The organism is Tatumella sp. UCD-D_suzukii, assembly GCF_000611875.2.
Lineage (GTDB): Bacteria > Pseudomonadota > Gammaproteobacteria > Enterobacterales > Enterobacteriaceae > Tatumella > Tatumella ptyseos.
In genome coordinates, this window is sequence record NZ_JFJX01000001.1 from 230,687 (window position 1) to 441,247 (window position 210,561).

177 protein-coding genes, 3 tRNA genes, 1 rRNA gene, 1 pseudogene, 1 riboswitch and 1 other annotated feature (1 of these 184 running past the window's edge) are annotated in these 210,561 nt (G+C 52.1%); of the genes and pseudogenes, 108 read left to right on the top strand and 74 right to left on the bottom strand.

All coding sequences use genetic code 11. The features are described 5' to 3' along the window. On the top strand, positions 1 to 313 hold the 3' end of the coding sequence (locus CG67_RS01110; RefSeq protein ID WP_025901140.1) for an aldehyde dehydrogenase family protein. Its footprint begins 1,064 nt before the window's first position; the window shows 313 of its 1,377 coding nt (coding positions 1,065-1,377); its start codon lies off the left edge, out of view; the stop codon is at positions 311 to 313. A gap of 38 nt (positions 314 to 351) precedes the next feature. Here the strand turns inward: CG67_RS01110 and CG67_RS01115 are convergent, their stop codons facing one another. Then, positions 352 to 1,866: a PLP-dependent aminotransferase family protein gene (locus tag CG67_RS01115; protein WP_025901141.1), complete on the bottom strand. Its 1,515-nt coding sequence runs from the start codon at positions 1,864 to 1,866 to the stop codon at positions 352 to 354. A gap of 114 nt (positions 1,867 to 1,980) precedes the next feature. Here CG67_RS01115 and gabT point away from each other — a divergent pair, with 114 nt between their 5' ends. The 3 genes from gabT to CG67_RS01135 all read left to right on the top strand — a co-directional run bounded on the left by gabT (position 1,981) and on the right by CG67_RS01135 (position 5,696). Beyond that, the gene (gene gabT, locus CG67_RS01120; RefSeq protein ID WP_025901142.1) at positions 1,981 to 3,237 is read left to right on the top strand and encodes a 4-aminobutyrate--2-oxoglutarate transaminase; all 1,257 of its coding nucleotides are present in this window, start codon (positions 1,981 to 1,983) and stop codon (positions 3,235 to 3,237) included. 131 nt (positions 3,238 to 3,368) lie between these two features. Continuing rightward, positions 3,369 to 4,772, top strand: a complete 1,404-nt coding sequence (gene gabP / locus CG67_RS01125; RefSeq protein ID WP_025901143.1) for a GABA permease — start codon at positions 3,369 to 3,371, stop codon at positions 4,770 to 4,772. A gap of 162 nt (positions 4,773 to 4,934) precedes the next feature. Then, positions 4,935 to 5,696, top strand: a complete 762-nt coding sequence (locus CG67_RS01135; RefSeq protein WP_025901145.1) for a dimethylarginine dimethylaminohydrolase family protein — start codon at positions 4,935 to 4,937, stop codon at positions 5,694 to 5,696. A 64-nt stretch (positions 5,697 to 5,760) separates the two neighbouring features. On the opposite strand, the gene CG67_RS01140 is transcribed toward CG67_RS01135, so the two are convergent. Together CG67_RS01140 and CG67_RS01145 are read right to left on the bottom strand one after the other, a co-directional pair. Then, a complete protein-coding gene (locus CG67_RS01140) occupies positions 5,761 to 6,927 on the bottom strand; it encodes an amidohydrolase (protein ID WP_025901146.1) in 1,167 nt (388 codons plus the stop codon). Next, a complete protein-coding gene (locus CG67_RS01145) occupies positions 6,924 to 7,487 on the bottom strand; it encodes a GNAT family N-acetyltransferase (protein WP_025901147.1) in 564 nt (187 codons plus the stop codon). The genes CG67_RS01140 and CG67_RS01145 overlap by 4 nt, the downstream gene beginning before the upstream one ends. A gap of 659 nt (positions 7,488 to 8,146) precedes the next feature. Between CG67_RS01145 and CG67_RS01150 the strand changes: the two genes are divergently transcribed. Both CG67_RS01150 and CG67_RS18700 read left to right on the top strand, forming a co-directional pair. Continuing rightward, positions 8,147 to 9,448: an LLM class flavin-dependent oxidoreductase gene (locus CG67_RS01150; RefSeq protein WP_025901148.1), complete on the top strand. Its 1,302-nt coding sequence runs from the start codon at positions 8,147 to 8,149 to the stop codon at positions 9,446 to 9,448. Between the two features lie 398 nt (positions 9,449 to 9,846). Continuing rightward, the gene (locus tag CG67_RS18700; protein ID WP_371190655.1) at positions 9,847 to 10,230 is read left to right on the top strand and encodes an RcnB family protein; all 384 of its coding nucleotides are present in this window, start codon (positions 9,847 to 9,849) and stop codon (positions 10,228 to 10,230) included. 59 nt (positions 10,231 to 10,289) lie between these two features. On the opposite strand, the gene opgB is transcribed toward CG67_RS18700, so the two are convergent. Continuing rightward, positions 10,290 to 12,593 carry a phosphatidylglycerol--membrane-oligosaccharide glycerophosphotransferase gene (gene opgB, locus CG67_RS01160; RefSeq protein ID WP_038024508.1) on the bottom strand — a complete coding sequence of 768 codons (2,304 nt, stop codon included), beginning with the start codon at positions 12,591 to 12,593 and terminating at the stop codon, positions 10,290 to 10,292. A 639-nt stretch (positions 12,594 to 13,232) separates the two neighbouring features. On the opposite strand from opgB, the gene CG67_RS01165 reads away from it, so the two are divergent. The 3 genes from CG67_RS01165 to CG67_RS01175 are packed head-to-tail and all read left to right on the top strand — an operon-like array spanning position 13,233 to position 16,700. Further along, positions 13,233 to 14,603, top strand: coding sequence for an MFS transporter (locus CG67_RS01165; protein ID WP_025901151.1), 1,371 nt, complete (start codon positions 13,233 to 13,235; stop codon positions 14,601 to 14,603). Positions 14,604 to 14,650: 47 nt separating this feature from the next. Further along, positions 14,651 to 15,715, top strand: a complete 1,065-nt coding sequence (locus CG67_RS01170) for a LacI family DNA-binding transcriptional regulator (protein ID WP_025901152.1) — start codon at positions 14,651 to 14,653, stop codon at positions 15,713 to 15,715. Then, positions 15,696 to 16,700 carry a nucleoside hydrolase gene (locus CG67_RS01175; RefSeq protein ID WP_025901153.1) on the top strand — a complete coding sequence of 335 codons (1,005 nt, stop codon included), beginning with the start codon at positions 15,696 to 15,698 and terminating at the stop codon, positions 16,698 to 16,700. Before CG67_RS01170 ends, CG67_RS01175 begins: the two co-directional genes overlap by 20 nt. A gap of 45 nt (positions 16,701 to 16,745) precedes the next feature. Here CG67_RS01175 and CG67_RS01180 read toward each other — a convergent pair whose 3' ends face one another. After that, entirely contained in the window at positions 16,746 to 17,204 is a 459-nt protein-coding gene (locus CG67_RS01180) for a YbaK/EbsC family protein (protein WP_025901154.1), read from the bottom strand. Between the two features lie 187 nt (positions 17,205 to 17,391). On the opposite strand from CG67_RS01180, the gene CG67_RS01185 reads away from it, so the two are divergent. Then, positions 17,392 to 17,670, top strand: coding sequence for a DUF1435 domain-containing protein (locus CG67_RS01185; protein WP_025901155.1), 279 nt, complete (start codon positions 17,392 to 17,394; stop codon positions 17,668 to 17,670). A gap of 116 nt (positions 17,671 to 17,786) precedes the next feature. Here the strand turns inward: CG67_RS01185 and CG67_RS01190 are convergent. From CG67_RS01190 to rsmC, 4 genes are all read right to left on the bottom strand, one after another. Then, positions 17,787 to 17,873, bottom strand: a tRNA-Leu gene (locus tag CG67_RS01190). Positions 17,874 to 17,900: 27 nt separating this feature from the next. After that, positions 17,901 to 17,987 (bottom strand) — tRNA-Leu (locus CG67_RS01195). Positions 17,988 to 18,020: 33 nt separating this feature from the next. Next, positions 18,021 to 18,107: transfer RNA gene (locus CG67_RS01200), tRNA-Leu, on the bottom strand. Positions 18,108 to 18,261: 154 nt separating this feature from the next. Next, entirely contained in the window at positions 18,262 to 19,293 is a 1,032-nt protein-coding gene (gene rsmC / locus CG67_RS01205; protein ID WP_025901156.1) for a 16S rRNA (guanine(1207)-N(2))-methyltransferase RsmC, read from the bottom strand. Between the two features lie 104 nt (positions 19,294 to 19,397). On the opposite strand from rsmC, the gene CG67_RS01210 reads away from it, so the two are divergent. Genes CG67_RS01210 through yjjG form a run of 3 tightly spaced genes read left to right on the top strand, consistent with a single transcriptional unit; the run spans position 19,398 to position 20,933 of the window. Beyond that, a complete protein-coding gene (locus CG67_RS01210) occupies positions 19,398 to 19,808 on the top strand; it encodes a DNA polymerase III subunit psi (protein ID WP_025901157.1) in 411 nt (136 codons plus the stop codon). Continuing rightward, a complete protein-coding gene (rimI, locus tag CG67_RS01215; RefSeq protein WP_025901158.1) occupies positions 19,780 to 20,220 on the top strand; it encodes a ribosomal protein S18-alanine N-acetyltransferase in 441 nt (146 codons plus the stop codon). The genes CG67_RS01210 and rimI overlap by 29 nt, the downstream gene beginning before the upstream one ends. 26 nt (positions 20,221 to 20,246) lie before the next feature. Continuing rightward, positions 20,247 to 20,933: a pyrimidine 5'-nucleotidase gene (gene yjjG, locus CG67_RS01220; RefSeq protein WP_025901159.1), complete on the top strand. Its 687-nt coding sequence runs from the start codon at positions 20,247 to 20,249 to the stop codon at positions 20,931 to 20,933. Between the two features lie 17 nt (positions 20,934 to 20,950). Here yjjG and CG67_RS01225 read toward each other — a convergent pair whose 3' ends face one another. From CG67_RS01225 to CG67_RS01245, 5 genes are all read right to left on the bottom strand, one after another. Beyond that, entirely contained in the window at positions 20,951 to 21,826 is an 876-nt protein-coding gene (locus CG67_RS01225) for a LysR family transcriptional regulator (protein WP_025901160.1), read from the bottom strand. A 25-nt stretch (positions 21,827 to 21,851) separates the two neighbouring features. Next, positions 21,852 to 22,745: an AEC family transporter gene (locus CG67_RS01230; RefSeq protein ID WP_025901161.1), complete on the bottom strand. Its 894-nt coding sequence runs from the start codon at positions 22,743 to 22,745 to the stop codon at positions 21,852 to 21,854. Positions 22,746 to 22,818: 73 nt separating this feature from the next. Beyond that, positions 22,819 to 24,282, bottom strand: a complete 1,464-nt coding sequence (locus CG67_RS01235; RefSeq protein ID WP_025901162.1) for an aldehyde dehydrogenase family protein — start codon at positions 24,280 to 24,282, stop codon at positions 22,819 to 22,821. Between the two features lie 40 nt (positions 24,283 to 24,322). After that, a complete protein-coding gene (gene gloA / locus CG67_RS01240) occupies positions 24,323 to 24,850 on the bottom strand; it encodes a lactoylglutathione lyase (RefSeq protein WP_025901163.1) in 528 nt (175 codons plus the stop codon). Between the two features lie 482 nt (positions 24,851 to 25,332). Next, complete coding sequence (locus CG67_RS01245; RefSeq protein ID WP_025901164.1) at positions 25,333 to 26,031, bottom strand: YtjB family periplasmic protein; 699 nt, start codon at positions 26,029 to 26,031, stop codon at positions 25,333 to 25,335. Between the two features lie 119 nt (positions 26,032 to 26,150). Here CG67_RS01245 and serB point away from each other — a divergent pair, with 119 nt between their 5' ends. The 3 genes from serB (at position 26,151) to nadR (ending at position 29,914) form a co-directional block, all read left to right on the top strand. Next, positions 26,151 to 27,128, top strand: coding sequence for a phosphoserine phosphatase (gene serB / locus CG67_RS01250; RefSeq protein ID WP_025901165.1), 978 nt, complete (start codon positions 26,151 to 26,153; stop codon positions 27,126 to 27,128). 14 nt (positions 27,129 to 27,142) lie between these two features. After that, positions 27,143 to 28,528, top strand: a complete 1,386-nt coding sequence (gene radA / locus CG67_RS01255; RefSeq protein WP_025901166.1) for a DNA repair protein RadA — start codon at positions 27,143 to 27,145, stop codon at positions 28,526 to 28,528. A gap of 126 nt (positions 28,529 to 28,654) precedes the next feature. After that, positions 28,655 to 29,914, top strand: coding sequence for a multifunctional transcriptional regulator/nicotinamide-nucleotide adenylyltransferase/ribosylnicotinamide kinase NadR (nadR, locus tag CG67_RS01260; RefSeq protein ID WP_025901167.1), 1,260 nt, complete (start codon positions 28,655 to 28,657; stop codon positions 29,912 to 29,914). A 67-nt stretch (positions 29,915 to 29,981) separates the two neighbouring features. On the opposite strand, the gene ettA is transcribed toward nadR, so the two are convergent. The 3 genes from ettA to CG67_RS01275 form a co-directional block, all read right to left on the bottom strand. Then, complete coding sequence (gene ettA / locus CG67_RS01265) at positions 29,982 to 31,649, bottom strand: energy-dependent translational throttle protein EttA (protein WP_025901168.1); 1,668 nt, start codon at positions 31,647 to 31,649, stop codon at positions 29,982 to 29,984. 172 nt (positions 31,650 to 31,821) lie between these two features. Continuing rightward, entirely contained in the window at positions 31,822 to 32,763 is a 942-nt protein-coding gene (locus CG67_RS01270) for a DMT family transporter (RefSeq protein ID WP_025901169.1), read from the bottom strand. Continuing rightward, on the bottom strand, positions 32,760 to 33,344 hold the full coding sequence (locus tag CG67_RS01275) for a TetR/AcrR family transcriptional regulator (RefSeq protein ID WP_025901170.1): 585 nt from the start codon (positions 33,342 to 33,344) through the stop codon (positions 32,760 to 32,762). The genes CG67_RS01270 and CG67_RS01275 overlap by 4 nt, the downstream gene beginning before the upstream one ends. A gap of 406 nt (positions 33,345 to 33,750) precedes the next feature. Here CG67_RS01275 and sltY point away from each other — a divergent pair, with 406 nt between their 5' ends. Both sltY and trpR read left to right on the top strand, forming a co-directional pair. Further along, positions 33,751 to 35,670 carry a murein transglycosylase gene (gene sltY / locus CG67_RS01280; RefSeq protein ID WP_025901171.1) on the top strand — a complete coding sequence of 640 codons (1,920 nt, stop codon included), beginning with the start codon at positions 33,751 to 33,753 and terminating at the stop codon, positions 35,668 to 35,670. A gap of 44 nt (positions 35,671 to 35,714) precedes the next feature. Then, positions 35,715 to 36,026 (top strand): trp operon repressor, encoded by a 312-nt coding sequence (gene trpR / locus CG67_RS01285; protein WP_025901172.1) that lies wholly within the window; start codon positions 35,715 to 35,717, stop codon positions 36,024 to 36,026. Positions 36,027 to 36,029: 3 nt separating this feature from the next. Here the strand turns inward: trpR and yjjX are convergent, their stop codons facing one another. After that, positions 36,030 to 36,560: an inosine/xanthosine triphosphatase gene (gene yjjX, locus CG67_RS01290; RefSeq protein ID WP_025901173.1), complete on the bottom strand. Its 531-nt coding sequence runs from the start codon at positions 36,558 to 36,560 to the stop codon at positions 36,030 to 36,032. A 58-nt stretch (positions 36,561 to 36,618) separates the two neighbouring features. Here yjjX and gpmB point away from each other — a divergent pair, with 58 nt between their 5' ends. Then, entirely contained in the window at positions 36,619 to 37,263 is a 645-nt protein-coding gene (gpmB, locus tag CG67_RS01295) for a 2,3-diphosphoglycerate-dependent phosphoglycerate mutase GpmB (protein WP_025901174.1), read from the top strand. A gap of 62 nt (positions 37,264 to 37,325) precedes the next feature. Here the strand turns inward: gpmB and robA are convergent, their stop codons facing one another. Continuing rightward, on the bottom strand, positions 37,326 to 38,213 hold the full coding sequence (gene robA / locus CG67_RS01300; protein WP_025901175.1) for an MDR efflux pump AcrAB transcriptional activator RobA: 888 nt from the start codon (positions 38,211 to 38,213) through the stop codon (positions 37,326 to 37,328). A 206-nt stretch (positions 38,214 to 38,419) separates the two neighbouring features. On the opposite strand from robA, the gene creA reads away from it, so the two are divergent. Then, positions 38,420 to 38,908: a protein CreA gene (creA, locus tag CG67_RS01305; protein WP_025901176.1), complete on the top strand. Its 489-nt coding sequence runs from the start codon at positions 38,420 to 38,422 to the stop codon at positions 38,906 to 38,908. Between the two features lie 80 nt (positions 38,909 to 38,988). On the opposite strand, the gene arcA is transcribed toward creA, so the two are convergent. Next, a complete protein-coding gene (arcA, locus tag CG67_RS01310; RefSeq protein ID WP_025901177.1) occupies positions 38,989 to 39,708 on the bottom strand; it encodes a two-component system response regulator ArcA in 720 nt (239 codons plus the stop codon). A 558-nt stretch (positions 39,709 to 40,266) separates the two neighbouring features. On the opposite strand from arcA, the gene CG67_RS01320 reads away from it, so the two are divergent. The 5 genes from CG67_RS01320 to thrC all read left to right on the top strand — a co-directional run bounded on the left by CG67_RS01320 (position 40,267) and on the right by thrC (position 45,996). Continuing rightward, positions 40,267 to 40,953 (top strand): tRNA/rRNA methyltransferase, encoded by a 687-nt coding sequence (locus tag CG67_RS01320; RefSeq protein ID WP_025901179.1) that lies wholly within the window; start codon positions 40,267 to 40,269, stop codon positions 40,951 to 40,953. Positions 40,954 to 41,154: 201 nt separating this feature from the next. Then, positions 41,155 to 41,223, top strand: a complete 69-nt coding sequence (thrL, locus tag CG67_RS18705) for a thr operon leader peptide (RefSeq protein WP_371190656.1) — start codon at positions 41,155 to 41,157, stop codon at positions 41,221 to 41,223. Next, positions 41,162 to 41,280: a sequence feature (Thr leader region), on the top strand. (Overlaps the previous gene by 62 nt.) Positions 41,281 to 41,305: 25 nt before the next feature. Next, complete coding sequence (gene thrA, locus CG67_RS01325; RefSeq protein ID WP_025901180.1) at positions 41,306 to 43,768, top strand: bifunctional aspartate kinase/homoserine dehydrogenase I; 2,463 nt, start codon at positions 41,306 to 41,308, stop codon at positions 43,766 to 43,768. Between the two features lie 2 nt (positions 43,769 to 43,770). Next, positions 43,771 to 44,700 (top strand): homoserine kinase, encoded by a 930-nt coding sequence (gene thrB, locus CG67_RS01330; RefSeq protein ID WP_025901181.1) that lies wholly within the window; start codon positions 43,771 to 43,773, stop codon positions 44,698 to 44,700. 3 nt (positions 44,701 to 44,703) lie between these two features. Then, positions 44,704 to 45,996, top strand: a complete 1,293-nt coding sequence (gene thrC / locus CG67_RS01335) for a threonine synthase (RefSeq protein ID WP_025901182.1) — start codon at positions 44,704 to 44,706, stop codon at positions 45,994 to 45,996. Between the two features lie 72 nt (positions 45,997 to 46,068). On the opposite strand, the gene yaaA is transcribed toward thrC, so the two are convergent. After that, entirely contained in the window at positions 46,069 to 46,842 is a 774-nt protein-coding gene (gene yaaA / locus CG67_RS01340) for a peroxide stress protein YaaA (protein ID WP_025901183.1), read from the bottom strand. Positions 46,843 to 47,103: 261 nt separating this feature from the next. On the opposite strand from yaaA, the gene tal reads away from it, so the two are divergent. The 6 genes from tal (at position 47,104) to nhaA (ending at position 54,849) form a co-directional block, all read left to right on the top strand. Further along, the gene (tal, locus tag CG67_RS01345; protein WP_025901184.1) at positions 47,104 to 48,057 is read left to right on the top strand and encodes a transaldolase; all 954 of its coding nucleotides are present in this window, start codon (positions 47,104 to 47,106) and stop codon (positions 48,055 to 48,057) included. A 98-nt stretch (positions 48,058 to 48,155) separates the two neighbouring features. Continuing rightward, positions 48,156 to 48,743 (top strand): molybdopterin adenylyltransferase, encoded by a 588-nt coding sequence (mog, locus tag CG67_RS01350; RefSeq protein ID WP_025901185.1) that lies wholly within the window; start codon positions 48,156 to 48,158, stop codon positions 48,741 to 48,743. Between the two features lie 116 nt (positions 48,744 to 48,859). Continuing rightward, a complete protein-coding gene (locus CG67_RS01355) occupies positions 48,860 to 50,155 on the top strand; it encodes an MFS transporter (RefSeq protein ID WP_025901186.1) in 1,296 nt (431 codons plus the stop codon). 220 nt (positions 50,156 to 50,375) lie between these two features. Next, positions 50,376 to 52,283: a molecular chaperone DnaK gene (gene dnaK, locus CG67_RS01360; protein ID WP_025901187.1), complete on the top strand. Its 1,908-nt coding sequence runs from the start codon at positions 50,376 to 50,378 to the stop codon at positions 52,281 to 52,283. A 103-nt stretch (positions 52,284 to 52,386) separates the two neighbouring features. Then, positions 52,387 to 53,529, top strand: a complete 1,143-nt coding sequence (gene dnaJ / locus CG67_RS01365; RefSeq protein WP_025901188.1) for a molecular chaperone DnaJ — start codon at positions 52,387 to 52,389, stop codon at positions 53,527 to 53,529. 159 nt (positions 53,530 to 53,688) lie between these two features. Next, positions 53,689 to 54,849, top strand: a complete 1,161-nt coding sequence (nhaA, locus tag CG67_RS01370; RefSeq protein ID WP_025901189.1) for a Na+/H+ antiporter NhaA — start codon at positions 53,689 to 53,691, stop codon at positions 54,847 to 54,849. 314 nt (positions 54,850 to 55,163) lie between these two features. On the opposite strand, the gene rpsT is transcribed toward nhaA, so the two are convergent. Beyond that, positions 55,164 to 55,427 (bottom strand): 30S ribosomal protein S20, encoded by a 264-nt coding sequence (gene rpsT, locus CG67_RS01375; RefSeq protein ID WP_025901190.1) that lies wholly within the window; start codon positions 55,425 to 55,427, stop codon positions 55,164 to 55,166. Between the two features lie 318 nt (positions 55,428 to 55,745). On the opposite strand from rpsT, the gene ribF reads away from it, so the two are divergent. The 11 genes and pseudogenes from ribF (at position 55,746) to ascB (ending at position 71,946) form a co-directional block, all read left to right on the top strand. Then, on the top strand, positions 55,746 to 56,684 hold the full coding sequence (gene ribF / locus CG67_RS01380) for a bifunctional riboflavin kinase/FAD synthetase (protein WP_025901191.1): 939 nt from the start codon (positions 55,746 to 55,748) through the stop codon (positions 56,682 to 56,684). A gap of 27 nt (positions 56,685 to 56,711) precedes the next feature. Then, on the top strand, positions 56,712 to 59,528 hold the full coding sequence (gene ileS, locus CG67_RS01385; protein ID WP_025901192.1) for an isoleucine--tRNA ligase: 2,817 nt from the start codon (positions 56,712 to 56,714) through the stop codon (positions 59,526 to 59,528). Then, positions 59,528 to 60,028: a signal peptidase II gene (gene lspA / locus CG67_RS01390; protein WP_025901193.1), complete on the top strand. Its 501-nt coding sequence runs from the start codon at positions 59,528 to 59,530 to the stop codon at positions 60,026 to 60,028. Before ileS ends, lspA begins: the two co-directional genes overlap by 1 nt. Positions 60,029 to 60,031: 3 nt before the next feature. Next, on the top strand, positions 60,032 to 60,502 hold the full coding sequence (gene fkpB / locus CG67_RS01395; RefSeq protein WP_025901194.1) for an FKBP-type peptidyl-prolyl cis-trans isomerase: 471 nt from the start codon (positions 60,032 to 60,034) through the stop codon (positions 60,500 to 60,502). Continuing rightward, complete coding sequence (gene ispH, locus CG67_RS01400; protein ID WP_025901195.1) at positions 60,483 to 61,436, top strand: 4-hydroxy-3-methylbut-2-enyl diphosphate reductase; 954 nt, start codon at positions 60,483 to 60,485, stop codon at positions 61,434 to 61,436. The genes fkpB and ispH overlap by 20 nt, the downstream gene beginning before the upstream one ends. Before the next feature lie 223 nt (positions 61,437 to 61,659). Beyond that, positions 61,660 to 62,475: a 4-hydroxy-tetrahydrodipicolinate reductase gene (dapB, locus tag CG67_RS01405; RefSeq protein WP_025901196.1), complete on the top strand. Its 816-nt coding sequence runs from the start codon at positions 61,660 to 61,662 to the stop codon at positions 62,473 to 62,475. A 444-nt stretch (positions 62,476 to 62,919) separates the two neighbouring features. Further along, positions 62,920 to 64,068, top strand: a complete 1,149-nt coding sequence (carA, locus tag CG67_RS01410) for a glutamine-hydrolyzing carbamoyl-phosphate synthase small subunit (RefSeq protein ID WP_025901197.1) — start codon at positions 62,920 to 62,922, stop codon at positions 64,066 to 64,068. Positions 64,069 to 64,082: 14 nt separating this feature from the next. Further along, the gene (gene carB, locus CG67_RS01415; RefSeq protein WP_025901198.1) at positions 64,083 to 67,307 is read left to right on the top strand and encodes a carbamoyl-phosphate synthase large subunit; all 3,225 of its coding nucleotides are present in this window, start codon (positions 64,083 to 64,085) and stop codon (positions 67,305 to 67,307) included. Between the two features lie 699 nt (positions 67,308 to 68,006). After that, a complete protein-coding gene (folA, locus tag CG67_RS01425; protein WP_025901200.1) occupies positions 68,007 to 68,489 on the top strand; it encodes a type 3 dihydrofolate reductase in 483 nt (160 codons plus the stop codon). Positions 68,490 to 69,078: 589 nt separating this feature from the next. Further along, positions 69,079 to 70,446: pseudogene (locus tag CG67_RS01430) on the top strand (PTS transporter subunit EIIC); the annotation flags it as partial. Between the two features lie 108 nt (positions 70,447 to 70,554). Further along, on the top strand, positions 70,555 to 71,946 hold the full coding sequence (ascB, locus tag CG67_RS01435) for a 6-phospho-beta-glucosidase (RefSeq protein WP_025901202.1): 1,392 nt from the start codon (positions 70,555 to 70,557) through the stop codon (positions 71,944 to 71,946). A gap of 42 nt (positions 71,947 to 71,988) precedes the next feature. On the opposite strand, the gene apaH is transcribed toward ascB, so the two are convergent. Genes apaH through lptD form a run of 6 tightly spaced genes read right to left on the bottom strand, consistent with a single transcriptional unit; the run spans position 71,989 to position 78,769 of the window. After that, a complete protein-coding gene (gene apaH / locus CG67_RS01440) occupies positions 71,989 to 72,813 on the bottom strand; it encodes a bis(5'-nucleosyl)-tetraphosphatase (symmetrical) ApaH (RefSeq protein WP_025901203.1) in 825 nt (274 codons plus the stop codon). A gap of 53 nt (positions 72,814 to 72,866) precedes the next feature. Further along, entirely contained in the window at positions 72,867 to 73,244 is a 378-nt protein-coding gene (gene apaG, locus CG67_RS01445; RefSeq protein ID WP_025901204.1) for a Co2+/Mg2+ efflux protein ApaG, read from the bottom strand. Positions 73,245 to 73,246: 2 nt separating this feature from the next. After that, positions 73,247 to 74,071, bottom strand: a complete 825-nt coding sequence (gene rsmA / locus CG67_RS01450; protein ID WP_025901205.1) for a 16S rRNA (adenine(1518)-N(6)/adenine(1519)-N(6))-dimethyltransferase RsmA — start codon at positions 74,069 to 74,071, stop codon at positions 73,247 to 73,249. Continuing rightward, the gene (gene pdxA / locus CG67_RS01455) at positions 74,064 to 75,056 is read right to left on the bottom strand and encodes a 4-hydroxythreonine-4-phosphate dehydrogenase PdxA (RefSeq protein ID WP_029990248.1); all 993 of its coding nucleotides are present in this window, start codon (positions 75,054 to 75,056) and stop codon (positions 74,064 to 74,066) included. The genes rsmA and pdxA overlap by 8 nt, the downstream gene beginning before the upstream one ends. After that, positions 75,049 to 76,341 carry a peptidylprolyl isomerase SurA gene (surA, locus tag CG67_RS01460; protein ID WP_025901207.1) on the bottom strand — a complete coding sequence of 431 codons (1,293 nt, stop codon included), beginning with the start codon at positions 76,339 to 76,341 and terminating at the stop codon, positions 75,049 to 75,051. The genes pdxA and surA overlap by 8 nt, the downstream gene beginning before the upstream one ends. 55 nt (positions 76,342 to 76,396) lie before the next feature. Then, on the bottom strand, positions 76,397 to 78,769 hold the full coding sequence (lptD, locus tag CG67_RS01465; protein ID WP_038024459.1) for an LPS assembly protein LptD: 2,373 nt from the start codon (positions 78,767 to 78,769) through the stop codon (positions 76,397 to 76,399). A 179-nt stretch (positions 78,770 to 78,948) separates the two neighbouring features. On the opposite strand from lptD, the gene djlA reads away from it, so the two are divergent. After that, positions 78,949 to 79,761, top strand: coding sequence for a co-chaperone DjlA (djlA, locus tag CG67_RS01470; protein WP_025901209.1), 813 nt, complete (start codon positions 78,949 to 78,951; stop codon positions 79,759 to 79,761). A 55-nt stretch (positions 79,762 to 79,816) separates the two neighbouring features. On the opposite strand, the gene rluA is transcribed toward djlA, so the two are convergent. The 3 genes from rluA to CG67_RS01485 all read right to left on the bottom strand — a co-directional run bounded on the left by rluA (position 79,817) and on the right by CG67_RS01485 (position 85,930). Next, the gene (gene rluA / locus CG67_RS01475; RefSeq protein WP_025901210.1) at positions 79,817 to 80,470 is read right to left on the bottom strand and encodes a bifunctional tRNA pseudouridine(32) synthase/23S rRNA pseudouridine(746) synthase RluA; all 654 of its coding nucleotides are present in this window, start codon (positions 80,468 to 80,470) and stop codon (positions 79,817 to 79,819) included. A 37-nt stretch (positions 80,471 to 80,507) separates the two neighbouring features. Next, complete coding sequence (gene rapA / locus CG67_RS01480) at positions 80,508 to 83,414, bottom strand: RNA polymerase-associated protein RapA (RefSeq protein ID WP_025901211.1); 2,907 nt, start codon at positions 83,412 to 83,414, stop codon at positions 80,508 to 80,510. Between the two features lie 155 nt (positions 83,415 to 83,569). Continuing rightward, a complete protein-coding gene (locus CG67_RS01485) occupies positions 83,570 to 85,930 on the bottom strand; it encodes a DNA polymerase II (RefSeq protein ID WP_025901212.1) in 2,361 nt (786 codons plus the stop codon). A 168-nt stretch (positions 85,931 to 86,098) separates the two neighbouring features. On the opposite strand from CG67_RS01485, the gene CG67_RS01490 reads away from it, so the two are divergent. Further along, entirely contained in the window at positions 86,099 to 86,863 is a 765-nt protein-coding gene (locus tag CG67_RS01490; protein ID WP_025901213.1) for a DedA family protein, read from the top strand. On the opposite strand, the gene thiQ is transcribed toward CG67_RS01490, so the two are convergent. Genes thiQ through thiB form a run of 3 tightly spaced genes read right to left on the bottom strand, consistent with a single transcriptional unit; the run spans position 86,840 to position 90,100 of the window. After that, the gene (gene thiQ / locus CG67_RS01495; RefSeq protein WP_025901214.1) at positions 86,840 to 87,544 is read right to left on the bottom strand and encodes a thiamine ABC transporter ATP-binding protein ThiQ; all 705 of its coding nucleotides are present in this window, start codon (positions 87,542 to 87,544) and stop codon (positions 86,840 to 86,842) included. The genes CG67_RS01490 and thiQ overlap by 24 nt on opposite strands. Then, positions 87,528 to 89,138: a thiamine/thiamine pyrophosphate ABC transporter permease ThiP gene (gene thiP, locus CG67_RS01500; RefSeq protein WP_025901215.1), complete on the bottom strand. Its 1,611-nt coding sequence runs from the start codon at positions 89,136 to 89,138 to the stop codon at positions 87,528 to 87,530. Before thiP ends, thiQ begins: the two co-directional genes overlap by 17 nt. After that, a complete protein-coding gene (thiB, locus tag CG67_RS01505; protein ID WP_025901216.1) occupies positions 89,114 to 90,100 on the bottom strand; it encodes a thiamine ABC transporter substrate binding subunit in 987 nt (328 codons plus the stop codon). Before thiB ends, thiP begins: the two co-directional genes overlap by 25 nt. 44 nt (positions 90,101 to 90,144) lie before the next feature. After that, positions 90,145 to 90,236: riboswitch (TPP riboswitch) on the bottom strand. Positions 90,237 to 90,506: 270 nt separating this feature from the next. On the opposite strand from thiB, the gene CG67_RS01510 reads away from it, so the two are divergent. Next, complete coding sequence (locus CG67_RS01510) at positions 90,507 to 91,694, top strand: MFS transporter (RefSeq protein ID WP_025901217.1); 1,188 nt, start codon at positions 90,507 to 90,509, stop codon at positions 91,692 to 91,694. Between the two features lie 53 nt (positions 91,695 to 91,747). On the opposite strand, the gene leuD is transcribed toward CG67_RS01510, so the two are convergent. The 4 genes from leuD to leuA are packed head-to-tail and all read right to left on the bottom strand — an operon-like array spanning position 91,748 to position 96,426. Continuing rightward, complete coding sequence (gene leuD / locus CG67_RS01515) at positions 91,748 to 92,353, bottom strand: 3-isopropylmalate dehydratase small subunit (protein WP_025901218.1); 606 nt, start codon at positions 92,351 to 92,353, stop codon at positions 91,748 to 91,750. A 10-nt stretch (positions 92,354 to 92,363) separates the two neighbouring features. Beyond that, positions 92,364 to 93,764 (bottom strand): 3-isopropylmalate dehydratase large subunit, encoded by a 1,401-nt coding sequence (leuC, locus tag CG67_RS01520; protein WP_025901219.1) that lies wholly within the window; start codon positions 93,762 to 93,764, stop codon positions 92,364 to 92,366. Between the two features lie 2 nt (positions 93,765 to 93,766). Further along, entirely contained in the window at positions 93,767 to 94,858 is a 1,092-nt protein-coding gene (gene leuB / locus CG67_RS01525) for a 3-isopropylmalate dehydrogenase (RefSeq protein WP_029990242.1), read from the bottom strand. 2 nt (positions 94,859 to 94,860) lie between these two features. Beyond that, complete coding sequence (gene leuA, locus CG67_RS01530) at positions 94,861 to 96,426, bottom strand: 2-isopropylmalate synthase (RefSeq protein WP_025901221.1); 1,566 nt, start codon at positions 96,424 to 96,426, stop codon at positions 94,861 to 94,863. A gap of 888 nt (positions 96,427 to 97,314) precedes the next feature. Between leuA and ilvI the strand changes: the two genes are divergently transcribed. The 22 genes from ilvI to mutT all read left to right on the top strand — a co-directional run bounded on the left by ilvI (position 97,315) and on the right by mutT (position 122,605). Beyond that, positions 97,315 to 99,036, top strand: a complete 1,722-nt coding sequence (ilvI, locus tag CG67_RS01535; RefSeq protein ID WP_029990241.1) for an acetolactate synthase 3 large subunit — start codon at positions 97,315 to 97,317, stop codon at positions 99,034 to 99,036. Further along, complete coding sequence (gene ilvN / locus CG67_RS01540; RefSeq protein WP_025901223.1) at positions 99,036 to 99,527, top strand: acetolactate synthase small subunit; 492 nt, start codon at positions 99,036 to 99,038, stop codon at positions 99,525 to 99,527. The genes ilvI and ilvN overlap by 1 nt, the downstream gene beginning before the upstream one ends. Positions 99,528 to 99,709: 182 nt before the next feature. Beyond that, positions 99,710 to 100,720: a catabolite repressor/activator gene (gene cra, locus CG67_RS01545; protein WP_025901224.1), complete on the top strand. Its 1,011-nt coding sequence runs from the start codon at positions 99,710 to 99,712 to the stop codon at positions 100,718 to 100,720. 400 nt (positions 100,721 to 101,120) lie between these two features. Further along, the gene (gene mraZ, locus CG67_RS01550) at positions 101,121 to 101,576 is read left to right on the top strand and encodes a division/cell wall cluster transcriptional repressor MraZ (RefSeq protein ID WP_025901225.1); all 456 of its coding nucleotides are present in this window, start codon (positions 101,121 to 101,123) and stop codon (positions 101,574 to 101,576) included. A 3-nt stretch (positions 101,577 to 101,579) separates the two neighbouring features. Beyond that, a complete protein-coding gene (gene rsmH / locus CG67_RS01555) occupies positions 101,580 to 102,521 on the top strand; it encodes a 16S rRNA (cytosine(1402)-N(4))-methyltransferase RsmH (protein ID WP_025901226.1) in 942 nt (313 codons plus the stop codon). Continuing rightward, positions 102,518 to 102,838: a cell division protein FtsL gene (gene ftsL / locus CG67_RS01560; protein WP_025901227.1), complete on the top strand. Its 321-nt coding sequence runs from the start codon at positions 102,518 to 102,520 to the stop codon at positions 102,836 to 102,838. The genes rsmH and ftsL overlap by 4 nt, the downstream gene beginning before the upstream one ends. 15 nt (positions 102,839 to 102,853) lie before the next feature. Beyond that, positions 102,854 to 104,620, top strand: coding sequence for a peptidoglycan glycosyltransferase FtsI (locus tag CG67_RS01565; protein ID WP_025901228.1), 1,767 nt, complete (start codon positions 102,854 to 102,856; stop codon positions 104,618 to 104,620). After that, on the top strand, positions 104,607 to 106,094 hold the full coding sequence (gene murE, locus CG67_RS01570) for a UDP-N-acetylmuramoyl-L-alanyl-D-glutamate--2,6-diaminopimelate ligase (RefSeq protein ID WP_025901229.1): 1,488 nt from the start codon (positions 104,607 to 104,609) through the stop codon (positions 106,092 to 106,094). Before CG67_RS01565 ends, murE begins: the two co-directional genes overlap by 14 nt. Beyond that, positions 106,091 to 107,455 carry a UDP-N-acetylmuramoyl-tripeptide--D-alanyl-D-alanine ligase gene (gene murF / locus CG67_RS01575; RefSeq protein ID WP_025901230.1) on the top strand — a complete coding sequence of 455 codons (1,365 nt, stop codon included), beginning with the start codon at positions 106,091 to 106,093 and terminating at the stop codon, positions 107,453 to 107,455. Before murE ends, murF begins: the two co-directional genes overlap by 4 nt. After that, positions 107,449 to 108,531, top strand: coding sequence for a phospho-N-acetylmuramoyl-pentapeptide-transferase (mraY, locus tag CG67_RS01580; protein ID WP_025901231.1), 1,083 nt, complete (start codon positions 107,449 to 107,451; stop codon positions 108,529 to 108,531). Before murF ends, mraY begins: the two co-directional genes overlap by 7 nt. Before the next feature lie 2 nt (positions 108,532 to 108,533). Next, positions 108,534 to 109,850, top strand: a complete 1,317-nt coding sequence (gene murD / locus CG67_RS01585; RefSeq protein WP_025901232.1) for a UDP-N-acetylmuramoyl-L-alanine--D-glutamate ligase — start codon at positions 108,534 to 108,536, stop codon at positions 109,848 to 109,850. Then, the gene (gene ftsW, locus CG67_RS01590; protein ID WP_025901233.1) at positions 109,850 to 111,076 is read left to right on the top strand and encodes a cell division protein FtsW; all 1,227 of its coding nucleotides are present in this window, start codon (positions 109,850 to 109,852) and stop codon (positions 111,074 to 111,076) included. Before murD ends, ftsW begins: the two co-directional genes overlap by 1 nt. Next, complete coding sequence (gene murG, locus CG67_RS01595) at positions 111,073 to 112,131, top strand: undecaprenyldiphospho-muramoylpentapeptide beta-N-acetylglucosaminyltransferase (protein ID WP_025901234.1); 1,059 nt, start codon at positions 111,073 to 111,075, stop codon at positions 112,129 to 112,131. The genes ftsW and murG overlap by 4 nt, the downstream gene beginning before the upstream one ends. 72 nt (positions 112,132 to 112,203) lie before the next feature. Continuing rightward, a complete protein-coding gene (gene murC / locus CG67_RS01600; protein WP_025901235.1) occupies positions 112,204 to 113,679 on the top strand; it encodes a UDP-N-acetylmuramate--L-alanine ligase in 1,476 nt (491 codons plus the stop codon). A gap of 73 nt (positions 113,680 to 113,752) precedes the next feature. Further along, positions 113,753 to 113,974 (top strand): hypothetical protein, encoded by a 222-nt coding sequence (locus CG67_RS01605; RefSeq protein WP_025901236.1) that lies wholly within the window; start codon positions 113,753 to 113,755, stop codon positions 113,972 to 113,974. A 216-nt stretch (positions 113,975 to 114,190) separates the two neighbouring features. Beyond that, positions 114,191 to 115,039 (top strand): cell division protein FtsQ, encoded by an 849-nt coding sequence (ftsQ, locus tag CG67_RS01615; protein WP_025901237.1) that lies wholly within the window; start codon positions 114,191 to 114,193, stop codon positions 115,037 to 115,039. Continuing rightward, positions 115,036 to 116,292 (top strand): cell division protein FtsA, encoded by a 1,257-nt coding sequence (gene ftsA / locus CG67_RS01620; protein WP_025901238.1) that lies wholly within the window; start codon positions 115,036 to 115,038, stop codon positions 116,290 to 116,292. Before ftsQ ends, ftsA begins: the two co-directional genes overlap by 4 nt. 73 nt (positions 116,293 to 116,365) lie before the next feature. Further along, positions 116,366 to 117,520, top strand: a complete 1,155-nt coding sequence (gene ftsZ / locus CG67_RS01625; RefSeq protein ID WP_025901239.1) for a cell division protein FtsZ — start codon at positions 116,366 to 116,368, stop codon at positions 117,518 to 117,520. 101 nt (positions 117,521 to 117,621) lie between these two features. Beyond that, a complete protein-coding gene (lpxC, locus tag CG67_RS01630) occupies positions 117,622 to 118,539 on the top strand; it encodes a UDP-3-O-acyl-N-acetylglucosamine deacetylase (protein ID WP_025901240.1) in 918 nt (305 codons plus the stop codon). 253 nt (positions 118,540 to 118,792) lie between these two features. Beyond that, positions 118,793 to 119,305: a secA translation cis-regulator SecM gene (gene secM, locus CG67_RS01635; RefSeq protein ID WP_025901241.1), complete on the top strand. Its 513-nt coding sequence runs from the start codon at positions 118,793 to 118,795 to the stop codon at positions 119,303 to 119,305. Between the two features lie 65 nt (positions 119,306 to 119,370). After that, the gene (gene secA, locus CG67_RS01640) at positions 119,371 to 122,076 is read left to right on the top strand and encodes a preprotein translocase subunit SecA (protein ID WP_025901242.1); all 2,706 of its coding nucleotides are present in this window, start codon (positions 119,371 to 119,373) and stop codon (positions 122,074 to 122,076) included. A gap of 133 nt (positions 122,077 to 122,209) precedes the next feature. Further along, entirely contained in the window at positions 122,210 to 122,605 is a 396-nt protein-coding gene (mutT, locus tag CG67_RS01645) for an 8-oxo-dGTP diphosphatase MutT (RefSeq protein ID WP_025901243.1), read from the top strand. A 53-nt stretch (positions 122,606 to 122,658) separates the two neighbouring features. Here the strand turns inward: mutT and yacG are convergent, their stop codons facing one another. The 7 genes from yacG to CG67_RS01680 all read right to left on the bottom strand — a co-directional run bounded on the left by yacG (position 122,659) and on the right by CG67_RS01680 (position 128,964). Beyond that, on the bottom strand, positions 122,659 to 122,850 hold the full coding sequence (gene yacG / locus CG67_RS01650) for a DNA gyrase inhibitor YacG (protein ID WP_025901244.1): 192 nt from the start codon (positions 122,848 to 122,850) through the stop codon (positions 122,659 to 122,661). Positions 122,851 to 122,859: 9 nt separating this feature from the next. Further along, positions 122,860 to 123,603, bottom strand: coding sequence for a cell division protein ZapD (gene zapD, locus CG67_RS01655; RefSeq protein ID WP_025901245.1), 744 nt, complete (start codon positions 123,601 to 123,603; stop codon positions 122,860 to 122,862). Further along, positions 123,600 to 124,217 carry a dephospho-CoA kinase gene (gene coaE / locus CG67_RS01660; RefSeq protein WP_025901246.1) on the bottom strand — a complete coding sequence of 206 codons (618 nt, stop codon included), beginning with the start codon at positions 124,215 to 124,217 and terminating at the stop codon, positions 123,600 to 123,602. The genes zapD and coaE overlap by 4 nt, the downstream gene beginning before the upstream one ends. 645 nt (positions 124,218 to 124,862) lie before the next feature. Next, positions 124,863 to 126,059 carry a protein transport protein HofC gene (gene hofC / locus CG67_RS01665; protein WP_025901247.1) on the bottom strand — a complete coding sequence of 399 codons (1,197 nt, stop codon included), beginning with the start codon at positions 126,057 to 126,059 and terminating at the stop codon, positions 124,863 to 124,865. Further along, positions 126,052 to 127,440 (bottom strand): type II secretion system protein GspE, encoded by a 1,389-nt coding sequence (gene gspE, locus CG67_RS01670; RefSeq protein WP_025901248.1) that lies wholly within the window; start codon positions 127,438 to 127,440, stop codon positions 126,052 to 126,054. Before gspE ends, hofC begins: the two co-directional genes overlap by 8 nt. Beyond that, complete coding sequence (ppdD, locus tag CG67_RS01675) at positions 127,437 to 127,883, bottom strand: prepilin peptidase-dependent pilin (protein WP_025901249.1); 447 nt, start codon at positions 127,881 to 127,883, stop codon at positions 127,437 to 127,439. Before ppdD ends, gspE begins: the two co-directional genes overlap by 4 nt. A gap of 169 nt (positions 127,884 to 128,052) precedes the next feature. Beyond that, positions 128,053 to 128,964, bottom strand: coding sequence for a nicotinate-nucleotide diphosphorylase (locus tag CG67_RS01680; RefSeq protein WP_025901250.1), 912 nt, complete (start codon positions 128,962 to 128,964; stop codon positions 128,053 to 128,055). 203 nt (positions 128,965 to 129,167) lie between these two features. Here CG67_RS01680 and ampD point away from each other — a divergent pair, with 203 nt between their 5' ends. Both ampD and ampE read left to right on the top strand, forming a co-directional pair. Beyond that, positions 129,168 to 129,737, top strand: coding sequence for a 1,6-anhydro-N-acetylmuramyl-L-alanine amidase AmpD (gene ampD / locus CG67_RS01685; RefSeq protein ID WP_025901251.1), 570 nt, complete (start codon positions 129,168 to 129,170; stop codon positions 129,735 to 129,737). Positions 129,738 to 129,754: 17 nt separating this feature from the next. Beyond that, positions 129,755 to 130,609 carry a beta-lactamase regulator AmpE gene (ampE, locus tag CG67_RS01690; protein WP_025901252.1) on the top strand — a complete coding sequence of 285 codons (855 nt, stop codon included), beginning with the start codon at positions 129,755 to 129,757 and terminating at the stop codon, positions 130,607 to 130,609. Between the two features lie 78 nt (positions 130,610 to 130,687). Here ampE and aroP read toward each other — a convergent pair whose 3' ends face one another. Together aroP and CG67_RS18215 are read right to left on the bottom strand one after the other, a co-directional pair. After that, positions 130,688 to 132,043 (bottom strand): aromatic amino acid transporter AroP, encoded by a 1,356-nt coding sequence (aroP, locus tag CG67_RS01695; protein ID WP_025901253.1) that lies wholly within the window; start codon positions 132,041 to 132,043, stop codon positions 130,688 to 130,690. Between the two features lie 174 nt (positions 132,044 to 132,217). Continuing rightward, the gene (locus CG67_RS18215; RefSeq protein ID WP_160318951.1) at positions 132,218 to 132,394 is read right to left on the bottom strand and encodes a hypothetical protein; all 177 of its coding nucleotides are present in this window, start codon (positions 132,392 to 132,394) and stop codon (positions 132,218 to 132,220) included. 116 nt (positions 132,395 to 132,510) lie between these two features. Here CG67_RS18215 and pdhR point away from each other — a divergent pair, with 116 nt between their 5' ends. The 4 genes from pdhR (at position 132,511) to lpdA (ending at position 139,631) form a co-directional block, all read left to right on the top strand. Next, a complete protein-coding gene (pdhR, locus tag CG67_RS01700; RefSeq protein ID WP_025901254.1) occupies positions 132,511 to 133,275 on the top strand; it encodes a pyruvate dehydrogenase complex transcriptional repressor PdhR in 765 nt (254 codons plus the stop codon). A 113-nt stretch (positions 133,276 to 133,388) separates the two neighbouring features. Continuing rightward, positions 133,389 to 136,052 carry a pyruvate dehydrogenase (acetyl-transferring), homodimeric type gene (gene aceE, locus CG67_RS01705; protein WP_025901255.1) on the top strand — a complete coding sequence of 888 codons (2,664 nt, stop codon included), beginning with the start codon at positions 133,389 to 133,391 and terminating at the stop codon, positions 136,050 to 136,052. 13 nt (positions 136,053 to 136,065) lie between these two features. Then, positions 136,066 to 137,943 (top strand): pyruvate dehydrogenase complex dihydrolipoyllysine-residue acetyltransferase, encoded by a 1,878-nt coding sequence (gene aceF, locus CG67_RS01710; RefSeq protein ID WP_025901256.1) that lies wholly within the window; start codon positions 136,066 to 136,068, stop codon positions 137,941 to 137,943. A gap of 263 nt (positions 137,944 to 138,206) precedes the next feature. Then, positions 138,207 to 139,631 (top strand): dihydrolipoyl dehydrogenase, encoded by a 1,425-nt coding sequence (gene lpdA / locus CG67_RS01715; RefSeq protein WP_025901257.1) that lies wholly within the window; start codon positions 138,207 to 138,209, stop codon positions 139,629 to 139,631. 67 nt (positions 139,632 to 139,698) lie between these two features. Here the strand turns inward: lpdA and mgtA are convergent, their stop codons facing one another. Further along, positions 139,699 to 142,395 (bottom strand): magnesium-translocating P-type ATPase, encoded by a 2,697-nt coding sequence (mgtA, locus tag CG67_RS01720; protein WP_025901258.1) that lies wholly within the window; start codon positions 142,393 to 142,395, stop codon positions 139,699 to 139,701. 767 nt (positions 142,396 to 143,162) lie between these two features. Here mgtA and acnB point away from each other — a divergent pair. Next, positions 143,163 to 145,760 (top strand): bifunctional aconitate hydratase 2/2-methylisocitrate dehydratase, encoded by a 2,598-nt coding sequence (gene acnB, locus CG67_RS01725; protein ID WP_152975020.1) that lies wholly within the window; start codon positions 143,163 to 143,165, stop codon positions 145,758 to 145,760. 182 nt (positions 145,761 to 145,942) lie between these two features. After that, the gene (locus CG67_RS01730; protein WP_025901260.1) at positions 145,943 to 146,305 is read left to right on the top strand and encodes a YacL family protein; all 363 of its coding nucleotides are present in this window, start codon (positions 145,943 to 145,945) and stop codon (positions 146,303 to 146,305) included. A gap of 46 nt (positions 146,306 to 146,351) precedes the next feature. On the opposite strand, the gene speD is transcribed toward CG67_RS01730, so the two are convergent. Genes speD through CG67_RS01745 form a run of 3 tightly spaced genes read right to left on the bottom strand, consistent with a single transcriptional unit; the run spans position 146,352 to position 148,489 of the window. Next, positions 146,352 to 147,155, bottom strand: a complete 804-nt coding sequence (gene speD, locus CG67_RS01735; RefSeq protein ID WP_025901261.1) for an adenosylmethionine decarboxylase — start codon at positions 147,153 to 147,155, stop codon at positions 146,352 to 146,354. Between the two features lie 32 nt (positions 147,156 to 147,187). Beyond that, positions 147,188 to 148,126, bottom strand: coding sequence for a polyamine aminopropyltransferase (gene speE, locus CG67_RS01740; RefSeq protein ID WP_371190654.1), 939 nt, complete (start codon positions 148,124 to 148,126; stop codon positions 147,188 to 147,190). A gap of 12 nt (positions 148,127 to 148,138) precedes the next feature. Further along, positions 148,139 to 148,489, bottom strand: coding sequence for a YacC family pilotin-like protein (locus CG67_RS01745; protein WP_025901263.1), 351 nt, complete (start codon positions 148,487 to 148,489; stop codon positions 148,139 to 148,141). A 157-nt stretch (positions 148,490 to 148,646) separates the two neighbouring features. Here CG67_RS01745 and cueO point away from each other — a divergent pair, with 157 nt between their 5' ends. The 4 genes from cueO (at position 148,647) to CG67_RS01765 (ending at position 153,046) form a co-directional block, all read left to right on the top strand. After that, positions 148,647 to 150,302, top strand: coding sequence for a multicopper oxidase CueO (gene cueO, locus CG67_RS01750; RefSeq protein ID WP_025901264.1), 1,656 nt, complete (start codon positions 148,647 to 148,649; stop codon positions 150,300 to 150,302). Between the two features lie 207 nt (positions 150,303 to 150,509). Beyond that, positions 150,510 to 151,046, top strand: a complete 537-nt coding sequence (gene hpt / locus CG67_RS01755; RefSeq protein ID WP_029990224.1) for a hypoxanthine phosphoribosyltransferase — start codon at positions 150,510 to 150,512, stop codon at positions 151,044 to 151,046. A gap of 306 nt (positions 151,047 to 151,352) precedes the next feature. Next, entirely contained in the window at positions 151,353 to 152,279 is a 927-nt protein-coding gene (locus tag CG67_RS01760; RefSeq protein WP_025901266.1) for an ABC transporter ATP-binding protein, read from the top strand. Further along, the gene (locus CG67_RS01765) at positions 152,276 to 153,046 is read left to right on the top strand and encodes an ABC transporter permease (protein ID WP_025901267.1); all 771 of its coding nucleotides are present in this window, start codon (positions 152,276 to 152,278) and stop codon (positions 153,044 to 153,046) included. The genes CG67_RS01760 and CG67_RS01765 overlap by 4 nt, the downstream gene beginning before the upstream one ends. Positions 153,047 to 153,123: 77 nt before the next feature. On the opposite strand, the gene panC is transcribed toward CG67_RS01765, so the two are convergent. The 8 genes from panC to thpR all read right to left on the bottom strand — a co-directional run bounded on the left by panC (position 153,124) and on the right by thpR (position 159,705). After that, on the bottom strand, positions 153,124 to 153,972 hold the full coding sequence (gene panC / locus CG67_RS01770; protein ID WP_025901268.1) for a pantoate--beta-alanine ligase: 849 nt from the start codon (positions 153,970 to 153,972) through the stop codon (positions 153,124 to 153,126). A 26-nt stretch (positions 153,973 to 153,998) separates the two neighbouring features. After that, a complete protein-coding gene (gene panB / locus CG67_RS01775) occupies positions 153,999 to 154,793 on the bottom strand; it encodes a 3-methyl-2-oxobutanoate hydroxymethyltransferase (protein WP_025901269.1) in 795 nt (264 codons plus the stop codon). A gap of 83 nt (positions 154,794 to 154,876) precedes the next feature. After that, positions 154,877 to 155,356, bottom strand: coding sequence for a 2-amino-4-hydroxy-6-hydroxymethyldihydropteridine diphosphokinase (gene folK / locus CG67_RS01780; protein WP_025901270.1), 480 nt, complete (start codon positions 155,354 to 155,356; stop codon positions 154,877 to 154,879). Between the two features lie 3 nt (positions 155,357 to 155,359). After that, entirely contained in the window at positions 155,360 to 156,769 is a 1,410-nt protein-coding gene (pcnB, locus tag CG67_RS01785; protein ID WP_206749751.1) for a polynucleotide adenylyltransferase PcnB, read from the bottom strand. An 89-nt stretch (positions 156,770 to 156,858) separates the two neighbouring features. Continuing rightward, complete coding sequence (gluQRS, locus tag CG67_RS01790; protein ID WP_029990223.1) at positions 156,859 to 157,740, bottom strand: tRNA glutamyl-Q(34) synthetase GluQRS; 882 nt, start codon at positions 157,738 to 157,740, stop codon at positions 156,859 to 156,861. A 72-nt stretch (positions 157,741 to 157,812) separates the two neighbouring features. Continuing rightward, complete coding sequence (gene dksA, locus CG67_RS01795) at positions 157,813 to 158,268, bottom strand: RNA polymerase-binding protein DksA (RefSeq protein WP_025901272.1); 456 nt, start codon at positions 158,266 to 158,268, stop codon at positions 157,813 to 157,815. Positions 158,269 to 158,447: 179 nt separating this feature from the next. Beyond that, on the bottom strand, positions 158,448 to 159,152 hold the full coding sequence (gene sfsA / locus CG67_RS01800; RefSeq protein ID WP_025901273.1) for a DNA/RNA nuclease SfsA: 705 nt from the start codon (positions 159,150 to 159,152) through the stop codon (positions 158,448 to 158,450). Between the two features lie 13 nt (positions 159,153 to 159,165). After that, positions 159,166 to 159,705 (bottom strand): RNA 2',3'-cyclic phosphodiesterase, encoded by a 540-nt coding sequence (gene thpR, locus CG67_RS01805; protein WP_025901274.1) that lies wholly within the window; start codon positions 159,703 to 159,705, stop codon positions 159,166 to 159,168. Between the two features lie 139 nt (positions 159,706 to 159,844). Here thpR and hrpB point away from each other — a divergent pair, with 139 nt between their 5' ends. Together hrpB and mrcB are read left to right on the top strand one after the other, a co-directional pair. After that, positions 159,845 to 162,292: an ATP-dependent helicase HrpB gene (hrpB, locus tag CG67_RS01810; RefSeq protein ID WP_152975022.1), complete on the top strand. Its 2,448-nt coding sequence runs from the start codon at positions 159,845 to 159,847 to the stop codon at positions 162,290 to 162,292. A 95-nt stretch (positions 162,293 to 162,387) separates the two neighbouring features. Continuing rightward, complete coding sequence (gene mrcB, locus CG67_RS01815) at positions 162,388 to 164,886, top strand: bifunctional glycosyl transferase/transpeptidase (RefSeq protein ID WP_025901276.1); 2,499 nt, start codon at positions 162,388 to 162,390, stop codon at positions 164,884 to 164,886. A gap of 197 nt (positions 164,887 to 165,083) precedes the next feature. Here the strand turns inward: mrcB and hemL are convergent, their stop codons facing one another. Next, complete coding sequence (gene hemL / locus CG67_RS01820) at positions 165,084 to 166,364, bottom strand: glutamate-1-semialdehyde 2,1-aminomutase (RefSeq protein WP_025901277.1); 1,281 nt, start codon at positions 166,362 to 166,364, stop codon at positions 165,084 to 165,086. Between the two features lie 158 nt (positions 166,365 to 166,522). Here hemL and clcA point away from each other — a divergent pair, with 158 nt between their 5' ends. Both clcA and erpA read left to right on the top strand, forming a co-directional pair. Then, on the top strand, positions 166,523 to 167,935 hold the full coding sequence (gene clcA, locus CG67_RS01825; RefSeq protein ID WP_025901278.1) for a H(+)/Cl(-) exchange transporter ClcA: 1,413 nt from the start codon (positions 166,523 to 166,525) through the stop codon (positions 167,933 to 167,935). A 72-nt stretch (positions 167,936 to 168,007) separates the two neighbouring features. Beyond that, entirely contained in the window at positions 168,008 to 168,355 is a 348-nt protein-coding gene (gene erpA, locus CG67_RS01830; protein WP_025901279.1) for an iron-sulfur cluster insertion protein ErpA, read from the top strand. Between the two features lie 376 nt (positions 168,356 to 168,731). Here the strand turns inward: erpA and mtnN are convergent, their stop codons facing one another. Then, a complete protein-coding gene (mtnN, locus tag CG67_RS01835; protein WP_025901280.1) occupies positions 168,732 to 169,433 on the bottom strand; it encodes a 5'-methylthioadenosine/S-adenosylhomocysteine nucleosidase in 702 nt (233 codons plus the stop codon). 96 nt (positions 169,434 to 169,529) lie between these two features. Here mtnN and dgt point away from each other — a divergent pair, with 96 nt between their 5' ends. Together dgt and degP are read left to right on the top strand one after the other, a co-directional pair. Further along, entirely contained in the window at positions 169,530 to 171,017 is a 1,488-nt protein-coding gene (gene dgt / locus CG67_RS01840) for a dGTPase (protein WP_025901281.1), read from the top strand. Positions 171,018 to 171,147: 130 nt separating this feature from the next. After that, positions 171,148 to 172,575: a serine endoprotease DegP gene (gene degP, locus CG67_RS01845; RefSeq protein ID WP_025901282.1), complete on the top strand. Its 1,428-nt coding sequence runs from the start codon at positions 171,148 to 171,150 to the stop codon at positions 172,573 to 172,575. A gap of 71 nt (positions 172,576 to 172,646) precedes the next feature. On the opposite strand, the gene CG67_RS01850 is transcribed toward degP, so the two are convergent. From CG67_RS01850 to map, 4 genes are all read right to left on the bottom strand, one after another. After that, on the bottom strand, positions 172,647 to 173,033 hold the full coding sequence (locus CG67_RS01850) for a DUF3461 family protein (RefSeq protein WP_025901283.1): 387 nt from the start codon (positions 173,031 to 173,033) through the stop codon (positions 172,647 to 172,649). 202 nt (positions 173,034 to 173,235) lie between these two features. Next, entirely contained in the window at positions 173,236 to 174,060 is an 825-nt protein-coding gene (dapD, locus tag CG67_RS01855; protein WP_025901284.1) for a 2,3,4,5-tetrahydropyridine-2,6-dicarboxylate N-succinyltransferase, read from the bottom strand. A gap of 129 nt (positions 174,061 to 174,189) precedes the next feature. Beyond that, the gene (gene glnD / locus CG67_RS01860; protein ID WP_025901285.1) at positions 174,190 to 176,844 is read right to left on the bottom strand and encodes a bifunctional uridylyltransferase/uridylyl-removing protein GlnD; all 2,655 of its coding nucleotides are present in this window, start codon (positions 176,842 to 176,844) and stop codon (positions 174,190 to 174,192) included. Positions 176,845 to 176,907: 63 nt separating this feature from the next. Continuing rightward, positions 176,908 to 177,702 (bottom strand): type I methionyl aminopeptidase, encoded by a 795-nt coding sequence (gene map, locus CG67_RS01865; protein WP_025901286.1) that lies wholly within the window; start codon positions 177,700 to 177,702, stop codon positions 176,908 to 176,910. 395 nt (positions 177,703 to 178,097) lie between these two features. Here map and rpsB point away from each other — a divergent pair, with 395 nt between their 5' ends. The 19 genes from rpsB (at position 178,098) to tilS (ending at position 199,790) form a co-directional block, all read left to right on the top strand. Beyond that, entirely contained in the window at positions 178,098 to 178,823 is a 726-nt protein-coding gene (rpsB, locus tag CG67_RS01870) for a 30S ribosomal protein S2 (protein ID WP_029990214.1), read from the top strand. Positions 178,824 to 179,020: 197 nt separating this feature from the next. Next, complete coding sequence (gene tsf, locus CG67_RS01875; protein ID WP_025901288.1) at positions 179,021 to 179,872, top strand: translation elongation factor Ts; 852 nt, start codon at positions 179,021 to 179,023, stop codon at positions 179,870 to 179,872. A 163-nt stretch (positions 179,873 to 180,035) separates the two neighbouring features. Continuing rightward, positions 180,036 to 180,761, top strand: a complete 726-nt coding sequence (pyrH, locus tag CG67_RS01880; RefSeq protein ID WP_025901289.1) for a UMP kinase — start codon at positions 180,036 to 180,038, stop codon at positions 180,759 to 180,761. A gap of 144 nt (positions 180,762 to 180,905) precedes the next feature. Then, a complete protein-coding gene (frr, locus tag CG67_RS01885) occupies positions 180,906 to 181,463 on the top strand; it encodes a ribosome recycling factor (protein ID WP_025901290.1) in 558 nt (185 codons plus the stop codon). A 132-nt stretch (positions 181,464 to 181,595) separates the two neighbouring features. Further along, positions 181,596 to 182,789 (top strand): 1-deoxy-D-xylulose-5-phosphate reductoisomerase, encoded by a 1,194-nt coding sequence (gene ispC, locus CG67_RS01890; RefSeq protein ID WP_025901291.1) that lies wholly within the window; start codon positions 181,596 to 181,598, stop codon positions 182,787 to 182,789. 170 nt (positions 182,790 to 182,959) lie between these two features. Next, positions 182,960 to 183,712 (top strand): (2E,6E)-farnesyl-diphosphate-specific ditrans,polycis-undecaprenyl-diphosphate synthase, encoded by a 753-nt coding sequence (gene ispU / locus CG67_RS01895; RefSeq protein WP_038024464.1) that lies wholly within the window; start codon positions 182,960 to 182,962, stop codon positions 183,710 to 183,712. An 18-nt stretch (positions 183,713 to 183,730) separates the two neighbouring features. Beyond that, on the top strand, positions 183,731 to 184,588 hold the full coding sequence (cdsA, locus tag CG67_RS01900; protein ID WP_025901293.1) for a phosphatidate cytidylyltransferase: 858 nt from the start codon (positions 183,731 to 183,733) through the stop codon (positions 184,586 to 184,588). Positions 184,589 to 184,600: 12 nt separating this feature from the next. Next, a complete protein-coding gene (rseP, locus tag CG67_RS01905; protein WP_025901294.1) occupies positions 184,601 to 185,953 on the top strand; it encodes a sigma E protease regulator RseP in 1,353 nt (450 codons plus the stop codon). A gap of 49 nt (positions 185,954 to 186,002) precedes the next feature. Continuing rightward, complete coding sequence (gene bamA, locus CG67_RS01910) at positions 186,003 to 188,417, top strand: outer membrane protein assembly factor BamA (RefSeq protein WP_025901295.1); 2,415 nt, start codon at positions 186,003 to 186,005, stop codon at positions 188,415 to 188,417. A 110-nt stretch (positions 188,418 to 188,527) separates the two neighbouring features. Next, on the top strand, positions 188,528 to 189,028 hold the full coding sequence (gene skp / locus CG67_RS01915; RefSeq protein WP_025901296.1) for a molecular chaperone Skp: 501 nt from the start codon (positions 188,528 to 188,530) through the stop codon (positions 189,026 to 189,028). Between the two features lie 3 nt (positions 189,029 to 189,031). Further along, positions 189,032 to 190,057: a UDP-3-O-(3-hydroxymyristoyl)glucosamine N-acyltransferase gene (gene lpxD / locus CG67_RS01920; RefSeq protein ID WP_025901297.1), complete on the top strand. Its 1,026-nt coding sequence runs from the start codon at positions 189,032 to 189,034 to the stop codon at positions 190,055 to 190,057. Positions 190,058 to 190,223: 166 nt separating this feature from the next. After that, positions 190,224 to 190,679 carry a 3-hydroxyacyl-ACP dehydratase FabZ gene (fabZ, locus tag CG67_RS01925; protein WP_025901298.1) on the top strand — a complete coding sequence of 152 codons (456 nt, stop codon included), beginning with the start codon at positions 190,224 to 190,226 and terminating at the stop codon, positions 190,677 to 190,679. 1 nt (position 190,680) lies between these two features. Then, positions 190,681 to 191,469 (top strand): acyl-ACP--UDP-N-acetylglucosamine O-acyltransferase, encoded by a 789-nt coding sequence (gene lpxA / locus CG67_RS01930; RefSeq protein ID WP_025901299.1) that lies wholly within the window; start codon positions 190,681 to 190,683, stop codon positions 191,467 to 191,469. 3 nt (positions 191,470 to 191,472) lie between these two features. Next, positions 191,473 to 192,618, top strand: a complete 1,146-nt coding sequence (gene lpxB, locus CG67_RS01935) for a lipid-A-disaccharide synthase (RefSeq protein WP_025901300.1) — start codon at positions 191,473 to 191,475, stop codon at positions 192,616 to 192,618. Continuing rightward, positions 192,615 to 193,223, top strand: a complete 609-nt coding sequence (gene rnhB / locus CG67_RS01940; RefSeq protein ID WP_025901301.1) for a ribonuclease HII — start codon at positions 192,615 to 192,617, stop codon at positions 193,221 to 193,223. The genes lpxB and rnhB overlap by 4 nt, the downstream gene beginning before the upstream one ends. Positions 193,224 to 193,259: 36 nt before the next feature. Next, on the top strand, positions 193,260 to 196,742 hold the full coding sequence (dnaE, locus tag CG67_RS01945; RefSeq protein ID WP_025901302.1) for a DNA polymerase III subunit alpha: 3,483 nt from the start codon (positions 193,260 to 193,262) through the stop codon (positions 196,740 to 196,742). A 12-nt stretch (positions 196,743 to 196,754) separates the two neighbouring features. After that, a complete protein-coding gene (accA, locus tag CG67_RS01950; protein ID WP_025901303.1) occupies positions 196,755 to 197,714 on the top strand; it encodes an acetyl-CoA carboxylase carboxyl transferase subunit alpha in 960 nt (319 codons plus the stop codon). A gap of 132 nt (positions 197,715 to 197,846) precedes the next feature. Further along, a complete protein-coding gene (locus tag CG67_RS01955; protein WP_038011057.1) occupies positions 197,847 to 198,239 on the top strand; it encodes a VOC family protein in 393 nt (130 codons plus the stop codon). A 234-nt stretch (positions 198,240 to 198,473) separates the two neighbouring features. Continuing rightward, positions 198,474 to 199,790, top strand: coding sequence for a tRNA lysidine(34) synthetase TilS (tilS, locus tag CG67_RS01960; RefSeq protein WP_025901305.1), 1,317 nt, complete (start codon positions 198,474 to 198,476; stop codon positions 199,788 to 199,790). Positions 199,791 to 199,843: 53 nt separating this feature from the next. On the opposite strand, the gene rof is transcribed toward tilS, so the two are convergent. Further along, positions 199,844 to 200,104, bottom strand: a complete 261-nt coding sequence (gene rof / locus CG67_RS01965) for a Rho-binding antiterminator (protein ID WP_025901306.1) — start codon at positions 200,102 to 200,104, stop codon at positions 199,844 to 199,846. A 346-nt stretch (positions 200,105 to 200,450) separates the two neighbouring features. On the opposite strand from rof, the gene CG67_RS01970 reads away from it, so the two are divergent. Next, positions 200,451 to 200,996 (top strand): YaeQ family protein, encoded by a 546-nt coding sequence (locus CG67_RS01970; protein ID WP_025901307.1) that lies wholly within the window; start codon positions 200,451 to 200,453, stop codon positions 200,994 to 200,996. Further along, a complete protein-coding gene (arfB, locus tag CG67_RS01975; protein WP_025901308.1) occupies positions 200,993 to 201,412 on the top strand; it encodes an alternative ribosome rescue aminoacyl-tRNA hydrolase ArfB in 420 nt (139 codons plus the stop codon). The genes CG67_RS01970 and arfB overlap by 4 nt, the downstream gene beginning before the upstream one ends. A 25-nt stretch (positions 201,413 to 201,437) precedes the next feature. Here arfB and CG67_RS01980 read toward each other — a convergent pair whose 3' ends face one another. From CG67_RS01980 to CG67_RS02015, 8 genes are all read right to left on the bottom strand, one after another. Then, the gene (locus tag CG67_RS01980; protein ID WP_025901309.1) at positions 201,438 to 201,950 is read right to left on the bottom strand and encodes a GNAT family N-acetyltransferase; all 513 of its coding nucleotides are present in this window, start codon (positions 201,948 to 201,950) and stop codon (positions 201,438 to 201,440) included. Between the two features lie 143 nt (positions 201,951 to 202,093). After that, entirely contained in the window at positions 202,094 to 203,812 is a 1,719-nt protein-coding gene (proS, locus tag CG67_RS01985; RefSeq protein WP_025901310.1) for a proline--tRNA ligase, read from the bottom strand. A 93-nt stretch (positions 203,813 to 203,905) separates the two neighbouring features. Beyond that, complete coding sequence (gene tsaA, locus CG67_RS01990; RefSeq protein ID WP_025901311.1) at positions 203,906 to 204,613, bottom strand: tRNA (N6-threonylcarbamoyladenosine(37)-N6)-methyltransferase TrmO; 708 nt, start codon at positions 204,611 to 204,613, stop codon at positions 203,906 to 203,908. After that, complete coding sequence (gene rcsF / locus CG67_RS01995; protein WP_025901312.1) at positions 204,610 to 205,011, bottom strand: Rcs stress response system protein RcsF; 402 nt, start codon at positions 205,009 to 205,011, stop codon at positions 204,610 to 204,612. Before rcsF ends, tsaA begins: the two co-directional genes overlap by 4 nt. A gap of 124 nt (positions 205,012 to 205,135) precedes the next feature. Next, positions 205,136 to 205,954, bottom strand: a complete 819-nt coding sequence (locus CG67_RS02000) for a MetQ/NlpA family lipoprotein (RefSeq protein WP_025901313.1) — start codon at positions 205,952 to 205,954, stop codon at positions 205,136 to 205,138. A gap of 32 nt (positions 205,955 to 205,986) precedes the next feature. Continuing rightward, on the bottom strand, positions 205,987 to 206,640 hold the full coding sequence (locus tag CG67_RS02005; RefSeq protein WP_025901314.1) for a methionine ABC transporter permease MetI: 654 nt from the start codon (positions 206,638 to 206,640) through the stop codon (positions 205,987 to 205,989). Further along, complete coding sequence (metN, locus tag CG67_RS02010) at positions 206,633 to 207,664, bottom strand: methionine ABC transporter ATP-binding protein MetN (RefSeq protein ID WP_025901315.1); 1,032 nt, start codon at positions 207,662 to 207,664, stop codon at positions 206,633 to 206,635. Before metN ends, CG67_RS02005 begins: the two co-directional genes overlap by 8 nt. Positions 207,665 to 207,910: 246 nt before the next feature. Continuing rightward, positions 207,911 to 208,333 (bottom strand): hypothetical protein, encoded by a 423-nt coding sequence (locus CG67_RS02015; protein ID WP_025901316.1) that lies wholly within the window; start codon positions 208,331 to 208,333, stop codon positions 207,911 to 207,913. Positions 208,334 to 209,144: 811 nt separating this feature from the next. Between CG67_RS02015 and gmhB the strand changes: the two genes are divergently transcribed. Then, positions 209,145 to 209,711: a D-glycero-beta-D-manno-heptose 1,7-bisphosphate 7-phosphatase gene (gene gmhB, locus CG67_RS02020; RefSeq protein ID WP_025901317.1), complete on the top strand. Its 567-nt coding sequence runs from the start codon at positions 209,145 to 209,147 to the stop codon at positions 209,709 to 209,711. 415 nt (positions 209,712 to 210,126) lie between these two features. After that, a 16S ribosomal RNA gene (locus CG67_RS02025) occupies positions 210,127 to 210,561 on the top strand; the annotation flags it as partial.

The following is a 210,561-nucleotide window of genomic DNA, read 5'->3' on the forward strand; positions in this document are numbered from 1 at the left end:
GACGGCGTTCCGCCAGGAAATCTTTGGTCCTGTGGCGGCGCTGATCACTGCAAAAGATGCCGATCATGCACTGGAACTGGCTAACAACAGTGAATTTGGTCTGAGTGCGACGGTATGGACGGCGGATGAAACCGTGGCGGATCATTTCGCGCTCACTCTGGAAACCGGTGCAGTCTTTATTAACGGTTACGGTGCTTCAGATCCACGGGTGACTATCGGTGGAGTGAAGAAAAGTGGTTATGGCCGTGAGTTAAACCATTTCGGACTGCACGAGTTCTGTAATATTCAGACCGTATGGCGTAACCGCCGTTAATCTGAACAATACCCTGTCTTTTCAGACAGGGTATTTTTTTAGCTATCGCTCTGTGACGCAGGGCGCACACGACAAAGTCCGGCATTGATCAGACATTGTCTCAGCAGATTAAAAGCCGTGAAGATCTGCTGCTCGTTAACACAGGCATATCCCAGTAATAACCCGCGTTTTTTCTGACGTTGCATATAATATTGCGACAATGGCCGCACGCTGACACCTTTACGCAGCGCTTCGCGGGCAATGGCAACATCATCACTTTTATCCGGTAACCTCAGTACCAGATGCAACCCTGCATCATGGTTATAGGGGGGCATAAAGGCTTCGCCAAGATACCGCTGGATAAGCCCCAGCAGAAACCGCCGCCGCTGACTGTAGAGCAGACGCATACGGCGGATATGTGCTGCATAATGGCCCTGGCTGATAAATTCCGATACTGCCCGCTGGATAATTAAATGGCCACCGCGATATAACTCTGCTGCTGCCGTGCGCAGGGGCTGTTGCAGACTTTTTGGGACCACCAGATAACCGATACGCAGTGCAGGATAGAGCGTTTTGCTGAAGGTTCCCATATAAAGTACCGGAGCATCGTCTTCCAGGCCTTGCAGCGAAGGGTACGGGCTTCCCGAAAAACGGAATTCACTGTCGTAATCGTCTTCGATTATCCAGAAATGATGGCGGCGTGCCATTGCCAGCAGGTGTTTCCGGCGACTCAGGCTCAGGTGAACCCCCAGAGGGTACTGGTGGGAAGGGGTCACAAACACCATTTTCGGGGCCGGATGGCGGGCGGTGATCTCGGGGATCATCCCTTCTTCATCGACCGGAACCGGATGCACATCCAGTCCGTTGATCCGCAACAGGTTACGGGTTCCCCAGTAACCCGGTTCCTCTATCCAGACCGGATCATTCTGATCACTCAGTACCCTCGATACCAGATCAACGGCCTGATGGATCCCTTCTGTAATGATTATCTGATCGGCATCGGCACGAATGGAACGGACAACCCGCAGATAATCCGCCAGCGCCTGCCGCAGGTGCGGGCATCCGCCGCCGTTACTGTAGATAAGCTGATCGATTTCCGGCTGCTGATGCAGTTTCGCCTGAATTTTACTCAGTATTTTATGGGGGAATGCCGTCACATCCGGAGCCCCGGGCACAAAAGCACCCCACTGAAACGGGGAGGCGGTGGCATAGCCGAGCAGTGCGGCACCGCGTGACGAAAGGCTGGGGGGCAATGTCTGCGCGGAGTGGGGGAGCTCTGCGGATTTTTCACTGTTCAGGCAGAATTCCGGCAGGGTGGCGGCCACCCGTGTCCCGCTTCCTGTGCGTGAGGTGACATAACCTTCCGCCAGCAAGCTGTCATAGGCAGTCATCACGGTATTACGTGAAACACCCAGTTGTTTTGCTAAATCCCGGGTGGAAGGCAAACGTGTTTCCGGCGGAAAGACACCCTCGATGATGGCCTGCTGTAGGACCCGTAAGACACGCTGATGCAGTCTGCCGTGCTGCTCAAACTGTAAACGTTCCAAAAGGTGGTCGGTGTAGAGTGTCCGCAATTGGCTCCCTCATTTTGATGATGAATGGCTCTGGAAACTACCTCAAATGGCAGGATAAATAAACGGAGTTTATTAATAAAAGTCCATCAGCCAGATTAACGAGGCAGAAACACCATGAGCGATTCTAAAAATACATTAAATCAACGCAAACAAAATGCGCTGCCACGTGGCAATGCTGTCATGTGTGACTGGTATGCCAGCAAAGCCGAAAATGCCACACTCTGGGATACCGAGGGACGTGAAGTTATTGATTTTGCTGGCGGTATCGCTGTACTGAATACCGGGCATCGCCATCCGAAAGTCGTGGCGGCGGTAAAAGAACAGCTCGATAAATTCACGCACACGGCTTTCCAAATTGTGCCTTACGAAAGTTATATCTCTCTGGCTGAACGTATTAACCAGCGTGTTCCGGTGGAAGGCCCGGCAAAAACGGCATTCTTCTCTACCGGTGCAGAAGCGGTAGAAAACGCAGTGAAGATTGCCCGCAGCTATACCGGCCGTCATGGCGTTATCACCTTCGGCGGCGCGTTCCATGGTCGTACCATGATGACAATGGCGATGACCGGAAAAGTGGCACCTTACAAACAGGATTTCGGTCCGATGGTTCCTTCCGTGTTCCACGGGCGTTTCCCGGATGAGAAAGAGATCACTGTTGAGCAGGCCCTGAACAGTCTGGACGATATCTTCCATTATGATATTGCGCCTCATAACGTGGCGGCTATCGTACTGGAGCCGGTACAGGGGGAGGGCGGCTTCCGTGTGGCGCCGAACGCCTTTATGACCGCGCTACGCGAACTGGCAGATAAACATGGCATCCTGCTGATTGCCGATGAAGTACAAACCGGGTTTGCCCGTACCGGTACGCTGTTTGCGATGGAAAACTTCGATGTTAAACCTGACATTATCACGATGGCGAAAAGCCTGGCCGGTGGCTTCCCGCTGTCAGCCGTTGCGGGCCGTGCAGAAGTCATGGATGCCCCGAACCCGGGCGGACTGGGCGGTACCTATGCCGGTAACCCGCTGTCGATTGCAGCAGCACATGCGGTGCTGGATGCCATTGATGAAGAACAACTGTGTCAGCGTTCACAACAACTGGGCGGTGAACTGGTCAGTTGCCTGCAGGAGCTGCAGGCGCGTTGTCCGGCAATCAATGAAGTTCGTGGTCTGGGCTCGATGGTCGCCGTTGAATTCCATCAGGCAGAGGTTGCACGTAAGGTGCAGGCGGCCGCCATGGAAGCCGGTTTACTTCTGCTGACCTGCGGACAAAAAGGTAATGTCATCCGCTTCCTGTACCCTCTGACCATCCCGACCGACCAGTTCCGTCAGGGACTGGCCATTCTGACTCAGGCATTGCAGGAAAACGCGGCCTGATCACGAGAATTTCTCATGGGCTGTCCCGGAGACCGTTCCTCTCCGGGCAGTCTGGTAAAACACTTCCCGATCAACCGCAGGTGACTGGTCCGCCAGGCACTTAGCAAAAAAAATTATACTGAGGGAAAGCTATGAGCGTCACTTCTTCTGCTTCTGATTCATTATCTCCGGGTCTGAAATCCCGTCACATCCGAATGCTCTCGATTGCCGGTGTTATCGGCGCGGGATTATTCGTCGGTTCCGGCCATGCGATTGCTGAAGCCGGGCCTGCTGTGCTGATCGCCTATATCATCGCCGGCGGGCTGGTGGTACTGATTATGCGTATGCTGGCGGAAATGGCCGTCAGCACCCCCGATTCCGGTTCGTTCTCCACTTATGCACAAAAAGCCCTGGGCCGCTGGGCCGGGTTTACTATTGGCTGGTTATACTGGTGGTTCTGGGTGCTGGTGATCCCGCTGGAAGCCAATGCGGCGGCTACCATACTGAATTCGTGGTTCCCGCAGGTCGCTATCTGGCAGTTTACTCTGGTGATCACATTGTTACTGACGGCAAGTAACCTGTTCAGTGTTAAACATTACGGTGAATTTGAATTCTGGCTGGCACTGGTCAAAGTTGTCGCCATTGTGGCTTTCCTGGTACTGGGATGTGTGGCTATTTTTGGTCTGATGCCGGGCAGCCAGGTCAGCGGTATGTCGCACTTATACGATACCGACGGTTTTATGCCTCACGGTTTTGGCGCGGTTCTGGCTGCTATCCTGACCACCATGTTCTCATTTATGGGTACTGAGATTGTCACGATTGCTGCGGCAGAGTCTAAAAACCCGGGCCGTGAAATTTCACGTGCGACTAACTCCGTTATCTGGCGTATCTCGCTGTTCTACCTGTTATCGATTCTGTTTATTGTCTCTCTGGTGCCGTGGAATACCCCGGCGCTGGCCAAAAACGGGTCTTATCAGACGGTGCTGGAACTGATGAATATTCCGCATGCCCGGCTGATTGTCGATATCGTGGTTCTGACCGCGGTGTGTAGCTGCCTGAACTCGGCCCTTTATACCTCGTCACGTATGCTCTATTCACTGGCAACCCGTAAAGATGCTCCTGCGGCGGCAGCTAAAACCAACAAAGGCGGAACCCCGTGGGTGGCTGTATTGTCTTCCACCGCGGCAGCGTTCCTGGCGGTGTTTGCTAACTACTTTGCGCCGGCAGAAGTCTTTGACTTCCTGCTGGCCAGCTCAGGCGCGATTGCCTTGCTGGTGTACCTGGTCATTTCCTGTTCGCATCTGGTCATGCGTAAACGTATGGAAGCACGCGGGGAAGCACTGGATTACAGAATGTGGCTGTTCCCTGGCCTGACCTACGCGGTGATTGTAGTGATCGTGGGTATCCTCTGCTCCATGCTGTTTATGCCTGCCCACCGTAGCGAGATTATTGCGACCGGTATTCTGGCATTATTAGTGGTACTGGCAGGACTGGTTATTCACCGCCGTCAGCGCAATAACCGCAGTCATTCATCGTTACAGGAAAACGGTATCTGATAGCCTTTGCCTGATATGAAGAGCTGATAATAATAAAACCGCAGACAGAGTGACTGCGGTTTTTTTTGAGCTGTACCGGGCTGGCCGACCGCGAATCTGTCCTTTGCGCAGTAACCGTGTTCCGGGGAAATATTTATTCTGAGGTTATCGTAAGAGGTGGTCATGAAATTTACACAGGTCATCACCCGGTTACCTGCACTGAATTGTGCAGAAGGGCAAACAACGGCGAATAGCGGCCGGCCGGATAGCGGGAAAACCCGCCAGCAATTTTTTCGGTATATCGAAATTATGCTGGAACTGGGGATCCGGGTCACTATTTTGCCGGCTGAGTCTGATTTTCCGGATGCACATTTTGTGGAAGACCCGGCGGTTATTCTCCCGGAGCTGGCCATTATCACGCATTCCGGCGTACTTAGCCGTCAGGGCGAAGGCGCATTACTGGCCTCTGAACTGGAGAAGTATCGCTCGCTGTATGTGATGAGTGATAAAGGGCAGCTTGATGGCGGAGATGTATTACTGGCAGATCGACACTTTTTTATCGGGCTGACCCGACGCACCAATAGGGCCGGAATTGATGAGTTTACCTCGGTGGTGACGCCATTAGGCTATCGGGTGACACCGGTTCCGGTGGACTCCGGGCTGCATCTGAAAAGTGTAGTGAATTACATTGGTCAGAATACGTTGCTGATGACGTCTGCTTATGAAGCCCTGCCCGTGTTTGCCGGGTTCCGCAGGCTGGTGATCCCTGATGATGAAGCCTATGCCGGGAATACCTTACTGATTAACGGAACACTATTGATGCCAGCGGGATATCCGGTCACGCAGGAAATCCTTCGTCAGACCGGTATGCCCGTGGTGACCATCGACACCAGTGAATTTAAACGGATGGATGGCAGCTTATCCTGTCTTTCGTTACGTTTCTGAACCCCGTAGGGTATCCCGTTTTTATGCTGCCGGGCGGCTTTCAGGAAGAGAGCTGACCAGTGACTCAGTGATGTCCATCTGGCGGTCTCTGTTCTGACTGCAACGCATTTTCTGCCAGCCGGGCCAGATAGCGGGAGACCGGTAACAGGACATCATCATTGATGCGGAAAGCCGGATGGTGCAAGGCATATGGCTGGCCTGTTCCCACCATCACAAAGGCGCCGGGAAGTTGCTGCTGGTAAAATGCAAAATCTTCACCGATAGGGCTGGCTTCAACGACTCTGGCGTCAAACCCGCTGTCGGTCGCCTGCTGAAGTGCAAAGCGGGCCCAGTCAGCATCATTGATGACCGGTGGCGGACCCGGCTGCCAGTCCAGACTGATTTTTGCTTCAAACCCTGTGGCTATACCGTTCAGCAGGTGCCGTAAGCGGGTCTCAATCAACTGACGTGTTGCGGGCGAAAAAGTCCGAACCGTACCTTCCAGCCAGGCACTGTCCGGGATCACATTCCAGGTGGTACCGCTGTGTATCTGTGTCACAGAGACCACGGCATTATCGGCGGAAGGTGCATTCCGGCTGATCAGCGTCTGCAATGCGGTGATCAGCTGACCGGCGATCACGATGGGATCATTACCTTCATGGGGACGGGCTGCATGACTGCCGGTACCGGTGACAGTGATCCTGAACTTATCTACCGCTGCTGTCAGTGCTCCCGCTTTCGTACCAATGACACCGGCTGGCAGGGTCGGGTCATTATGTAACCCGAAGATCGCAAATGCTTTTTTTAACGCACCGGTATTAATGATCTCCGGTGCGCCCTGACCGGTTTCTTCTGCCGCCTGAAAAAGGATCCTGACCCGGCCCGGTAGTGTGCTTTCCTGTTTTTTCAGCAGAATGGCTGCACCCAGCGCCGCGGTGCAATGGAAGTCATGCCCGCAGGCATGCATGACACCCGGATTTTGTGAACGATATTCGACGCCGGACTGCTCTTCGATGGGCAGCGCATCAATATCCGAACGTAGTACCACCAGTGGCCCCTGCGGATCTCCGATTTCGGCGACCAGCCCTGTCTTCAATGGCAGATCTAAAATCCTGATCTGGTGAGATCCCAGCCGGGCACGAAGCCGGGCTGTTGTTTCGAATTCCTGATTCGATAATTCAGGAAACCGGTGCAGTTCATGGCGAAAGGCGATCAGGCTTTCAGCAAAGCGGCTTTCATTGAATTCAGTCATTGTGTTTCTTTTATCCTGTCATCGGTGACGGGTGGAATAGCGTGTTGTGCCAACCAGTATTTGTGCGCGGACTCATCAAGGATTTTTTTCATATACAGGGTGATATGGCCTTTTCCCAAATCGGCGGTATGCATAGGGATAAACCCGCGTTTCTGATACATATTTTTCAGCCAGGGATGGCTGACTGCTGTACCCAGTGAAACGGCCGGAGCCCGTAATTGCCCGGTCAGTATTTCCTGTTCTACCCGTTCCATGACCTGACGGCCGTAATGCCTGCCCGGATAATCGGGGTGTGCAGCAAACCAGCCAAGGTGTGGCAGGCCGAACGGGCCAGGCTGAGGACCCCAGGGATAGCGAAGAGTGACCGATGAAACCAGTGTCGCTCCGTCGTAAAGGGCGTATACCCCGTGATGTTGTATGTGCCGCCGGGTTTTTTCCCTGGTGGTACTGGCGGCATCAAAATAAATACCCGGCACTTTCGTCGCAGCATAAGCCGACAGGATCAGCGCCTGATAATCCTCCGTTTCATCTTCCCTGACCTGACGAAAATCAAGAGACATAAAATTTTCCTTACCGGTAAACGATTAAAAAAAGAATAACGTCAGTTGCCAGTGTGGGATAACTTATCAGTAAATGAATACAGAGAGATAGTTAATGTCTGTATAAGCTAATGCGTAGTTGATATTTACTCTTTGTGTTTTTTATTGCGAATATAAGCCTCCATCGTAATATGGCGGTTGTTATTTCCGGCTCTGTATTTAACAGAAAAGATAGGATGTATTGAGCAGCTATAATTTCTTTTTTCGGATAAATGGCGCTTCGCCATGATTATTGTGGGCAGCGGCCCCTCTGACGCCTGAGAGGACGAAGGAAGCAGGAAATACCTGCACCGGGACACTCCGGCAGGTTATTTTTTTCCGGACGGAGAGATACGCGGAACAGACTCAGGGGGAAGCCTTACGGATACGTCCGCGATGATATCTCCTCCGGGAATATATCAGGGACACCTTTCACCGAACCGCACTTAAATTACGAACAGAGGTCAGTCAGGGCATATATTCCCTGAAAACTTTCACCCATGACACGATTAAAGCGACCAGTGAAAAAGTAAATTTATATCTGGTTTTTATCTTTTATGGGGAGTAAATCGGCGGGCAGAGACTCTCAACCGGAAAAAAGACCGTGATTATTTCAGCAACAGAATATTCAGGAAGATTCTATGGAAAATTCAGAGACTCAGCGCCGCCTTCGTTTGGGCCTTTTTGTACAGCCTCTCGGACATCATGTCAGTGGCTGGCGTTTAACCGATAATGCAGGGGCACCTACCGACATCGACTGGCTGATCACCCTGGCAAAAAAAGCTGAAGCCGGAACTTTTGATTTGTTTTTTGTGGGTGATGCACTGGCGACCAGCATGTACCGCTTACCTTCAACAATGGCGCGGCTGGAGCCACTGACACTGTTATCGGCTCTGGCAGTACAGACCCGAAGTATTGGTCTGGCTGCCACGGCATCCACCACATTCAGTGATCCTTTTACTCTGGCCCGCAGTTTATCCTCACTTGACCATATCAGCCGCGGCCGGGCAGCCTGGAATGTCGTCACGTCATTTTCAAATGATGTGGCACGTAATTTCAGCCGTGAAGATATGCCGGACCATGCCCAACGTTATGGGCGGGCCCGCGAGTTCCTGGATGTCGCCAGTAAATTATGGAATGGCTGGGAGGAAGGGGCAGTTCAGCCAGACGCAGAGACTGGCCGCTATTTTGTCGATGAAAAAATAAAAGCTGTGAATCATCGCGGTGAGCATTTTCAGGTTCAGGGCCCGCTGAATATCACCCGTTCCCCTCAGGGACGTCCGGTGATCATCACGGCAGGCTCCTCTGTGGATGGCCAGAAACTGGCTGCCGAAACAGCAGAAGTTATTTTTACGGCATCGGCCACGCTGGAAGAAGGACAGGCATTTTACCGTGTTCAGAAACAGCAAATCAGGGAAGCAGGGCGTGACCCCTCCCATGTGGTGATTATGCCGGGAGTGATGCCTGTTGTCGGACGTACACGTGAGGAAGCCCATGCACTATGGAAACAACTGAATACCCTGGTTGACCTTGAGAACGGGATCAGTCAGTTATCGCTGCGGTTCGGGGTCGATTTATCAGGTTACCCGCTGGATGGGCCGGTGCCCGACGTTCCGTTAGGAGAGGGGAACCAGAGCCGTGTCAGGCTGATGCTGGATATGGCGAAGCGGGATAACCTGACCCTGGGCGAGTTGGCAGCGATTGCTGCCGGATCGCGCGGGCATCGGGTGATCATCGGTACAGCAGAAGATATCGCCGATGATTTTGAATTATGGCTGAACCAGGGGGGTGCGGATGGCTTCAACATCATGCCTGCGATTATGCCGGAACAGTTGGATCTGTTTATCGAACGAGTGATCCCGGAGCTGCGTCGTCGTGGCTTGTTCCGTCAGGATTATGCCCACAGTACATTACGTGAAAATCTGGGGCTCCCGGCCGTGTAACCTGCTATCTAAACCAGAAACCGATAGCGTGCGTGTGAGGCTGATCGTGTTATTATCCGGTAATATGCACCCTTAGTGCCTGCCGGTCAGGCGGTATCCTTACGGAAACCACAGGGAGCGTTAGCAGAATGATCCTGACGCGGTGACTGGCCGGCGTCACCGGCAGGGGGAAGTCTTCAGCAAATTTTTACTGATGTTCTGCAAAACCTTGTCACAGATGAGTACAGGAAAAAGCGCCGTAATGCTGTTCTACTTAGCGCCGGATAAGCTATAAACCATAGTGATAACCTGTAGCCTTTATTACTGCCCGTCGTGGGAAAGTTTGTTAGGGAGTTTTTATGCGTAAGCCGTTTGTTTTAGCCTCATCTGTCATGCTGATGTCAGTGAGTTTACTGGGTGTGAGTCAGGTCAACGCGGAAGATGCCCCTGTAACACCGGTCACTTCTGCGCCTGCGGCTACGGCCACTCAGGCACCGGCAGCCTCTCAGTCACCGGCAGAAGCGCCTGCAGCATCTGCTCCCGCGACTGCGCCTTCAGATACGTCAAAAGATCCGCTGGATCGTGACACTGTTTTTGGTGATTTCCATCACTATGCTATCGGCGATGTTGTTCCGCCGTTGTATCGTTCTGCGACTTACAATATTGCCAAATGGCAGTTGAGAAAATTACCGGCACCGGTCGCCGGAAGTCACTGGACTTACATGGGCGGTGATTACGTCCTGATCACGGATGCGGAAGGGAAAATATTGCGTATTATTTCCGGCGATATTATCTACCGTTAATCTGCCATGTTACGGAGGGGGCGCAATGCCCCCTCGCTTTTACTGAACGCTCCTGCCTGTCAGGGCTGGCTGTCATCAGTGACTATCTGTAATGACTGCAAGCCTATCCCCAGCTTACGCGGATCCTGCCCGATAATATTATCCAGCATACTTTCAACGGGTTCCGGCGGAGTCAGGGTAATCACACGGCTCCCGGCCGGGGGGGTGAAGTGCAGTTGATACCCGGTTAATTCTGCTGTCGGGATAAAGGTCTGTTGCTGACCACCGACCGTCACCCGCACAGGCTTGCCGATATTCGGGCCAAAACCTTTGGCAGTGATCCGCAGCGTGAAGGCCGCCGGCAGAGGCGCTTTATAGGTCAGCGTTACGGCTGGTGCAAGATTCGCATTGGACCAGCGGCCCCAGCCCTCATTGCGGGACAGACCGCTAAAGGATTCGACCGATTCCGGCGCACCGGGCAGGTTGAACAGATAGACTGCCGAAGGGTACCGGATAGTGTTGTCCGGCATTTTCAGCAGGGATAGGGCTTGCTGATAGTGGTCTGCCGAAGAAAGGGTGGGCGGGAAGATGACTTTGCCCTGGTAGAGACCGGCCCCGAGTTCGGTGACTTCCGGCGTGCCCCCTAACTGACCGTGGGTATAACAAAGCGCATCAGTCAATGCCAGCGACGGCGCCCACAGACGGCCGGCTTTATAACATTTATCGACCCAGACGAATTTATCCCCGGCGGCAAACCGGCTGAGCCGCGCAGAAAGAGTTTCGGCATAGACGCCTTCAGGAATAGGTTCGACTTTATCAGCATCGACTTTAATCAGCACCGGCAACCGGAAGGTGGAGCCGGAAAAACTCAGGGTATTTTTCTGCGGATCGACAGTGAAGTGATCTATTTTTCGGGGAAAGTTCCAGAGCTGAATAATGTCCGGTTTCCACTGCAGAACTTTCTGCGACAGGTTATCAAACACCTGTGACAGAGAGGTACCGGAAAGGGTACTGCGTCCCAGACCAATAAAATTATCGCCGCCAAGGATATCCAGGACGGTTGCACCGTTATCCATGGTGTTACGTTTGCTGTTCAGGGTAACGGTTTCGGGCTTATCCCCGCGAATAATAAAAAAGGTATCGTGGCGCGGATAGCGGGTCAGATAACGGTATGCCGTATTGTTCATCGCCAGATGATCTGAGCCGACAACAATTACCGTATTTTTAAAGCCAGGTGACTGCTTTATCCGCTCAATCAGTCGCGCGATATGTTCCTGAGAACAGGCCACGGCACTGAAAGAAAGATTATTTTTTCCCTCGTACGGATAGCTTTTTCGCTGGCAAGAGGCAGAGATAAAGCCATCCGGGTGATGGGTGTCTACGGTCAGCGCAAACAGAGCGAAGCGTTGGTTTTGTGCCGACAGTTGCTGGTACTTATCGAAAACTTTATCCAGAACTGTATCGTCATAAAATCCCCAGTTATTCCTGTACCCGGGGTTTGCTACCTGGGTTTTCAGTTCTTCTGACCCTTCCATATGTTGCGGCTCAAACCCGTGGGAACGCAGGAAGATATCTTTTCCTCCAAAGCGTAAATCGGCCCCCTGAATAAACCAGTTCTGGTATCCGGAGTTTTTCAGAATATCGCCAAGGCAGATATTTTGCGGATAAAAACTGGAAAGAGAAGACGAAGCATTCCCCTCAAACGGAGCAAACAGGGGGATCCCGCATTGCGAAGCCACCATACCGGCGATGGTATAGTCGGTACCGGGTAATTGTTCAGTCGACGTAAAATCGATACCTGACTGCATCTGCTGCATCAGTTCCGGAGCGAGGTTCGGGAAGGCTTGCTGATTAAAGTAGGTTCTTTCCAGGCTTTCCGCATAAATATAAACCAGATTCAGGTGAGGTTTTTTAATCTTGCTATCGGGGACTTTATAATAGTCATCAAAATCAGACCCTTCCTGAAATGAATGCGAGGCGACGAGCGATTTTATTTGCTGGTAAGCCGGGCTGGTATTAATAGAAAGACCGGCCAGCAGACAGGCAAAAATACTCCAGCCAGCATGGTGCTTATTTTTATTCCGCAGAATACGGGTCAGTACCAGAAAGAGGAGTGCTGTCACGAGGATTAATGCGGATGCCGGTAATAGATAGCGGGCGGTACCGGCCCCGGTCAGGTTATTTGTGACGGTATAAAGAACGGCTTCGGTAATTCCGTTACCGGTAAAGTAATTACTGGCAAATAACGTCGCATTCAGTAGAAGAAAGCTCATTAACAACAGAGTAATAATAACAAACCAGAGCCGGTGACGACCGGCTTTACGGGCATAGATCACGACCGAGGCCGCAAAGAATCCTGTTGAAATAAGCTCTGATACCAAAATGCTCTCCTGCAAAGAGTAGGTTACCGCCCTGACCTGAAGACCGGACACCGGCGTATACCGGACGGATGTTGCAGATTTTTATGCCTGGCAATGTGCTGTTTCGCCGGGGATAAGAACCCTGTTTTTTGTTTATTCGAAAATTTTTTGAACCAGATCGCGAAGTTGAGATAAAAATATCTTTTTCGTTCGGTACTATCGCGGAAGGGTGTCATATTACTGACACATCTTTACGCTAATTTTCTCTGCCGTGCAGGGAAGCTATTGCATTCATTGCACACTAAAAATGTGATTTTAATCTCAATAACTGAACGATTAATTCATTTAAACAGCAAGACTTCTGTTGATTATAAAACACAATGGATTTTCTGTGCGTTTTTTCTTGATTTATCTACGCGCGTAGATAAAATCCTTGCCGAAAAACGCCCACAAAAAAATCGCTGTAATCCGGCCATTCAGTTGCTCTTGTAACATTTAAATGATTAGTCATCTAAGACTGGCAAAAATGACAAGCGAATATTCCGACACCAGGGAATTTCTTCTGATCTCCGTATGCCGGAGAAATATTGCTAACTGTGGGCGTTTTTCACTCAGTGCCACAGTAAGTCCCTTTCTGACCCAAACGACAGGGAGTACTCCGTGATGGCACATCCCCCCGGACATCCAACCTCTCATCCTTCGCTGACCCTGACAGAAGAGAGTGAAGCACGCCGTGATTTCAGGCGGGCGACGTTTTCCTGTTGGCTTGGCACCGCGATGGAATATGCTGACTTCGCACTCTACGGTTTAGCCGCCGGAATTATCTTCGGCGATGTTTTTTTCCCCGAAGTCACACCCGCCATGGCGTTACTGTCCAGTTTCGCGACCTGGTCGGTGGGCTTTATTGCCAGGCCCATCGGGGCACTTTTCTTCGGCTGGCTGGGGGATCGTCACGGACGTAAGTCAGTGATGGTGATCACCATCCTGCTGATGGGATTGTCCACCATGCTGATAGGTCTTATCCCGGATTACCGGACTATCGGCCTCTGGGCCCCGGCCTGCCTGGTGGTATTGCGTTTCACTCAGGGGTTCGGTGCCGGGGCTGAGTTATCCGGCGGGACGGTGATGCTGGGAGAATATGCCCCGCCTGCGCGGCGTGGACTGGTCGCATCCGTCATCGCCCTGGGTTCCAACAGCGGTACCCTGATAGCTTCTGTCGTCTGGTTGCTGGTGGTTCAGTTGGATCATCAAAGTCTGATCAGTTGGGGGTGGCGGATCCCGTTTCTGTGCAGTTTTCTGATTGCACTCGGGGCTCTGAGGATGCGCCGTTCGGTACGTGAAACCCCGGTCTTTGAGCAACGTAAAAAAAAGCTGATGGCAGAGCGTCAGCAAACCCTGCAAACGGCATCACTGAGCAGGAAGAAACCCTGTGGCCCCGGTAAAGCTTTCTGGGTCATGATCGGGCTGAGAATTGGCGAAAATGGCCCTTCTTATCTGGCTCAGGGGTTTATGGTCGGTTATGTCGCCAAAGTATTAATGATGGATAAATCAGTACCGACCACCGCTGTTTTCATCGCCTCTGTGCTGGGCTTTTTAGTGATCCCGCTGGCAGGCTGGCTTTCCGACCGTTATGGCCGCCGGAAACTCTATCGTATTTTTTGCCTGCTATTAATGATTTATGCCTGGCCAGCCTTCATGTTACTGGACAGTCATCAGCCGTGGATTGTCATTTCAACGATTGTTGTCGGGATGGCACTGGCTTCTCTGGGGATTTTCGGGGTACAGGCGGCATGGGGCGTAGAGTTGTTTGGTGTCACCCACCGGTACAGCAAAATGGCCGTCGCCAAAGAACTGGGATCGATTGTTTCCGGCGGCACAGCGCCGCTGGTGGCTGCGGCACTGCTGTCATACTTCGGGCACTGGTGGGCCATTGCCGTCTATTTTACGCTGATGGCAGGTATCGGTTTTGTGACGACGTTTATTGCACCTGAAACCCGGGGCCGGGACCTGAATTTGCCGGATGACGCGATTTAGGGGACTCACCCGGGACGTGTCTCCGGCCGGAGAAAACAGGAGAGTATGTGGTTAAACGGTTAACTCAGCGAAGAGTGACACGGGAAGACGTTGCCAGTCTGGCCGGTACGTCGGTTGCCGTGGTCAGTTATGTGATTAATAACGGGCCACGTCCGGTGGCAGAAGCGACCCGGGAGCGGGTACTGCAAGCCATTCGGCAGACAGGTTATCAACCGAATAGCATTGCCCGTGCTCTGGCTTCCGGAACCAGTCGCACGTTCGGGGTAGTGGTACCGGACATTTCTAATTCGTTTATTGCTTCTCTGGCCCATGAACTTTTACAGGAGTCGATGCGTTATGGTCATGTCATGCTACTGGGGGATTCCGGAGATGATTGTCAGCGGGAACGGGAGATCATTCAGGGATTACTGAACCGCCAGGTGGACGGGCTCATCTATATCAGTGCCGACCGCCACCCGCATACTGATATGATACGACGTAATGGTACACCGGTGGTGATGCTTGACGGTGTGGAGCCGGAACCCGGGGTTTCAGTTTTACGCATGAATGAACGGCAGGCCGCCAGAGAGGCGACGGCACATTTGTTGAGTCATGGTTATCGTGAGGTCGGGATCATCACCGGGCCTGCCCGGATGCTGAATAGCCGCGACCGCTTACAGGGCTGGATTGATGCCATGGGTAATGCCGGATTAGCCATCAATCCGCAATGGGTGGTGCCTGCCGATTATACGCGCCACGGGGGATATCAGGCCGCCTTGCAGCTGCTGGCCGGCCCGGGATACCCGCGGGCGCTGTTTATCTGTAATGAACAAATGGCCACAGGTAGCCTGAGGGCCTTTCACCAGCAAGGGATACGGGTACCGGACGACCTGGCGATAGTGGGTTTTAACGGGACAGATCAGGGCGCTTATCTCCTGCCTTCACTGACCTCAGTTCGTCAGCCCATTGCTGACATTGCGGCGACGGCTATCCGACTGCTCCATACGTGGCAGGCAGATGCCGGATTGCATGAAATCCGGCATTATCTTGACGTCGGTGAGTCCTGCGGGTGCCCCGCCGGTTCCCCTTTAACTGAGTCAGGCCGGGGGAAATATGAAACGGATAATTATTGATTGTGACCCCGGAAACGGGATTGCCGGGGCGAACACCGATGACGGTTTAGCTCTCGCGCTGGCGCTGGCATCAGCGGATCTGACGGTGGAAATGGTCACCACCGTCAGCGGAAATACCCCGGCAATGACCGGAGCCCGGGTGGTGACGGATTTGGTCCGGCGTTGCGGCTTAACAGTACCTGTCTATTGTGGTGCTGAGCGGGCGCTCTGCGAGCCGGAAGAAGAGTGGCGTCGCCAACTGGATACCCGGGTCGATGCACTTTCTCTCGGGTATTTGTGGGATTCTGTCCGCCAGCCGGCTCTGTTTTCAGACTATCCACGTCATGCTGCAGAGCGGATGGCCGAATGTATCTGTGCCTCACCGGGAGAGGTGACCCTGCTGGCGCTGGGTCCGCTGACCAATATTGCCCATGCGTTGCAACGTTTTCCGCAGATGGCGGAAGCCGTCGCAGAAATTATTATCATGGGCGGTGTCTTTCACCTGGATGATTATATTAAAGATACTAATTTTGGACTGGACCCGGAAGCCGCGTCTCTGGTACTGAATAGCGGGGCAAAAATTACGCTGGTGCCGATGGATGTGACAGTTAATACGTTGCTGACGCAGGAAGATTTACTGCGGATCACTGCCGGTCATTCCCCGCTGGCCCGGTTTGTTCGTGACACCCTGACACCCTGGATAACCTATTCAATGCTTACCCGGCATCTGAAAGGGAGCTGGATCCATGATGTGCTGGTGGTGGTCTGGCTGCTGGACCCGCAGGTGGCAACTGCAGAGAATTTTCGTGCCGGTATTGAGATACGCCCCGGCCTGACGCGCGGAAAAAGCTGGCGTTACCGGCAGCCATTGCGGGTAGGGGTAGGCATTGATCCTGATGAGGGGGCCGACGTCCGTATTCTGACGTCGGTCAATAACGCATTATTACTCAGCCTGCTGGAGCGAGTGCTCAGTCCTCCAGCGGTGGCAGAAGGGCCATCCGGATGACTGGTGCCGGGAACCGATAGCAGCGGCCATCGGATCGTCCGGGCGTTACTGGCTGACATCCACCCAGCGGGCTTCCGTCAGTTCTGCCATACGCTGTGGCGTGATACGCACGCAGCTATGGGTGCTGCCGGCGGCAGGAAGCACTTCGCTGAACGCCTGTAGCGAAACATCACAATAGACCGTTAACGGATTCTCCAGCCCGAAAGGGCAGACGCCGCCGACCGGATGCCCGGTCGCATTGATAACTTCATCCACACTGAGCATCCTGGCTTTGGCTCCCAGGGTGGTTCTCAGCTTTTTGTTATCCAGCCGTGCATTTCCGCTCATCACCACCAGAATAATCTCCTGCTTCACTTTCAGTGACAGGGTTTTGGCAATTTGTCCCGGTTCGACCTGATGGACCCGGGCTGCCATATCGACAGTCGCGGTACTTTCTGCGGCTTCTATGACTTCAATATCCGGGGCATGCTCAGCAAAGAACTGCTGTACCGACTGCAGACTCATTTTATTCTCCAGGAATTTTTCAGATTTAAAAATTGCCATAAGCGGAGGAGGCTGTAAACGCTTCAGCGGGAAATTACACCGACTTCAGTGAAAAAACTTTTTTGTGCTGCGGAAGCATAAAAGAAGTTGAAAATGATAACTCCTATCATATGATAGTGAAAATCATTCTCGTTAAGAGGGTTCATTGATGGAAATGGCGATGGTAGCTTCAGGATCCTTGTGGATATTCAGTTGGATAATGGGCAAAAAGATAGACAGTGGCTGGGGCGTTTTGCTGCCTTGTGCGGCAATGCCGGTCTTTGCACTTTGGCATCCGGGATTTGAGCAGTGGCGGATCATTATGCTGATGGCACTGATACTGACGCTGGTCATGCTATTGCATCCCCGTTTACGTCATTACCTGTTACTTCCTTCCTGCCTGGTCGTTTCAGGCGGTGTGGCAGCGATGGTGGTGAATTTCTCTTAACGCGTATCAGATACGCAATACGGATAACCCCGGAATAACGGGAACAGCTGGCAGGTAACACAAAGAAAATAAAACAGAAAGGGGGATAACAGAAAAACTCAGAAGTGAAGACAACGTGGTGCGAAGAGAGGGACTTGAACCCTCACGTCCGTTAAGACACTAACACCTGAAGCTAGCGCGTCTACCAATTCCGCCACCTTCGCATCGTGTTGTCTGTTCATCTATTGTCCTGGTGCGAAGAGAGGGACTTGAACCCTCACGTCCGTTAAGACACTAACACCTGAAGCTAGCGCGTCTACCAATTCCGCCACCTTCGCAGTATTCAGGATAATGATGAAACTTGTGGTTTTTGGTGCGAAGAGAGGGACTTGAACCCTCACGTCCGTTAAGACACTAACACCTGAAGCTAGCGCGTCTACCAATTCCGCCACCTTCGCATACCATCAATACAAAAAGATTGTATTGTTACCACGGAGGCGCATTGTAGAGATTTTACACCCCGCGTCAACTGATATTTCGCTGACGGGGGTGTGATCGCTGTAAAAAACAGCAGCCTGCCATAAGCACTACCGGCGTCAGGGACGTCCGGTATTATTTTGCCCGGCTGCCTCTGCCGTACACACTGCGGTAGACACGGAATTTACCGGTCTGTGCCAGGATCTCGTGGTTACCGAAAGTTTCTTCCAGGATTTGCGGATAAGGGAGGAAGGCATTCGCCACAATTCGCAGTTCGCCACCGGTATTCAGGTGTTTTGCCGCGCCGCGGATCAATGACGAGGCCGCGTCCAGGCTGGTCTGTAATCCGTCATGGAACGGCGGGTTAGAGATAATCATATCAAAACGGCCGCTGACGTCTGAAAACACGTTGCTGGCAAAGACTTCACCTTCCACACCGTTTGACGCTAACGTTGCTTCACTGGCGGCCAAAGCGGCGGCATTCACATCGGTCAGCCACAGGCGAACTTTCGGTGAATGTTTTGCCAGCGCCACGGAAAGCACACCCGCACCACACCCCATATCCAGCACTTTGCCTTTGGTATGTGGTGTCAGAGTGGAAAGCAGCAGCGCACTGCCGTTATCCAGGCCATCGCGGCTGAAGACGCCCGGTAAAGTATCAATGGTCAGGGTATCTGTCTGATACTGTTCTCTGAATTCAGCGATATCGAATGCCGGCTGAGTCTCCAGCTGGCCGTGATACAGACCACAGCGACGGGCACTGTCGATTTTCTCTAAGCGGGCCCACGGGGCCAGCAGATTTTCTGCGCTGCGTACGCCACTGCGGTTTTCGCCGATGACGAAGATATCGCAACCGGCGGGCAGCAGTGACAGCAGGTTCTGTAACTGAAAACGAGCTTCCGGCTTATTTTTCGGCCAGTAATACACCAGAGTATCGCAGCCACTGACCATGGCGGCATCGGCCACCAGGCTGAAGCTGGCATCTTCACCCATCAGCTGGCTCAGTTTTTGCCAGTGGTGATATTGCTGGGTATGAACTTTGCGGGAAGCCGTCACCAGATGTGCGGGCAGGTCATCCTGCAGGTCCCCGGCAAATAAAACATGACGGGTTTCGAATTCTTCACTGTGGCGCAGTATGACTTCACTGGCCGGTGTATATACGGACATGTTGGCTCCTTATGCTTTAGCCCGATGATTATAGTGGTTTGTTGGCGCATGTACGATGGGTTTGCTAGCATAGACACGCAATCTTCTTCAGGACGGATAAATGCATGGCAGGCAGGCGCGACTGGTTATTACAGCAGATGGGTATTACGCAATATCGTTTACATCGCCCACGGGTGCTCCGGGGGGAGGTGGCTGTTCGTCTGCGACCGGAAACCCGGCTGGTGATTGTCACGTCAGAGACACTCTCTCTGACACCTGCATTTATGCAGGACGTGTTGCGTACTCTGGCCCTTAATGAGCATCAGTTATTAATACTGACAGAGCGGCAACTTTCTATGCTGCCGGCTCCGGTCCCCTGTGCTGTATGGCTTTTGGGGGTTCCGGCCGAAAAACAGTATGCGGGGGTACAACTGACCACTCCGCCACTGGCAGAACTTATTGATAACAGCGAAGCGAAACGTAACCTGTGGCAACAAATAACAACTTATGACAGTCATTTCTCTTCTCGCGCCTGAAGATCAGGCGCTGGCGCTGGCGATAGAGCAGCGCAGCCACGCCTTTCCCTGGTCGGCTGACACCTTTGCCGGTAATCACGGCGAGCGTTACCTCAACCTGCGGCTGGATGCTGACGGAAAAATGGCAGGGTTTGCCATTACTCAGATAGTCCTCGATGAAGCCTCGTTATTCAATATTGCGGTCGACCCGGATTTCCAGCGTCGTGGCTTCGGAAGGCAGTTACTCGAACATCTGGTGACTCTGCTGACAGAGCGTGGTGTCCTTACCTTGTGGCTGGAAGTTCGTGAGTCCAATGCTGCCGCGATAGCGCTCTATGAGCAGATGGGGTTTAACCAGGTTTCCCGCAGAGCACGTTACTATCCGACCGCAACCGGCCGTGAAGACGCACTTATCATGGCGCTGGTACTGTAATCAGCCCCCAATTTCGCGGAGATTTCATGCTTAATACTCTGGATTGCATCATTTTTGATGCTGATGAAACCCTGTTTGCTTTTGATGCCTTTCGCGGGTTACAGAAGATGTTTCAGGCTTATGATGTCGCTTTTTCCGCAGATGACTATCAGGCCTATCAGGCGGTCAATAAACCTCTCTGGGTCGATTATCAGGACGGGAAAATTACAGCGGCACAGTTGCAGACCCGACGTTTTATCCCCTGGGCCACCCGTCTGAATGTGTCACCGGAAACCCTGAATAACCAATTTCTGTTGGCGATGGCGGATATCTGTCAGCCCCTGGACGGTGCGGCAGCCTTACTCGACAGTTTAAAAGGCAAAGTCAGACTGGCTATCATCACTAACGGGTTCACGGCCTTACAGCAGGCCCGCCTGCAACGTACCGGATTTGGGGATTACTTTGATGCCCTGGTTATTTCGGAGCAGGTCGGCGTGGCGAAACCGGACCGTATGATTTTCGAACATACATTGCAACTGCTGGGCAACCCGGCACCGGAACGGGTACTGATGGTCGGCGATACCCCGGAGTCTGATATTCTGGGGGGGATCAATGCCGGAATGAAAACCTGCTGGCTGGATCATGGCGTCCGGACTCTGCCGGACACTCTCCACCCGACCTGGCAGGTACCGAACCTGGCCGGATTACAGCAGTTATTAACCGGCCGCGAATAAGAGCCGATGCCAGGCTGTTACGATGTGCTGGCGGCAGCCTCTGAAAGCAGATGGCGATAAAACGTCTGCGCCAGCGCTGACTGTTCGGCGGCCGGGGCTGCCAGATAGATGTCACAGGGCGGCAGGTTATCCAGCGGAAAGTGATAAAGCCCGTCCAGCGCGGGGTTACCGGCAATAAATGTCTGCGGCATGACGGTAAACCCCAGTCCCTGGCGCACGGCATTCAGTATCAGGTCATAGGACTCAATATCCGCCTGCCGTGAATAGCTCAGAGCCTGCTGACTGAGCCACTGGCGGGCCTGCAGATAGTAGAAACAGCTTTCACCAAAACTGAACAAGGTCAGCCCCGCGGCCCGGGCCTTAAACTGCTGCTGATCCGGAAGATGGGTGACCAGCGACAGGCTTTCCGGCGCGAAAAAGCGGGTTTTCAGTGCCGGATGCTGAACCGGACCATCGACCAGAATCATATCCAGCTCCCCGCGAAGTAATCTCTCCATCAGCGGTAACGACGAATCACAGCAAATATTAATCTGTACCTGAGGGTTCTGTTGCATAAAGCTGATGACCGGTGCCTGTAACCGGCCTTTCAGAGCCACGTCCAGGACTCCCATCCGGAGTGTACCCTGCAACAAGGCATGCTGGAAAAAGGTCCGGCATTGCCGGCTCTGCTCCAGTAACTGCTGTGCTTTCGGATAAAAAGCACGACCTTCCGGCGTCAGTGTCAGACGCTGTTTATCACGGTTAACCAATGGTACTTCCAGGCTGGCTTCCAGTTCTTTAATACGGGTACTGACATTGGACGGAACACAGCACATCCGATCTGCGGCTGCTGCGATACTGCCTTCTTCCACCAGTGCGCAGAAAAAACTTAACTGATGCAGTTTTAATAGCATGCTGACTCCGTCATACACATAATCGCTATAAGATGCTGTGCCAGGCGGCCAGCGTGATGAATGAAAACAGGATACCGTAACTCTGTAGGGCATTGGCCAGTTCCGGTCTGAGCCCTGCCCGTTGTGCCATCATGGCGGCTGCAATCATCGGTGCCATGCCGGCCTGTAGTAGTGAAACACTGACGACCTCATGGCTGAGTGACGAAAAACCGGCGGACAACCACCAGACCACGGCGGGGGCGGCAATCAGCTTCCAGCAGGTGCCGGTGATCAGTGGGCCGAGTAACAGACGTGGTGGCCGAAGCCGGATTTGTAAACCGGTGCTGAACAGAGCCAGCGGCGTCATGGTGGCACCAATGGTGGTCAGAGGGGTCTGAAGTATTTCCGGCAATCCGCCAAAAGGTTTGAGTGCGAGGCTTACGATAAGAGCGATAAACGGCGGAAAGGTCGCAATCCGTGTGGCTACACTGCGCAGGCTGATCCCGCTTCCCGAGCAGAGCGCCATCGTCACCACACCTGCTGTGGACAGGATAATAAAACTGCCTAACTGATCGGCGATAACCGCTATCTTCAGCCCGTCCGCTCCGTAGTAGCCGGAGATCACCGGAAACCCCATAAAAGAGGTGTTACCGATACCGGCCACTAAGACCAGTACGCCACACACTTCCCGTGACCAGCCAGCGAAACGCCATGCCAGCAGGGCAATGACCAGAGCGCCCAGAAAGACCACCCACATACTCAGTACCGGAAACAGCCCGGTGCTGTCAAAGTGGGTATGGGGGATTAATGTCAGGATAACGCAGGGCAGGGCAATGGTGATAAGCCACCAGTTTACTGAAGGCACCAGTTGCTGAGGATAGCGGCCCGTACAACGGACACCTGCGCCAATCAGCAGACAGAGGACCAGTAACATATTCATGGGCGTTCCTGTCATGATATTGCACGGTCCCCGGCGTTGCCGCCAGGCGGGGAGAGGCTCTCCCCGCGTGCGATTAGTGATAATCGATATAGACGGTTTTACGTTTTACGTATAACTGATAGCCATGTTCGCCATCGTCGCCTCCCAGACCGGAGAGTTTCCATCCCGCATGGAACCCGTTGATCTCCTCAGGTCCGTGACGGTTGATATAGACTTCACCGTATTCCAGGGCATCAGACAGTGTCAGTGCAACTGACAGGTCCCGGGTGTAAAGATAGGAGCTGAGCCCGTATTCGGAGTCATTGGCCTTCTCAATCACTTCCTCAGGCGTATCAAAGACGACCACCGGTAATATCGGACCAAACACTTCTTCCCGCAGGATGCGCGCATTTTCCGGCAGATCGGTGACGATGGCGGGTGCAACCCAGTTTCCTCCCTGCAGTTCAGGATCGCGGGGTAATTCCGCCTGCCATATCACTTTGCCGCCTTCCTGCAGCGTTTCCTGCATCAGTTGTTCCACATGTTCTTTTTCCGGTACAGAGACTTTAGGGCCGACGGTCGTCGTTTCTGCCATCGGATCACCTACCACCACGCCGGCCGCCGCTTTCTGCAGCGCCTGAATAAAGGCGTCATAAACCCCGCGCTGGACATAGGTTCTTTCATTACAGATACAGACCTGACCGCAGTTTGACATCCGCGCATTCAGGGCATCGGTAGCTGCCCGCTCAATATCTGCATCGTCCATCACGATGAAGGGCGCTTTGCCGCCCAGTTCCAGTGACACCGGGATCACTTTCTCTGCGGCATTTTTCATTATCTGTTTACCGGCACCGGTAGAACCGGTCATGGTAATCAGTGCGGTGTCAGGATGTTTTACCAGCGCATCGCCAACGACGCGTCCGGTGCCGCAGACCACATTGATTACGCCCGCCGGGATGCCCGCCTTCTGGCTGAGCGTGGCCAGAGCGAGTGCACTGAGAGGCGTGACCTCACTGGGTTTGACCACAATGGTGTTTCCGGCCACGATGGCAGGGGCGGTTTTACGGATGAACAGGGCGAGCGGAAAATTCCAGGGCGTAATGGCTCCGACCACACCCAGAGGGACTTCCCGGGTTACGGAGTGCTGTCCCGGGGCGCTGGCTGCCAGGACTTCACCCTGATTTCTCCAGGCAAAGCTTGCCGAGTAACGCAACATGGTCAGCGCCATATCGACTTCGCCGCGGGCTTCACTTAAAGGTTTACCTTGTTCTGTCACCAGCAAATGAGCCAGTGCCTCAGCATGTTCTTTAACCTGTTCAATCCAGGCCTCAAGGAAGGCCGCGCGCTCCGGCTGAGGCTTTTTAGCCCAGCATTGTTGGGCTATAGCGGCCTGTCTGACGGCCTGGTCGATGGTTGTTTTATCCCCGGTAGCGACCCGCGTAATCACTTTACCGGTCGACGGGTTAAGAACCTCATCGCTTTCAGACGCGGAAACCCACTGACCATCGATAAAATGCGACGGTTGTTCAGGGAGCAGATGCTTAAACAGGTGAGTCATAGACACTCCTTAGCTTAGGGATAGAAATGAAAATAAGGCGTTAGTCCGCGAGCGGGGTGGGTTGCAGGATCTCAATCCAGTAGCCGTCAGGATCTTTGATAAACGCGACGTATTTCATCCGGCCTTCAGATAATTTTTTGCGGAAAGGCACGGATAGCTGCTCAAAGCGTTCACAGGCTTTGCGTACATCCGGTACGGTGACGCAGATATGGCCAAACCCCTGCGGGTCACTGTTACCATCGTGATAGCTGAATCCGGCTTCTTTTTCTGTACCGTGGTTCCAGGTCAGCTCAAGCACACCAGGCTGACTTAATACCCATTCTTTGAGTACCTCGTCATCCTGCGGAATTTCCGCAATCGGTCGGCGGACCAGGTAAACAATGGTAAACGCCGCCTCCTCAAAGCGTTCCTCATACACAGGAATAAACCCGAGAACACGACTATAAAAATCAATAGCGACCGGGAGGTCTTTCACGCGGATCATCGTGTGATTGAAAACATAACCGGCGGCCAGCAGGTTATCGCCCGCATTGATCCGGTATTTATCAATTAAGTCAGATAATGGCATGGTCAAATCCCTCATCGTTGATGAATAACCGGGTGATTATCATTACCGGCGGAGGGGCATTCAGGGCTCCGCGATCATCCCGGCGGGGGTGGAAGGCACTGCGTGCAACGGTGTGACGATCCCCCGCAAAACCTGGTGCTTCCTTCCCCGTGACTGATGGAATAAGCCTGGCAGATAAGCGGAGTGCACGGTATTAACTTTTTTAGTAAAAAGTAATTCACTTTTAGTGAAGCGACGCGAAATACGCAGTGTGCAGGGGCAGTCAGGGCCATTAAAGCGGGTAGCAACAGCCGGGAGATGACACCGCAGAGCTGAGCTTCGGCAGTGGAGACCAGTAAGTGAGCTGAGTCGGTTCAGGGCAGCCAGCGAATATCAGGAGGAAGGCAGGGCTGGGTCATCCGGCCGGGTAAGCCCGGGCAGCGGAGACCAGTAAACTCAGGCCGCCGGAGCGGTCCGGCGGCTATGCGTTTTTTCCGGAGGCGCTATCGTTCAGGTGCGCCCGGTTTTTTTGCGGCAGTATGCGGAGGTGCAGCGGGTTCCCCGGTGCTGTCTGCCGGGTCCTCCGGCGGGACGGGCTGGCTGGCAGTCAGTAAAAAAGGCGATTGCTGCCAGTGGGTCCGTCGGTTCCTGAGTAATGTCTGGCTCAGGACCAGGCCGATCGCGAATGCCAGCAACAGCATCAGTCGCAGGATGTTGGTGGTGTTATCTACCTGCCGGGATTCAGTCGCCAGCACATGTGTGTCCAGAGTAATACGCAGAAAACCCAGCGGACCATTTTTCCCGACGATAGGCTCTACCAGCTGGTGGTTGAAATAGCTGCCGGCTCGCTGACCATCCAGAGCCAGCCTGTCACGCACTGTAATATTCTCACCGCTTTGTGTGATGATGGTGCCGGTAGTATCATAGACAGAAGCATCAAGGATACGACTATCGGTCGTCAGCTGCTTTAAAATGGCATTGATACGCACCAGGTGTTCGTTGCTGTCATCCATAAGTGGTTCGAGACTAAAAGTGACCTGCCGGGAGAGCGTCTGAGCCAGTTCCTCTACCTGCGTTGACTGAACTTTCTGATGATTCTGACTAAACCAGGAAACACCCTGCATCAGTAATACCAGTAATGCCAGACAGACCAGCGTGGTCACTGTCCGGTGCAGATTGATCTTCATTTTTTGCTGTGCCATGGGCGGCGGGTCTCATTCCTGACGTGAATATTCGCGATGACTTATGGTTTATGTTGCCAGAATAGCAGCAGTCAGGGTAGCCTCTTGCGTGGTTTTGTTGTCCCCCTACAGGAGTTCTGATGCCTAACCGTCTTACCTGGTGCGATCTGCCTGCGAATGTTGCGCAATGGCCGGGTCTGCCTTTATCTCTGAGTGGTGATGAAGTGATGCCACTGGATTATCGTGCCGGGAGTACCGGCTGGTTACTTTACGGACAGGGGCTGGATAAACAGCGTCTGACCGATTATCAGCACCGTTTAGGGGCTGCGATGGTGATCGTCAGTGGCTGGTCTGTTGATGATGTTCAGGTAATCCGGCTGGCCGGTTCGCTGACACCAAGAGCCAGTAAACTGGCCCATGACAGCGGGCTGGATGTCGTCCCGTTAGGGGATCTTCCGCATCTGAAAACCCCCGGGTTACTGGTGATGGATATGGATTCCACGGCGATAGAGATTGAATGTATCGATGAAATCGCCAGACTGGCAGGGTGTGGCGAACAGGTCGCGGAAGTCACAGAACGCGCCATGCGCGGAGAACTGGACTTTGAAGACAGTTTGCGTCAGCGGGTGGCCGCCCTGAAGGGTGCCGATGCCGGCATACTCAAACAGGTGCGTGATGAACTGCCGTTGATGCCGGGCTTGCGTTATCTGGTTAGCGAACTGCAGAAGTATGACTGGAAGGTCGCTATAGCGTCCGGGGGTTTTACCTTCTTTGCCGATTACCTGCGTGACGAACTCGATCTGGTCGCCGTGGCCGCGAATGAGCTGGAGATCTTTGATGGCCGTCTTACCGGTAATGTCATTGGTCAGGTCGTGGATGCAAAATATAAAGCCGTGACGTTGGAAAAACTGGCTGCACGCTTTGAGATCCCGCCACAGCAGACAGTCGCGATTGGCGATGGTGCGAACGATCTGGTGATGATGAAAGCCGCCGGTCTGGGCATTGCATATCATGCCAAGCCTAAGGTGAATGAAAAAGCCCGGGTCACCATCCGTCATGCATCCCTGCTCGGGGTACTGTGTATTCTGAGCGGTGGTTTGATTCACGAACAACGATAAGCTGAGGAGTAGTTTTGGCCAAAGCGGCAAAACGTGCCTATGTCTGTAATGAGTGCGGCGCTGATTATCCCCGCTGGCAGGGGCAGTGCAGTGCTTGTCAGGCATGGAACAGTATCACTGAGGTGCGTATCGCCTCTACACCTGCAGCGGCCCGCAGTGAGCGGTTATCCGGATATGCAGGGAGTGCCGGTGTTTCTAAGGTACAGAAACTCTCGGAAATCAGCCTTGAAGCCTTGCCCCGCTTTTCCACCGGGTTTATAGAATTCGACCGGGTGCTGGGCGGTGGCGTGGTCCCGGGCAGTGCAATCCTGATTGGCGGTAGCCCGGGAGCCGGGAAATCCACGTTATTGTTACAGACACTTTGTAAGTTGTCAGAGCAAATGAAAACGCTGTATGTGACCGGAGAAGAGTCATTACAGCAGGTAGCTATGCGTGCTCATCGTCTGGGGCTACCGACTGAAAACCTGAATATGCTGTCAGAAACCAGCATTGAGCAAATCTGTCAGGTGGCCGGCGAAGAAAAACCGGGCCTGATGGTGATCGACTCTATCCAGGTGATGCATATGGCGGATGTTCAGTCATCCCCTGGCAGTGTTGCCCAGGTGAGGGAAACGGCCGCTTATCTGACCCGTTTTGCGAAACTGCAGGGCGTCGCCATCATTATGGTCGGACATGTGACAAAAGATGGTTCACTGGCCGGCCCGAAAGTGCTTGAGCACTGCATTGACTGCTCGGTGTTACTCGACGGTGATGCGGATTCACGTTTCCGGACGTTGCGCAGCCATAAAAACCGTTTCGGTGCGGTGAATGAGCTGGGCGTGTTCGCGATGACCGGGCAGGGGATGCGCGAGGTGAGTAACCCTTCCGCTATCTTCCTGTCCCGCGGTGAGGAAGTTACCTCCGGCAGTGCTATCGTGGTGGTCCGCGAAGGAACGCGTCCTTTGCTGGTCGAAATTCAGGCGTTGGTTGACCATTCGATGATGGGGAATCCGCGTCGTGTGGCGGTGGGCCTGGAACAGAACCGGCTGGCCATTTTACTGGCGGTACTTCACCGGCATGGCGGCCTGCAAATGGCTGACCAGGACGTGTTTGTCAATGTGGTCGGTGGGGTGAAAGTGACAGAAACCAGTGCTGACCTTGCGCTGTTACTGGCATTGGTCTCCAGCCTGCGGGATCGTCCATTGCCTCAGGATCTGGTTATCTTTGGTGAAGTCGGGCTGGCGGGCGAGATCCGTCCTGTCCCGGGTGGACAGGAAAGGATCAGTGAAGCCGCCAAGCATGGCTTCCGGCGTGCGATCGTTCCGGCGGCCAATGTCCCGAAAAAAGCCCCGGAAGGAATGAAAGTCTATAGTGTGAAAAAACTGGCTGATGCGCTGGATATCTTCGACGAACTGGCCTGATACCGGGCAGACAGAGGCTTTTCCCGGCTTAACGGCAGTATTCAGTGCTGCAGTTAAGCCTGCAGCGTCAGTCCCCGGAGCAGAGTGACAGACACGCTCTGCCTGCGAATCATTAAGAGGCACTGAATGTCGACTTACGATTATTTAAAAACGGCAATCCGCCAGCAGGGGCATACACTGCAACAAGTGGCAGATGCCTGTGATATGACTAAGGGTTACCTGAGCCAGTTGATTAATGCAAAAATTAACAGCCCGAGTGCCCGTAAGCTGGAAGCCTTACATCGTTTCCTCGGTCTGGAGTTCCCGCGCAGGGAGAAGACCGTCGGGGTGGTTTTCGGTAAGTTCTATCCGTTACACACCGGACATATCTATCTTATCCAGCGAGCCTGCAGTCAGGTGGATGAGCTGCATATCATCATGGGACACGATGACCCGCGGGATCGTCTGCTGTTTGAAAACAGCGCCATGTCAGAACAGCCGACCACCAGTGATCGCCTGCGCTGGTTACTCCAGACGTTTAAGTATCAGAAAAACATCCGTATTCATTCTTTTAACGAAGAAGGGATGGAGCCGTATCCTCATGGCTGGGATGTCTGGAGCCGCGGGATGACCAACTTTATGTCGGAGCATGGTATTACGCCTGACAGGGTATATACCAGCGAAGCCGCTGATGCGCCGATGTTTGAAAAGTTCCTGTCGATACAATCCGTACTGGTTGACCCGGATCGTTCTTTTATGAATATCAGTGGTAAACAAATCCGTCAGGATCCTTTCCGTTACTGGGAATACATTCCTACCGAAGTGAAGCCTTTCTTTGTGCGTAAGGTGGCGTTACTGGGGGGAGAGTCCAGTGGTAAGTCGACGCTGGTGAATAAACTGGCGAATATTTTCAATACCACCAGTGCCTGGGAATACGGGCGGGATTATGTCTTCTCCCATCTGGGGGGCGATGAGATCGCACTGCAATATTCAGATTACGATAAGATTGCCCTCGGTCAGGCACAGTATATTGATTTTGCAGTAAAATATGCGAACAAAGTCGCTTTTATTGATACGGATTTTGTGACCACTCAGGCGTTCTGTCTTAAATATGAAGGGCGGCGACATCCCTTTGTTCAGGCGATGATCGATGAATACCGTTTTGATTTGGTGATCGTGCTCGAAAATAATGTGCCCTGGGTCGCTGATGGTTTACGTAGCCTGGGGAGTTCGGTGGATCGCCGGGAATTTCAGGGTTTGTTACTGGATATGCTGGCCGAGAATAATATCGATTATGTCCGGGTCGAGGAAGATGACTATGACTCACGTTTTCTTCGTTGTATTGAACTGGTGAAGCATATGCTGGAACATCCGGCAGAGCAGCCCCCGGTTATCCGTAAACAGTAAAGGGCAGGATGCCCATAAAAAAAGCCACCGGTATTCCCCGGTGGCTTTTTTACAGGAAAACCTGTAATTACTTGGTCATACGCTTGTACTTGATACGCTTAGGTTCCAGCGCATCGGCACCCAGGGTGCGCTTTTTGTACTCTTCATACTCGGTGAAGTTACCTTCGAAGAAGGCAACATTCCCTTCATCCTGATAATCCAGAATATGAGTCGCAATACGGTCAAGGAACCAGCGGTCATGGGAAATAACCATCGCGCAGCCCGGGAATTCCAGCAACGCATTTTCCAGCGCACGCAGGGTTTCCACGTCCAGGTCGTTGGTCGGTTCATCCAGCAGTAACAGGTTACCGCCAACCTGCAGCAGTTTTGCCAGGTGCAGACGACCACGTTCACCGCCGGACAGCTCGCCTACGCGTTTGCCCTGATCGGTGCCTTTGAAGTTAAAGCGGCCAACGTAGGCACGGCTTGGCATTTCAAAGTTGCCGATTTTCATGATGTCCTGACCCCCGGAAACTTCTTCCCAGACGGTCTTACTGTTATCCATGGCATCACGGAACTGATCCACCGAGGCAAGTTTTACCGTCTCGCCCAGAGTCACCGAGCCGGAATCCGGCTGCTCCTGACCTGAAAGCATACGGAACAGCGTGGATTTACCGGCACCGTTAGGACCGATGATCCCGACAATGGCCCCTTTCGGTACAGAGAAAGAGAGGTCATCGATTAATACGCGGTCGCCGTAGCTTTTCGTCAGGTGTTCAACTTCGATCACCTTATCGCCCAGGCGAGCTCCTGGCGGGATAAACAGTTCGCTGGTTTCGTTACGTTTCTGGTATTCAACGCTGTTCAGCTCATCGAAACGGGCCAGACGCGCTTTGCCTTTAGACTGACGGCCCTTCGCTCCCTGGCGCACCCACTCCAGCTCTTTCTCAATCGACTTACGGCGGGCGGCTTCAGAAGAGGCCTCCTGTGCCAGACGCTGATCTTTCTGCTCAAGCCAGGAAGAGTAGTTACCTTCCCACGGGATCCCTTCACCGCGGTCCAGTTCGAGGATCCAGCCCGCAACATTGTCCAGGAAGTAACGGTCATGGGTAATCGCAACGACGGTCCCTTCAAAGTCGTGCAGGAAGCGTTCCAGCCAGGCGACAGACTCTGCATCCAGGTGGTTCGTCGGTTCATCCAGCAGCAGCATATCCGGCTTTTCTAACAGCAGGCGACACAGTGCAACACGACGACGTTCCCCCCCGGAGAGGTTCGCAATTTTTGCATCCCAGTCCGGCAGGCGCAGTGCATCCGCCGCACGTTCAAACTGGGTATTGATATTGTGGCCATCGTGGGCCTGGATGATCTCTTCCAGACGTCCCTGCTCGGCGGCCAGTTTATCAAAGTCGGCCTCCGGCTCGGCATAGAGCGCATAGACTTCGTCCAGGCGTTTCAGGGCACCGACAACTTCAGCCATCGCTTCTTCTACGGACTCGCGTACCGTATGTTCAGGGTTCAGTTGAGGTTCCTGTGGCAGATAGCCGATTTTCAGGCCAGGCTGCGGACGGGCTTCACCTTCAATATCGGTATCAATCCCGGCCATGATACGTAACAGCGTTGATTTACCTGCACCGTTAAGACCGAGGACCCCGATTTTTGCGCCGGGGAAAAAACTCAGAGAGATATTTTTCAGTATGTGACGCTTCGGCGGGACAACTTTGCCCACGCGATGCATGCTGTAAACGAATTGAGCCACGGAAATGAGCCTCTTTTAATACATAGTGTTCATAGGAATTCAGGCGGCAAGTGTAGCCTTTTTCCTGACATATTCACACCCACTGTCGCTGAATGTCCCCCTCTTATCGGCGGGTGCTCCGGAGCAAAGAAGAGCGAGCCTGAATGCCCCACCCGGCGGCATGCCGCAGTTATCACGGGTCCATGCGGGATTTTACCCGTTGCCGGAAAAAAACGAGGTGCTGTACCGGTAACGAGATAATGATCAGACACAGCAGGATCAGCCCGATCCCGACCCAGCCACTTAAAGGCAGTCGCTCACCGACCAGAGTCACCGCGAGCAGGGCTGCTACGACCGGTTCCGTCAGGGTCAGAGTCGTGGCTGTGCTGGCCCGGATACGGGCCAGACCATAGCCGTAGCAAAGATAGCCAATAAACATGGGCACCAGCGCCATATAGATACCCACAGCAGTGTTCACCCGACTGTCGAGCAGAGGCGCCCCGGTGACCAACAGTACCGGCAGCAACAGCAGGGCACCCGCACCAAAGGTGGACCCCATGGCTGCGCTGGCACTCACTCCGTATTGCATCATCTTTCTGGCTGACCAGGAGTAGAGGGCATAAGTAAACCCGGCGACCAGCCCGGTAATGATCCCGGTCGCGATTTGCAGGATGTTACCTGCGGAAGTCGCGTGGCTTTCCGCCAGACACAATAGAGTCATCCCGGAGACGCCGGTCAGTGCACCAAGGGACCATTGACGGTTCAGCGGATGCTTATCACACACATATTCAATCAGTGAGGAGAGCAGCGGGGCTGAGCCAATAGAGACAACGGTACCGACAGCCACACCGGCGTTGTGCATGGACGTATAAAAGGCCAGCGGATAGATGCCGACAGCAATGGCTCCGATCAGCAAATAGCGGAAGTTCCCGGCAATTCGGCGGCGCTGACGCAGTACCGGACGTAATGCGATCAGGGCCTGCAGCAACCCCCCGGTTCCCATGGCGATGGAACCAATAGCCAGCGGACTAACGCCGGTGGCGAAAGTGGCCGCGGTGCCGGTGGTTCCCCATAATACTGCAGCCAGCAGGACCGCAAATATCCCCGGTAAATTACGGGCGTCAGCCTGACTCATAGGGCCTCCACTAAGGCTTTCGCCATCGTTCCCGCCTGCAGAACACAGGCACTGTTACCTTCGAGTCCGGCGCGGGAAGCACTGCCTTCCAGCAGAAAAGCCAAATGACGGGCCAGCAGATGACAGCGTTGTGGATCCGGGACAAGCTGGCAAAGGTGGCTTTTCAGTATCGCTTCAATCTCTTCTTTGTGTTGCCGGATAGCCTGCCTGCCGGGCGCACCGGCGGGCAGTTCAGCCGCAGCATTCAGCAGGCCACAGCCGCGGAACCCTGCCTCATAGGCAACCCCTGCATGATCCGCATAAGCATCAAACACGGCCATCACCCCTTCCCGGGGGTTTTTGATTAGCGCAGCCCTTTTCTGATAGAGATCCAGCCATTCCTGGTGACGCACGGCCAGGTAGGCGGCAATCAGTTCGTCCTTTGAGCTGAAGTTGTTGTACAGACTTTTTTTCGCCACTCCGGCACGTTTCACAATGGCATCAATTCCGGTCGCGGTGATCCCGTAGTTATAAAACAGTACACGGGCCGCATTGATCAGTTTGTCATGGGCGGAAATTTTGTCGCGCTGTATCGCAGTCATGGCAATGCCCTCTGGTAAAGTAGGTAGACCAGTATACTTACTTTATGTCAGAGATCGAGACGGATCATAAGGAAAACGTCGACAGAACCCCGTCGCCATGCTCAGAGAGTTCCGGAAATGGCGATGCTGGTGGCCCCGGGCCACTGCAGGACAAGGTTTTCGGGACGGTTCCCCGCAATAGTGTTTGCATCACGTGCTATAACTAAAGATAACCTGGTCGGTCCGGCGATATATCCCCCCGGAATTCCGCAGATTTGTTCAGTATGATTGCCCTCAGTGGAGAATTATTCTGTCAGTCAGTGCGGGTAAATTTTCAGCCAGCCATAGCAAGTCAGGGGGCAACCCGTTAGCATGGAAGACTGCCAGTGATACGGTATTCAACGCCAGGCGATAAGAGGAGAGAAGTGTGATTAAGTGGAAGAACTGGGTATTGGGCATCTGTCTGACAGGAATTGCGGGGATGAGTCAGGCCGATTCCTTAGATCAGCAGCGTCTGCGTTATCAGCAAATCAAACAAGCCTGGGATAATAATCAGATGGACACGGTAGAACAGATGCTACCGTCACTGAAGGATTATCCGCTTTATCCTTACCTTGAATACCGCCTGATCTCACAGGATCTTGATCAGGAAACCCCGCTGGCGGTGACCAATTTTATTAACCAGTACCCGACCCTGCCTTCTTCTTATACCCTGAAGGGCCGCTTTATCAATGAGCTTGCCCGCCGTCAGGACTGGCAGGGGATCATCAGTTTCAGTCCGAATCCGCCAGGCCCGGTCCAGGCGCGGTGTAACTGGTATTACGCCAACTGGGCGACCGGTAAACAAGCCGTCGCCTGGGAAGGTGCAAAGAAACTGTGGATGACTGGCGCGGATCTGCCGTCGAGTTGTGATGCCTTGTTCACGGCATGGCAGTCCTCGACGACCTTCTCCCCGCAGTCTGTGCTGTTACGGATAGAGTTAGCCTTTAACGATGGCAATGATGCATTGGTAAGAAAGTTAATTGCCATGCTGCCCGCCGACTACGGTACGCTGGCCGGTGCGCTCAGTGCGCTGCAAAAGGATCCTCAGGGACTGAGTCTGTTTGCCGGTTCAGTGTCGCCTACCGATTTCAGTCGCGAAATTACCCGTATCGCTTTTGCCAGGCTGGCCCGACAGGATGCGGATAATGCGAGAGCGATGATCCCTGTCCTTGCTTCTGAACAGAAAATGAGTGATGCGGAAGTCCAGCATCTGAAGGAAGATGTCGCCTGGCAATATATGGGGACCGATATCACCTCAGATCAGCTGCGCTGGCGTGACAATGTGGTGATGGACAGTGATTCGACCGCACTGATTGAGCGCCGCGTCAGACAGGCAATTTCGGATGATGACCATCGTGGACTGAATACCTGGATAGCCCGTTTGCCGGTGGAAGCGAAACAGAAAGATGAATGGCAGTACTGGCAGGCGGAATTACTGCTGGAGCAAGGGCATAAGCCGGAAGCGCAGCAGATTTTACGTGATTTGATGCAGAAGCGCGGTTTTTATCCGATGGTTGCCGCTCAGAAGCTGGGCGTACCTTACCACTTAACCATAGATCCGGCCCCGGCACCGACGGCAGCCATCACCCAGGGGGATGAAATTGCCCGGGTCAGAGAACTGATGTACTGGGGAATGGATAACCTGGCTCGCAGTGAATGGGCTAATCTTATCCGCAGCAAATCCCGTACAGAGCAACAGATGCTGGCACGCTATGCAGACGAACAGGACTGGTGGGATCTGAGTGTTCAGGCGACCATTACTGCGAAAATGTGGGACAGTCTGAAAGAGCGCTTCCCGCTCGCCTGGCAGCAATACTACCAGCAGTACGCCGCGGGCAAAGCGATCCCTGTGAGTTATGCCATGGCTATCTCTCGTCAGGAAAGTGCCTGGAACCCGAAAATCCGCTCTCCTGTCGGTGCGAGTGGTTTAATGCAGGTGATGCCGGGAACGGCTGCACATACCGTGAAAATGTTCCCGGGCAGCAATTACGTTAACAGCAGCCAGTTGCTTGACCCGCAGATGAATATTCAGATTGGTATGCAGTATCTGGATTACGTTTATCGTCAGTTCGACCAGAACCGTATCTTTGCCTCGGCAGCTTACAATGCGGGACCAGGACGGGTCCGTAAATGGCTGACAGTCAGTGGCGGTAAGCTGGATGCGGTAGGCTTCATTGAAACGATCCCGTTTGCCGAAACACGCAACTATGTGAAAAACGTGCTGGCTTATGATGCTTATTACCGTTATTTCCTGGGCCAGCCTGATCAGATAATCCAGGACGCGGAGTGGAATCGCCGCTACTGAGTATGCTATGCTTCCGTACTCATTAACGAGTACGGAAGTCTCCTATGCTGCCTGATGCACCTGCAGACGAAAATTTTGAATTTAACTGGTCACGTTTTGTGATGCTGCTGCAACAGGCAGTGCATGATAAGCAAGCAGAAACCCTGCTCCGGTTAATGATGACTCCGGATGAACGTGAGGCATTAGCCACACGTTTACGGATAATTGAAGAGCTGATGCGGGGGGAACTGAGCCAGCGACAGCTAAAAGATCAACTGGGGGTGGGGATTGCGACCATTACCCGTGGCTCAAACAGTCTGAAAGAGTCGCCGGCAGAACTGCGTCAGTGGCTGGAAACACTGCTGCCGAAGCTCTGAGTGTTATCGCAGCGTCGCCTGCTGATAAAGCGGATGCCTCATCGAACATAAGGCCAGTAACAGCGCCTGATGATACACCGAAGTCCGTGTCAGCAGGCCTTCAGTAATAACACTGATGGCGCCGCCTTTTTGCTTGATATTCTCAATACCGGTCAGTCCGGCCATCACATGCCCCAGTTCCTGCCCCTGGCGGAGCGCATCCATAATCGTTGAAGGCAGGGGTAAACTGGCCGAGCGGGATTCTGCCCGGGTGGCAGTGTTTTCTATAACAATCCAGCCAAACGTCTGATTTTCATCAATACCGGCTTCGATGGCGACCCAAAAATCAGCTTCCGGATGTTGCTGCCGTGCATTGGATACCCGCTGACGCGCACCGGTCAGGGTTTCCTGACTACTCATTGGCTGATCTGCAACACCACTCTCAGTTTCTGCGGCAGAAATATGGCACTGATCAGGTCCGAAAACGTCCGTAAAGGCTCTGGTAATAGCACTGATTTTTGCCGGGTTGCGGGTAGCGGCGACAACATGGTACATAATGGTTAACTCACTTCGGGCAGTGGCTGGATCTGCCTCAGTATAATGGATAGGTAACATGCTACAAGTCTTTCTGGTTCGTCATGGTGAAACACAATGGAATGCCGAACGCCGTCTGCAGGGACAGAGTGATAGCCCTTTAACCGCACAGGGAGAGCTGCAGGCAAAGCAGGTCGGAGAACGTCTGAAATCTTACGGCATCACCCATATTATCAGTAGTGATCTGGGACGTACGCAGCAAACCGCAGCTATCATCGCGGAGTGTATCGGGTGTTCAGTACAAACAGATCCCCGCCTCAGGGAATTAAATATGGGGGTGCTTGAAACCCGTATTCTGAGCGAACTGACCGCAGAGGAAGAAGGCTGGCGTCAGTCGCTGGTGGACGGAACCTGTGAGGGGCGTATCCCGCAAGGGGAGAGTATGTCTGAAGTCGCCAGCAGAATGCGTCAGGCACTGGATGCCTGCAAAGCGTTACCTGCCGGGAGCCGGCCTTTGCTGGTCAGCCACGGTATGGCTCTCGGCACGTTGCTTAATACGTTACTGGGGTTACCCGCCTGGGCTGAAAGACGTCTCAGACTCAGAAACTGCTCATTGTCACGGGTGGATTTTCAGCACAGCCCCTGGCTTGCCGATGGCTGGATCGTGGAAACGGCAGGGGATGTGGCACATCTTGGGGTTGTGACTGAGAGCGCCAGTCAGTAAACGTCGGGATTTCATGACAATCAGACAGCTCTTTTTGCCGGATTGCAGGAAATCCCGGAAGTTTAACCGGTGTGTTGCCCTTCATTGCGAATGGGGATGAGATATTCGCAATGGACTTCCACGTTGACTTCACGGCTCAGTTTACCGCCGCGCGTAAAGAAGCGTTCGATATCCTGGCCGGCACGACGGGTCAGACCGAGGGTCGGCATACAGGTACTGTAAAGCACCAGAATGAAATCCTGCAGTTTTTCCTTTGGCCCCTTGTAGGTAAACTGCACATAATCGCCGCCCTCAAGCGTGATTTTTTGTGCCGTTTGCAAATTACGGGTCGTATCGTCATCCGGGACTGCCGTGGTATACAGGATTTCCTGTTCGTCTTCTTTATCGATGCTCGAACGGACCTGATGCAAGCCATAAAGAATACGCGGAGCGGATTCGGTATCATGAAGAAACTGACGCCAGAAGTGACTGCGCATTTCAGCCCTGTAGACAGAGATTTGCTCCAGAGTACAGTTATAGCTTTGTGTCTGGCCCAGCAGGGAGGTTTCCGGCAGAGTCACAAATGTCGCCTGCGGCATAGAGAACTCACCCATACGAATAGGCGGACGCAGACCATAAGAGTTCCAGTCAGATGCCCGACGATATCCGGCCGGCGTCTGATTAAACTGTTTTTTGAACGCCCGGGTGAATGTCTGCTGAGAATCAAACCGGTATTGCAAAGCAATGTCCAGAATCGGACGACTGGTTAGCCTGAGTGCGACTGCCGCTTTAGATAAACGCCTTGCCCGGATATAGGCGCCGATTGCATGACCCGTTACATTTTTAAACATCCGCTGTAAATGCCACTTTGAATACCCGGCCTTGAACGCAACATTATCCAGAGATAAAGGTTGGTCCAGGTGGCTCTCCAGCCAGACAAGCAAATCGCGAATGATACCAGCTTGGTCCATATTACATCCTCATCGTCCTGGTTGGCACAAAAAGTCAGCAACCTACGTCAAACTAAGAATAGCATTAAATGCAAAAAAAAAGGGGCCGGCACACTTGTACCGTTTCCTGTTGTTACAATAAGTCAGTGCTGCAAAAGGAACACTTGAAGATATCAATAGTAACCTTATATTGATTATTCAGTAATCACCTAATAACGAGTAATTTAATGAAAATCAAAAAAATTCAGTATTTTGTCAACAAACTCCTCGCAGCTGGCTGCATTTTCTGTGCTGTTCAGGGAGTGGTGCATGCGGAGGAAATTGGTTCTGTTGATACAGCGTTCAAACTGTTAGGCCCTGATCATAAGATTGTAATCGAAGCCTTTGATGATCCAGATGTTAAAAATGTTACATGTTATATCAGCAGGGCGAAAACCGGCGGTATAAAAGGTGGACTGGGATTGGCAGAAGATACCTCCGATGCGGCTATCTCCTGTCAGCAGGTAGGGCCGGTTGAGTTATCCGATACTATTCAGCCCGGAAAGTCAGAAGTGGTCTTTAAGAAACGCACCTCACTGATTTTCAAAAGCCTGCAGGTTGTTCGTTTTTACGACAAGAAGAGAAACACACTGGTTTACATGAGCTATTCGGATAAGCTGGTTAACGGCTCGCCGAAAAATGCGATCAGCGCGGTGCCGATTATGCCCTGGCATTAAGCATTAAGACGGGTGCGGGTTATAAAAAAGGGCCTGGCAGAATAACTGTCAGGCCCTCAGAAAGCAGTGGCTTCAGCAGATTAGTGCTCTTCTAACTCACCACAAAAACGATAGCCTTCACCATGAATGGTGGCGATGATTTCCGGGGTATCCGCATTCGACTCAAAGTGTTTACGGATACGGCGGATAGTCACGTCGACAGTCCGGTCATGAGGTTTCAGATCACGGCCCGTCATTTTTTTCAGTAAGTCGGCGCGGGTCTGAATTTTGCCCGGGTTCTCACAGAAATGCAGCATCGCGCGGAATTCGCTACGCGGCAGTTTGTACTGATCACCCTGAGGACTAATCAGTGAACGGCTATTGATATCCAGCGTCCAGCCATTGAACTGATAGTTCTCAACATGCTTACGCTCTTCTGTGCTCACGGCCAGGTTCATGGTACGTGACAGGAGGTTACGGGCACGGATCGTCAGCTCACGCGGGTTAAACGGTTTAGTGATATAATCATCCGCACCGATTTCCAGACCCAGAATTTTGTCGACTTCATTGTCACGTCCGGTCAGGAACATCAGCGCAACACTGGCTTGCTCACGTAATTCACGCGCCAGCAGCAGTCCGTTTTTACCTGGCAGGTTGATATCCATAATCACCAGGTTGACATCGTTGTCAGTCAAAAGCTGGTGCATTTCGGCACCATCAGTCGCCTCGAATACAACGTATCCTTCAGCTTCAAAAATACTTTTCAGGGTATTTCGGGTTACGAGCTCGTCTTCGACGATAAGAATTTGCGGGGTCTGCATGTTTTGCTACCTAAAATTTGCCATCAAAATTGATACAAGGCATACAGTGCTGATGTCTGAAGATATCGGTTAACGTATTATGAGTCTGCATTGCCAATTTACGACGTTTTGTTCTTGATGCAGTACAGAATAACGCTAACGGCGGATTCAGCTTAAACACAATCTGTCTGTATGCGCCGAAACGGGTCTTTATCTGTTTCATCCTAACCGCTTTAACAGCCAGCTAACAGCACCAACAACATTCAGGAAGCAAATAAAAACGCTTCGTTGACTTATATCAAAACTGAGTGTAGCACGTTAACACTTGTGTGAAAAATATCTCTTTTTTATCTTACATGCGATAAATCGCAAAATAATTCACATCCCGGCGGGGGCTGGCGGATATTGCGGGAATTTTCACATATAACCTGTTGTATTTAAATAGTTAAATGGAATTTAACATCGATTATTATCCGTTACACATGAATTTTGCGTCGTCAGCCGGTTAAAATAGCCCGGAATCTGGCGGAGTAAAGTCTTCAGGCTTATCCCGTTTATACGCATAGATAAGGTTATGAAATGTCCTTTCCTGTTATTTTAGTCTCACCGGCCAGGCCAGAAAATGTGGGTGCCGCTGCCCGGGCAATGAAAACCATGGGATTTAGCGAATTACGCATTGTTAACAGCAGTGTCTGGCAGGATCCTGCGGCCTATCGGGTAGCACATGGTGCGACGGAGATCCTCGATAATGTTCGCTCGTTTCCTGATTTGGCCTCTGCTCTGGCTGACGTGGACTTTTCCGTTGCAACTACCGCCCGCAGCCGGGCGAAATTTCGTTATTACGCCACGCCGCAGCAGGCAGAGGGATTGCTGAAAGAAAAACAGCAATGGGCAGGGCGTCTGGCATTAATTTTCGGTTGTGAAGAGAGCGGTCTGACCAATGAAGAGCTGGCGCTGGCCGATCTTCTGACCGGTATTCCCATGGCTGTGGAATATCCGTCTCTTAATCTCGGGCAGGCAGTGATGGTACTCTGTTATCAGTTCTCTTCCCTGATGCAGGTTTCTACGCCCCGTCAGGAAACGGCGGACCCTCAGCAGTTACAGGCCTTGCGTGTGCGTTTACATCAATTGCTGGAACGTCTGGACGTCAGTGATGATATAAAAATGACAGACTGGGTGGATCAACGGCTGGGGTTACTGGAACAAAGAGACAGTGCAATGTTACACCGATTACTTCATGACATCGAAAAAAAACTCGCAGAGTAAATCTCTGCAGATGTTCCTGTTTATAGTGCCTGCTGTGGCATTAACGGTTCAGAATTTAGGGATCGTAAGGCTTTTTGCTGAAAGTGCCGAGTATTAAAGTGCCGGAGAAAAGCGGTGAATATGATAAATTTATTGACTTGGCGGGCACTTTGTTTTACTTCTGAAAGCAGACAGATTAAAAGCAAAGCAGACAGAGAATACATGCGTAACTACAGCCTGAACATTACTATTATTACCACCACCATTACCACAGGTAACGGTGCGGGCTGACGCATAACAGGAAAAAACGAAAAAGCCCGCACCCTATCAGGTGCGGGCTTTTTTTTGGCGTAAATTCAGGAGTTAGTGAATCATGCGAGTGTTGAAATTTGGCGGAACCTCCGTTGCCAATGCCGAAAGGTTTATGCGCGTTGTCGACATACTGGAAAATAATGCAAAGCAGGAGCAGGTTGCGACAGTTCTCTCTGCACCGGCCAGAATTACTAACCATTTAGTCGCGTTAATAGAGAAGACGATTTCCGGGCAGGATGCGTCCGCCAATCTGAATGAAGCCCGACAAATTTTTGAAACTCTGCTGCAAGAGTTATCGGCCGCACAGCCGGGGTTAGATGTTGCGGCACTCACACACTTCCTTGAGACTGAATTTACCCGCCTGCAGCACGTTATCCACGGTATCACCTTACTGGGGCAATGCCCTGACAGCGTCAATGCTGCAGTCATCTGTACCGGTGAAAAACTTTCGATTGCTATCATGCAGGCATTATTACAGGCCCGCGGCCACCGTGTGACGGTGATCGATCCGGTTGAGAAATTACTGGCCATTGGCGGTTATCTTGAGTCCACGGTGGATATTACCGAATCAACCCGTCGGATTGCTGCCAGCCAAATCCCTGCGGATCACTTTATTCTGATGGCAGGGTTCACTGCCGGTAATGAGCAGGGTGAACTGGTCGTGTTGGGACGTAATGGTTCTGACTATTCTGCAGCGGTCCTGGCCGCCTGTTTACGGGCGGATTGTTGTGAAATCTGGACAGATGTTGACGGAGTCTATACCTGTGATCCGCGTCAGGTACCCGATGCCAGATTACTGACCTCAATGTCGTACCAGGAAGCGATGGAGCTTTCTTACTTCGGTGCCAAGGTGCTTCACCCCCGTACCATTACGCCAATTGCTCGTTTCCAGATCCCCTGCATCATTAAAAATACCGCCAACCCTGCCGCTCCCGGCACCCTGATTTCGGGAAATGCCGGTGATGACAACACGCCGGTCAAAGGGATCACCAACCTGAATAATATGGCGATGTTTAATGTTTCCGGTCCCGGAATGAAAGGGATGGTTGGCATGGCGGCCCGGGTATTTGCGGTGATGTCACGCAAAGGGATCTCGGTCGTTTTAATTACCCAATCCTCCTCCGAATACAGCATCAGTTTCTGTGTTCCGCAAAATGAGATGCTGGCGGCCCGTCGGGCGCTGGAAGATGAGTTTTATCTGGAACTGAAAGACGGGCTGTTAGAGCCGCTGGACGTGATAGAAAAACTGGCTGTCATCTCGGTCGTCGGCGATGGTATGCGTACACTGCGTGGGATCTCCGCCAAGTTCTTTGCCGCACTGGCGCGGGCTAACATTAATATTGTTGCGATTGCTCAGGGGTCATCAGAACGCTCTATTTCGGCGGTGGTCAGCAATGAAGATGCAACGACCGGCGTCAGAGTCGTCCATCAGATGTTATTTGCGACCGATCAGGTCATTGAAGTGTTTGTCGTCGGTACCGGGGGCGTAGGCAGTGCCTTGCTGGAGCAGTTACATCGTCAGCAGAAATGGCTGAAAAATAAACATATTGACCTGCGTGTCTGTGGTATCGCTAATTCACGGGCCATGCTGACCAATGTTCACGGCATTCCGCTGGACAATTGGCAGGAACAATTATCAGGGGCAAAAGAGGTCTTCTCTCTTGAGCGTCTGACACGACTGGCTAAAGAGTATCACCTGCTGAACCCGGTCATTGTGGACTGTACCTCCAGCCAGTCAATGGCTGATCAGTATGCGGATTTCCTCAGTGAAGGCTTCCATGTGGTCACGCCGAATAAGAAAGCGAATACCTCTTCCCGGGAGTACTATCAGGAAATCCGTACTGCGGCTGAAAAGTCACGCCGTAAGTTCCTGTACGATACCAATGTCGGTGCCGGGTTGCCGGTCATCGAAAACCTGCAGAACCTGCTGAATGCGGGAGATGAGCTGATTAAATTCGACGGGGTTCTGTCCGGCTCGCTTTCCTATATTTTCGGTATGCTCGACGACGGTGTCACGCTTTCAGAAGCCACCCGTCAGGCCTGTGAGCTCGGGTTTACTGAGCCGGACCCGCGTGATGACCTTTCCGGTATGGATGTCGCTCGTAAGTTATTGATCCTGGCCCGTGAAGCCGGAATGTCACTGGAGCTGAGCGATATTGCTATCGAAGCCGTACTGCCGCAGGCATTGACTGACCTGGCAGATACGGAAGAGTTTATGCGTCGTCTGCCGGAACTGGACGCTGCGTTTGCCGCCCGCGTCAGTGAGGCGCGCGAAGAAGGCAAGGTATTACGTTTTGTCGGTGCGATTGACGAGCAGGGGCAATGCAGCGTGAAAATTGCTGCTGTCGATAATAATGACCCGCTCTATAAAGTGAAGAATGGTGAAAATGCGCTGGCTTTCTACAGCCGTTATTATCAACCGATCCCGCTGGTCCTGCGTGGATACGGTGCAGGAAATGATGTGACTGCAGCCGGCGTATTTGCAGATTTATTGAGAACTCTGTCGTGGAAGCTGGGAGTCTGATCATGGTAAAAGTTTACGCACCGGCCTCTATCGGCAATGTCAGTGTCGGCTTCGATGTTCTGGGAGCCGCGGTCTCCCCGGTGGATGGTACCTTACTGGGGGATTGCGTCACCGTTGAAACGGCTGATGTCTTCAGCCTTGAAAACCGGGGGCAGTTTGTGACAAAGCTTCCGGCTGACCCGAAAGAAAATATTGTTTACCAATGCTGGCAACGTTTTTGCCAGGAAATCGGCCGCGAAGTTCCGGTAAAAATGGTACTGGAAAAAAATATGCCTATCGGCTCCGGTCTCGGTTCCAGTGCCTGTTCGGTCGTTGCCGGACTGATGGCAATGAATGAATTTTGCGGAAAGCCTCTGGATGATAACCGCCTGCTGGCGCTGATGGGGGAGCTGGAAGGCCGCGTTTCCGGTAGCGTCCATTTTGACAATGTGGCTCCCTGTTTCCTCGGCGGTTTACAGTTGATGCTGGAGTCTGCAGGGATCACCTGTCAGCCGGTCCCTTGCTTTGAAGAGTGGTACTGGGTCATGGCCTATCCGGGAATTAAGGTCTCGACAGCCGAAGCCCGCGCGATTTTACCGGCGACTTACAGTAAAGCCGACTGTATTACTCATGGCCGTCTGCTGTCCGGGTTCATCCATGCTTGTCATACCCGTCAGCCACAACTGGCAGCGAGCCTGATGAAAGATGTGATGGCTGAACCCTATCGTGCCGGACTGCTGCCCGGGTTTGCAAAAGCACGCCAGGCCGTCACCGGGTTAGGCGCACTGGCCTGTGGTATTTCCGGGTCGGGTCCGACATTGTTCGCCGTCTGTGACACGCAGGAAGTCGCTGAGCAAGCCCGTCAATGGTTACAGCAGAACTACCTGCAGAACGATGAAGGCTTTGTACATATTTGCCGTCTTGATACGACCGGCGCACGTAAACTGGGATAAGCAATGAAATTATATAATCTGAAAGATCACAATGAGCAGGTCAGCTTTACTCAGGCCGTAAAACAGGGTCTTGGCTCACAACAGGGGCTGTTCTTTCCTAACGAACTTCCTGAATTTGAACTGACAGAGATAGACCAGCTGCTGGAGATGGATTTTGTGAGCCGCAGCAGCAAAATCCTGTCAGCGTTTATCGGTGATGAAATCCCTGAACAGGAACTGGCTTCCCGTATCAAAGCGGCCTTTACTTTTCCGGCCCCGGTACAAACGGTTTCTGACGATGTGGCATGCCTGGAACTGTTCCATGGCCCGACGCTGGCGTTTAAAGACTTCGGCGGCCGTTTTATGGCGCAGATGCTGGCGTTAAGCAAAAGCAGTGATGAAAAAATCACGATTCTGACCGCTACCTCCGGGGATACCGGTGCGGCAGTGGCCCATGCGTTTTATGGCATGGAAAATATTAATGTGGTGATCCTCTATCCGCAGGGAAAAATCAGCCCGCTGCAGGAGAAGTTATTCTGTACGCTGGGGGGAAATATCCGGACTATCGCCATTGAAGGTGATTTTGATGACTGTCAGGCACTGGTAAAACAGGCATTTGATGATCAGGAACTGAAACAGGCTATCGGTCTGAACTCCGCAAACTCAATTAATATCAGCCGGTTACTGGCACAGATATGCTACTACTTTGAAGCCGTCGCGCAGTTGCCACAGGAAAAACGTAATCAGCTGGTGATCTCTGTCCCCAGCGGTAACTTCGGGGATCTGACGGCGGGCTTACTGGCGAAGAGTCTGGGGCTGCCGGTGAAGCGTTTTATCGCGGCCACCAATGCCAATGATACGGTTCCGCGTTTTCTGAGCAGTGGCGACTGGACTCCGCACAAAACGGTAGCCACCTTATCGAATGCGATGGATGTCAGCCAGCCGAACAACTGGCCACGCGTTGAAGAGTTGTTCCGCCGTAAATCCTGGCAGCTGAACGCGCTGGGATACGGTGCGCTCAGTGATGAGCAAACCCGTGCGGCGGTACGTGAGCTGGCTGCAGAAGGCTATATTTCTGAACCCCATGCGGCCATCGCCTGGCGGGTTCTGCGTGATCAGTTACAGGACGGTGAGTATGGTCTGTTCCTGGGAACGGCCCATCCGGCGAAATTTAAGGAAAGCGTGGAAGATATCCTGCAACAGACACTGCCACTGCCGGCAGAGCTGGCAGAACGTGCTGACCTGCCGCTGTTATCAGACACTCTGCCTGCTGAGTTTGCAGCGCTGAGAACTTACCTGACCGGCAAAGCCTCTTAATGGGGTGATGCACACTGCGGGTCGCCAGACCCGCGGTGTGCAGCGACAGAAGGGCAGGTCTCGCAGGCTGAATTACTGTTCGTGACGTTTGAAGACCAGTTCATCTGCACTGCTGGCGGCTTCATCATAGAAATACCCGTCAGTATCGAAGGCCTTAAGCTGTTCAACAGAGGTCAGGCGATGGCGGATAATGTAGCGGGTCATCAGTCCGCGGGCCTTTTTAGCGTAGAAGCTGATCACTTTAAACTTGCCATTCTTTTCATCCAGGAAGACCGGCTTCACTATGCGTCCTTTCAGGACCCCGGGCTTCACTGCTTTGAAATATTCATCGGAGGCCAGGTTGACCAGCACGTCGTCACCCTGATCGTCCAGCGCGTCGTTCAGCACTTTTGTCAGACGCTCTCCCCAGAAACTGTACAGGTCCTTGCCATGCGGATTTGAAAGTTTAATTCCCATTTCCAGACGGTAAGGCTGCATCAGGTCGAGCGGTCGTAACACGCCGTATAACCCGGAGAGCATCCGCAGGTGTTGCTGTGCAAATGTGAAATCGTCTTCTTCCAGCGTCCCGGCATCCAGCCCGGTATACACATCGCCTTTGAAGGCCAGAATTGCCTGGCGGGCATTGTCGGGGGTGAAATCTGCCTGCCAGTCATTAAAACGTTCGGCATTCAGGTGAGCCAGTTTATCGCTGATACTCATCAGGGAGGCTATTTGTGCCGGGCTTAGCTGGCGGGCGATATCAATCAGTTGCTGCGATGCGGCGAGCAGTTCAGGCTGTGTATATTTTTCAGTGGCCAACGGGCTTTCATAATCCAGCGTTTTCGCCGGGGATATCACCATTAACATTTACCATTCCTCTTGATTTAAGGCCCGCAGGCGATAACTTACTGCCTGAGTTTAACAAAAAAGTTGCACGGATTGATCAATCGTTACTATTCCTCCGGGCTATGGTTAACAGGCCTGCCGGAATTTCAGCAGACCTGACATGCTACCCGCAGGGCATTATTTCACGGCTGTTTATCCGGGCTGGCCTTGCGCCTCAGCAAGTGCGTGATATTATCCGGAGAGGCTTTTTACACTGACAGTACAACAGAAGAGAAGCAAAACATGACGGACAAACTCTCATCACTGCGCAAGATCACTACCGTTGTAGCCGATACCGGTGATATCGAAGCAATGAAACTCTACCAGCCACAGGATGCAACCACTAACCCTTCACTGATCCTGAATGCGGCACAGATCCCTGAATACCGTAAACTGATCGATGAAGCTATCGACTGGGCGCGTAAACAAAGCAATGATAAAGAGCAGCAGATTGCTTTTGCTTCCGACAAACTGGCGGTAAATATCGGTCTGGAAATTCTGAAATTAATCCCCGGCCGTATTTCAACAGAAGTGGATGCTCGTCTTTCTTATGATACCGAAGCGAGTATTGCTAAGGCCCATAGCCTGATCAAGCTGTACAATGATGCGGGTATCAGCAATGACCGTATCCTTATCAAGCTGGCATCGACCTGGCAGGGCATCCGTGCTGCAGAGCAGCTGGAAAAAGAAGGGATCAACTGTAACCTGACGCTGTTGTTCTCTTTTGCTCAGGCCCGTGCCTGTGCAGAAGCCGGCGTATTCCTGATTTCTCCGTTTGTTGGCCGTATTCTGGACTGGTACAAAGCGAACACCGATAAGAAAGAGTATGCGCCTCAGGAAGATCCGGGTGTTGTTTCTGTGACTGAAATTTATGACTACTACAAGCAGCACGGTTATGAAACTGTGGTCATGGGCGCAAGCTTCCGTAACACCGGTGAGATTATTGAACTGGCCGGGTGCGATCGCCTGACAATTTCTCCGGCACTGCTGAAAGAACTGTCTGAAACTCAGGGTGAAGTTGAGCGTAAACTGAGCTATAGCGGTGAAGTTTCAGCTCGTCCTGAAAAAATGACCGAAGCTGAATTCCTGTGGGAACACAACCAGGATCCGATGGCCATCGACAAACTGGCACAGGGTATCCGCAACTTCGCTCTCGACCAGGGCAAACTGGAAAAAATGATTGCAGACCTGCTGTAATCTTTTCCTCTCTCCCGCAACATGCTGAGTGTTGCGGGTTATTAATGTTCTCCTGCCGCTTTTACTGTTTCGCTACCCTCAATACAAAGTGAATTATCATGAATACTCTACGAATCGGACTGGTTTCGGTCTCTGATCGTGCCTCGCAAGGCCTGTATCAGGATCAGGGCATTCCTGCATTGTCTGACTGGCTCAGCCAGGCGATGGCCACGCCTTTTGAACTGGAAAGCAGGGTTATCCCTGATGAGCAGTCACTGATTGAACAGACCTTGTGTGGACTGGTCGATGAATACCATTGTCATCTGGTATTGACGACCGGCGGGACCGGGCCCGCACTGCGTGATGTCACCCCGGAGGCGACTGTGGCGGTGGGTGATCGTGTGATGCCGGGCTTTGGTGAACAGATGCGCCAGATAAGCCTGAATTTTGTCCCGACCGCTATTTTGTCCCGACAGACGGCCGTCATCCGTAAACAGTCACTGATCCTGAATTTGCCGGGGCAGCCAAAATCGATAAAAGAAACCCTGGAAGGGCTGAAGGATGAATCCGGGCATGTCCGTGTTCCGGGTATTTTTGCAAGTGTACCGTATTGTTTACAGTTACTGGAGGGGCCTTACGTCGAAACACACCCCGCAGTCGTAGCATCTTTCCGCCCTAAAAGTGCAAAACGTGAGATAAACAACTGAGTGTCGTGTTTTTTTGGTATAAAATTCAGGGGTGCTGGTGTATAAAAATATTGACGATATAGTAATGAAAGATTTACGACTATATCGTCACCGGACCCCTGAAAAGATGACTTAACATGGAAAAACACGCTGCAAGACCCCTGAATGCACAGGATTATAAGACCTTGCTGCTGGCCGCCCTGGGCGGAGCGCTGGAGTTTTACGACTTTATTATTTTCGTTTTTTTTGCTGCCGTCATTGGCGAACTCTTCTTCCCCGCCGATATTCCTGAATGGCTGCGGCAGGTACAGACCTTCGGGATCTTTGCCGCCGGTTATCTTGCCAGGCCGTTGGGCGGCATCATCATGGCCCATTTCGGCGATATTCTGGGCCGGAAAAAAATGTTCAGCCTGAGTATTCTGCTGATGGCTCTGCCGACACTGGCGATGGGCCTGTTACCGTCCTACCAGGTGATTGGCCTGGCCGCTCCGTTGTTACTGTTATTGATGCGTCTCCTGCAGGGGGCTGCTATCGGCGGTGAAGTTCCCGGTGCCTGGGTCTTTGTTGCGGAGCATGTTCCGGAAAAACGCACGGGGATTGCCTGCGGAACACTGACAGCCGGCCTCACCGTCGGGATTTTACTGGGGTCACTGGTGGCGGGTGAAATTAACCGGCATATGACTCCTCAGCAGGTGGCCTCCGTCGGGTGGCGTCTGGCATTTCTGCTCGGCGGCGTGTTCGGGTTCGTAGCGCTTTTCCTGCGGCGCTGGCTGCAGGAAACTCCGGTGTTTAAGCAGATGCAACAGCAAAAAGCGCTGGCTGAGTCGCTGCCTTTGCAGACGGTTGTCCGTCATCACCGTAAGAGTCTGGTGATCTCGGTATTACTGACCTGGTTATTGTCGGGCGCGTTGGTGGTATTGATCCTGATGGCTCCGGCGTTGATCCAGAAAATGTACCATATCCCGGCGGTGGTCAGCCTGCAGGCGAACAGTATTGCGACCCTGATGCTTCTCATCGGCTGCCTGCTGGCCGGTCTGCTGGTGGATCGTTATGGGGCAGGGCCTTGCCTGATCGCGGGGTGTGCGTTGCTGGCAGTGACGACCTGGGTGTTTTTCACAGTGACTGCGACGTACCCACAGTATCTGATGCCCGCCTATGGCTTACTGGGGCTGAGTGTCGGAACGGTGGGGATTGTCCCGTTTGTGATGGTGAGGGCATTTCCGCCTGCTGTACGTTTCAGCGGGATTTCACTGGCCTATAACCTTTCCTATGCCGTTTTCGGCGGCCTGACGCCGGTAATTGTGACGATGGCTTTACGTCTGACGCCGATGGCGCCCTGCGGATATATGGTCAGCCTGTGTGTGATGGGGGCAGTGATCGGGGGTTATCTTTGCCGGCGCAGCCTCTGCCGGACGGTACCGCAAACGGTGTAATTCCCTAAAGGCAGGAAAAAAGCAGCGCCCGGCGCTGCTTTTTTTTGATTTTTTTTTAGGGTAACCACTTGATGCGCGATAAAGCAGCCCCATTTACTTTGTCATACCGGAGAATGAACCTGAAAAAAAAGTTTTTTCTGCCGCTTGAAAATAGTTTCGGCGACCACATTTATGGTTCATATCCGAACAAAAACAGAATTTACGTGGGAGATGTGTAGAGATGGGTAAAATTATAGGTATTGACCTGGGTACAACCAATTCATGTGTTGCAATTATGGATGGTGGCAAAGCGCGCGTACTGGAAAATGCTGAGGGTGATCGTACCACACCTTCAATCATCGCCTACACTCAGGATGGCGAGACTCTGGTAGGTCAGCCTGCTAAACGTCAGGCCGTGACCAACCCGCAAAACACCCTGTTCGCTATTAAGCGTCTGATCGGTCGTCGTTTCCAGGACGAAGAAGTCCAGCGTGACCTGAAAATCATGCCTTATAAAATCGTCGGTTCAGACAATGGCGATGCCTGGCTGGAAGTGAAAGGCCAGAAAATGGCACCTCCGCAGATTTCTGCTGAAGTGCTGAAGAAAATGAAAAAAACCGCAGAAGATTACCTGGGTGAGCCGGTTACCGAAGCTGTTATCACCGTACCGGCTTACTTCAACGATGCTCAGCGTCAGGCAACTAAAGATGCCGGTCGTATCGCTGGTCTGGAAGTTAAGCGTATCATCAACGAACCTACCGCAGCGGCATTAGCGTACGGTATGGATAAAGCACAGGGTAACCGTACTATTGCGGTATACGACCTGGGTGGTGGTACTTTCGATATCTCTATTATCGAAATTGATGAAGTTGATGGCGAAAAAACCTTCGAAGTTCTGGCAACCAACGGTGATACCCACCTGGGTGGTGAAGACTTCGATAGCCGTCTGATTAACTATCTGGTTGACGAATTCAAGAAAGAGCAGGGTATTGACCTGCGTAACGACCCGCTGGCAATGCAGCGTCTGAAAGAAGCGGCAGAGAAAGCGAAGATTGAACTGTCTTCTGCACAGCAGACCGACGTTAACCTGCCGTATGTCACCGCAGATGCGACCGGTCCTAAGCACCTGAACATCAAAGTGACGCGTTCAAAACTGGAATCACTGGTTGAAGATCTGGTTACCCGTTCTATCGAGCCACTGAAAGTTGCTCTGAATGATGCCGGTCTGTCAGTGTCTGAAATCCATGACGTTATTCTGGTCGGTGGTCAGACCCGTATGCCTATGGTTCAGACCAAGGTTAAAGAATTCTTCGGTAAAGAGCCGCGTAAAGACGTTAACCCTGATGAAGCTGTTGCTATCGGTGCTGCAGTACAGGGTGGTGTTCTGGCCGGTGATGTGAAAGACGTTCTGCTGCTGGACGTTACCCCGCTGTCCCTGGGTATCGAAACCATGGGTGGTGTCATGACCAGCCTGATCAGCAAGAACACCACTATCCCGACCAAACACAGTCAGGTGTTCTCAACGGCAGAAGACAACCAGTCTGCGGTAACTATCCATGTGCTGCAGGGTGAGCGTAAACGTTCTTCTGACAACAAGTCACTGGGTCAGTTTAACCTGGACGGCATTCAGGCAGCACCACGCGGTATGCCGCAGATCGAAGTGACTTTTGATATCGATGCCGATGGTATCCTGCACGTTTCTGCTAAAGACAAAAACAGCGGTAAAGAGCAGAAAATCACCATCAAGGCCTCTTCCGGTCTGAACGATGATGAAATCGAAAAAATGGTTCGTGATGCAGAACTGAATGCAGAATCTGACCGTAAGTTCGAAGAACTGGTTCAGGCTCGTAACCAGGGTGATCAGGTTGTTCACAGCACCCGTAAGCAGTTAGAAGAAGCCGGTGACAAACTGTCTGCTGATGATAAAGCACCGATTGAAGCTGCACTGGTAGAGCTGGAAACCGCACTGAAAGGCGAAGATAAAGCCGCTATCGATGCGAAAATTCAGGCACTGGCTGAAGTTTCCGGCAAACTGATGGAAATGGCTCAGCAGTCCGCCCAGGCGAATGGCGCGGGTGCAGACGCTTCAGCTCAGAAAGATGACGATGTTGTCGATGCTGAATTTGAAGAAGTTAAAGATAAAAAATAATTGCCCATGAAGGGCCGGGCGATGGGGTAATCCATCGCCTTCAACCAGCACGGGCGTAGGATAATATCCACGCCCGTGCGATCATGTTAAGGGCAATGAAAAAATGGCGAAGAGTGATTACTACGAGGTTTTAGGCGTATCCAAAACAGCGGATGAGCGTGAAATCAAAAAAGCCTATAAACGGCTGGCAATGAAATATCACCCTGACCGCAATCCGGATGATGCAGAGGCGCTTGAAAAATTTAAAGAAGTTAAAGAAGCCTATGAGATCCTGACGGATGAGCAGAAACGCGCAGCTTATGACCAGTATGGTCATGCAGCCTTTGAACAAGGTGGCATGGGCGGCGGCGGATTCGGGGGTGGCTTCGGCGGCGGCGGTGCTGACTTTGGCGATATTTTTGGTGACGTATTTGGCGATATCTTCGGCGGTGGCCGTCGGCAGCGCTCTGCGCGGGGTTCTGACTTACGTTACAATATGGAACTTACGCTGGAAGAAGCCGTACGGGGTGTCAGCAAAGAGATCCGTATCCCGACGTTGCAGGAATGCGATACCTGTGATGGCAGTGGTGCAAAAGCAGGTTCAAAACCTCAGACCTGTTCCACCTGTCAGGGTGCCGGTCAGGTACAGATGCGTCAGGGCTTCTTTGCTGTTCAGCAACCCTGCCCGACCTGCCAGGGGCGCGGGACGATTATCAAAGATCCTTGTAACTCCTGCCACGGTCATGGCCGTGTAGAAACCACCAAAACACTGTCAGTAAAAATTCCTGCCGGTGTGGATACCGGTGACCGTATTCGTCTGTCAGGCGAAGGTGAAGCCGGTGAGCAGGGTGCGCCTGCCGGTGATTTATATGTTCAGGTGTCGGTGAAAAAACACCCGATTTTTGAACGTGAAGATAATAATCTTTATTGCGAAGTGCCTATCAACTTTGCAATGGCTGCACTGGGGGGAGAAATTGAAGTTCCAACCCTGGATGGCCGGGTCAAACTGAAAATTCCTGCCGGTACACAAACGGATAAATTATTCCGTATGCGTGGCAAAGGCGTTAAGTCGGTACGTGGTGGTGCTATCGGTGATCTGCTGTGCCGGGTCGTGGTCGAAACGCCGGTTAACCTGAGTGAGAAGCAGAAAGAACTGCTCAGCGAACTGGGTGAAACCCTCGGCGGGCCTTCAGGTGATCACAATAGCCCGCGTTCAAAAAGCTTTTTTGACGGCGTGAAAAAATTTTTTGATGATCTGACGCGCTAACCGGTCTGTTCCGGTGAACACGGAAGCCAGTACCCGCGGGGTGCTGGCTTTTTTTTGGCTGGAGGAAAGTGCCGGCGGGTAAACGTAATGCGATGTTAAACGCTGTGCTGCTATGTGAAAATAAGCAGACAGAAAGTTCACGACGAGGATAATATCGGGATGTCAGCACTGCAAAAATGGGTAAAAAGTGAAGCCGCCGGGGGCGTGATACTGATTATCGCCGCGGCACTGGCACTGATACTGGCCAATGCCGGCTGGAGCGCTAAAGGTTATCAGCAGTTCCTGCATTTTACGCCGACAGGTGGAAACCGTGGTGAGCATCCGCACGATATTCTTTTCTGGATCAACGATGCCCTGATGGCCTTGTTTTTCCTGCTGGTCGGATTAGAGGTTAAGCGGGAACTGGTGGCCGGAGCGCTGGCCAGTAAACAACAGGCTTTTTTTCCGTTTATTGCCGCCCTTGGGGGGATGATTGCTCCCGCTCTGATTTTCCTGTCCTTTAACGCCTCCCACCCCGGTATCCGCAATGGATGGGCTATCCCGACGGCGACGGATATTGCTTTTGCATTAGGGATCCTTGCCTTACTGGGAAGCCGGGTTCCGCCGGTATTAAAAGTGTTTCTGATGGCGCTGGCGGTGATTGATGACCTGGGTGCGATAGTGATTATTGCATTATTCTATAGCAGCCATATCGCCTGGGGCGCGATGGCGCTGGTTGTGGCGGCGGTAGCCGTGTTAGCACTGATGAACAGAGCGAAGGTTTCCTCGCCGGTACCTTACCTGCTGGTCGGGGCCGTGTTATGGGTCGCGGTGTTGTTGTCCGGTATTCATGCCACGATTGCCGGGGTGATCCTTGGTCTGATGATGCCTGTAAAGGGGGTACCGGATACCGCGGCTGCACCGCGCTTAACGCATACCCTGGAACCCTGGATCCGCTGGCTGGTATTGCCGTTATTTGCATTCGCCAATGCCGGGGTGGTTGTTGGTGATATTTCGCTTTCTCAGGCCTTTTCTTCACTGCCGTCAGGGATTATTGCCGGTTTGCTGGTGGGTAAGCCATTGGGTATCACGGTGGCGTGCTGGCTGAGTCTCCGGCTCGGCCTGACCCGCTTGCCGGAAAATACCGGTATCAGGGATATTGCTGCGATAGGCGTGCTTTGCGGGATAGGCTTCACGATGTCTATCTTTATCGCTTCTCTGGCCTACGGTCAGGAAGCGGCTTCACTGGTCAATGAAGCAAAACTGGGCATTCTGGGAGGGTCAGTGCTCTCTGCGGTTTCCGGTTATCTGCTACTGCGCCGTCGGTATGCCTTGCCGTAAACGCAGAGGCACTCCCGGTGGAACTGCCGGTTGTTGCTGGCGGAGTGTAAAACGGTCTGCGTTCCGGAGTGAAGATGCAGGTGAGCGGTTCTCTGTCGTTCCCTGCCGTGTTCACGGTGATGTCCCGGGGTAAGTGACTCCTGAATGCAGCGCGCCGTTCAGCAGCGATTTATGCAAGCTTAAAGGCCGGTGTGGCAGGTTATGCGGATGGTGACAGGAAGCAGAGGCAGAAAGAACAGGCAGGGGGAAGGGATAGCGGACATAAAAAAACCGGCCTGAGGCCGGTTCTTTTCAAAGCAACAACAAATCAGCGATTAAGCCAGTTTGTTGATTTGTGCAGTCAGGTTTGCTTTATGACGTGCAGCTTTGTTTTTGTGGATCAGACCTTTAGCAGCCTGACGGTCCACGATTGGTTGCATTTCGTTAAATGCGTTCTGCGCAGCAGCTTTATCGCCAGTAGCGATTGCAGCGTATACTTTTTTGATGAAAGTACGCAGCATTGAGCGACGGCTTGCATTGTGCTTGCGACGTTTCTCAGATGTTACAGCGCGTTTCTTAGCTGATTTGATATTAGCCAAGGTCCAACTCCCAAATATGTTCTATATGGACAAATCAAAGGCCGAGGACTATGCCTTTTGCGCCTTCTCTTGTCAATGGATTTGTGCAAATAAGCGTCGTTTAAAAAACAACACCCGGTTACGTAATTGATGGCGCAAGATTCTACCAGCTTCCTTGTGTTGAATACAGCTTTTCGCAACAAAATTGTCGGGATTTTGCCCGGCAGGGAAGAAACATGAGGAAAAGCAGCAAAGAAGCGACGAAAGGCTTCGCTAACGGGTTAATTTTGTACGCTGTAAAGGGTATAATCCGGCGATTTCCAGCGATTTGAGTCGGCCATGAAGTTTATCCGCGGTTTACATAATCTCACTAAGCAGCATCGTGGCTGCGTTTTGACTATTGGTAATTTTGACGGTGTGCATCGCGGGCATCAGGCGTTGCTGAAACAACTTTGTGATGAAGGCAAAGAGCGACAATTGCCGGTGGTGGTGATGTTATTTGAACCACAACCTCGCGAGTTTTTTACCGGCGGAGAAGTGCCACCCCGCCTGACCCGTCTGCGGGAAAAAGTGAAATATCTGACAGAGGCCGGGGTAGATACCGTTCTCTGCGTGCGCTTCGATAGGGACTTCGCCGCACTGAATGCCAGCAGTTTTATCCATGATGTTCTGGTGGATAAGCTGGATGTCCGTTTTCTGGCGGTCGGTGATGACTTCCGGTTCGGTGCTGGCCGTGAAGGGGATTTCCTGTTATTACAGAATGCCGGTCGTCAGTATCACTTCGATGTGGTGAATACCCGGACCTTCTGTGAGCAGGGGACCCGAATCAGTAGTACCCGGGTCCGCCAGGCGCTGGCAGACGATGACCTCACCGGGGCAGAACGGTTGCTGGGACGGCCTTATGCCATCAGCGGGCGGGTGGTTCATGGTGATGCGTTAGGCAGAACGCTGGGATTCCCGACGGCCAATATTCCCCTGCGACGAGCGGTTTCACCGGTGACCGGTGTTTATGCCGTCGAGGTTCTGGGGATTGCAGAAAAACCGTACTTCGGTGTGGCTAATATCGGCACACGACCAACGGTGAAAGGCATACGACAGCAGCTTGAAGTCAACCTGCTGGACGTCAGTATTAATTTATATGGCCGCCATATCTCTGTGGTATTGCGGCATAAAATACGCAATGAGCAACGATTTGCCTCTCTTGATGAATTAAAAGCGCAAATTGCCAAAGATGTGGTGACGGCCCGCGAATTTTTTGGGCTTAAAGCAACGGTGTAATAACCGAAATATGGAACCGAGAATCTGATGAGTGACTATAAATCTACCCTGAACTTGCCGGAAACAGGCTTCCCGATGCGTGGCGATTTAGCCAAACGGGAACCTGCGATGTTGCAGCGCTGGACTACCGATAACCTGTACGGTGCGATCCGCGCGGCTAAAAAAGGCAAAAAAACATTTATCCTGCATGATGGCCCTCCGTACGCCAACGGCAACATTCATATCGGTCACTCAGTTAACAAGATTCTGAAAGATATTATTGTTAAATCTAAAGGACTGTCCGGATTTGACGCGCCTTATATCCCCGGCTGGGACTGCCACGGATTACCGATTGAGCATAAAGTCGAACAAATGATCGGTAAGCCTGGTGAAAAAGTGTCGGCTGCTGAGTTCCGTGCTGCCTGCCGTCAGTATGCTGCGGAGCAGGTGGAAGGGCAGAAAAAAGACTTTATTCGCCTGGGGGTACTGGGTGACTGGGATCGCCCGTATCTGACGATGGACTTCAGGACCGAGGCGAACATTATCCGTGCCTTAGGTCGCATCATCGGCAATGGTCATTTGCATAAAGGGGCCAAGCCTGTTCACTGGTGTCTGGATTGTCGTTCTGCACTGGCGGAAGCCGAAGTGGAATATTATGACAAGACATCACTGTCTATCGATGTCATGTTCAACGCCACGCAGCCGGAAACTGTCGCTGCCGCGTTCTCTGCAGCAACGCCGGCAACGCCGGTCTCGCTGGTGATCTGGACGACTACCCCCTGGACGATGCCATCAAACCGGGCCATCTCGGTCAACCCGGAGTTTGATTATCAGCTCATCCAGACGGAAGAGAGAGCACTGATCCTGGCGAAAGATCTGGTCGACAGTGTGATGAAGCGTGCCGGTATTACCGAATGGCAGGTACTGGGTGAATGCAAAGGCAGCGCGCTTGAAATGTTACGTTTCGCGCATCCGTTCCTGGCCTTTGATGTGCCTGTTTTACTGGGCGACCATGTCACCCTGGATGCCGGTACCGGTGCCGTGCATACCGCCCCTGGCCACGGTCCGGATGACTATGTCATCGGGCAGAAATATGGCATTGAAGCGGCAAACCCTGTCGGCCCGGATGGATGCTATTTACCGGGCACTTACCCGGGGCTGGACGGCGTGAATGTCTTTAAAGCTAACGAAATGATCGCCGATCTGCTGCGTGAAAAAGGCGCATTACTGCACCTGGAAAAACTGCACCACAGTTATCCGCACTGCTGGCGCCATAAAACGCCTATCATTTTCCGTGCGACTCCGCAGTGGTTTATCAGCATGGATCAGAAAGGACTGCGTGCGCAGTCGCTGAAAGAAATTAAAGGCGTACAGTGGATCCCGGACTGGGGCCAGGCACGTATTGAATCGATGGTAGCTAATCGTCCGGACTGGTGTATCTCGCGTCAGCGTACCTGGGGCGTACCGATGGCACTGTTCGTTCATAATCAGACCGAAGAGCTGCATCCGGATACGCTTAACCTGATGGAGCAGGTTGCTCTGCGGGTTGAGCAGGACGGTATTCAGGCCTGGTGGGATCTGGACGCGAAAGAACTGCTGGGTGCAGATGCGGACAACTACACCAAGGTACCGGACACGCTGGATGTCTGGTTTGACTCCGGGTCAACCAGCAGTTCGGTTGTCGATGTACGTCCTGAATTTAACGGACATAGCGCAGATATCTATCTGGAAGGCTCCGATCAGCACCGTGGCTGGTTTATGTCATCACTGATGATTTCGACGGCGATTAAAAACAAAGCCCCTTACCGTCAGGTACTGACCCACGGATTTACCGTCGATGGTCAGGGCCGTAAGATGTCGAAGTCTATCGGTAATACCGTCAGTCCTCAGGACGTGATGAACAAACTGGGCGCCGACATTTTACGTCTGTGGGTGGCTTCAACCGACTATTCCGGGGAAATGGCGGTCTCTGATGAGATCCTGAAACGTTCGGCGGATGCCTATCGTCGTATCCGTAATACTGCCCGTTTCCTGCTGGCTAACCTGAATGGCTTTAATCCGGAAACGGATCAGGTGGCCCCGGAAGAGATGGTCGTGGTTGACCGCTGGGCGGTGGGCCGTGCGCTGGCTGCACAGCAGGATATTGTGGCCTCTTACGAAAATTATGACTTCCATGAAGTGGTTCAGCGTCTGATGCAGTTCTGCTCTGTGGAAATGGGGTCGTTCTACCTGGATGTCATTAAAGATCGTCAGTACACCGCGAAAGCTGACAGTGTGGCTCGTCGCAGTTGTCAGACCGCGCTCTGGCATATTGCTGAGGCTCTGGTTCGCTGGATGGCACCGATTATGTCGTTCACTGCCGATGAAATCTGGGGTCATTTATCAGGGCAACGTGATCAGTACGTGTTCACCGGTGAATGGTATCAGGGGCTGTTTGGCCTGCCTGAGAACGAAGCACTGAATGATTCGTACTGGGAACAACTGCTTAAAGTTCGTGGTGAAGTTAACAAGGTCATTGAGCAGGCGCGTTCCGATAAGCGTGTCGGTGGGGCGCTGGAAGCCTCCGTCACTCTGTATGCTGATGCGGCACTGTCAGAAAAACTGACAGCGTTAGGTGATGAACTGCGTTTCGTGTTACTGACCTCGGCCGTTAAGGTTGCACCGCTGGATACCGCACCGACAGATGCGGTACAGAGCGAGCACCTGAAAGGTCTGAAAATTACTCTGGCTAAAGCCGATGGTGAGAAATGTCCGCGTTGCTGGCATTACACTACGGATGTGGGTCAGAACCCTGAACATGCTGAAATCTGTGGACGCTGCTACACCAACGTCTCCGGTGAAGGTGAAGAGCGTAAGTTTGCCTGATGAGTAAATCGTTATGTTCAACCGGCCTGCGCTGGTTGTGGGTTATGGTGCTGGTGATAGTCGCAGACTTCGCCAGTAAACAGTGGATTATGGCCCACATGCAATTGCATGAAACCCGGGCCCTGTTCCCCTCTCTTAATCTTTTTTATGCCCATAATTATGGGGCGGCCTTCAGTTTTCTGGCCGACAAGGGCGGATGGCAGCGCTGGTTCTTTGCCGGTATCGCCATAGCCATAGCCATCGCGCTGGTTGTGATGATGTACCGTAATCGCGCCAGTCAGCGCCTGACGAATATCGCCTATGCGCTGATCATCGGTGGTGCGCTGGGTAATTTGCTGGATCGCTTCTGGCATGGCTTTGTGGTCGATTTTATCGACTTCTATGTCGGTAACTGGCATTTCGCGACCTTTAATATTGCCGATTGCGGTATCTGTATCGGGGCCGCGCTGGTGATCCTGGAAGGATTTATCACGTCCTCCCGCAAAACGGACAAAGGGTAAGCCATGAGTCATCAGGTACAGCACGACAGCTCATTGTTAGTGCATTTTACCCTTACTCTGGAAGATGGCTCGGTAGCAGAGTCCACCCGGGCTAATGGCAAACCTGCCTTGTTTCGCTTAGGCGATGGCAGTTTGTCTCCGGCTTTCGGTCAGGCTCTTTTCGGTATGGCTGCCGGGGAAACCCGGCAGTTTACGCTGACGCCGGAGGATGCTTTTGGCACGGCCAGCCCTGACCTGATCCAGTACTTCTCGCGCCGGGATTTCGCCGGTGCGGCTGAACCGGAGGCGGGAACCATTATGTTGTTCACCGCCATTGATGGCAGTGAAATGCCTGGTATTATCCGTGACGTTTCCGGTGATTCGGTGACGGTAGATTTTAATCATCCGCTGGCAGGGCAGACGGTGACGTTTGCTGTGGAAGTGCTGGAGGTTGATCCGGTCCTGGAGAATGAAAATGCAGATTCTGCTCGCTAACCCCCGAGGTTTTTGTGCCGGTGTAGACCGCGCTATCAGTATAGTGGAGCGGGCGCTGGAAATGTACGGCGCACCTATCTATGTCCGCCATGAGGTCGTGCATAACCGTTACGTGGTCGATAGTTTACGTAACCGTGGCGCTATTTTTATTGAAGAAATCAGTGAAGTCCCTGACGGGGCTATTCTGATCTTTTCAGCGCATGGGGTTTCACAGGCGGTCAGGGCTGAAGCCCGTGCCCGCTCACTGACCATGCTTTTCGATGCTACCTGTCCACTGGTCACCAAGGTGCATATGGAAGTGGCCCGGGCCAGCCGTAAGGGCGTGGAAGCGATCCTTATCGGTCACGCCGGCCACCCGGAAGTGGAAGGCACCATGGGGCAGTATAACAATCCTGAGGGTGGCATGTATCTGGTGGAATGTCCGGAAGATGTGTTCAGACTGAAGATTAAAGATGAGTCCAATCTGAGCTTTATGACTCAGACCACGCTGTCGGTGGATGACACTTCTGAGATCATCGATGCACTGCGTCAGCGTTTTCCGGCGATTATCGGCCCCCGTAAAGATGATATCTGCTATGCGACCACCAATCGTCAGGAAGCGGTTCGTACGCTGTCTGAACAGGCGGATGTCATTCTGGTTGTTGGTTCCCGGAACTCTTCAAACTCGAATCGTCTGGCTGAACTTGCCCGCCGGGCCGGTAAGCAGGCGTGGCTGATTGACTCTGCGGAAGATATCAGTGAGAGCTGGCTGAAGGGGGCCGCCTGTATCGGTGTGACCGCAGGGGCATCGGCACCGGATATTCTGGTACAGCAAGTGATTGCCCGCCTGCGTGAGCTGGGCGGTGAGGCCGCTATCGAATTGATCGGCCGTGAAGAAAATATCGTTTTCGAGGTTCCTAAAGAGCTTCGTGTGGAAGTAAAAGAAGTCGAGTGATCTGCTTTATCCCGTAGCGGCCTCCTGCGGCCGGCTACGGGACCCTCGTTCCTGCTCCGTTTTTTACCGGTATTCTGCCGGGCTACACTATTCACGTCCTATTGATTTTACTGATAAGATTATCGGTGAAGCCTGAAATTCTAATGATATTTTTTTTTGCTGGTACTGGCTCTGGTGGCTGGTTACCCTGACTCCGCATGCATATGTACAGGAATGAATAGTTATGAGTAATATCCGAATAGGTGTTGTCGGAGCTTCCGGAAGAATGGGTCGTCAATTAATTGAAGCGACGATGCTGGCTGAAGGGGCTACCCTGGGTGCCGCAGTCGTGCGTCAGGGATCATCTCTGGTGGGCTGTGATGCCGGTGAATTAGCCGGAGGTGCCAAAACCGGTGTGCTGATCAGTGACAGCCTGGAAGCGGTGAAAGATGACTTCGATGTGCTGATCGATTTTACACGTCCTGAAGCGACTTCTGACTACCTGAAGTTCTGTCAGGCGCATCATAAAGCTATCGTGATAGGCACGACCGGATTTGATGAGGCCGGTAAACAGGCTATCCGGGCTACCGCAGAGTCTGTCCCGGTCGTTTTTGCTGCAAATTTCAGTGTCGGTGTAAACCTGGTTCTGAAACTGCTGGAGAAAGCGGCTAAAGTTATGGGCGAGTACAGCGATATTGAAATTACTGAGGCCCACCATCGTCATAAAGTCGATGCTCCGTCAGGTACAGCTTTGGCGATGGGGGAATCCATTGCTGATGCCATGAACTGGACACTCTCTGAACATGCTGTTTATAGTCGTGAAGGGCATACCGGTGAGCGTAAACCGCAGACTATCGGTTTTGCGACAGTCCGTGCCGGCGATATTGTCGGAGAACATACTGCAATGTTTGCCGATATCGGAGAGCGGGTAGAGATTACCCATAAGGCCTCCAGTCGTATGACTTTTGCAAATGGCGCAGTAAAGGCTGCTTTATGGCTAAGTCATCATAAAAATGGCTTTTATGATATGCGGGATGTGCTTTCATTGAACGATATCTGATTTTCCAGGTTAGTGTCTTTGTTGTAATGCCTTAATTTTAAAGGGGGATTCTATATCTCTCTTTTATTTTGAGGTCTTGGGTGTGTTTTTTAATTTAGCCCGGTGTTATCCTTTCTTATCGCTCTTTTCTTCTTCTTATTCTCCCTGTTAAAAGTGTTTATGCTCATATATTGCACAGCAATCTCCGTCGGAGGACACATTTCTTCAGGCAATCGTTTTATTCACCCTCCATATATGCCTTTTTATGGCTATTTTATGGTTTTTACTCCCAGTGGCGTAAAAAAAACAACTTTATCCGCTTTCAGACTGGACATCAGTTACGCTGCTCATTAGAATGCGCCCAATTTGCCGAAAATCGAGTATTCAGCGTTTTTTGGATTGATTCAGGCGATGCTTATGAATTAATATGCAGGTATAGTGACTATTTATTCCCCGGAGGAAGTTTTGATTAAGTCAGCAATCCTGGTTCTGGAAGACGGAACCGAGTTCCATGGCCGGTCCATAGGCGCAAGCGGGTCGGCAGTCGGAGAAGTCGTTTTCAACACATCAATGACCGGCTATCAAGAAATTCTTACTGATCCTTCCTATTCCCGCCAGATTGTCACTCTTACTTATCCCCATATTGGTAATGTTGGTACTAACCCGGCTGACGAAGAGTCATCCCATGTTCATGCTCAGGGCCTCGTTATCCGCGATCTGCCACTGATCACCAGCAATTACCGTAGTAAAGAAGACCTTTCTGCTTATCTTTCCCGTCACAACATCGTCGCTATCGCCGATATTGATACCCGTAAACTGACCCGCCTGCTGCGCGAAAAAGGGGCTCAGAACGGCTGTATCATTGCAGGTGATGCACCGGATGTGGCTGCGGCCTTAGCCCGGGCGAAAGCCTTCCCGGGACTGAAAGGGATGGACTTAGCGAAAGAAGTGACCACGCAGAAAAGCTATTCCTGGACACAGGGGAGCTGGACGCTGAGTGATGAACTGCCTGCGCCGAAAGACGAAAGTGAACTGCCGTATCACGTGGTGGCTTATGATTTCGGTGCGAAGAGCAACATCCTGCGTATGCTGACCGACCGTGGATGCCGCCTGACCGTGGTTCCGGCACAGACTTCTGCTGAAGAAGTCCTGAAAATGGCACCGGACGGGATTTTCCTGTCTAACGGACCGGGGGACCCGGAGCCTTGTGATTATGCCATCAGCGCGATTAAAGAATTCCTGACCACAGAAATTCCGGTGTTTGGTATCTGTCTCGGTCACCAGTTGCTCGCTCTGGCGAGCGGTGCGTCAACCGTAAAAATGAAACTGGGACACCACGGCGGAAACCATCCGGTCAAAGATCTGGACCGTAATGTCGTGATGATCACTGCGCAGAACCATGGCTTCGCCGTCGATAAAGAAGACCTGCCGGAGTGCTTACGCGTCACTCATACGTCACTGTTTGACCATACCGTGCAAGGGATCCATCGTACGGATAAGCCTGCATTCAGCTTCCAGGGACACCCGGAAGCGAGCCCGGGGCCGCATGATGCCGCGCCATTGTTCGACCATTTTATCGAGTTAATCAATACCTACCGTTCAGCAACCCGGTAATCAGGAGCTAATCAATGCCAAAACGTACAGACATAAAATCCATCCTGATCCTGGGTGCCGGTCCGATTGTTATTGGTCAGGCTTGTGAATTTGACTATTCCGGTGCACAGGCGTGTAAAGCCCTGCGTGAAGAGGGTTACCGCGTTATTCTGGTGAACTCAAACCCGGCAACCATCATGACCGACCCGGAAATGGCCGATGCGACCTACATTGAGCCGATTAACTGGGAAGTTGTGCGCAAAATCATCGAAAAAGAGCGTCCGGATGCTGTCCTGCCGACCATGGGTGGGCAGACGGCACTGAACTGCGCCCTGGAACTGGAAAGACAAGGCGTACTGGAAGAGTTCGGTGTCACTATGATTGGTGCAACTGCTGATGCGATTGATAAAGCAGAAGATCGCCGTCGTTTTGATAAAGCGATGAAAAGCATTGGCCTGGACACTGCGCGTTCAGGTATCGCACATACGATGGAAGAAGCATTTCAGGTAGCTGATGATGTTGGCTTCCCTTGTATCATCCGCCCATCCTTTACTATGGGTGGCACCGGGGGCGGAATTGCTTATAACCGCGAAGAATTTGAAGAAATTTGTACCCGCGGGCTGGATCTTTCCCCGACCAATGAGCTGCTGATTGATGAATCACTGATTGGCTGGAAAGAGTATGAAATGGAAGTGGTCCGTGACAAAAATGATAACTGTATCATTGTTTGTTCCATCGAGAACTTCGATGCCATGGGGATCCATACCGGTGACTCCATCACGGTTGCGCCAGCGCAGACGCTGACCGACAAAGAATACCAGATCATGCGTAATGCCTCGATGGCAGTATTACGTGAAATCGGTGTGGAAACCGGCGGCTCTAACGTTCAGTTCTCCGTGAATCCGGAAAACGGTCGTCTGATTGTTATCGAAATGAACCCAAGGGTATCTCGTTCGTCAGCCCTGGCCTCTAAAGCAACGGGCTTCCCGATTGCGAAAATCGCCGCAAAACTGGCCGTAGGTTATACGCTGGATGAGCTGATGAATGATATTACCGGTGGACTGACACCGGCCTCATTCGAACCCTCCATCGATTACGTTGTGACCAAAATCCCGCGTTTTAACTTCGAAAAATTCGCCGGCAGTAACGATCGCCTGACCACCCAGATGAAATCTGTGGGTGAGGTTATGGCTATCGGACGTACGTTCCAGGAATCGGTACAGAAAGCACTGCGTGGCCTGGAAGTGGGTGCCAGCGGATTTGACCCGAAAGTTGAGGCTGAAGATCCGGAAGCGCTGACCCGCATCCGCCGCGAACTGAAAGATGCCGGCAGCGACCGTATCTGGTATATCGCTGATGCTTTCCGTCTGGGAATGTCAGTGGATGGCGTTTTCAACCTGACCAATATTGACCGTTGGTTCCTGGTGCAGATTGAAGAGCTGGTCCGTCTGGAAGAGCAGGTTGCCCGCCAGGGAGTTAATGGCCTGAGCCACGATTTCCTGCGTCAACTGAAGCGTAAAGGCTTCTCTGACCTGCGTCTGGCTAAACTGGCCGGCGTTGCAGAAAACGAAATCCGTAAACTGCGTCAGCAATACAACCTGAACCCGGTATATAAGCGTGTGGATACCTGTGCGGCGGAATTTGCGACCGATACCGCGTATATGTATTCAACCTATGAAGAAGAGTGTGAAGCTAACCCATCCACCGATCGCGCCAAAATCATGATCCTGGGTGGCGGTCCTAACCGCATCGGACAGGGAATTGAGTTTGACTACTGCTGTGTTCATGCGGCACTGGCCTTACGTGAAGACGGTTATGAAACCATTATGGTTAACTGTAACCCGGAAACCGTATCCACCGATTATGATACCTCTGACCGTCTCTACTTCGAGCCGGTGACGCTGGAAGATGTGCTGGAAATTGTCCGCATCGAAAAGCCTGAAGGGGTGATTGTACAGTACGGCGGTCAGACGCCACTGAAACTGGCCCGTGAGCTGGAAGCTGCCGGTGTCCCGGTGATCGGTACCAGCCCGGATGCCATTGACCGCGCAGAAGACCGTGAACGTTTCCAGCAGGCAGTTGATCGTCTGGCACTGAAGCAACCGGCGAATGCCACTGTGACCGCGCTGGAACAGGCTGTCGAAAAAGCAGCGACCATTGGCTATCCATTAGTGGTACGTCCTTCCTATGTACTGGGCGGCCGGGCGATGGAAATCGTCTATGATGAACAGGATTTGAAACGTTACTTTATGACGGCGGTATCGGTCTCGAATGATGCGCCGGTTCTGCTGGACCGTTTCCTGGATGATGCGGTCGAGGTGGATGTTGATGCCATTTGTGACGGTGAACGGGTACTGATTGGCGGGATCATGGAGCATATCGAACAGGCCGGTGTTCACTCCGGTGACTCGGCATGTTCTTTACCGGCTTACACGCTGAACCAGGAAATTCAGGATGTCATGCGCGATCAGGTCACTAAACTGGCCTTTGAGCTGAATGTTCGTGGTCTGATGAACGTACAGTTTGCGGTTAAAGATAACGAAGTGTATCTGATTGAAGTGAACCCGCGCGCTGCCCGTACGGTACCTTTTGTGTCGAAAGCGACCGGTGTACCTCTGGCGAAAGTCGCTGCCCGTGTGATGGCAGGTAAAACGCTGGCGGCTCAGGGGGTCACTGAGGAAGTCATTCCGCCTTACTATTCAGTGAAAGAAGTGGTGCTGCCGTTTAACAAGTTCCAGGGGGTTGACCCGATCCTTGGCCCGGAAATGCGGTCCACCGGTGAGGTCATGGGCGTAGGCCGGACTTTTGCCGAAGCCTTCTCCAAAGCGATGCTGGGCGCGCAGGCGACGATGAAAAAATCAGGCCGTGCGTTATTATCGGTCCGTGAAGGCGATAAGAAACGTGTGGTTGACCTGGCCGCTAAATTGCTGAAATTTGGTTACGAGCTGGATGCAACACACGGTACTGCGGTTGTTCTGGGTGAAGCCGGGATTAATCCACGTCTGGTGAATAAAGTTCATGAAGGTCGTCCGCATATTCAGGACCGTCTGAAAAATGGTGAATACAGCTATATCGTAAACACTACCGCCGGACGCCAGGCTATTGAAGATTCACGCCTGATCAGACGCAGCGCACTGCATTATAAGGTGCACTACGACACCACGCTGAACGGTGGTTTTGCGACCGCGATGGCACTGAATGCTGACCCTACCGATCGTGTGATTTCGGTCCAGGAAATGCATGCTGAAATAAAAGGCTAAGGCCTTATCCGAATAAGCAACCCTGTTTCAGGGTTGCTTATCTCTTTCCGTCACGACCTCCTTATACCTCACTGTTGTTCCTTTATCTCTGCTGACTCCGAACTTCGGGTTTAAAAATGAGTTTCGTCCTGTTCTTTTTTTTTCCGGAAAAAGACCTGCTCCCTGATGCTATGTTCATGACGGATATCCGGCCCTGACATATTTTGGTGACCAGGCTGTCTGCACCCTCGGCAGATATTTATCTACCGGGATGTCTGTCATAGAACAGAAACAGCCATGACTTTCTGCTTATTTTAATTAACTTCGTCAGTTCGTTTGCTCGCGGATAGGCTAAAAATATTTTCATTTTTGAAATGATTATAAAAACCCGATGTGAGTCACATGTCTGATTAATGAATAAGAAGAAATATAAACATTTTTATATTTATCAGGGGTGTTTATCTTCCCTGCGGATGTCCAGGGATCAAATTTGTGCCACTGCTCAACGCGTTTATGTCCATCATAACGTCGCCAGGGGGCGGAGATCATTTCATCCTGACGGTGCACATCCGGAGCCCCGGAGGTCGGCACATACCGGGACCGCTTGTCATGGCGTGACTATGTGCGGGGACAGGGTTTAGTGAAATAATGAACAATCCCTATCGACGAAGTCGATCCCTTTCCGTATGATGGCGCCAATTTTTCCAGCGGGTTAATGTAATGATTAGTTTGATTGCTGCAATGGCGGCAGATCGGGTGATTGGTATGGATAATGCGATGCCATGGAGTTTGCCAGCCGATCTGGCCTGGTTTAAAAAACAGACCCTGAATAAACCCGTGATCATGGGGCGGCGAACGTTTGAGTCCATCGGCCGACCCTTACCGGGACGACTGAATATCGTGATCAGCCGTACCGCAGGCACCTCTGAAGGTGTTAGCTGGGTAACGTCACCCGACGAGGCGCTGGCATTGGCCGGTGATGTGCCGGAAATTATGGTGATCGGTGGCGGGAAAATCTATGCTCAGATGCTGGAAAAAGCTGACCGGCTCTATCTGACACATATCGATGCAGAAGTCGAAGGAGATACACTGTTCCCGGATTATGATCCCGATCAGTGGCAGTCAGTATTCAGTGAGTTTCATGATGCTGACAGTAATAACACGCACAGTTTTTGCTTTGAGATCCTGGAGCGCCGGGTCTGAAGTAGCTGACTCAGGGTATTGAGCGGCGGTACATGATAATACCCTCCCACAGGGGCGTCGGCACGTGTGGGAGGTTGCCATTATAAAATATCCAGCGTGATTAATACGTTAAATACGTTCTTTTATTCTAAAATAGACCTTCCTCACAGTTTTACTTACCCATTAAAATTAATCTGTATTCCGTTGTCGATGGAATAACACTCCCGGCTGGTTATATCAAATCTTTTAATAAAGGTTTATTAATATATGCTGGTTGGCGCGGGTATATTCCTTCCGGGCGTAAGAACACCCTGTAAGTTATGCTTTATATGAAAATTAATATCTATTCTTTGGTTCGGGAATAAGTATTCATCCGAAGGGGTAAGATTTTTACCCGCTGAAAAAAGGCTGAAGGTTTTTTACGGGGAATGGGTAGGTTTTCATTTTTCTTTAAACTTCATCAGTTATGACGAACATCATGTATCCCGTATATCGGGAGTTAATACTCTGTTGTTAAGAAAAGTGCTCAATAAGGATCCTCCGGGCACAATAAACTGCGGAAGAATAATCATCCGGTAAAGGAATGGCGCTGTAAATTAAGGAGATTAGGATGACCCGATATTTGCAATTAGCTGAACAGATTATCGAGGGCGTCGGGGGAAAGAAAAATATCCGGACACTTGTCCACTGTGCAACCCGACTACGTTTTAAACTACAGCATACGCCGACAGGGGCCGCGGATCAGATAAAATCCCTTGACGGGGTTATGACGGTCGTCGAAAGCGGGGGACAGTTTCAGGTAGTTATCGGCAACCATGTGAGTGAAGTGTTTCGTGCCATTGAAAGCTCCCTGGCCGGAACGGCTGCTGTTTCTGATGAATCCGGCCCCGGGGCTGAAAGCGGGGACGAAACTTCCTCCTCAGCTTCTCTGCTGGCACGCTTTATCGATCTGGTCTCCGGAATTTTTACTCCGGTATTGAGTGTGATGGCCGCTTCGGGGATCCTGAAAGGTTTTCTTGCCTTATTTGTCGCGCTCAATCTGCTTGATCCGCAAAGTTCCACGTATCAGGTCTGGTTTGCCGCCAGTGATGCGTTGTTCTATTTCTTCCCGATGGTGCTCGGTTATACCGCCGGTAAGAAGTTCGGCGGATCACCTTTCCTGACGATGGCCATCGGTGGTGCACTGGTACATCCGACGATATTATCGCTGTCGGAACCGGCGACATTCTTTGGTATTCCGCTGACCCTGATCAATTACAGCTCGTCGGTGATCCCGATTATTTTCTCCGCATGGCTGAGCTGCTGGCTGGAGAAAAAACTTTATCCGCGCTTACCTGAATCGGTACGAAATTTTACCGCCCCACTGATTTGCCTGATTATTATTGTCCCGCTGACTTTCCTGGTGATCGGGCCTCTCTTTACGTTCCTCAGTCATTTACTGGCCAGTGGTTATCAATGGATTTATGACATCGCCCCCTGGCTTGCCGGGATTTTCCTCGGTGCCGTCTGGCAGGTCTGTGTCATTTTCGGCCTGCATTGGGGGCTGGTACCTATCGCAATTAACAATCTCAGTGTGCTGGGGTACGACACCATCATACCGTTGCTGCTTCCTGCAGTGATGGGGCAGGCCGGCGCAGCGTTAGGGGTCTTTCTGGCAACCCGTGACGCCAGACTGAAAATGCTGGCCGGCACATCAGTGACGGCAGGTATCTTCGGCATTACAGAACCCGCTATCTATGGCGTGACATTACCGCTGAAGCGACCTTTCCTGTTCGGATGCATTGCCGGGGGATTGGGGGGAGGCATTGTGGGGCTTTTCCAGGTGAAAGTCTGGTCTTTCGGCCTGGTGAGTATTTTTTCTGTGACACAAATCATCCCGCCGGGCGGGATAGACTTTACCGTCTGGGCCGCAATCTGCGGGACAATACTGGCACTGGTCTTGTCCTGTCTGCTGACGTTTCTGTTTGGGGTACCCCGTAACGGACAGACGCAGGAAACAGTGAAAAACGGATAACGTGAACCGCCTGTATCTGCTTTTACAGGCGGTGAACGGTATGTTTAAGTCATCATCATCAGGGAGAGAGTCATGAAATTATTTCCGGAAAGTTTTCTGTGGGGCGGGGCGATTGCAGCCAATCAGGTAGAAGGCGCATGGCGTGAAGGGGGGAAAGGATTATCGACATCTGATGTGTTACCTGAAGGTATTTTTGGCGGCCTTGATGAGCGCGGGTCTGAGAAAGAATATCTGAAGGATGTGGCTATCGATTTTTATCATCGTTATCCGCAAGATATCGCTTTATTTGCTGAAATGGGCTTTACCTGCCTGCGACTATCGATCGCCTGGAGCCGCATTTTTCCCCGCGGGGATGAAGAAACCCCGAATGAAGCCGGGCTTGCATATTATGATGCGATTTTTGCTGAACTGGAAAAACACAATATTCAGCCAGTGGTGACACTTTCTCATTACGAGATGCCCTGGGCATTAGTGAAAGAGTATGGCGGCTGGGGGGATCGTCAGGTCATCACTTTCTTCCTGCGCTACGCCAGAACGGTGTTTCAGCGTTACCGGCACCAGGTACGTTTATGGCTGACCTTCAATGAAATTAATATGTCTCTGCACGCGCCGCTGACAGGTGTGGGTATTCCGATGGAAAGTTCGCTGGGTGAAATTTACCAGGCCATCCATCATCAACTGGTTGCCAGTAGCCTGACGGTCAAAACCTGCCACGAAATGATCCCGGGGGCGAAAATAGGGAATATGCTGTTAGGCGGGTTACAGTATCCGTTAAGCAGTAAACCGGCCGATGTGATGGCGGCTATGCAGGGAAACCGGCATTGGTTATTTTTCGGGGATGTCCAGGTGAGGGGAGAGTACCCTGGCTATATGCAACGCTATTTCCGTGATAATAATATTGAACTGCACATTACGGATGAAGACCGGGAAGCTCTCAGACACGGGGTGGATTTTGTCTCGTTCAGTTATTACATGTCCGGGTGTGCCAGTGCCGAGCCGGAAAAATATCTGCAGGAGCGCGGAAATATCCTGAACATGATCCCAAACCCTCACCTGAGTGCATCGGAATGGGGCTGGCAAATCGATCCGCAGGGGTTACGGGTACTGCTGAATCTGCTATGGGATCGTTATCAAAAACCGCTGTTTATTGTTGAAAATGGTCTGGGAGCGCGGGATCAGCTCACTGCGGATGGCCAGGTGAACGATGATTATCGTATCAGCTATCTGAATGATCATCTGCAGCAAGTCCGGGAAGCTCTGGAAGATGGCGTGGATATTATGGGGTATACCAGCTGGGGGCCTATCGATTTAGTCAGTGCTTCTAAAGGTGAACTTTCCAAACGCTATGGCTTTATTTACGTCGATCGTCATGACGATGGTACCGGGACGCTACAGCGTTACCGTAAGAAAAGTTTCGGCTGGTATCAGTCAGTGATTGCCAGCCGGGGAGCCGTACTGAAATAAAGTTTATTCCGGGGCGGGCCACTGACGGACGGCCCCGGAAGGTTAACTCTTTTTCTTTTGCAGGGAAGGCTGGTGGAAATATTGCTGGTCTTCCCAGCGCAGTAAGGTAAGGGTTCCGCCCCAGCAGCATCCGGTGTCCAGTCCCAGTATACCTTCCGGAGTACCTTTACCCTCCAGCGATGCCCAGTGTCCGAATGCAATGGTATAGCCTTCACGTACCGGGCCTTCCAGCATAAACCAGGGTTTCAGCGGCGGAGTGGCTTTTTCCGGAACATCTTTACATATCATGTCCAGTTGTCCGTTCGGAAAGCAATAGCGCATCCGCGTCAGTGCATTAGCGCTGAAACGCAGCCTGGCCAGTCCGCTGAGTTCAGGTGTCCAGTTGTTAGGCATATCGCCGTACATGGCATCCAGGAAGAGTGGATAGCTGTCACTGGAAAGTATGACTTCCAGTTCTCTGGCACAGGCTTTAGCCGTGTCGATATCCCATTGCGGGGTGATCCCGGCATGGGCCATGACCAGCTTTTTCTCTTCATCGACCTGTAATAAGGGTTGGCGACGTAGCCAGTTGATCAGCTCATCACAGTCCCCGGCAGCCAGCAGTGCCGCCAGGTTATCTTTAGGTTTGTTGCGACTGATCCCGGCATAGACAGCCAGAATATGGAGATCATGGTTCCCCAGCACCAGTCGGACAGAGTCACCCAGTGACTTCACCTTTCTTAATACCGCAAGGGAGTCCGGGCCACGAGCGACTAAATCACCGGTCAGCCAGAGTTCATCCCGGGTCGGGTCAAAACTGACCTGATCCAGTAATGCACAAAATTCTGTATAACAACCGTGAATATCGCCTATCAGATAAGTACTCATGTAAATCCTGTCAGCATAAACATCAGGCCTGCAGACACAGGCCGGAGGGGGGCTTAATGAAGCTGAGTAGAGACTGCAAGGCGAAACACCGGGATCGGTGTCGTAAAGCGCTCACCATTTTCATCTTCCATGACATAGTGTCCCTGCATGGTTCCGATCGGCGTTTCGAGGACGGCACCACTGGTGTACTGGTATTCGTCCCCGGGCTTTATTCGCGGTTGTTCACCGACGACGCCTTCACCCTGAACCTCAGTCTCTTTCCCGTTACCATTCGTGATTAACCAGTAGCGTTCACGTAATTGCACTTCAGAGTGCCCTAAATTACGGATGGTGATTGTATAGGCAAAAACATAACGTTCTTCCTCAGGCAGCGATTGCGAGGCGACATAAAATGTTTGTACATGTACGTAAACGCGTCTGGATCCACTCATGATTAACTCTCCCGGGGTTGTTCCGGATGCTCTGTCAGCCAGTGTGCCAGCTGGCAGTATTGGGCAATCGAAATGTTCTCGGCTCGCAGGGTATCATCAATACCCAGATCAGAAAGCACCTGTGCGGAGAACAGATGGCCGAGGCTGTTGCGTAGTGTCTTACGACGTTTACCAAAGGCCTCTGTCGTGATCCTGCTGAGGACTTTGACATCCACTGCAGGGTACGGAGAACAGGTATGTGGCACCAGGCGCACGACGGCAGAATCTACTTTCGGTGGCGGAGTAAAGGAGTGCGGCGGAACTTCCAGTACCGGAATGACCTGACAGTAGTACTGAGCCATGACCGTCAGGCGGCCATAAGCTTTACTGCCGGGGCCTGCCACCAGGCGATTGACGACCTCTTTTTGCAGCATAAAGTGCATATCTTTAATCGCACCCGGATAGCTGAACAGATGGAACATCAATGGCGTTGAGATATTGTAAGGCAGGTTACCGAAAACACGTAACGGCTGCCCGCGCTCAGCGGCCAGTTCAGCAAAATTGAATGTCATCGCATCCTGCTGAAAAATAGTCAGTTTCGGGCCCAGGAACGGGTGAGTCTGCAGGCGGGCAGCCAGATCTCTGTCGAGTTCGACCACTGTCAGCGCATCGACTTTTTCACCGACCGGTTCGGTCAGCGCTCCGAGGCCGGGACCAATTTCAACCAAAGCATCACTCTTAAGCGGATGGATGGCTGAGACAATGCTATCAATAATATATTGATCGTTCAGGAAGTTCTGCCCGAAACGTTTACGGGCATAGTGCCCCTGATGGACGCGATTATTCATTACTGCTCTTAATCATATTGATGGCGAGTTTAATCGCCGTAATAAAGCTGCCCGGATCGGCCTGCCCACGACCTGCCAGTTCAAGTGCAGTTCCATGGTCGACTGAAGTCCGGATAAATGGGAGGCCCAGGGTAATATTTACCGCCCGGCCAAATCCCTGATATTTTAATACCGGCAATCCCTGGTCATGATACATCGCCAGTACGGCATCGGCATGTTCAAGATACTTTGGCTGAAACAGGGTATCGGCAGGCAGCGGCCCGATGAGCGAAATGCCCTGCTGGCGTAACTCTTCCAGTGCCGGTTCGATAATATCAATTTCTTCTCGTCCCATATGCCCGCTTTCGCCGGCATGAGGATTTAATCCGCAAACCAGAATTTTCGGTTCAGGAAGATGAAATTTCTGCTGTAAATCCCGATGAAGAATAGTGATCACTTCGTGCAGGTTTTCCCGCGTGATCGCGGCAGAGACATCTTTCAGTGGAAGATGTGTGGTCGCCAGAGCCACCCGCAGTTCGGTGGTTGCCAGCATCATCACGACTTTATGACAGCCGGCACGATCTGCAAAAAACTCGGTATGCCCGGTAAAAGGAATACCGGCTTCATTAATCACGCCCTTATGAACCGGGCCTGTGACCAGTGCTGAAAATTCTCCGGAAAGACAGCCATCACAGGCGGTCCTGAGAGATTCGACAACATATTCACTGTGACTGACGGATAACTGACCTGCTGTCACGGGGGCATTCAGTGCCACCGGCAGCAAGGTCAGAGTTCCTGCTTGCTGGGCAGTGGCAGGGAGATCCGGCTGATAATCGGTCAGCGTGACGGAAACCCCCAGCGCTGCGGCTCTGTCCAGTAACAGTTGTCTGTCGGCACAGACCACTAACTGAACTGGCCAGTCAACACTGGCCAGTTGCAACGTCAGGTCCGGACCAATCCCGGCGGGTTCGCCGGGAGTGATGACTATACGGGGTATATCAGTCATTATTATCCAGAATCTTCACATAAGCAGATGCGCGTTCTTCCTGCATCCAGGTCTGAGCTTCTTCCGCAAATTTACGATTGAACAGGATATTATAGGCACGATCTTTCGCGACTTCATCTGTTCTGTCTACCTGACGGGTATCCAGCAACTGGATCAGGTGCCATCCGAAGGAAGAGCGAACTGGCTGACTGAGCTGACCTTTTTTCAGTTGCATCACTGCATCGCGGAACGCCGGGTCATAAATGTTCGGAGAGGCCCAGCCTAAATCGCCCCCCAGGTTGGCAGAACCCGGATCATCAGAATATTTATTAGCGGCATCAGCAAAGGTAATTTTTCCCGCGCGGATCTCGGCCGCGATCTGCTCAATTTTGGCGTGAGCCTGCTGATCACTCATTATAGGGGTAATTTTGATCAGAATATGGCGTGCATGAACTTCCGTTACCGAAACGTTCTGAGATTCACCGCGCATATCATTCACTTTCAGAATATGGAAACCCACACCTGAACGGATAGGCCCGACAATATCGCCTTTATGGGCAGCGCTTAAGGCCTGGCTGAACAGACCTGGCAGCTCTTCAATTTTGCCCCAGCCCATATTACCGCCTTTCAGCGCCTGTGGGTCGGCGGAATAGGTGACGGCCATTTTTCCGAAGTCGGCACCGTTTTTCAGCTCACCCACCAGTTTTTTCGCCAGGGCCTCTTCTTCATCAACCTGTTGCTGTGTCGGGTTTTCCGGCAACGGCAGCAGGATCATGCTGAGGTTAACTTCTGTGCCCGGCACGTTCTGGGATGAAATCTGTTTAGCCAGGTTATTCACCTCTTCAGGGAGGATAGTAATACGGCTTCTGACTTCATTATTGCGAACCTCAGCAATCAGCATCTCTTTGCGGATCTGGTTACGGTAATCGTTGTAATTCACCCCGTCGTACGTCAGACGGCTACGTAACTGATCCATGCTCAGGTGGTTCTGAGCCGCGATGTTCTGAATCGCCTGATCCAGCTGCTGGTCACTGATCTGCAGGCCGGCACGCTGGCCCATCTGTGTGATGATACTATCCATAATTTCGCGTTCGAGGATCTGATGACGTAAAGTCTGATCATCGGGCAATTGCTGGCCGGCCTCCTTTGCCTGAGTTTTAACCGTGCTCATCAGGTTATCAACATCGCTTTCGAGAACGACACCGTTGTTGACTATCGCTGCGACTTTATCAATCATCTGTGGCGCAGCCAGAGCAGTCGTTGCTTTAAGCGCGACACACAGAATCAGCATTCTCCAGTTCTTCATACTATTTCCATCGTTGTTACCGCTATGCGGAATTTACCGGCCATACATTACAACATCAAAATGCGGACTGATAAGGGATGATCCCCTGGCTCAGCATTTGACGGGTTCCCAGGCCATAGTCAGAACTCAGGCCCCGGAACTCAATGTTGAATGAAATCTGGTTGTCATAATTACTTGTATCGTTTTCCCAGCCATTGATCTTACGCTCATAGCCTAAACGGATGGCATAACAGCAAGAACTGTATTGGACACCTAACAATTGCTCAGCAGGTTTACGGTTACGGGTATCGTAATAGTAAGCTCCGACCACTGACCATGCATCTGCAATCGGCCAGCTGGCGGTGGCACCTGCCTGTGATATTCCGTTTTTGTAAATCGGGCTGCTCAGCAAGGATTCATCGTTCAGTGCCGCAGCAACATACTGAGGACTGCTATAACGATAGCTCAACTGCACTAAGCGGTCAGCATCACGACGATATTCCAGGACAGCATTCCCCTGAGAGACATTGTCCAGTTTGGTGTCATATTGCAGACCGCCACGAACCCCCCAGCGATCACTGATCTTCCAGTAAGTATCTCCGGCCCAGGTCAGGCTCCCTGTACTGTCTTGATCGTCAATTGACGAAATTCCGGTACGTGCAGGGGTAAACGAATATATCTGACCCACAGAAATGTTAAATCGTTCAACCAGATTGCTATCATAAATGCGGGAAGTGACCCCGGTGGCCACCTGATCCGCAGAAGCGATACGATCCAGGCCACTGTAGCTACGGTCACGGAACAGTCCGGTATAGTCCGTTTGCAGTAACGTTGAATCGTAAGGGTAGATATTGCTCTGATTACGATAAGGGACATACAGATACTGAACCCGGGGTTCCAGAGTCTGAGTGTAGCCCGGAGACCAGGTCATATCCCGGTCAAAGACCATACGGCCATCGACTTTGAATTGCGGCATCGTCCGGTTGACGGAATTTGCCAGATTATAGCGTGAACCGCTTTCTGTCAGCGCACCACTGTTGTAATCATCCAGATTATCCTGCTGATAATGTGTCGCCAGCAGTTTGGCTTCGGTATTCAGACTTGCCCAGCCGTTGGATAACGGTAAGTCCAGGGTCGGCTCGATATGTAAACGGGTCGCCTGCGGATAACGCGGGTTGGTGTTGGTAAAACGCGCTATCTGACCAAAGACATGGCCATCAAACGGTCCGATATCATTCTGATACAGGTTAACATCCAGCTGCGGCAGGGTGCGGTAAATATTACTGTTGGTGCGTGAGAACGTCTGGAAATCACGTGTCGATAAGGTGGCATCCCAGTGCGTATCGGCATAGCCAATGCTGAATTTCTGCGATGCATAACCATCTGTCGAGCTGTAGTATTTGGAATCCAGATCGTTAAAGTAGTAAGTATCACTGACCTTGGTGTAGTCAGCATTGATACGCCAATGCTGATCATAAACACCGGAATGACGCCAGTAAAATAACCAGCGGTCAGAGCTGGCGCTGTCTGCGATCCCCCTGGCGGATTTTTCATTGTTATATTGCTGATCCGAAGGCAGGTAATCCAGCTCCATGAGTCCGCCACCTAACCCTGAAAGATAGCGGAATTCGTTCTGCAGCTGCATACCCCGCTTACTCATATAATGAGGCGTGATGGTGGCATCCATCTGCGGCGAAATATTCCAGTAATAAGGCAACAAAAATTCGAAGCCATTATTATTACCGTATCTTGCATTCGGGATCAGGAAGCCTGAACGGCGGCGATCGCCGATCGGCAGTTGCAGATAAGGGCTGTAAAAAACAGGTACCGAGCCGATTTTGAAGCGGGCATTCCAGATTTCTGCCACTTCTTCCTGCCGGTCCTGAATAATTTCAGAACCCACAACACTCCAGCTGTTACTGCCTGGCAGACAGGACGTAAAACTGCCGTTTTCCAGGATAGTGTATCGGTTATTATCGCGCAGTTTCATCTCGGTCGCAGTGCCACGGCCCTGACGTCCGACCATCTGATAATCGCCATTCCAGACGTTGGTATTTTTATTATTCAGATTGCTCCAGGCTTTTGAGCCCTTCAGAATAACCTGATTATCGTCATAATGAACGTTGCCCAGTGCATCGACAGTCCGGGTGGGTGTACTCTGCCCGGGTTGCTCATTCTGATGAAGTTGTATTTCATCGGCCTGAAGCTGACCATTTCCCTGATTGACACTGACTTTACCGGAAAAAACGGAATTATTCGGATACGTCCCTTTTGCCGAGTCAGAATTTATGGTTACGGGCTGCTCATTAGGCGTTCCGCTGGTCAGCGGGCGATTATATGAGGGAACGCCCAGCATACATTGCGACATCAGGTCATCGGCAAGGGTGTGCTGACTGTAGAGCGCTGCACCAATCATCGTGGCAAGCAGGGTAGGTATACGTTTATTCATACGCAGTATCTGGGATTCCGTTAAAACTGGCATCATGCCGACAATTGGGCGAAGACTAACTTACCGCATTATGAAGCTGGTGTTAATCCTGATCTATCCGGTTTGCCGATAGGCGGTTGAGCAAATGACGGGTATGATAATGCAAATTTCGACCTGAAGCATGGCGAATTGAGGAGTTTATGCGCTATTGGGGTAAAGTAATTGGATTTATGGCAGGTCTTCTCTCCGGCGCCGGTTTTTGGGGCGTGGTTCTGGGGATGATGATTGGCCATGCTATCGATAAAGTGATGAGCAGTAAGGGGCAGGGATATTTTTCTGACAACCAGTCACGTCAGAACCTGTTTTTTCGCACGACCTTCCAGGTGATGGGACATCTGACCAAATCGAAAGGACGGGTCACCGAAGCTGATATTCAGATGGCCACAGCGTTTATGGATCGTTTGCAATTGCATGGCGAGTCCCGTCGCTCAGCTCAACAGGCCTTTCGCGAAGGTAAGGACAGTCAGTACCCGTTACGCGAGAAGTTGCGTGAATTTCGCAGCGCCTGTTTCGGTCGTTTTGACCTGATTCGGATGTTTCTGGAAATTCAGGTTCAGGCGGCTTTTGCCGACGGCATTCTGCATCCCAGTGAACGACAGGTCTTATATGTCATTGCCGAAGAACTGGGCATTTCCCGCGGACAGTTTGATCAGTTTCTGCGGATGATGGCGGGAGGTGAGCAGTTCACCGGGGGGAGTTATTCCCGGCAGGAACAGTATCAGCAAGCGCAACGCGGACCGACACTGGAAGATGCCTGCAGTGTGCTGGGCGTCAAGCCGGGCGATGAGCCGACAACCATTAAGCGGGCTTACCGGAAACTGATGAGTGAGCACCATCCGGATAAACTGGTGGCGAAAGGGTTACCGCCGGAAATGATGGAAATGGCGAAACAGAAGACACAAAAAATCCAGTCTGCTTATGACCTGATCCGTAAAGAGAAAGGTTTTAAGTAGTCAGACGGAAGGGCCATTACCCGCGAGGGAAGTGGCCCTTTTTCATGATAGCCGTTCAGAAGCCGGCAGGCTGGCGAAATGTCATCGGCGTACCGTACGCCGGATGCGTGATGGTCAGTGATTCTGCATGCAGTAACAAACGATCTGCCATCGCTAAGGCCTCAGGATGTGCATAGAACCGGTCTCCCAGAATGGGATGGCCCAGCGCCAGCATATGCACCCTGAGCTGATGTGAACGCCCGGTGATGGGTTTTAGTTCGACCCGGCAACTGGCTTCATCACAATAGTCCGTCACCCGCCATTCGGTCTGCGCCGCTTTTCCTGTCTCGAAGCACACTTTCTGCATCGGACGGTTTGGCCAGTCACAGATTAACGGCAGGTCGACCATTCCCTTTTCTGCCTCCGGATGGCCCCAGATGCGGGCAACATAGGTCTTCTGAGGTTCGCGCTCACGGAACTGACGCTTCAGTTCACGTTCAGCCGCTTTGGTCAGGGCGACCACAATTACACCGCTGGTGGCCATATCCAGACGGTGAACCGACTGTGCCGTCGGATAATCACGCTGGACCCTGAGCATGATACTGTCATGGTGTTCCGGCAAACGTCCCGGAACGGACAGCAGCCCGCTCGGTTTATTCACCACCATGATATGGCTATCCTGATAAAGGATATGCAGCCAGGGTTCGCTGGGAGGATTATAGGGTTCCATTCACGTTTCCATCGGGGACCGAAGCCCCCGTAACCGGTTACTGGTGAGTGACAACGATCAGCCGTAAAGCATCCAGTCGCCAGTTTGCCTGAGCCAGACTTTCCATCACTTCCTGACGGTTGGTTTCCAGTGCTTCGACTTCATCGTCACGGATATTCGGGTTAACTGCCTGCAGGGCACGTAACCTGTCCAGCTCAGCCGTCAGCGTTTCGTCCGCCTGACGGCGGGCTTCTTCAATGACGGCCTGAGCATCGGTTACCACGAGTTCTTCACCCCGGGTCAGGATTTGATAAACATCCTGCTGAACCGCATTCACCAGTTTACTACCGGTATGGCGATTAACGGCACTCAGCTGACGGTTAAAGCTTTCAAACTCGACTTTCGCCGCCAGGTTATTACCGGCTTTATCCAGCATCAGACGCAATGGCGTCGGTGGCAGGAATCGGGTCAGTTGCAGGTGCTTAGGTGCCTGAGCTTCAACCACATAGACCAGTTCAACCAGCAAGGTGCCGACCGGCAGTGCTTTATTTTTCAGTAAAGAAATGGCGCTGCTGCCGGTATCACCGGACAGGATCAGGTCCAGACCATTACGGATCAGCGGGTGTTCCCAGGTAATAAATTGGGTATCTTCCCGGGAGAGTGCCTGATCACGGTCAAAGGTGATGGTACAGCCTTCTTCCGGGAGCCCCGGAAAGTCCGGCACCAGCATGTGGTCAGACGGCGTCAGCACAATCAGGTTATCACTGCGGTCATCCTGATTAATACCGACAATATCGAACAGGTTCAGTGCAAAGTTAACCAGTTCGGTATCGTTATCCTGCGCGGCGATAGCTTCAGCTAAACCGACGGCGGCCTCACCGCCGTTAGAGTTCAGCTCCAGCAGACGGTCACGGCCCTGTTCCAGCTGTGATTTCAGAGCATCGTGTTGCTGACGGCAGTCGGCAATAAACTCATCCAGCCCTTCGGTTTTTTCCGGGGCCGCCAGGTATGACAGTAACTGCGGATGCACCTTGTCATAAACTGTTCGTCCGGTCGGGCAGGTATGCTCAAAGGCATCCAGCCCTTCGTGGAACCAGCGCAGTAATACGGCCTGAGCAGTATTCTCCAGCCAGGGAACCAGGATCTGAATATCGTTCTGTTGTCCGATACGATCCAGACGCCCGATACGCTGTTCCAGCAGATCCGGGTTGAAAGGCAGATCAAACATGACCAGACGGCTGGCGAACTGGAAGTTACGTCCTTCTGAACCGATTTCGGAACACAGCAGGACCTGTGCGCCTTCTTCCTGTGAAGCAAAGAACGCCGAAGCCCTGTCACGTTCAATAATAGACAACCCTTCGTGGAAAACGGCGGCACGGATACCTTCCCGCTCACGCAGGTATTGTTCCAGTTGCAGTGCCGTGGCTGCCTTGGCACAAATCACCAGCACTTTCTCTTTACGGTTTTCCAGCAAATAGTCGGTCAGCCATTCGACACGCGGGTCAAAGGCCCACCAGGTACCGGAGTCGCCTTCAAACTCCTGGTAAATCTGCTCAGGGTAGAGCATATCGCGGGCGCGCTCTTCGGCACTTTTACGGCTCCCCATAATTCCGGAGACCTTGATGGCCGTCTGGTATTGCGAGGGCAGCGGCAGACGAAATTGCTGCAGTTGACGTGAAGGAAAGCCTTTCACACCCTGACGGGTATTACGGAACAGAACGCGGCTGGTACCGTGGCGATCCATCAGCAGAGAAACCAGTTTTTTACGGGCTTCGAGGCGTAGTTCATCGCCGCTGTTTGCCCGTGCGATCAGATCTGAAATGTCCTGGTCACTGATCAGGTCATTGATCATCGCTTCTTCACTGGTCGCGATCGGGGTATCCGCCAGCAGGGAAGTCACGGCATCCGCGACCGGCTGGTATTGCTCCTGCTCTTCAACAAATAACTGATAATCGTGGAAACGGTCCGGATCCAGCAGGCGCAGACGGGCGAAATGGCTTTCCATACCCAGCTGCTCCGGGGTGGCGGTCAGCAGTAACACACCGGGAATATTTTCAGCCAGCTTCTCGACGACCAGGTATTCACGCCCTGGTTTTCCTTCAGACCATGACAGGTGGTGGGCTTCATCGACCACCAGCAGATCCCATTCAGCCTCAGACATCGCTTCCAGGCGCTGCCGGTTCTTACAGGCAAAATCAAGCGAGCAGATGACCAGTTGTTCGGTAAAGAACGGGTTACTGGTATCAAACTGCGCTTCGTTGTAACGGTCATCATCAAACAGCGCAAAGCGCAGATTGAAACGACGCAGCATTTCAACCAGCCACTGATGTTGTAATGTTTCAGGGACTACGATCAGCACACGCTCAGCACGGCCCGCCAGTAGCTGTTGCTGAATGATCATCCCGGCTTCAATGGTTTTTCCGAGGCCCACTTCATCGGCCAGTAACACGCGGGGTGCATGGCGACGACCCACATCGTGGGCGATATGCAGCTGGTGCGGGATCAGGTTAGTCCGCATGCCACGCATACCACTGACGGGCAGGCGATATTGTGCACTCTGATATTTACGGGCGCGGAAACGCAAGGCAAAACGATCCATCCGATCGAGCTGGCCGGCAAATAACCGATCCTGAGGCTTGCTGAATACCAGTTTACTGTCGAGCATGACTTCACGCAGGCTGACATCACTTTCCTGAGTATCCGTACGTGTGCCGGTGTAGGTCATGACGCCGTCATTATCCCGGACACTTTCTACGGTTAACTGCCAGCCTTCATGGCTGGTGATGGTATCGCCCGGGTTAAAAATGACCCGGGTAATAGGAGAATCATTACGGGCATACAGTCTGTTTTCGCCAGTAGCCGGAAAAAGTAAAGTGACCATACGTGCATCGATAGCGACGACCGTCCCCAGTCCAAGTTCACTTTCTGTATCACTAATCCAGCGCTGACCAAGTGTAAAAGGCATAAATAATTAGCTCGATTCTCTTAACGTGTAAAAAGATATTCATGCGCTGCAGGCAATAGCATGGCGACCAGACAAAAGGTCTGGTAAATAAAATGCAGAGCAATGAGATTCAGGGAGGCCGCTATGGTACTGGAAGGCGAGCCATTCGTCACCTATCAAAACAGTCCCAGCTGCCCGGTAATTAGTGTGGTGAAGTCACCGCCGACAAACCCGAGTATTCCGTCCGCCACCGGTTCAAGCTGACGTGTCAGATAATGATCGTAATCCAGCGGGGCGCTCCGTGCATTCAGGGGTTCCGGCCCGCGGGTGGTCATCACATAACGTATTGTCCCGCCTTTCTGATACCGTAAAGGATGTCCGGCCTTACGGGCATAGTCATCTGACAGCCTGGCGGCCCGCGCATGGGGCGGGACATTTCTCTGGTATTCTTCCAGCGGACGTCGTAACCGCTTGCTGTAAATTAATTTATCATCCAGTTCACCCGCCATCAGTTTAGCCACCGTGTCCCGGACGTATTGCTGCCAGGACTGACGGCGGAAAATCAGAGAATAGAGTGTTTGCTGAAACTCTTTGGCCAGCGGGGTCCAGTCAGTTCGGACGGTTTCCAGTCCTTTAAAAATAATCTGGTCCCGGCCATGATGATTCACCCAGCCGGCGTAACGTTTTTTACTGCCCTGTTCGGCCCCCCGGATGGTGGGCATCAGAAAACGGCAATAGTGGGTTTCATATTCGAGCTCAAGGGCGCTGTCCAGCTGAAACTGTTGTGCGAGCTGCTGCTTCCACCAGTCATTAACGCTGGCTGCCAGCTGACGACCAATCTCCTCCGCCCGGGCTTCGCTGTGGGCGGTTTTCAGCCAGACGAAGGTCGAGTCGGTGTCCCCGTAAATCACGCGATACCCCTGTTGTTCAATAAAATCACGGGTCTTCTGCATAATTTCGTGACCGCGCAGGGTAATGGACGAGGCCAGCCGGGGGTCAAAAAACCGGCAGGATGGGGTCCCCAGTACGCCGTAAAACGCGTTCATAATGATTTTCAGCGCCTGCGACAGTGGCTGATTATTCTGCTGTTTTGCCTGCTCACGGTTTTGCCAGATTTGCCCGACAATCTCCGGCAGGCAGAATGTCTGCCGGGAAAAGCGGGCATCCAGAAAGCCGGTGACGGAAGTTTCATCCTCCGGGTGCGCCATCCCTTCCACCAGACCGACCGGGTCGATCAGAAAGGTTTTGATGATGGAGGGGTACAGACTTTTATAATCCAGCACCAGCACGGAGTCATATAATCCGGGACTGGAGTCCATCACATATCCCCCGGGGCTGGCGACCGGGGCCACTTCACCGGTATTCGGTGCCACATAACCCGCCCGATGCATCCGCGGAATATAAAGGTGGCTGAAAGAGGCAACGGAGCCGCCGTGACGATCGGCCTGCAGTCCGTTCACACTGCTGCGCTCCAGCAGGAAGGGCATCAGGCGGGTATGGCGGAAGATCCGCGTCACCAGCTCGCAGTCCCGCAGGTTATAACGTGCCAGGGCGGGTTTGTCTGTCGCAAAGCGTTGATTGATCTCCGCCATCCGGTTGCCCGGCTCATCGATAAACTTCCCTTCGCCGAACAGTGCTTGTGAGACATTTTCCAGACTGAAGGAATCAAAATTCATAAAGGCCGATTTAAGTGCTTCAATACCGTCAATGATCAGCCTGCCTGCCGCCTGAGCCATATAGGTCCCGGGCTTGAAGCCATGTTCCCGCCACTCGAGGGGAACACCGCCGCGTCCTGCCAGCAGAGGTATCTGATACCGGTCTGCCTGTTTTTGTAAAACGCGTAAATCGAACTGGATCACATTCCAGCCGATAATGACATCAGGATCGTGTTCGGTGAACCACTGGTTCAGCATTTCCAGCAGTTCCCTGCGGGTACGGGCATACTCCAGGGTGAAATCCACCGCCTTTCCGCCGGGCGTCGGTGGTCCGAGCATCATTACCCGCCGCTCACCGCAGCCCTCAATACCAATGCAGTACAGTTCGCCATGCTCATTTGTTTCAATATCGAGTGACATCCACGTCAGGGACGGACGATAGTCCGGGTGAGGCTTGAGCCGTGCTTCGTCGATCATACCGTCACGGGCCACGCCGCTGAACCAGACCGGCGCCGTGATAAAGCGTTCCATCAGGTAGCGGTCCGGTGGGCGGATATCGGCTTCGGCTACCGGAATGGCATTTTCCCGTAACAATTTCTCAAGCCGTTGCAGTTGACGATATTGCGGACAATACAGGCCGGCCTGGGGCTGCCGATGAAAATCCAGCAATTGCAGCGGACTCAGCCGGACCTCTTTTTCCCGTGACAGTAACGCCCGGGCTTTTTCGGTGTCGGACTGCGGGATAAAAGCCACCGCCTGCTGCGCGGGCACGCGCACTTTCACCGGCCCGGAATCTGTGGCCAGCCAGAAAGAAAGTTCGATTCCCCGGGGGGTATCCCGCCAGTGACGGGTTAATAAAAAGCCAGCTTGAGGGTTGTTCACAAAGACTCCGGAGCCGCAGAGTCATCAGTATAGCACAGGGGGCAGAGAGCCCGGTGAGGGGAGAGGTGCCGGGATGTTTTGTATCTGTTTGTATTTAACCGAACACTTAGCTTGACGTTCCGGGGCTTGCTCAGGACAATCCAGGCTCAGTTTATTCGAGGAATCTTTATGGAAGTCTGGATCCAACATCTGCTTACCCAATCGCTGGAGTGGGCTCTGTTTGCGGTCGCGGTGGTGACATTTTTTGAGTCACTCGCCCTGGTCGGGTTAGTTCTGCCCGGCACCGTAATGATGGCGAGCCTGGGAGCGTTGATCGGCAGTGGTAAGATCGGGCTGTATCCTGCCTGGGGAGCCGGATTTATCGGGTGCCTGCTGGGAGACTGGATTTCTTTTTATATCGGCTGGCGTTTTAAAGGTCCGCTGCATCGCTGGAAGTATCTGCAAAAGTATCGGAAACTGCTGGATAAAACCGAGCATGCCCTCAACGAACACAGTATTGCGACCATTCTGATCGGCCGTTTTGTCGGCCCGACCCGCCCGCTGATCCCGATGCTGGCGGGAATGCTGGAACTGCCGGTGAAGAAGTTCCTGCCACCGAATATTGCCGGCTGCCTGTTATGGCCTCCGGTGTACCTGTTACCGGGGATACTGGCCGGCGTCGCGATTGATGCACCGCATACCGCTCAGAGCAGCGATTTTAAATGGCTGTTGCTGGCGGAAGCCGTGGTGATTTGGCTGGCGGCATGGACGGGCTGGCGATGGGGCCGCGCTATCAAAAGTAAAAAACCGGCGACCGGATTTTTATCTACGGAACGTTTGCGCTGGCTGGCCCCGTTACTGATTATTCTGGCGATTGGCGGATTTGTCGCACTTCAGTTCCATCCGATGATGCCGGGCTTCCGTCATCTGTTATGGCGGGTCTTCATTGCCTGATCCCGGGACAGTAAAGCCCGGGATCTCTGCGTCGCCAGGGGCATTGACCTCCCGGACGACATGTCCGTCACGGATAACAATGGCCCGGTCCGCGATCCGGCGGATGTCCTCCTGATGGTGGGAGACCATTAACAGGGTGATGTGATGCTCACGGCAGAGCTGATCCGTCAGGGTGATCATTTCCTCTCGCAGGTGCGGGTCTAAGGCCGAAAAGGGTTCGTCCAGCAGCAATAGGGGGCGCTGGCGTAACAAACAACGGGCCAGAGCTACCCGCTGACGCTGTCCGCCGGATAACTGTCCGGGTAAGCGGTCAGCTAAGCCTTCCAGTCCCGTTTGCCGGAGAATATCACTGACCTGTTGTTTCTGACGTGAATTCAGCCGCAGACCCGGGTGCAGACCTAACCCCAGGTTCTGCTGCACGTTCAGATGCGCGAACAGATTATTTTCCTGAAAAAGCATCGAGACCGGACGTTCTGCCGGCGGCAGGCCGGTGCAGTCTTTCCCGTCAATCCATAACTCTCCCCCGGTGACCGGCAAAAAACCCGCGATCAGGCTGAGCAGCGTACTTTTACCGGCGCCGCTTGGGCCGAGGATGGCAAGCCGTTCCCCTTTCGCGGCCTGCAAAGTAAAGCTTAGTGTCCGGGACTGATAACGGTAGCTCAGGTCATTCAGTGTCAGCATGGGTTCCTGCTATTTTTTCGATCAGTGTGAAAAGGATAAAACAGACCAGTAACAGTAAAAAGGCGGTGATGGCACCCTGCTGCTGCCGGTAGGCGCCGATCTGCTGATACAGATAAAACGGCAGGGTCCGGAAATCATCATTGCCGAACAGAGAAATAACGCCGAAATCACCCACCGACAGGACACTGGCAAAGGCCAGTGCCTGGGCCAGGGGACGTTTTAACGCCGGATACTCGATTAACCGCAGTCGCCGCCAGCCGGTAACATCCAGAGACAGGCATAACCGGCTATAGTCGCGGGCGATATCCCGCATCGGGTTATCCAGGATCTTCATAGCGTAAGGCATCGCCATCAGGGCATTGGTGACAATAATGATCAGTGCGGGCGAGTCAGGGATCCCTGTCGTGGCATTAAAAAACATAAAGAAGCCGCTGGCCAGCACAATGCCGGGCATGGCCAGGATCAGCATACCACTGGTTTCCAGCACTCTGGCGGGAAACAGGTGTTCGCGTAAACGCAGCTCACGGCTGCTCCATAGCAACATAACGGTCAGGCCGGTGGCGAGTAAACCCGCCCGCAAGGCAATGCTTACGGAGGTCAGCGTAGCCTGCCAGAGGGCTGGCTGCTGCAGTGAGGGCAGAATATTGCCGTTAATTCCGTTAATGATCACCGCCAGCACCGGGGGGATCAGCAATAGGAGGGCCAGCAGGATCCACACACTGTCAGACAACCGTGCCAGCCAGCGTTGCTCCGGGGCGCGCCAGGGTGACATCAGTGAGGTGTTACCGGTCAGGACGGTATTCAGCCGCAGACTGAGGACGACCAGTGTCAGACAAAAACCTAACTGAACCAGTGCCAGCATGGCGGCTTTGGCCGGGTCAAAGTCATAGCTCAGGGCCTGATAGATCGCCAGTTCAAGCGTGGTGGCACGGGGGCCGCCCCCCAGCGCAAGGACGATGGCGAAGCTTGAAAAGCAGAGCATAAAAATCAGTGCAGCCACCGGCAGCAACTGGCGTTTAAGCCAGGGCCACTCCAGCCAGCGGAACAGATTCAGTCCCTGCATATTAAGCTGGGCGGCCAGCTGGCGCTGTTCGGCGGGTATTTGTTCAAAGGTCTGTAACAGAAGACGGGCCGCCAGAGGAAGATTAAAAAAGACATGGGCCAGTAAGATGCCATGCAGCCCGTAAAGCGAGAAGGTATAGGGCAGGCCCAGCCAGGCGCAAGCCTGTGCCAGCCAGCCCTCACGGCCATAGACACTGATAATGCCAAACACTGCCACCAGTACCGGCAATACCAGCGTCATGGCACACAGGCGAAGTAACCATCGTCGTCCCGGGAAGCGACGACGATAGAGTGCTCTGGCCACGGGTATGGCCAGCAGTACAGAGAGGGCAGTGGAAAGCGTCGCCTGTTCAAACGAGAAGCGGACGACGTGCCACAGGTAGGGATCGGAAAGCAGACTCAGCCAGTGCACCTGCGGCGCGTTGCAGAACAGGCTGAGCAGTGCCAGCAGTGCGACACTGCAACTTAACAGGGCTGCAAGCAGCCCGGGAATAAGCCAGCGAGGCATTACTGACTCACTGCATTTTGCCAGGCATCCACCCAGGCTTCACGGTGTTCAGCGACCTGTTCAGGGGAATATTGCAGGGCTGTTTTCGGAGTGACCAGTTGCTGATAGCCGGCAGGCAGTGGCATTTTTATGACCGGGTACATCCAGTTGCCTTCCGGCAATGTTTTCTGGAAGTCCGGACTCGTGACAAATTGCATAAACGCTTTTGCCAGTGCGGGCTGCGGGCTGTTTTTCAGGCGCGCGGCAACTTCGACTTCCATATAATGGCCTTCACTGAAATCCGCGGCGGCATAATTATTATTATGCTCTTCAATGATATGGTACGCCGGTGACGTGGTGTAGCTAAGTACCAGATCACTTTCACCTTTCAGGAACAGGCTGTAGGCCTCACTCCAGCCACGGGTCACGGTCACTGTTTTCGCCGCCAGTTTCTTCCAGGCGGCCGGGGCGTGATCACCATAGACTTTCTGCATCCATAACAGCAGGCCCAGTCCCGGTGTACTGGTACGGGGATCTTCATAAATGACGCGCCATTTTTCAGGGCTCTCAACCAGTTGTTTCAGGCTGGTGGGTGGGTTCTTCAGCGTTTTCTTATTGTAGACAAACGCGAAGTAGCCATAGTCATAAGGTACAAACGTTTTGCTGGTCCAGCCGCCCGGTACGGTAAGCTGGCCGGTGCTGACGTCTGACGGGGCGAACAGTCCGGTTTTTTCTGCAGAATCCAGCAGGTTATTATCCAGTCCGACGACCACATCGGCTTTGCTGTGGCGGCCTTCCATGCGCAGGCGGTTGAGCAGAGCCACACCATCGCCCAGAGCGACATACTTCAGCTCGCAGCCACAATGAGCTTCAAAGGCTTTTTTTACCGCCGGGCCGGGGCCCCAGTCTGACGAAAAAGAGTCATAGGTATAGACAGTTAACACAGGTTTGGCGGCCAGTGCCGGGGTGCAGACAACCAGTAAAACGGGCAGAATTTTTTTTAACACTTTGCGCTCCTTGAGGCGTGATTTAGCAAGGCGCAAAGGATCTGAGGGGGCTGACTCTCAAATCCCTACGCCGGTATTAACCGGATCAGGTTCGACGGGTATCTCTCAGCATTCACATGCACCCCGTTGAGAACGGCTTATTCTATGCAATTCTGCCCGGGCGGGGAAGCCCGGAGTGATGTGCGGGCGGCGCTGTTACGATGAAAATACGGGTTCCGGGAGGGCGGGCAGTCATATGTGCATTTACCGGCTGACCGCGGACTGCGGATTTTTGTTATGACCTCCGGTTCTCCGCAGATATTCTGCGGTAAATGTGGCCGTTCCGGTGTAGATTATCCACCGGGCCTGCATTCACGCGAGCAGGAGCCTTAACGCCACTGTTGTCTCACCTCATACGGATGTTTTTATGGAAACCCCTGAAAGGATGCCTGCGAAAGGCAATACCGTATTTATCTTTTTTATGCTGGTCACCTTTTTTGTCAGTATTGCCGGGGCATTGCAGGCTCCCACGCTGAGCTTGTTTCTTAGTCACGAACTGCATGCAAAACCGTTTATGGTCGGCGCATTTTTTACTGTTAATGCAGTGACGGGAATTATTGTCAGCTTCCTGCTGGCCCGACGGTCAGATAAACAGGGAGACAGACGAAATTTACTGATGCTTTGCTGCCTGATGGCGCTCGGCAACGCGATTGTCTTCGCCTTTACCCGCAGTTACTGGGTGCTGATCACACTCGGACTGATACTGTCGGCCTTTTCCACTGTCGTGATGCCTCAGATTTTTGCCCTCGCCCGGGAATATGCGGATCACACTTCCCGTGAAGTGGTGATGTTCAGTTCGCTGATGCGTGCCCAGATGTCACTGGCGTGGGTCATTGGCCCGCCCATTTCTTTTGCGCTGGCCCTGAATTATGGCTTTATTGCGCTCTATCTGGTGGCGGCCTGTTTATTCTTACTGGCGCTCGGGTTTATACGTTTTACTCTGCCTTCCGTACCGAAAGTTTTCCCCCCGACGGATATTGCCCGTAGTGCGGTGACCGGCTGGAAAAACAGCCATGTCCGTCGCCTGTTTATCGCCTCTGTCCTGATGTGGACCTGTAATCTGATGTATATCATCGACATGCCGCTCTATATCAGTCAAACCCTCGGGATGCCGGAGAAAATGGCCGGTGTCTTTATGGGAACGGCCGCGGGGCTGGAAATACCGATCATGCTGCTGGCCGGATTACTGGCTAAACGGATCGGCAAACGTCCACTGGTACTGCTGGCGGTGATGGCCGGGGCACTGTTTTACCCGGGCATGCTGATTTTCCCTACCCGCGGAGCGATGCTGGCTTTACAGCTATTAAATGCTGTTTTTATCGGCATCGTTGCCGGTCTGGTCATGCTCTGGTTCCAGGATCTGATGCCGGGTAAAGCGGGCGCTGCGACGACGATGTTTACCAATTCCGTATCGACCGGGATGATTTTTGCCGGATTATTACAGGGGAGTCTCAGTGACTGGCTGGGGCATCGGGCCATTTACTGGCTGGCCTCGGGGCTGATCCTGCTGGCATTGGTACTGATATGGCGGGTGAAAGAGCCTGTTGAGGGCTGATTTACCCCCTCCGGAGGGGAGGGGGAAGTGCTAAAACTGTGGCTCAGTGCGACTTAACGCAGGAAAGCAGGCTGTGCAGACTCGTACGAGGAAATAGCATCTTCATGCTGCAAGGTCAGACCGATGCTATCCAGTCCATTGATCATGCAATGGCGGCGGAAGCTGTCCAGAGTAAACGGATAGACTTTGTCACCGGCAGTGATCACCAGTTTCTCCAGGTCTACGACAAATTCGATGCCCGGTTCGGCTTTCACCAGACGGAACAGCTCGTCCACTTCAGCGTCGGTCAGCGTGACCGGCAAAAGCTGGTTGTTGAAGCTGTTTCCGTAAAAAATATCGGCGAAAGAAGGCGCGATCACCACACGGAATCCAAAGTCAGTCAGCGCCCAGGGGGCATGTTCGCGTGATGATCCGCAGCCAAAGTTTTCACGAGCCAGCAGAATGCTGGCACCTTTAAACTCAGGCTTATTCAGCACAAATTCCGGGTTAGGCACCTGACCGGCATCATCCAGAAAACGCCAGTCATTAAACAGATGTTGCCCGAAACCGGTACGGGTCACTTTCTGTAAAAATTGCTTAGGAATAATGGCATCGGTATCGACGTTAGCCGCATCCAGCGGGGCAACAATGCCGGTATGTTGTGTAAATTTACTGGCCATAAAATATTCCTTAATTCAGTTCACGAATGTCGGCGAAGCGACCGGTGACGGCGGCAGCGGCAGCCATTGCCGGGCTGACCAGGTGAGTACGTCCGCCACGACCCTGACGACCTTCGAAGTTACGGTTGCTGGTCGAGGCACAACGCTCACCGGCGTTCAGGCGGTCATTATTCATCGCCAGACACATGGAACATCCGGGCAAACGCCATTCAAACCCGGCATCGATAAATATTTTGTCCAGGCCTTCTTCTTCCGCCTGTGCTTTGACGGGACCGGAGCCCGGGACGACCATGGCAACGATCCCCGGAGCGACCTTACGTCCCTTCGCAATCGCGGCCGCTGCCCGTAAATCTTCGATACGTGAGTTAGTACAGGAACCGATAAAGACTTTATCGATGGCAACGTCGGTCAGTTTGACTCCCGCATCCAGCCCCATATAAGCCAGTGCTTTCTCCGCTGAAGCGCGTTCGACCGGATCGCTGAAGGATTCCGGTGCCGGAATCGGCTGGTTAATCGCAATCACCTGGCCCGGGTTAGTCCCCCAGGTGACCTGTGGGGCAATGTCGGCGGCATCCAGGGTGACGACAGAGTCAAAAACGGCATCACTGTCTGATTTCAGGCCCTGCCAGTAGGCCACAGCCTGTTCCCATTTCTCTCCTGTCGGCGAGAACTGACGCCCTTTCAGGTAATTAAAGGTAGTTTCATCCGGCGCGACCAGGCCTGCTTTGGCTCCCATTTCGATAGCCATGTTGCACAGGGTCATCCGGCCTTCCATGCTCAGTGCTTCGATTGCCGGACCACAGAACTCGACGACATGACCGGTACCGCCAGCGCTGCCGGTTTTACCGATCACGGCCAGCACGATATCTTTTGCAGTGATACCCGGAGCGGCATCTCCGGTGACTTCAATTTTCATGGTCTTAGCACGACCCTGTTTCAGGGTCTGGGTGGCCATGACATGTTCGACTTCTGAGGTACCGATACCAAAGGCCAGCGAACCGAACGCGCCGTGGGTCGCCGTATGGGAGTCACCACAGACAATGGTCATTCCCGGCAGCGTCATACCCTGCTCAGGGCCAATGACATGCACAATGCCCTGGAAGGGATGATTCAGGTCATATAACTGTACGCCGAACTCTTCGCAGTTTTTAATTAATTCCTGCATCTGAATACGTGCCATCTCACCGGAGGCATTAATGTCACGGGTCTCTGTAGAGACGTTGTGATCCATGGTGGCGAACGTTTTTGAAGGCTGACGCAACTGGCGTCCCTGTGCCCGCAGGCCATCAAATGCCTGCGGAGAGGTCACTTCATGGACCAGGTGACGGTCGATATACAGTAACGGTGTTTCATTAGGGGCTTCATAAACGACATGTGCATCAAATAACTTCTGGTATAAGGTCTTGCTCATTTTTATTTTTCTCCGGTGATAAAGCGGGCAATGATGTCGCCCATTTCATCGGTGCTGACAGAAGGACCCTGACCGGCCAGATCACGTGTCCGGTAGCCTGCTTCCAGCGCCTGGTTAACGGCTTGCTCAATACTGTCTGCGGCTTCGCCGGCATTCAGGCTGTAACGTAACAGCAGTGCCAGTGATAAAATCTGTGCCACCGGGTTGGCGATATTTTGTCCCGCGATATCCGGTGCGGAACCGCCTGCCGGTTCGTACAGACCAAAGCCTTGTTCATTCAGGCTGGCGGAGGGCAGCATACCCATCGAACCGGTGATCATGGCACATTCATCTGACAGGATGTCACCGAACAGGTTTGAACATAACAGGACATCAAACTGCGACGGGTCTTTAATCAGCTGCATTGTCGCGTTATCGATGTAGATATGTTCCAGCTCAATTTCCGGGTACTCTTTGGCGATTTCCGTCACAGTCTCACGCCACAGGATGGACGATTGCAGTACGTTTGATTTATCCACCGACGTGACTTTTTTACGGCGTTTCGCCGCAGACTCGAAAGCCAGCCGGGCAATACGCTCAATTTCATAGCGGTAGTAGACTTCCGTATCAAAAGCCCGCAGTTCGTCACCGCTGCCTTCACGGCCTTTGGGTTGTCCGAAATAGATGCCCCCGGTTAATTCGCGGACGCATAAAATATCGAACCCGCGGGCGGCAATATCACTGCGCAGAGGACAGAAGGCTTCCAGCCCGTGATAAAGCGCAGCAGGACGCAGGTTGCTGAACAGTTTGAAATGCTTACGCAGGGGTAACAGCGCGCCACGCTCAGGCTGCGCATCCGGGGCCAGGTGTTGCCATTTCGGGCCGCCTACCGAACCAAACAGGACCGCATCGGCCTGCTCACAGCCGGCTAACGTTTCCGGCGGCAGAGGCTGACCATGATTATCAATGGCAATACCGCCTACATCATACTGACGGGTGGTGATATCGAGAGAAAAGCGTTCACGGATAGCCTTCACTACTTTCAGGGCCTGTGCCATGACTTCCGGACCGATGCCGTCACCTGGCAATACTGCAATGTGAAATGATGTAGACATAATTACACGGTTTCCTTAGCTTCATTCTTAAATTTACGCTGCAATTCGATTTCAACCTGCTTCGCCTGCCAGATATTATTCAGGGCATTCACCATCGCGGTCGCCGACGACTCCACGATATCTGTAGCCAGTCCGACACCATGGAATTTACGGTTGTTGTAGCTGATAACGATATCTACCTGACCCAGAGCATTTTCTCCGTGGCCTTTCGCGGATAACTGGTATTTGACCAGTTCAGCCTGATACCCGGTAATGCGGTTAATGGCCTGATAAACGGCATCGACAGGGCCGTTGCCGGTCGCGGCTTCTTCTTTGATTTCATCACCACAGGCCAGCTTCACGGATGCGGTGGCAGAGATGCTGGAACCTGACTGAACGTTGAAATCCTGCAGACGGAAATGGTCGTGCTCTTCATTCTGTTTGTTAATAAAGGCCAGTGCTTCCAGGTCGTAATCAAAAATCTGACCTTTTTTATCAGCCAGTTTCAGGAAGGCATCGTATAGTGCCTCCGCATTGTAGTCGGTCTCTTTATAGCCCATCTCTTCCATGCGGTGCTTAACCGCGGCACGGCCTGAACGGGAGGTCAGGTTCAGCTGGACCTGATGCAGACCGATAGATTCCGGGGTCATGATTTCGTAGTTTTCACGGTTCTTCAGTACGCCATCCTGGTGAATACCTGAAGAGTGAGCAAATGCGTTGGAACCCACAACCGCTTTGTTCGCCGGAATCGGCATGTTACAAATCTGGCTGACGATCTGGCTGGTGCGGTAAATCTCCTGATGATTAATACCGGTTGTGACATTCAGGATCTGCTGACGGGTTTTAATCGCCATAATCACTTCTTCCAGCGCACAGTTACCGGCACGTTCACCCAGACCGTTCAGTGTGCCTTCCACCTGACGGGCGCCGGCCTGCACTGCGGCAACAGCATTCCCGGTCGCCATTCCCAGGTCGTCATGGGTATGTACAGACAGGATGGCTTTATCGATATTCGGGACGCGTTGGGTTAACTGAGAGATGATATTGGCATATTCATGAGGCAGGGTATAACCGACGGTATCAGGGATATTGATAGTGCGGGCGCCGGCATTGATCGCGGCTTCAACGACGCGACACAAATCGTCTATCGGCGTCCGTCCGCCATCTTCACACGAGAATTCCACATCATCGGTATAGCGGCGGGCGTGCCTGATCATATGCACCGCACGCTCAATCACCTCCGGCAGCGTACTGCGTAATTTTGTGGCGATATGCATCGGTGAGGTGGCGATAAAGGTGTGGATACGGAAGGCTTCTGCCACACGTAAGGCTTCACCGGCAGCATCAATATCTTTCTCTACACAGCGGGCCAGCGCACAAACACGGCTGTTTTTAATGGTTCTGGCAATGGTTTGTACGGATTCAAAATCGCCCGGTGACGAGACCGGAAAACCGACCTCCATCACATCGACTTTCATACGTTCCAGTGCCATTGCAATTTGCAGTTTTTCTTTAACACTCAGGCTTGCCTGTAACGCTTGTTCACCATCACGCAATGTTGTATCAAAAATAATGACTTGCTGGCTCATATTCGTAGATTCCTTAAGTGTTTTTGGCACCGGCCAGCGGGTATAAAAAAACCCGCGCTGCGGCGCGGGTTTTTCTGTTTTCAGGCCCGAATCATTTATTAATTCCGCCCGCAACACTACCGCGCATATTTAATGCGAGAAGTAGTAGTCCTGCGAGGCGGATAAAACGAATCATTAGCTCAGACCCAATAAATAAAGTATGCCTATATTGGTACTGTAAACGCTGCCTGATGTCAACCTTATTGGGGCAGGAATAAATTCCGGGAGAAAGACGAATATTCTGCATTTTTACCGGCAGAGAGAGCTCTGTCATGTACAGACGGGACTTTCCACAAGTCACCGGCTGGAAGGCGTGGCGCCTCTAACGATGATAACCGCATAATACATTGATATTTATTGTTTTTATTTTACCTTTACCCTGGCATAAAAGGTGGGGTTTTTATGGGTAGCTAGTGAAATATATCGGAATATTAAGTTTTTTCAGTAAATGACTTCGCTTGTTGGCAATTATTCCGAACAGGGCGCTGACATTCACGAGAATATAAAAAAGCTAAATTTAATAACTCTCTGCGATTAAATAAAAATACAGGATATTTAACTAATAACTTTGCCTCATCCGCTATTATTCTGAGCCCTGAGTTACAGATAGCAGGAGCTTTTATTAACTCTTCCGCTGGCTTCTCCCGGCAGAGGTTTGCCTGAGGTCGTTTCTGCGGTTATGTTAACCACAACAAAAACCGATAATAAAATGCCCGCTATGCTGTTTAAACGTAATAAAGCAACCCTTTCCCTGTTCTGAGGGGCGGTTTTGCGCGTTACGTCGTTGACGGAAGGTTGTGCTGGTGAATTATAGGTATCCGTGAGTTCAGTGTTTACCTGGAGGAAAGAATGGAGATGTTGTCAGGGGCCGAGATGGTCATCCGATCGTTGATCGATCAGGGCGTAAAACAGGTATTTGGTTATCCCGGAGGGGCAGTGCTGGATATTTATGATGCACTACAAACCGTTGGTGGTGTTGACCATATCCTTGTGCGTCATGAGCAGGCAGCGGTACATATGGCGGATGCACTGGCCCGTGCCACCGGTGAAACGGGGGTTGTACTGGTAACCTCCGGCCCTGGCGCGACCAATGCGATCACCGGTATTGCGACGGCGTATATGGATTCGATTCCGATGGTGGTGCTTTCCGGACAGGTTGCCTCTTCACTGATCGGCAGTGATGCCTTCCAGGAGTGCGATATGGTCGGAATTTCACGGCCTATCGTCAAACACAGCTTTCTGGTCAATAAAGCCGAAGAGATTCCGGCCGTGATCAAAAAAGCCTTCTGGCTGGCATCGTCGGGCCGCCCGGGGCCGGTAGTGATTGATTTGCCGAAAGATATCCTGAACCCTGCGGCGAAATATTCGTATCAGTGGCCTGAACAGGTGTCTATGCGCTCTTACAATCCGACGACGCAGGGGCACCGCGGGCAGATTAAACGAGCTTTACAGCAGCTATTAGCTGCCAGAAAGCCGGTTATCTATGCCGGGGGCGGCGTCATCACCGCGGGCGCTGAAAAAGCGCTGATTCAGTTAGCCGAAGTGCTTAATATTCCGGTGACGACCACGCTGATGGGGTTGGGAGCCTTTCCCGGAACTCACCGCCAGAGTGTCGGTATGCTGGGCATGCACGGTACCTATGAAGCGAACATGACCATGCATAACGCAGATGTCATTTTTGCTATCGGTGTTCGTTTTGATGATCGTACGACAAATAATCTGGAAAAATATTGTCCGGATGCCACGGTGATCCATATCGATATTGACCCGACCTCTATTTCTAAAACTGTGATGGCGGATATTCCTGTCGTCGGTGATGCTGCCCTGGTGCTTCAGCAGATGCTGGAATTGCTGCCGGCGGAAGGGGCGGATAACGCAGAAAACGCTGACTGGTGGGCACAGATTGAAACGTGGCGCGCACGCCACTGCCTGGCGTTTGACAAACATTCCCCGACCATCAAACCGCAGGCTGCCATTGATGCGCTGTGGCGTCTGACCGGCGGCGAGGCTTATGTGGCGTCTGATGTCGGCCAGCATCAGATGTTTGCAGCGCTGCATTACCGCTTTAATAAACCACGACGCTGGATCAACTCCGGAGGTCTGGGCACTATGGGGTTCGGCCTGCCGGCGGCTTTGGGCGTGAAAATGGCACTGCCGGAAGCCACCGTCGTCTGTGTGACAGGCGATGGCAGTATTCAGATGAATATTCAGGAGTTGTCGACGGCCTCACAATACAATCTGCCGGTGCTGATACTGAATCTCAACAATGGCTATCTGGGGATGGTCAAGCAGTGGCAGGATATGATCTATTCCGGTCGCCACTCGCAATCCTATATGGAATCATTACCTGATTTTGTGCGTCTGGCAGAGGCCTATGGCCATGTGGGGATGGTCATTGATAAACCGGAAGAGCTGGATGAAAAAATGGCAGAGGCCCTGGCGATTGTGGCCAGTGGCCGGCTGGTGTTTCTGGATGTCCGTGTCGATGGCAGTGAGCATGTCTACCCGATGCTGGTACGCGGGGGAGCGATGAAGGATATGTGGTTAAGCAAAACGGAGAGGACAGAATAATGCGCCGTATTTTATCGGTATTACTTGAGAACGAATCAGGGGCATTATCCCGCGTGGTTGGCCTGTTTTCCCAGCGGGGCTATAACATTGAGAGCCTGACCGTCGCTCCAACCGAAGACCCGACGCTGTCACGGATGACTATCCAGACGGTGGGTGATGAAAAGGTTCTGGAGCAGATCGAGAAACAACTGCATAAGCTGGTTGATGTTTTACGTGTCAGTGAACTCGGCCAGGGGCCGCATGTTGAGCGTGAAATTATGCTGGTGAAGGTGAAAGCTGAAGGTGCGCAGCGTGAAGAGGTCAAACGTTGTGCCGATATCTTCCGCGGCCAAATCATTGATGTGACAGCGACTTTGTATACGTTACAGCTGACAGGGACCAGCGAAAAGCTGGATGCCTGTCTGAGCGCATTACGCGCGGTAACGGAAATTGCCGAAGTTGTGCGTTCCGGTGTTGTGGGCGTTTCCCGCGGCGAACGCACTATTGGCTAACGCCAGGCGTCACTCTCTGCCATGATGATCCTCAGGCCCGGGCGACCCGGGCCTTTTTTATGGTCACGGTTTACAATAAAAAAGTTGCCGGTGGCGGTTATCTGCGCTTAGATACGGAAGATAAAGGAATATCCCGCTGAGAGTGCTTATCCTGGCGGGACAACGTGTGCAATGGGGTGAGAGTGAAACTGGATGAAATTGCTCGTCTTGCGGGAGTGTCGCGAACGACCGCGAGTTATGTCATCAATGGCAAAGCCAGACAATACCGGGTCAGTGAAAAAACGGTAGAGAAGGTGATGGCTATTGTCCGGGAATATAACTATCAGCCGAATGCCGTTGCCGCAGGATTACGCGCAGGCCGGACCCGCTCTATCGGGCTGGTGATCCCTGATCTGGAAAATACAAGCTATACGCGTATTGCTAACTATCTGGAACGTCAGGCCAGACAACGCGGTTATCAGTTACTGATAGCCTGCTCAGAAGATCAGCCGGATAACGAAATTCGCTGCATCGAACATTTGCTGCAACGTCAGATAGATGCCCTGATAGTCTCAACGTCACTGCCCCCGGAACATCCTTTTTATCAACACTGGGTGGGGAAATCATTGCCGATTATCGCTCTTGACCGCGCCCTCGACCGTGAGAATTTCACCAGCGTCGTCGGTGCTGACCAGGACGATGCCTTCTCCCTGGCCCGGGAATTACGTAAACAACCGATCAGTGATGTCCTTTTCCTGGGGGCATTACCTGAGCTATCTGTCAGCTACCTGCGTGAACAGGGGTTTCGTCAGGCCTGGGAAGGGGATGAACGGCGGGTTCAGTTTATCTACAGTAATAGTTTTGAACGGAGTATTGCCGCAGATACGTTTGTCCGCTTTTTAAGTGAAAATGATATGCCGGCGGCAGTATTTACGACCTCTTTCGGATTATTACAGGGGATGATGGACGCCTGCCTTCGCGTGCACGGCCATTTGCCCGCGCATGTCTCAATTGCGACATTCGGAGATAATGAATTACTGGATTTTCTGGAATGCCCGGTTTTGTCGGCAGGTCAGCGCCATCGTGATGTAGCGGAACGGGTACTGGAATTAGTGCTGGCAAGTCTTGATGAGCCTTGTAAACCGAAGCCCGGGCTGACACGTATTCGCCGCAATCTTTATCAGCGTGGCCGTCTCGGACGTCGTCCTCAGTAATACGGCTGGCGGCGGAAGATCTTAGAATAATGCCAGGTTTTCTGCCGCATCCTTCATTTTACAAATATCGTGCCGATCACGCTGTGCTTCCCCTAAGAAATTCCTTAAAATAACATTTATGAGGGTGCCGTACGAAGTTCACCCTTTTGTTGCTTTTTGCCGCTGTTTTTGAAGCCTTCCTCGCCATTTTCTCAAATTTCTTCAATTATTCATCAGGTTAATACTATCTGTACTGTTTTTTGTTCGTTTTACCTCTGGATTTCAGCGAATTCACGGCAGGAAATAATGTTATTAAGCGACCGTTGTCGCTTGACAAGGATTTCGTCCGCTCCGTACACTCAATCAGTGGTAAAATGTGGGATAAAGTGGTGAAACAGGTTAACTGAGGGCAACGACAGTTATGTTTCGTGGGGCAACGCAGGTTAATCTTGACGGTAAAGGCCGTATAGCTGTCCCTACACGCTATCGGGAAATACTGATTGGAGAATCTCAGGGACAAATGGTGTGCACCATTGACCTCCATCAGCCCTGCCTGCTGCTTTATACCTTGCCCGAATGGGAAGTCATTGAACGAAAGCTCTCACGCCTTTCTACCATGAACCCGGCAGAACGTCGTGTTCAGCGGTTGTTATTGGGGCATGCCAGTGAATGTCAGATGGATAATGCCGGACGACTCTTACTCGCCAGTACTCTGAGACAACACGCCGGTTTACAGAAAGAAATTATGCTGGTCGGTCAGTTCAACAAGTTTGAGCTGTGGGATAAACCGGCCTGGTATCAACAAATCAGGGAAGATATCGAATCAGAATCGGCTCAGGGGGAACTCTCTGAGCGATTGCAGGATTTATCGTTATAGCCTATGTCGGAAAATTTTAAACATACGACCGTCCTCTTAGATGAAGCGGTTAACGGACTCAACCTTCAGCCGGAAGGCATCTATATTGATGGAACCTTTGGCCGGGGAGGTCACTCGCGCCTGATCCTTTCACAATTAGGTGAAAAGGGCCGGTTAATCGCCATCGACAGAGACCCGCAGGCTATTGCAGCAGCCGCCGAAATTACTGACCCCCGTTTTTCGATTATTCATGGGCCTTTTTCCGGGCTACAGGAATACGTTGAATCGCTCGGATTGAGCGGGAAAATCAACGGGATTTTGCTGGATTTAGGGGTCTCTTCACCTCAGCTCGATGATGCCGAACGCGGATTTTCCTTTATGCGGGACGGGCCACTGGATATGCGTATGGACCCGACGCGCGGACAGTCCGCCGCAGACTGGTTACTACAGGCCGAAGAGCAGGATATTGCTTTTGTTCTTAAAGCGTACGGTGAAGAACGTTTTGCGAAACGAATTGCCAGAGCCATTGTCGAACGTAACCGCGAGCAGCCAATGACCCGCACAAAGGAACTGGCGGATGTGATTTATCATGCCACTCCGGTGAAGGACAAATTTAAACATCCGGCGACCCGCAGTTTCCAGGCTATCCGTATCTGGGTGAACAGTGAACTTGAGGAAATTACTCAGGCACTGAAAGGGTCACTGAGCGTACTGGCCCCGGAAGGACGGTTATCAATTATCAGTTTCCACTCCCTTGAAGACAGACTGGTAAAGCGTTTTATGCGGGATCAGAGTCGGGGTGTTCAGGTGCCTTCCGGCCTGCCATTGACTGAAGCTCAGTTAAAATCGCTGGGGGGACGTGAACTGAAAACGCTCGGGAAACTGATCCCGGGAGAACGTGAAGTGAAAGAAAACCCGCGTGCGCGTAGCTCAGTGTTACGCATTGCGCAGAGGACGGCTGAATGACAGGGAACGAGCGCCATAGTCTGCCCGGTATTATCGGCGGAGATCTGCTGCGTCACGGAAAGCTGCCGTTATTACTGCTTATTGCGGTACTGGTCAGTGCGATAATGGTGGTTATCACTACGCATAAGACCCGGCTGCTGACGGCACAACGTGAGCAAATGGTGCTGGAGCAGGATTCGCTGGATATCGAATGGCGAAACCTGATCCTGGAGGAGAATGCATTAGGGGATCATAGCCGGGTTGAGCGGTTGGCTATCGAAAAGCTTCATATGCAACATGTTGATCCTTCACAGGAAAATATAGTGGTTCAACCATAGGGAATCCATGACTGAATGAGCAGCGCGAAGAAAACGCTGAAATCCGAAAAACAGGAAAATAAGGCCAGCTTTATAAGCTGGCGTTTTGCGTTGCTCTGTGTGGGGATTCTGGCGGCTTTGGTCGGCCTGATATCCCGTATCGGATACCTGCAGGTTGTTAACCCCGGAAAACTGGTCAGGGAAGGGGATTTGCGCTCGTTACGTGTGCAGTCCATTCCGTCTTCCCGGGGAATGATAAGCGATCGCGCTGGCCGGCCTTTAGCCGTCAGTGTGCCGGTCAATGCCGTCTGGATAGACCCGAAAGTCGTGATTGAGAAAGGCGGGGTCACACCCGATAACCGCTGGAAAGCCCTTGCGGAAACCTTATCGATGACGACGGATCAGTTGTCTGCCCGTGTTACTGCTAATCCGAATAGCCGCTTTATCTATCTTGCCCGTCAGATAACCCCGTCCGTGGGTGAATACATTAAAAAGCTGAAACTGCCTGGTGTAAACCTGCGGGAAGAATCGCGCCGTTATTATCCGGCAGGGCAGGTAACGGCACACTTAATCGGTTTTACAAATATTGATGGCGTCGGAATTGAGGGCATCGAAAAGAGTTTCAATCGGTGGTTAACCGGTCAGCCGGGGGCTCGTACGGTCCGTAAAGATCGTCAGGGCCGTGTGATTGAGGGCATATCCTCTACGGATAGCCAGGCCGCACATAACCTGACGCTGAGTATTGATGAGCGATTACAAGCCCAGGTCTATCGTGAACTTAACAATGCCGTGGCTTTTAATAAAGCAGAATCCGGGTCTGCGGTGCTGGTGGATGTGAATACCGGCGAAGTGCTGGCGATGGCCAACAGCCCGGCGTATAACCCTAATAACCTGGGGAATACCTCCAAGGATGCGATGAGAAACCGGGCCATTACCGATATTTTTGAGCCCGGTTCTACGGTGAAGCCGATGGTGGTGATGACGGCTTTACAACGTGGTGTTGTGCGGGAAGGTAGCGTGATTAATACCGTACCTTACCGGGTTAATGGCCATGAAATCAAAGATGTTTCCCGTTATAACGAACTGACACTGACCGGGGTATTGCAGAAATCGAGTAACGTCGGTGTGTCCCGACTGGCGTTAGCGATGCCATCTTCGGCGCTGGTCGACACCTATTCCCGGTTTGGCCTCGGAAAACCGACCAATCTCGGGTTAGTCGGTGAAAGCAGTGGCATATATCCCAAAAAACAACGGTGGTCTGACATTGAACGGGCGACCTTCTCATTCGGTTACGGTTTGATGGTTACACCGCTACAGTTAGCCCGTGTTTACGCCACCATCGGCAGCTATGGCATCGCCAGGCCCCTTTCCATTACGAAAGTCGATCCTCCGGTCGCGGGTGAACGGGTCTTCCCGGAAGCCACTGTCAAAACGGTTCTCCATATGATGGAAAGTGTAGCTCTGCCTGGCGGCGGCGGGGTAAAAGCAGCCATTAAAGGCTACCGCATTGCCATTAAGACCGGCACCGCGAAGAAGGTCGGCCCTGACGGACGCTATATCAATAAATATATCGCTTACACCGCAGGTGTCGCGCCGGCAAGCCACCCACGTTTTGCGTTGGTGGTTGTTATCAATGATCCGCAGGCCGGTAAATATTACGGAGGTGCGGTATCTGCACCGGTATTCGGCGCCATTATGGGCGGCGTGCTACGCACGATGAATATCGAGCCGGATGCCTTACCTGCCAGTAACAAAAATGATTCAGTAACTAATAACAATGGGGATTCAAGTGACAGATCGTAACTTGCGTTACCTGCTGGCCCCCTGGGTGCCGGGTGCGCCGGAACGTCAGCTGAGGGAAATGACACTGGATAGCCGCGTTGCGGCATCCGGCGATCTGTTTGTGGCTGTCTCGGGGCATCAGGTTGATGGCCGCCAATATATTCCGCAGGCGATTGCCGGGGGCGTGGCGGCAGTGATTGCTGAGGCTGAAGGTGAAGCTGCCGATGGTGATATTAAAGAATTTCAGGGTGTGCCGGTTATCTATCTGAAGCAACTGTCGCAACGCCTTTCTGCGCTGGCCGGACGTTTCTATGGGCAGCCGGCAGAAAAGCAGAAGGTTATCGGTATTACCGGGACTAACGGTAAAACCACTACCAGTCAGTTGCTGGCGCAGTGGGCTAATCTGCTGGGAGAAACCGGCGCAGTCATGGGAACCGTCGGCAACGGTCTTTTCGGCCAACTGGTGCCCAGCGAAAATACCACCGGTTCAGCGGTAGATATTCAGCATGTACTGTCAGATCTGCAGGCCAAAGGGGCCACGCTGACGGCGATGGAAGTATCGTCTCATGGCCTGGTACAGCATCGTGTTGCCGCCATTCCCTTTGCCGCCGCAGTATTCACCAATCTGAGCCGTGACCATCTGGATTATCACGGCGATATGCAAAGCTATGAAGCTGCAAAATGGTCATTATTCTCCGAGCATCAGGTCGGGCAAGCCATTATTAATGCGGATGATGCGACCGGGCGTCTGTGGCTGAAAAAACTGACAGACGGAGTGGCTGTCAGTATGGAAGGCAATATTGCCGCTGAACATAGTGGCCGCGCTATCGAGGCCACCGGGATCGTCTATCTGGAAAAAGGCGCCAGGGTCACCTTCCGTTCTGACTGGGGGGAAGGGGAGTTCACCAGCCAGCTGATGGGCGCGTTCAATGTCAGCAACATGCTGATGGCAATGGCAACCTTGCTCTCACTGGGGTATCCGCTGGCGCGCCTGTGTGAAACGGCACAACAGCTGCAACCGGTCTGCGGACGTATGGAGGTTTTCCATACTGAAGGCCGCCCGGCAGTGGTGGTTGATTACGCACATACCCCGGATGCACTGGAAAAAGCGTTAACCGCTGCCCGTTTACACTGCCGTGGGAAACTGTGGTGCCTGTTTGGCTGTGGCGGTGACCGGGATAAAGGTAAACGTCCGCTGATGGGGGCAATCGCTGAAGAGCTGGCCGATCAGGTTGTGATCACTGACGATAATCCGCGTACCGAAGATCCCGCCGCCATCGTCAAAGATATTCTCAGTGGTCTGCTGGATCCGGGGAAAGCGATGGTGATCCCCGGCCGGGCCCGTGCCGTTGAACAGGCACTGTCACAGGCTGGCCCGGACGATATTGTATTAGTCGCCGGTAAAGGTCATGAAGATTATCAGATTATCGGGCAACGACGTTTTGATTACTCGGACAGAACGACTGTCGCGGGGCTGCTGGGGGTAATGGCATGATTTCGGTAAGTTTACAGCAACTGGCAGAGGTTACCGGCGGGCAGCTTTCCGGGGAACCGGCATTTGAATTTACTGCCGTCACCACAGATACCCGTAAAGTAACCCCGGGCTGCCTGTTTGTTGCACTGATCGGCGAGCGCTTTGATGCTCATGATTTTATTGCTGATGCGATAAACGCCGGTGCCGGTGCTTTACTGGTGAGTAAACCCCTGCCAACAAACATTCCGCAGGTCGTGGTTAAAGATACCCGCATTGCTTTCGGGGAACTGGCTGCCTGCGTTCGGCGACAGGTCCCTGCCCGGGTTGTGGCTCTGACCGGCTCTTCGGGTAAAACCTCTGTGAAAGAGATGACCGCCGCTATCCTGAAGCAATGCGGAAATACGCTCTATACCGCAGGTAACCTGAATAACGACATCGGTGTGCCGATGACGTTATTACGTCTGACCCGCGAGCATGAGTTTGCTGTCATCGAGCTGGGGGCAAACCACCAGGGTGAAATCGCGTATACCACGGCGATGGTCCGGCCTGAAGCGGCGCTGGTCAATAACCTGGCAGCGGCACACCTGGAAGGTTTTGGCTCCCTGGCCGGAGTGGCGAAAGCCAAAGGTGAAATTTTCGAAGGGCTCCCTGCGGGGGGCATCGCTATTCTGAACAATGACAGTAATGATCAGGCGAACTGGCAGCCTCGTCTGGCCGATAAAATCGTCTGGCGTTTCTCGCCGAATGCGGAAGCCGGTGTCGGCTTCTATGCCAGCCACGTTGTGATCCACGGCGGAGGGACCGCATTTACGTTGCATTCTCCGCAGGGAGAGGTGGACGTGACTCTGCCATTGCCTGGCCGCCACAATATTGCGAATGCCCTGGCGGCGGCGGCGCTGTCTCAGGCGGTCGGCGCACCACTCAGCGCTATCCGTCACGGACTCAGCACCCTGCAACCGGTCCCCGGGCGTCTCTATCCTGTCCGGCTGTCAGAGACACACCGCTTACTTGATGACAGCTATAACGCGAATGTGGGATCCATGACCGCAGCGGCACAAGTGCTGGGTGAAATGCCGGGCTACCGGATCATGGTGGTCGGAGATATGGGCGAACTGGGCGATGAAGCGGAACAATGCCATCGTGCGGTGGGTCAGGCCACCCGGGAAGCAGGGATCGATAAAGTATTAAGTACCGGTCATCTGAGCCGGTTTATCTCAGAAGAAAGCCCTGACGGGGAACATTTCACCACTAAACCGGCGCTGGTTGACCGGTTAAAGACATTATTATCTGAACATCAGGAAGTCACTATTTTGATTAAGGGTTCGCGAAGTGCAGCTATGGAAGAAGTGGTTCAGCAATTACAGGAGAAGGGCACATGTTAGTCTGGCTGGCTGAACATCTGGTTTCATTTTACTCCGGATTTAATATTTTTTCTTACCTGACATTTCGCGCGATTGTCAGTCTGCTGACATCGTTATTTATCAGCCTGTGGATGGGGCCTCGCCTGATCAGCTGGCTGCAAAAATTACAGATTGGCCAGGTTGTCCGTAACGACGGCCCTGAATCACACTTCAGTAAACGAGGAACCCCGACGATGGGGGGCCTGATGATCCTCGCCTCTATCACTATTTCGGTACTGATGTGGGCTTATCCGTCAAACCCGTATGTCTGGTGTGTGCTGTTCGTATTGATTGGCTACGGGATTGTCGGGTTTGTTGATGATTACCGCAAAGTTGTACGTAAAGATACCAAGGGCCTGATTGCCCGCTGGAAATACTTCTGGCAGTCCGTGATCGCACTGGCGGTTGCCTTTGCATTGTATGCGACAGGCAAAGGAACGCCGGCCACAGAACTGGTGGTGCCGTTCTTCAAAGATGTGATGCCTCAGCTGGGGCTGAGTTACCTGTTACTGACCTACTTTGTCATTGTGGGAACCAGTAATGCGGTGAATCTGACCGATGGCCTGGATGGTCTGGCGATTATGCCTACCGTGTTTGTGGCTGCCGGGTTCGGGCTGGTGGCCTGGGCGACCGGTAACGTTAATTTTGCCGAGTATCTGCATATTCCTTACCTGCGTTATGCCGGCGAACTGGTGATCGTTTGTACCGCTATTGTCGGGGCCGGACTGGGCTTTCTCTGGTTCAACACCTATCCGGCTCAGGTCTTTATGGGCGATGTGGGTTCCCTGGCCCTGGGCGGTGCGTTAGGAACCATTGCCGTGTTACTGCGTGAAGAGTTCCTGCTGGTGATCATGGGTGGTGTGTTTGTCGTAGAGACCTTGTCGGTCATTCTGCAGGTCGGGTCGTTCAAGTTACGCGGGCAGCGCATTTTCCGTATGGCGCCGATCCACCACCATTATGAACTGAAAGGCTGGCCGGAACCGCGTGTCATCGTACGCTTCTGGATTATCTCATTAATGCTGGTTCTGATCGGGCTGGCAACCCTTAAGGTACGTTAATTATGTCTGACTATCGGGGTAAAAAAGTCGTCATTATCGGGCTGGGGCTGACCGGCCTCTCCTGTGTTGATTTCTTTCTGGCGCGGGGGGTAACCCCGCGTGTCACAGATACCCGGATATCGCCGGCGGGACTCGAAAAACTCCCTGAAACGGTAGAACGTTTTCTGGGGGGGATTAATGAAGACTGGCTGCTGGACGCGGATTTAATCGTCGCAAGCCCGGGCATCGCACTTTCTCACCCGGCACTTTCCCGTGCTGAAGAGGCGGGCGTCGAGATTGTCGGGGACGTTGAACTGTTTTGTCGCGAGGCCCGGGCACCGATAGTGGCTATCACCGGGTCGAACGGTAAAAGCACCGTGACGATGATGGTCGGCGAAATGGCGAAAGCTGCAGGTTGTCATGTGGCCGTCGGCGGAAATATCGGCCTGCCGGTACTCTCACTGCTCAGTGAGACCATTGAGCTCTATGTGCTGGAATTATCAAGCTTTCAGTTGGAAACCACCCATAGCCTGAAAGCGGCAGCCGCGACGATCCTGAATGTCAGCGAAGACCATATGGATCGGTATCCGCTGGGAATGCAGCAATACCGTGCCGCCAAATTACGTATTTACGAACATGCAACGACCTGTGTCGTCAACGCTGATGACGGATTAACGATGCCGGTGCGCGGCGTCGATAGCCGGTGTATCAGTTTCGGTGTGAATGTCGGTGATTATCACCTGAATACTCAGCAGGGGAGTACCTGGTTACGGGTGAAAGGGGAGAAAGTGCTGGATACCGGGGAAATGAAACTGACCGGGCAGCATAACTACACCAATGCCCTGGCCGCCCTGGCACTGGCCGATGCCGCCGGATTACCACGAGCGACCAGCCTGAAAGCGCTGACCACCTTCACAGGGCTTAGCCACCGGTATTGTCTTGCTCACCGGAGTCATGGAGTCGACTGGATTAATGATTCGAAAGCGACCAATGTGGGGAGCACGGAGGCAGCGCTGAAAGGGCTGATCGTGAAAGGTCAGTTGTGGTTGCTGCTGGGCGGTGACGGTAAATCGGCAGACTTTACACCGTTGTTACCGTACCTGCAGAGAGATAACCTGAAAATTTACTGCTTTGGTCGTGATGGCGATGAGCTGGCGGCGCTGCGTCCGGAGGTTTCCGTGCGTACCGATACCCTGCAGCAGGCAATGGCAGCGATTGCTCCACAGACTGCGCCCGGTGATCTGGTCTTATTATCCCCGGCTTGTGCCAGCCTCGATCAGTTTAAAAATTTTGAGCAACGGGGCGATGAATTTACCCGTCTTGCTAAGGAGTTAGGTTAATGCGTATCCCGGGCCTGAGATACCCTGTCGCACTGATACTTGCCATCTCCGGTCGCCTGAGGGACTGGGTGATGGGGGCGAAAGAAAGCGATGATACAGCCATTATTCTGTATGACCGTACGTTGTTATGGCTAACGTTTGGCTTAGCCATCGTCGGCTTTGTGATGGTGACCTCTGCGTCGGTACCGGTCGGGCAGAGAATGGATGATGATCCGTTCTATTTTGCGAAACGTGATGCGTTCTACCTGGGGCTGGGGTTTGCCATATCCCTGGTCACGCTGCGCTTACCGATGTCGTTCTGGCAGAAGTACAGTAACGTAATGCTGCTGATTTCTATCGTCATGCTGCTGGTCGTGCTGGTGGTTGGGAGCTCGGTCAACGGTGCTTCCCGCTGGATAGCCCTGGGCCCGTTGCGTATTCAGCCGGCAGAATTTTCTAAATTATCCCTGTTTTGTTATCTCGCCAGTTATCTGGTGCGAAAGGTAGACGAGGTCCGGAGTAACTTCTGGGGATTCTGTAAACCGATGGGGGTCATGGTGGTGCTCGCGGTCCTGCTGCTGGCGCAGCCTGACCTGGGGACGGTGATCGTATTGTTTGTAACAACGCTGGCGATGTTGTTTCTGGCGGGGGCTAAACTCTGGCAGTTCCTCGCGATCATCGGGTCGGGACTTTTTGCTGTGGTACTGCTGATCCTTGCAGAACCCTATCGTATGCGCCGCGTGACTTCTTTCTGGAATCCCTGGGCGGATCCTTTCGGCAGTGGCTACCAGCTGACGCAGTCTCTGATGGCCTTTGGGCGTGGTGAGTTCTGGGGACAGGGGTTGGGAAACTCGGTTCAGAAGCTGGAATATCTGCCTGAAGCCCATACCGACTTTATTTTCTCTATTATCGGCGAAGAACTCGGCTTTTTCGGTGTGTCACTCGCACTTTTGATGGTATTCTTCGTCGCTTTTCGGGCGATGTCGATTGGCCGCAGAGCATTGGAACTGGATCAGCGTTTTTCCGGTTTTCTGGCCTGTGCTATCGGGGTCTGGTTCAGTTTCCAGGCGTTGGTGAACGTAGGTGCCGCCGCGGGGATGCTCCCGACCAAAGGTCTGACCCTGCCGTTAATCAGTTACGGTGGTTCCAGCCTGATTATTATGTCGACAGCTATCGTGCTGTTATTACGAATAGATTATGAAACACGCCTGACAAAAGCGCAGGCGTTTACCCGGGGTAGCCGATGAGCGGCAAGCGATTAATGGTCATGGCCGGGGGCACCGGCGGACATGTTTTTCCGGGCCTTGCAGTGGCCCATCACCTGATGGCTCAGGGCTGGCAGGTTCGCTGGCTGGGGACCGCTGACCGTATGGAAGCGGACCTGGTCCCGAAGCATGGTATCGATATTGATTTTATCCGCATCAGCGGATTACGGGGTAAAGGCATAAAAGCTCAGTTGCTGGCTCCCTGGCGTATCTTTACGGCATGGCGTCAGGCCAGAGCGATTATGAAGCGCTGGAAACCGGATGTGGTGCTGGGTATGGGCGGCTATGTTTCCGGCCCCGGCGGACTGGCGGCGTGGAGTTGCGGTATTCCTGTGGTACTGCATGAGCAGAACGGGATCGCCGGTCTGACAAATAAAGGGTTGTCCCGGATTGCGCGTAAAGTGTTACAGGCTTTCCCGGGCGCTTTTGCGAACGCCGATGTTGTCGGAAATCCGGTTCGTACGGATGTACTGGCATTACCGGCTCCTGAACAACGTTTTGCCGGGCGTGAAGGGCCGATTCGGGTGCTGGTCGTCGGGGGCAGTCAGGGGGCCAGAGTGTTAAACCAGACGATGCCTTACGTGGCTGAAAAATGTGGTGACCGTATCACCCTCTGGCACCAGACCGGAAAAGGTGCGCTGGAGGCTGTTGAAGCGGAGTATGCCAGTGTCGGGCAGACCGGCCACCGCATCAATGAGTTTATTGATGATATGGCGCAAGCGTATGCCTGGGCTGATGTGGTGGTTTGCCGTTCCGGTGCATTAACGGTCAGTGAAGTCGCTGCCGCCGGACTGGCGGCGATTTTTGTGCCTTTTCAGCACAAAGATCGGCAGCAGTACTGGAATGCACTGCCGCTGGAAAATGCCGGGGCGGCCAGAATTTTTGAACAACCCGCCTTTACGGCTTCTGTCATCGCAGAAACCTTAAATGGCTGGGACCGTCAGCAATTGCTGACGATGGCATTAAAAGCCCGCGCAGTCGCCGTTCCGGACGCGACTGAACGCGTAGCAAATGAAGTGGCGAAAGTCGTTAAATGAATATAGCTCCGGGTGAGCGGCTTTTTCCGGGCAGAATGTCCCGGGGAAAGTATGAACAGGTAGTGTAACGAGATGAATACTCAACAATTAGCAAAACTGCGCTCTGTTGTGCCTGAAATGCGTCGGGTCAGGCATATCCATTTTGTCGGCATTGGTGGTGCAGGGATGGGCGGTATTGCTGAAGTGTTGGCGAATGAAGGGTATCAGATCAGTGGTTCTGATCTGGCACCGAACCCGGTCACTCAGCATCTGAGTGCGCTGGGGGCTATCATTTATTTTAACCACCGGCCAGAGAACGTGATTGATGCCAGTGTGGTTGTGGTTTCCAGTGCCATCTCTGCGGATAACCCGGAATTGATCGCCGCCCGTGAGGCCAGGATCCCGGTGATCCGTCGGGCAGAAATGCTGGCGGAACTGATGCGTTTCCGCCACGGGATTGCGATTGCAGGCACGCACGGTAAAACGACGACCACCGCGATGGTGTCCAGCATTTATGCAGAAGGCGGGTTAGACCCGACTTTCGTTAATGGCGGACTGGTTAAAGCCGCCGGAACGCACGCCCGTCTGGGAAGCAGTCGTTACCTGATTGCCGAAGCAGATGAGAGTGATGCATCGTTTTTGCATCTGCAGCCGATGGTTGCAGTGGTGACAAATATTGAAGCTGATCACATGGATACGTATCAGGGAAATTTTGACAACCTGAAACAGACCTTTGTGAATTTTTTACATAATCTTCCGTTTTATGGCCGCGCCGTATTATGTGTCGACGACCCTGTTATCCGTGAGCTTATTCCGCAGGTTGGTCGTCAGATAACGACTTATGGTTTCAGTGACGATGCCGATATCAGAATTGAAGATTACCGGCAAAAAGGTGCTCAGGGGCATTTTACCCTGGTCCATCATGATAAGCCGGTCATGGAAGTCACTCTGAATGCACCGGGGCGCCATAATGCGCTGAATGCCGCCGCGGCGGTGGCTGTGGCGACAGAAGAAGGGATCGAAGATAGCGATATCCTTACCGCGCTGGAAAATTTCCAGGGGACAGGACGCCGCTTTGATCTGCTGGGTGAATACCCCACCGAACCTGTGAATGGTCAGCCAGGAACGGCGATGCTGGTGGATGATTATGGTCACCATCCGACAGAAGTGGATGCCACTATAAAAGCAGCCCGTGCCGGCTGGCCGGATAAAAAGCTGGTGATGATTTTTCAGCCTCACCGTTATACGCGCACCCGTGATTTGTTCGATGATTTTGCGAACGTGCTTTCTCAGGTGGATGTCCTGCTGATGCTGGAAGTCTATTCTGCGGGAGAAGCTCCGATAGCCGGGGCAGATAGCCGGGCACTTTGCCGCTCAGTCAGAAGCCGCGGGAAAGTTGAACCGATATTGGTCTCTGATAATGAGATGCTGGCCGATGCGCTGGCACCGGCACTGAGCGGAAACGATCTTGTCCTGGCGCAGGGCGCCGGCACGGTGGGGCGAATTGCGCGGACTCTGGCTGACCGGAAACTGCAGCCGGTGACGCGGACAGAAGAACTGCCTGGCTGATAAAAGACGACCGGGAAAGCCTTGGTTTACAGCACCGGGGAGAGGACGTTACATTCTGCGGACTTATGGCGAAATGGTCATCGCCCGGAAAGCGTTTTCAGCGCCGTGTTTTCAAGGGGATAGTGATATCTTCGTAATGAACGGACAGAATGACACGGAATATGTTGCCGATGCAGAAGATGAAAAATCACTGCGTTCGGCGCGTATTAAGGTTAAAAATGAATTTTGCGACTACAATGCTAAGTATCTTGCTGATGAGACACAGTATTTCTTCCTCTCAGACGTTAAAAAATGAGCACAGTGCGCGCAGAATCAAACTGTCCTGCAGAGGTTAAAGGATCACAGAAGGGAGGTATCGATGTGCAATGGGTTGATAAGCATTATTTTCAGCCATTCTTCGTCGGTTTCTCGTCAGAGACGGTTCGCCGGAATCCGGGTACTTTAACAGTAAGGCAGGCGGCTATGAATTTTTCGGAATTATTGAGCAATAGGCTGGAGTTAACAAACTGATATGTCTCAGGCGGCTTTAAATACGCGGAACCGGGAGCCCCAGGGGCACCAGGGATCCGGACGGAGTCCCGGACGGAGTAATGGTACGCGCCTGTTCGGATTGATCTTTTTGTTACTGGTCATTGGTACTATGGTGTTGGGGAGTGTCATGGTCCTGAAATGGATGGATGATGCCTCCCGCTTACCGTTATCGAAACTGGTGGTCACAGGACAAACGCGCTATACCACCCACGATGATATCCGGCAGGCGATTTTATCACTCGGGCCTCCCGGAACGTTTATGTCACAGAATGTGGATGTGATACAGCAGCAGATTGAACGACTTCCCTGGATTAAGCAGGTAAGTGTCCGGAAACAATGGCCGGATGAATTAAAGATTCATCTGGTTGAATATGTGCCGGTTGCACGGTGGAATGATCAGAATGTCGTTGATGCTGACGGTGTCTCTTTCCGGTTGCCTTTAAGTCTCCCGGTTCAGCAGACTATGCCAATGCTTTACGGACCGGAAGGCAGCGAAAAAGAGGTGATGGCCGGTTTTTATCAGATGAGTGATGCCTTAAAGCCTTCGAAAATTACGCTAAAGGCGGCTTCGATGACAGCAAGGCGGTCATGGCAGTTGGTCACCAGCGATGACATGAAAATTGAGTTGGGGCGTGATGACACAATGAAACGTCTGCAGCGTTTTATTGACCTCTATCCGGTTCTGCTTCGTCAGGCGCAGACAGATAATAAACGGATAGGTTATGTAGATTTACGTTATGACTCCGGTGCGGCTGTGGGATGGCTTGCCGCCCCCGTCGACCCTAAGAACAGTAACCAGCAACAAAAGCAGGCACAGGCTAAACAATGATCAAGTCAACGGACAGAAAACTTGTAGTAGGACTAGAAATCGGCACCGCTAAGGTTGCTGCCCTTGTAGGGGAGATTCTGCCCGATGGTATGGTCAACATTATCGGCGTCGGTAGTTGTCCTTCCCGCGGTATGGATAAAGGCGGCGTTAATGACCTGGAATCGGTGGTCAAATGTGTACAGCGCGCGATTGATCAGGCTGAATTAATGGCCGATTGTCAGATTTCTTCTGTATATCTGGCGCTTTCTGGTAAACATATAAGTTGTCAGAACGAAATCGGGATGGTTCCGATTTCCGAAGAAGAAGTAACCCAGGATGATGTAGAAAATGTCGTGCATACAGCGAAATCTGTGCGTGTTCGTGATGAGCACCGTATTCTGCATGTGATCCCTCAGGAATATGCCATTGATTATCAGGAAGGTATCAAGAACCCTGTCGGTTTATCCGGGGTCAGGATGCATGCCAAGGTCCACCTGATCACCTGCCATAATGATATGGCAAAGAATATCGTGAAGGCCGTTGAGCGATGTGGCCTGAAAGTGGATCAGCTGATTTTTGCCGGGCTGGCATCCAGTTATGCCGTGTTAACTGAAGACGAACGCGAATTAGGCGTCTGTGTGGTTGATATCGGTGGTGGTACAATGGATATGGCAGTGTATACCGGGGGCGCATTACGGCACACGAAAGTGATCCCTTACGCGGGTAATGTGGTGACCAGTGATATCGCTTATGCCTTCGGAACACCACCGACCGATGCGGAAGCCATTAAAGTCCGTCACGGGTGTGCATTAGGCTCGATTGTCGGTAAAGACGAAAATGTCGAAGTGCCAAGTGTGGGCGGACGACCGCCACGCAGTCTGCAACGTCAGACCCTGGCTGAAGTCATCGAACCGCGTTATACCGAATTACTGAACCTGGTGAATGATGAAATTCTGGAATTACAGGAACAACTCCGTCAGCAGGGTGTAAAACATCATCTGGCCGCGGGTATCGTGTTAACCGGTGGGGCAGGGCAGATTGAAGGGTTAGCCGCGTGCGCTCAGAAAGTGTTCCATACCCAGGTCCGAATCGGACAGCCGTTAAATATTACCGGCCTGACCGATTATGCTCAGGAACCTTATTATTCGACGGCTGTAGGGTTGTTGCACTATGGCAAAGAATCACACCTGGGTGGCGAAGGCGATAGCGAAACAAGAGCATCAGTAGGCGGTTGGTTTAAACGAATTAACAGCTGGCTGAAAAAAGAGTTTTAATTTTTTACTAAAAGGAGGCCATGCTGTTAGCATTTATGGTCTCCAGGCGACAGGCACATAACGGAGAGAAATCATGTTTGAACCTATGGAATTAACCAATGATGCGGTGATAAAAGTCATCGGCGTTGGTGGCGGCGGCGGTAACGCCGTAGAACACATGGTACGCGAACGTATCGAAGGTGTTGAATTCTTTGCAGTGAATACCGATGCTCAGGCACTGCGTAAAACCGCAGTGGGTCAGACAATTCAGATTGGTAATGACATTACTAAAGGTCTGGGAGCCGGTGCGAACCCGGAAGTCGGACGTAACTCAGCAGAAGAAGACCGTGAAGCTCTGCGCGCAGCGCTGGATGGTGCGGATATGGTCTTTATTGCCGCAGGTATGGGTGGCGGTACCGGTACCGGTGCTGCGCCGGTTGTGGCTGAAGTCGCGAAGGACCTGGGGATCCTGACCGTTGCTGTGGTAACTAAACCCTTTAACTTTGAAGGCAAAAAGCGTATGGCTTTTGCCGAGCAAGGTATTGCTGAGCTTTCCAAGCATGTCGATTCACTGATCACTATCCCGAATGACAAGCTGCTGAAAGTTCTGGGCCGTGGTATTTCATTATTGGATGCTTTCGGTGCAGCCAATGATGTACTGAAAGGTGCGGTACAAGGTATCGCTGAGCTGATCACCCGTCCGGGCCTGATGAATGTCGACTTCGCGGATGTGCGCACAGTGATGTCTGAAATGGGCTATGCGATGATGGGCTCCGGTGTTGCCTGTGGTGAAGACCGTGCTGAAGAAGCGGCTGAAATGGCTATTTCCAGCCCGTTACTGGAAGATATCGATCTCTCCGGTGCCCGTGGTGTGCTGGTCAACATTACTGCTGGCTTCGATCTGCGTCTGGACGAGTTTGAAACCGTGGGTAATACCATCCGTGCATTTGCCTCCGACAATGCAACCGTCGTTATCGGTACCTCTCTGGATCCGGAAATGAACGACGAACTGCGCGTGACTGTCGTTGCTACCGGTATTGGTATGGATAAGCGTCCTGAAATCACCCTGGTCACGAATAAAACAACCAGCCAGCCAGTGATGGATCACCGTTATCAGCAGCATGGTCTGACTCCGTTACCTCAGGAACAGAAACCTGCCGCGAAAGTTGTGAATGATCCTGCCGGTCAGGCGAATAAAGAACCTGATTATCTGGATATTCCTGCGTTCCTGCGTAAGCAAGCGGACTAAGAATATACCGATATTTGGTCTGGTTCGCTCTTTGTGCTAAACTGGCGGTCAGTCAGTCATGTATAGTGACGAACGAAGAGTAATATTGCGAGATTAATACGATGATCAAACAAAGGACACTAAAACGTATTGTTCAGGCGACAGGTATCGGTTTACATACCGGTAAAAAAGTCAGCCTGACACTGCGCCCTGCGCCAGCCAATACTGGGGTCATCTATCGTCGCACTGACTTGAATCCACCGGTAGATTTCCCGGCTGATGCAAAATACGTGCGCGATACCATGCTCAGTACTTGCCTGGTAAACGACGAAGGCGTGCGTATTTCAACGGTTGAGCACCTTAACTCAGCCCTGGCCGGTTTAGGTATCGACAACATTATTGTTGAAGTCGATGCGCCTGAAATCCCGATTATGGATGGTAGTGCTGCGCCTTTCGTTTATCTGCTGCTGGATGCAGGGATCGACGAGCTGAACAGCGCTAAGAAATTCGTTCGAATTAAAGAAACCGTACGTGTTGAAGAGGGTGATAAGTGGGCAGAGTTGACGCCTTATAATGGTTTTTCTCTCGACTTTACCATCGACTTCAAGCATCCGGCGATCGATTCAAGCTCACAGCGTTATCAGCTGAACTTCTCAGCAGATGCGTTTGTTCGCCAGATCAGTCGTGCGCGTACCTTCGGTTTTATGCGTGAAATTGAGTATTTACAGTCTCGTGGCCTGTGCCTGGGCGGTAGTCTTGACTGTGCCATCGGCTTAGATGATTTCCGTGTATTAAACGAGGAAGGCCTGCGTTTTGACGATGAGTTTGTTCGTCACAAAATGCTGGATGCTATCGGTGATTTGTTTATGTGTGGTCACAATGTTATCGGTGCGTTCAGTGCCTTTAAATCAGGGCATGCATTGAATAACAAATTGCTGCAAGCCGTACTGGCTAAACAGGAAGCCTGGGAATGGGCAACCTTTGAAGATGATGCTGAACTGCCACAGGCATTCAAAGCACCGAATCTGGTACTGGCATAAAATTGCTTAATGCAGCAGGTGTTACTGATACTCTCTCCGGTCAGTAACCCTGCTGTTTTTTTATGCTCCTCGTGCTCTGTCTAAAAATCCCCCAAAAACACCGAATTTATTCACTGCTTCCTTATTCTCTGATGTTGAAATCCGGCATTAGTGATACTATCTCACTCATACTATATTGGCGTATCCGGCCAGCGGACGCAGGGATTGCTGAGAGTCTCCCGGAACGCATACATCAGTTTTCAATGGATAGAATGTGATCGGAATTTTTTCGCGTTGGCGACAACTTGGCAGACGGTACTTCTGGCCGCATCTCCTTTTGGGGATGGTCGCGGCCAGTCTGGGCTTGCCTGTCGCTAATGCGCAACCCCCGGAGTCTGGTTCTGTCTCCGGTAAATCGGCCAATACCCTCTTTGTCGGTAATGCGGTTCGCTTTGAAAATCTTATCCGCTTGCGTGATACGGCCCGCAGGCCGGGGCTGAGTGCTGATTACTGGCATCAGCATGCTATCAGGGTGGTGATCCGCCATCTCTCATTCTCCTTACCGCAACTGCAAGCGCAGGTTCAGCATCCGCTTCTTCCTCTGACGGCACAGAAAATTGCTGTTTTACAGTCACTGCATGCCTTGCTGACGACACATAACCCTGTCTGCCCGCATCCCCCGGTCGGGAGTGCATTATCTTCCGTTCAGCAACCCGGCTTTAACAGTGGCTTGTGGCTTTCCGGGGTTCAGGGTATCCGGGCCGGGCCCGTGCTCTCTGAGATCTGATAGTCCAGGACGTAAACCCACCCCGAATTTTGCAGCCAGTGAGCTGAACTGAGATTATAAAAACTATGGTCATGAAATTATTAACTAAAATTTTTGGCAGCAGCAATGATCGTACCTTACGTCGTATGCGTAAGACGGTTGATATTATTAATAAAATGGAACCGGAATTTACGGCGCTGACCGATGAACAACTGAAAGCGAAAACCGTCGAATTCCGTGCCCGTCTGGAAAAAGGTGAAACATTAGAAAGCCTAATCCCGGAAGCCTTCGCCACGGTACGTGAAGCCAGTCGCCGTATCTTCAATATGCGCCACTTTGACGTTCAGTTGATGGGCGGTATGGTGCTGAATGAGCGCTGCATCGCAGAGATGCGTACCGGTGAAGGTAAAACGCTGACCGCAACATTACCGGCCTATCTGAACGCGCTGAGTGGCAAAGGTGTACACGTCGTTACCGTCAACGATTACCTGGCGCAGCGTGATGCCGAAAATAACCGCCCGTTGTTTGAGTTCCTGGGCCTGACTGTCGGTATCAACCTGCCAGGGATGCCGGCACCGGCTAAGCGTGAAGCTTACAATGCTGATATCACCTACGGTACTAATAACGAATACGGCTTTGACTATCTGCGCGATAACATGGCTTTCAGCCCGGAAGAGCGTGTGCAGCGTAAACTGAACTATGCGCTGGTAGATGAAGTCGACTCCATCCTGATCGATGAAGCCCGTACTCCTCTGATAATCTCAGGTCCGGCGGAAGACAGCTCTGAGCTTTATATTAAAGTTAATAAGGTTATTCCTCATCTGGTTCGTCAGGACAAAGAAGATTCTGATACGTTCCAGGGGGAAGGTGATTTCTCGGTGGACGAAAAGTCTCGCCAGGTTCACCTCACCGAACGCGGTCTGGTAAAAATTGAACAACTGCTGGTCAGCCAGGGCATTATGGAAGAAGGCGAGTCCCTCTATTCTCCGGCGAATATCATGCTGATGCACCACGTCACAGCAGCTTTGCGTGCTCATGCCCTGTTCACCCGTGATGTTGATTACATCGTCAAAGATGGCGAAGTTGTTATTGTCGATGAGCATACCGGTCGTACCATGCAGGGACGTCGCTGGTCAGATGGCCTCCATCAGGCAGTAGAAGCGAAAGAAGGTGTTGAAATCCAGAATGAGAACCAGACGCTGGCATCGATCACCTTCCAGAACTATTTCCGCTTATATGACAAACTGGCGGGGATGACCGGTACTGCGGATACTGAAGCCTTTGAGTTCAGCTCTATTTACAAGCTGGATACCATTGTGCTGCCGACTAACCGTCCGATGGTCCGTAAGGATATGCCGGATCTGGTGTATATGACCGAGCAGGAAAAGATTGCGGCTATTATCGAAGACATCCGTGAACGTACTGCCAATGGTCAGCCTATTCTGGTCGGGACCATTTCTATCGAAAAATCTGAAGTTGTCTCTCATGAGCTGACAAAAGCCGGTATCAAACACAATGTTCTGAATGCTAAATTCCATGCCAGCGAAGCAGATATTATCGCACAGGCAGGGCAGCCGGGTGCGGTCACCATAGCGACCAACATGGCGGGGCGCGGTACCGATATCATGCTGGGCGGTAGCTGGCATGCGGAAGTTGAAGCGAGAGAAAATCCGACGCAGGAAGAGATCGAGGCTATCAAAGCCGAATGGCAGAAACGTCATGATGCGGTTCTGGAATCCGGCGGTCTGCACATTATCGGTACTGAACGACATGAATCCCGTCGTATCGATAACCAGTTACGTGGTCGTGCCGGTCGTCAGGGGGATAAAGGGTCTTCACGCTTCTACCTGTCAATGGAAGATGCCCTGATGCGTATTTTCGCTTCTGACCGTGTCTCTGGCATGATGCGGAAACTGGGTATGAAGCCAGGTGAAGCCATTGAGCACCCGTGGGTGACTAAAGCGATTGCGAATGCACAGCGTAAAGTGGAAAGCCGTAACTTCGATATCCGTAAGCAGTTGCTGGAATATGATGATGTTGCCAGTGATCAGCGTCGGGCGATCTACACTCAGCGTAACGAGTTGCTGGATGTTTCCGATGTGAGCGAGACCATCAACGGTATTCGCGGTGATGTGCTGACCGCCATTATCGATAACTATATTCCGCGGCAATCTCTGGAAGAAATGTGGGATGTTCCGGGGCTGGAAGAGCGTTTACGTACTGACTTCGACCTTAGCCTGCCGATTGCTGAATGGCTGGATAAAGAACCTGAACTTCATGAAGAAACACTGCGCGAACGTATTATGGAACGTGCCGATGAAAGCTATAAAGAGAAAGAGGCTGTCGTCGGTGCTGAAATGATGCGTAACTTCGAAAAAGGTGTGATGTTACAGACTCTGGATACCTTGTGGAAAGAGCACCTGGCGTCGATGGATTACCTTCGTCAGGGCATCCACTTACGCGGTTATGCACAGAAAGATCCTAAGCAGGAATACAAACGTGAGTCTTTCGCCATGTTCTCTGCGATGCTGGAGTCACTGAAATATGAAGTGGTCAGCACCTTGAGCAAAGTTCAGGTAAGTATGCCTGAGGAAGTTGAAGCCATGGAGCAGCAGCGCCGTGAAGAAGCCGAGCGTCTGGCGGCTCAGCAACAACTTAGCCACGTCGATTCAGAAACTGAAGCCGCTGCCGAGCTGGCCGCGCAGGGAGGGGAACGTAAAGTCGGACGTAATGACCCTTGCCCGTGTGGTTCCGGTAAAAAATACAAACAGTGTCACGGGCGTATTGCATAATCTCCCGTCCCTGGCCTCTGGCCAGGGTTCTGTATGATTGTCTCAGGTCCATGGTGACATGGACCTTTTTATCGTCTGTCATAAAGTAAACCGCTGACAGATCGGCTGTGTGCTTTATATATAAGGGTAACTCATGAAACATCTGCAAGTCGCGGTCGGGATTATCCGGGACCCGCAACGGGGTATTTTTCTGGCCCGTCGTTCATCCTCTTCCCATATGGCAAATAAATGGGAGTTCCCTGGCGGTAAAATTGAAAAAGATGAAACCGCTGAACAGGCACTGAAACGTGAACTGATGGAAGAGACGGGTATTGAGGTGATGAGTGCACAGGCTATCGGACAGGCTGATCATACTTACGAGGATGTTCACGTCACACTGCACTTTTTCCTGGTTGAGCAGTGGAAAGGGGAACCCTGGGGGAAAGAGGGGCAGCCACAACGCTGGGTCAGGCAGGAGGCATTAATTGCGGAAGAATTTCCGCCGGCAAATCATCAACTGGTGGGCAGACTGGTGGCCGGTGAGCTGTAAGGATAACAAAGGGCACAACCTGGTGGTCTGTGCCCTCTGCTTTGCGGAAAACGCTATTCTCCGCTCCATTCATCTTCATCAGAAAGTTTGTCATCCACCGGGATACGCTTTTCTTCAGCCGCCCATTCGCCTAAATCAATCAGCTGGCAGCGTTTAGAACAAAACGGGCGCCAGGGACTGAGACTATCCCAGATCACATCAGCCTGGCATTGAGGGCATTTCACTGTGACAACTTCTTCCTGCATAGTACCTTCTTAACAACATGCGATTTCAAACTGCAGACGAGCGGGTATTTCACCGTATTCACTGTCCATTGGCATAAAGCGGATAGCATAGCGATTTTTATGCCCGGAGATCTGCGGGTAGAGCTGGTCTTCTGCTGTGAGTTGCAGACGGATCAGATCGGCGTCTTCCGCGTTATCCTGAAAAAAGCCATTGAGACTGGTTTCTGCATGGAAATTACCAGACTGACGGATGAGATCCAACACCAGACGTAAACTTTCTCTGAGGGGTTGCAGAGTAGAGCACCATTCGTCGACCCGGGTCTGACGTTCAGCCGCAGCACTATTGAGCCATATATGAAGGGCAGGCAGGTCAAAGCTGCAACATCCACCGGGTATTCCCAGTCGCTGACGAACCTGACTAATAAATCTGTCTTCTCTGAGTTGTTGACCCATACGCGGAACCGTCATCATCAGGGTACCCTGCTTTTTGAGTTCCTGCTGCAGCTCACTGACTCTGGTAGCATCTACGCCACTGACGGATAACCAGCTGTAAAGTTTTTGTTGCTGGCGATCCAGTTCCTTAACCAGGTCAGCACGGATATCTCCGCGGTCAAAAATATCTAATAAGTCACCGATCCCGCGGAAGAAACTCAATGCACTGGCAGGATCATCCACAGGCTGACTGCTACTGAGGTTGTTCAGAATATATTCAACCCGGAGCCAGGTACGCATTTTTTCGTTGAGCGGGTACTCAAACAGGATAACGGTGCTCATGATACAGATCCTTTTTTCACTGACGCCAGCCTCTGATAGAGGCGAAACAACGTATTGATATCCTGCTCTTGTTCGGCAGGTGTCCCGGTGTTGTCGATAATATCATCGGCAACCGCTAAACGTGATTGCCTGCTCGCTTGTGCAATCAGTATAGCTTCAGCCTGCTGGCGGCTGATCTGATCTCTTGCCATGGTACGATTGATTTGGGTTTCTTCATCCACATCGATCACCAGCACACGATCCGCTTTCAGGTGCAAATTATTTTCCACCAGCAAGGGAACCACCCACAGACACCAGTCAGCCGTGACAGCTTTTATCATGTCCTGAGTCCGTTGCTGGATCAACGGGTGAAGGAGGTTATTCAACCAGACCTTCTGTGGTGGTTCGGCAAAAATCTGCTGGCGTAACCAGCTGCGATCCAGTGAACCATCAGGCAGTAATGCCTGTGCGCCGAAATGTGTCTCAATCTGCTGAAGAGCTGTTGAACCTGGCGCAACGACTTCACGGGCAATCACATCGGCATCAATGACCGGAACCCCCCGTTCAGAAAACCGGTTAGCCACAGTGGTTTTACCGCTCCCGATCCCGCCGGTAAGTGCAACAACATAGGTCATAACATAGGTATCCTGGCTATTAAGAAACTCCCCGGGTAAAAATACCGGAGAGCGTAAATTATTTTAGTCAGATTAGACGAATTATCGGCTAATAAAAAATAAAAACTCCGTTCTGTTATGACGTTATTACTTATCCGTTCCGGCTGCAGGTAGTCAGAAAATGAGCGTGCAGGCACCTTTCACTGACACAGTAACAGCTTACCGCGAGCTGAAAAGTAATACTCTAAGCGCTGTTTATTTAATGCCATAACCCGTATGGCAGCATTATATTCACCGCAGGGGGATGTTTTTTATGACTGATTTCAGGGCAACTTACTGTTTTGCAGTATGAATTTTGCTCAGTCTATTCTCTCAAAGAATAATGTCTTTTTCTGTCAGAGTTGATCACTCACGTATGAGCTAATCACCGGGAAAATTCATTTTCTATATCGCATTAATTAAATGTATAGAGTTTTTATCTGGTCGTTTTTTACGCTTGTCCGGGGGGCGTATTCTCTCTTTTCCGGAAATATTCACCCGGAAAGAGTAAATCTGAACGCCTTATATTTCCGTTTGGAAATAATATCTGCAGGTGATTTTATGGATAACCGTCGCGGGGGACTAAGCGGCGTGCGGTCAGCGTGGAAAACAGGCGGAGCGGACAGATTAAAATATCGCCTCACCCAGATTAAACATCGGCAGATACATACCGATGACAATACTTCCCGTGATAAGCCCGGTGATCAGCAACATAGCTGGCTCAATACTGTTACTCAGAAGATCGGTTTGTTGCCTGGCCTCAGTTTCAAACCACTGCGCCAGCCGCATAAAAACCACATCCAGGGTGCCGGTTTGTTCTCCTGAGCGGGTCAGCAGGTAACATATTGGCGGAAAACCGGGTTGATCATTCAGGCCAGCGGAGAGAGGAAGGCCCTGTTCAATATGGTGACGCAGCGTGTTTAGTGCTTGTTGCCAGAAAGGTGTAGCAAACACGTTCTCTGCTATCTGTAATCCTTCGCTCAGTGGTAATCCCGAACGCTGGGTCAGTGCCAGAATATCAAAAAGTTGTGCCAGCAGCGTGAACTGCCATAGCCGGCCAGCCAAAGGCAGACGTAACAATAAGCGCTGGCTTGTCAGCACCCGCGCGGCATTTTTTCTGCATCTCAGGTATCCGACACTGCCAGCCACAGCCATTAGCAGCACCGCTGGTATGGCGTGTACTAAAGACTGTGAAAAACCGATCAGATACCGCGTGAAAGCAGGCAGAGGTGTGTTAGCAGAGCGGTAAATGGCGGCAAACTCCGGTAATATCCACAGCAACATTCCCAGACTTATCACTGCGGCCAGCAGGAGGACAAACAGCGGGTATCTCAGGGCCTTGATAAGTTGCTGCTTCAGTTGGCGCTGTTTTTGCTGCTGCTCCGCCAGATTTTTACAGCAATATTCCAGTTGGCCTGTTTGTTCTCCGGTTCGTATCATTGAGATGCAGAGGGGCGGAAAAATACCGGGCCAGTGGCTGAGTGCGGACGAAAAGCTGGTACCGGACAGGATTTGTTGCTGCAATTGTTCCAGTAACGAGCGCCATGCCTTCGCCGGATGGCCACCTGCCAGCAGAAGTAAGCCCTCGGACAGTGTCAGGCCCGCCTGAAGCAACATACCGGTCTGGCTGAAGAAAACAACCCTTTCCTGACGCAGCCAGTAGCGTGCTGAATAACACTTTTTTCGTGTGATTTTCAGCGGAATTAAGTCCTGTTGAGACATCATATCCTGCAACCGGCGGGGGTTATCCGCCAGCATTTCTCCCTGACAATAACCCCCTTCAGCATCGATAGCCCGCCAGTGAAATAAACAGTAATTACTCATCCAGCCCCCCCGTCACACGAAGTACTTCAGCCCAGGAGGTGTCAGCACGGCTGACGGCATTCAAACCAGATATAAACAGAGGCTGCATGCCCTGGCGGGAAGCAATCATTTTTAACTCCTGAGAGGAGACATCGGCAGCGATAGCCTGGTGTAAATCACCGGTAATGGCCAATACTTCAAAAATGGCGAACCGGCCATAATAGCCGCCAAAACAGTGGTCACAACCTTCAGCCAGCCAGTGTGTTATGGCGGACGGTTGCCGGCCGGGCGGGCCGGGTAGTGTGGTATCTGCCTGGCGACGACAATGCCGGCACAACCTGCGGACCAGCCGTTGGGCGATGACTAACCGCAGCGAAGCGGCCAGCAGATACCCGGCAATGCCCATCTGGCGTAAGCGCGTTATCGCTTCAGGTGTCGAATTGGTGTGTAGCGTTGATAGAACCAGATGGCCGGTCTGAGCTGCTTTGACGGCAATGTCTGCCGTTTCGTTATCCCTGATTTCGCCAATCATAATGACATCCGGATCCTGGCGAAGCAGCGCCCGCAGGATACGGGCGAAGTCCAGCCCGGCACGGGTATTGATTTGCGTCTGATTAATGCCGGGCAGAGTCATCTCTATCGGGTCTTCCACCGTGGAGAGGTTTCTATCCGGGGTATTTAAGGCATTTAACAGACTGTAAAGCGTCAGGGTTTTACCGCTGCCTGTCGGCCCGGTGACCAGAATCATCCCCTGAGGTTGCTGTAATACGGCCAGTAACTGAGTCAGCGTGTCTGGCTCCAGCCCTAACTGTGCAGGAGTCAGGGCTGCGGACAGGGTCTGCAGACGTCTGAGCACGACTTTCTCTCCGAAGTGTGTCGGCAGAGTCGACAGACGAAAGCTCTGTCTGTCATCGCCGGTTTCATAGCTCAGTTGACCATCCTGCGGCAGTCGGTTTTCAGCGATATCCACGCCGGCCAGAATTTTAAATCGGGCAATCAGTGAATTCCCCGGACAGGGCAACCTGAGCGGGCAGGGGGAGAGAATACCGTCGATTCTCAGACGGGCCCGTATTCCTTCCGGGGTCGGTTCAATATGAATATCAGAGGCCCGTAAGCGAATGGCCAGTGCCAGTAGCTGCCCGGCAAGCTCCGGGATATTGGTGCTTTCAGGGTTTCCGCTTACCGGAGATGATGACGGAGAAGCCGTCTGCTGGCGGCAGTTTTCAATCCGGGCTAGTGGCCAGACTTCAAAACTGACTTGTCGCTGGCTGGCGAAACGCAGAGATTCGATAATTTCCTCAGCGGGCAACGCTGTCACTGCCAGCCTGAGTAACGTGGCGTCCAGTGAGAGGATGCAGGCAGGGATCTGGCGGCATAAATTATCCAGCGATTGCGGGATCATAGCTCCTCCTGCTGATCGTCGAACCGGAATTGTGATCGACAATTGTTGAGAAGCAGTCGGTTTTCACTCAGGCATCGCTTGGTCCATGAAAACTCACCGTCCTGTGCATTCCAGTGGGGGAGCAGTTCGACCGTTAACCCTTTCAATGTTTCGCTGCCAGTGAGAGTCATTTTACCGTCACTGACCTGCAGGCTTCCGGTGTAACGAGACCCTTTCACGGCGGGGATACCGTATGTCTCTGCATTACATCCCTGGCTGGTTCCTTTTTCCATACTGCAAAGTTCAATCGCGGTTTTATACGGTAACATTAGTTGCAACATATCGGTGATGGCCGCTTTCTGCAGATAGTTCTGATACGCCGGTAAACCGATAGCACTGAGGATGGCGATAATCGCGATCACGATCATTAGCTCAATCAGGGTAAAACCTTGTTGTTTTTCCATAGATACCCTCCTTGTAATAAGCCGGGAAGAGTAAAGCGTTATGCCGGCAGGAGGGATGGATGATCTCCGGCGGCAGGAGATCGCATCCGGAGTTTTATCGGTTGTTTCATCGCAAAGCAGTCAGGATGTGTGCCGGCATCCGTAACAGATAAACCGGCCCGGGAAAGGTTTAGGCGCTGGCGGGCAAAAACTGCAGTGAAATATTCAGAGGCTGTGGCTGGTTCAGTAGTGCATTGGCGGAAAGGTAATCCACACCGGTATGTGAAAGGGCCGGCAGATGCTGACAGGTATTTTGTCCGCTGATAATCAGCATCGGTGACACCTGTTGTTTGTGGCGTTCAGTGACCGCAGCATTGACTTCCGGCAAGGTGAAGTTTTGCAACTGTATAAGATCTGCCCCGGCGACCAGTGCCTGTGAGAACTGTGTGAACGATGTCACTGTGACTTCAATCGGGCGGTCCGGGTCGATCCAGCGGGCATTTTCTATTGCCGAAACGACCGAGCCACAGGCGATAATATGGTTTTCGTTAATGGGGATCAGATCGCTCAGGTCCAGCCGCTGTGCCGTATGATCGCCGCAGAGAAGCGCATATTTTATCGCGTTACTGAATCCCGGCTGAGTATTCAGGGAATCCATCACCCGGAGCTGAGTGTCAGCTAACTGGCTAAGGGTATGGCTGAAGCGGGTTGAAATTCCGGATAATGTCTGTAAAAAATGCAGCACCGAAGTTTCGGCACTGAGTAATGCGGTAGCGGGGCCGGTCAGGGTGGCCAGTATTTGACCCTGATGAATCGCGGCGGCATCGCTGGTATGCCACTGCCACGTTATGTCGGGGCTAATCTGCTGAAGCACCGCCTCAGCCCAGGCTTTACCGCAGAATATACCGTCTTCATGGCTGATAAGCTGCGCCTGGCTGCGCTGCGTTTCGCTGACCAGACGAGTCACCAGAGGATGGTCAGGGTGTCGCTTGCCTGCGGGGGCATTCTGTAATGCCTGCGTAACGACTTCCGGAATGTCATACCTGACGCGTTCGAGTAGCTGTCGTTTGCAGTGTTCTGAGGCAGTATGGCTTACGGGCATGGGGCTGTTTGCTCCTTTAGTCACAGGAATAAATACTGTAGCCTGAAGTGTCATGACTCTCCAGCCGAATAGCGTAACCAGTTGAGTCATCGGGTCTGACGGCTGAGGCCGTCAGTCTGAGAGTCGCTGGCACCCGGAACGGATAAGCAATATCATGATAACTCTTATGTTATTCTCGACCTTATGCAGGGAACATGACCCATATGAAACTTGAATCTGGCTGGCTGACAACGGCAAGAAAAGTCCCTTCAGCGCATTTTAACGAGCGTCCGGAAGAGGTGTCCCCCTGGCTATTGGTGATCCATAATATCAGCCTGCCTCCGGGGAAATTTGGCGGTCCCTGGATAGACCAGCTCTTTACCGGCACCCTGAATCCCGACGATGACCCGTATTTTGAGGGGATCGCGGCGCTAAAGGTGGCTGCACATTGCCTGATCCGACGTGATGGTGAAATAGTGCAATATGTGGCTTTTGATAAGCGCGCCTGGCATGCCGGGCAGTCTTCCTATCACGGGCAGGATAATTGTAATGATTTTTCCATCGGTATTGAGCTGGAAGGCACGGATACCGTGGCGTATACCGCGCAGCAATACGAATCATTGTGTCAGATAACACGCCTTCTGATGCATTGTTATCCGATAAAAACTGACGATATTACCGGGCACAGTGATATTGCCCCCGGACGTAAGACGGATCCCGGGGAGGCATTTGACTGGCAATACTACCGGCAACAACTGCAGGCGATAACCGGCGAGCAGGCCGGACAGAAATGAAATAAGGGCTGGAAAGAATGACGTTATTTACCTTGTTACTGGTACTGGGCTGGGAACGGTTATTTAAATTGGGTGAACACTGGCAGCTGGAGCATCGGTTACGGCCGATTTTCCGTGGGCAGACCCATTTCTCGATGATACGCACGACCGGTATGGCGGTTCTGGCAATGCTGATAACGCTGGTGCTGGTGCTGAGCCTGCGGGGGTTATTCTTCGGAGTACCGTCGTTGCTGTTATGGGTCGTGGTCGGGGTATTATGCATCGGCGCCGGGGTCACGCGTCTGCATTATCATGCTTATCTGAAGTCGGCCAGCGTCGATGATCAGGCCGCCCATCAGGCAATGGCTGATGAGCTGAGTTTAATTCACGGATTACCGGATACCGCGAATGAGCGTGTGTATCTGCGTGAGTTACAGAATGCACTGCTGTGGATTAACTACCGCTTCTACCTCGCACCGCTGTTCTGGTTTGTGGTGGGGGGGCCGTGGGGGCCGGTAACGCTGGTCGGATACGCGTTTCTGCGCGCCTGGCAAGGCTGGCTGGCGGCTCATCAGACAGCAGCCGAACGTGAACAGTCCGGCGTGGAGAAATTACTGTTTGTGCTGGACTGGATCCCTGTACGCCTTGCCGGTGTGGCTTATGCGCTGTTAGGGCATGGTGAAAAAGCCTTACCTGCCTGGTTCAAATTTATCAGGGATGTGCGACACACGCCGTATCAGGTTCTGACCCGTCTGGCCCAGTTCTCGCTGGAACGCGACCCCTGTACGGATAAAGTGGAAAAACCCCGTATGGCGGTGGCGTTGGCGAAACGTATCACGCTGGTGCTGGTGGTGGTGGTGGCGCTACTGACAATCACAGGGACACTGCTCTAGCCGGTCATCCTCTGAGGGACAAAAAGGGCGCAGTCAGATCTTTCTGAACTGCGCCCTTTTTACGTCAACCGTGGATTATCAGGCCGGATGCTTCTTCGTCCGGAATAAATACCCGATGGCCAGAATAACCAGCCAGACGGGGATCAGCCACACAGAAATCGCCATTCCCGGGGTCATGACCATGATGACCAGGATAGCTGCCATAAACAGCAGACAAATCCAGTTACCCAGCGGATAAAGAAGTGCTTTAAAGCGTGGGGTAACTCCCTGCCTCTCTTTCGCTTTACGGAATTTCAGATGCGCCAGGCTTATCATGGCCCAGTTAATGACCAGAGCAGAGACCACCAATGACATCAGTAAACCAAAGGCTTTCGCCGGCATCAGATAGTTGATCAGTACCCCGAGAGCAGTGGCTACGGCAGACAGTCCCAGAGCAACATAAGGCACCCCACGGCGGTCGACCTTCAGCAGAGCGCGGGGACCATTACCCTGCTTCGCCAGCCCGTACAGCATACGGCTGTTACTGTAGACGCAACTGTTATAGACCGAGAGAGCGGCGGTCAGGATCACAATATTCAGCGCATTCGCGACCAGGCTGTCACCCAGTTCATGGAAGATAAGCACAAACGGGCTGCCACCTTCGACCACTTTCGTCCACGGGTAGAGTGATAACAGGATGGTCAGTGAGCCGATGTAAAAAATCAGAATACGGTACAACACCTGGTTAGTGGCTTTAGGGATGCTCCGCTCCGGATTATCGGCTTCTGCCGCGGTGATCCCCACCAGTTCAAGTCCGCCGAAAGAGAACATGATGACTGCCATCGACATCACAAGCCCGGAAATACCGTGAGGGAAGAAGCCCCCGATGGCCCAGATATTGGAGAAAGAGGCTTCAGGCGCACCGTGTCCGCTGAACAACATCCAGCCACCAAACAGGATCATACCGATGACAGCTACGACTTTAATGATAGAGAACCAGAACTCCATCTCACCGTAGACTTTCACATTGCTCAGGTTAATGGCATTGATCAGTACAAAGAAGACCGCTGCAGACACCCATGTGGGAATTTCCGGCCACCAGTACTGAATATAGACGCCGACAGCAGTGAGTTCAGCCATGGCTACCAGCACATAGAGCACCCAGTAGTTCCAGCCGGAAGCAAATCCTGCAAAGCTCCCCCAGTATTTATAGGCGAAATGACTAAATGACCCGGCGACCGGCTCCTCTACCACCATTTCACCCAGCTGACGCATGATCAGAAAGGCGATAAACCCGCCGATGGCATACCCCAGCAGGACGGAAGGACCGGCCATTTTTATCGTTTGCGCTATTCCGAGAAACAGGCCTGTACCAATGGCTCCCCCCAGAGCGATTAACTGAATATGGCGGTTCTTCAATCCCCGCTTCAGCGTGTCCTCTTGCTGTTTTTCCATAAAAAAACCTCTTAATCATCTACAGTTCTGCTTTCCCAGGGTGAGGGAAGGCAGTGATTTATAGTGCTTTCGTTATTATTTTACCTGTCCGTAACAGCACGATACTGCCGTCTGCCTGCGGATCAGAATAGTGATAAGTCATACGCTTTGCACCTTGCTTTTGTTGTTTCGTGCTCAAAAAAGCCTATCTTTGGCGATGGGCCCGGTTCCATCCTGCCGGGACAGGAAAAACAGGGGATGAATTACCCGCCACAGAGGGCGAGATAACAGCAGGAAATCCGGAGTAAACAGGCTGACGACGTTGATGGTAAAGAAAAAATCGCGCATTTCCGGGATTTGATCCTGACGCAAAGCTGGCACCGGTATATGGACAGCAGGTAAATAATTTGTTACTTTTAGCGCCCGTATTTTGCTAATTGGTAATACCAATTATCCGGCACAATGACAGGAATAAATTAACGACTGTGATGGCGTACAGCAAAATCCGACAACCTAAGCTGTCAGATGTGATTGAGCAGCAACTGGAGTCGCTGATTATGGAAGGCTCATTGTGTCCGGGAGAACAACTCCCCCCGGAGCGCGAGCTTGCCCGTCAATTTGATGTATCGCGCCCCTCCGTGCGTGAGGCGATACAGCGCCTGGAAGCCCGGGGACTGTTATCTCGTCGTCAGGGAGGCGGGACCTTTGTGCAGACGACTCTCTGGCAAAGCCTGAGCGACCCGCTGGTCGGTATACTGGCGAATTCTCCTGAATCCCGTTTTGATTTACTGGAAACCCGGCATGCGCTGGAGGGGATAGCGGCGTACTATGCGGCGTTGCGGGGGACGGAAGAGGATTTAGCGCGTATCCGCGCACATCACATCCGTATTCAGCAGGCACAGGACAGCGGAAACCTGGATGCCGAAGCTGACGCCGTCATTAAATATCAAATAACCGTCACTGAAGCCGCCCATAATATGGTGCTGTTGCATCTTGTGCGCGCTATGGGGCCGCTGCTGGAACAAAATGTCCGGCAGAATTTTGAAACACTTTACTTACGACGCGATATGCTAGCGAAAGTAAGTGGACACCGCGCCAGAATTTTTGAGGCGATTATTGCACGTGAGCCGGAAAAAGCCCGTGAAGAATCACACTCGCACCTGGCGTTTCTTGAAGAAATATTGCTGGAAAGAAGCCGGGAAGAAAGCCGGCGGGAACGTTCATTAAGACGTCTTCAGCAACGCAAGGGTTAGGCACATCAAGGTATGTGCAATTATGAAGTGCTTGTCTGCTCTGTACCCCAACTTTGTTTTACAGATAAGCTACTCAAAATTCAACGTATTAGACACAGATAAGGAATAGCCCCATGTCAGAACGTTTACCTAATGACGTGGATCCGATTGAAACCCGCGACTGGTTACAGGCGCTCGAATCGGTCATCCGTGAAGAAGGTGTTGAACGCGCTCAGTACTTAATTGATCAGGTACTTGATGCGGCTCGCAAAGGTGGTGTCAGTGTGGCAGCCGGCGCTTCTGCGCAGGACTACATCAATACTATTTCCGTTGACGATGAACCGGAATATCCGGGGAACCAGGCACTGGAGCGACGTATTCGTTCAGCAATTCGCTGGAATGCGATTATGACGGTACTGAGAGCATCTAAAAAAGATCTGGAACTGGGTGGCCATATGGCGTCTTTCCAGTCTTCTGCGACCATTTACGAAGTTTGCTTTAACCACTTCTTCCGCGCCCGTACTGCGCAGGATGGCGGCGACCTGGTTTATTTCCAGGGGCACATTTCGCCTGGCATCTATGCCCGCGCCTTCCTGGAAGGTCGTTTAACGGAAGAACAGTTGAACAACTTCCGTCAGGAGGTTCATGGTAAGGGGCTTTCTTCTTATCCACACCCTAAACTGATGCCTGATTTCTGGCAGTTCCCGACGGTTTCTATGGGGCTGGGACCGTTGTCGGCAATCTACCAGGCAAAATTCCTGAAATATCTGGAACACCGTGGTCTGAAAAAGACCTCGGCGCAGACCGTTTATGCCTTCCTGGGCGACGGTGAAATGGATGAGCCGGAATCCAAAGGGGCGATCACTATCGCAACCCGTGAGAAACTGGATAACCTGGTGTTCATCATTAACTGTAACCTGCAACGTCTGGATGGACCGGTGACAGGTAACGGTAAAATTATTAATGAACTGGACGGTATCTTTACCGGTGCCGGCTGGGAAGTGATTAAAGTCATCTGGGGCGATCGCTGGGACGAACTGCTGCGTAAAGACACCAGTGGTAAGCTTATTCAGCTGATGAATGAAACCGTTGACGGTGATTATCAGACCTTTAAGTCAAAAGACGGGGCCTATGTGCGTGAGCACTTCTTCGGAAAATATCCGGAGACGGCGGCACTGGTCAAAGATATGTCAGACGATGAGATCTGGTCACTGAACCGTGGTGGTCATGATCCGAAGAAAGTCTATGCGGCCCTGAAAAAAGCGCAGGACACCAAAGGAAAACCGGTGCTGATCCTGGCGCATACCGTTAAAGGGTATGGCATGGGTGAAACGGCGGAAGGTAAAAACATCGCGCACCAGGTGAAGAAAATGAACATGGATGGCGTGCGCTATATCCGTGATCGTTTCAATGTGCCGGTCAGTGATGAGCAGCTGGAAACACTGCCGTACGTTACCTTTGACAAAGCATCGGAAGAGTATCAGTACCTGCACGGTCAGCGTGAGAAACTGGGAGGGTATCTGCCAAGCCGTCAGGAGAAGTTCACTGACAAACTGGATATCCCTGCACTTGACGAATTTAAGTCTTTGCTCGATGAGCAAAGCAAAGAAATTTCTACCACCATTGCCTTCGTACGTGCGCTGAATGTCATGCTGAAAAATGCATCGATTAAAGATCGTCTGGTGCCGATCCTTGCCGATGAAGCGCGTACCTTTGGTATGGAAGGTCTGTTCCGTCAGATTGGTATCTACAGCCCGAACGGTCAGCAGTACACACCGCAGGACCGCGAGCAGGTGGCTTACTACAAAGAAGACGAGAAAGGTCAGATCCTGCAGGAAGGGATCAACGAACTGGGGGCCGGGGCGTCCTGGTTAGCCGCCGCGACATCGTACAGTACCAATAACCTGCCGATGATCCCGTTCTACATCTATTACTCCATGTTTGGGTTCCAGCGTATCGGTGATCTGTGCTGGGCCGCCGGGGATCAGCAAGCCCGTGGCTTCCTGGTGGGCGGAACGTCCGGACGTACTACACTGAACGGTGAAGGCCTGCAGCATGAAGACGGACATAGCCATATTCAGTCACTGACTATTCCTAACTGTATCTCTTATGACCCGGCCTACGCGTATGAAGTGGCGGTGATTATGCATGACGGTCTGGAGCGGATGTACGGTGAAGCTCAGGAAAATGTGTATTACTACATTACCACCCTGAACGAAAACTATCATATGCCAGCGATGCCGGAAGCTGCGGAAGAAGGTATCCGTAAGGGGATCTACAAACTGGATACCCTGCAAGGCAGCAAAGGCAAAGTACAGTTACTGGGCTCCGGCGCTATGCTGCGTCATGTCCGTGAAGCCGCAGAAATCCTGGCCAAAGAGTACGGTGTCGGCTCCGACGTTTACAGTGTGACATCCTTTACCGAACTGGCTCGTGATGGTCAGGACTGTGAGCGCTGGAACATGCTGCATCCTGCCGAAGAGCCTCGCGTGCCTTATATTGCTCAGGTGATGAGTGATGCTCCGGCCGTCGCATCGACCGATTACATGAAACTGTTTGCTGAGCAGGTACGCAACTATATTCCTGCCAGTGATTATCGTGTGCTGGGTACGGATGGCTTTGGTCGCTCTGACAGCCGTGAAAATCTGCGTCATCATTTTGAAGTCGATGCTTCGTATGTGGTGGTTGCTGCTCTGGGTGAACTGGCTAAACGCGGTGAGATTGATAAAAATGTGGTCGCTGAGGCGATCCGTAAATTTGATATCGATGCTGATAAAGTCAATCCGCGTCTGGCGTAAGAGGTAATTATTGATGGCAATTGAAATCAACGTTCCGGATATCGGCACTGATGAAGTTGAAGTGACGGAAATCCTGGTCAAAGTGGGTGATAAGGTTGACGCCGAGCAATCACTGATCACGGTTGAAGGGGACAAGGCATCGATGGAGGTGCCTTCACCTCAGTCCGGTGTTATTAAAGAAATTAAAGTCGCTACCGGCGATAAAGTGGCGACCGGATCACTGATTATGATCTTCGAGGCGGCTGAAGCCGAAGCGCCGGCCGCGAAAGCAGCAGAGACAGCGCAGCCACAAGCCGCGGCTGCTTCAGCCACCGGAACCCGTGAGGTCAATGTCCCGGATATCGGGGGTGATGAAGTGGAAGTCACCGAAATTCTGGTGAAAGCCGGCGATACGGTTGAGGCTGAACAGTCTCTGCTGACTGTCGAAGGCGATAAGGCCTCCATGGAAGTGCCTGCACCTTTTGCCGGTAAAGTGAAAGAGATTAAAGTGACCCTCGGCGATAAAGTCAGTACCGGATCGCTTATCATGGTCTTTGAAACGTCGGACGCCGACGCCGCACCGGTCGCAGAAAATACTGCACCAGCGGCCGCACCTGCAGCCACGGCCAGCGAAGAGAAAATCATTCAGGTGCCTGACATCGGTGGTGATGAAGTTGAAGTGACCGAAATCATGGTGAAGGTCGGTGATAAGGTTGAAAACGAACAATCACTGATCACCGTTGAAGGTGATAAAGCCTCAATGGAAGTTCCGGCACCGTATGCCGGTACGGTTAAATCCATCAGTATTTCCGTCGGCGATAAAGTCAGCACCGGCTCACCGATGATGGTGTTTGAAATTGCCGGCAGTGCGCCGGTAGCTGCCCCGGCATCAGCGCCTCAGGCCGCCCCGGTCCCTGCAGCAGAAAAAGCGCCTGCTCCGGCGCAGAATACGGCTAAGCCTGCAGCCGCCCAAAGTGACTTTGCAGAAAATGATGCTTACGTCCACGCCACCCCGGTGATCCGTCGTCTGGCACGTGAGTTCGGGGTTAACCTGGCGAAAGTGAAAGGGACCGGCCGTAAAAACCGTATCCTGCGTGAAGATGTGCAGGCGTACGTGAAAGATGCCGTGAAACGTGCAGAGAACCCTGCCTCCGGTGCGACAGCACTGCCGGGGATGCTGCCATGGCCGAAGGTAGACTTCAGCAAGTTTGGTGAGATTGAAGAAGTCGAGCTGGGACGTATTCAGAAACTGTCCGGGGCTAACCTGAGCCGTAACTGGATGATGATCCCGCATGTCACGCATTTCGATGAAGCGGATATCACTGAACTGGAAGCGTTCCGTAAGCAGCAGAATGTTGACGCTGAGAAACAGAAACTGGACGTAAAAATTACGCCGGTGGTGTTTATTATGAAAGCGGTGGCAAAAGCACTGGAAGCCTTCCCGCGTTTCAATAGTTCGATTTCTGAAGATGCACAACGTTTAACCCTGAAAAAATATATTAATATCGGGGTAGCGGTCGACACTCCTAACGGGTTGGTGGTTCCGGTATTCCGTGACGTGAACAAAAAAGGCATTATTGAGTTATCCCGTGAGCTGATGGATATCTCGAAAAAAGCCCGTAACGGAAAACTTACCTCCGGCGATATGCAGGGCGGATGCTTTACTATTTCCAGCCTTGGCGGACTGGGGACTACATCGTTTACACCGATTGTGAATGCACCGGAAGTGGCTATCCTGGGGGTTTCAAAATCGGCGATGAAACCGGTCTGGAACGGTAAGGACTTTACACCGCGCCTGATGTTGCCGTTGTCGTTATCGTTTGACCATCGGGTGATCGATGGTGCCGATGGTGCGCGGTTTATCACGTATATCAATCAGGTACTGTCAGACATTCGTCGTCTGATTATGTAACACGGATGAGGCCGGTGATAATCGCCGGCCTTATTACTGTGCCGAACGTATCAAGGTGTTTGCATCCGGTATATGCATCCTGCCGGAAGAGAGTTTACGGCGTTAATGACCGTCACCACAGGTGACTTTCGCTAACATAACGCTGTTTGCAGTTTATTAACAATTCTGTAAACTCTTGCGCTAAATACGTCCGGGTGGTTTGCGGACGTTATCAATGATAACAACTGACGTCGGACTGCCGGACAGTCAAATAAGAGGTCATGATGAGTACAGAGATTAAAACCCAGGTCGTGGTACTTGGTGCAGGTCCTGCAGGCTACTCCGCCGCTTTTCGTTGTGCTGACTTAGGACTGGAAACGGTTCTGGTTGAACGCTACAGCACCCTTGGCGGTGTTTGTCTGAACGTAGGTTGTATCCCTTCCAAGGCGTTACTGCACGTCGCAAAAGTTATCGAAGAAGCCAAAGCGCTTGAAGCTCACGGTATCGTATTTGGTCAGCCAAAAACGGATATCGATAAAGTCCGTACCTGGAAAGAGAAAGTCATCACCCAGCTGACCGGTGGACTTGCGGGAATGGCAAAAGGCCGCAAAGTTAACGTCGTGAACGGTTTCGGTAAATTTACCGGCGCGAATACGCTGCAGGTTGAAGGCGAAAACGGCACGACCACCATCAGTTTCGATAATGCGATTATTGCTGCCGGTTCCCGTCCGGTACAGCTACCGTTTATCCCGCATGAAGATCCCCGTGTTTGGGACTCTACCGATGCACTGGCATTGAAAGAAGTGCCTGAGCGCCTGCTGATTATGGGCGGTGGTATTATCGGCCTGGAAATGGGGACCGTGTATCATGCCCTGGGTTCACAGATTGATGTGGTGGAGATGTTTGACCAGGTGATCCCGGCCGCTGACAAAGATGTGGTTAAAGCCTTTACCCGTCGTATCAGCAAGCAGTTTACGCTGATGCTGGAAACCAAAGTGACCGCGGTTGAAGCCAAAGAAGACGGTATTTATGTCTCGATGGAAGGCAAAAATGCCCCTGCGGAACCACAGCGTTATGATGCGGTACTGGTCGCTATCGGTCGTCTGCCTAACGGTAAGAGCCTGGATGCCGGTAAGGCCGGGGTTGACGTTGATGACCGTGGTTTCATTCAGGTTGATAAACAGATGCGTACCAACGTACCGCATATCTTTGCTATCGGGGACATCGTGGGTCAGCCAATGCTGGCACACAAAGGGGTACATGAAGGGCACGTGGCTGCCGAAGTTATCTCCGGTAAGAAACACTATTTCGATCCTAAGGTGATCCCGTCTATCGCGTATACCGAGCCGGAAGTTGCCTGGGTTGGTCTGACCGAAAAAGAAGCCAAAGAGAAAGGCATCAGTTACGAAGTCTCCACCTTCCCGTGGGCGGCTTCAGGCAGGGCAATTGCTTCTGATTGCGCAGACGGTATGACCAAGCTAATTTTCGATAAAGAATCACACCGTATTATCGGTGGGGCGATTGTCGGTACGAATGGCGGTGAATTACTGGGCGAAATCGGGCTGGCGATTGAAATGGGATGTGATGCGGAAGATATTGCGCTGACCATTCATGCCCACCCGACCTTACATGAGTCCGTCGGCCTGGCCGCTGAGATTTATGAAGGCAGTATTACCGACTTACCTAACCCTAAAGCGAAGAAAAAGTAACAGGGAAAGGCAGTAAAACAACGGCTCCTCAGGGAGCCGTTGTTTATGGGGGGGTTCCGTTCCGTGCTTAAAACCACTGACCAAAACGCCGGCAGTAAAACTGTTTTACGGACTGACTCAGCAGGCAGTACCCGGTCAGGATCAGTAATAACCAGGGGAAATAGCTCAGTGGTAAAGGCTGTAACCTGAAGGTGGTTGCCAGCGGTGAGTACGGCAGGGCGATCCCGATAACGACTACAGCTAATGTGCTTAACAGTACCGGCCAGCGGGCACAGCTCTGCAGGAACGGGATTTTGCGGGTCCGCAGCATATGAACCACCAGCGTCTGTGACAGCAGACCTTCCACAAACCAGCCGGACTGGAACAACGATTGTGTGGCCTCACTGTGAGCAGAAAAGACGTGCCACATGATGGCAAAGGTAGCCACATCGAATACCGATGAAATCGGGCCCATCACCAGCATAAAGCGCCCGATATTTCCGGCATCCCATTTCCGGGGCTGTGCCACAAACTCTTCATCCATGCTATCCCAGGGTAACAGCATCTGAGACACATCATAGATCAGGTTTTGCAGCAGCAACTGAATGGCCAGCATTGGCATAAACGGAATAAAGGCGCTGGCAATTAAGACCGAGAAGACATTGCCGAAGTTAGAACTGGCGGTGATATTCAGATACTTGATGATATTCCCGAAGGTCTGACGGCCGATACGGACGCCGTGTTCCAGAACCTGCAGGTCTTTTTCCAGCAAAATAATATCCGCTGCATTCTGTGCAATCTGAGTCGCATTATCCACTGAGATCCCGACATCGGCAGCATGCAGTGCCGCGGCATCGTTAATACCATCACCGAGAAAGCCGACGGTATGACCGGACTGTTGCAGCAGTGTCACTATCCGCGTTTTATCCGACGGGGTCAGCCGTGCAAAAATAGTATGGCTGGCCAGTTGCTGTTTCAGGGTCTCATCGTCCATGGCGGCGATATCCGGTCCCTGTAACGGGATACCGGCAGACAGACGCAGGTCACGGCAAATTTTAGCGGTCACCTCGGCATTATCGCCGGTCAGAACTTTGACCTGAACCCCGCGGGCTTTCAGTGAAGCCAGGGCGCTTTCCGCCCCCTGTTTTACCGGGTCAAGGAAACACAGGATCCCGCACAGTGTCAGATCACATTCATCGTCATGGCGCAAACGGCGCAGGGCATTCTCCGGGGACAAGGTTTTGCTGCCCATCAGAAGCACGCGATAACCCTGGCGGTTTTTCTCTGCCACATAATCCCGGTAATGTTGCAGATGTTCCGGGGTGAGAAGGACCTCTTCTTTACCGGATAGGACGCGTGTGCAGCGGGCTAGCATCTCTTCACTGGCCCCTTTGCAGATGAGCTGTTGTCTGCCATGGTCGTCGTAAACCGACACAGAAAGACAACGCCGGGTAAAGTCGAACGGTAATTCATCGGCTTTACGAATATGCAGCAACCGGCGTGCTATCCCCTGCTGAGTGGCATAGTCATTGATGGCACGATCCATCGGATTATTGATGCCCTGCTGCAGATAACTGTTCAGCCATGCCATTTCAGCAACGTGGATATCGTCGAAGCCATCCGCAGTGAGTGCACCGGCAAGGATAATATTGTCATCGGTCAGGGTGCCGGTTTTATCGGTGCAAAGAATATCCATGGCCCCCAGGTTCTGAATGGCATTGATACGTTTCACCACGACTTTTCTGGACGCCAGCGCCATGGCACCCTTGGCCAGATTCGTACTGACGATCATTGGCAGCATTTCGGGGGTCAGGCCAACGGCCACCGCCAGGGAAAAGAACAACGCCTCAGTCCATTCACCTTTGGTCAGCCCGTTAATCAGAAAGACAACCGGCACCATCAATAGCATAAAGCGGATCAGCAACCAACTGACACTGTTGACCCCTTTATCAAAGGCAGTTTTAGGAGCCGCACCGGAAATCTTCCCGGCCAGTGATCCGTACCAGGTGTCTTCACCTGTGGCGACGACGACGGCGGTGGCAGAACCACTGAGGACGCTGGTGCTCATCAAAGCTATGGCTGGCTGGTGGAGCAGTGCCTGTTCGCTGATCTCAGCCTGTGACTCTTCCGCATGAACCCGGGCGTGTTTTTCAACCGGGAGCGTTTCACCGGTCAGGACGGACTGATTCAGTTGCAGTGAACTGCTTTCCAGCAAACGCAGATCGGCCGGAACAATGTCTCCGGCGCTGAGCATGACGATGTCGCCGGGCACGATTTCGTGGCGGGGCACAGACAGGACGACAGACTGATGCTGTTCATCCTGCCGACGGACATTCACCGTCACTTCCACCAGAGAGTTCAGTGCATCTGCGGCTTTGTTGGTACGGAATTCCTGCACAAAACGGAGCAGGGTGCTGAACAGGATCATACAGCTCATAATAATCACGCTGGTCAGATCCGGTTTATCACCGGCACGAAGAGGGATCCAGTAATCGGTCACAAAACTGACAATCGCCAGTGCCAGCAGCACATAAATAAAAGGATTATTGAAGGCCTGCAGCCACTGGATAAGGGCCGGAGGGGCTTTTTTTACGGCAATTTCGTTCGGACCAAAACGGTGCTGACGGTCAGCAACCTGTTCAGCGGTTAATCCCTGGCTGCCGGCATCGAGTGACGCCAGTGTTGCTTCTGTGCTGGTAGTAATATGATGGCTGATCAGCCATTCCGGTGTCTGCGGCTGCTGTTTTTCCTGCAGCAGCGGGCGGGTATTTATAATCTGTGTCATCTCAATAGTATCCGCTTTGTGACTGCCGGCGCGGGGATCCCGGGCGCAGGACAGTAAAAAAAGTAAGATACGCTGCAGAGTTGAGGGTCAGGCAGGCGTCCCCCTGCAACGCATATAACGTTGCCTGGTCGGGTCATCGTCCATCTGTGGCTCCTTCATTAAGGATTCGTGGAAAGTTTTCTGTGCAAACCGGCACAGTGACGGCAGGTACGATTAAAGGGATAAACCCGGAGGAAAGAGTGCGTGGGTGAACATTTTTGATACCTCGTCTGCGATAAAATAAAGACAGGCGTGGCTATTCGCTCGCTGCTGTCTGCCAAGGGGCAGACAAGCAATTTATCTGCCCTTGTACGTTCGGTAACTGTTCAAGGGATAATCCTGTATAAAAAAGGCAGATAAAATATAAGGTTTTTAGCAGGTAAGGTAAACCCGGAACTTAAACCACAGTTCAACCAGCGTTTTTTATATTGCCTGAAAAGTCCCCGCAGGCCGGTGGCTGTCACCGGAAATGGAGTGATATTTTTTCTTTATGTTTCAGCATGAAGAGTGCTAGTTTAATTAATGTATTATATTTCAGCTGATTAGCGTTATGTACCGGCATGTTCCCTGAACGGCAAGGATGTTGATTTTTTGTAAACAGATTAACAACAGATCAGGATGCTGATAAGCTGCCAAAGCGGACCCGCGCTTTTAATCTCTGCGATAATACCTTTTACATGCAGAGCCATAGCGCAGGAAGCCAATACAATGTGAGTGAGGAGAACGTCGTGCTAGATGAATACCGTAAGCACGTTGCCGAACGTGCTGCTATGGGAATTGTCCCCAAGCCTTTAGATGCGTCCCAGACCGCAGCACTGGTTGAACTGCTGAAAACTCCACCGAAAGGTGAAGAAGAATTTCTGTTAGATCTGCTGATAAATCGTGTCCCCCCTGGTGTTGATGAAGCTGCCTATGTAAAAGCCGGGTTCCTTGCGGCTATCGTTAAAGGTGAAGCCACTTCCCCGCTAGTCACGCCTGAAAAAGCGGTAGATCTGCTGGGTACTATGCAGGGAGGATATAACATCCATCCGTTAATCGATGCGCTGGATGATGAAAAGCTGGCGGCCGGTGCGGCAAAAGCCCTGTCCCATACCCTGCTGATGTTTGATAATTTTTATGATGTTGAAGAAAAAGCCAAAGCAGGTAATCCCTTTGCACAGCAGGTACTGAAGTCCTGGGCGGATGCCGAATGGTTCCTGTCCCGTCCTGAGCTGGCGGAGAAGATCACGCTGACCGTCTTTAAAGTGACCGGTGAAACCAATACCGATGATCTTTCTCCGGCTCCGGATGCCTGGTCTCGTCCTGATATTCCGTTGCATGCGCTGGCGATGCTGAAAATTGCCCGTGACGGCATTACCCCGGACGATGCCGGAAATATTGGCCCGATTAAACAAATCGAAGCCTTACAGAGTAAAGGCTTTCCGCTGGTCTATACCGGGGATGTGGTCGGTACCGGTTCTTCCCGTAAATCAGCCACCAACTCTGTCCTGTGGTTTATGGGGGATGATATCCCTTATGTACCGAATAAGAAGGGCGGCGGTGTGGTTCTGGGCGGAAAAATCGCGCCGATCTTCTTCAATACCATGGAAGATGCCGGTGCCTTACCGATAGAAGTGGATGTCAGCGGCCTCAATATGGGGGATGTCATTGATATTTATCCTTATAAAGGTGAAGTTCGCCGTCATGAGGATAACGAACTGCTGGAAACCTTTGCGCTGAAAACCGATGTTCTGCTGGATGAGGTTCGCGCGGGTGGACGTATCCCGCTGATCATTGGTCGTGGTCTGACGGCCCGCGCCCGTGAAGCACTTTCCCTGCCGCACAGTGACGTCTTCCGTAAAGCGAAGGATGTGGTGAAAAGTGAGCGTGGTTTCTCGCTGGCCCAGAAAATGGTCGGCCGGGCGTGTGGTGTCGCCGGTATTCGTCCAGGCGAATACTGTGAGCCAAAAATGACGTCTGTCGGTTCTCAGGATACGACCGGGCCAATGACCCGTGATGAACTGAAGGATCTTGCCTGCCTCGGCTTCTCTGCTGATTTAGTCATGCAGTCGTTTTGCCATACGGCAGCGTATCCCAAACCAGTCGACGTACAGATGCAGCACACGTTACCGGACTTCATAATGAACCGTGGCGGGGTCTCTCTGCGTCCGGGCGATGGTATTATCCATAGCTGGCTGAACCGCATGCTGTTACCGGACACGGTCGGCACCGGCGGAGACTCTCATACCCGTTTCCCTATCGGTATTTCGTTCCCGGCCGGCTCCGGACTCGTCGCGTTTGCTGCTGCCACCGGTGTGATGCCCCTGGATATGCCGGAGTCTGTACTGGTGCGTTTCAGTGGTAAGATGCAGCCCGGGATCACCCTGCGTGACCTGGTTCATGCTATCCCGTTGTATGCCATCAAACAGGGACTGCTGACGGTCGAGAAGAAAGGGAAAAAGAATATCTTCTCCGGTCGTATTCTGGAGATCGAAGGTTTACCGGATCTGAAAGCGGAACAGGCTTTTGAACTTTCTGATGCTTCAGCGGAACGTTCCGCGGCAGGTTGTACGATCAAGCTGGATAAAGCGCCGATCATTGAATATCTCAATTCCAATATTGTGCTACTGAAATGGATGATTGCGGAAGGTTATGGCGATCGCCGTACTCTCGAACGCCGTATCCAGGGCATGGAACAATGGCTGGCGGATCCGCAACTACTTGAAGCGGATGCGGATGCAGAATATGCGGCGGTGATCGATATCGATCTGAATGAGATCACGCAGCCTATCCTGTGTGCGCCGAATGATCCGGATGACGCCCGCTGGTTATCCGATGTGCAGGGTGAGAAAATTGACGAGGTCTTTATCGGGTCCTGTATGACCAATATCGGTCACTTCCGTGCTGCCGGTAAATTACTGGATAGCCATAAAGGACCGCTGCCGACCCGGTTATGGGTTGCGCCGCCGACCAAAATGGATGCCGCCCAGTTGACGGAAGAAGGTTACTACAGTGTCTTTGGTAAGAGTGGTGCCAGGGTTGAAATTCCGGGATGTTCACTCTGCATGGGGAACCAGGCCCGTGTCGCTGACGGGGCGACGGTGGTATCGACCTCAACCCGTAACTTCCCTAACCGTTTAGGGAATGGTGCGAACGTCTACCTGGCATCTGCTGAGCTCGCCGCTGTGGCCTCTCTGTCAGGCAAACTGCCTACGCCGGACGAATATCAGCATTTCATGGCAGAGGTGGATAAAACAGCCAGCGATACCTACCGCTACCTGAATTTTGACCACCTGCCCGAATATACTGACAAAGCTAAAGACGTTATTTTTCAGACCAGCGTCTGATTACTGTTAATATAGTCTCAGGCGAAAAAGCACAGCGCAGGCTGTGCTTTTTTTATCCCTGTTCTGCGGTCGTGCTGGCGCGGGATACGGGCCGTGTCTGTGTCATAGCCTGCCAACGGCAGCGACAGGTGTTAACAGTTGTGAGCTGATGATCATGTCATCAGTATCGTCAGGAGTCAGTTATGGAATACCAGTTTGTTCATGATGTTACCGGCAATGTGATCGTACGCATGTCGATGGACCATGAGGCGGTCGGTCACTGGTTTAATGATGAAGTCAGGGGAGACCTGGCGTTGCTCGACGAGGTACGTGAAGGTGCCCGTTCGGTCAAAGGGACGACCCGGCAATGGAGCCGCACGGGTAAAGAGTACACGTTGTGGATTGATGATGAAGAAGTGATGATCAGTGCCAATATGCTGTCTTTTGATACGGATGAACCGGAAGAAGGAATGAGCTATTACGATCAGGAGTCACTGGCATTTTGTGGCGTTGAAGACTTCTTTCTGCTGGTGGATGCCTATCAGAAGTTTATTGAGCGCCGTTAACGGGAAGCAGGAAAAGACCGGCAACAGCGTGCCGGTCCGATAGCGTTTATTTCTGATTTACCGCAGGAATATTGCGGCCATAATAAATTTCACGCATCTCTTTCCATAACAGATCAGTGATCCGCTGGTGTTCACCGGCCGTCAAATCTTCCGGACGGGTATTGAACAGATAGTGCTTCAGGTCAAATTCTTTCAGCAGCATTTTGGTGTGAAAGATATTTTCCTGGTAGACATTGACATCCATCATGTCGTACATCGATTTCATATTCTCTGACATAAAATTCTGAATCGAATTAATTTCATGATCGATGAAATGTTTTACCCCGTTAATATCGCGGGTGAACCCACGGACACGGTAGTCGATGGTCACGATATCGGATTCCAGCTGATGAATAAGGTAGTTCAGGGCGTTCAGCGGGGAGATCACACCACAGGTCGAAACTTCGATATCTGCCCGGAAAGTACAGAGACCGCCTTCCGGGTGGCTTTCCGGATAGGTATGTACGCAGATATGGCTTTTATCGAGATGAGCAACAATCGCATCCGGTAGCGGGCCGGGGTGCTCTGAGGTATCGATATCTTCAGGATTAACCGGTTCTTCACTCACCAGAATAGTGACGCTGGCCCCCTGGGGCTCGTAGTCCTGGCGGGCAATGTTCAGGACATTAGCCCCTATGATAGAACAGGTTTCAGTCAGAATTTCAGTCAGTCGGTTAGCATTATATTGCTCGTCGATATATGCGATGTAGCCGTCACGTTCTTCTTTTGTGTTCGCGTAGCAAATATCATAGATACAAAAACTCAGGCTTTTCGTCAGATTATTGAAGCCATGTAGTTTTAGCTTTTGCAATTTAGTCCACCTCCTTTAGGGAAAGTTGCGGATCACTCTGCTGACAGAGCATCCAGTAAATACTGTGGTAAGGCAAAACTGCCCTGATGAATAGCCGGTGTATAATAGCGGCAGGTAATGCCGGATTCATTAATACGCTGAGTGAGCGTCTCGTGAGTGAGTGTACGCAGAGACTCGTCATTACTCGCCCAGGCAAAAGTCATAATTCCGCCGTAATAGGTCGGAACCGCGGCCTGGTAAAAACTGACATCTGAGAAATAAGGGCGCAGACGACGATGGCTGTTAATCGCTTCTTCCTGCTGCAGAAAACAGACCCCGTTCTGTGCGACGAAGATCCCGCCTTCATTCAGACAACGCTGGCAGCCTTCGTAGAAGTCAGAGGTGAAGAGGCTTTCACCGGGACCGATCGGGTCCGTACAGTCAGAAATGATCACATCAAATTTCTGATCTGTCTGATTCACGAAGTTAACACCGTCGTCGATCACCAGCGTAAAGCGGGGGTCATCATAAGCACCCGCGCTATGGTTCGGCAGGTACTCACGACAGAACGTTACGACCCCGGCGTCAATTTCGACCATAGTGATCCGTTCCACGCCAGGATGACGGGCGACTTCGCGCAGCATTCCGCCATCACCGCCGCCGATAATCAGCACACTGCGGGCTTCACCGTGGGCGAAAAGCGGTACGTGGGTCAGCATTTCATGGTAGATAAATTCATCACGTTCGGTGGTTTGTACCACACCATCCAGAGCCATGACTCTGCCGAAGGCACTGTTTTCGAAAATCACTAAATCCTGATGTTCGGTTTTATCCCGATAAAGTTCTTTATCGACAGTAAAATACTGCCCGAAACCGTCATGCAATGTTTCATGCCATTTATCGTGCTGTGACACGTGATTACTCTCCTGTATTACCGGATGATAAAAATAAGCTGATGATGATAACGAAGTCACGGAAGTGATGCACGGCATCTGCCTTTCTGATCACTGCTTAACATAAGAGAGCAGGCTCAGCGATTTATCAGCCAGAGACTGGCATTTCTGAGCCTGCGGCACGGCGATACCGCTCAGATCTTCATAGCTTGCTTCGCCGAGTTGTTGCATATTCATCTGGTCATAGTTACTTAAATCCCAGTGATTCTGTCGGGCGAAGAAGATCAGGGCATTTCGGATCTGATTATCGGGAATTTTCTGGTAACCACAGTCATTTTTCAGGTAGATGAAGACTGCCGTTAAGTCGGCCATATCTTCGGCCTGAGATTCATCGAGAGCAAAGCTGGTGCCGGTGACGCCCATTAATGCGGTCAACAACAGCAGCCTGAAGATTTTAGTCATTGGGGTTCTCTGGTCGATATCATGTTATCCACGTTAGCATAGTTGCTGTCAGGATGACGATTATTTTGACCGCTTTGCAAGCAGGGTGAGTATTGACCTTCCCGCAGGGAGAGGGTTTATGCTTAACAAATGCTTTTTCGTCTAAGGATATTCCGTTATGCAGCGTCGAGATTTTCTGAAGCTGACTACTGCGTGTGCAGCGGCAGGCTTACTCCCGATCTGGAGCCGTTCACTGATGGCTGCGACAAGACCGTTATTACCCGTACCGTCACAACTGATGCCGGATATCCGTCAGCGTATCCGGCTGACGGTAATGACCGGAGTGACCCGGTGGCAAGGCCAGGAGGTGCCCACCTGGGGCTACAATGGCAGTTTACTGGGCCCGGCCATCCGTCTTCGCCGTCAGCAGCAGGTCACTATCGACATTAATAACACGTTACCGATGGCAACGACGCTCCACTGGCATGGACTGAAAGTCGGGGGGGATGTGGATGGCGGGCCGCAGGAAGTGATCCCGGCGGGAGGTCGCCGGGAAGTGACTTTTACGCCGGATCAGCAAGCGGCGACTTGCTGGTATCACCCGCATTATCACGGCCATACCGGCTATCAGGTCGCCAAAGGGCTGGCAGGAATGTTGATCATTGATGATGATGAAATTGACCTGCTGCGCTTGCCGATTGAATGGGGAGTGGATGATATTCCGCTGGTATTTCAGGACAAGCAATTGACCGCTGATGGTTCGCAGATTGACTACCAGCTGGACATTATGCGGGCTGCGGTCGGCTGGTTTGGCAATATGATGCTGACTAACGGTGTCAGCTACCCGCAGCATGCGGTCCCCCGTGGCTGGGTGCGTTTCAGGATGCTGAACGGCTGTAATGCCCGCAGCCTTATCCTTAGCGCCAGTGATCAACGTCCGCTCTATGTTATTGCCAGTGATGGTGGTTTACTGGCTCAGCCCGTCAAGGTGGATAGCCTGGAAATGATCCCGGGCGAGCGCTTTGAAGTGATGGTCGATACCAGTGACGGTAAAGCGTTTGACTTAGTGACGCTGCCTACAGAGCAGGCCGGCATGGTACTGGCGCCGTTTGACCAGCCATTACCGGTACTGAATGTGCTGCCGATACGTATTGCCGGCAGCAGCACGCTGCCGGATACTTTATCGGTCATGCCATCACTGCCAGCACGGGAGAGTCTGGCGGGGATGACAAAACGAACATTGCAGTTATCCATGGATAAACAACTGGACCAGCAGGGAATGGCGGCACTGATTAAACGCTACGGACATAAAGCGATGGGCGGCATGTCGATGGGTGAAACCGCGTCGTCCGGTAAGGGAATGGCCGGGATGGCAATGCCACATCAGGAAATGTCCTCACCGACGACGGGCAGCGGTATGGATCATATGCCGGGTATGGCGATGGATAAGCCCCCTGCGAATAGCACCGGAAAAGCGTATGATTTTCATCAGGGTAATAAAATCAACGGTAAAGCCTTTGATATGAATCACCCCGCCTTTGATGTACCGATTCAGACGACAGAGATTTGGCGCATCAGTGGCCAGGGAGACATGATGCTGCATCCTTTCCATGTCCATGGGACTCAGTTCAGGATCCTCTCTGAAAACGGATTACCGGTCGCTGCACATCGGCAGGGATGGAAGGATATCGTCCGGGTGGAAGGGGGAGTCAGTGAAATTCTGGTGAATTTCACCCATACCGCCAGTCAGAGCCAGGCCTATATGGCCCATTGCCATCTGCTGGAGCATGAAGACACCGGGATGATGCTTGGCTTTACGGTCAGCCGGACCTGATATTCGCGGCGCAGTTTATCCCGCCTTCCCGTTACAGGTGGGGCCGGGGAGGGGAAGGGGCTCCGGGCGCAGGGACTTAATCGGTTCTCAGGCTATCGTGCAGGGCCTGGTCTGTGCGATAATCCCCGCCATGATCTGTGGATCATGACTGTATTAATTCCCGCCATTAATGAGGTTAAGCTGAGTAAAATCAGTGAGATATATATTATGAAACACACCGTAGAAGTGATGATTTCTGAAGAAGAAATCAGACAGCGTATTACAGCTCTGGGCCAGCAAATTTCTGCAGATTACCGTGATCGCGGCAATGATATCGTGCTGGTCGGCCTGTTACGTGGATCATTTATGTTTATGGCCGATTTGTGCCGGGCAATAGACGTTTCTCACGAAGTCGATTTTATTACGGCCTCAAGTTATGGCAATGGTATGTCGAGCACCCGGGATGTCAAAATCATTAAAGATCTTGATGAAGATATCCGCGGTAAAGACGTGCTGATTGTTGAAGATATTATTGATTCCGGTAACACCCTGAGCAAAGTGCGTGAGATCTTACGCCTGCGTGAGCCAAAGTCTCTGGCCATTTGTACGCTGCTGGATAAGCCTGAGCGCCGTGAAGTGAACGTGGATGTTGAGTATGTTGGCTTCACCATCCCGGATGAGTTCGTTGTGGGCTACGGTATTGATTACGCACAGCGTTATCGCCATCTGCCGTATGTCGGCAAAGTGGTTATTCTGGAACCCTGAGTCCGGCATATCAATAGCACAATCTTTCAGGCCGGTTAATCCGGCCTGATTTATACTGAGCACTCTTTTTCACCGATGCTGTCATTACTGACAAGGCACCACCGGTCTGTCTGCGCTGGTCCGGGTTTTGCCGGTCTGTCACCCTCTTTCGGACAGCCATTGCCGTCATCCGTCAGGTATCCTGTGGTGTACGTTCTGCTACCGGACGGTTCAGATAGCGGACTTCACCCGCTGTTTGCGGGGATCCCGACGAAATTGCGGTAAAAATTAATTTTAACTCCTTCATTATCTCAGGATGGAACAGGTATGACGTATGCACTGGAAATCTCCGGGCTGACTAAAACCTATGGTGAGAATATCCATGCCCTTAAAGGGCTGGATCTGACCGTCAGGGCCGGAGATTTTTACGCGTTACTGGGCCCGAACGGTGCCGGTAAATCCACCACGATAGGTATCATCAGTTCACTGGTGAACAAAACTTCCGGACAGGTGAAAGTGTTTGGCTATGATCTTGAAAATGACAAGGTCAATGCTAAACGCCAGTTAGGCCTGGTACCGCAGGAATTCAATTTTAACCCCTTCGAAACCGTACTGCGGATTGTTGTCAGTCAGGCAGGGTATTACGGCGTTGAGCGGAAAGAGGCATTGATCAGAGCAGAGAAGTACCTGCGACAACTGGATCTCTGGGAAAAGCGTGATCAGCGGGCAAGAATGTTGTCCGGCGGGATGAAACGTCGCCTGATGATAGCCCGTGCGCTGATGCATGAACCGAAGTTGTTAATTCTTGATGAACCGACGGCCGGGGTCGATATTGAGCTTCGTCGTTCCATGTGGACGTTCCTGAAAGCGCTGAACGAGCAGGGGACGACGATTATTCTGACGACCCACTATCTGGAAGAAGCCGAAATGCTGTGCCGTAATATCGGCATTATTCAGCGGGGAGAGCTGGTAGAAAATACGTCGATGAAAGCCCTGCTCGGCAAGCTAAAGTCTGAAACCTTTATTCTGGACCTGTCGCCGGACAGTCCGCGTCCGCAGCTTGACGGGTTCACTGCTCAGCTGGTGGACTCCTCAACCCTGGAAGTCGAAGTTCTGCGTGAGCAGGGACTGAATGATGTCTTCAGTCAGCTGACATCACAGGGAATTTCGGTATTGAGTATGCGTAATAAAGCCAACCGTCTGGAAGAGCTGTTTGTCAGTCTGGTCAATGGTTCTGCGGAGGGAAATTCATGACGCATTTATACTGGGTCGCGTTAAAGAGTATCTGGGGCAAAGAGATCCATCGTTTTATGCGGATCTGGATACAGACACTGGTGCCGCCGGTGATCACCATGACACTCTATTTTATTATTTTCGGTAATCTGATTGGTTCCCGAATCGGTGATATGCATGGCTTCAGCTATATGCAGTTTATCGTGCCGGGTCTGATTATGATGTCGGTGATCACCAACTCCTATTCCAACGTGGCTTCCTCTTTCTTCAGTGCAAAATTTCAGCGCAATATTGAAGAGTTACTGGTCGCTCCGGTGCCGACCCATATCATTATTGCCGGCTATGTCGGCGGCGGCGTAGCGCGGGGGATCTGTGTCGGGATCCTGGTCACGGCAATTTCTCTGTGCTTTGTACCGTTTCATGTCTATTTCTGGCCAATGGTTGCGTTAACCATCGTCCTGACATCGGTGCTGTTTTCGCTGGCCGGGCTGCTGAATGCGGTATTTGCCCGTTCGTTTGATGATATCAGCCTGATCCCGACGTTCGTTCTGACACCGCTGACCTATCTGGGAGGCGTGTTTTATTCGCTGTCTCTGCTGCCGCCGGTCTGGCAGGTGATTTCCAAACTGAACCCTATCGTCTACATGATCAGCGGGTTCCGTTATGGCTTCCTGGGGATCAGTGATGTTCCGGTCGCGTTAACCATTACTATTCTGCTGGTCTTTATCGCAGCTTTCTATACCCTGGTCTGGACACTGATCCAGCGCGGCAGAGGCTTACGTAGCTGATCTCCGCTCCCCGCCACCTCCCGGCGGCGGGGAGACCTTCCCGTCTTTTCTTCTGCAGTCAGTTCACCGGAAACCTGCTAAAGAGCCACCGTCTGATTATCAATCAGTCTGGCATCACCGAGCCAGGCCGCCATCAGGATCACCGCATTACGGCTGTCAGATGTCAGCGGTTGCAGCGTCTCGCTGTCGCAAATCGCAATATTATCAGGGGTAAATCCGTATTCACGGAGCTGTGATCCCGCCTCCGCGATAAGTGTGCTGATATCGGTTTGTCCGGCCGTCAGCTGATCGGCGAGAGTGTTCATGACCTGGCTCAGGTAAGGGGCTTTGTTACGCTCTTCCGGCGTCAGATAGCCATTACGCGAGCTTAACGCCAGGTTATCCGGGGCACGCACGGTAGGTACTCCGATTATCTCTATCGGGTAACCCAAATCGGCGACCATTTTACGGATGACGAGTAACTGCTGAAAATCTTTCTCGCCAAAACAGGCGACATCCGGGCGTACCATATTAAAGAGCTTACTGACAATGGTGGTGACCCCCCGGAAATGGCCTGGCCGGCTTGCCCCTTCGAGTAAACCTGAAAGTCCGGGCACCTCAACAAAGGTCTGATCGTCAGTCCCCTGAGGATAAATAGCACTGACCCCGGGCACAAACAGAATATCCGTCCGGTGTTGTTCCAGCTTTTCGCTGTCTTCGCGGAATGTCCGGGGATAACGGGACAGATCCTCAGGTTTATCAAATTGCATCGGGTTCACAAAAATGGAAGCGACGACGATATCTGCATGGGCTCTGGCGGTAGCGATCAGTCGCAAATGTCCGTCATGCAGGTTTCCCATCGTTGGTACCAGGGCGATGCGCAGGTTTTTACGCCGCAGGCGACTGATTTCTTCCTGTAAGGCTGCGGGTGTTTCAATAATAAGCATGGAAGGTTTCCTTTCTTATTGAAATTTCAATGAAAACTGTGTTCTTCCGCCGGGTAACTGCCTTCAGCCACCTGACGTTTATACAGCGCAATCGCGGTGCGGATATCCCCGGTATCGGCAAGGAAGTTTTTACTGAATTTCGGAGGCTTACCGGGGGTGATCCCTAAGGCATCATGCATGACCAGAATTTGTCCGTCGGTACCGGCACCGGCACCGATACCGATCACCGGAATGGATAACTCCGCGGTAATATGGCGAGCCAGCGATACCGGTACGCACTCAAGTACCAGTAATTGCGCGCCAGCCCGTTCGAGTGCCAGTGCATCACTGATCAGAGTGTCAGCCGCCGCCTGTTCGCGGCCCTGGACCTTGTAACCGCCAAAAATATTGACTGACTGAGGCGTCAGTCCCAGATGTCCGCAGACCGGTACTGCCCGTTCAGTCAGACAGCGTACGGTCTCACTCAGCCAGGCGCCTCCTTCCAGTTTGACCATATTGGCCCCGGCGCGCATAAGCTGTGCGGCATTTTCACAGGACTGTTCCGGGGTGGCATAGCTCATAAAGGGGAGGTCTGACATCAGCAACGCGGCGGGGGCCCCTTTACGCACCATGGCGGTGTGATAAGCAATATCCGCTACGGTGACCGGTAATGTTGAATCATGCCCCTGAAGGGTCATCCCCAGCGAATCCCCGACCAGCAGAACAGGGATCGCCTGCTCTGCAAAAAGGTGAGCAAAGCTATAATCGTAGGCCGTCAGCGCAGCAAATTTCTCTCCTGACTGCTTCCATTTTCTGAGATCCCGAAGGGTCACCGGTTTCATAACAACCTCTTGTCATCTTTTTTTTGATGCTGAAGTTTACCGGAATGTGATGAGCGGGGAAATGATCCCCCGCAGAGAAGACGTTACCAGAGGCTGATTTCGCGGCTATCCAGTGCAGCCAGTAACTCACTGACGGTTCGGCCATCCGGGAGACGGCAGTCCGGGGCGATTTCATTCAGGGGCAGCAACATAAATGCGCGGCGGTGCATATCGTAATGCGGGACGGTTAACCGCGGAGTGTCGATAATCTGCTGACCAAATAACAAAATATCGAGATCCAGCGTGCGTGGCCCCCAGCGTTCATCTTTGCGGATACGACCCTGTTCCAGCTCAATACGCTGGGTGTGATCAAGCAAGTCGGCGGCTTCCAGTGACGTTTCAAGGGCAATCACCGCATTCAGGTAATCCGGCTGATCGGGAGGGCCGTAAGGCGGAGTACGGTACAGGGAAGAGGTCGCGACACGCTGGCTGCCGGGAATGGCATCCAGCGCGTTGAGTGCGGCCTGCACCTGGTGCAGAGGGTCAGCAAGGTTGCTGCCCAGCGCAATGTAGACCCGGGTCATTAATCAGCTCTTCCGGGCTGCAGGCTGACGGCGACGGGAGCGATTATGCCGGCGGCGCTGCGTAGGATCCGTGCCCAGGCTCTGGATCATCGAGGCCTGACGCGGAGGCGGGGCTGACTGGAACTCACCCCACCACTGGGCCAGACGTTCCAGCTCAGCATTATTTTCGACTTCAGCGCGCAGCAGCAGTAAATCGTAAGCGGCCCGGAACTTCGGATGTTCCATCAGCTTCCAGGCGCGTTTGCCGTGCCTGCGAGGTAAACGAAGCTGCAGTGACCAGATATCACGGATCAGGCTGGTAATGCGTTTAGGAATGGCGATGGCACGGCAGGCTTCATCCAGCGTATCGTTCATCGCCAGGGCAAAGGCTTCGTACCAGGGCAGACCGCTTTCCTGGGCAATTTGCTGCGCTCGTTCAGATTGCGGATACCAGAGCATGGCCGCAAACAGGAACGCCGGGTTCACCCGCATATCATTGTGAATTCGGGTATCGGTATTTTTCAGCACCTGAACAATCATACGTTCCATTGCACTATCTTCCTGAGCGGTCAGATACTGTGTAATGGTCGGGAACAGGGGCTGGAAGAGCTGGTATTGTTTAAGCAGAGCATAGGTCTGCTCGCCATAACCGGCCTGCAGCAGCTTCAGTGATTCTTCAAACAGACGTGCGGAAGGAACATCTTTCAACAGGGTCGCCAGCCGTGTAATCGGCTCTGCGGTGTGTGGATCGATGGACATATTCAGTTTAGCCGCGAAACGGACAACACGGATCATCCGCACCGGATCTTCACGGTAACGGGTTTCCGGATCACCAATCAGGCGAATAATGCCCTGCTGTAAATCCTGCAGACCGCCGACATAATCACGGACCGTGAAGTCGGCTACGCTGTAGTAGAGGCTATTGATGGTCAGGTCGCGCCGCTGGGCATCATCTTCAATTGAGCCAAAAATATTGTCCCGCAACAGCATTCCGTTCTGACCGCGCTGAGACTGATTGCGATCCTCTGCGGTATCGGTCGCTGTTTCCAGCGCGTGATGCCCACGGAAGGTGGCGACCTCGATAACCTCAGGGCCGAACATGACGTGAGCCAGACGGAAGCGTCTGCCGACCAGGCGGCAGTTACGGAACAGCTTGCGCATTTGTTCAGGGGTGGCGTTGGTGGTAATGTCGAAATCTTTCGGTTTTTTACCCAGCAGAAGATCCCGGACACCGCCGCCCACCAGATAGGCTTCAAAGCCCGCTTTATTTAAGCGATACAACACCTTCAGCGCATTTTCGCTGATGTCCCGGCGGGAGATATTATGCTGATCGCGTGGAATGACAGTCATCAGATTTTGGTCTTTTTTCTCTGCGGGGGCTTCTTCTTCACGAAGGAGGACTTTCCGGCAGAAATTCGCTACTCGGGTAAAAATGGTACACCTCGACAGTGGCATAAATTAAGTGATGCTCAAAACAGCGGCTAATCATAGCCTGTTGTGAGCTGTTTGAGAATGCTGTTAGGTTATCCGGTCGGGATTAATGCATCTTTCATCGGAATTTTCCCCGGATCCCATTGTTTTATTGCCTGTTTTAACAACGCATCCCGCGAAAGATCCCGCCAGAGCTCAGGCAATGGCTGGCCTAAAAACTGTAAAGCACAGGCTAAGACCGGCCGGGGATCATCAGCCGGTAACGACGGAGCATGGTTCTGTTTTGATAATTTCCCCCCGTCTGGCGTGATGACCAGCGGCAGGTGCATATAGTCGGGCACCGGCCAGCCCAGTTGCTGATACAAACTGATTTGCCTGACCGTGGGTTCAATCAGGTCTGCGCCCCGCACGATTTCCGTCACTCCCTGATAATGGTCATCCACCACCACGGCGAGGTTATAGGCAAATAATCCGTCACGGCGATGAATGATAAAGTCTTCGGCGGCTAGTTGCGGATGCGTAACTATGTTACCGCGCAGGCGGTCGGTGAATGAGAAAACCGGATGTTGCTGAAAAAAACGCAGGGCAGCCTCATTGGCAGGCAGATTCAGATGACGGCAATGTCCGTCATAATAGCCTCCGGTTTGTTGAATACGGCGGCGACTACAGTGGCAGAAATAACTCTGGTGGTGTGAAATGAGCTGCTGAAGAATGTCATGATATGCCCCGGCCCGTCGGGATTGCCACAGTATATCGCCGTCCCAATGCAGTCCGTAATGGTCAAGTTGCGTCAGGATGGTGTCAGCGGCGCCGGGGGCCTCGCGGGGAGGGTCAATATCTTCGATGCGAACCCGCCAGGTGCCTTGCTGTGCCCGGGCGCTGAGATAACTGCCGAGGGCGGCAATCAGCGAGCCGAAATGCAAGGGGCCGGAAGGTGAGGGGGCAAAGCGCCCGATACAGGAATTTTTTAACATCATAAGCAGAAATGGCCGGACAACACTGCCGCAATGGCAGTACTGTCCGGCAGAGTAAGCTCAGGACCGGAGTTAACCAGCCATTTGCTTTTCACGGATTTCGGCCAGCGTCTTACAATCGATACATAAATCGGCTGTCGGACGAGCCTCAAGACGACGGATGCCAATCTCTACACCGCAGGATTCACAGTAACCGAAATCGTCATCTTCGACTTTTTTCAGGGTTTTCTCGATCTTTTTGATCAGTTTACGTTCACGGTCACGGTTACGCAGTTCCAGACTGAACTCTTCTTCCTGAGCGGCCCGGTCAACCGGATCCGGGAAGTTCGCCGCTTCGTCCTGCATATGTGTGACAGTACGGTCGACTTCATCCCTGAGTTGATTACGCCAGGCTTCAAGAATTTTTCTGAAGTGAGTCAGCTGGGCTTCGTTCATATACTCTTCGCCCGGTTTCCCTTGATATGGCTCCACCCCAGCGATGGCGAGGATACTCAGGGACGATGTTTTACGGTTTTGCCCTTCTTGCATGCTGTTTCTCCTGGATAACACGCACTATCGATTCCCATAGAGGGAAAAAAACAGGCCGCTATAAATAGCAGAAGCTATCCCTATTGGCAATTACTGATATTGTGTCTTGTTGCTCGCTTGTCAATAAGTTTGACATCAAAGCATAGAATAATCTTTGCAATACACATGATTGCGGCCTTTTACTGCCCGAAAGCCATAGAAAATTCTATTTTAGCATCGGCAGATGTCAGAGAGGCTTTATAGACCAGAATTTCGACCCCGGCGAGTCTGGCTTGATCAAGAAGTGCGGCATAGCGGGGATCAATGTGTCGGGCAACGTTTATTTGTTCAATTCCGCTATGTAAGACAGCAAAAAAAAGGACGGCCCGTTGACCGGACTCAGCAATCGCCATCAGTTCCCGCAGATGTTTTTGCCCGCGAACGGTAACGGCATCCGGGAAATAGCCTTTTCCCTCCTCCAGCAGCGTGACCGATTTTACTTCAACATAGCAATCAGCGACTTCCGGTGCCCGGAGCAGAAAATCTATCCGGCTGCCCTCTGCGCCGTATTTCACTTCACGTTTACAGTCGCGGTAACCCGCCAGTTCAGAGATCACTCCGGCGGTGAAGGCTTCGTAAAACAGTGAATTAGCCCGCAACGTGTTCACGCAAATCATATCGCCGGCAGCGGTTTCGGTCAGTTCCCAGCTATGAGGGTACTTACGGGTTTTACTGTCAGAGGTGGAATACCATACGGTATCGCCTGGCGTGGCACATCCTGTCATTGCGCCGGTATTGGCACAGTGAAGGGTAAAAATATCCCCTTGCAGGGTCTCAACATCGGCCAGAAAACGTTTATAACGCTTAATTAAACGGGCAGATTTCAGTGCGGGAATGAACTGCATAATGAAAATCTCTTTATGGGATAGTATCGGTCAGTAAAGGAAAGCGAGCCACACAATGGGAAGCCCGTCTCCGGCCACTGCCGGGGATGGCCATCAGGGAGAAGTCAGTCATCCGGGTTTGCCACGAAAACCCTGGCGCAGGCAGTTTCACCGGCTGGAAAGCCTGATGGATAAGCCGCACATGAGGGTGAAAAGGCAACGAAGGCTGCGGACACCCCTGGCGCGCAGCCCGCGAACGCAACAGGGCTGCCAGTTGTAATAGCCCTGACGGAGCAGCACGGCTCCCCAGCCAGATATGGCCTGACCGGGGCCAGTGGCCGGCATCGTTCAGCGTCAGGGTAAAGGCCGGTTGGCGGATGCGGGCTGCCTGCTGTTGCAAACCTGCGACGGAAAGCTCACTGATCTCCCCGAGCCAGGCCAGTGTCATCATCAGTCCGGCCGCAGGCAGCGGACGCCCGTAATCCGCCGGAAAATGTTCTGCCCGCCAGGCCACCAGTGAACGTTGCAGCGCCGGGGGTAACGTGAGGGCAAAAAAATACTGTTGTCCGGTCATTTCAGCTCCCTCAGACAGAAAAAGACGGTTGCTGTTGTCCGTCAGTCGCGCTGACGTTGAGCGGGTCAGCAAAGGTGAGGATGATTTCGTAGAGTGTTATCATGCCGGCAATATTAACATAGCTTGTGCGGAGTTTTCGTTGCAGTCATTACCGGTCAGTGAAGTGCTGGATGAATTGTCTGAAGCGCTGGAGCGCGCGCCTCAGGTCTTACTGATAGCGCCGCCAGGCGCGGGGAAATCCACCTGGTTACCCCTGCAACTGCTTCAGCGAATGCAGGGTGAGGGACGGATTATTCTGCTGGAACCCCGTCGTCTGGCGGCCAGGAGTGTCGCTCGCCGTCTGGCTGATACGCTGGGTGAAGTCCCCGGGCAGACCATTGGTTACCGTATGCGCGGTGAAAGCCGGACAGGGCCACAGACCCGGCTGGAGGTGGTGACCGAAGGTATTCTGACGCGAATGTTACAGCAGGATCCCGAACTGAATGGCGTGTCGCTGGTGATCCTGGACGAGTTCCATGAACGCAGCTTACAGGCTGACCTGTCATTAGCGTTATTACTGGATGTACAGCAGAGCCTGCGGGATGACCTGAAAATCTTACTCATGTCTGCCACGCTCGACCACCAGCGACTGACCGGGTTGCTTCCCGATGCCCCGGTGATTATTTCAGAGGGAAGGAGTTTTCCAGTCGAGCGGCGGTTTGTTTCACTGTCTGCCAGGCTACCTTTTGCACAGGCCGTTGCCCGCGAAACCGCACAGATAATGAACGAACATCCGGGATCGCTGTTGCTGTTTCTGCCCGGGGAAAAAGAAATTCTGGCAGTTAAAGAGGCACTGAGTAGCCGTCTGAGTGAGGACACCGGCCTCTTTCCTTTATATGGTGCAATGGGGCTGACGGCTCAGCAGCAAGCGATCGCGCCGGCAGCCCCGGGCCGACGAAAAGTGGTGCTGGCGACCAATATTGCAGAAACCAGTCTGACCATTGAAGGAATTACGCTGGTCATTGATTCGTGCCTGGAACGATCCGTCCGCTTTGACAGTAAAAGCGGGCTCAGCATATTACAAACACAGCGTATCAGTCAGGCATCCATGGTACAGCGGGCCGGACGAGCAGGACGACTGGCTCCGGGCATTTGCTGGCATTTAATCAGTCAGGAGCAGGCTGAACGTGCGGCCGCGACAGCAGATGCTGAAATTCTGCACAGTGATCTGACCGGACTGATGCTGGATTTACTGACCTGGGGATGTTCGCAGGTGACTCAGCTTCAATGGCTGGATTGCCCGCCGGAAAAACATTGCCAGGCGGCTCTGCAGGTACTGAAGCAATTGGGAGCGGTCAATTACCGGCATCAGTTAACTGCCCGCGGGCGGCAGATGGCGGCGGCAGGGACCGATCCGCGGCTGGCCGCTCTGCTGAGTGCGGGTATGCATTCCCCGCAGGCGATGGCAACAGCCAGTTTGCTGGTGGCTATTCTGGAAGATCCTCCCCGCCGGTATGACGGGGATCTCGTGTCACTCTTTCTGCACCCGCAGGAGAGCTGGCGTCTTCGCGCAAAAGCGTTACATAAAAAAAGCGGGCTGGCTGCAGCCCGGCCAGAAGATGGCAGGATCGCGGAGTTACTGATGGCAGGGTTTGCCGACCAGTTAGCACGACAGCGTAGTCAGAGCGGGCGCTACCTGCTGGCCAAAGGTATCGGGGCCAGCACCCTGAACGACTCTCCGCTACTCAGGCATGAATGGCTTATCGTTTTGCAGTTATCACTGAACGCACAAGCGTCTGAGGCCCGTATCCGTCTGGCTCTGCCGGTAGATATTACCGCGTTACAGGCCAGCTATCCTGGCCTTGTGACAGAGCGGGATGAAGTGGAATGGGATGAAGAAAAAGGGATACTACGGGTGCGTCGACAGAGGGCGATTGGCGCGTTGATCCTGACTTCCCGTCCCGGAGAACGTCCGGAAGCAGGTCTGCTTCATCAGGCGATGCTGCGCTGGGTCCGGGCGAAAGGTCTGAAGGTCTTACCCTGGTCACCGGCATCTGAACAATTGCGGGCGCGTCTGGCCTGTGCTGCGGAATGGTTGCCGCAGGATAACTGGCCAGCCATGGACGACGAGGCATTGCTGGCCAGCCTGGAAAGCTGGCTATTACCGGAAATGGGGACGGTGACGGATGCCCGTTCGTTTAATACTATTAATATTTCATCAGCTTTATTACATTTAATCACATGGCCACAACGTCAGCGACTGGATAGTGAGCTACCAACTCATTACACTGTGCCGACGGGGAGTCGGTTATTGATCCGCTATACTGTCGGACAATCACCGGTACTGGCTGTCCGCATACAGGAAATGTATGGAGAAGCAACCACCCCGGTGATCGCCGGAGGCCGCGTACCTCTGGTGCTGGAATTGTTATCACCCGCAATGCGTCCGTTGCAAATTACCCGGGATTTAGCGGGGTTCTGGCAGGGAGCCTGGCGAGAAGTGCAGAAGGAAATGAAAGGGCGTTATCCTAAACACCCGTGGCCGGACGACCCGGCGACGGCAATGCCGACGCGACGGAGTAAAAAATTTTCCCCCGGTCATTCATGAACCGGGCTCTCTTTCAGAGGGTTCCGGCATGTAATCACCCGGGATCGGGATTAAAGTAACGCGCATGCTAAGGCTATGCCTGGAGAGTAAAATTCATGTCTGGGAACGATCGCGAACCGATCGGGCGAAAAGGAAAAACGCCTCGTCAACCGGAAAAAAAGCGCCCCCGTGCGAAAAGTAAAAATTCGAAAGCTTATGATGATCATGAGATGAGTGGTTACGAGGAGGAAGTGGCTTTGTCACGTAAAGGAAAGAAGAAACCACCGATGAAGAAAAGGCGCTGGCTGGGATGGCTGATTAAGCTGTTCCTGTTAGGCGCCATTGTGATTGCCGCCTGGGGCGTCTATCTCGACTCTGAAATCCGTCATCGTGTCGATGGTAAAGTCTGGCAGTTGCCGGCTGCTGTGTACGGACGGGTGGTCAGCCTTGAGCCGGGAATGAGTTTTGACCGTAAAGGCATGCTCGAACTGCTGGAAGGGACGCAGTACCGTCAGGTCACGCGTATTACCCGGCCGGGAGAGTTTACGGTCAAAGGAAATACCATCGATTTACTGCGTCGTCCTTTTGATTTCCCGGACGGACAAGAAGGGCAAATTCACGCACAAATGACGTTCAGTAACGGTGAACTGACGGAAATCAAAAACCTGGATACCGGGCGTGATTTCGGGTATTTCCGTCTGGATCCGCGTCTGATCACCATGCTGCAATCCCCGAACGGTGAACAGCGGTTGTTTGTTCCGCGGTCCGGATTCCCGAATCAATTGGTCGATACGCTGATTGCGACCGAAGACCGTCATTTTTATGAACATGACGGTATCAGCCTGTATTCGATTGGCCGTGCATTTGTCGCTAACGTCGTTGCCGGACATGCGGTTCAGGGCGGAAGTACACTGACTCAGCAGCTGGTAAAAAACCTGTTCCTGACCAATAAGCGTACCCTGTGGCGTAAAATCCGTGAAGCCTATATGGCGATTATCATGGATTCACGTTACAGCAAAGACCGTATCCTGGAACTGTACCTGAATGAAGTTTATCTGGGGCAGGCCGGTAATGATCAGATCCGTGGTTTCCCGCTGGCGAGCCTTTATTACTTTGGTCGCCCGGTCGATGAACTGAGTCTGGATCAGCAGGCACTGCTGGTCGGTATGGTAAAAGGTGCATCACTGTATAACCCGTGGCGTAACCCGAAACTGGCGCTGGAACGCCGTAATGTCGTCCTGCGTTTACTGCAGCAGCAAAAGTACATTGATGAAGACCTGTACAACAGCCTGTCTGCCCGTCCGCTCGGGGTACAACCGAAAGGCGGGGTCATTACTCCTCAGCCTGCATTTATGCAGATGGTCCGTAATGAACTGCAGCAAAAACTGGGCGATAAGGTTAAAGATCTTTCCGGCGTGAAGATTTTCACTACGCTGGACCCGATCTCGCAGGATGCGGCGGAAAAAGCGGTCATTGACGGTATTCCGCAGCTGAAAAAACTGCACGGATTGAAAGATCTGGAAACCGCGATGGTGGTGGTTGACCGGAACACGGGGGAAGTCAGGGCCATGGTTGGCGGCGCTGACCCACAGTTTGCCGGCTATAACCGTGCGATGCAGGCGCGACGCTCTATCGGGTCACTGGCTAAACCGGCAACGTATCTGACCGCGCTGGCTCAGCCTCAGACCTATCGTCTGAACAGCTGGATCGCTGACCAGCCGTTGGCACTAAAACAGCCGAATGGCCAGATCTGGAGTCCGGAAAACGATGACCACCGCTTCAGCGGTAAAGTGTTGCTGGTCGATGCACTGACGCACTCAATGAACGTACCGACCGTTAACCTCGGTATGTCTTTAGGCCTTGGCAACGTCGTGGATACCTGGGAGAAACTCGGGGTAGGCAAAGATCAGCTCACCGCGGTCCCTGCCATGTTGCTGGGTGCACTTAACCTGACTCCGGTTGAAGTGGCGCAGGCATTCCAGTCCATCGCCAGTGGCGGTAACCGGGCCACACTGTCTGCGGTTCGCTCCGTTATCTCCGAAGACGGTAAAGTGTTGTACCAGAGTTATCCTCAGGCCCAGCGGGTTGAGCCACCGGAAGCGGCTTACCTGACGATGTATGCGATGCAGCAGGTAGTTAACCGCGGCACAGCGCATGCGTTGGGGGCACAATATCCGACCATGCACCTGGCGGGTAAAACCGGCACGACCAACAACATGGTGGATAGCTGGTTTACCGGTATTGATGGTAAAGAAGTAACAGTGACCTGGGTCGGTCGCGATAATAACCAGCCAACGAAACTGTGGGGTTCCAGTGGGGCATTACAGATCTATCGTCGTTACCTGGCTAACCAGCCACCGACGCCGCTGGATCTGACACCGCCGGATGATGTGACTACGATGAATATTGACTCGGCGGGTAACTTTATCTGTGGCAGCGGCAGTACTACCTGGCGTTCACTGCCGGTCTGGGCATCTGATCCGAATGCGTTGTGTCAGCAACAGCAGCAGCAGCAACAACAGCAGCAGCAGTTGCAGCAACAGCAGCAACAGGAACAGCAGGACAGCAACAGTAACGGTGTTGCTGGCTGGATCAAAGATATGTTCGGGCAGTAACGGACTGAAGTGATCAACAAAAAGGCGCTGCGGCGCCTTTTTTTATGGGCAGATATTTGTGAACTGTAACCGCGCGTCAGACGGTCAATGCAGGGAATAGCGAGGTTCAGGCGAATACTTGCCGTGAACACCGGTCTTTATGAGCCCCCGAACAAAAAAGGCGCACAGGCGCCTTTTTAACGGAGAGACTAAGGTGATTACAAACGGGCAAAGCAGCGGCGGGCTGCATCGATAGTCTTCTGAATATCTTCCGGGCTGTGTGCCAGAGACATAAATCCGGCTTCAAACGCTGACGGAGCAAAATAGATCCCTTCGTCCAGCATCAGATGGAAGAACTTTTTAAAACGTTCCGTATCGCACTGGCAGACATCCTGGTAGCAGGTGACAGACGGCAAATCGGTAAAGAAAATACCGAACATTCCGCCAACATGGTTGATCACCAGTGGGATATTTTCTTCCTGCGCGGCATGCAGCAGGCCTTCGGCCAGACGATCCGTCAGTTCGGTGAGGGTAGAATGTGTACCCGGTTGTGCCACCTGACTCAGGCAGGCAAACCCGGCGGCCATCGCTAACGGGTTACCTGAAAGCGTTCCGGCCTGATATACCGGGCCGGTGGGCGCCAGCGCTTCCATCACCTCACGGCGTCCGCCAAAGGCACCGACAGGCATGCCCCCCCCGATAATCTTGCCAAGGCAGGTCAGATCCGGTGTCACGTCATAGTAAGCCTGAGCGCCACCCAGCGCGACCCTGAAGCCGGTCATCACTTCATCGATGATCAGTAAAGCGCCGTTCTCATCACAGATTTCCCGCAGACCCTGCAGGAACCCTTCCGCAGGGGGAATACAGTTCATGTTTCCGGCCACCGGCTCGACGATAATACAGGCGATTTCCTGTGGGTACTGACGGAATGCTTCGCGTACAGAATCCAGGTCGTTATAGGTACAGGTCAGCGTATGACGGGCGAAGTCAGCAGGAACACCCGGAGAGTTCGGCTGTCCGAGCGTCAGTGCGCCCGACCCGGCTTTGACCAGCAGGTGGTCGGCATGGCCATGGTAGCAGCCTTCAAATTTGACTAACTTATCGCGGCCGGTGTAGCCACGGGCCAGACGGATAGCACTCATGGTGGCTTCGGTCCCTGAGTTGACCATCCGGACCATATCCATCGATGGCACCAGTTCACAGACCAGTTCCGCCATCCGGACTTCCATTTCGGTCGGCGCACCAAAGCTCAGACCCCGCCCTGCAGCTTCAATCACGGCATTGCGGATACCGGGATTATTATGGCCCAGCACCATCGGGCCCCATGAACCGACATAGTCGATGTAGGCTTTGCCGTCTGCGTCATATAAATAGGCCCCTTCGGCATGTTCGATAAATAAAGGGGTGCCACCAACGCCGGTAAATGCCCGTACGGGAGAGTTTACGCCGCCCGGGATAAGACGTTGTGCCTCATGGTATAGGTGTTCAGACTTGCTCATCACATCGGTTCCTGTTGTCGCTGAATAATTACAACAGGTAGTTTACGGGAACTCCCTTGCGGCGCGAAAGTCCCGGGTATTGTATTGCTACATTTAAGCACCAAAAAAGCGTATTAAACGGTATACTGCTGCGATGGTCGCTTATTCATCAGACGGATATGGACAATATACCTTCTTCAACTGAGCAATTACCGGTTATCCCTTTACGCAGAACCGATTATTTACGACTGCTGTTACGTAAAGACAAAACCCCCGTAGCCATACTCATTCTCGCCGCTCTGGTCGGGATCCTGGCCGGTCTGGCCGGTGTCGCTTTTGATAAGGCCATCAGTGCGGTACAGCACTATCGTCTGCATGCTATCGAAGCACTGCCTTCTGTATTCTCTGTCCTTGCTTCAATAGGGATTTCCGCGTTGCTGGCGATGTGGGGGTTTTGGCTGGTAAAACGTTTTGCCCCGGAAGCTGGCGGCTCCGGTATTCCTGAAATCGAAGGCGCGATGGAAGAATTACGGCCAGTACGCTGGTGGCGGGTTGTCCCGGTGAAATTTCTCGGCGGCATGGGGACATTAGGGGCTGGCATGGTGCTGGGCCGGGAAGGACCGACAGTGCAAATGGGCGGTAATCTCGGACGGATGGTACTGGATATTTTCCGTATGAAAGGGAATGAAGCCCGGCACACACTGCTGGCGACCGGGGCCGCCGCGGGGCTGACCGCGGCGTTTAATGCTCCGCTGGCGGGCATTTTGTTTATTCTCGAAGAGATGAGGCTGCAATTCCGCTACAGCCTGATCTCGATAAAAGCCGTCTTTATTGGCGTCATCATGGCCTGCATTATCTTTCGTATTTTTAATGGCGAGGGGGCGGTATTGAACGTCGGCAGACTGACGAATGCTCCTCTGAATACCCTCTGGCTCTATCTGGTCGCCGGTATCATCTTTGGTATTCTGGGCGTTATTTTTAATCAGCTTATCTTCACCCTGCAGGACATCTTTGCCCGTCTGCACGGGGGGGAAATGAAAAATATTCTGCTGATGGGGGCGATTATCGGAGGGAGCTGCGGCTTACTGACACTCTGTTTCCCGGCCATGACCGGCGGAGGGCTGGCGTTGATCCCCCAGGCCTTCAGCGGACACTATGGCTATGCCATGCTGTTAACTATCTTTCTGTTACGGATGGCGACCACGCTGATCAGTTTCTGCTCCGGTGCGCCCGGGGGGATTTTTGCCCCGATGCTTTCTCTGGGAACCTTGCTGGGAACCGTTCTGGGCATGACTGCGGCCGCATTCTTTCCGCAATATCATTTGCAGACAGGGACCTTTGCTATTGCAGGGATGGGGGCATTATTTGCCGCTTCCGTCAGGGCTCCGCTGACGGGGATCGTACTGGTGCTGGAAATGACCGATAATTATCAGCTGATCTTACCGATGATTATCACTTGTCTGGGGGCAACACTGGTAGCTCAGTTTCTGGGAGGTAAACCCATTTACTCGACGCTTCTGGCGAGAACGCTGGCTCGCCAGTCAGCAGATAATGCGCAGGCTTCGGCACAGACGGCCAAGCAGAGTGCTTGATTGCAGAAATTTGCTGACAGATAATGGGGGAATTGTGGCCCTTTCCGGCCCTGAAGTTTATTGGAGTAAGTTATGAGCGATGATATTGCAGCAGTACCGTTAGAGTTTACTGAAGCTGCGGCGAATAAAGTGAAATTTTTGATCGCTGACGAAGACAATCCGGAACTCAAATTACGTGTGTATATTACCGGCGGCGGTTGCAGCGGGTTTCAGTATGGCTTCACGTTCGATGATAAAATCAACGACGGTGATATGACCATCGAGAAACAGGGCGTTGCGTTGGTGGTCGACCCGATGAGCCTGCAATATCTGGTCGGGGGATGTGTGGATTATACCGAGGGCCTGGAAGGTTCCCGATTCATCGTCACTAACCCGAATGCCAAAACCACCTGTGGTTGTGGCTCGTCTTTTAGTATCTGACCAAAAATTCCGCGGGAGCTATGATCTCCTGCGGTTTAGCCTGCCTGAACTCCTGAACTCCTGAACTCCTGAACTCCTGAACTCCTGAACTCCTGAGCTCCTGAACTGCTTTCATTCTCTTTACCCTATGTCCCTCTGTGCTCCTCAGTGTTTAATGAAAAGGGCGAAAATCTGTCCCGATATTGGCTGTTTGATTTTTAAAGAAGGAGGCTGCGTTGTCAGTTTTTTTCTGTGGAATATTAGTTTTTGTAAACTTTTTAGCCTGACGGACGAAGGGTCCGCGGGGGGAATATTTCACCACGGGAAGTCATCGGTTTCAGGAAAAAGAGAGGGCGGTTGAGAAAAAACCGGCAGGAGCTGCCGGTTTATGGCGCTGTCAGCCGTTAGCCGCCAGACGTGCCACTAAATCTTCCACCATCAGGGAAGATTGTTGTGCGGCGACACTCAGGAACTCATCAAAGCTGAGGTGAGATTCCTGGTCAGCAACATCAGAGATGGCACGAACCACAACGAACGGGACATTAAACTGATGGCAGACATGCCCGATGGCCGTGGCTTCCATTTCAACCCCGATAGCGTCCGGGAAGGTATTACGGATGTAAGCGAGTGGCTCAGCGCCATTAATAAACGCATCGCCACTGACAATCAGTCCACGGACAGCATGCAGTTTAAGCGCCGCAATACTCTGTTCGGCGGCAGTGATAAGGCTGGCATCAGCGATGAAACCTTCAGGACAACCCGCCATCTGACCAGGTGCATAACCAAAAGCAGTCACATTGACGTCGTGGTAGCGAACCTCATCGGAAACAACGATATCACCGACCTTCAGAGACGGAGCCAGTCCGCCCGCGGAACCGGTATTGATGACAACGTCCGGCTGGCATAACTGCAGAAGCAGAGTCGTGCCCAGGGCTGCTGATGTTTTGCCGATACCGGATTTCAGCAAAGCCACTTCGTTACCGTTCAGCGTTCCCGTATAGATTTCGCAACCTGCGATGGAGAGAGTTTTTCTGTCTTCAATTTTGTCACGCAGCAGAGTTACTTCCTGCTCCATGGCGCCAATAATTCCTACTTTCATAGCCTGTCTCACCAATGTTATAGAATTCATCTTAATGAATGACATAGTCTATCATGGCGTTACAGGGAAATATTATTGAATCGTACCGGAGCTGAAATGGAGATTAACTTTAAGCGCAGGATCAGTGTCAGCAGGCCCTATATGACAGGCAATTCCCCGGAGGGGGAGATACAGATCACCCGATTTTTTGAAAGTGATCGGGGGCGGATTATCCATTCGGCCGCTTTGCGACGTTTACAACAGAAGACCCAGGTGTTTCCTCTGGAGCGTAATGCCGCGGTACGTTCGAGGCTGACGCACTCTCTGGAAGTCCAGCAGACCGGGCGCTATATCGTGCGGGAAATTTTGCAGCGTTTGAAGCAGCAACCCGGCGGGCTGAGTGCCTTCGGATTAGAGGAGTTTGAGCGGGGAGCGGAAAGTCTGGTTGAGATGGCTTGTCTGCTGCACGATGTCGGTAATCCGCCTTTCGGGCATTTCGGGGAAGCGGCGATCAATGACTGGTTCAATGCCCATCTGACGGAAATCCTGAGTGGTGCGCTGAGTGCGGGAAACGGAGTATCGCCGGACTGCGAGAGGTTACGGCAGGATATTTACCAGGATCTCGCTCATTTTGAAGGTAATGCCCAGGCCATCCGATTGGTGCATACTTTGCTGCAACTGAACCTTAGTTATTCCCAGGTGGCCTGTATTCTGAAATATACCGCGCCGGCATGGTGGCAGGGGAGTAAACCTGAAGCATTTTCCGTGCTGATGAAAAAACCGGGCTTTTATCTGTCAGAGCAGGAATATGTCTCGCAATTGCGTACCGCCACCGGCATGGACGAATACCACCGCTTTCCCCTGACTTATATCATGGAAGCCGCAGATGATATTTCCTACTGTATTGCTGACCTCGACGATGCCGTTGAGAAAGCTATCTTCAGTGTCGATAGCTTGTACCGCTATTTGCAGGAGGCCTGGGGCGAAACACGGCCGGAGGATATTTTCAGCCGCACCATCGGTGATGCCTGGAAGGCCGCCAGCTCAGGTAAACGCCGCAGTCAGAGTGATCAGTTCTTTATGTCTTTGCGGGTCAATGTGCACCGGGTTCTGGTCTCTTTGGCGGTAAAGCGATTTATTGCCAATCTGCCCGCGATTTTTAAGGGAGATTTCAATCATGCTTTACTGGAGGATGGCGGCGAGGCCGGGCGTCTTCTCGCCGTGTTCAAACAGGTTGCCCGTAAGCACGTGTTTAATCATTCTGAAGTCGAACAACTGGAATTACAGGGGTACCGTGTCATTCAGGGGCTGCTTGATGCTTATAAGCCTATGATGTTACTCAGTGCAGACGATTTTACTCAGCTGGCGGAACATGATGAATTGCAGGGGCATCCGATAGAAACCCGGTTATTCCATCGGCTTTCTGATAAGCATATTAAAGCGTATCAGAACCACATGTGTTCACTTTCCGGGGGGCCGTCTGAAGAGTGGCAGTTATGGGAGCGCTATTACCGGCTACGGCTGATGCAGGATTATATCAGCGGAATGACTGACCTTTTTGCCTGGGAAGAATATCGCCGTTTAATGGCGGTTGATTTTGTCTGAGTTTTGTAAATCGCGGGAATATTTATTTACTTTTAACAAGTGCTTTCCGATGAACTTACGGGTAAATAATAACTCTCAACTGATGACTACAGCAATGGTCTGAATAGCAAATAATACAGAGAGCCAGAACATGAAAAAAACCACTTTAGCATTAAGTGCACTCGCATTAAGCCTTGGAATGGCATTTGCGCCCATGACTGCTTCTGCGGCGGAATCTGCATCTTCAACCAGTCAGCAACTCCCGAGTCTGGCTCCGATGCTTAAAAGAATTATGCCTTCGGTAGTCAGCATCAGTGTTTCAGGAACTGCACCGGTAAAAGCATCTCAGGATAGCCAGCAGTTCCAGCAGTTTTTTGGTGATATGTCACCGTTCTGTCAGGATGGCTCGCCCTTCCAGAATTCACCGATTTGCCAGGCACCTGGTGCCGGCGGCGGTACCCCGCAGCAGCAGCAGTTCCGTGCTCTGGGCTCCGGTGTCATTATTAATGCCGATAAAGGTTATGTGGTAACGAACAATCACGTCGTGGAAAATGCCACTTCTATCCAGGTCCAGCTCAGTGACGGACGTCGTTATGATGCTAAAGTCATTGGTAAAGATCCCCGTACGGATATCGCGCTTATTCAGTTGAAAGATGCGAAAGATCTGACCGCAATTAAAATTGCCGACTCGGATAATCTGCAGGTCGGTGATTACACTGTCGCCATCGGTAACCCTTACGGACTGGGCGAAACCGTGACTTCCGGGATTGTATCTGCACTGGGTCGTAGTGGTCTGAATGTCGAAAACTATGAAAACTTTATTCAGACGGATGCTGCTATTAACCGGGGGAACTCCGGGGGAGCACTGGTTAATCTGAACGGTGAACTGATTGGTATTAATACCGCGATCCTGGCGCCGGACGGAGGCAATATCGGTATCGGCTTTGCTATCCCATCTAACATGGTGAAAAACCTGACGGCTCAGATGATTGAATACGGTCAGGTCAAACGGGGTGAGCTGGGGATTATGGGAACCGAGCTGAACTCTGAAATCGCGCAGGCGATGAAAGTCAACGCTCAGCGTGGCGCCTTTGTCAGCCAGGTTCTGCCTAATACCTCCGCGGCGAAAGCAGGTCTTAAAGCCGGGGATGTCATTATCTCACTGAACAACAAACCACTGACAAGCTTTGCGGCATTGCGTGCTGATGTCGGTACCATGCCGATAGGGACCAAAGTGGAACTGGGCTTATTACGTGATGGTAAACCTATGACGGTTAGCGTAACTATTCAGCAGAGCACTCAGGATAAAGTCCAGTCCTCCAATATCTACACCGGTATTGAAGGAGCCGAACTGAGTAATTATGAGGCTGGCGGACAAAAAGGTGTTCGCATTGACAGTGTGACTCCGGGGAGCCGTGCGGCAGCCATCGGCCTGAAAAAAGGCGATATTATTCTGGGCGTGAATCAGCAGAATATCAGCAACCTGGGTGAGCTGCGTAAAGTTCTGGACAGTAAACCTTCTGTCCTGGCACTGGACGTTAAGCGTGGTGACAGCAATCTGTACTTATTAGCGCAGTAAGCGGTCATTCGCAGGGACAAAAAAGCCGGTCAGCGTCCTGACCGGCTTTTTTATATGCCTGACCCGGCGAGTTATTTACGGGTGAGCTTTTCCAGATCGGCTTCAATCTCAGAAATTTTGTTGGATACGACCAGTTCCAGATGACGTAAGTCATCAAGAATTTTCACTTTCAGATCGACATCTTCCTGCTCCTGCTGGCAGATTTGATCCAGCTCATCGATAACATATCTCAGGTTAGGACTGATTTCCTGAACTTCCCTGAATCCCTGTGCAGACTGATCAGAAACGATCGTTTTTCGCTGACGCGGGTATTTAAACTTCACGCTTTTGGCAAAAAACTCGCCTTTATCCTTACGGAAATAGATCTTCAGGATATCGTTATTCGCCTCCTGGCGAAGGCTGTAACGGTCAACTTCTTCAGGGTGGGTAATCCCCAGACTTTTCAGATTATCGTACATAGCAGTTTTCCTCTTCAGGGGATCATGCCCGTTCAGCGCCGGGCATCTTTAGCACGATATTACTATCGCGGCCTCATATGGAAACCGTCATGATGGCTGTCTGACGCCGTCTGCCGGTAGCCTGTATACGGGGTATCCCACATTCAGGACAGGGAAGATGACCGGAGACTCACGGTCTCCCGTGATGTTTCCGGTCAGGTCATTAGTCAATGGTACGCAGTAATTCGTTAATACCGACTTTGCCCAGAGTTTTCGCATCCACTTTCTTAACGATAACGGCACAGTAAAGGCTGTATTTACCATCTTTAGACGGCAGGTTACCGGAAACGACGACAGAACCGGCAGGGACACGGCCGTAGTGGACTTCACCCGTTTCACGGTCATAAATTTTGGTGCTCTGACCAATATAGACACCCATAGAGATGACCGCACCTTCTTCGACGATAACACCTTCCACGATTTCTGAACGTGCGCCGATAAAGCAGTTATCTTCGATAATTGTCGGGTTTGCCTGCAGGGGTTCGAGTACACCACCGATACCTACGCCACCGGACAGGTGTACGTTTTTACCGATCTGCGCACAGGAGCCTACGGTGGCCCAGGTATCAACCATGGTACCTTCATCGACGTAAGCACCAATATTGACGTAGGAAGGCATCAGTACGGTGTTACGGGCGATAAACGCACCCTGACGAACGGCCGCAGGAGGAACAACACGGAAACCTTCCTGGCGGAAGCGAGCTTCGTCATAGCCTGCAAATTTCATCGGAACTTTATCGTAGAAGCGGGTTTCTGCGCCTTCGATAACTTCGTTATCGTGAATACGGAACGATAACAGGACTGCTTTTTTCAGCCATTGATGAGTGACCCATTCACCGTTAATCTTCTCGGCAACACGTACCTTACCGCTGTCAATCAGCGAGATGACCTCGGTGATCGCATCGCGGGTTTCAGCATCTACGCTGGCCGGGGTAATTTCGGTACGCCGTTCAAATGCGGCTTCAATGATTTTCTGTAAGTGTTGCATTCTTTTTTCCTGCATCAATGGTTTGGTAAAAACTGACTACCCGATGATTTCCGGTGGCGTGAGGTTTCTGCAACCGGTTAGGACCATGGGGAAAAGGGCAGTCCGAAGGTTCGCTGCCCTCAGGGTGAATTACCCTTTATCGTTTGGATTCAGGGCTTCTGTCAACCGTTGTTGTAAACTATCGCGCATTTTATCATCCAGCGCCCGGCGTTCATTGTTGGCCAGGATGAATAAATCCTCAACCCGTTCACCGATGGTGCTGATCCGCGCGCCATGCAGCGAGATCCCTAAATCGGCAAAAACTGCACCGATTTGTGCCAGCAATCCCGGAGCGTCGAGAGCGACCAGTTCCAGATACGTTCTCTGGTTAGTATGGCCCGGCAGAAAGCGTATTTCGGTATCGACCGTAAAATGTCGTAAACGGGGTGACAGGCGACGCGGGCGAGGCGGGGTCCATTCCGGCTGAGAAAGCGCCTGTACCAGTCCGTGAATGATTGCCTCATGGCGATCGTGGGCCAGCGGGCTGCCATCCGGCTCCAGAACGATAAAGGTATCCATCGCCATGCCGTCACGGTTAGTAAAAATCTGCGCGTCATGCACACTGAGATTACGCCTGTCCAGTTCCCCGGCCACGGTCGCAAAAAGATACGCACGGTCAGGGCTCCAGATGAAAATCTCCGTCCCCCCACGGGAAGCCTGCGGATGGATCAGTACCAATGGCTGATCCAGCGTATGCTTCAGCAGATGGCGGGCATGCCAGGCAAGCTGCTGGGCGGTATGACGTAAAAAGTAGTCAGCCCGGCACCGGTTCCAGATCTTGTGTAAGCGGGTTTCATCAATATTGTCCATACGCAGCAGGGCCAGCGCCTGCAGACGGTTATGGCGGACGCGTTCCCGTAAATCCGGACTGCTGTCCATTCCACGGTGGAGCTGTTTCTCGGCGGCAAAGTAAAGCTCCCGCAACAGACTCTGTTTCCAGCTATTCCAGAGGCTTTCATTGGTCGCACAGATATCTGCGACCGTCAGACAGATAAGCAACCGTAACTGCTTTTCGTTCTGCATCACTAAGGCAAATTCCCGAATCACCGCGGGGTCCTGAATATCCCGGCGCTGTGCGGTGACTGACATCAGCAGATGGTGCCTGACCAGCCAGGAGATCAGTTGTGCATCACGGGAATTCAGACCGTGTAACCTGGCAAATTCAATGACATCTTCGGCACCCAGTATCGAGTGGTCGCCCCCGCGTCCCTTAGCGATATCATGGAACAGTGCCGCGATTAACAATATTTCCGGGTGGATCAGTCGCTGCCAGATATCCACACAGAGGGGATGTTTTTCACGGGTTTGTTCATTGGAAAAACTTTCCAGTTTTTGTAATACACGCAGTGTGTGCTCATCGACCGTATAAGCGTGGAACAGGTCAAACTGCATCTGACCGACAATCAGATTCCATTGAGGTAAATAGGCTGTCAGTACACCGTGATGGTGCATCGGGACTAAAGCACGACTGACCGCGCCGGGATGGCGTAAAATATCCATAAACAGCTGCCGTGCTTCCGGAATGTCACACAAGGAATATTCCAGAGACTGCAAGGCGTGCCGAAGTAAGCGCAGTGTGGCGGAATAAATACCGTGAATATTTTTATTACGAACGATCTCGCTGAATAATCGGATAATGGCTGCCGGCTGTTTTATAAACAGTTCTTCATCACGAACATCGATCAGATGGCCCCGCAGCTGAAAGTCATTATCAAGAGGTTGCGGTTTCCCGGTCGCGGGCAGGGCAAGAATAGCCTCATCAAATAGCTGCAGCAGCATTTCATTCAGCTCACCGATGTGGCGGGTGACGCGGTAGAAATCTTTCATCATTTTCTCTACCGGCTCATTCCCTTCGCCCTGATAATTCAGCCGCTGTGCCACTGCCAGCTGTCGGTCAAAGAGCAGACGGTTATCGTAGCGCGTCAGCGTCAGATGTAAGGCGAAGCGGATACGCCATAAAAAATCCTGACACTGATTCAGTTCATCGCGCTCTTCAGGGGTGAGAAACCCGAAATCTACCATTTCATCCAGAGAGGTGGCGCCGAAATGACGACGGGCGACCCACAACAGGGTATGAATATCGCGCAGACCGCCCGGACTGCTTTTAATGTCCGGTTCCAGATTATAACTGGTGCCGTGATAGCGAAGGTGCCGTGCCTTTTGCTCGTCGGTCTTGGCCGCGAAAAAGTCAGTGGATGGCCAGAACCCTTCGCTGAAAATATTCTTTTGTAATTCCAGGAACAGAGAAACATCCCCGGTGAGCATGCGTGACTCTATCAGATTGGTTGCCACCGTCAGGTCAGAGAGTCCTTCCAGCAGACACTCTTCCAGTGTTCTGACGCTATGCCCGACTTCCAGTTTTAAATCCCAGAGCAGGGTCAGTAACTCACTGACCCGGTGTGCACCCTGTTCATCCAAAGGATGGCGGCTGAGGATCAGCACATCAATGTCAGAAAGCGGATGCAGCTCCTGGCGGCCATAACCTCCGACCGCGACCAGCGCAGTATCTTTGACGCCATGGAAACCGAAAAAACGCCAGAGGCGGGTCAGCAGGTGATCGATAAACCGTGTGCGTGCATCTATAAGCTGACTGACAGGCTGACCGGCATCAAAGGCATCCCCAAGGGCTGACTGGAATACATCCAGGCGGGATTTCAGTGTCTCGCGGGTTAATTGATCATCGGGCCAATGCAGCGGGGCATCCGTACTACTTTTGTCGATTACGTCTGGCAGGTGGCTTCGCATTATCACTACTCATTGGATAAAAAAGCCGGCAATTGCCGGCTTTCAGGGAGTCAAATGTCAGTCTTAACCTTCATTCACCAGTACCGCAGGGATAGTCTCTTCCTGGCGAAGGGTCAGGATCTCACAGCCATTATCTGTCACCACAATAGTATGTTCATATTGAGCCGACAAGCTGCGATCTTTGGTTTTCACCGTCCAGCCATCTTTCATGCTGCGAATGCGGAAATCACCGGCGTTTACCATCGGCTCGATGGTAAAGGTCATGCCTTTCTGTAAGACCACGCCACTGTCATCGGCATCGTAGTGCAGAACCTGAGGTTCTTCATGGAATCCTTTACCGATACCATGACCGCAATACTCGCGGACCACCGAGAAGTCATTGGCTTCAACGAACTTCTGAATTTCACGACCCAGTGTACGTAACCGGATGCCAGGCTTAACCATTTTTAATGCCAGGTAAAGGCTTTCCTGGGTGATGCGGCACAGACGTTCGCCGAGGATGGTCGGTTTACCGACGATAAACATTTTTGAAGTATCACCGTGATACTCATCTTTGATGACCGTGACGTCGATGTTGACGATATCACCGTCCTTCAGGATGCGGTCATCGCTCGGGATACCATGACACACCACTTCGTTGATAGAAATGCATACCGATTTAGGAAAACCATGATAACCGAGGCAAGCCGAAACGGCCTGTTGCTCACCGGTAATGTAGTCCGCGCAAATCCGGTCCAGCTCTCCGGTTGAAATACCCGGCTTTACATGGGCTGCGATCATTTCTAGCACTTCAGCGGCCAGACGGCCAGCGACCCGCATTTTTTCGATTTCTTCAGGAGTTTTAATTGAGATAGCCATTGAATCAGTCCAGTTGCAGCCAGTCAGTACCGGCAAACGAAAGAATTTATACGTGCGCTATGTTAACAGTCAGCAAAACCGCTGCCAACGTTAATCACCCGTCATGGGTTTTGTACAGGGCGCAGAAATTTTAACCGTTGCCGGTAACAATGATTGCCGCTGAGGGGGGATTTGTGGTATAAAACGCGCCGACGAATCCAGGCTCACCCTTGCGGGGGGCCGGAAAGTTTCATTCTCATTATGTGAAAAGGCAGTGTACAGCGTTACGCATTGCGTGACAGGTACAGACTGACCAAAACACACATGTATCGACACATACTCCGGGGTGCCTTATACAGGTCGGTAGTATGGGATACATGGAGGCTCAACCCCAACATATATTTTTAGAGGTAATCATGGCTACTGTTTCCATGCGCGATATGCTTAAGGCCGGTGTTCACTTTGGTCACCAGACCCGTTACTGGAACCCAAAAATGAAACCATTCATCTTTGGTGCTCGTAACAAAGTTCACATCATCAACCTTGAGCAGACTGTGCCAATGTTTAACGACGCTCTGGCTGAGTTAAGCAAGATCTCTTCCCGTAAAGGTAAGATCCTGTTCGTTGGTACCAAACGCGCTGCAAGCGAAGCTATCAAAGAATCTGCGCTGAACTGCGATCAGTTCTTTGTTAACCACCGTTGGTTAGGTGGTATGCTGACTAACTGGAAAACTGTTCGTCAGTCAATCAAACGTCTGAAAGATCTGGAATCTCAGTCTCAGGACGGTACTTTTGATAAACTGACCAAGAAAGAAGCTCTGATGCGTACCCGTGAACTGGCTAAGCTGGAAAACAGCCTGGGTGGTATCAAAGACATGGGCGGCCTGCCTGATGCTCTGTTTGTCATCGATGCTGACCACGAGCACATCGCAATCAAAGAAGCAAACAACCTGGGTATCCCGGTATTTGCTATCGTTGATACTAACTCTGATCCGGATGGCGTTGATTTCGTTATCCCTGGTAACGACGATGCGATCCGTGCAGTAAGCCTGTACCTGAATGCAGCTGCAGCAGCTGTCCGCGAAGGTCGTTCTCAGGACCTGGCTGAACAGGCTGAAGAAGTGTCTTTAGAAAACGTCTGATAAGGACTGCTCTTTCAAAGAGCCCTTAGCGTCAGATGTGATCTGCAAGGGGCCGCTTCAGGCCCCTTTTATTATTTTAAAATTCGTTGAGCCTGAATCCGTTCGGCTGGACGAAGTAAAATATCCTGCGAAATGATGCTGTTTATAATTACCTGCGGGTAAGAATGAACAGATCACAGTTAACCGAGGACTTAAGAATGGCTGACATTACCGCTGCTCTGGTAAAAGAACTGCGCGAGCGTACTGGCGCTGGCATGATGGAATGTAAAAAAGCGCTGGTTGAAGCTAACGGTGACATCGAACTGGCTATCGACAACATGCGTAAAAATGGTCAGGCAAAAGCGGCGAAGAAATCTGGTCGCGTTGCTGCTGAAGGTGTGATCCTGACCCACGTTGAAGGTAACGCCGGGATCATCGTTGAGCTGAACTGCGAAACTGACTTCGTTGCTAAAGATGCTGGCTTCCTGGCGTTCGGTCAGGACGTTCTGGCTGCAGCTGTTGCTGACAAAATCACTGACGTTGATGTCCTGAAAGCGAAATTTGAAGAGCAGCGTACTGCGCTGGTTGCCAAAATCGGTGAAAACATCAACATCCGTCGTGTTGCCCGCCTGGAAGGTGACGTTGTAGGTTCATACCTGCACGGTGCACGTATCGGTGTTCTGGTTTCTGCCACCGGTGCTGATGAAGAGCTGGTTAAACACATTGCAATGCACATCGCTGCAAGCAAGCCGGAATATGTTAAGCCTGAAGATGTTCCTGCGGACGTGGTTGCTCGTGAGCACCAGATCCAGCTGGACATCGCAATGCAGTCTGGTAAGCCACGTGAAATCGCAGAAAAAATGGTTTCCGGTCGCATGAACAAGTTCACCGGTGAAGTTTCACTGACTGGTCAGAACTTTGTTATGGATCCATCCAAAACTGTGGGTCAGCTGCTGAAAGAAAAAGGCGCTGACGTCATTAACTTTATCCGCTTCGAAGTGGGTGAAGGTATCGAGAAAGTTGAGTCTGATTTTGCTGCTGAAGTTGCAGCAATGTCCAAACAGTCTTAATGCTCTGCAGGAACCGCCAGAACGGCGGTTCTTTTTTGCCTGCTGATGTGACCCCGGCAGGCAATTTTTCAGCTTCATCCCTATAGTATTTCGAGAAAACAGAGCGGATTATAGACGCGATTTCTCTCTTCTTTATTCACTCATGCTCCAGGAATTAATGATCATGGCGACCAACGCAAAACCGGTATATCAACGTATCCTTCTGAAACTGAGCGGAGAAGCCCTGCAGGGTGCTGAAGGTTTTGGCATTGATGCCAGCATTCTTGACCGCATGGCGCAGGAAGTGAAAGAGCTGGTTGAGTTAGGCATACAGGTCGGCGTCGTGATTGGCGGCGGTAACCTGTTTCGGGGTGCCGGACTGGCAAAAGCCGGAATGAACCGTGTTGTTGGTGACCATATGGGGATGTTAGCCACAGTGATGAACGGTCTGGCGATGCGTGATGCATTGCACCGTGCCTATGTGAATGCCCGTCTGATGTCGGCCATTCCTTTGAATGGCGTCTGTGATAACTACAGCTGGGCTGAAGCTATCAGTCTGCTTCGTAATAACCGGGTGGTAATCTTCTCTGCCGGAACCGGTAACCCGTTCTTTACCACTGATTCTGCTGCCTGTCTGCGCGGCATTGAAATCGAAGCGGATGTGGTATTGAAAGCCACGAAAGTTGACGGTGTCTATTCTGCCGACCCGGTCACCAATCCTGATGCCACGCTACACGAAAAATTAAGCTATCAGGATGTGCTTGAGCGCGAGTTAAAGGTGATGGACCTTGCTGCCTTTACTCTGGCTCGCGACCACAACTTACCTATCCGCGTGTTTAATATGAATAAGCCAGGCGCATTACGCCGCGTAGTGATGGGTGAGAAAGAAGGCACTCTGATAGGGCAGTAATCCCTGTCGGCATAATTTAAAATAAGGTATATTCTGACCAACGCTGGTGATTTGTCGGCGAAGTCTGGCTGATGATGACAGGCCCCGTTCTGCTCAAATCAGAAGCAGAAACATCAGGTCAAAACGAATCCAAGGGTTTTTATTGTGATTAACGATATTAAAAAAGATGCTGAAGTACGCATGGAAAAATGCGTAGAAGCCTTTAAAAATACAATAGGCAAAGTGCGTACCGGACGTGCCTCTCCTACACTGCTGGATGGCATTGTCGTCGAATATTATGGTACTCCGACACCTTTACGCCAGCTGGCTAACGTGACTGTTGAAGATTCACGCACACTGAAAATCAATGTGTTTGATCGTTCTTTAGGTCCTGCCGTAGAAAAAGCCATCATGGCGTCAGACTTAGGTTTAAACCCAAGCTCAGCCGGTACGGATATTCGTGTTCCTCTGCCTCCTCTGACGGAAGAGCGCCGTAAAGATCTGATTAAAATCGTTCGCGGTGAAGCAGAGCAGGGACGTGTGTCTGTACGTAACGTCCGTCGTGATGCGAACGATAAAGTCAAAGCATTACTGAAAGACAAAGAAATCAGTGAAGATGATGAGCGTCGTGCACAGGATGAAATCCAGAAGATGACCGATGCTTCAATCAAAAAAGTAGATGCCGCATTAACTGAGAAAGAAACGGAGTTAATGGAGTTTTAATCTCAGTGCAGCTATCGGTAAAACGCCGCGGAGAAAGACATTGTCGATGGCTTTCTTTCGCGGCGTTTTACATTGCTAAGCGCTCTGCCTAAAGTCATATTTTTACCCCCTTAATTTTTGATGGACATATTGATGAAACGTCTGACGTTACTCGGGTCAACTGGCTCTATCGGAACCAGTACGTTGTCTGTGGTGCGGGAAAACCCTGAGCAATACCAGGTGACTGCTCTTGTCGCGGGAAATAACGCCGCGTTAATGGCGACCCAGTGCAGTGAATTCAGGCCCGCTTACGCCGCAATGGCGACGGAAGCCGCTGCCAGTGAATTGCGTGAACGACTGAAAGCATTGAAGGTTGATACTGAAGTGCTCTCCGGCGTTCAGGCCGCCTGTGAACTGGCCGCATTACCGGAAGTGGATCACGTGATGGCAGCCATTGTCGGTGCCTCCGGCTTGTTACCCACACTTTCGGCCATACGTGCAGGTAAAAGGGTACTGCTGGCGAATAAAGAATCGTTGGTGACCTGTGGCGGACTGTTTATGGAGGAGGTCCGGCGTTCCGGGGCTTGTCTGATGCCTGTCGACAGTGAACATAATGCCATTTTTCAGAGTTTGCCTGCTGTTATACAACAGCAATTAGGGTACGCTGATCTGCGTAATAGTGGCGTTGATTCCGTTATTCTGACCGGCTCCGGCGGCCCTTTTCGGGATGTGCCGCTGACCGGACTCTCCTCAATGACACCGGCGCAAGCGTGTGCCCACCCGAACTGGTCAATGGGAAGAAAAATATCGGTTGATTCGGCCACTATGATGAATAAAGGTCTTGAATACATTGAAGCTCGCTGGCTATTTAACGCGACTGATTCGCAAATGGAAGTGGTGATCCACCCGCAGTCCGTTATCCACTCAATGGTGCGCTATTGTGATGGCAGCGTACTGGCCCAGTTAGGCTCTCCTGATATGCGTACACCCATCGCTCATTCCATGGCATGGCCCGACAGAATACCAGCCTCGGTGAAGCCCCTGGATTTTACCAGGCTCGGAGCCCTGACATTCCTGGCGCCGGACTACCAACGTTATCCTTGCCTGAAGCTGGCAATAGACGCCTGTGCTGCAGGGCAGGCGGCGACCACCGCACTGAATGCAGCTAATGAGATAGCGGTTGAGGCATTTCTTAACGGGCGTATCCGCTTTACGGATATTGCTGCACTCAACCATCAGGTACTGGAAACTGTACAGTTTGCGGAACCGGATAGCGTGGAGTCGGTCATGGAGATTGACGAGCAGACTCGCCGGATCACGGGCGATCTGCTGGCGACGTTGCAATAGCGGGTTTGTTAAGCTGCTATTTGTCCGAATCAGGCGAAAATGGTATAGTCGCATGCTGATATTTCAGAGGTGTGCAGGGGCTTTTACCGGCCTCACTGGTGAAAGATTTTTGCGAGCAGAAAGTATTCAGAGATATCTGGCTCTCTGATGAAAGGAATTTAATACGCATTATGTCGTCCCAATATCAACAAAACACTCCTGACACATACAGGGCGCTGCCGCGGCACGTTGCTATCATCATGGATGGTAACGGGCGCTGGGCGAAAAACCAGGGAAAGTTACGTATATCGGGACACAGGGCCGGAGCTAAGGCTGTCAGGCGTGCGGTAAAATTCGCTGTCACCTGTGAGATGGAAGCTCTGACCCTGTATGCATTCAGTAGTGAAAACTGGAATCGTCCTGAACAGGAGGTTTCTGCACTGATGGAACTCTTCGTCTGGGCGCTCGACAGCGAAGTGAAAAGCCTGCATAAAAACAACGTTCGTCTGAAAATCATCGGTGATGTACAACGTTTTAGTCCGCGTATTCAGCAGCGTATCCGTAGTGCGGAGTCTCTGACAGCTCAGAATACCGGTTTGACGTTAAATATTGCTGCAAACTATGGCGGCCGCTGGGATATCATTGATGGTGTCCGGCAACTGGCGAGTAAAGTACAGCAGGGGCAATTATGCCCTGAAGATATCACGGAAGAAATGCTGGGAGAGCAGCTCTGCTTATGTCATCTGTCTCCGGTTGATTTAGTGATAAGGACTGGGGGAGAACATCGGATCAGTAATTTTCTGTTGTGGCAGGTTGCTTATGCAGAGTTTTACTTTAGTGATGTTCTCTGGCCCGATTTCGATGAACAAGTATTTCAGGGTGCGCTGGATGCCTTCTCTCAACGAGAGCGCCGGTTTGGTGGCGCAGCACCCGATGGCGAATAAATGGACCGGGGGTAACCTTTGTTAAAGTCACGTTTGATTACCGCGATGATACTGATACCGCTGGTAATCATTGCATTATTTTGGTTACCGCCGATCGGTTTCAAAATTATCGTTCTGGTTATCTGCATGCTGGCCGCCTGGGAATGGGGGCAGTTTGCAGGGTTTATGCAAACCGGCCAACGGGTATGGGTTGCCGTACTTTTTGGTCTGCTCCTTTCCTTGATGATATTTTCTCTGCCGTCTTACCAGAGTGATATTCATCAACCTCCGGTGGCACTCTCCTTATGGGTTTCCCTGAGCTGGTGGACAGTGGCTCTGTTGCTGGTTCTGTTTTATCCGGCATCTGCCTCTCTTTGGCGTCAATCCCGCTTCCTCCGTCTGGCCTTTGGCGCACTGACGCTGGTGCCTTTCTTTTGGGGAATGATAGCGCTGCGCCAGTATCACTATAACAGTGATCACTTTGCCGGGGCCTGGTGGCTGCTGTTTGTTATGTTGCTGGTGTGGGGGGCGGATTCCGGGGCTTATATGTTCGGTAAACTCTTCGGCCGTCACAAACTGGCCCCGAAAGTTTCTCCGGGCAAAACCTGGGAAGGTTTTGCCGGTGGCCTGATTTCTTCTTCGATTATTGCGTGGGTATTTTCCCTGCTGGCACCCTTAACGGTGGACAGTCGTACTTTGCTGATTTGCGCGATTATTGCTACGCTGGCTTCTGTGCTGGGTGATCTGACCGAAAGCATGTTCAAGCGTGAAGCCGGTATTAAAGACAGCGGTAACCTTATTCCCGGGCATGGCGGTATCCTTGACAGAATCGACAGCCTGACCGCCGCGATCCCTGTTTTTGCCTGTTTATTGCTTTTGGTTTTCCATGTAGCTTAAGGATGTGTCGTGATGGGCAGCATACTCTGGAGTCTTGGCGCATTCGTAGTGGCACTGGGGATTTTGATTACCGTCCACGAATTCGGCCATTTTTGGGTCGCACGTCGTTGCGGGGTCTGGGTCGAGCGTTTCTCTATCGGCTTCGGGCCTGCCTTGTGGCGTAAAAAAGACAAACAGGGCACGGAGTATGTACTCGCATTAATCCCTCTGGGTGGATATGTCAAAATGCTGGATGAGCGGGCAGGGGAGGTTCCTGCGGCCAGGCTGCATGAAGCATTTACCCGGAAAACCCTCTCTCAGCGAGCGGCTATTGTGGCTGCTGGTCCTGTCGCTAACTTTATTTTCGCGTTGTTTGCCTACTGGCTGGTTTTTATGCATGGTGTCCCTGGCATAAAGCCAGTAACCGGCGAAATAATCAACAATTCGATTGCTCAGCAAGCGCAAATTCAGCCCGGAATGGAACTTAAAGCGATTGATGGTATCGAAACGCCTGACTGGGATGCTGTTCGTATGGCATTGATGGGGAAAATAGGCGACAGTGGCGTCAATATTACCCTTGAAACTTTCGGACAATCAGTGACCGTGGAGAAACACCTGGACTTGCATCACTGGGTCTTTGACCCGGAAAAGCAGGATCCCGTGTTATCTTTAGGGATTGTCCCTAAAGGCCCGGTGATTGAAACCACGCTTGCAGAAGTGCAAAAAAGTTCACCTGCGGCACTGGCAGGTTTGCAAGCCGGAGACAGGATCGTTAAAGTCGACGGTGAACCCGCTGTGAACTGGCAAATGTTTGTGGCCGGGGTCAGAGATAATCCCGGGAAACCTTTAACGTTGGACGTTGAGCGTGAAGGGGATATCCGGACATTAACGCTGACACCGTCGGTGAAAACAGTCGGTCAGAAAGAAGAGGGATTCGCCGGGGTTATCCCCCGCGTTCAACCGCTTCCTGATCAATATAAAACCTTGCGGCAATATGGCCCTGTCGTTGCCATCGGCGAAGCAGGTGTAAAAACCTGGCAGCTAGTGAAACTGACAGCGTCAATGCTGGGGAAATTAGTAACCGGTGATATTAAGCTGAAAAATCTCAGTGGGCCGATTTCTATAGCGCAGGGCGCAGGGATATCGGCTGAATACGGAGTGATATACTATTTGATGTTTTTGGCATTGATTAGTGTCAATCTGGGGATAATCAATCTTGTCCCGTTACCGGTGTTAGATGGTGGGCATTTGCTTTTCCTGTTGATTGAGAAGATCAAAGGTGGACCAGTGTCTGAGCGAGTTCAGGACTTCAGTTATCGCATTGGCTCTATTGCGCTGGTGTTATTAATGGGGCTTGCACTTTTCAATGATTTCTCACGTTTGTAGATAACGGAATTCTGCGAGCGGGGATGAGTTAGGAACACGCATAATAACGATGGCGATGAAAAAGTTGCTCATAGCGTCGCTGCTGTTCAGCAGCGCCACCGTGTACGGTGCAGACAATTTCGTGGTGAAAGATATTCATTTCGAAGGGCTGCAGCGAGTTGCCGTCGGGGCGGCCTTGCTTAGCATGCCTGTTCGTGTTGGCGATACGGTGAATGATGAAGATATCAGTAATACTATCCGTTCACTGTTTGCCACCGGTAATTTCGACGACGTTCAGGTACTGCGTGAAGGCGGCGACCTGATTGTTAAGGTGAAAGAACGTCCGACAATTGCCAGTATTACTTTCTCAGGAAATAAATCGGTAAAAGACGATCAGCTGAAACAGAACCTGGAAGCCTCCGGGGTGCGTGTCGGTGATGCGCTTGATCGTACGACCATCTCCTCAATCGAAAAGGGCCTGGAAGATTTCTACTACAGCGTGGGTAAATACTCCGCCAGTGTGAAAGCGATTGTTACGCCTCTGCCCCGAAACCGTGTGGACCTGAAACTGGTCTTTACGGAAGGCGTATCGGCAAAAATTCAACAAATTAACATTGTTGGTAATAAAGCCTTCAGTTCTGATGAGCTGCTTTCCCACTTCCAGTTACGGGATGAAGTGCCCTGGTGGAACGTGGTTGCTGATCGTAAGTACCAGAAGCAGAAACTGGCCGGAGACCTTGAGACGTTACGGAGTTTCTATCTGGATCGCGGTTATGCCCGCTTTAACATTGATTCGACGCAGGTCAGCCTGACGCCGGACAAAAAAGGCATTTATATTACGGTTAACATTACCGAAGGCAGTCAGTACAAGATAGCCGGTGTGGTAGTGAACGGTGATATGGCCGGGCATTCGGCAGAGATCGAAAATCTGGCGAAGATCCCGCCGGGTGAGTTATACAGCGGTGCGAAGGTGACGGCTATCGAAGACAGCATTAAGAAGCTGTTAGGTAACTATGGCTACGCCTATCCGCGGGTAATGACCCAACCGGAAATTATCGATAAAGATAAGACGGTGAAGCTGCACGTTAGTGTGGATGCCGGCAATCGTTATTATGTTCGTAAGATCATTTTCCGTGGCAATGATACGTCCAAAGATTCTGTTCTGCGTCGCGAAATGCGTCAGATGGAAGGCGCGTGGCTGGGCAGTAATCTGGTCGAACAGGGCAAAGATCGTCTGAACCGTACCGGGTATTTTGATAGCGTTGATGTCGATACTCAGCGTGTTCCGGGCTCCCCGGATCAGGTTGATGTCATTTATAACGTCAAGGAGCGTAATACCGGTTCATTCAATATCGGTGTCGGCTACGGTACGGAAAGTGGTGTCAGCTTCCAGGTAGGCGTTACCCAGGATAACTGGATGGGCACCGGTAATACGGTCGGTATCAGTGGGACCAAAAACGATTACCAGACCTACGCCGAACTGTCGATGACGGACCCTTACTTCACCGTGGATGGCGTCAGCCTCGGCGGACGTGTGTTCTATAATGACTTTAAGGCTGATGATGCCGACCTGTCAGATTATACGAACCGCAGTTACGGTACGGACGGTACACTGGGCTTCCCGGTAAATGAGAATAATACCCTGCGCGTTGGTTTAGGTTATGTGCACAATGACTTATCTGACATGCAACCTCAGATAGCGATGTGGCGTTATTTCGACTCCATGGGTAAACATCTGTCAACGGATAACGATGGCAGTAATTATTCAACGGATGATTTCACCTTTAACTATGGCTGGACCTATAACACCCTGGATCGCGGATTCTTCCCGACCGCCGGTAACCGGACCAACCTGAACGGTAAAATCACTATTCCGGGTTCAGATAACGAGTACTACAAAATGACGCTGGACTCGCAGCAGTACGTGCCGCTAAACAATGACCGTACCTGGGTGTTGTTGGGCAGAGGCCGTCTGGGTTATGGCGATGGTCTGGGCGGTAAAGAAATGCCGTTCTATGAAAACTTCTATGCCGGGGGGTCAAGTACTGTCCGGGGCTTCCGTTCGAACACTATCGGGCCGAAAGCTATCTATTATAAATACGGTACAGATTCGAACTGCGGAACCTCTTCAGGCAATATCTGTTCATCTGATGATGCCGTCGGTGGTAACGCGATGGCGGTAGCCAGCCTGGAACTGATTACGCCAACGCCGTTCGTCAGTGAGAAATATGCGAATTCTCTGCGTACGTCTCTGTTTGTTGATGCAGGCTCGGTATGGGATACTGCCTGGCAGAATACGTCAGAAACAGAAGCATTAGGCATCCCGAACTACAACAAGCCTGGCAATATCCGTGTTTCCAGTGGTGTTTCACTGCAATGGATGTCGCCTCTGGGACCACTGGTGTTCTCATATGCCCAGCCAATGAAGAAATACACCGGCGACAAGGCAGAGCAGTTCCAGTTCAACATCGGTAATACGTTTTAACGGGTTACCCGTAGCATGTTAAAAAATTGCACAACAGGGGTGTTTAACACCGCTGTTGTTTGCAAAAACAGTGTCTTAAAGACACAAACGGTGATGGTAAGGAGTTTATAGTGAAAAAGTTGTTATGTGCCGCAGGTCTTGGTCTCGCTCTGGCTGCTTCTTCTGTGGCTGCGCAGGCCGCTGATAAAATTGCAGTCGTCAATGTGTCCAGCATTTTTCAGCAAATGCCTCAGCGTGCTGCAGTTGCCCGCCAGCTGCAAAACGAGTTCAAGGGTCGTGCAACTGATTTGCAGACTCAGGAACGCGCGCTTCAGGCACAGATGCAGAACTTTCAGCGTAATGCTTCTACGATGAAAGCGAGCGATCGTGCCCGTACCGAAAAAGAACTGATGACTCAGCGCGAAAGTTTTTCTGAAAAAGCCCAGGCTTTTGAACAGGACAATAATCGCCGTCAGTCTGAAGAGCGTAATAAATTACTGAGCCGTATTCAGGATGCAGTGAAAAAAGTCGCCAGCAGTGAAGGTTATGATGTTGTGATCGACTCTAACGCTGTGGCGTATGCTGCGGATGCGAAAGACATTACTGCTGACGTGCTGAAACAGGTTAAATAATTGATGTCATCTATTCGACTGGCTGATTTAGCGCAGCAGTTAGATGCAGAATTGCACGGAGATGGCGATATTGCCATCTCCGGCATTGCTTCTATGCAATCCGCAACAAGCGGAAAAATAACTTTCCTGGCCAACAGTCGTTACCGCGAGCAGCTTGCGCATTGTAAAGCCGATGCTGTGGTGCTGACGGAAGCGGATCTGGAGTGGTGCCAAAGTGCAGCACTGGTTGTGAAAGACCCTTATCTGACCTATGCGCGTATGGCGCAGCTTCTGGATACGACCCCATCGCCTGCCGAGAATATCGGCCCGGGTGCGGTTGTCTCTCCACAGGCCCGGCTGGGTGCTAATGTGGCTATCGGGGCGAATGCTGTTATCGAATCCGGTGCAGAACTGGGTGATAACGTCGTGATAGGGGCGGGTTGTTTTGTCGGTAAAAAAACGCGGATTGGAGCGGGTACCCGGCTGTGGGCTAACGTTTCTGTTTATCATGAAGTGATTATCGGCGAAAATTGTCTGGTGCAGTCAGGGACGGTGATCGGAGCTGATGGCTTCGGTTATGCCAATGATCGCGGCAATTGGGTGAAGATACCGCAACTTGGTTCGGTGGTTATCGGTGACCGGGTAGAGATTGGTGCCTGTACGACTATCGACCGCGGGGCGCTGGATAATACCCAAATCGGTAACGGAGTTATCATCGATAACCAATGTCAGATTGCGCACAATGTCATAATTGGCGACAATACGGCAGTTGCCGGTGGTGTGATTATGGCGGGAAGCCTGAAAATTGGCCGTTACTGCATGATTGGTGGCGCCAGTGTAATCAATGGTCATATGGAAATTTGTGATAAAGTAACGGTCACCGGAATGGGGATGGTCATGCGGCCTATCACTGAACCGGGGGTCTATTCTTCAGGGATACCGCTGCAGGCAAACAAAGCCTGGCGTAAGACCGCGGCCCTGGTCATGAATATCGATGATATGAACAAACGCCTGAAAGCTATCGAGCGTAAAACCGGTAAAGATAACTAACCATAACTTAACCGGTAAGAGTCACGGAATATCCCGGAGCAGTACATCCGGTTCCATGGCTCTTCGTGCTGATCCGACACTTTTATATTTGCGACCTGCGATGTATCAATTGATCATGCAGGTCGTGTTATTATTGATAACAGATTTTTAGGACAGGAAGAGTATTTTGACTACTGAAATACATACTCTGCAAATTGAAGAGATTCTGGAACTGCTGCCACACCGCTATCCGTTTTTACTGGTTGATCGTGTTCTGGATTTTGAACCACACAAATATTTGCGGGCCGTTAAAAACGTGACTGTGAATGAGCCTTTCTTTCAGGGGCATTTCCCGGGTAAACCGATTTTTCCTGGTGTGTTAATCCTGGAAGCGATGGCTCAGGCTACCGGCATCCTGGCGTTTAAAAGCGTAGGTAAACTGGAACCCGGCGAGCTGTACTACTTCGCAGGGATTGATAGTGCACGTTTCAAACGTCCTGTCGTTCCGGGAGACCAGATGGTGATGGAAGTGACTTTTGAAAAAACCCGTCGTGGTTTGACGCGTTTCAGCGGTGTTGCTACAGTCGATGGCAAAGTTGTTTGTGAAGCAACAATGATGTGTGCCCGTAGCCGGGAGTCATAACGTGATTGATAAAACCGCCAGCATCCACCCCTCTTCTGTCATTGAAGAGGGCGCAATTATCGGACCCGGAGTCCGTATCGGACCGTTCTGCGTAATCGGCCCCAATGTTGAGATTGGTGAAGGCACTGTCCTGAACTCTCATATTGTCATTAACGGACATACGCGCATTGGTAAAGAGAACGAGATCTACCAGTTTGCTTCTATCGGTGAAGTGAACCAGGATCTGAAATACGCGAAAGAAGAGACCCGTGTTGTCATCGGCGATCGCAACCGTATTCGTGAGAGTGTGACCATTCATCGCGGAACGGCTCAGGGTGGCGGTGTGACGGTTGTCGGCAGTGATAATCTGTTGATGGTGAATACTCATATTGCCCATGACTGTCAGATTGGTAACCGCTGTATCTTTGCGAATAATGCAACCCTGGCCGGTCATGTGACGGTTGATGACTTTGCGATTATTGGCGGGATGACGGCAGTCCATCAGTGGTGCACCATCGGTGCTCATGTCATGGTCGGCGGTTGTTCCGGGGTGGCTCAGGACGTTCCTCCTTATGTTATTGCTCAGGGGAATCACGCCACACCGTTCGGTATTAATATTGAAGGTCTGAAACGCCGTGGTTTCAGTAAAGAAGCGCTGCATGCCATCCGTAATGCTTATAAGCTTCTGTATCGCAGTGGTAAAACCCTGGATGAAGTGAAGCCAGAGATTGAAGCCCTGGCGCAAGCTCATGCTGAAGTCCGGCCTTTCTATGATTTCTTCGCCCGTTCCACCCGTGGGCTTATCCGGTAACGAATGGCGATGCGTCCACTGACTGTTGCACTTATCGCCGGAGAAACCTCCGGCGATATTCTTGGTGCAGGCCTTATCCGGGCTCTTAAAGCAAAACATCCTGATATCCGCTTTGTGGGTGTTGCCGGCCCCCTGATGCAGGCGGAAGGTTGTGAAGCATGGTATGAGATGGAAGAACTGGCGGTGATGGGGATTGTTGAAGTCCTTGGCCGTCTTCCCCGTTTGCTGAAAATCCGCCGGGATCTGACCCAACGACTCACTGCGCTCCGGCCGGATGTCTTTGTCGGAATCGATGCGCCGGATTTCAATATTCCGCTGGAAGGACGCCTGAAACGCGCAGGTATCCGGACCATTCATTATGTCAGCCCGTCAGTCTGGGCATGGCGGCAGAAGCGGGTATTTAAAATTGGTCGTAACACCGATCTGGTACTGGCCTTCCTGCCCTTTGAAAAAGCCTTCTACGATAAATTTCAGGTGCCGTGCCGTTTTATCGGCCATACAATGGCCGACAGTATTCCTCTGCAACCTGATAAACACGCGGCCCGGGCACGTCTGTCCCTCTCTCCTGATGCCCTCTGCCTTGCATTATTACCGGGCAGCAGAAAAGCCGAAGTTGAGATGCTGAGTGCCGATTTCCTGAAAGCTGCGCAATTACTGCGGCAGACCTATCCGGCACTGGAAATCGTAGTTCCGATGGTCAATACCCGTCGTCGCGCGCAGTTTGAAGCGATTAAAGCTGAGGTCGCACCTGAACTGGTATTACACCTGACGGATGGGCAAGCTCGTGATGTCATGATAGCCAGTGATGCGGCTATCCTGGCCTCCGGAACCGCAGCCCTCGAGTGCATGCTGGCGAAATGTCCGATGGTAGTGGGGTATCGTATGAAACCTTTCACTTTCTGGCTGGCGAAACGACTGGTAAAAACAGAATGGGTATCGTTACCGAATCTGTTAGCCGGAAAAGAACTGGTGCGGGAATTGCTACAGGATGAATGTCAGCCTGAGCTGCTTGCCCGGGCACTGGATCCGCTGCTTCATCAGGGGCCGGAGAGAACGGCACTGCTGGAAACGTTTGCTGAAATGCATCAACAGATCCGCTGGAACGCGGATGAACAGGCAGCACAGGCTGTGCTGGAGTTAACACAATGAGTTCTTTTATCTACCCGCCGGCACACTGTATTGCCGGTGTGGATGAAGTCGGGCGCGGGCCGCTGGTCGGTGCCGTGGTGACCGCTGCGGTTATTCTGGATCCCGAACAGCCCATTCAGGGGCTGGCAGATTCCAAGAAACTGACCGAAAAGCGCCGCTTAGCGTTGTACGACGAAATTAAACAGAAAGCGTTATGCTGGAGTCTCGGACGGGCTGAGCCTGAAGAGATAGACCAGCTGAATATCCTGCATGCAACCATGCTGGCGATGCAGCGCGCTGTTGCCGGACTGAGTGTCCGGCCTGATATGGTGCTGATTGATGGTAACCGTTGTCCCGCGTTACCGATGGCAGCGCAGTCGGTGGTAAAAGGGGATAGCCTGGTGGCAGAAATCAGTGCCGCGTCTATCCTGGCTAAAGTAACCCGTGACCAGGAAATGGCAGAGCTGGACACGTTATTTCCGGAATATGGCTTTGCTCAGCATAAAGGCTACCCGACACCTTACCACCTGGAAAAACTGGCGCTATTAGGTGCAACACCTTTCCATCGTCGCAGTTTTGCCCCGGTCCGGCGAGTGACAGATACCACCCCGGTTGCCGGAAAATAACACTCAGACAGTTTACATCGTAATCCCGGAACCCTTATGGCTGAACCCCGTTTTATTCATCTGCACGTACATAGCGACTATTCCATGATCGATGGACTGGCGAAGACGGGGGCGTTGGTCAAAAAAGCCGCTTCACTGAATATGCCGGCGCTGGCCATCACTGATTTCACTAACCTTTGCGGGCTGGTGAAATTTTACGGTTCAGCGCATGGCGCCGGTATAAAACCGATTATTGGCGCAGACTTCCGCGTTGCCAGTGATCTTATGGGGGATGAGCTCACCTTCCTGACCGTTCTGGCCAGTGATAATACCGGTTATCAGAACCTGACCTTACTGATCTCTAAAGCCTATCAACGGGGATACGGCCTGCAGGGGCCGACCATTGATCGCGACTGGCTCAGCGAACTTAGCGAAGGTTTGATCCTGCTTTCCGGCGGGCGTAAAGGAGATGTGGGTCGCAGCCTGCTACGCGGGAACAACGCATTAGTCCACGAGTGCCTCGCATTCTATCAGCAGTATTTCCCTGACCGTTATTATCTCGAGTTACATCGCACCGGTCGTCCTGATGAAGAAGAATATCTGCATCGGGCGATTGAATTAGCCCGGGAACAGGATATTCCTGTTGTTGCCACGAATGATGTCTGCTTTCTGAGTGAAACCGATTTTGATGCGCATGAAATCCGTGTCACTATTCACGATGGTTACACACTGGACGATCCTAAGCGTCCCCGCCTGTACAGCGCGCAGCAATATTTGCGTACTGAAGACGAAATGTGTGAATTGTTCTCCGATATTCCCGAAGCTCTGGAGAACAGTGTCGAGATTGCTCGTCGCTGTAATGTCACGGTGCGTCTGGGGGAATATTTTCTGCCGCAATTCCCGACAGGGGATATGAGCACAGAGGATTTCCTGGTTGCCAGTTCCCGCCAGGGGCTGGAAGAGCGACTGGAGTTCCTGTTTCCGGACCCGGAAGTACGTAAGGCAAAGCGCCCGGCCTATGATGAACGTCTGCAGATAGAGCTCGACGTTATCAACCAGATGGGATTCCCCGGATACTTCCTGATAGTGATGGAGTTTATCCAGTGGTCCAAGGATAACGGCGTGCCTGTGGGGCCTGGCAGGGGATCCGGTGCCGGCTCCTTAGTCGCTTATGCACTGAAAATTACGGACCTCGATCCGCTGGAATTTGACCTGCTGTTCGAACGTTTCCTGAACCCCGAACGTGTTTCTATGCCTGACTTTGACGTCGATTTCTGCATGGAAAAGAGGGACCTGGTCATCGATCACGTGGCCGAGATGTACGGCCGTGAAGCCGTTTCACAGATCATCACCTTCGGTACGATGGCGGCGAAAGCGGTTATTCGTGATGTCGGACGTGTATTGGGACATCCTTACGGTTTTGTTGACCGCATTTCCAAACTGGTGCCGCCGGATCCCGGCATGACCCTGGAAAAAGCGTTTGCAGCAGAGCCGCAGCTTCCTGAAATTTATGAAGCCGATGAGGAAGTGAAAGCCCTTATCGATATGGCCCGTAAGCTGGAAGGGGTGACCCGTAATGCCGGTAAACATGCCGGAGGCGTGGTTATCGCACCGACCAAAATTACTGACTTTGCCCCGCTGTACTGCGATGAGCTGGGTCAGCATCCGGTCACTCAGTTTGATAAAAATGATGTCGAATATGCAGGGCTGGTGAAGTTCGACTTCCTCGGCCTGCGTACCCTGACTATCATTAACTGGGCATTAGAGATGATCAATGCCCGGCGGGAAAAGCAAGGCGAACCGCCTATCGATATTGCGTCTATCCCGCTGGAAGATAAGAAAAGTTTCGACATGCTGCAGCGGGCGGAAACCACCGCGGTATTCCAGCTTGAATCCCGCGGTATGAAAGACCTGATTAAACGCCTGAAGCCTGACTGTTTCGAAGATATGATAGCCCTGGTGGCATTGTTCCGTCCGGGGCCGTTGCAGTCCGGAATGGTAGATAACTTTATCGACCGTAAGCACGGGCGTGAGGCCATTTCCTATCCGGATATTCAGTGGCAACATGAATCACTGCAACCGGTGCTTGAGCCGACCTATGGTATTATCCTCTACCAGGAACAGGTTATGCAGATAGCCCAGGTACTGGCGGGTTATACCCTGGGCGGGGCAGATATGCTGCGCCGTGCCATGGGGAAAAAGAAACCGGAAGAGATGGCCAAGCAGCGCTCGGTATTCCGTGATGGCGCAGAGAGTATGGGTATCGACGGGGAACTGTCGATGAAAATCTTTGACCTGGTAGAGAAATTTGCCGGGTATGGATTTAACAAATCCCACTCCGCAGCTTACGCGCTGGTTTCCTATCAAACCCTGTGGCTGAAAGCACATTACCCGGCGGAATTTATGGCGGCGGTAATGACGGCGGATATGGATAACACAGAGAAAGTCGTCGGGCTGGTGGATGAGTGCTGGCGAATGGGTCTGAAAGTGTTACCTCCGGATATCAACTCCGGCCTGTATCCGTTCCATGTGAATGATGAGGGCGAGATAGTTTATGGTATTGGTGCTATCAAAGGTGTCGGCGAAGGTCCGATAGAAGCCATCCTTGAAGCAAGAAACAATGGCGGGTATTTCAGGGAGCTGTTTGATCTCTGCGCCAGAACCGATATTAAAAAAATAAATCGCCGGGTGATGGAAAAACTGATAATGTCCGGGGCCTTTGATCGGTTAGGGCCTCACCGGGCTGCATTGATGAGTTCGCTGAACGATGCGCTTAAGGCCGCCGATCAGCATGCTAAAGCTGAGGCAATCGGCCAGGCGGATATGTTCGGTGTGCTGGCCGATGAGCCGGAGCAGGTCGAACAGTCGTATGCCAGCGTCATGCCGTGGCCGGAACAGGTTCGTCTGGATGGCGAGCGGGAAACGCTGGGACTGTATCTGACCGGCCATCCGATCACTCAATATCTGAAAGAAATTGAGCGATATGCCGGGGGAACACGTCTTAAAGATATGCACCCGACAGATCGTGGTAAGATAACCGTTGCTGCCGGGTTGGTTTTGGCAGCGCGTGTTATGGTGACCAAGCGTGGTAACCGTATTGGCATCTGTACTCTGGATGACCGCTCAGGGCGTCTGGAGGTTATGCTGTTTACTGATGCCCTTGATAAATACCAGCATTTGCTGGAAAAAGATCGTATTCTGATCGTCAGCGGACAGGTCAGCTTTGATGATTTCAGTGGCGGGCTTAAAATGACCGCCAGGGAAATTATGGATATCGATGAAGCGCGTGAAAAGTATGCACGCGGTCTTGCTATCTCGCTGACGGACAGGCAAATTGATGACCAGCTTTTAAACCGTCTCCGTCAGTCCCTGGAACCGTACCGTTCGGGGACCATTCCGGTACATCTCTACTATCAGAGAGAGGATGCTCGGGCAAGGTTGCGCTTTGGTGCATCGTGGCGAATCTCGCCCAGTGATCGTCTGCTCAACGATTTGCGTTTATTGATAGGGTCGGAGCAGGTGGAACTGGAGTTTGACTAAAACAGGAACATTATGAGTCTTAATTACCTGGATTTTGAACAACCAATTGCAGAACTTGAAGCGAAAATTGATTCGCTGAAATCCATTGGTCGTCAGGATGAAAAACATGATATTAATCTGGACGAGGAAATTCAGCGTCTGCGTGAGAAAAGCGTAGAACTGACACGCAAAATTTTCTCTGACCTGGGAGCCTGGCAGGTGGCACAGCTTGCCCGTCATCCTATGCGTCCTTATACCCTGGATTATATTCGTCATGCCTTTGAAGATTTTGATGAACTGGCCGGAGACCGTGCTTATGCCGATGATAAAGCTATCGTTGGCGGAATTGCCCGGTTAGAAGGGCGTCCGGTGATGATTATTGGTCATCAGAAAGGACGTGAAACCAAAGAAAAAATTCGTCGTAACTTTGGGATGCCGGCGCCGGAAGGTTACCGTAAGGCACTGCGCCTGATGGAAATGGCCGAGCGTTTTAAAATGCCGGTACTGACCTTTATCGATACGCCGGGCGCTTATCCGGGCGTGGGTGCGGAAGAGCGTGGTCAGTCAGAGGCGATTGCACGTAACTTGCGTGAAATGTCCGGCCTGACTGTCCCGGTGATCTGTACCGTCATTGGTGAAGGTGGCTCAGGGGGCGCTCTGGCTATCGGGGTGGGTGATAAAGTGAATATGCTGCAATACAGCACCTATTCTGTTATCTCTCCTGAAGGCTGTGCCTCCATTTTGTGGAAGAGTGCAGATAAAGCGCCTCTGGCTGCTGATGCGATGGGTATTATCGCCTCGCGCCTGAAAGAGCTGGAACTGATAGATACCGTGATCCCTGAACCTCTGGGCGGCGCACACCGTCATCCGGAAACGATGGCACAGTCTCTGAAACAGCAACTGCTGGCAGACCTGGCAGAACTGGACGCATTAACCGGAGATGAACTGCTTAACCGCCGTTATCAGCGTTTAATGAATTACGGTTATGCCTGATCATCATCGATGACAGTGAAGGTCGCCTGCGGGCGGCCTTTTTTTATTATACCTGCCATTCAGGGGACCTTGTTCCGGGGGAATAAGTCGGTTAGCGTAGAGTGGCAACATCCCTGACTTCGCGGAGAAAAAATGCTGCCGGGACTTAAAGGAATTCATCATATAGCGATTATCGCTTCAGATTATCAGAAGAGCCGGCATTTTTACTGCACAGTGCTGGGGCTGACGTTACTCGAAGAGACTTATCGCGCAGACAGGGACTCCTGGAAAGCCGATTTGGCACTGGAGGGGCACTATGCCATCGAGCTGTTCTCTTTCCCGTCACCGCCTGCCCGTCCGAACTATCCGGAGGCCACCGGTTTGCGTCACCTGGCTTTCAGTGTTGAAAATCTCCGGCAAGCGGTGATCGCACTGGAACAACAAGGCGTAAGCTGTGAGCCGATCCGAACGGATGAATTAACCGGGAAGTCCTTTACCTTCTTCGCCGACCCCGATGGATTACCCCTCGAACTGTATCAGTTATAGACGCGGATATTCCGGCGTGGGGCGTAGCCCGTGGGCATAGCGCAGGACAGACACGTGATTATCATAAGCTGTGCTCTGTTGGGTCCGGGACGCGGATGGCCGGGTTCAGGCAGCATGATACTGTTCAGGAATAGCGACCCGTCGTCAAAGCCGTTTATTCTCTCTGCTACTTGAATGCCGGTATCTTTCCCGCTAACGTGCCGGTTATTCTCTTTGCTGTGAATATCATAGATTATGAGCCAGACAACAGTGTTACCTGAAACGTTATCACTGCAGGGCTATGACCGCTTACTGGTGGCTTTCAGTGGCGGTATGGACTCTGCGGTACTGCTCCATATGCTCGCCGGATTACGTCAGACGAAAGGGCTTACCCTGCGGGCGGTACATATACATCATGGTATCAGCCGGTATGCCGATGACTGGCAACAGCATTGCCAGCAGGTCTGTGACGACCTGGCAATCCCTTTACTGGTCAGAAAGGTGACACTGTGTACGGAAGGCCGGGGAATCGAAGCCGCCGCCAGGGAGGCACGCTATACGGCATTTTCTGAGCTACTGCAGCCCGGGGAAGCACTGGTCACCGCGCATCATCAGGATGATCAATGTGAAACCTTATTGCTGGCGCTGAAACGGGGTAGCGGGCCTGCCGGGTTGTCAGCCATGCCGCCGGTCCTCCGGTTTGGCTCAGCGGTATTACTCAGACCGTTACTTCCTTTCACCCGTCAGCAACTGGCTACTTATGCCGCTCAATACCAGTTACACTGGGTGGAGGACGACAGTAATCAGGATACCGCCTACGACCGTAATTTTCTGCGTCTGAAGATCCTTCCTCAGCTTGAACAGCGCTGGCCCCGTTTTACGGCCGCCGTGACCCGAAGTGCGGAACTGTGCGGAGAGCAGGAAGCACTGCTGGATGAATTATTGCGTCCGGAACTTGATAACCTCATTACTAATGAGAAGGCGATCCCTGTCGGCCCATTAGCCGGATTCAGTGCCGTCAGGCGGGCGGCGATACTACGGCGCTGGCTGATGCACTGCGGTGCCCCCATGCCTTCACGCGATGCCCTGGCCCGGCTATGGCAGGAGATAGCCCTGAGTCGAGAGGATGCCAACCCGCGTCTGACCTTAGGAGAAGGGGAACTGAGGCGTTACGATCAGCATCTGTGGTGGGTCAGAGTGAAAGAAGGGCAGCGCCAGACCGTCCTTCACTGGTCAGACAGACAGACACCTCTGATTTTACCGGCCGGACTGGGCTGTTTAACCGCGGCAGAACAGGGGATAAAGTTACGCCTGCCGACCGCAGATGAGCGGTTATCGGTCAGGTTCACGGTACCGGGCAAGCTCTATATTGTCGGCCGGGATCGTGGCCGAAGCCTGAAAAAGATCTGGCAGGAATGTGGTATTCCCCCCTGGCGGCGAGAAACCACGCCGGTTCTGTTTTACAACGACGAGCCGGTTTGTGCGCCGGGAGTGTTTGTCACCCGATATGCGGAGCCGAAAGATCTGCCTGATGCAGACTGCTGGTGGCTGAACTGGACAGGGCAGGCTTGAAAGAGGCTCAAGGCTGGCGGAGAGGCAGCCCGCGGGCTGCCTTTTCAGGGGGATCAGCTTTCGCTGATGGTGACGGTACCGATTTCCGGGTGGCTGAAACTGACAATACTGTCCAGACGTAGCTCCCGGGTGAGATGGTTTTCATCCGCAACCAGGTATTCCACATTTTTCCGGGATAACAGATCGCTGGCTTTCGCCTGAAGTGTTTCGCCGTTTTTCAGCTCAATAGTGAGTACCAGATGGTGCTGGCAGGCGAGTTCAAGGTTGTCATAATCATCGCAGTTGATGGGTTGATACGTATCGTTCATTGACATAGTCGCTCACCTTGATTGCTTAGCGGTTAACACCGCATAATCCCTGATTAGCCCACCTCTCCTTATTCCGGCGTACACCAGACCGGAGGATGAACTGCTGAACTGATCATCAGTACCTGGTTAGCGGGTTACTGGTAGCGTCTGCGTATTACCTCACAGCCAATCACGCTCTGCAAAAGCGCCTTCCGGTATCCCCGCTTACCTGTATTTGAGTGATCAGCCTAGTCTTCCGGCACGCCGATAGCAAGATCTGACTCAGCTTCAGGCTATCGACAGAAAATATAATCCTGTTTCATATCACCCCTGCCTTTCCGCTACAATAGGTGAATTCTGTACAGGAGGGGCAATGGCCTTAAAAGCGACTATTTATAAAGCATCGGTGAATATTGCCGATCTCGACCGGCAATATTTTTCAGATGTTCAGCTCACGCTGGCCCGACACCCTTCAGAAACCCGCGAGCGTATGATGTTGCGGCTGCTTGCGTGGGTGATTAATGCGGACGAACGATTACAGTTTACCAAAGGACTGTCGGCCGACGAAGAGCCAGAGATCTGGTTGCATCACGATTACGGGACGGTCAGACTCTGGATTGAACTGGGTTTACCGGAGGAACGGCGTCTTAAAAAAGCCTCGGCGCTTGCTGACCAGGTGGTTCTCTTTGCTTACAGTGAGCGGGCTGCCCGGGTGTGGTGGCAGCAGAACAGCGATAAGCTGGGGGCGATAAGCAATTTGTCCATCTGGTTTATTGATGACCAGCAACTGAACACCCTGAGTGAGTTTGCTGATCGTAATATGAGCCTGCAGGTCACCTTGCAGGAAGAGGTGATCTGGCTCTCCGGGGGGGATCGAAATACTGAATTACGTTTAACCCAATGGCAGGCAGCAAAATGATCGACATCGGCCGCGGAATTACCCTGGATCCTGAGGATATCCGGCTGAGTGCTATCCGGGCGCAGGGAGCAGGGGGACAGCATGTGAATAAAGCGTCGACGGCAGTCCATCTGCGCTTCGATATCAAAGCCTCACAGCTTCCTGAGCCGGTTCAGCAGAAGCTGTTACAGGTAAACCATCATCTGATCACCGCGGATGGGATAGTCGTGATCAAATCCCAGTCTTTCCGCAGTCAGGATAAAAACCGGACGGCCGCCATTGAACGGCTGGTGGATCTTATCCGCGAACTGATCCATGAAGAGGCCCCCCGGAAAGCGACCCGTCCGACACGGGCTTCCCGCATCAGGCGACTGCAATCGAAATCGCGTAATTCTGCCACTAAAAACCTGCGGGGTAAGGTACGGGATTTAGGCTAAAGGCAGCCCGGCCAGGGACGGGAAGTTATTCCGTCAGTAATTTGTAGTAATAGGTGGTACTTTCCATTTCCTCCTCATGATTCATCACAAACTGAGGGATTGTCCCGGCTTGCTGGTAACCGGATTGCTGATAGAGCAGGGAGGCAGCATCGCCGGTACGGGTATCCAGTACCAGCAGCGTCCGGCCGCTATTCCGGGCCAGTGTCTCAACAGAGTTCAGTAACTGGCGGGCTATGCCCTGCCGCCGGTAAGCGGTATGCACCATCAGCTTTTCAATATCAGCCCGATGCAGCCCGTTTTTCTTCCCGCAAAAGGCTATCTGAATCGCACCGGCTACCTGTTCCTGGTGCAAAGCTACCAGTAATCTCCGGGAACCTTCTTTCAGTGATGACTCAATACTTTCCCAGTAATTCTCCGCTTCCTTTGCTTCCAGCGGGCGGATAAAGCCGACTGACGCGCCGCTGTTTACACTATCGGTAAGCAGTGCAATTAATCCGTCCCTGCAGGTATCGGGGGTATCTGTCGTGATAATTTTCATGGGGATGGATCCCTGGCCTTGGGGAAAAGTCTGCCTTTCAAAATAGCAATTTGCCTGACGCGGGTGAAGTTTTTCAGCGATAAAAAAACACACAACAGCGTTGTGTGTTTTTAACAGAAGCGGTCTTTCCGAAAAAAGAATAATCAGTTCGGGATGCGGGCGGTCAGGTAACTGACGATCTCATCGGATTTGATCATTTTCTTTTCTGCATCACGGCGGTGTTTATACTCAATCTCACCGTTATCCAGATTACGGTCACCGATAACAATGGTATGAGGTACGCCGATCAATTCCATATCGGCAAACATCACACCCGGACGTTCTTTACGGTCATCGAGGATCACCTCAATACCCTGAGCGCGTAGCTGGTCATATAATGCTTCAGCCAGCTCCTGTACCCGGAAGGATTTGTGCATATTCATCGGCAGAATAGCGACCTGGAAAGGCGCGAGTGCGTCCGGCCAGATAATCCCACGGTCATCATGGTTCTGCTCGATGGCGGCGGCTACCACACGGGTAATACCGATACCATAGCAGCCCATGGTCAGGGTCTGGTTACGGCCATCTTCGCCCTGAACAGTGGCTTTCAGTGCTTCTGAATATTTTGTGCCCAGCTGGAAGATATGACCCACTTCGATACCGCGCTTAATCTGCAGGATACCCTGGCCATCCGGGCTGCGATCACCTTCCACGACATTACGGATATCCGCAACACGGGCTTCCGGCAGGTCACGACCCCAGTTGATACCAAACCAGTGTTTGCCGTCAATGTTTGCCCCGGCACTGAAATCACTCATTTTCGCGACGGTACGGTCAGCGATCACAGGGATCGTCAGACCGACCGGCCCCAGAGAGCCGGCACCGGCACCCACAACCTGACGGATTTCTTCGTCTGTCGCAAAGCAAAGTGGCGCGGCAACGACATCCAGCTTCTCTGCTTTGACTTCGTTCAGTTGGTGATCGCCACGGACCAGCAGGGCAACCAGCGGATGTCCGCTTTCTTCGGTCGCTTTAACCAGCAATGTTTTCACCGTTTTTTCGACCGGAAGACTGAATTGCTCAACCAGCTCGGCGATAGTTTTCGCATTCGGGGTATCGACCTGAGTCATTTCCTGCGTGGCCGCAGGGCGTTCACCTTCAGGAGCTACGGCTTCGGCCAGCTCAATGTTAGCAGCGTAATCGGAGCTATCAGAGAAGATGACATCATCTTCGCCATTTTTCGCCAATACCTGGAATTCATGAGAAGCGCTGCCGCCGATCGAACCGGTATCTGCCTGTACAGCACGGAAATCCAGTCCCATACGGCTGAAGCTCTGGCTGTATGCCTGATACATTGCGTCATACGTTTCCTGCAGGGATGCCTGAGAAGTATGGAATGAGTAGGCATCTTTCATCACAAACTCACGTGAACGCATCACACCAAAACGGGGACGCACTTCGTCACGGAATTTTGTCTGGATCTGATACAGGTTCAGAGGTAACTGTTTGTAGGAACTCAGTTCATTACGGATCAGGTCGGTTACGACCTCTTCATGGGTGGGACCCAGAACAAACGGACGTTCGTTACGATCTTTAATGCGCAGCAGTTCCGGGCCGTACTGTTCCCAGCGTCCGCTTTCTTCCCATAAATCGGCCGGCTGAACGACCGGCATGCTGATTTCAACGGCTCCGGCATTATCCATCTCTTCCCGGACAATTTTTTCGACCTTTTTCATTACCCGTAAGCCGGTGGGCAGCCAGGTGTACAGCCCTGATGCCAGCTTACGGATCATGCCGGCACGTAACATTAACTGATGGCTGATAACCTCAGCATCAGAAGGAGTCTCCTTCAGGGTGGAGAGCATATATTTAGAAGTACGCATTAATAAATATTCCAGTTAAACGGAAGATCGAAAAGTGATTATTTTTGGCTGGCGGCTAGTGTACCAGTGAGTTGCGTTGTCAAAAAGCGTGATTTAACCGGGCTCGATAGCAAACACTTCATTCCCGTGCCCGGTGATACGCCAGCGCACATTAAAGTCGAGCAGGCGTGCAGCATATTCCCGGGTGTCCTCACTCTGTTTCCGGTAAGCCGGTCGCGGATCCTGTGAAAGCACCTCAGACAAAAAATGCTCCAGGCGGGGATACTGCTTCGCCAGCAGAGATAATTGCTGTCTGGCGTCTGCGGTAAATGTCACCGGCATATCGGCAACAGGTGCTTCCTGCGCGTATCCCGCACGGGCATCGGGCAAGGCTTCGGCAAAAGGAAGATAAGGCTTAATATCAATTACCGGTGTGCCGTCGACCAGATCCAGACTGCCTAATTCCAGGATAACCTGATGGTTCCCGGTACGGATCCCTTGCAGGGACACGAGTGACATGCCTATCGGGTTCGGGCGAAAGGTGGACCGGGTAGCAAAAACGCCCATGCGCTGGTTACCGCCAAGACGGGGAGGGCGAACGGTCGGACGCCATCCCTGTTGCATTGTCTGGTGGAAAACAAAAATCACCCACAAATGGCTGAACTGCTCAAGTCCACGTACGGCATCATTCTGGTTATAGGGTGGCAGTAAATGCAGCTCCCCGCCTTCCTGTGTTACCAGTCCTGGCTGTCGGGGAACGGCGAACTTCTCTTTCCACGGGGAACGGATGACCCCGATGGGATTGAACGTAAACTCACTCATTGGGCCGAGACTTGCAGCGCCGAACCCTGACATACCGCCTGACGGTAGCATCCTGCGGTCGTGGTCACAACAGCACACTGGTGCAGCAGGACAGCATTGGCTTTTAATTCCGACGCTTTTATCTGCATACGTTTACGTGCTGTATTGATATTCGCCGGGGAGTCCTGAGATCCGGACTGACAATCCTCTCCGGAGACCTCTCCCAGATCCCGGAACGGCTTACTGAGCAATTCTGTCGGGGAGGTATAAATCTGCACCGGTGTGGCACGATGGGCATATTTATTGCGTGCCGGCTCACTGTGTTTTGCTGATGAAAGCGGCTGACGAGCGGGAAGTTCATGGTGAACGGAACAGCCTGTCAGCATTAACGCAAACACGCAAAGCGGAAACAGACGCATTGGATAACCCTCATAAAATATAAACAGGGGCTATTGAAACAAGAGCGTAGGAAAATAACAAGACACCGCATGCAGAAATAAAAAGGGTGGCATCTCTGCCACCCTGTTCACTGCCGGTAAGATTTTACCAGCCTTTAACCGCACCGCCATTAAAGATTTTATTGGCAGCCGCAGCCACTTCGTCAGACTGATACGCTTTAACGAAGTTTTTCACGTTCTGTGCATCTTTGTTATCTTCACGAGTCACGATCAGGTTCACATAAGGTGAGTCTTTACCTTCCACGAAGATCCCGTCTTTCTGCGGTGTCAGACCAATCTGGCTGGCATAAGTGGTATTGATGATGGCCAGGGCAATTTGGTTGTCATCCAGAGAACGAGGCAACTGAGGTGCTTCCAGTTCAACAATTTTCAGGTGTTTCGGGTTTTCGGTAATATCCAGAGTGGTCGGCAGCAGTCCGACACCGTCTTTCAGTTTGATCAGACCGGTTTTCTGCAGCAGCAGTAATGAACGGCCGAGGTTAGTCGGGTCATTAGGGATAGCGATTTGATCACCGTCTTTCAGCTGGTCAATGGATTTGATTTTCTTGGAATAACCGGCAATCGGGTAAACAAAGGTATTGGCTACTGCCACCAGTTTGTAACCGCGATCTTTGATTTGCTGGTCAAGATACGGTTTATGCTGGAATGCATTCGCATCAATATCCCCTTTGCTCAGGGCTTCGTTGGGCAGCACGTAATCGTTAAAGGTCACCAGTTCAACGTCCAGGCCATATTTTTCTTTGGCCACTTTTTTGGCAACTTCCGCTACCTGCTGTTCGGCACCGGCAATGACACCTACTTTGATATGGTTTTCATCTTCTTTATTTTTCTGGCCGCAACCTGTCAGTGCAATCACACCAATCAGAGCCCCTGCTGCAGCGATTTGTTTAAAGGTAAAGGTCATGTTCTCTTCCTTAATTAAAATTATTAAATGACTTATTTCCGGGAAACGGCACGAACAATCCGGTCGCCACAGAACTGAATTAAATACACCAGAATAACCAGTAATACTAATACCGAATTCATTACAAAAGCGTCATAACCGATATAACCGTACTGAATACCAATCTGACCCAGTCCGCCGGCACCGACGGCACCGCCCATGGCTGAGTAACCGACCAGCGTGATCAGGGTAATGGTGGCAGCGTTGATTAATCCCGGTAATGCTTCCGGTAGCAGCACCTTGCGAATAATTTGCATCGGTGTTGCCCCCATGGCTCGGGAGGCTTCAATCAGTCCTGCCGGTAACTCAAGTAAGGTATTTTCAACCATGCGTGCAATAAAGGGAGCCGCGCCGATGGTCAGAGGCACTATCGCCGCCTGTAAGCCAATCGATGTTCCGACCAGGATACGGGTAAAAGGGATCATCCAGACCAGTAAAATGATGAACGGTATGGAGCGGAAAATATTGACGATGGCAGAGATCACCCGGTACAGCGATTTATTCGCCATAATCTGTCCCGGACGGGTGATGTACAATAATACTCCCACGGGTAATCCGAGAACGAACCCGAAGAAACCTGAAACGAAGGTCATGATCAGTGTTTGCCAGACACCGCCAGCCAGTAACCAAATCATGGCGTCAGACATACCCTAATACCTCGGCTTTTACATGTTGTTCGCGTAGCCACTGAATGGCATCGTTGCTGTGTTTACTCTCGCCGGCCATTTCGGTCAGCATAATGCCGAATTTAACTCCGCCGGCATAATCCATCTGAGCACTGATAATATTGCAATCCACATTGAAGCGGCGGGCAACTTCAGAAAGCAGAGGGGCATCGACCGAGTCGCCGGTAAATTCCAGACGCAGCAGAGGAATTTTACCTTTATCGGCGGTCTGGCTCAGACGTTGCTGATAATCATCAGGAATATCTAAATGCAGAGTCGACTGAATAAATTGCTGTGCCAGCGGGGTTTTCGGATGAGAGAACACCTCACTGACCTGGTCTTTCTCAATCAGTTTGCCCTGACTGATAATTGCTACCTGATCACAGATGCGTTTAACGACATCCATTTCATGAGTAATCAGCATAATGGTCAAACCGAGCCGGCGATTGATATCTTTCAGCAGTTCGAGGATAGAACGGGTAGTGGCCGGGTCCAGTGCGCTGGTCGCTTCATCACAAAGCAGGACTTTCGGGTCACAGGCCAGTGCTCTGGCAATGGCGACACGTTGTTTCTGGCCACCTGACAGATTGCCCGGACGGGAATCATGCTTATCACCCAGTCCGACAAGCTCCAGCAGTGCGGTGACTTTTTGTTTAATTTCTTCACGCGGACGGTTTTCCAGTTCCAGCGGTAATGCCACGTTGCCGAAAACCGTGCGCGAATTTAACAGGTTAAAATGCTGGAAAATCATGCCAATCTGTCGGCGTGCCAGCGTGAGCTTTTTCTCAGAGAACGCCGTCAGGTCCTGGTTATCCACCAGTACCCGGCCGGATGTCGGACGTTCGAGCAGGTTGACGCAGCGAATGAGTGTACTTTTCCCGGCTCCCGAGGCACCGATCACCCCGTAAATTTGTCCGGCAGGTACATGCAGACTGACGTCAGACAATGCGGTAATTGTCTGTGTTCCCTGGGTGAACACTTTGCTGATGTTTTCTAATTTAATCATCTATGTATTCGATTTTTTATAAGATATTACGGGAGCTGTAAGACATTTCAGCAGTGACAATGTCTGTAATGGAAAGGATGTTAAGGCATCCAGACGTCTAAATCAATGAAAGTCTTATCGTCATTTTGCATATGTGATAGCCGTCTTATCGGCGTCAAAACTCTGTCGGGGATTGCCCAAGGTAAGGGAGGCTTCAATATCACAGGGCCTCCCTCAGGCAGGGCGGGAGTCATCGTGCGGGCAGGGTCAGTCGAAATACATGCTAATGAAACCAGATACGAATAAAAGAAGCGTAGTAAGGCCGGTTGTAAAACTTAATATTATTTCTTTTAACAACGGTGCGGTTAAGTTTGATGGAAGAGCGCGAATAAAATCATACTGTTCGCAGGTAATACCCTGTTTGATGAGGAATTTCTGGTTTTTCTCTTTGAGTAGTATCTGGTAATAAGTGTAATTTCTGAAGTGAAAATATTTTATACGTGGTAGCGAAAAGTAAAGTTCAACGCTTGGCGGGTAGCAGCCAAAACGTTGGTAGAATAGCTTAGTTATTTCTTTATCTCTGGGACGAACGACAAAAAAAGCATAACTATAAGAAATAAGCGCCATTAATACGAGTAATGCGGTAAGACCTAATAATAACAGCAGGTCTATCGGGAGTTTACTGATCATTAGTCACCTCGTAGATCTTGTTACCAATATATTTGCCGAGCATTGACCCTGCAGTGCTTCCTGCCAGACTGAGGATAACTGAGCAGGCGATGATACCTACCGGTGAAAAGCTTAATGCCACATATAGCGGAAGGGGAATAAAACCGACCGCAACCCCCAAAGAAAAGCTGCCGATTGCGGTAAAAGTGGTTTTCTTACATTCATTTTCTCTGCCTGAGGAATAGCTTTTGTAAATTGTATTCTTTCTGGAAGGTAATTGATGGTTTTATCATATGATAAAATCATGGTGAAAATCCCTTTATCAACAATTAATAGGTAAGGCTAGCGGATTTGTGTTTTGCAGAGAGTGATGTTAGTCAAAACTATATTTGTATTCTGATTGATAACTTAATCAGGTCAATACATTGATCAGATAAATACCAGCGTAGATGGGTAATACAATAATTATCTTATCCAGTAATGATTAGTGTTACGGTTTACTGTATTGGTCATTTTTATAGATGCAGGTGCAGATGTAGCCTTACTGGCTGTCTTTCCGACCGGTATTGGGTCAGCAGCAGCTAATCAGTTGTCTGTACGTGGTCATTATGCCAGTGATTGTACCGGGTAAAATTCCCCCGGGACCGCCTTGCCATATAAATGAAAGAAATTTGAAAACAGACAGTATCGTAATTTTACGGGGGTAGTGCCCGCCCGAACCCGGCACTGTTCTTAAGGATAGCTGAATGTTGCAGCGGTCCCATCCGGCTTTTGATGCACTGACACAGCTGATCATGCGATAATGCGGCCAGTTAATCAGAGGAGTCATTGCGTGACAAATAAAATTCCGGCCATTTTTCTGGATAGAGACGGTACTATCAATATTGACCATGGTTTCGTGCATCAGATCGACGACTTCCAATTTATCGATGGTGTTATCGAAGCCATGCAGGAATTAAAGAAAATGGGATATGCGCTGGTGGTGGTGACGAACCAGTCAGGGATTGCCCGCGGTAAGTATACAGAAGATCAGTTTATGCAACTGACGGAATGGATGGACTGGTCACTGGCGGACCGCGATGTTGAGCTGGACGGTATTTACTTCTGCCCTCATCATCCTGAAGGGAGTGTCGCGGAATATGCTCAGGTCTGCGATTGTCGCAAGCCGAAGCCCGGAATGTTACTTTCGGGACAGGAACAGTTGAACATTGATATGGCCGCATCTTATATGGTGGGGGATAAGCGGGAAGATATGCTGGCAGCTCAGGCGGCAGGTGTCGGACATAAAATACTGGTTCGTAGCGGGCAGCCTATTGATGAAACAGCGCAAGAAACGGCTGATGTTGTACTCAATAGCCTGGCTGAGTTACCTGCTTTTATCAAAAATGCAGCGAAATAGCCTGGAAAGAGTACAGATTGTGTGAACTTTCAGCGAACGATAATTTATTTGAAATAAACCCTTGTCAGAAAAAATTATCTCCCTATAATGCGCTCCCACTGACACGGCAAAGCGCGATACGCAGCGACGTGACAGGGACTGAAGAGATTCGGTCCGGGAGAAAAAATCACGAAATAGTGGTTGACTCCTGAGGTGAAAAGCGTAATATACGCCACCTCGCAACAGCAACCTAAACGGTTGAGTTGCAACGCTCTTTAACAATTTATCAGACAATCTGTGTGGGCACTCGCAGGATTGATATCAACGTCTCCGGACGTAAAACATATCAAGTCTTAAGAGTGAACACATAATGAAATTCATTATGAGTGTTTTACACTTGAGCATCGCTTAAACAAATTTTAAGCAAATCAAACTTAAATTGAAGAGTTTGATCATGGCTCAGATTGAACGCTGGCGGCAGGCCTAACACATGCAAGTCGAACGGTAGCACAGAGGAGCTTGCTCCTTGGGTGACGAGTGGCGGACGGGTGAGTAATGTCTGGGAAACTGCCTGATGGAGGGGGATAACTACTGGAAACGGTAGCTAATACCGCATAATGTCGCAAGACCAAAGCGGGGGACCTTCGGGCCTCGCACCATCGGATGTGCCCAGATGGGATTAGCTTGTAGGTGAGGTAACGGCTCACCTAGGCGACGATCCCTAGCTGGTCTGAGAGGATGACCAGCCACACTGGAACTGAGACACGGTCCAGACTCCTACGGGAGGCAGCAGTGGGGAATATTGCACAATGGGCGCAAGCCTGATGCAGCCATGCCGCGTGTATGAAGAAGGCCTTCGGGTTGTAAAGTA

Bases quoted from the DNA above. Each gene is read 5' to 3' on its own strand.
- hemL (WP_025901277.1), bottom strand. From the start codon at position 166,364: ATGAGCAAGTCTGAACACCTATACCATGAGGCACAACGTCTTATCCCG.
- dgt (WP_025901281.1), top strand. From the start codon at position 169,530: ATGGAGATTAACTTTAAGCGCAGGATCAGTGTCAGCAGGCCCTATATG.
- ispC (WP_025901291.1), top strand. From the start codon at position 181,596: ATGAAACGTCTGACGTTACTCGGGTCAACTGGCTCTATCGGAACCAGT.
- pyrH (WP_025901289.1), top strand. From the start codon at position 180,036: ATGGCGACCAACGCAAAACCGGTATATCAACGTATCCTTCTGAAACTG.
- CG67_RS01955 (WP_038011057.1), top strand. From the start codon at position 197,847: ATGCTGCCGGGACTTAAAGGAATTCATCATATAGCGATTATCGCTTCA.
- ileS (WP_025901192.1), top strand. From the start codon at position 56,712: ATGAGTGACTATAAATCTACCCTGAACTTGCCGGAAACAGGCTTCCCG.
- CG67_RS01245 (WP_025901164.1), bottom strand. From the start codon at position 26,031: ATGGCACAGCAAAAAATGAAGATCAATCTGCACCGGACAGTGACCACG.
- rapA (WP_025901211.1), bottom strand. From the start codon at position 83,414: ATGCCTTTTACACTTGGTCAGCGCTGGATTAGTGATACAGAAAGTGAA.
- metN (WP_025901315.1), bottom strand. From the start codon at position 207,664: ATGATTAAATTAGAAAACATCAGCAAAGTGTTCACCCAGGGAACACAG.
- folK (WP_025901270.1), bottom strand. From the start codon at position 155,356: ATGACCCGGGTCTACATTGCGCTGGGCAGCAACCTTGCTGACCCTCTG.
- gspE (WP_025901248.1), bottom strand. From the start codon at position 127,440: ATGATCCCGCAATCGCTGGATAATTTATGCCGCCAGATCCCTGCCTGC.
- serB (WP_025901165.1), top strand. From the start codon at position 26,151: ATGCCTAACCGTCTTACCTGGTGCGATCTGCCTGCGAATGTTGCGCAA.
- lptD (WP_038024459.1), bottom strand. From the start codon at position 78,769: ATGAATAAACGTATACCTACCCTGCTTGCCACGATGATTGGTGCAGCG.
- robA (WP_025901175.1), bottom strand. From the start codon at position 38,213: ATGGACCAAGCTGGTATCATTCGCGATTTGCTTGTCTGGCTGGAGAGC.
- mrcB (WP_025901276.1), top strand. From the start codon at position 162,388: ATGTCTGGGAACGATCGCGAACCGATCGGGCGAAAAGGAAAAACGCCT.
- tsaA (WP_025901311.1), bottom strand. From the start codon at position 204,613: ATGAGTGAGTTTACGTTCAATCCCATCGGGGTCATCCGTTCCCCGTGG.
- ispH (WP_025901195.1), top strand. From the start codon at position 60,483: ATGCAGATTCTGCTCGCTAACCCCCGAGGTTTTTGTGCCGGTGTAGAC.
- speE (WP_371190654.1), bottom strand. From the start codon at position 148,126: ATGCCGTGCATCACTTCCGTGACTTCGTTATCATCATCAGCTTATTTT.
- ftsW (WP_025901233.1), top strand. From the start codon at position 109,850: ATGCGTATCCCGGGCCTGAGATACCCTGTCGCACTGATACTTGCCATC.
- arcA (WP_025901177.1), bottom strand. From the start codon at position 39,708: ATGCAGACCCCGCAAATTCTTATCGTCGAAGACGAGCTCGTAACCCGA.
- mog (WP_025901185.1), top strand. From the start codon at position 48,156: ATGAATACTCTACGAATCGGACTGGTTTCGGTCTCTGATCGTGCCTCG.
- hofC (WP_025901247.1), bottom strand. From the start codon at position 126,059: ATGAGTAATTACTGTTTATTTCACTGGCGGGCTATCGATGCTGAAGGG.
- CG67_RS01510 (WP_025901217.1), top strand. From the start codon at position 90,507: ATGGAAACCCCTGAAAGGATGCCTGCGAAAGGCAATACCGTATTTATC.
- gpmB (WP_025901174.1), top strand. From the start codon at position 36,619: ATGCTACAAGTCTTTCTGGTTCGTCATGGTGAAACACAATGGAATGCC.
- proS (WP_025901310.1), bottom strand. From the start codon at position 203,812: ATGCGTACTTCTAAATATATGCTCTCCACCCTGAAGGAGACTCCTTCT.
- CG67_RS01980 (WP_025901309.1), bottom strand. From the start codon at position 201,950: ATGAAAATTATCACGACAGATACCCCCGATACCTGCAGGGACGGATTA.
- arfB (WP_025901308.1), top strand. From the start codon at position 200,993: ATGATCGACATCGGCCGCGGAATTACCCTGGATCCTGAGGATATCCGG.
- panC (WP_025901268.1), bottom strand. From the start codon at position 153,972: ATGCTTATTATTGAAACACCCGCAGCCTTACAGGAAGAAATCAGTCGC.
- zapD (WP_025901245.1), bottom strand. From the start codon at position 123,603: ATGAGCACCGTTATCCTGTTTGAGTACCCGCTCAACGAAAAAATGCGT.
- rsmH (WP_025901226.1), top strand. From the start codon at position 101,580: ATGTCGGAAAATTTTAAACATACGACCGTCCTCTTAGATGAAGCGGTT.
- lpxC (WP_025901240.1), top strand. From the start codon at position 117,622: ATGATCAAACAAAGGACACTAAAACGTATTGTTCAGGCGACAGGTATC.
- trpR (WP_025901172.1), top strand. From the start codon at position 35,715: ATGCTGCCTGATGCACCTGCAGACGAAAATTTTGAATTTAACTGGTCA.
- ampD (WP_025901251.1), top strand. From the start codon at position 129,168: ATGAAACTTGAATCTGGCTGGCTGACAACGGCAAGAAAAGTCCCTTCA.
- ispU (WP_038024464.1), top strand. From the start codon at position 182,960: ATGTCGTCCCAATATCAACAAAACACTCCTGACACATACAGGGCGCTG.
- dapD (WP_025901284.1), bottom strand. From the start codon at position 174,060: ATGCAACACTTACAGAAAATCATTGAAGCCGCATTTGAACGGCGTACC.
- gabT (WP_025901142.1), top strand. From the start codon at position 1,981: ATGAGCGATTCTAAAAATACATTAAATCAACGCAAACAAAATGCGCTG.
- thrA (WP_025901180.1), top strand. From the start codon at position 41,306: ATGCGAGTGTTGAAATTTGGCGGAACCTCCGTTGCCAATGCCGAAAGG.
- CG67_RS02015 (WP_025901316.1), bottom strand. From the start codon at position 208,333: ATGATCAGTAAACTCCCGATAGACCTGCTGTTATTATTAGGTCTTACC.
- gabP (WP_025901143.1), top strand. From the start codon at position 3,369: ATGAGCGTCACTTCTTCTGCTTCTGATTCATTATCTCCGGGTCTGAAA.
- nhaA (WP_025901189.1), top strand. From the start codon at position 53,689: ATGTCAGCACTGCAAAAATGGGTAAAAAGTGAAGCCGCCGGGGGCGTG.
- CG67_RS01605 (WP_025901236.1), top strand. From the start codon at position 113,753: ATGGTCATCGCCCGGAAAGCGTTTTCAGCGCCGTGTTTTCAAGGGGAT.
- thrC (WP_025901182.1), top strand. From the start codon at position 44,704: ATGAAATTATATAATCTGAAAGATCACAATGAGCAGGTCAGCTTTACT.
- secA (WP_025901242.1), top strand. From the start codon at position 119,371: ATGGTCATGAAATTATTAACTAAAATTTTTGGCAGCAGCAATGATCGT.
- dapB (WP_025901196.1), top strand. From the start codon at position 61,660: ATGAGTAATATCCGAATAGGTGTTGTCGGAGCTTCCGGAAGAATGGGT.
- aceE (WP_025901255.1), top strand. From the start codon at position 133,389: ATGTCAGAACGTTTACCTAATGACGTGGATCCGATTGAAACCCGCGAC.
- CG67_RS01150 (WP_025901148.1), top strand. From the start codon at position 8,147: ATGGAAAATTCAGAGACTCAGCGCCGCCTTCGTTTGGGCCTTTTTGTA.
- yacG (WP_025901244.1), bottom strand. From the start codon at position 122,850: ATGCAGGAAGAAGTTGTCACAGTGAAATGCCCTCAATGCCAGGCTGAT.
- fkpB (WP_025901194.1), top strand. From the start codon at position 60,032: ATGAGTCATCAGGTACAGCACGACAGCTCATTGTTAGTGCATTTTACC.
- CG67_RS01235 (WP_025901162.1), bottom strand. From the start codon at position 24,282: ATGACTCACCTGTTTAAGCATCTGCTCCCTGAACAACCGTCGCATTTT.
- tsf (WP_025901288.1), top strand. From the start codon at position 179,021: ATGGCTGACATTACCGCTGCTCTGGTAAAAGAACTGCGCGAGCGTACT.
- CG67_RS01850 (WP_025901283.1), bottom strand. From the start codon at position 173,033: ATGTACGATAATCTGAAAAGTCTGGGGATTACCCACCCTGAAGAAGTT.
- ppdD (WP_025901249.1), bottom strand. From the start codon at position 127,883: ATGGAAAAACAACAAGGTTTTACCCTGATTGAGCTAATGATCGTGATC.
- aroP (WP_025901253.1), bottom strand. From the start codon at position 132,043: ATGGAAAAACAGCAAGAGGACACGCTGAAGCGGGGATTGAAGAACCGC.
- murC (WP_025901235.1), top strand. From the start codon at position 112,204: ATGAATACTCAACAATTAGCAAAACTGCGCTCTGTTGTGCCTGAAATG.
- dnaK (WP_025901187.1), top strand. From the start codon at position 50,376: ATGGGTAAAATTATAGGTATTGACCTGGGTACAACCAATTCATGTGTT.
- yjjX (WP_025901173.1), bottom strand. From the start codon at position 36,560: ATGTACCATGTTGTCGCCGCTACCCGCAACCCGGCAAAAATCAGTGCT.
- bamA (WP_025901295.1), top strand. From the start codon at position 186,003: ATGGCGATGAAAAAGTTGCTCATAGCGTCGCTGCTGTTCAGCAGCGCC.
- mraY (WP_025901231.1), top strand. From the start codon at position 107,449: ATGTTAGTCTGGCTGGCTGAACATCTGGTTTCATTTTACTCCGGATTT.
- ilvI (WP_029990241.1), top strand. From the start codon at position 97,315: ATGGAGATGTTGTCAGGGGCCGAGATGGTCATCCGATCGTTGATCGAT.
- leuA (WP_025901221.1), bottom strand. From the start codon at position 96,426: ATGAGCCAGCAAGTCATTATTTTTGATACAACATTGCGTGATGGTGAA.
- hpt (WP_029990224.1), top strand. From the start codon at position 150,510: ATGAAACACACCGTAGAAGTGATGATTTCTGAAGAAGAAATCAGACAG.
- rsmC (WP_025901156.1), bottom strand. From the start codon at position 19,293: ATGTCCGTATATACACCGGCCAGTGAAGTCATACTGCGCCACAGTGAA.
- thiQ (WP_025901214.1), bottom strand. From the start codon at position 87,544: ATGCTGACACTGAATGACCTGAGCTACCGTTATCAGTCCCGGACACTA.
- lpxD (WP_025901297.1), top strand. From the start codon at position 189,032: ATGTCATCTATTCGACTGGCTGATTTAGCGCAGCAGTTAGATGCAGAA.
- nadR (WP_025901167.1), top strand. From the start codon at position 28,655: ATGTCGACTTACGATTATTTAAAAACGGCAATCCGCCAGCAGGGGCAT.
- rcsF (WP_025901312.1), bottom strand. From the start codon at position 205,011: ATGCGTCTGTTTCCGCTTTGCGTGTTTGCGTTAATGCTGACAGGCTGT.
- ribF (WP_025901191.1), top strand. From the start codon at position 55,746: ATGAAGTTTATCCGCGGTTTACATAATCTCACTAAGCAGCATCGTGGC.
- map (WP_025901286.1), bottom strand. From the start codon at position 177,702: ATGGCTATCTCAATTAAAACTCCTGAAGAAATCGAAAAAATGCGGGTC.
- rluA (WP_025901210.1), bottom strand. From the start codon at position 80,470: ATGGAACCCTATAATCCTCCCAGCGAACCCTGGCTGCATATCCTTTAT.
- murF (WP_025901230.1), top strand. From the start codon at position 106,091: ATGATTTCGGTAAGTTTACAGCAACTGGCAGAGGTTACCGGCGGGCAG.
- sfsA (WP_025901273.1), bottom strand. From the start codon at position 159,152: ATGCAGTTCATTCCCGCACTGAAATCTGCCCGTTTAATTAAGCGTTAT.
- dnaE (WP_025901302.1), top strand. From the start codon at position 193,260: ATGGCTGAACCCCGTTTTATTCATCTGCACGTACATAGCGACTATTCC.
- erpA (WP_025901279.1), top strand. From the start codon at position 168,008: ATGAGCGATGATATTGCAGCAGTACCGTTAGAGTTTACTGAAGCTGCG.
- creA (WP_025901176.1), top strand. From the start codon at position 38,420: ATGAAAATCAAAAAAATTCAGTATTTTGTCAACAAACTCCTCGCAGCT.
- aceF (WP_025901256.1), top strand. From the start codon at position 136,066: ATGGCAATTGAAATCAACGTTCCGGATATCGGCACTGATGAAGTTGAA.
- CG67_RS01730 (WP_025901260.1), top strand. From the start codon at position 145,943: ATGGAATACCAGTTTGTTCATGATGTTACCGGCAATGTGATCGTACGC.
- CG67_RS01135 (WP_025901145.1), top strand. From the start codon at position 4,935: ATGAAATTTACACAGGTCATCACCCGGTTACCTGCACTGAATTGTGCA.
- lpdA (WP_025901257.1), top strand. From the start codon at position 138,207: ATGAGTACAGAGATTAAAACCCAGGTCGTGGTACTTGGTGCAGGTCCT.
- mtnN (WP_025901280.1), bottom strand. From the start codon at position 169,433: ATGAAAGTAGGAATTATTGGCGCCATGGAGCAGGAAGTAACTCTGCTG.
- yjjG (WP_025901159.1), top strand. From the start codon at position 20,247: ATGCTTAATACTCTGGATTGCATCATTTTTGATGCTGATGAAACCCTG.
- glnD (WP_025901285.1), bottom strand. From the start codon at position 176,844: ATGCGAAGCCACCTGCCAGACGTAATCGACAAAAGTAGTACGGATGCC.
- leuC (WP_025901219.1), bottom strand. From the start codon at position 93,764: ATGAGCAAGACCTTATACCAGAAGTTATTTGATGCACATGTCGTTTAT.
- rnhB (WP_025901301.1), top strand. From the start codon at position 192,615: ATGAGTTCTTTTATCTACCCGCCGGCACACTGTATTGCCGGTGTGGAT.
- ftsA (WP_025901238.1), top strand. From the start codon at position 115,036: ATGATCAAGTCAACGGACAGAAAACTTGTAGTAGGACTAGAAATCGGC.
- rimI (WP_025901158.1), top strand. From the start codon at position 19,780: ATGACAGTCATTTCTCTTCTCGCGCCTGAAGATCAGGCGCTGGCGCTG.
- mgtA (WP_025901258.1), bottom strand. From the start codon at position 142,395: ATGACACAGATTATAAATACCCGCCCGCTGCTGCAGGAAAAACAGCAG.
- CG67_RS01140 (WP_025901146.1), bottom strand. From the start codon at position 6,927: ATGACTGAATTCAATGAAAGCCGCTTTGCTGAAAGCCTGATCGCCTTT.
- apaG (WP_025901204.1), bottom strand. From the start codon at position 73,244: ATGAGTGGATCCAGACGCGTTTACGTACATGTACAAACATTTTATGTC.
- CG67_RS01175 (WP_025901153.1), top strand. From the start codon at position 15,696: ATGAAACGGATAATTATTGATTGTGACCCCGGAAACGGGATTGCCGGG.
- lpxB (WP_025901300.1), top strand. From the start codon at position 191,473: ATGGCGATGCGTCCACTGACTGTTGCACTTATCGCCGGAGAAACCTCC.
- ftsZ (WP_025901239.1), top strand. From the start codon at position 116,366: ATGTTTGAACCTATGGAATTAACCAATGATGCGGTGATAAAAGTCATC.
- rof (WP_025901306.1), bottom strand. From the start codon at position 200,104: ATGTCAATGAACGATACGTATCAACCCATCAACTGCGATGATTATGAC.
- yaaA (WP_025901183.1), bottom strand. From the start codon at position 46,842: ATGTTAATGGTGATATCCCCGGCGAAAACGCTGGATTATGAAAGCCCG.
- clcA (WP_025901278.1), top strand. From the start codon at position 166,523: ATGGACAATATACCTTCTTCAACTGAGCAATTACCGGTTATCCCTTTA.
- CG67_RS01680 (WP_025901250.1), bottom strand. From the start codon at position 128,964: ATGCCCGTAAGCCATACTGCCTCAGAACACTGCAAACGACAGCTACTC.
- CG67_RS01745 (WP_025901263.1), bottom strand. From the start codon at position 148,489: ATGACTAAAATCTTCAGGCTGCTGTTGTTGACCGCATTAATGGGCGTC.
- CG67_RS01355 (WP_025901186.1), top strand. From the start codon at position 48,860: ATGGAAAAACACGCTGCAAGACCCCTGAATGCACAGGATTATAAGACC.
- folA (WP_025901200.1), top strand. From the start codon at position 68,007: ATGATTAGTTTGATTGCTGCAATGGCGGCAGATCGGGTGATTGGTATG.
- CG67_RS01970 (WP_025901307.1), top strand. From the start codon at position 200,451: ATGGCCTTAAAAGCGACTATTTATAAAGCATCGGTGAATATTGCCGAT.
- panB (WP_025901269.1), bottom strand. From the start codon at position 154,793: ATGAAACCGGTGACCCTTCGGGATCTCAGAAAATGGAAGCAGTCAGGA.
- ilvN (WP_025901223.1), top strand. From the start codon at position 99,036: ATGCGCCGTATTTTATCGGTATTACTTGAGAACGAATCAGGGGCATTA.
- pdhR (WP_025901254.1), top strand. From the start codon at position 132,511: ATGGCGTACAGCAAAATCCGACAACCTAAGCTGTCAGATGTGATTGAG.
- dnaJ (WP_025901188.1), top strand. From the start codon at position 52,387: ATGGCGAAGAGTGATTACTACGAGGTTTTAGGCGTATCCAAAACAGCG.
- gloA (WP_025901163.1), bottom strand. From the start codon at position 24,850: ATGCCATTATCTGACTTAATTGATAAATACCGGATCAATGCGGGCGAT.
- CG67_RS01165 (WP_025901151.1), top strand. From the start codon at position 13,233: ATGGCACATCCCCCCGGACATCCAACCTCTCATCCTTCGCTGACCCTG.
- murD (WP_025901232.1), top strand. From the start codon at position 108,534: ATGTCTGACTATCGGGGTAAAAAAGTCGTCATTATCGGGCTGGGGCTG.
- accA (WP_025901303.1), top strand. From the start codon at position 196,755: ATGAGTCTTAATTACCTGGATTTTGAACAACCAATTGCAGAACTTGAA.
- pdxA (WP_029990248.1), bottom strand. From the start codon at position 75,056: ATGACTGATATACCCCGTATAGTCATCACTCCCGGCGAACCCGCCGGG.
- thpR (WP_025901274.1), bottom strand. From the start codon at position 159,705: ATGACCGGACAACAGTATTTTTTTGCCCTCACGTTACCCCCGGCGCTG.
- leuD (WP_025901218.1), bottom strand. From the start codon at position 92,353: ATGGCCAGTAAATTTACACAACATACCGGCATTGTTGCCCCGCTGGAT.
- thrB (WP_025901181.1), top strand. From the start codon at position 43,771: ATGGTAAAAGTTTACGCACCGGCCTCTATCGGCAATGTCAGTGTCGGC.
- CG67_RS01145 (WP_025901147.1), bottom strand. From the start codon at position 7,487: ATGTCTCTTGATTTTCGTCAGGTCAGGGAAGATGAAACGGAGGATTAT.
- ftsQ (WP_025901237.1), top strand. From the start codon at position 114,191: ATGTCTCAGGCGGCTTTAAATACGCGGAACCGGGAGCCCCAGGGGCAC.
- CG67_RS01490 (WP_025901213.1), top strand. From the start codon at position 86,099: ATGGAAGTCTGGATCCAACATCTGCTTACCCAATCGCTGGAGTGGGCT.
- CG67_RS01180 (WP_025901154.1), bottom strand. From the start codon at position 17,204: ATGAGTCTGCAGTCGGTACAGCAGTTCTTTGCTGAGCATGCCCCGGAT.
- djlA (WP_025901209.1), top strand. From the start codon at position 78,949: ATGCGCTATTGGGGTAAAGTAATTGGATTTATGGCAGGTCTTCTCTCC.
- surA (WP_025901207.1), bottom strand. From the start codon at position 76,341: ATGAAGAACTGGAGAATGCTGATTCTGTGTGTCGCGCTTAAAGCAACG.
- dksA (WP_025901272.1), bottom strand. From the start codon at position 158,268: ATGCAAGAAGGGCAAAACCGTAAAACATCGTCCCTGAGTATCCTCGCC.
- apaH (WP_025901203.1), bottom strand. From the start codon at position 72,813: ATGAGTACTTATCTGATAGGCGATATTCACGGTTGTTATACAGAATTT.
- mraZ (WP_025901225.1), top strand. From the start codon at position 101,121: ATGTTTCGTGGGGCAACGCAGGTTAATCTTGACGGTAAAGGCCGTATA.
- rsmA (WP_025901205.1), bottom strand. From the start codon at position 74,071: ATGAATAATCGCGTCCATCAGGGGCACTATGCCCGTAAACGTTTCGGG.
- ftsL (WP_025901227.1), top strand. From the start codon at position 102,518: ATGACAGGGAACGAGCGCCATAGTCTGCCCGGTATTATCGGCGGAGAT.
- tilS (WP_025901305.1), top strand. From the start codon at position 198,474: ATGAGCCAGACAACAGTGTTACCTGAAACGTTATCACTGCAGGGCTAT.
- leuB (WP_029990242.1), bottom strand. From the start codon at position 94,858: ATGTCTACATCATTTCACATTGCAGTATTGCCAGGTGACGGCATCGGT.
- ampE (WP_025901252.1), top strand. From the start codon at position 129,755: ATGACGTTATTTACCTTGTTACTGGTACTGGGCTGGGAACGGTTATTT.
- carB (WP_025901198.1), top strand. From the start codon at position 64,083: ATGCCAAAACGTACAGACATAAAATCCATCCTGATCCTGGGTGCCGGT.
- CG67_RS01210 (WP_025901157.1), top strand. From the start codon at position 19,398: ATGGCAGGCAGGCGCGACTGGTTATTACAGCAGATGGGTATTACGCAA.
- ascB (WP_025901202.1), top strand. From the start codon at position 70,555: ATGAAATTATTTCCGGAAAGTTTTCTGTGGGGCGGGGCGATTGCAGCC.
- rseP (WP_025901294.1), top strand. From the start codon at position 184,601: ATGGGCAGCATACTCTGGAGTCTTGGCGCATTCGTAGTGGCACTGGGG.
- CG67_RS01275 (WP_025901170.1), bottom strand. From the start codon at position 33,344: ATGACTGCGATACAGCGCGACAAAATTTCCGCCCATGACAAACTGATC.
- CG67_RS01765 (WP_025901267.1), top strand. From the start codon at position 152,276: ATGACGCATTTATACTGGGTCGCGTTAAAGAGTATCTGGGGCAAAGAG.
- rpsB (WP_029990214.1), top strand. From the start codon at position 178,098: ATGGCTACTGTTTCCATGCGCGATATGCTTAAGGCCGGTGTTCACTTT.
- CG67_RS01760 (WP_025901266.1), top strand. From the start codon at position 151,353: ATGACGTATGCACTGGAAATCTCCGGGCTGACTAAAACCTATGGTGAG.
- coaE (WP_025901246.1), bottom strand. From the start codon at position 124,217: ATGACCTATGTTGTTGCACTTACCGGCGGGATCGGGAGCGGTAAAACC.
- CG67_RS01320 (WP_025901179.1), top strand. From the start codon at position 40,267: ATGTCCTTTCCTGTTATTTTAGTCTCACCGGCCAGGCCAGAAAATGTG.
- lspA (WP_025901193.1), top strand. From the start codon at position 59,528: ATGAGTAAATCGTTATGTTCAACCGGCCTGCGCTGGTTGTGGGTTATG.
- tal (WP_025901184.1), top strand. From the start codon at position 47,104: ATGACGGACAAACTCTCATCACTGCGCAAGATCACTACCGTTGTAGCC.
- murG (WP_025901234.1), top strand. From the start codon at position 111,073: ATGAGCGGCAAGCGATTAATGGTCATGGCCGGGGGCACCGGCGGACAT.
- degP (WP_025901282.1), top strand. From the start codon at position 171,148: ATGAAAAAAACCACTTTAGCATTAAGTGCACTCGCATTAAGCCTTGGA.
- CG67_RS01565 (WP_025901228.1), top strand. From the start codon at position 102,854: ATGAGCAGCGCGAAGAAAACGCTGAAATCCGAAAAACAGGAAAATAAG.
- CG67_RS01230 (WP_025901161.1), bottom strand. From the start codon at position 22,745: ATGAATATGTTACTGGTCCTCTGTCTGCTGATTGGCGCAGGTGTCCGT.
- CG67_RS02000 (WP_025901313.1), bottom strand. From the start codon at position 205,954: ATGACCTTTACCTTTAAACAAATCGCTGCAGCAGGGGCTCTGATTGGT.
- CG67_RS01270 (WP_025901169.1), bottom strand. From the start codon at position 32,763: ATGAGTCAGGCTGACGCCCGTAATTTACCGGGGATATTTGCGGTCCTG.
- CG67_RS01225 (WP_025901160.1), bottom strand. From the start codon at position 21,826: ATGCTATTAAAACTGCATCAGTTAAGTTTTTTCTGCGCACTGGTGGAA.
- gluQRS (WP_029990223.1), bottom strand. From the start codon at position 157,740: ATGTTAAAAAATTCCTGTATCGGGCGCTTTGCCCCCTCACCTTCCGGC.
- CG67_RS02005 (WP_025901314.1), bottom strand. From the start codon at position 206,640: ATGTCTGACGCCATGATTTGGTTACTGGCTGGCGGTGTCTGGCAAACA.
- cueO (WP_025901264.1), top strand. From the start codon at position 148,647: ATGCAGCGTCGAGATTTTCTGAAGCTGACTACTGCGTGTGCAGCGGCA.
- mutT (WP_025901243.1), top strand. From the start codon at position 122,210: ATGAAACATCTGCAAGTCGCGGTCGGGATTATCCGGGACCCGCAACGG.
- CG67_RS01185 (WP_025901155.1), top strand. From the start codon at position 17,392: ATGGAAATGGCGATGGTAGCTTCAGGATCCTTGTGGATATTCAGTTGG.